General features: G+C 54.7%; 193 protein-coding genes, 27 pseudogenes, 2 riboswitches and 7 other annotated features (2 of these 229 cut by a window edge). Of the genes and pseudogenes, 38 read left to right on the forward strand and 182 right to left on the reverse strand.

Features of this window, described 5'->3' with window-relative positions; genetic code table 11:
- Window positions 1-1,348, reverse strand: the 5' portion of a protein-coding gene (locus A0V43_RS11055; RefSeq protein ID WP_063193090.1) for a valine--tRNA ligase. Its footprint begins 1,295 nt before the window's first position; 1,348 of the gene's 2,643 nt are visible here — the first part of the coding sequence; the start codon lies at window positions 1,346-1,348; the stop codon falls past the left edge of the window.
- A gap of 100 nt (window positions 1,349-1,448) precedes the next feature.
- Window positions 1,449-1,778: a binding site (T-box leader), on the reverse strand.
- Between the two features lie 139 nt (window positions 1,779-1,917).
- Here A0V43_RS11055 and A0V43_RS11060 point away from each other — a divergent pair.
- Window positions 1,918-2,106 carry a hypothetical protein gene (locus A0V43_RS11060; RefSeq protein WP_011232115.1) on the forward strand — a complete coding sequence of 63 codons (189 nt, stop codon included), beginning with the start codon at window positions 1,918-1,920 and terminating at the stop codon, window positions 2,104-2,106.
- Between the two features lie 38 nt (window positions 2,107-2,144).
- Here A0V43_RS11060 and ysxE read toward each other — a convergent pair whose 3' ends face one another.
- The 8 genes and pseudogenes from ysxE to hemA all read right to left on the reverse strand — a co-directional run bounded on the left by ysxE (window position 2,145) and on the right by hemA (window position 10,578).
- On the reverse strand, window positions 2,145-3,176 hold the full coding sequence (gene ysxE / locus A0V43_RS11065) for a spore coat protein YsxE (protein ID WP_063193091.1): 1,032 nt from the start codon (window positions 3,174-3,176) through the stop codon (window positions 2,145-2,147).
- Window positions 3,177-3,219: 43 nt separating this feature from the next.
- A complete protein-coding gene (gene spoVID, locus A0V43_RS11070; RefSeq protein WP_063193092.1) occupies window positions 3,220-4,275 on the reverse strand; it encodes a stage VI sporulation protein D in 1,056 nt (351 codons plus the stop codon).
- Window positions 4,276-4,393: 118 nt separating this feature from the next.
- Window positions 4,394-5,682: pseudogene (gene hemL / locus A0V43_RS11075) on the reverse strand (glutamate-1-semialdehyde 2,1-aminomutase).
- Window positions 5,683-5,698: 16 nt separating this feature from the next.
- Entirely contained in the window at window positions 5,699-6,673 is a 975-nt protein-coding gene (hemB, locus tag A0V43_RS11080; RefSeq protein ID WP_013144588.1) for a porphobilinogen synthase, read from the reverse strand.
- Window positions 6,674-7,441 (reverse strand): uroporphyrinogen-III synthase, encoded by a 768-nt coding sequence (locus A0V43_RS11085; RefSeq protein ID WP_063193093.1) that lies wholly within the window; start codon window positions 7,439-7,441, stop codon window positions 6,674-6,676.
- Window positions 7,438-8,369, reverse strand: a pseudogene (gene hemC, locus A0V43_RS11090) (hydroxymethylbilane synthase). Before hemC ends, A0V43_RS11085 begins: the two are co-directional and overlap by 4 nt.
- Before the next feature lie 15 nt (window positions 8,370-8,384).
- A complete protein-coding gene (ccsA, locus tag A0V43_RS11095) occupies window positions 8,385-9,203 on the reverse strand; it encodes a cytochrome c biogenesis protein (protein WP_013144585.1) in 819 nt (272 codons plus the stop codon).
- A 10-nt stretch (window positions 9,204-9,213) separates the two neighbouring features.
- Entirely contained in the window at window positions 9,214-10,578 is a 1,365-nt protein-coding gene (hemA, locus tag A0V43_RS11100; protein WP_063193094.1) for a glutamyl-tRNA reductase, read from the reverse strand.
- 165 nt (window positions 10,579-10,743) lie between these two features.
- On the opposite strand from hemA, the pseudogene A0V43_RS11105 reads away from it, so the two are divergent.
- A pseudogene (locus A0V43_RS11105) lies at window positions 10,744-11,228 on the forward strand (LiaI-LiaF-like domain-containing protein).
- A 41-nt stretch (window positions 11,229-11,269) separates the two neighbouring features.
- Here the strand turns inward: A0V43_RS11105 and yihA are convergent.
- The 25 genes and pseudogenes from yihA to A0V43_RS11235 form a co-directional block, all read right to left on the reverse strand.
- Window positions 11,270-11,856, reverse strand: a pseudogene (gene yihA, locus A0V43_RS11110) (ribosome biogenesis GTP-binding protein YihA/YsxC).
- Entirely contained in the window at window positions 11,853-14,195 is a 2,343-nt protein-coding gene (gene lon / locus A0V43_RS11115) for an endopeptidase La (protein WP_063193095.1), read from the reverse strand. Before lon ends, yihA begins: the two are co-directional and overlap by 4 nt.
- Before the next feature lie 230 nt (window positions 14,196-14,425).
- Window positions 14,426-16,099, reverse strand: coding sequence for an ATP-dependent protease LonB (gene lonB / locus A0V43_RS11120; RefSeq protein ID WP_014196454.1), 1,674 nt, complete (start codon window positions 16,097-16,099; stop codon window positions 14,426-14,428).
- A 143-nt stretch (window positions 16,100-16,242) separates the two neighbouring features.
- Window positions 16,243-17,508, reverse strand: coding sequence for an ATP-dependent protease ATP-binding subunit ClpX (gene clpX / locus A0V43_RS11125; RefSeq protein WP_011232128.1), 1,266 nt, complete (start codon window positions 17,506-17,508; stop codon window positions 16,243-16,245).
- Window positions 17,509-17,738: 230 nt separating this feature from the next.
- Complete coding sequence (gene tig / locus A0V43_RS11130; RefSeq protein WP_063193096.1) at window positions 17,739-19,025, reverse strand: trigger factor; 1,287 nt, start codon at window positions 19,023-19,025, stop codon at window positions 17,739-17,741.
- Between the two features lie 164 nt (window positions 19,026-19,189).
- Entirely contained in the window at window positions 19,190-20,170 is a 981-nt protein-coding gene (locus A0V43_RS11135; RefSeq protein ID WP_033004982.1) for a tetratricopeptide repeat protein, read from the reverse strand.
- 204 nt (window positions 20,171-20,374) lie between these two features.
- Window positions 20,375-20,968: a 3-isopropylmalate dehydratase small subunit gene (gene leuD / locus A0V43_RS11140; protein ID WP_011232131.1), complete on the reverse strand. Its 594-nt coding sequence runs from the start codon at window positions 20,966-20,968 to the stop codon at window positions 20,375-20,377.
- A gap of 96 nt (window positions 20,969-21,064) precedes the next feature.
- On the reverse strand, window positions 21,065-22,480 hold the full coding sequence (gene leuC, locus A0V43_RS11145; protein ID WP_020754257.1) for a 3-isopropylmalate dehydratase large subunit: 1,416 nt from the start codon (window positions 22,478-22,480) through the stop codon (window positions 21,065-21,067).
- Window positions 22,481-22,500: 20 nt separating this feature from the next.
- Window positions 22,501-23,616, reverse strand: a complete 1,116-nt coding sequence (gene leuB, locus A0V43_RS11150; RefSeq protein WP_020278134.1) for a 3-isopropylmalate dehydrogenase — start codon at window positions 23,614-23,616, stop codon at window positions 22,501-22,503.
- A gap of 16 nt (window positions 23,617-23,632) precedes the next feature.
- On the reverse strand, window positions 23,633-25,180 hold the full coding sequence (locus A0V43_RS11155) for a 2-isopropylmalate synthase (protein WP_011232134.1): 1,548 nt from the start codon (window positions 25,178-25,180) through the stop codon (window positions 23,633-23,635).
- Window positions 25,167-26,192, reverse strand: a complete 1,026-nt coding sequence (ilvC, locus tag A0V43_RS11160; protein ID WP_011232135.1) for a ketol-acid reductoisomerase — start codon at window positions 26,190-26,192, stop codon at window positions 25,167-25,169. The genes A0V43_RS11155 and ilvC overlap by 14 nt, the downstream gene beginning before the upstream one ends.
- Window positions 26,193-26,297: 105 nt before the next feature.
- Window positions 26,298-26,816 carry an acetolactate synthase small subunit gene (gene ilvN, locus A0V43_RS11165; RefSeq protein WP_013144574.1) on the reverse strand — a complete coding sequence of 173 codons (519 nt, stop codon included), beginning with the start codon at window positions 26,814-26,816 and terminating at the stop codon, window positions 26,298-26,300.
- A complete protein-coding gene (gene ilvB / locus A0V43_RS11170) occupies window positions 26,795-28,534 on the reverse strand; it encodes an acetolactate synthase large subunit (RefSeq protein WP_063193858.1) in 1,740 nt (579 codons plus the stop codon). The genes ilvN and ilvB overlap by 22 nt, the downstream gene beginning before the upstream one ends.
- Window positions 28,535-28,604: 70 nt before the next feature.
- Window positions 28,605-28,871: a binding site (T-box leader), on the reverse strand.
- Between the two features lie 22 nt (window positions 28,872-28,893).
- Window positions 28,894-29,793 carry a branched-chain-amino-acid transaminase gene (ilvE, locus tag A0V43_RS11180; RefSeq protein WP_063193097.1) on the reverse strand — a complete coding sequence of 300 codons (900 nt, stop codon included), beginning with the start codon at window positions 29,791-29,793 and terminating at the stop codon, window positions 28,894-28,896.
- 284 nt (window positions 29,794-30,077) lie between these two features.
- Window positions 30,078-30,584 (reverse strand): metallophosphoesterase family protein, encoded by a 507-nt coding sequence (locus A0V43_RS11185; protein ID WP_033004987.1) that lies wholly within the window; start codon window positions 30,582-30,584, stop codon window positions 30,078-30,080.
- Window positions 30,581-31,195, reverse strand: coding sequence for an XTP/dITP diphosphatase (locus A0V43_RS11190; protein ID WP_015375534.1), 615 nt, complete (start codon window positions 31,193-31,195; stop codon window positions 30,581-30,583). Before A0V43_RS11190 ends, A0V43_RS11185 begins: the two co-directional genes overlap by 4 nt.
- Complete coding sequence (gene rph, locus A0V43_RS11195) at window positions 31,192-31,962, reverse strand: ribonuclease PH (protein ID WP_015375535.1); 771 nt, start codon at window positions 31,960-31,962, stop codon at window positions 31,192-31,194. The genes A0V43_RS11190 and rph overlap by 4 nt, the downstream gene beginning before the upstream one ends.
- A gap of 151 nt (window positions 31,963-32,113) precedes the next feature.
- Window positions 32,114-33,187, reverse strand: coding sequence for a GerMN domain-containing protein (locus A0V43_RS11200; RefSeq protein ID WP_063193098.1), 1,074 nt, complete (start codon window positions 33,185-33,187; stop codon window positions 32,114-32,116).
- Between the two features lie 106 nt (window positions 33,188-33,293).
- The gene (racE, locus tag A0V43_RS11205) at window positions 33,294-34,088 is read right to left on the reverse strand and encodes a glutamate racemase (protein ID WP_011232143.1); all 795 of its coding nucleotides are present in this window, start codon (window positions 34,086-34,088) and stop codon (window positions 33,294-33,296) included.
- Between the two features lie 9 nt (window positions 34,089-34,097).
- Window positions 34,098-34,541, reverse strand: a complete 444-nt coding sequence (locus tag A0V43_RS11210; RefSeq protein ID WP_015375537.1) for a MarR family winged helix-turn-helix transcriptional regulator — start codon at window positions 34,539-34,541, stop codon at window positions 34,098-34,100.
- A 208-nt stretch (window positions 34,542-34,749) separates the two neighbouring features.
- Entirely contained in the window at window positions 34,750-34,974 is a 225-nt protein-coding gene (locus A0V43_RS11215) for a helix-turn-helix domain-containing protein (protein ID WP_020754265.1), read from the reverse strand.
- A 105-nt stretch (window positions 34,975-35,079) separates the two neighbouring features.
- Window positions 35,080-35,319, reverse strand: a complete 240-nt coding sequence (locus A0V43_RS11220) for a hypothetical protein (protein WP_049626559.1) — start codon at window positions 35,317-35,319, stop codon at window positions 35,080-35,082.
- A gap of 53 nt (window positions 35,320-35,372) precedes the next feature.
- Entirely contained in the window at window positions 35,373-36,134 is a 762-nt protein-coding gene (gene sdhB / locus A0V43_RS11225) for a succinate dehydrogenase iron-sulfur subunit (protein WP_015375538.1), read from the reverse strand.
- A gap of 1 nt (window position 36,135) precedes the next feature.
- Window positions 36,136-37,893, reverse strand: a complete 1,758-nt coding sequence (gene sdhA / locus A0V43_RS11230; protein WP_015375539.1) for a succinate dehydrogenase flavoprotein subunit — start codon at window positions 37,891-37,893, stop codon at window positions 36,136-36,138.
- A gap of 168 nt (window positions 37,894-38,061) precedes the next feature.
- Window positions 38,062-38,670 carry a succinate dehydrogenase cytochrome b558 subunit gene (locus A0V43_RS11235; RefSeq protein ID WP_011232147.1) on the reverse strand — a complete coding sequence of 203 codons (609 nt, stop codon included), beginning with the start codon at window positions 38,668-38,670 and terminating at the stop codon, window positions 38,062-38,064.
- Window positions 38,671-38,913: 243 nt separating this feature from the next.
- Between A0V43_RS11235 and A0V43_RS11240 the strand changes: the two are divergent.
- A pseudogene (locus A0V43_RS11240) lies at window positions 38,914-39,365 on the forward strand (YslB family protein).
- 48 nt (window positions 39,366-39,413) lie between these two features.
- Here A0V43_RS11240 and uvrC read toward each other — a convergent pair.
- From uvrC to zapA, 24 genes and pseudogenes are all read right to left on the reverse strand, one after another.
- On the reverse strand, window positions 39,414-41,186 hold the full coding sequence (gene uvrC / locus A0V43_RS11245) for an excinuclease ABC subunit UvrC (RefSeq protein WP_020755563.1): 1,773 nt from the start codon (window positions 41,184-41,186) through the stop codon (window positions 39,414-39,416).
- Between the two features lie 11 nt (window positions 41,187-41,197).
- Window positions 41,198-42,636: pseudogene (locus A0V43_RS11250) on the reverse strand (nucleoporin-interacting protein).
- 47 nt (window positions 42,637-42,683) lie between these two features.
- The gene (locus A0V43_RS11255; RefSeq protein WP_063193099.1) at window positions 42,684-43,610 is read right to left on the reverse strand and encodes an FTR1 family iron permease; all 927 of its coding nucleotides are present in this window, start codon (window positions 43,608-43,610) and stop codon (window positions 42,684-42,686) included.
- A gap of 25 nt (window positions 43,611-43,635) precedes the next feature.
- Window positions 43,636-44,397, reverse strand: a complete 762-nt coding sequence (locus A0V43_RS11260) for a hypothetical protein (protein WP_063193100.1) — start codon at window positions 44,395-44,397, stop codon at window positions 43,636-43,638.
- A gap of 92 nt (window positions 44,398-44,489) precedes the next feature.
- On the reverse strand, window positions 44,490-45,251 hold the full coding sequence (locus tag A0V43_RS11265; protein ID WP_033025950.1) for a glycosyltransferase family 2 protein: 762 nt from the start codon (window positions 45,249-45,251) through the stop codon (window positions 44,490-44,492).
- On the reverse strand, window positions 45,208-46,704 hold the full coding sequence (locus A0V43_RS11270) for an alkaline phosphatase family protein (RefSeq protein ID WP_033025951.1): 1,497 nt from the start codon (window positions 46,702-46,704) through the stop codon (window positions 45,208-45,210). The genes A0V43_RS11265 and A0V43_RS11270 overlap by 44 nt, the downstream gene beginning before the upstream one ends.
- Window positions 46,701-47,630, reverse strand: coding sequence for a lysylphosphatidylglycerol synthase transmembrane domain-containing protein (locus A0V43_RS11275; RefSeq protein ID WP_063193101.1), 930 nt, complete (start codon window positions 47,628-47,630; stop codon window positions 46,701-46,703). The genes A0V43_RS11270 and A0V43_RS11275 overlap by 4 nt, the downstream gene beginning before the upstream one ends.
- A complete protein-coding gene (locus A0V43_RS11280) occupies window positions 47,620-48,564 on the reverse strand; it encodes an NAD-dependent epimerase/dehydratase family protein (protein ID WP_033025954.1) in 945 nt (314 codons plus the stop codon). Before A0V43_RS11280 ends, A0V43_RS11275 begins: the two co-directional genes overlap by 11 nt.
- Before the next feature lie 177 nt (window positions 48,565-48,741).
- A complete protein-coding gene (locus tag A0V43_RS11285) occupies window positions 48,742-49,947 on the reverse strand; it encodes a hypothetical protein (RefSeq protein ID WP_063193102.1) in 1,206 nt (401 codons plus the stop codon).
- Window positions 49,948-50,088: 141 nt separating this feature from the next.
- A complete protein-coding gene (gene ssuD / locus A0V43_RS11290) occupies window positions 50,089-51,207 on the reverse strand; it encodes an FMNH2-dependent alkanesulfonate monooxygenase (protein WP_063193103.1) in 1,119 nt (372 codons plus the stop codon).
- Window positions 51,208-51,220: 13 nt separating this feature from the next.
- Window positions 51,221-51,762: pseudogene (ssuE, locus tag A0V43_RS11295) on the reverse strand (NADPH-dependent FMN reductase).
- Window positions 51,763-51,910: 148 nt separating this feature from the next.
- Window positions 51,911-52,918: a sulfonate ABC transporter substrate-binding protein gene (locus tag A0V43_RS11300; RefSeq protein ID WP_081823191.1), complete on the reverse strand. Its 1,008-nt coding sequence runs from the start codon at window positions 52,916-52,918 to the stop codon at window positions 51,911-51,913.
- A gap of 235 nt (window positions 52,919-53,153) precedes the next feature.
- Entirely contained in the window at window positions 53,154-53,468 is a 315-nt protein-coding gene (gene trxA, locus A0V43_RS11305; protein ID WP_015375556.1) for a thioredoxin, read from the reverse strand.
- A 151-nt stretch (window positions 53,469-53,619) separates the two neighbouring features.
- Window positions 53,620-54,597: an electron transfer flavoprotein subunit alpha/FixB family protein gene (locus A0V43_RS11310; RefSeq protein ID WP_013144556.1), complete on the reverse strand. Its 978-nt coding sequence runs from the start codon at window positions 54,595-54,597 to the stop codon at window positions 53,620-53,622.
- 65 nt (window positions 54,598-54,662) lie between these two features.
- Window positions 54,663-55,439 carry an electron transfer flavoprotein subunit beta/FixA family protein gene (locus tag A0V43_RS11315; RefSeq protein WP_013144555.1) on the reverse strand — a complete coding sequence of 259 codons (777 nt, stop codon included), beginning with the start codon at window positions 55,437-55,439 and terminating at the stop codon, window positions 54,663-54,665.
- A 64-nt stretch (window positions 55,440-55,503) separates the two neighbouring features.
- The gene (locus tag A0V43_RS11320; RefSeq protein ID WP_063193104.1) at window positions 55,504-56,277 is read right to left on the reverse strand and encodes an enoyl-CoA hydratase; all 774 of its coding nucleotides are present in this window, start codon (window positions 56,275-56,277) and stop codon (window positions 55,504-55,506) included.
- A gap of 25 nt (window positions 56,278-56,302) precedes the next feature.
- Entirely contained in the window at window positions 56,303-56,890 is a 588-nt protein-coding gene (locus A0V43_RS11325) for a fatty acid metabolism transcriptional regulator FadR (RefSeq protein ID WP_011232163.1), read from the reverse strand.
- A 59-nt stretch (window positions 56,891-56,949) separates the two neighbouring features.
- Window positions 56,950-58,650, reverse strand: coding sequence for a long-chain-fatty-acid--CoA ligase (locus tag A0V43_RS11330; protein ID WP_063193105.1), 1,701 nt, complete (start codon window positions 58,648-58,650; stop codon window positions 56,950-56,952).
- An 82-nt stretch (window positions 58,651-58,732) separates the two neighbouring features.
- Window positions 58,733-58,897: a hypothetical protein gene (locus tag A0V43_RS19810; protein WP_162833771.1), complete on the reverse strand. Its 165-nt coding sequence runs from the start codon at window positions 58,895-58,897 to the stop codon at window positions 58,733-58,735.
- Window positions 58,898-58,910: 13 nt separating this feature from the next.
- Window positions 58,911-59,318: a DUF350 domain-containing protein gene (locus tag A0V43_RS11335; protein ID WP_015375560.1), complete on the reverse strand. Its 408-nt coding sequence runs from the start codon at window positions 59,316-59,318 to the stop codon at window positions 58,911-58,913.
- Between the two features lie 14 nt (window positions 59,319-59,332).
- The gene (locus tag A0V43_RS11340) at window positions 59,333-61,687 is read right to left on the reverse strand and encodes an endonuclease MutS2 (RefSeq protein ID WP_335339919.1); all 2,355 of its coding nucleotides are present in this window, start codon (window positions 61,685-61,687) and stop codon (window positions 59,333-59,335) included.
- Between the two features lie 20 nt (window positions 61,688-61,707).
- Window positions 61,708-63,432 (reverse strand): DNA polymerase/3'-5' exonuclease PolX, encoded by a 1,725-nt coding sequence (polX, locus tag A0V43_RS11345; RefSeq protein WP_063193107.1) that lies wholly within the window; start codon window positions 63,430-63,432, stop codon window positions 61,708-61,710.
- A gap of 42 nt (window positions 63,433-63,474) precedes the next feature.
- Complete coding sequence (locus tag A0V43_RS11350; RefSeq protein WP_020755584.1) at window positions 63,475-64,014, reverse strand: CvpA family protein; 540 nt, start codon at window positions 64,012-64,014, stop codon at window positions 63,475-63,477.
- Window positions 64,007-64,282 carry a cell division protein ZapA gene (gene zapA / locus A0V43_RS11355; RefSeq protein ID WP_015375564.1) on the reverse strand — a complete coding sequence of 92 codons (276 nt, stop codon included), beginning with the start codon at window positions 64,280-64,282 and terminating at the stop codon, window positions 64,007-64,009. The genes A0V43_RS11350 and zapA overlap by 8 nt, the downstream gene beginning before the upstream one ends.
- Window positions 64,283-64,393: 111 nt before the next feature.
- Here zapA and rnhC point away from each other — a divergent pair.
- Together rnhC and A0V43_RS11365 are read left to right on the forward strand one after the other, a co-directional pair.
- A pseudogene (gene rnhC / locus A0V43_RS11360) lies at window positions 64,394-65,322 on the forward strand (ribonuclease HIII).
- A 33-nt stretch (window positions 65,323-65,355) separates the two neighbouring features.
- Complete coding sequence (locus A0V43_RS11365) at window positions 65,356-65,709, forward strand: Rpn family recombination-promoting nuclease/putative transposase (RefSeq protein WP_020755588.1); 354 nt, start codon at window positions 65,356-65,358, stop codon at window positions 65,707-65,709.
- 103 nt (window positions 65,710-65,812) lie between these two features.
- Here the strand turns inward: A0V43_RS11365 and A0V43_RS11370 are convergent, their stop codons facing one another.
- The 6 genes and pseudogenes from A0V43_RS11370 to A0V43_RS11395 all read right to left on the reverse strand — a co-directional run bounded on the left by A0V43_RS11370 (window position 65,813) and on the right by A0V43_RS11395 (window position 73,590).
- Complete coding sequence (locus A0V43_RS11370; protein WP_033005940.1) at window positions 65,813-67,261, reverse strand: glycoside hydrolase family 1 protein; 1,449 nt, start codon at window positions 67,259-67,261, stop codon at window positions 65,813-65,815.
- A gap of 47 nt (window positions 67,262-67,308) precedes the next feature.
- A pseudogene (locus A0V43_RS11375) lies at window positions 67,309-69,224 on the reverse strand (beta-glucoside-specific PTS transporter subunit IIABC).
- Between the two features lie 180 nt (window positions 69,225-69,404).
- Window positions 69,405-70,246, reverse strand: a pseudogene (gene licT / locus A0V43_RS11380) (BglG family transcription antiterminator LicT).
- Between the two features lie 321 nt (window positions 70,247-70,567).
- Window positions 70,568-71,548, reverse strand: coding sequence for an aldo/keto reductase (locus A0V43_RS11385; protein WP_063193108.1), 981 nt, complete (start codon window positions 71,546-71,548; stop codon window positions 70,568-70,570).
- A 178-nt stretch (window positions 71,549-71,726) separates the two neighbouring features.
- A complete protein-coding gene (locus tag A0V43_RS11390) occupies window positions 71,727-72,716 on the reverse strand; it encodes an aldo/keto reductase (RefSeq protein ID WP_063193109.1) in 990 nt (329 codons plus the stop codon).
- Between the two features lie 22 nt (window positions 72,717-72,738).
- The gene (locus tag A0V43_RS11395; protein WP_063193110.1) at window positions 72,739-73,590 is read right to left on the reverse strand and encodes an aldo/keto reductase; all 852 of its coding nucleotides are present in this window, start codon (window positions 73,588-73,590) and stop codon (window positions 72,739-72,741) included.
- Between the two features lie 218 nt (window positions 73,591-73,808).
- On the opposite strand from A0V43_RS11395, the gene A0V43_RS11400 reads away from it, so the two are divergent.
- Both A0V43_RS11400 and A0V43_RS11405 read left to right on the forward strand, forming a co-directional pair.
- Window positions 73,809-74,723, forward strand: coding sequence for an AraC family transcriptional regulator (locus tag A0V43_RS11400; protein WP_063193111.1), 915 nt, complete (start codon window positions 73,809-73,811; stop codon window positions 74,721-74,723).
- A 266-nt stretch (window positions 74,724-74,989) separates the two neighbouring features.
- Window positions 74,990-75,538, forward strand: a complete 549-nt coding sequence (locus tag A0V43_RS11405) for a TetR/AcrR family transcriptional regulator (protein ID WP_063193112.1) — start codon at window positions 74,990-74,992, stop codon at window positions 75,536-75,538.
- A 188-nt stretch (window positions 75,539-75,726) separates the two neighbouring features.
- Here the strand turns inward: A0V43_RS11405 and A0V43_RS11410 are convergent, their stop codons facing one another.
- From A0V43_RS11410 to A0V43_RS11430, 5 genes are all read right to left on the reverse strand, one after another.
- The gene (locus tag A0V43_RS11410) at window positions 75,727-76,098 is read right to left on the reverse strand and encodes a DUF2255 family protein (RefSeq protein ID WP_063193113.1); all 372 of its coding nucleotides are present in this window, start codon (window positions 76,096-76,098) and stop codon (window positions 75,727-75,729) included.
- Window positions 76,099-76,108: 10 nt separating this feature from the next.
- Window positions 76,109-76,522, reverse strand: coding sequence for a (R)-mandelonitrile lyase (locus A0V43_RS11415; RefSeq protein WP_063193114.1), 414 nt, complete (start codon window positions 76,520-76,522; stop codon window positions 76,109-76,111).
- A gap of 606 nt (window positions 76,523-77,128) precedes the next feature.
- Window positions 77,129-77,794: a type 1 glutamine amidotransferase domain-containing protein gene (locus A0V43_RS11420; RefSeq protein WP_063193115.1), complete on the reverse strand. Its 666-nt coding sequence runs from the start codon at window positions 77,792-77,794 to the stop codon at window positions 77,129-77,131.
- Between the two features lie 228 nt (window positions 77,795-78,022).
- A complete protein-coding gene (locus A0V43_RS11425; protein ID WP_063193116.1) occupies window positions 78,023-81,187 on the reverse strand; it encodes an MMPL family transporter in 3,165 nt (1,054 codons plus the stop codon).
- The gene (locus tag A0V43_RS11430; protein WP_063193117.1) at window positions 81,184-81,636 is read right to left on the reverse strand and encodes a MarR family winged helix-turn-helix transcriptional regulator; all 453 of its coding nucleotides are present in this window, start codon (window positions 81,634-81,636) and stop codon (window positions 81,184-81,186) included. Before A0V43_RS11430 ends, A0V43_RS11425 begins: the two co-directional genes overlap by 4 nt.
- Window positions 81,637-81,914: 278 nt before the next feature.
- On the opposite strand from A0V43_RS11430, the gene A0V43_RS11435 reads away from it, so the two are divergent.
- The gene (locus A0V43_RS11435) at window positions 81,915-83,195 is read left to right on the forward strand and encodes an alkaline phosphatase (RefSeq protein ID WP_063193118.1); all 1,281 of its coding nucleotides are present in this window, start codon (window positions 81,915-81,917) and stop codon (window positions 83,193-83,195) included.
- A 445-nt stretch (window positions 83,196-83,640) separates the two neighbouring features.
- Here the strand turns inward: A0V43_RS11435 and crcB are convergent, their stop codons facing one another.
- The 3 genes from crcB to modA all read right to left on the reverse strand — a co-directional run bounded on the left by crcB (window position 83,641) and on the right by modA (window position 85,327).
- The gene (crcB, locus tag A0V43_RS11440; protein ID WP_063193859.1) at window positions 83,641-83,991 is read right to left on the reverse strand and encodes a fluoride efflux transporter CrcB; all 351 of its coding nucleotides are present in this window, start codon (window positions 83,989-83,991) and stop codon (window positions 83,641-83,643) included.
- Entirely contained in the window at window positions 83,991-84,380 is a 390-nt protein-coding gene (locus tag A0V43_RS11445) for a fluoride efflux transporter FluC (RefSeq protein WP_063193119.1), read from the reverse strand. Before A0V43_RS11445 ends, crcB begins: the two co-directional genes overlap by 1 nt.
- Before the next feature lie 44 nt (window positions 84,381-84,424).
- A riboswitch (Fluoride riboswitch) is annotated at window positions 84,425-84,487 on the reverse strand.
- 48 nt (window positions 84,488-84,535) lie between these two features.
- On the reverse strand, window positions 84,536-85,327 hold the full coding sequence (gene modA, locus A0V43_RS11450) for a molybdate ABC transporter substrate-binding protein (protein ID WP_063193120.1): 792 nt from the start codon (window positions 85,325-85,327) through the stop codon (window positions 84,536-84,538).
- A 135-nt stretch (window positions 85,328-85,462) separates the two neighbouring features.
- Here modA and A0V43_RS11455 point away from each other — a divergent pair, with 135 nt between their 5' ends.
- On the forward strand, window positions 85,463-86,386 hold the full coding sequence (locus tag A0V43_RS11455) for a helix-turn-helix transcriptional regulator (RefSeq protein WP_063193121.1): 924 nt from the start codon (window positions 85,463-85,465) through the stop codon (window positions 86,384-86,386).
- A gap of 111 nt (window positions 86,387-86,497) precedes the next feature.
- Here the strand turns inward: A0V43_RS11455 and pheT are convergent, their stop codons facing one another.
- From pheT to A0V43_RS11485, 6 genes and pseudogenes are all read right to left on the reverse strand, one after another.
- Window positions 86,498-88,912, reverse strand: a complete 2,415-nt coding sequence (gene pheT / locus A0V43_RS11460) for a phenylalanine--tRNA ligase subunit beta (RefSeq protein WP_063193122.1) — start codon at window positions 88,910-88,912, stop codon at window positions 86,498-86,500.
- Between the two features lie 21 nt (window positions 88,913-88,933).
- A pseudogene (gene pheS, locus A0V43_RS11465) lies at window positions 88,934-89,967 on the reverse strand (phenylalanine--tRNA ligase subunit alpha).
- Between the two features lie 41 nt (window positions 89,968-90,008).
- Window positions 90,009-90,244, reverse strand: a binding site (T-box leader).
- Between the two features lie 55 nt (window positions 90,245-90,299).
- A complete protein-coding gene (locus tag A0V43_RS11470; RefSeq protein WP_063193123.1) occupies window positions 90,300-90,650 on the reverse strand; it encodes a hypothetical protein in 351 nt (116 codons plus the stop codon).
- Between the two features lie 40 nt (window positions 90,651-90,690).
- A complete protein-coding gene (locus A0V43_RS11475) occupies window positions 90,691-91,446 on the reverse strand; it encodes a TrmH family RNA methyltransferase (protein WP_063193124.1) in 756 nt (251 codons plus the stop codon).
- Window positions 91,370-91,966 carry a peptide-methionine (S)-S-oxide reductase MsrA gene (gene msrA / locus A0V43_RS11480; protein ID WP_236930803.1) on the reverse strand — a complete coding sequence of 199 codons (597 nt, stop codon included), beginning with the start codon at window positions 91,964-91,966 and terminating at the stop codon, window positions 91,370-91,372. The genes A0V43_RS11475 and msrA overlap by 77 nt, the downstream gene beginning before the upstream one ends.
- A gap of 128 nt (window positions 91,967-92,094) precedes the next feature.
- Window positions 92,095-92,838: pseudogene (locus tag A0V43_RS11485) on the reverse strand (HI0074 family nucleotidyltransferase substrate-binding subunit).
- Window positions 92,839-92,965: 127 nt separating this feature from the next.
- On the opposite strand from A0V43_RS11485, the gene sspI reads away from it, so the two are divergent.
- Window positions 92,966-93,175, forward strand: coding sequence for a small acid-soluble spore protein SspI (sspI, locus tag A0V43_RS11490; RefSeq protein WP_015375579.1), 210 nt, complete (start codon window positions 92,966-92,968; stop codon window positions 93,173-93,175).
- A 28-nt stretch (window positions 93,176-93,203) separates the two neighbouring features.
- On the opposite strand, the gene A0V43_RS11495 is transcribed toward sspI, so the two are convergent.
- From A0V43_RS11495 to A0V43_RS11620, 24 genes and pseudogenes are all read right to left on the reverse strand, one after another.
- Window positions 93,204-94,292 (reverse strand): M42 family metallopeptidase, encoded by a 1,089-nt coding sequence (locus A0V43_RS11495; protein WP_015375580.1) that lies wholly within the window; start codon window positions 94,290-94,292, stop codon window positions 93,204-93,206.
- Window positions 94,293-94,386: 94 nt separating this feature from the next.
- Window positions 94,387-94,872 (reverse strand): dUTP diphosphatase, encoded by a 486-nt coding sequence (locus tag A0V43_RS11500; RefSeq protein WP_063193126.1) that lies wholly within the window; start codon window positions 94,870-94,872, stop codon window positions 94,387-94,389.
- 15 nt (window positions 94,873-94,887) lie between these two features.
- Entirely contained in the window at window positions 94,888-95,139 is a 252-nt protein-coding gene (locus A0V43_RS11505; protein ID WP_063193127.1) for a DUF1294 domain-containing protein, read from the reverse strand.
- Between the two features lie 57 nt (window positions 95,140-95,196).
- Window positions 95,197-95,556: a 50S ribosomal protein L20 gene (gene rplT, locus A0V43_RS11510; protein ID WP_011232190.1), complete on the reverse strand. Its 360-nt coding sequence runs from the start codon at window positions 95,554-95,556 to the stop codon at window positions 95,197-95,199.
- Window positions 95,557-95,581: 25 nt separating this feature from the next.
- Entirely contained in the window at window positions 95,582-95,782 is a 201-nt protein-coding gene (rpmI, locus tag A0V43_RS11515) for a 50S ribosomal protein L35 (protein ID WP_011232191.1), read from the reverse strand.
- A gap of 13 nt (window positions 95,783-95,795) precedes the next feature.
- Window positions 95,796-96,317 carry a translation initiation factor IF-3 gene (gene infC, locus A0V43_RS11520; protein WP_074044349.1) on the reverse strand — a complete coding sequence of 174 codons (522 nt, stop codon included), beginning with the start codon at window positions 96,315-96,317 and terminating at the stop codon, window positions 95,796-95,798.
- Window positions 96,318-96,373: 56 nt separating this feature from the next.
- Window positions 96,374-96,507 (reverse strand) — a sequence feature (ribosomal protein L20 leader region).
- A gap of 226 nt (window positions 96,508-96,733) precedes the next feature.
- Window positions 96,734-98,692 (reverse strand): threonine--tRNA ligase, encoded by a 1,959-nt coding sequence (gene thrS, locus A0V43_RS11525; protein ID WP_063193128.1) that lies wholly within the window; start codon window positions 98,690-98,692, stop codon window positions 96,734-96,736.
- A 59-nt stretch (window positions 98,693-98,751) separates the two neighbouring features.
- Window positions 98,752-98,982, reverse strand: a binding site (T-box leader).
- Between the two features lie 45 nt (window positions 98,983-99,027).
- Window positions 99,028-99,903 (reverse strand): putative sporulation protein YtxC, encoded by an 876-nt coding sequence (gene ytxC, locus A0V43_RS11535; protein WP_011232194.1) that lies wholly within the window; start codon window positions 99,901-99,903, stop codon window positions 99,028-99,030.
- A 333-nt stretch (window positions 99,904-100,236) separates the two neighbouring features.
- The gene (gene dnaI / locus A0V43_RS11540) at window positions 100,237-101,178 is read right to left on the reverse strand and encodes a primosomal protein DnaI (protein ID WP_063193129.1); all 942 of its coding nucleotides are present in this window, start codon (window positions 101,176-101,178) and stop codon (window positions 100,237-100,239) included.
- Window positions 101,179-101,189: 11 nt separating this feature from the next.
- Window positions 101,190-102,574, reverse strand: a pseudogene (locus tag A0V43_RS11545) (replication initiation and membrane attachment family protein).
- Between the two features lie 105 nt (window positions 102,575-102,679).
- On the reverse strand, window positions 102,680-103,141 hold the full coding sequence (gene nrdR / locus A0V43_RS11550; RefSeq protein ID WP_013144522.1) for a transcriptional regulator NrdR: 462 nt from the start codon (window positions 103,139-103,141) through the stop codon (window positions 102,680-102,682).
- A 67-nt stretch (window positions 103,142-103,208) separates the two neighbouring features.
- Window positions 103,209-103,607: an aminotransferase class IV gene (locus tag A0V43_RS11555; RefSeq protein ID WP_011232198.1), complete on the reverse strand. Its 399-nt coding sequence runs from the start codon at window positions 103,605-103,607 to the stop codon at window positions 103,209-103,211.
- A 123-nt stretch (window positions 103,608-103,730) separates the two neighbouring features.
- On the reverse strand, window positions 103,731-104,105 hold the full coding sequence (gene speD / locus A0V43_RS11560; RefSeq protein WP_011232199.1) for an adenosylmethionine decarboxylase: 375 nt from the start codon (window positions 104,103-104,105) through the stop codon (window positions 103,731-103,733).
- Window positions 104,106-104,419: 314 nt separating this feature from the next.
- On the reverse strand, window positions 104,420-105,448 hold the full coding sequence (locus tag A0V43_RS11565; protein ID WP_063193130.1) for a glyceraldehyde-3-phosphate dehydrogenase: 1,029 nt from the start codon (window positions 105,446-105,448) through the stop codon (window positions 104,420-104,422).
- A 116-nt stretch (window positions 105,449-105,564) separates the two neighbouring features.
- Entirely contained in the window at window positions 105,565-106,170 is a 606-nt protein-coding gene (gene coaE, locus A0V43_RS11570; RefSeq protein ID WP_063193131.1) for a dephospho-CoA kinase, read from the reverse strand.
- Between the two features lie 27 nt (window positions 106,171-106,197).
- Window positions 106,198-107,022, reverse strand: a complete 825-nt coding sequence (gene mutM / locus A0V43_RS11575) for a DNA-formamidopyrimidine glycosylase (RefSeq protein ID WP_011232202.1) — start codon at window positions 107,020-107,022, stop codon at window positions 106,198-106,200.
- 328 nt (window positions 107,023-107,350) lie between these two features.
- On the reverse strand, window positions 107,351-109,987 hold the full coding sequence (gene polA / locus A0V43_RS11580) for a DNA polymerase I (RefSeq protein WP_063193132.1): 2,637 nt from the start codon (window positions 109,985-109,987) through the stop codon (window positions 107,351-107,353).
- 153 nt (window positions 109,988-110,140) lie between these two features.
- A complete protein-coding gene (gene pnpS / locus A0V43_RS11585; RefSeq protein ID WP_063193133.1) occupies window positions 110,141-111,889 on the reverse strand; it encodes a two-component system histidine kinase PnpS in 1,749 nt (582 codons plus the stop codon).
- On the reverse strand, window positions 111,882-112,589 hold the full coding sequence (locus A0V43_RS11590) for a response regulator transcription factor (protein WP_011232206.1): 708 nt from the start codon (window positions 112,587-112,589) through the stop codon (window positions 111,882-111,884). The genes pnpS and A0V43_RS11590 overlap by 8 nt, the downstream gene beginning before the upstream one ends.
- A gap of 208 nt (window positions 112,590-112,797) precedes the next feature.
- Window positions 112,798-113,265, reverse strand: coding sequence for a MaoC/PaaZ C-terminal domain-containing protein (locus A0V43_RS11600; RefSeq protein ID WP_011232207.1), 468 nt, complete (start codon window positions 113,263-113,265; stop codon window positions 112,798-112,800).
- 84 nt (window positions 113,266-113,349) lie between these two features.
- Window positions 113,350-114,288: a malate dehydrogenase gene (mdh, locus tag A0V43_RS11605; protein WP_011232208.1), complete on the reverse strand. Its 939-nt coding sequence runs from the start codon at window positions 114,286-114,288 to the stop codon at window positions 113,350-113,352.
- Between the two features lie 26 nt (window positions 114,289-114,314).
- Window positions 114,315-115,586 (reverse strand): NADP-dependent isocitrate dehydrogenase, encoded by a 1,272-nt coding sequence (gene icd, locus A0V43_RS11610; RefSeq protein ID WP_011232209.1) that lies wholly within the window; start codon window positions 115,584-115,586, stop codon window positions 114,315-114,317.
- A 71-nt stretch (window positions 115,587-115,657) separates the two neighbouring features.
- Window positions 115,658-116,776, reverse strand: a complete 1,119-nt coding sequence (gene citZ, locus A0V43_RS11615; RefSeq protein ID WP_015375586.1) for a citrate synthase — start codon at window positions 116,774-116,776, stop codon at window positions 115,658-115,660.
- Window positions 116,777-117,217: 441 nt separating this feature from the next.
- On the reverse strand, window positions 117,218-117,673 hold the full coding sequence (locus A0V43_RS11620) for a DUF441 domain-containing protein (protein ID WP_015375587.1): 456 nt from the start codon (window positions 117,671-117,673) through the stop codon (window positions 117,218-117,220).
- Between the two features lie 93 nt (window positions 117,674-117,766).
- On the opposite strand from A0V43_RS11620, the gene ytvI reads away from it, so the two are divergent.
- Window positions 117,767-118,885: a sporulation integral membrane protein YtvI gene (gene ytvI, locus A0V43_RS11625; protein ID WP_015375588.1), complete on the forward strand. Its 1,119-nt coding sequence runs from the start codon at window positions 117,767-117,769 to the stop codon at window positions 118,883-118,885.
- A gap of 142 nt (window positions 118,886-119,027) precedes the next feature.
- Here ytvI and pyk read toward each other — a convergent pair whose 3' ends face one another.
- The 6 genes from pyk to dnaE all read right to left on the reverse strand — a co-directional run bounded on the left by pyk (window position 119,028) and on the right by dnaE (window position 127,856).
- Window positions 119,028-120,791, reverse strand: coding sequence for a pyruvate kinase (gene pyk / locus A0V43_RS11630; RefSeq protein WP_015375589.1), 1,764 nt, complete (start codon window positions 120,789-120,791; stop codon window positions 119,028-119,030).
- Window positions 120,792-120,818: 27 nt separating this feature from the next.
- Entirely contained in the window at window positions 120,819-121,778 is a 960-nt protein-coding gene (gene pfkA, locus A0V43_RS11635) for a 6-phosphofructokinase (RefSeq protein WP_015375590.1), read from the reverse strand.
- 179 nt (window positions 121,779-121,957) lie between these two features.
- A complete protein-coding gene (accA, locus tag A0V43_RS11640) occupies window positions 121,958-122,935 on the reverse strand; it encodes an acetyl-CoA carboxylase carboxyl transferase subunit alpha (protein WP_063193134.1) in 978 nt (325 codons plus the stop codon).
- Window positions 122,920-123,792, reverse strand: coding sequence for an acetyl-CoA carboxylase, carboxyltransferase subunit beta (accD, locus tag A0V43_RS11645; protein ID WP_025949478.1), 873 nt, complete (start codon window positions 123,790-123,792; stop codon window positions 122,920-122,922). The genes accA and accD overlap by 16 nt, the downstream gene beginning before the upstream one ends.
- A 39-nt stretch (window positions 123,793-123,831) precedes the next feature.
- The gene (locus A0V43_RS11650) at window positions 123,832-124,515 is read right to left on the reverse strand and encodes a FadR/GntR family transcriptional regulator (protein WP_081132763.1); all 684 of its coding nucleotides are present in this window, start codon (window positions 124,513-124,515) and stop codon (window positions 123,832-123,834) included.
- 59 nt (window positions 124,516-124,574) lie between these two features.
- Entirely contained in the window at window positions 124,575-127,856 is a 3,282-nt protein-coding gene (gene dnaE / locus A0V43_RS11655) for a DNA polymerase III subunit alpha (protein ID WP_063193135.1), read from the reverse strand.
- A 115-nt stretch (window positions 127,857-127,971) separates the two neighbouring features.
- Between dnaE and A0V43_RS11660 the strand changes: the two genes are divergently transcribed.
- Both A0V43_RS11660 and ytrI read left to right on the forward strand, forming a co-directional pair.
- The gene (locus A0V43_RS11660; protein ID WP_011232219.1) at window positions 127,972-128,313 is read left to right on the forward strand and encodes a sporulation membrane protein YtrH; all 342 of its coding nucleotides are present in this window, start codon (window positions 127,972-127,974) and stop codon (window positions 128,311-128,313) included.
- A complete protein-coding gene (gene ytrI / locus A0V43_RS11665) occupies window positions 128,310-128,813 on the forward strand; it encodes a sporulation membrane protein YtrI (protein ID WP_060788529.1) in 504 nt (167 codons plus the stop codon). The genes A0V43_RS11660 and ytrI overlap by 4 nt, the downstream gene beginning before the upstream one ends.
- Window positions 128,814-129,134: 321 nt before the next feature.
- Here the strand turns inward: ytrI and A0V43_RS11670 are convergent, their stop codons facing one another.
- On the reverse strand, window positions 129,135-130,082 hold the full coding sequence (locus A0V43_RS11670) for a DHH family phosphoesterase (RefSeq protein WP_013524308.1): 948 nt from the start codon (window positions 130,080-130,082) through the stop codon (window positions 129,135-129,137).
- 100 nt (window positions 130,083-130,182) lie between these two features.
- Between A0V43_RS11670 and A0V43_RS11675 the strand changes: the two genes are divergently transcribed.
- On the forward strand, window positions 130,183-130,491 hold the full coding sequence (locus A0V43_RS11675) for a YtpI family protein (RefSeq protein ID WP_063193136.1): 309 nt from the start codon (window positions 130,183-130,185) through the stop codon (window positions 130,489-130,491).
- A gap of 84 nt (window positions 130,492-130,575) precedes the next feature.
- On the opposite strand, the gene A0V43_RS11680 is transcribed toward A0V43_RS11675, so the two are convergent.
- Complete coding sequence (locus A0V43_RS11680; RefSeq protein WP_060788528.1) at window positions 130,576-131,883, reverse strand: CBS domain-containing protein; 1,308 nt, start codon at window positions 131,881-131,883, stop codon at window positions 130,576-130,578.
- Between the two features lie 116 nt (window positions 131,884-131,999).
- Window positions 132,000-132,680, reverse strand: coding sequence for a metal-dependent hydrolase (locus A0V43_RS11685; RefSeq protein WP_021322125.1), 681 nt, complete (start codon window positions 132,678-132,680; stop codon window positions 132,000-132,002).
- A gap of 139 nt (window positions 132,681-132,819) precedes the next feature.
- Between A0V43_RS11685 and A0V43_RS11690 the strand changes: the two genes are divergently transcribed.
- Window positions 132,820-133,914, forward strand: coding sequence for a M24 family metallopeptidase (locus A0V43_RS11690; protein WP_063193137.1), 1,095 nt, complete (start codon window positions 132,820-132,822; stop codon window positions 133,912-133,914).
- Between the two features lie 325 nt (window positions 133,915-134,239).
- Here the strand turns inward: A0V43_RS11690 and ald are convergent, their stop codons facing one another.
- The 3 genes from ald to A0V43_RS19815 all read right to left on the reverse strand — a co-directional run bounded on the left by ald (window position 134,240) and on the right by A0V43_RS19815 (window position 136,448).
- Window positions 134,240-135,358: an alanine dehydrogenase gene (gene ald / locus A0V43_RS11700; protein ID WP_063193139.1), complete on the reverse strand. Its 1,119-nt coding sequence runs from the start codon at window positions 135,356-135,358 to the stop codon at window positions 134,240-134,242.
- Window positions 135,359-135,447: 89 nt separating this feature from the next.
- A complete protein-coding gene (locus A0V43_RS11705) occupies window positions 135,448-136,212 on the reverse strand; it encodes an SDR family oxidoreductase (RefSeq protein ID WP_063193140.1) in 765 nt (254 codons plus the stop codon).
- A gap of 95 nt (window positions 136,213-136,307) precedes the next feature.
- The gene (locus A0V43_RS19815; protein WP_164834618.1) at window positions 136,308-136,448 is read right to left on the reverse strand and encodes a hypothetical protein; all 141 of its coding nucleotides are present in this window, start codon (window positions 136,446-136,448) and stop codon (window positions 136,308-136,310) included.
- A gap of 112 nt (window positions 136,449-136,560) precedes the next feature.
- Here A0V43_RS19815 and A0V43_RS11710 point away from each other — a divergent pair, with 112 nt between their 5' ends.
- The gene (locus tag A0V43_RS11710; RefSeq protein WP_063193141.1) at window positions 136,561-137,007 is read left to right on the forward strand and encodes a universal stress protein; all 447 of its coding nucleotides are present in this window, start codon (window positions 136,561-136,563) and stop codon (window positions 137,005-137,007) included.
- Between the two features lie 69 nt (window positions 137,008-137,076).
- On the opposite strand, the gene argH is transcribed toward A0V43_RS11710, so the two are convergent.
- Window positions 137,077-138,456 carry an argininosuccinate lyase gene (gene argH / locus A0V43_RS11715; protein ID WP_063193142.1) on the reverse strand — a complete coding sequence of 460 codons (1,380 nt, stop codon included), beginning with the start codon at window positions 138,454-138,456 and terminating at the stop codon, window positions 137,077-137,079.
- Window positions 138,457-138,498: 42 nt separating this feature from the next.
- Window positions 138,499-139,719, reverse strand: coding sequence for an argininosuccinate synthase (locus A0V43_RS11720; protein ID WP_063193143.1), 1,221 nt, complete (start codon window positions 139,717-139,719; stop codon window positions 138,499-138,501).
- 180 nt (window positions 139,720-139,899) lie between these two features.
- On the opposite strand from A0V43_RS11720, the gene A0V43_RS11725 reads away from it, so the two are divergent.
- Window positions 139,900-140,235 carry a hypothetical protein gene (locus A0V43_RS11725; protein ID WP_063193144.1) on the forward strand — a complete coding sequence of 112 codons (336 nt, stop codon included), beginning with the start codon at window positions 139,900-139,902 and terminating at the stop codon, window positions 140,233-140,235.
- Window positions 140,236-140,307: 72 nt separating this feature from the next.
- A pseudogene (locus A0V43_RS11730) lies at window positions 140,308-141,309 on the forward strand (acyl-CoA synthetase); the annotation flags it as partial.
- A gap of 58 nt (window positions 141,310-141,367) precedes the next feature.
- On the opposite strand, the pseudogene A0V43_RS11735 reads toward A0V43_RS11730, so the two are convergent.
- Window positions 141,368-141,888 (reverse strand): annotated as a pseudogene (locus A0V43_RS11735) (MogA/MoaB family molybdenum cofactor biosynthesis protein).
- Window positions 141,889-142,195: 307 nt separating this feature from the next.
- Between A0V43_RS11735 and A0V43_RS20480 the strand changes: the two are divergent.
- Together A0V43_RS20480 and A0V43_RS20485 are read left to right on the forward strand one after the other, a co-directional pair.
- On the forward strand, window positions 142,196-143,020 hold the full coding sequence (locus tag A0V43_RS20480; RefSeq protein WP_236930805.1) for a hypothetical protein: 825 nt from the start codon (window positions 142,196-142,198) through the stop codon (window positions 143,018-143,020).
- A 410-nt stretch (window positions 143,021-143,430) separates the two neighbouring features.
- Complete coding sequence (locus tag A0V43_RS20485; RefSeq protein ID WP_236687392.1) at window positions 143,431-143,697, forward strand: response regulator transcription factor; 267 nt, start codon at window positions 143,431-143,433, stop codon at window positions 143,695-143,697.
- 427 nt (window positions 143,698-144,124) lie between these two features.
- Here A0V43_RS20485 and A0V43_RS11745 read toward each other — a convergent pair whose 3' ends face one another.
- From A0V43_RS11745 to sppA, 26 genes and pseudogenes are all read right to left on the reverse strand, one after another.
- Window positions 144,125-145,273 (reverse strand): hypothetical protein, encoded by a 1,149-nt coding sequence (locus A0V43_RS11745; RefSeq protein ID WP_063193145.1) that lies wholly within the window; start codon window positions 145,271-145,273, stop codon window positions 144,125-144,127.
- Window positions 145,274-145,285: 12 nt separating this feature from the next.
- A complete protein-coding gene (locus A0V43_RS11750) occupies window positions 145,286-146,428 on the reverse strand; it encodes a DUF6114 domain-containing protein (RefSeq protein WP_015375611.1) in 1,143 nt (380 codons plus the stop codon).
- Between the two features lie 210 nt (window positions 146,429-146,638).
- Entirely contained in the window at window positions 146,639-147,292 is a 654-nt protein-coding gene (locus A0V43_RS11755) for a DUF6230 family protein (protein WP_236930806.1), read from the reverse strand.
- Between the two features lie 304 nt (window positions 147,293-147,596).
- Window positions 147,597-148,505: a R2-like ligand-binding oxidase gene (locus A0V43_RS11765; protein ID WP_063193147.1), complete on the reverse strand. Its 909-nt coding sequence runs from the start codon at window positions 148,503-148,505 to the stop codon at window positions 147,597-147,599.
- A 111-nt stretch (window positions 148,506-148,616) separates the two neighbouring features.
- Window positions 148,617-150,106, reverse strand: a pseudogene (locus A0V43_RS11770) (aldehyde dehydrogenase family protein).
- Window positions 150,107-150,223: 117 nt separating this feature from the next.
- Entirely contained in the window at window positions 150,224-150,652 is a 429-nt protein-coding gene (locus A0V43_RS11775) for a hypothetical protein (RefSeq protein WP_015375615.1), read from the reverse strand.
- Window positions 150,653-150,824: 172 nt separating this feature from the next.
- A complete protein-coding gene (locus A0V43_RS11780; protein ID WP_063193148.1) occupies window positions 150,825-151,931 on the reverse strand; it encodes a Zn-dependent alcohol dehydrogenase in 1,107 nt (368 codons plus the stop codon).
- A 27-nt stretch (window positions 151,932-151,958) separates the two neighbouring features.
- Window positions 151,959-152,285 (reverse strand): hypothetical protein, encoded by a 327-nt coding sequence (locus A0V43_RS11785; protein WP_015375617.1) that lies wholly within the window; start codon window positions 152,283-152,285, stop codon window positions 151,959-151,961.
- Window positions 152,286-152,301: 16 nt separating this feature from the next.
- Window positions 152,302-153,414 (reverse strand): AarF/UbiB family protein, encoded by a 1,113-nt coding sequence (locus A0V43_RS11790; protein WP_250637077.1) that lies wholly within the window; start codon window positions 153,412-153,414, stop codon window positions 152,302-152,304.
- The gene (locus A0V43_RS20720; RefSeq protein ID WP_250637078.1) at window positions 153,372-154,046 is read right to left on the reverse strand and encodes an AarF/UbiB family protein; all 675 of its coding nucleotides are present in this window, start codon (window positions 154,044-154,046) and stop codon (window positions 153,372-153,374) included. Before A0V43_RS20720 ends, A0V43_RS11790 begins: the two co-directional genes overlap by 43 nt.
- 21 nt (window positions 154,047-154,067) lie before the next feature.
- Window positions 154,068-155,209, reverse strand: a pseudogene (locus tag A0V43_RS11795) (thiolase family protein).
- A 69-nt stretch (window positions 155,210-155,278) separates the two neighbouring features.
- A complete protein-coding gene (locus A0V43_RS11800) occupies window positions 155,279-156,121 on the reverse strand; it encodes an SDR family NAD(P)-dependent oxidoreductase (RefSeq protein ID WP_063193149.1) in 843 nt (280 codons plus the stop codon).
- 15 nt (window positions 156,122-156,136) lie between these two features.
- Window positions 156,137-156,927: pseudogene (locus A0V43_RS11805) on the reverse strand (enoyl-CoA hydratase/isomerase family protein).
- A 95-nt stretch (window positions 156,928-157,022) separates the two neighbouring features.
- Window positions 157,023-158,237, reverse strand: coding sequence for an acyl-CoA dehydrogenase family protein (locus A0V43_RS11810; protein ID WP_015375621.1), 1,215 nt, complete (start codon window positions 158,235-158,237; stop codon window positions 157,023-157,025).
- Window positions 158,234-159,375: pseudogene (locus A0V43_RS11815) on the reverse strand (acyl-CoA dehydrogenase family protein). The gene A0V43_RS11810 and the pseudogene A0V43_RS11815 overlap by 4 nt, the downstream one beginning before the upstream one ends.
- A 20-nt stretch (window positions 159,376-159,395) precedes the next feature.
- Window positions 159,396-160,931 (reverse strand): class I adenylate-forming enzyme family protein, encoded by a 1,536-nt coding sequence (locus A0V43_RS11820; RefSeq protein ID WP_015375623.1) that lies wholly within the window; start codon window positions 160,929-160,931, stop codon window positions 159,396-159,398.
- A gap of 66 nt (window positions 160,932-160,997) precedes the next feature.
- On the reverse strand, window positions 160,998-161,345 hold the full coding sequence (locus tag A0V43_RS11825) for an SCP2 sterol-binding domain-containing protein (RefSeq protein ID WP_015375624.1): 348 nt from the start codon (window positions 161,343-161,345) through the stop codon (window positions 160,998-161,000).
- 224 nt (window positions 161,346-161,569) lie between these two features.
- Entirely contained in the window at window positions 161,570-161,704 is a 135-nt protein-coding gene (locus tag A0V43_RS20805) for a hypothetical protein (RefSeq protein WP_257722290.1), read from the reverse strand.
- The gene (locus A0V43_RS11830; protein WP_236930809.1) at window positions 161,701-162,075 is read right to left on the reverse strand and encodes a hypothetical protein; all 375 of its coding nucleotides are present in this window, start codon (window positions 162,073-162,075) and stop codon (window positions 161,701-161,703) included. Before A0V43_RS11830 ends, A0V43_RS20805 begins: the two co-directional genes overlap by 4 nt.
- A gap of 392 nt (window positions 162,076-162,467) precedes the next feature.
- Window positions 162,468-163,658, reverse strand: a complete 1,191-nt coding sequence (locus A0V43_RS11835) for an acetate kinase (RefSeq protein WP_128578022.1) — start codon at window positions 163,656-163,658, stop codon at window positions 162,468-162,470.
- A 377-nt stretch (window positions 163,659-164,035) separates the two neighbouring features.
- Entirely contained in the window at window positions 164,036-165,025 is a 990-nt protein-coding gene (locus A0V43_RS11840) for a class I SAM-dependent methyltransferase (RefSeq protein ID WP_060788015.1), read from the reverse strand.
- 120 nt (window positions 165,026-165,145) lie between these two features.
- Window positions 165,146-165,646, reverse strand: a complete 501-nt coding sequence (gene tpx / locus A0V43_RS11845) for a thiol peroxidase (protein ID WP_015375628.1) — start codon at window positions 165,644-165,646, stop codon at window positions 165,146-165,148.
- Between the two features lie 124 nt (window positions 165,647-165,770).
- Complete coding sequence (ytfJ, locus tag A0V43_RS11850; RefSeq protein ID WP_063193150.1) at window positions 165,771-166,235, reverse strand: GerW family sporulation protein; 465 nt, start codon at window positions 166,233-166,235, stop codon at window positions 165,771-165,773.
- Between the two features lie 11 nt (window positions 166,236-166,246).
- The gene (locus A0V43_RS11855; RefSeq protein ID WP_063193151.1) at window positions 166,247-166,936 is read right to left on the reverse strand and encodes a DUF2953 domain-containing protein; all 690 of its coding nucleotides are present in this window, start codon (window positions 166,934-166,936) and stop codon (window positions 166,247-166,249) included.
- A gap of 109 nt (window positions 166,937-167,045) precedes the next feature.
- Complete coding sequence (locus A0V43_RS11860) at window positions 167,046-167,516, reverse strand: RDD family protein (protein ID WP_013524344.1); 471 nt, start codon at window positions 167,514-167,516, stop codon at window positions 167,046-167,048.
- A gap of 12 nt (window positions 167,517-167,528) precedes the next feature.
- The gene (sppA, locus tag A0V43_RS11865) at window positions 167,529-168,536 is read right to left on the reverse strand and encodes a signal peptide peptidase SppA (RefSeq protein WP_060788017.1); all 1,008 of its coding nucleotides are present in this window, start codon (window positions 168,534-168,536) and stop codon (window positions 167,529-167,531) included.
- Window positions 168,537-168,642: 106 nt separating this feature from the next.
- On the opposite strand from sppA, the gene A0V43_RS11870 reads away from it, so the two are divergent.
- On the forward strand, window positions 168,643-169,446 hold the full coding sequence (locus tag A0V43_RS11870; RefSeq protein WP_063193152.1) for an NAD kinase: 804 nt from the start codon (window positions 168,643-168,645) through the stop codon (window positions 169,444-169,446).
- 163 nt (window positions 169,447-169,609) lie between these two features.
- Here the strand turns inward: A0V43_RS11870 and mbcS are convergent, their stop codons facing one another.
- From mbcS to ezrA, 5 genes and pseudogenes are all read right to left on the reverse strand, one after another.
- On the reverse strand, window positions 169,610-171,202 hold the full coding sequence (mbcS, locus tag A0V43_RS11875; RefSeq protein ID WP_013144468.1) for an acyl-CoA synthetase MbcS: 1,593 nt from the start codon (window positions 171,200-171,202) through the stop codon (window positions 169,610-169,612).
- 136 nt (window positions 171,203-171,338) lie between these two features.
- On the reverse strand, window positions 171,339-171,542 hold the full coding sequence (locus A0V43_RS11880) for an alpha/beta-type small acid-soluble spore protein (protein WP_011232268.1): 204 nt from the start codon (window positions 171,540-171,542) through the stop codon (window positions 171,339-171,341).
- An 81-nt stretch (window positions 171,543-171,623) separates the two neighbouring features.
- A pseudogene (gene thiI, locus A0V43_RS11885) lies at window positions 171,624-172,831 on the reverse strand (tRNA uracil 4-sulfurtransferase ThiI).
- 1 nt (window position 172,832) lies between these two features.
- Window positions 172,833-173,978, reverse strand: coding sequence for a cysteine desulfurase family protein (locus tag A0V43_RS11890; RefSeq protein ID WP_063193860.1), 1,146 nt, complete (start codon window positions 173,976-173,978; stop codon window positions 172,833-172,835).
- Window positions 173,979-174,341: 363 nt separating this feature from the next.
- Window positions 174,342-176,045, reverse strand: a complete 1,704-nt coding sequence (ezrA, locus tag A0V43_RS11895) for a septation ring formation regulator EzrA (RefSeq protein WP_063193153.1) — start codon at window positions 176,043-176,045, stop codon at window positions 174,342-174,344.
- Window positions 176,046-176,240: 195 nt separating this feature from the next.
- Between ezrA and hisJ the strand changes: the two genes are divergently transcribed.
- Window positions 176,241-177,065 carry a histidinol-phosphatase HisJ gene (gene hisJ, locus A0V43_RS11900; protein ID WP_063193154.1) on the forward strand — a complete coding sequence of 275 codons (825 nt, stop codon included), beginning with the start codon at window positions 176,241-176,243 and terminating at the stop codon, window positions 177,063-177,065.
- 92 nt (window positions 177,066-177,157) lie between these two features.
- Complete coding sequence (locus A0V43_RS11905; RefSeq protein ID WP_063193155.1) at window positions 177,158-177,634, forward strand: GAF domain-containing protein; 477 nt, start codon at window positions 177,158-177,160, stop codon at window positions 177,632-177,634.
- A gap of 54 nt (window positions 177,635-177,688) precedes the next feature.
- Here the strand turns inward: A0V43_RS11905 and A0V43_RS11910 are convergent, their stop codons facing one another.
- Window positions 177,689-179,548: a sensor domain-containing diguanylate cyclase gene (locus tag A0V43_RS11910; protein WP_081132779.1), complete on the reverse strand. Its 1,860-nt coding sequence runs from the start codon at window positions 179,546-179,548 to the stop codon at window positions 177,689-177,691.
- A 310-nt stretch (window positions 179,549-179,858) separates the two neighbouring features.
- Between A0V43_RS11910 and rpsD the strand changes: the two genes are divergently transcribed.
- The gene (rpsD, locus tag A0V43_RS11915; protein WP_011232276.1) at window positions 179,859-180,461 is read left to right on the forward strand and encodes a 30S ribosomal protein S4; all 603 of its coding nucleotides are present in this window, start codon (window positions 179,859-179,861) and stop codon (window positions 180,459-180,461) included.
- A 46-nt stretch (window positions 180,462-180,507) separates the two neighbouring features.
- Here the strand turns inward: rpsD and tyrS are convergent, their stop codons facing one another.
- Window positions 180,508-181,767, reverse strand: coding sequence for a tyrosine--tRNA ligase (gene tyrS, locus A0V43_RS11920; RefSeq protein ID WP_063193156.1), 1,260 nt, complete (start codon window positions 181,765-181,767; stop codon window positions 180,508-180,510).
- Between the two features lie 50 nt (window positions 181,768-181,817).
- Window positions 181,818-182,038, reverse strand: a binding site (T-box leader).
- Between the two features lie 154 nt (window positions 182,039-182,192).
- Here tyrS and A0V43_RS11925 point away from each other — a divergent pair.
- A pseudogene (locus A0V43_RS11925) lies at window positions 182,193-184,928 on the forward strand (transglycosylase domain-containing protein).
- Window positions 184,929-184,948: 20 nt separating this feature from the next.
- A complete protein-coding gene (locus A0V43_RS19820; protein ID WP_164834619.1) occupies window positions 184,949-185,341 on the forward strand; it encodes a hypothetical protein in 393 nt (130 codons plus the stop codon).
- Here the strand turns inward: A0V43_RS19820 and acsA are convergent.
- A pseudogene (gene acsA / locus A0V43_RS11930) lies at window positions 185,285-186,999 on the reverse strand (acetate--CoA ligase). The gene A0V43_RS19820 and the pseudogene acsA sit on opposite strands and share 57 nt — an antisense overlap.
- A gap of 174 nt (window positions 187,000-187,173) precedes the next feature.
- Between acsA and A0V43_RS11935 the strand changes: the two are divergent.
- From A0V43_RS11935 to A0V43_RS11945, 3 genes and pseudogenes are all read left to right on the forward strand, one after another.
- Entirely contained in the window at window positions 187,174-187,806 is a 633-nt protein-coding gene (locus tag A0V43_RS11935) for a GNAT family N-acetyltransferase (RefSeq protein ID WP_063193157.1), read from the forward strand.
- Between the two features lie 92 nt (window positions 187,807-187,898).
- A complete protein-coding gene (locus tag A0V43_RS11940) occupies window positions 187,899-188,543 on the forward strand; it encodes an acetoin utilization AcuB family protein (protein ID WP_063193158.1) in 645 nt (214 codons plus the stop codon).
- Window positions 188,540-189,708: pseudogene (locus A0V43_RS11945) on the forward strand (acetoin utilization protein AcuC). Before A0V43_RS11940 ends, A0V43_RS11945 begins: the two are co-directional and overlap by 4 nt.
- A gap of 164 nt (window positions 189,709-189,872) precedes the next feature.
- Here A0V43_RS11945 and ccpA read toward each other — a convergent pair.
- From ccpA to A0V43_RS12010, 11 genes and pseudogenes are all read right to left on the reverse strand, one after another.
- Entirely contained in the window at window positions 189,873-190,865 is a 993-nt protein-coding gene (gene ccpA, locus A0V43_RS11950; protein ID WP_063193159.1) for a catabolite control protein A, read from the reverse strand.
- Between the two features lie 304 nt (window positions 190,866-191,169).
- Window positions 191,170-192,252 carry a bifunctional 3-deoxy-7-phosphoheptulonate synthase/chorismate mutase gene (locus A0V43_RS11955; RefSeq protein ID WP_013144453.1) on the reverse strand — a complete coding sequence of 361 codons (1,083 nt, stop codon included), beginning with the start codon at window positions 192,250-192,252 and terminating at the stop codon, window positions 191,170-191,172.
- Window positions 192,253-192,463: 211 nt separating this feature from the next.
- The gene (ytxJ, locus tag A0V43_RS11960; RefSeq protein WP_063193160.1) at window positions 192,464-192,793 is read right to left on the reverse strand and encodes a bacillithiol system redox-active protein YtxJ; all 330 of its coding nucleotides are present in this window, start codon (window positions 192,791-192,793) and stop codon (window positions 192,464-192,466) included.
- Window positions 192,794-192,798: 5 nt separating this feature from the next.
- On the reverse strand, window positions 192,799-193,194 hold the full coding sequence (locus tag A0V43_RS11965; RefSeq protein ID WP_033006341.1) for a YtxH domain-containing protein: 396 nt from the start codon (window positions 193,192-193,194) through the stop codon (window positions 192,799-192,801).
- Window positions 193,181-193,624 carry a DUF948 domain-containing protein gene (locus A0V43_RS11970; protein WP_063193161.1) on the reverse strand — a complete coding sequence of 148 codons (444 nt, stop codon included), beginning with the start codon at window positions 193,622-193,624 and terminating at the stop codon, window positions 193,181-193,183. The genes A0V43_RS11965 and A0V43_RS11970 overlap by 14 nt, the downstream gene beginning before the upstream one ends.
- A gap of 145 nt (window positions 193,625-193,769) precedes the next feature.
- A complete protein-coding gene (gene murC / locus A0V43_RS11975) occupies window positions 193,770-195,074 on the reverse strand; it encodes a UDP-N-acetylmuramate--L-alanine ligase (protein ID WP_063193162.1) in 1,305 nt (434 codons plus the stop codon).
- A 140-nt stretch (window positions 195,075-195,214) separates the two neighbouring features.
- Complete coding sequence (locus A0V43_RS20500) at window positions 195,215-197,017, reverse strand: DNA translocase FtsK (RefSeq protein WP_269465482.1); 1,803 nt, start codon at window positions 197,015-197,017, stop codon at window positions 195,215-195,217.
- A 657-nt stretch (window positions 197,018-197,674) separates the two neighbouring features.
- Window positions 197,675-198,280, reverse strand: a complete 606-nt coding sequence (ytpR, locus tag A0V43_RS11990) for a YtpR family tRNA-binding protein (RefSeq protein ID WP_063193164.1) — start codon at window positions 198,278-198,280, stop codon at window positions 197,675-197,677.
- A gap of 20 nt (window positions 198,281-198,300) precedes the next feature.
- Complete coding sequence (locus A0V43_RS11995) at window positions 198,301-199,098, reverse strand: DUF1444 domain-containing protein (protein WP_063193165.1); 798 nt, start codon at window positions 199,096-199,098, stop codon at window positions 198,301-198,303.
- 227 nt (window positions 199,099-199,325) lie between these two features.
- Window positions 199,326-199,855: pseudogene (locus tag A0V43_RS12005) on the reverse strand (DUF84 family protein).
- A 45-nt stretch (window positions 199,856-199,900) separates the two neighbouring features.
- Entirely contained in the window at window positions 199,901-200,977 is a 1,077-nt protein-coding gene (locus A0V43_RS12010; protein ID WP_063193166.1) for a M42 family metallopeptidase, read from the reverse strand.
- Between the two features lie 277 nt (window positions 200,978-201,254).
- Between A0V43_RS12010 and A0V43_RS12015 the strand changes: the two genes are divergently transcribed.
- Window positions 201,255-201,554, forward strand: coding sequence for a PepSY domain-containing protein (locus A0V43_RS12015; protein ID WP_063193167.1), 300 nt, complete (start codon window positions 201,255-201,257; stop codon window positions 201,552-201,554).
- Here the strand turns inward: A0V43_RS12015 and A0V43_RS12020 are convergent.
- On the reverse strand, window positions 201,549-202,397 hold the full coding sequence (locus A0V43_RS12020; RefSeq protein WP_063193168.1) for a YtnP family quorum-quenching lactonase: 849 nt from the start codon (window positions 202,395-202,397) through the stop codon (window positions 201,549-201,551). The genes A0V43_RS12015 and A0V43_RS12020 overlap by 6 nt on opposite strands.
- Before the next feature lie 79 nt (window positions 202,398-202,476).
- The gene (gene trmB / locus A0V43_RS12025) at window positions 202,477-203,130 is read right to left on the reverse strand and encodes a tRNA (guanosine(46)-N7)-methyltransferase TrmB (protein ID WP_063193169.1); all 654 of its coding nucleotides are present in this window, start codon (window positions 203,128-203,130) and stop codon (window positions 202,477-202,479) included.
- A 208-nt stretch (window positions 203,131-203,338) separates the two neighbouring features.
- Here trmB and A0V43_RS12030 point away from each other — a divergent pair, with 208 nt between their 5' ends.
- Window positions 203,339-203,608, forward strand: a complete 270-nt coding sequence (locus tag A0V43_RS12030) for a YtzH-like family protein (RefSeq protein ID WP_063193170.1) — start codon at window positions 203,339-203,341, stop codon at window positions 203,606-203,608.
- A 109-nt stretch (window positions 203,609-203,717) separates the two neighbouring features.
- Here A0V43_RS12030 and A0V43_RS12035 read toward each other — a convergent pair whose 3' ends face one another.
- The 6 genes and pseudogenes from A0V43_RS12035 to pepV form a co-directional block, all read right to left on the reverse strand.
- Window positions 203,718-204,500: a phosphotransferase family protein gene (locus A0V43_RS12035; RefSeq protein ID WP_063193171.1), complete on the reverse strand. Its 783-nt coding sequence runs from the start codon at window positions 204,498-204,500 to the stop codon at window positions 203,718-203,720.
- Between the two features lie 307 nt (window positions 204,501-204,807).
- Window positions 204,808-206,962: pseudogene (pulA, locus tag A0V43_RS12045) on the reverse strand (type I pullulanase).
- Between the two features lie 101 nt (window positions 206,963-207,063).
- A complete protein-coding gene (locus A0V43_RS12050) occupies window positions 207,064-208,002 on the reverse strand; it encodes a hypothetical protein (RefSeq protein ID WP_063193173.1) in 939 nt (312 codons plus the stop codon).
- Between the two features lie 11 nt (window positions 208,003-208,013).
- Window positions 208,014-208,592: an RNA 2',3'-cyclic phosphodiesterase gene (gene thpR / locus A0V43_RS12055; RefSeq protein WP_063193174.1), complete on the reverse strand. Its 579-nt coding sequence runs from the start codon at window positions 208,590-208,592 to the stop codon at window positions 208,014-208,016.
- Window positions 208,589-209,772: pseudogene (malA, locus tag A0V43_RS12060) on the reverse strand (maltose permease). Before malA ends, thpR begins: the two are co-directional and overlap by 4 nt.
- A gap of 68 nt (window positions 209,773-209,840) precedes the next feature.
- Window positions 209,841-211,157 (reverse strand): dipeptidase PepV, encoded by a 1,317-nt coding sequence (gene pepV / locus A0V43_RS12065; protein ID WP_236930815.1) that lies wholly within the window; start codon window positions 211,155-211,157, stop codon window positions 209,841-209,843.
- Window positions 211,158-211,504: 347 nt separating this feature from the next.
- Between pepV and A0V43_RS12070 the strand changes: the two genes are divergently transcribed.
- The gene (locus tag A0V43_RS12070) at window positions 211,505-211,726 is read left to right on the forward strand and encodes a DeoR family transcriptional regulator (RefSeq protein ID WP_008880936.1); all 222 of its coding nucleotides are present in this window, start codon (window positions 211,505-211,507) and stop codon (window positions 211,724-211,726) included.
- Between the two features lie 95 nt (window positions 211,727-211,821).
- Here the strand turns inward: A0V43_RS12070 and A0V43_RS12075 are convergent, their stop codons facing one another.
- On the reverse strand, window positions 211,822-212,568 hold the full coding sequence (locus A0V43_RS12075) for a pseudouridine synthase (protein ID WP_063193175.1): 747 nt from the start codon (window positions 212,566-212,568) through the stop codon (window positions 211,822-211,824).
- Window positions 212,569-212,671: 103 nt separating this feature from the next.
- On the opposite strand from A0V43_RS12075, the gene A0V43_RS12080 reads away from it, so the two are divergent.
- The gene (locus A0V43_RS12080) at window positions 212,672-212,884 is read left to right on the forward strand and encodes a hypothetical protein (protein WP_063193176.1); all 213 of its coding nucleotides are present in this window, start codon (window positions 212,672-212,674) and stop codon (window positions 212,882-212,884) included.
- A 200-nt stretch (window positions 212,885-213,084) separates the two neighbouring features.
- Here the strand turns inward: A0V43_RS12080 and A0V43_RS12085 are convergent, their stop codons facing one another.
- Window positions 213,085-214,710, reverse strand: coding sequence for a putative polysaccharide biosynthesis protein (locus A0V43_RS12085; RefSeq protein WP_063193177.1), 1,626 nt, complete (start codon window positions 214,708-214,710; stop codon window positions 213,085-213,087).
- Window positions 214,711-214,823: 113 nt separating this feature from the next.
- Here A0V43_RS12085 and A0V43_RS12090 point away from each other — a divergent pair, with 113 nt between their 5' ends.
- A complete protein-coding gene (locus tag A0V43_RS12090) occupies window positions 214,824-216,134 on the forward strand; it encodes a BaiN/RdsA family NAD(P)/FAD-dependent oxidoreductase (protein WP_063193178.1) in 1,311 nt (436 codons plus the stop codon).
- A gap of 192 nt (window positions 216,135-216,326) precedes the next feature.
- Here A0V43_RS12090 and A0V43_RS12100 read toward each other — a convergent pair whose 3' ends face one another.
- From A0V43_RS12100 to A0V43_RS12125, 7 genes and pseudogenes are all read right to left on the reverse strand, one after another.
- Window positions 216,327-216,506 carry a sporulation protein Cse60 gene (locus A0V43_RS12100; protein ID WP_008880941.1) on the reverse strand — a complete coding sequence of 60 codons (180 nt, stop codon included), beginning with the start codon at window positions 216,504-216,506 and terminating at the stop codon, window positions 216,327-216,329.
- A gap of 115 nt (window positions 216,507-216,621) precedes the next feature.
- A pseudogene (locus tag A0V43_RS19160) lies at window positions 216,622-216,774 on the reverse strand (M4 family metallopeptidase); the annotation flags it as partial.
- Window positions 216,775-217,163: 389 nt separating this feature from the next.
- A complete protein-coding gene (locus A0V43_RS12105) occupies window positions 217,164-217,478 on the reverse strand; it encodes a rhodanese-like domain-containing protein (protein WP_063193179.1) in 315 nt (104 codons plus the stop codon).
- Window positions 217,479-217,535: 57 nt separating this feature from the next.
- Window positions 217,536-219,953 carry a leucine--tRNA ligase gene (leuS, locus tag A0V43_RS12110; protein ID WP_063193180.1) on the reverse strand — a complete coding sequence of 806 codons (2,418 nt, stop codon included), beginning with the start codon at window positions 219,951-219,953 and terminating at the stop codon, window positions 217,536-217,538.
- 74 nt (window positions 219,954-220,027) lie between these two features.
- Window positions 220,028-220,249, reverse strand: a binding site (T-box leader).
- 91 nt (window positions 220,250-220,340) lie between these two features.
- On the reverse strand, window positions 220,341-221,540 hold the full coding sequence (locus A0V43_RS12115) for an MDR family MFS transporter (protein ID WP_063193181.1): 1,200 nt from the start codon (window positions 221,538-221,540) through the stop codon (window positions 220,341-220,343).
- A 210-nt stretch (window positions 221,541-221,750) separates the two neighbouring features.
- On the reverse strand, window positions 221,751-221,915 hold the full coding sequence (locus A0V43_RS12120; protein ID WP_013144424.1) for a hypothetical protein: 165 nt from the start codon (window positions 221,913-221,915) through the stop codon (window positions 221,751-221,753).
- A gap of 18 nt (window positions 221,916-221,933) precedes the next feature.
- Window positions 221,934-222,197, reverse strand: coding sequence for a YtzC family protein (locus A0V43_RS12125; protein WP_011232317.1), 264 nt, complete (start codon window positions 222,195-222,197; stop codon window positions 221,934-221,936).
- Between the two features lie 428 nt (window positions 222,198-222,625).
- On the opposite strand from A0V43_RS12125, the gene A0V43_RS12130 reads away from it, so the two are divergent.
- Complete coding sequence (locus A0V43_RS12130) at window positions 222,626-223,213, forward strand: tRNA 5-(aminomethyl)-2-thiouridylate-methyltransferase MnmM (protein ID WP_063193182.1); 588 nt, start codon at window positions 222,626-222,628, stop codon at window positions 223,211-223,213.
- A gap of 57 nt (window positions 223,214-223,270) precedes the next feature.
- Here the strand turns inward: A0V43_RS12130 and A0V43_RS12135 are convergent, their stop codons facing one another.
- Window positions 223,271-224,380, reverse strand: a complete 1,110-nt coding sequence (locus A0V43_RS12135) for a tetraprenyl-beta-curcumene synthase family protein (RefSeq protein ID WP_015375658.1) — start codon at window positions 224,378-224,380, stop codon at window positions 223,271-223,273.
- Between the two features lie 338 nt (window positions 224,381-224,718).
- On the opposite strand from A0V43_RS12135, the gene A0V43_RS12140 reads away from it, so the two are divergent.
- Complete coding sequence (locus A0V43_RS12140; protein WP_013144421.1) at window positions 224,719-225,267, forward strand: gamma carbonic anhydrase; 549 nt, start codon at window positions 224,719-224,721, stop codon at window positions 225,265-225,267.
- 22 nt (window positions 225,268-225,289) lie between these two features.
- On the opposite strand, the gene metK is transcribed toward A0V43_RS12140, so the two are convergent.
- A complete protein-coding gene (gene metK, locus A0V43_RS12145; RefSeq protein WP_014196594.1) occupies window positions 225,290-226,501 on the reverse strand; it encodes a methionine adenosyltransferase in 1,212 nt (403 codons plus the stop codon).
- Between the two features lie 129 nt (window positions 226,502-226,630).
- A riboswitch (SAM riboswitch) is annotated at window positions 226,631-226,745 on the reverse strand.
- Window positions 226,746-226,963: 218 nt separating this feature from the next.
- On the opposite strand from metK, the gene pckA reads away from it, so the two are divergent.
- Both pckA and A0V43_RS12155 read left to right on the forward strand, forming a co-directional pair.
- A complete protein-coding gene (pckA, locus tag A0V43_RS12150; RefSeq protein ID WP_015375659.1) occupies window positions 226,964-228,550 on the forward strand; it encodes a phosphoenolpyruvate carboxykinase (ATP) in 1,587 nt (528 codons plus the stop codon).
- 377 nt (window positions 228,551-228,927) lie between these two features.
- Window positions 228,928-230,175, forward strand: coding sequence for an MFS transporter (locus tag A0V43_RS12155; RefSeq protein ID WP_063193183.1), 1,248 nt, complete (start codon window positions 228,928-228,930; stop codon window positions 230,173-230,175).
- A gap of 272 nt (window positions 230,176-230,447) precedes the next feature.
- Here A0V43_RS12155 and A0V43_RS12160 read toward each other — a convergent pair whose 3' ends face one another.
- Window positions 230,448-230,686, reverse strand: partial view of an Rpn family recombination-promoting nuclease/putative transposase gene (locus A0V43_RS12160; protein WP_063193184.1) — the final stretch only. It continues 712 nt past the right edge of the window; 239 of the gene's 951 nt are visible here — the last part of the coding sequence; its start codon lies beyond the right edge, outside the window; the stop codon is at window positions 230,448-230,450.

Below are 230,686 nucleotides of genomic sequence, written 5' to 3' on the forward strand. Positions count from 1 at the left end.
CGAGCACATCGGGGTCTTGTTCCCAGTTTTCGATGTCTTTGGGCGGCTCATGGTCGACGTACACTTCACCCGTTTCTTTATGGTACCAAGCTGGAATCCGGTGCCCCCACCAAAGCTGGCGCGAGATGCACCAGTCGCGGATGTTTTCAAGCCAATGCAAATACGTTTTTTCAAACCGTTCCGGCACGAACTGCACTTTGCCGTCCGTTTGCTGCAGCTTGATGGCGGCTTCGGCGAGCGGCTTCATTTTCACGAACCATTGCGTCGACAAATACGGTTCAATAACCGCGCCGCTCCGTTCGCTATGACCGACTGAGTGCACGTGCTCCTCGATTTTAAAGAGGACGCCTTGTTCTTGCAAATCGCGGACGATCTGCTTCCGGCATTCAAACCGGTCAAGCCCTTGGTATTGCAAGGCGTTTTCGTTCATCGTGCCGTCTTCGTTCATGACGAGAATGCGCGGCAAGTTGTGGCGGTTCCCGATTTCAAAGTCGTTCGGGTCGTGCGCCGGCGTAATTTTGACCGCCCCAGAGCCGAACTCCATGTCGACGTACTCATCGGCAATGATCGGAATTTCGCGGCCAACGATCGGCAGTTTCACCATTTTGCCGATCAAGTGCTTGTACCGCTCGTCATCCGGATGCACGGCAACGGCCGTATCGCCGAGCATCGTCTCCGGACGGGTCGTCGCCACTTCGATGAAGCCGGAGCCGTCGGCGAGCGGATAGCGCATATGGTAGAGCGCGCCTTTCACTTCTTTATAAACAACCTCAATGTCCGACAACGCGGTTTTCGTCACCGGATCCCAGTTGATGATGTATTCGCCGCGGTAAATGAGCCCTTTCCGGTAGAGCGAGACGAACACTTCGCGCACCGCTTTGGAAAGCCCTTCGTCAAGCGTAAACCGCTCGCGCGTGTAATCAAGCCCAAGCCCTAACTTCGCCCATTGACTGCGAATATGGCCGGCGTATTCTTCCTTCCACTTCCACGTTTCTTCTAAAAATTTTTCCCGGCCTAAATCGTAGCGCGACAGCCCTTGCTGGCGCAATTTTTCCTCGACTTTCGCCTGGGTGGCGATGCCGGCGTGATCCATTCCCGGAAGCCACAAAACGTCATACCCTTGCATCCGCTTCATGCGCGTAATGATGTCTTGCAGCGTCGTATCCCACGCATGCCCTAAGTGCAATTTGCCGGTGACGTTGGGCGGCGGGATGACGATCGTAAACGGTCGTTTGTTCGGATCACCGGTCGCTTCAAAAAATTTTCCTTTCAGCCACCATTCGTAGCGCCCGGCTTCAACGGCGCGATGGTCGTATTTCGGCGGCATCGACACTTCGTGCTGTGCCATGTTTCATTTCCCTCCTTCAACTTGATGGACAATGCGGCCGACGGCGGCTTCCCACTAAGCAATGCCGCACAGCCGGCAAGCAAAAAAGCCCCTTTCATCCGAAAAGGACGAAAGGAGCTGCTTTCGCGGTACCACCTTTTTTCTTAAGCCTAGAAGGCTGGTGATGAAGAGAACCGCAACACGGCCAACCCACCGGTGAAACATCGGCTGGCGAGCCCACAATCAGTTTGGTTGACCGGCCTTCTAGAAGCTTAAGCGCTTCATTGGCATAACGGCATGATGCCGGCTTCCTCTACTCGGCAGCAGCGCCTTTCAAAGAAGCAGCTCAAGGGCGACCTTCCAGCAGCCGTCATCCTAGGAAATCTCGCAGCTTCTGATTCCCCTCTCTGCAGGCGCGGACCGCTGTACTCCTCCCCGTCTTCGCTTTTGTCGTCATGATTCGATTATTATACTACCATTGTCCATCATCTTTGCCAAGTTTTTATTTATTTATTCCATCCGTGTGCATTTGGTGACAAACCATCGCACGTTTCATATTGTATAGTAAACCGGAGAAGGAGGGAATGTCGATGCGGCGATTCAACCCGTATTCGTGGCCGCCGTGGCTGAGGCAAGTGCGCGCCGTCTGCGCCCAAGTGATCATCCCGCTCACCATTTTTCAAGCCATTCGCACCATTTTTTTGCCGACGACATTTGATGTCATTTTATTGGCCATCTTCGTTTTCATTGCCGTGGCGCTCCATCTGGAATGGATTTAGTGCGACGCCGTTTTGTTTGGGCTGCATTCAAAACCCATTTAATCATTGCTGCTTTCATCCGCCGGCGGTTCGTTGTCTACCGCTTCTTCCTGCTGCCGCACGGCGTCGCGTTGGACAAGGTGCATCACGAGCGCCTCCATATTTTTGAACGCCAAATAACGACACTGCAACGCGGCCACATATTCCCGTTCGTTCCGCTCGTTCCGCGAAGCGGCCTCATACCGCTCCAAACAGCGGACAAACCCACGCGGCTCCGCCAAATGGCTGTATAAAAACGCCCGCTCCCCGTCGGACAGCGGCAGCTCCTTCTCGTACTCCTCCATTCCTTCAAGCCACTCGCGCCCAAGCGGCGGCATTGTCTGTACGTGAAAACGGAGCGCGGCGATCACATCAAAGAGCGGCGAATTCCAATGCGCCCGCTCCCAACTGATCCAATACGGCGGGATATAGTGGGAGAGGCGCGCTTTGCCGTGCACCCAAGCGATGCGCCATTGCTTCGTCTCTTTGAGCGTCTCTTCCCACACATCGAGCCGTTCTTCAGCGAACGAGTACGCGCGCATCACCTCATGGAAATAGGTGCAGCATTGGAGCTGAAACGGAGACATGTACCACGCCGCTTCGTACCGCTCAATTCGTTCTTCCCACACCGTCCGCGCCCGTTGCCATTCGTCCTTTTTTTTCTTTCGGTACGCCGCCGCCTCTTCCTCACTCACCTCGATCGTGCGGACGGTGGCGCGATGGAGGCGGGCGAGCTCGCGAAAAAAGGCGTCCGCCGCATCCTTCTCCACCTTTGATTCGCCGTCATGCCATGCTTGCAAATAATAAAGACGGCCGCCTTCTGTGGCAAACAGCGACCGCCGCCGCGTCAGGTAAAGCGGGAGACAACGGGGGCCGCCATGCTGAAGAGACTGCCAAACGGCGGCGGCTTCTTGCTCGCTTTCAAGCGTCTTTAAAGCGAAAACGCCGCGGTTCGTGTATACCTTGACGGCTTTGCCTCGCTGCTCCATGCGCACTGGACGAAGCCCATACTGGACGAGCACAGCATCATATCGGTCAGACTGTGCGGCCATCGTTACGCCCCCTTATCGGCAAAAGAAACGGAAAGCGTCCCTTTTATGAGAAAGGACGGCTTCCCGCCATGGCCGGAATATACAAAAGCTGCCCCTCGTGCACGTCATCTGGGCTTTCCAAATCATTGGCGCGCAAAAGCTGCGAGACGGTCACATCATACCGTTCGGCAATCTTGTCCAATGAATCTCCTTGCTGGACGATGCAAATTTTCAGTTTCGTAAACTCTTCCGCCTCGCTTTTCGCAAACAGTTTCGTCAAGTAAAGCGCATTTTCGCTTTTTGTTTTCGTTTCTTCTTCCTCTTCTTCCTCAACCGCCTTTTTCGCCGCCCCGATCGATACCTTCGCCTCAGTTGGCGGCAGCAGCGAAGCGATGTCTTCCTCCGTCTGTGCGCTGACCGTCTTCGTTTCCGTCTCAAGCGGCAAAAACGGCTCTTTGGCCTCCTCTTCTTCCTCAGCCTCCGTTTCTTCATGACGCATGGCGGCTGGCTCCATGACGGAAACCGTCGTTTCGCCGGCGGCAAAAGCCGGCTGTTCATCCGCCTCATCGGCGAGATCATCCACGGAAGCAAACGCTTCCTCACCGGCCGCTTCCTTGCGGGCGATTGATTCAAACGGGGCAAACAGCGGCTCATCGTCCTCCTCATCGTCCGGCAAATCATCGCCAAGCGGCGCTTCACTGATGCCGCTGATCGAAATGTCGGCCGTGATCAGCAATCTTCCGTTTTCATCCAAATCATAATCAAACGATTCAACTGTCACGTACACATCCTCAAGGGAACGAATGCGATTTTTTGGAATCGTAATATCGATTGGAAAACGGTGTGACAGTTCGCTGATCCCGTCTTCGCGCACCGAAATGTGCTGAATGAACCGATAACCAGCCAGCTCAAACACGTCGTCATCCGCTTCAGCCTGCCCTTCGCCCGCTTGGCGGAATTCGCCGCTCAACTCAAGCGCGCCGCGGATCGTAATGTATTGGTCGTACTCATCGACGGAAATGACCGGATCAAGAGAAATGGATAAAAACTCGGCGACTTCCTGTCCCCTTTTAAACCAGACCGATTCTTCCAATGAAAAACGCAAATACGATTGCTCCAACCGAGCCTCCTCCTTCCGTCCCTTCGGCAAATGGTTTCTATGACATTATCCATTGTATGAACGAAAACGAGGCGGTATGATAAAAAATTGGGCTGCCGACGGTCGGCAGCCCCTTTCCTTATCCGCGCAGACGGGCAAACACCCGCCTAGCAGCGGCAATCGTATATTCAATATCATCATCACTGTGCGCCGTCGACAAAAACAGCCCTTCAAATTGCGACGGCGGCAGGAAAATGCCTTCATTCGCCATTTCCCGATAATAGGCGGCAAACAACTCCAAGTCGGACGTTTTCGCTGTCTCGTAGTTGACCACCGGCTCGTTCGTGAAGAAAAAGCCGATCATCGACCCAGCGCGGTTGATCGTATGCGGGATGTCGTATTTCTCTGCTGCCTGATGAAGCCCATCCGCAAGGCGCGCCGCTTTGCGGCCAAGCTCTTCGTACGTTTCCGGCGTCAGCTGGCGGAGCGTCTCGTACCCGGCCGTCATGGCGAGCGGATTGCCGGAGAGCGTGCCGGCTTGGTACACCGGCCCGCTCGGCGCGACAAGCTCCATGATCTCGGCTTTGCCCCGTACGCCCCGACCGGCAAGCCGCCGCCGATCACTTTGCCAAGGCACGTCAAATCCGGCTCAATGCCATAATACCCTTGGGCGCAGTGGTAATCGACGCGGAACCCGGTCATGACCTCGTCGAAAATCAATAAGGCTCCGTATTGTTTCGTCACCTCGCGCAGCCCTTCCAAAAAGCCAGGCACTGGCGGAACGACGCCCATGTTGCCGGCGACCGGTTCGACGATCACCGCGGCGATGTCTTCGCCAAACCGCTCAAACGCATAGCGGACGCTGTCCAAATCGTTGTACGGCACCGTGATGGTATGCTGGGCGACCGATTCCGGCACGCCCGGGCTGTCCGGCAGGCCGAGCGTCGCCACGCCAGAGCCGGCTTTAATGAGCAACGAATCGCCATGGCCATGGTAGCTGCCTTCAAATTTGATAATTTTGTTGCGCTTCGTGTAGCCGCGCGCTAAGCGGAGGGCGCTCATCGTCGCCTCGGTGCCGGAGTTGACCATCCGCACGATTTCCACCGACGGCACCCGCTCGATGACGAGCTTAGCGAGCTCATTTTCAAGCAATGTCGGAGCGCCAAAGCTCGTCCCTTGTTCCGCCACGCGCTTCAACGCTTCCACGACCTGCGGGTTGGCATGCCCTAAAATGAGCGGCCCCCATGACAGTACGTAATCAATGTACTCATTGCCGTCAATATCGTAAATTTTCGCTCCTTGGCCGCGCGCCATAAAAATCGGCGTCATCCCGACCGACTTGAAGGCGCGCACCGGGCTGTTCACCCCGCCCGGCATCAATTTCACCGCTTCTTCGTATGCTGCCTTTGACCGTTCATAGCTCCGCATCATTCCGCCCTCCTCTCTATTCAGCCAGCCAGCGGGCGACATCTTTGGCAAAATACGTAATGATCAAATCCGCGCCCGCCCGTTTCATCCCTGTCAACATTTCCATGACGACCGGCTTCTCATCGATCCAGCCGTTTTGCGCCGCCGCTTTGACCATCGCATACTCGCCGCTCACGTTATAGGCGACAAGCGGCAACGGAAAACGGTTTTTGACGTCGCGGATAATATCCATGTAGGCAAGCGCTGGCTTCACCATCAAGAAATCAGCGCCTTCTTTGACATCCGACTCCGCCTCGCGAAACGCCTCAAGGCGGTTGGCCGGATCCATTTGGTACGTCTTCCGGTCGCCAAACTGCGGCGCGCTGTCGGCGGCATCACGGAACGGGCCGTAAAAAGCCGAAGCGTATTTGATGGCATACGACATGATCGGCACATACTCAAACCCTGCTTCATCAAGCCCACGGCGAATGGCGGCGACAAAGCCGTCCATCATGTTCGACGGCGCGATGATGTCGGCGCCGGCTTGCGCTTGGCTCACCGCCGTTTTGGTGAGGAGCTCGAGCGACGGGTCGTTCAGCACGCGCTCGTTTTCGACGACGCCGCAATGGCCGTGGCTCGTATATTCACATAAACACGTATCCGCAATGACGACTAGATCTTTGTGTTCGGCTTTGATTTGGCGGATCGCCCGCTGAACAATCCCTGTTTCGCAATACGCCTGCGAACCGACTTCATCTTTTTCATTCGGCACGCCAAACACCATGACGGCGGGAATGCCAAGCTTGGCGATGTCGTCCACTTCCTCGGATAAGCGGTCAAGCGATAAATGGTAAACCCCTGGCATCGACGGCACTTCCCGCTTAATGCCGCTTCCCTCGACCACAAACAGCGGATAAATGAGATCCTCGACGCGAAGATGCGTCTCACGCACCATCGCCCGAATCGCAGCCGTTTGCCGCAGACGGCGATGGCGGTCAAATGACAGTGCCATTCATCGTCCCTCCATGGAAAAATATTGTTCCATCGCTTTGATTATACCATCCGTGGTGTAATCCGTCGGACAAATATGGACCGGAATGCCCGCCCGCTCAGCCGCTTCTTTCGTCACCGGTCCGATGCAGGCGACCGCAACACCGGAAAGAAGGGCATCCGCTTCTTTGTCGAGAAGGCGGACAAGGCTGTCAACCGCCGACGGGCTCATCAAGGTGACCGCATCAAGCTCCCGCCGGCGCAGCAGCGACAACAACCGCTCCCGGCCGCTTTCATCAGGCTCGGTCTCATACACCGTGAGCTCGTCGACCGCGGCGCCGGCGTTTCGCAACGCCTCAGGCAAGGTCGGGCGCGCCAAATTGCCTTTGACAAACAGCACCCGGTCGCCTTGTTTGACGCGCGGCATGAGCAAGTCAGCCAGCCGCCTAGCGGTGTAATCATCCGGCACGAGCGCCGGGGAAAGACCATGCTCGGCGAGCGCCGCCGCTGTTTTCCGGCCGACGACAGCGATTTCCGGAAGCGGACGCAGCAACGAAACATATGGAAAAAAGAAGCGGACGGCGTTCGCGCTTGTGAAAATGAGCCAATGGTATTCGCCAAGCCGCTCAACCATAGAAGCGATTTCTTCCGGCGCCGCCGGTCGGATGGCAATGAGCGGGATCTCGACCGGCACGGCGCCGACAGCGCGCAGCTTGGCAGAAAATGACGCGGCCTGCTCTTTGCCGCGCGTCACGAGCACCGTTTTGCCGGCGAGCGCGCTGTGTGTCATGATTGGCTCAACTCCTGTTTCACCCGCTCGATGAGCGCTTTCGCCCCTTGTTCGATCAAGACAGCGGCCGCCTGCCGGCCGACGGCCTCCGGATCGGCGCCCGTGACCATTTCTTTATACTTTTCTTTGCCATCCGGGGAGGCCACAAGCGCAGTAAGGCGCACCGCCCCCCTTCGACTTCCGCATAGCCGGCAATCGGCACTTGACAGCCGCCTTCCATTTGCTGCAAAAAGGCGCGCTCCGCCCGAACAGCCCGTTCGGTTCGCTCATCGTTCAGGCGGTGTAACCATTCGCGCAGCTCCTCATCGTCTTCACGGCATTCCACAGCGAGCGCCCCTTGGCCGACCGCCGGGACGCAAATGTCCGGCGACAAGTAGTCGCTGATCACCTCATCGCTCCAGCCCATGCGCGCCAGGCCGGCGGCCGCCAGCACGATCGCATCGTACTCTTCGCTTTCGAGCTTCGCCAGCCTTGTGTCAATATTGCCGCGAATCCATTTGATCGTCAAATCCGGGCGATAGGCAAGCAGCTGCGCCGAACGGCGCAAGCTGCTCGTGCCAATGACCGACCCAGGCGGCAAGTCGGAGAGCATCCGGTTTCCTTTGCTGACAAGCACATCGCGCGCATCTTCGCGGCGCGGAACCGCACCGATCACCAAACCTTCGGGCAGCACAGCCGGCATATCTTTCATGCTATGGACCGCCATATCGATGCCGCCGGTGAGCAGTTCATGCTCGATCTCTTTCACAAACAGCCCTTTTCCGCCCACTTTGGAAAGCGTGATATCAAGGACGCGGTCCCCTTTTGTGACGATTTCTTTCACCTCAAACGTAAACGGCGCCCCGAGACGCTTCAATTCGGCGATGACCCAGTTTGTCTGGGTCAAGGCAAGCTTGCTGCGCCGCGAGCCAACGACAATGTTCCGCATCTCGTTCCACCTCAATTACGAATACCAAAAATGAAATTTTGACAAACTACCAAACAAGAAAAAGTTGACAAGCAAAAATAAAAACGAACCGATATTCCATAGCGCGATCGCCTTCCCTTGCATCTGCCGGACGGCTCGCTTGTAAAAATAGACGCCATAGACGAGAAGAACGACAAACGACCCGAGCACTTTCGCATCATACCAATGGAAATGGTCGATTTGAATATACGCCCAAATCACGCCAAGAATGAGCCCTAATAACAACATAGGCAAGCCGAGCGCATTTAAAACATACGACAAAAAATCAAGCCGCGACAAATCCGCCATGCGCCAAAGGCGCGCTCCCCACTTTTTCTTTTTCAGCAAACTGTACTGCAACATGTAAAGCACCGAAAACAGAAACGACAGCGTAAACGCCGCATACGCTCCGAGCGAAAGGGTGATATGGATGATAAGCAGCTCCGAAACGAGCCGCTCCGCAACAGCCGGCGACTGAGAAGACGGTGCGAACGTATGAATGGCCAAAATAAAAAAAGCAAGCACGTTCGTAAAAAAGACGATGAAATCGACGCGCAGCAGCCGATTGATGACGAGCGACAGCGTAATGAGCAGCCAAGCGTAAAAATAAAGCCCTTCCGACATCGTTAAAATCGGAAAGCGCTTCGTCTCCATGATGCGGGAAACAAACGTCACGGTCTGCAAAAGCCACACAATAGAAAGCAACCAGAAGGCGATGTCGTTCGCCTTCCGGTTTTGTTGCAAAAAATCGATGAAATAGAATAGGATCGAAGCGATGTAAAGCAAAATAGACAACTCATACAACAGCGCCACCATCCATCCCACCTTACAGCTGCCATGATGGGCGGGCGGCACGGACCGCTTCCGCGTCTTGTTCATCGCATTGCACGGATTTCGCCTGCTCTATATGCCGCTCGGCTTTCACCGCATCTTCGATATTGAAAATTTTCATAAACAGCAAAAGCGCCTCCTCGGCATTCGGGCCGGCGGCGAGTTCCTTCGCCTGCAAAATCGGATCGCGGAGCAGCTGGTTAATAATGCTTTTCGTATGCTTATTCAACACTTTCCAGTCGCGCTCCGACAAATGCGGCAGTTTCCGCTCCAAACTTTTCATCGTTTCCGCTTGGATGGCCAGCGCCTTTTCGCGCAATGCGGCAATGACTGGCACGACGCCGAGCGTCTGCAGCCATTGGCTGAACGCCATCAGTTCCGCTTCGATCATCATTTCAATGCGAGCCGCTGCCTTTTGCCGTTCCGCCAAGTTGGCCGCCACCACATCTTGCAAATCGTCAATGTCGTACAAAAACACCGTTTCCAAATCAGCCAACGCCGGATCCAAATCGCGCGGCACCGCGATGTCAACCATAAAGAGCGGGCGGCCTTTGCGCATTTTCTCAAGCGGCGCCACCATTTCCTTCGTCAAAATATAGCCTTTGGCTCCCGTCGAGCTGATGACGATATCCGCTTCCAGAAGCGCACACGACAGCTCACTGAGCGGCTTCGCTTCGCCGGCAAACTGCTTCGCAAGCTGTTTCGCTTTTTCAAGCGTCCGATTGACGACCGTCACCTTCCCGACGCCTCTGCCGTACAAGTTTTGCGCCGCCAGCGTCCCCATTTTGCCGGCCCCGATAATCAAGACGTGCTTGCCGGCAAGGCGGCCGAAAATCTTCTTCGCCAGCTCAACCGCCGCATAGCTGACCGATACAGCGTGCGCACCGATGCCCGTTTCCGAGTGGGCGCGCTTCGCAAACGTCACCGCCTGCTTGAACAGATGATTGAAAATCGTGCCGCTCGTCCCGACCTCTTGAGCGAGCAAATAGCTGTCTTTCACTTGCCCTAAAATTTGCGTTTCCCCAAGCACCATCGAATCAAGGCCGGCCGCCACGCGGAACAAATGCTTGATGGCCGCCTCTCCTTCAAGCACACGCAAATACGGAGCAATCGCTTCCACTTTGACGCCAAACCATTCGGCTAAAAATGCTTTCATATAGTAACGGCCGGTATGCAGTTGATCAACCACTGCATAAACTTCCGTCCGGTTGCACGTCGAGACGATCACATTTTCGAGCACGCTTTTTTGCTTGGCGAGCTGTTTCATCGCCGCACCGAGTTCCGCTTCCGCAAACGCGAGCTTTTCGCGGATTTCTACAGGGGCGGTTTTATAGTCGACGCCAACGACTACGATTTGCACGATGCCAACCCCTTATTGACCGAATCCCTTTTATCATTATATCACAACCGTCCATCGTTCTGGTTTAAAAAAATTGTGAACATGCCTTCAAAGCTATGCTAAACTGTAGACAGTGATCATTCTATCATAAACATGTCCAAAAGGGAAACGGAGGACGCGACGATCATGAAAACCCGAACGGTATTCGCCGGCATCTTACTCATTGGCCTCGGACTGTATTTTCTCGCCGGACAGATGGAATCCCCCTTTTCCATTTCTTCCAAGGGTGGCCGGCCTTGCTTGCCATTTGCGGCGCGGCTTTGCTTGGCCAGGCGCATTCAGCGCGCGAATATGCTTACCTTTTCCCCGGCTTTCTTTTACTCGGATTTGGCGTTGAGTTGCTCCTTGCGAGTGCATTTTCGGCCTGGCCCCGCGGCGTGAACATGTTTTTTTTCCTCATCGCGCTCGCTTTTTTCGCCAGCAGCCGCAAACAAAAAGGCGGGGCCGGCTTTGGCGTGCTTTTTTTGCTTCTCGCTGTCGTGCTGACGTTTTCCGGGCGCGGCCAGCCATTCTTTCACCTCGTCCAAGCCGGACTTTCCTCTGTCTGGAAGTTTTGGCCGCTCGGACTCATCGCCATCGGTGTCTATATATTATGGACTAGGCGAAAATAACCTTGGAAGTGAAAACACCAGCGGAATCGCTGGTGTTTTCGTCATGAGGCCACAAACGGCAAAAGCGCCGCCCATGCTTCGTCTTTCCCTTGTCCGGTCTCGGCGGAAAACAAAATGAGCGGGTCGCCGTCCGCCATCCGCAGCGTCTCGCGCGCGATTTTCACGTGTTTTTGATGCTTGCCGCGCGGCACTTTATCCGCTTTCGTCGCAATGACGATCACCGGGATCTCGTAATGTTTTAAAAACTCGTACATCATCACATCGTCTTTCGTCGGCGGATGGCGCAAATCAACGAGCAGGACCGCCGCCTTCAGCACCTCGCGCGTCGTAAAGTACGTCTCCATCATGTTCCCCATTTTTGCCGCTCCTGCTTCGACACGCGGGCGAACCCATAACCTGGCACGTCCACAAAGTAAAACGAGTCGTTAATCAAATAAAAATTCAACGTTTGCGTTTTCCCTGGCTTTGAGGAGGTGCGCGCCAAGTTTTTCCGGTTGATCATTTTGTTGATGAATGATGATTTGCCGACGTTCGAACGGCCGGCGAGCGCCACCTCCGGCCGTCCGCCGTCCGGATATTGTTCCGGCTTGACGGCACTGGTCACAAGCTCTGCTTTCTTCACATTCATCGCTTCCACCCCACCAGCGCGTGCGGCAGCACCTCATCGAGATGAGAGACAAGCACAAAGCGCAAGTCGCGCTTCACCGTTTCCGGAATGTCAGCCAAATCTTTTTCATTGTCTTTCGGCAAAATGACGGTTTTCAATCCGGCACGATGGGCGCTTAACGTTTTCTCTTTCAGCCCCCCGATCGCAAGAACGCGGCCGCGCAGCGTAATTTCCCCGGTCATGCCGACAAAGCGGCTCACCGGCTTGCCCGTCAAAGCGGAAATGAGTGCGGTCGCAATCGTAATGCCGGCCGATGGCCCGTCTTTCGGCACCGCTCCTTCCGGAACGTGGATGTGAATATCATATTTCTCATGGAACTTCGGATCAATGTCAAGCTCCTCAGCGCGCGACCGCACGTAGCTGAACGCCGCTTGCGCTGATTCTTTCATGACATCGCCGAGCTTGCCGGTCAGCACGAGTTTCCCATTGCCTGGCGCGAGCGACACTTCGATGGCGAGCGTATCGCCGCCAAACGCCGTATACGCCAGCCCGGTCGCCACGCCAACTTGGTCTTCCGCCTCCGCTCGGCCGTAGCGGTATTTTCGCTTCCCTAAAAATTCCTCAAGATTGTTTTCTGTGATCACAACCCGCTTTTTCTCGCCGGAAACGATGAGGCGGGCCGCTTTTCGGCAGATAGCGGCGAGCTGCCGCTCAAGCTCCCGCACCCCGGCTTCGCGCGTATAATGGCGGATGATATCGAGCATCGCGTCATCGCGAATTTGCAACGCCGCCTTTTTCAGCCCGTGCTCGGTGATTTGTTTCGGCAGCAAATGCCGCTTGGCGATATGCAGCTTCTCCACTTCTGTGTAGCCTGGTATGTGGATCACTTCCATCCGGTCCAAGAGCGGCTGCGGAATCGCCGCCAAATGGTTGGCCGTGGCGATAAACATGACTTTCGATAGATCGTACGGCTCTTCAATGTAATGGTCGCTGAACGTATGATTTTGCTCTGGATCCAGCACCTCCAGCATGGCCGCCGATGGATCGCCGCGGAAATCGCTCGACATTTTGTCGATTTCATCAAGCAAGAAGACGGGGTTGATCGTGCCTGCTTTTTTCATCCCCTGGATAATGCGTCCCGGCATGGCGCCGACATACGTGCGGCGATGGCCGCGAATTTCCGATTCGTCGCGGACGCCGCCGAGCGAAACGCGGACGAAGCGGCGGCCGAGCGCTTTGGCGATCGAGCGGGCGAGCGACGTTTTGCCGACCCCCGGCGGTCCGGCGAGGCAAAGAATCGGACCTTTTAACGATTTCGTCAGCTGCTTGACGGATAAAAATTCAAGCACCCGTTCTTTCACTTTATCGAGCCCGTAATGCTCCTCGTTTAAAATCGCTTCCGCCCGCTTAATGTCGTGGATGTCTTCCGTTTCTTTCGACCACGGCAAGGCGATGAGCCAATCGAGGTAGTTGCGAATGACTGCGCTTTCCGCTGAGGTCGCCGGAATTTTTTCATAGCGGTCAAGCTCTTTCAATGCCGTTTGTTTCACATGCTCCGGCATGCCGGCCGCCTCGATTTTTTCTTTCAGCTCCTCGACTTCGCCCGTTTTTCCTTCTTTTTCGCCAAGCTCTTTTTGAATCGCCTTCATTTGCTCGCGCAAATAATACTCTTTTTGCGTCCGCTCCATCGACTGCTTGACGCGGGCGCTGATCTTTTTCTCAAGCTGGAGCACTTCTTTTTCGTTGTGCAAAATTTGGATGATTGTATTGAGGCGCTCTTTCACGTCGATCGTTTCTAAAATGCGCTGCTTTTCCTCAAGCTTAAGCGGCAAGTGCGAGGCGATGATGTCCGCCATTCGCCCCGGCTCATCGATGTCGACGATCGAGGCGTAAATGTCGACCGACAGCCGCTTGGACAAGTTTATGTACTGCTCGAAATATTCAAGCATCGTCCGCTTGAGCGCCTCATCTTCTAAATCTTTCGCCGCCCGATCAGCAAACTTTTCGACTTTGACGAGAAAGTACGGCTCCTCGCTGATCACTTCCGTAATGAGCGCCCGAGCGACGCCTTCGACAAGCACGCGGAACGTGCCGTTCGGGAGTTTTAGAAGTTGCTTGACGCGCGCGATCGTTCCCATTTTATATAAGTCATCCATGTCCGGTTCGTCGATGGCAACGTCTTTTTGCGACGTCAGCAAAATCATATGATCCTCAACCATGGCTTGTTCGAGCGCTTTGACCGATTTCTCGCGCCCGACATCCAAATGGAGCACCATCGTCGGAAACACGAGCAGCCCACGCAGCGGCAAAAGCGGAACGACCGTCTCCTTTTTCTTTCCGTTCACGCCGAACACCTCCATCTCTCGCTTCTATTCGTTTATTGTATAGTACGGCAGCAGGGTTTGTAAAATTTGACGAACGAAAAAGCGCGCGGCGCTCCGTCTGCAGGCAAAGAAAAACCGACTTCAGCGACGATCCGCTTGCGCCGAAGCCGTACATAAAAGAGAGGCCGGGCGAACCGCCCGACTCGGTTGCGAGCGGACCGCCCGCTTTCGTTGCCAACCGTTCGCCTTGCCGCCGTTTCCTTTGGCTAGACGAGCTTTTTCTCCGAGCGGTCCATAGCCGCTGGCAGCAGCGCGGGGCCTCGGCGGAGCGCCTCTTCGCCGAACACATGGACGAGCACTTCCTCGAGGCGGCGGACGGCGATGATTTGAATGCCGCTGACTTCGCCTAGCAACGATTGCATATTCTCAATCGGGATGATGACTTTTTTCGCCCCGGCTTGTTTGGCCGCTTTGATTTTGGCGAACACGCCGCCGACCGGTTTCACGCAGCCACGGATGCTGATTTCTCCGGTCATCGCGACCGTATGATCGACTGGCAGCTGGTAGATGGCGGAATAAATGCCGACGGCAATCGCCACCCCGGCTGACGGGCCGTCAACCGGCACCCCGCCCGGAAAGTTGACATGAATGTCGTAGCGGTCCGCTGGCACGCCCATCGCCCGCAACACCGTAATGACGTTTTCCGCCGAGCCGCGCGCCATGCTTTTGCGCCGCACCGATTTTTCTGCACTGCCGATGCTTTCCTCCTCGACAATGCCGGTGACATTGATCGACCCTTTCCCTTTGGCCGGCAAAGCGGTCACCTCAATTTCCAACAGCGCGCCGGTGTTCGGGCCGTACACGGCAAGGCCATTGACGACGCCGACCGCCGGAGCGGAAGCGATTTTCTTCTCATAGCGCGGAGTCATTTGGCTCGATTGAATGACCCATTCAATATCTTTGTCCAAAATGTGTTCTCGGTTTTCCGTGATGGCTAGGCCAGCGGCAATTTGCATCATGTTGACCGCCTCCCGCCCGTTGCGCGCATAGGCGGCAAGGAGGCGAATGCCGCTTTCTGACACGTTCAAGCGGATTTTTTCCGCCGCCTTTTTCGCGATGAGGGCGATTTCATCTTGGTCCAATTCACGGAAAAATACTTCCAGGCAGCGAGAGCGAATGGCCGGAGGAATTTCGTTCGGCGTGCGCGTCGTCGCCCCGACAAGACGGAAATCAGCCGGCAGTCCATTTTGGAAAATATCGTGAATATGGCTTGGGATTTGCGGATTTTCTTTGCTGTAATAGGCGCTTTCAAAAAATACTTTCCGGTCCTCAAGCACTTTCAACAACTTGTTCATTTGGATCGGATGAAGCTCGCCGATTTCGTCGATGAATAAAACACCCCCGTGGGCGTTTGTCACCGCCCCTTGCTTCGGCTGAGGAATGCCGGCTTGCCCCATCGCCCCGGCCCCTTGGTAAATCGGGTCGTGCACCGAGCCGATGAGGGGGTCGGCGATGCCGCGCTCGTCAAAGCGCGCCGTCGTCGCGTCAAGCTCCACGAATACCGCATTTTTCTTAAACGGGGAGAGCGGATTTTTTTTCGCTTCCTCAAGCACGAGCCGAGCAGCTGCCGTCTTGCCGACGCCGGGCGGCCCGTAAATGATGACATGTTGCGGGTTGGGGCCGCATAAAGCAGCTTTTAACGCCTTGATGCCGTCTTCCTGACCGACGATGTCGTCAAAACTTTTCGGCCGCACTTTTTCCGCCAGCGGCTCGGTGAGCGAAATCGAACGCAGCTTGCGGAGCTGTTCCATCTCTTTGCGCGACTCTTTATCAATCGAAACTTTTTGCACACGCTGCCCTCTTAGCAAATTCCAAAAATAAAGGCCGATGATGACCCCGAAAAACAGCTGGATGACCAGTACGATGTTCGTCCAATCCATGCCCCGATATCCTCCTGCCTTTAGATGGTATGTAGTATGATAGTATCTCCGCGAACTGGCGGGAATAAACCAAAAAAGCGCCAGCGGGCGCGCGGGGCATGGGCGGCAAAAAAAGAAACCGCCGAAAAAAGGCGGTTTTCCCATCAGGCAGATGTTTTCCGTTCCAGTTCGATGACGGTGCCATCATGACGGATCAGCGTCGGCGGCTTTGTGCCGCGCACCGTGTCGAGCGTGATGATGCACTTTTGTACATCTTCGCGCGACGGCAGCTCAAACATCACATCGAGCATAATGCCTTCGATGATCGAGCGAAGGCCGCGCGCGCCCGTTTTCCGCTCAATCGCTTTTTTCGCGATTTCACGGAGCGCCGCTTCTTCAAACTCGAGCTCAACGCCGTCAAGCTCCAGCATTTTTTGGTATTGCTTCACAATGGCATTTTTCGGTTTCGTCAAAATGTCGATCAACGCCTGTTCGTCGAGCGGCTCGAGCGTCGTAATGACCGGCAGACGGCCGATGAACTCCGGAATAAGTCCGAATTTGAGCAAGTCTTCCGGCAGCACTTTCGACAACAAGTTTTTCTCGTCGACATCCGTCTGGTTCATTTCCGCGCCAAAACCGATCACTTTTTTGCCAAGCCGGCGCTTGATGATCGGCTCAATGCCATCAAACGCTCCACCGCAAATGAACAAAATGTTCGTCGTATCGATTTGAATGAATTCTTGATGCGGATGTTTGCGGCCGCCCTGCGGCGGAACGCTGGCAATGGTGCCTTCTAAAATCTTGAGCAGCGCCTGTTGCACCCCTTCGCCGGATACGTCGCGAGTGATGGAAGGGTTTTCCGATTTGCGGGCGATTTTGTCAATTTCATCGATGTAAATAATGCCTTTTTCCGCCCGTTCGACGTCATAATCAGCCGCTTGGATGAGCTTTAACAAAATGTTTTCGACGTCTTCGCCAACATAGCCGGCCTCTGTAAGCGAGGTGGCATCGGCGATGGCAAACGGCACGTTCAAAATGCGCGCCAGTGTTTGCGCCAGCAGCGTTTTCCCGCTCCCGGTCGGCCCGATCATCAAAATGTTGCTTTTCGACAGCTCGACATCATCGATTTTGCTGCCGGAATTGATCCGTTTATAATGATTGTAAACCGCAACGGCGAGCGATTTTTTCGCCTCATCTTGACCGATGACGTACTCATCTAGAATTTCCCGAATTTCCAACGGTTTCGGCACGTCTTTAAATTCAAATTCCTCTTCATTGCCGAGCTCCTCTTCAACAATTTCCGTGCATAGCTCAATGCACTCGTCGCAAATGTAAACCCCCGGACCGGCAACGAGCTTTCGGACTTGGTCTTGTGTTTTGCCGCAGAACGAACATTTCAATTGCCCTTTTTCATCATTAAACTTAAACATGTCATTTCACCCCTTGCCAACGAAATCGCGCCTGCTTATGTATCCATGTCCGCCATCTCTTATGTCGTAAAAATGTATGTATTCGCTATTTTACCATACATGTTCCTGAGAAAGCGAATGAAAAAACCGTCGTCCATTTGGAAAAGTTTGAAAATTGCCGTTCAGGCGCCATGGTTGTGGATAAAGAACAAGGCACGAAGTCTCGCGCCTTGTTCCTTCCTTAAGATATATTATGCCGCAACCTTGCTGTGCTCTACAAGAAAATCGACTGTTTTCCGCCATTTCAAATCTTCTTTGACGCCATCTAAGCTGCCGAGCAGCTCTTTCAGCTTGTCCACGCTCAGCTTGTAGACTTCCGCCATTTTTTCGAGCTCTTTGTTTACTTCCTCGTCGGTTACTTCAATGTTTTCGGCCTTCGCGATCGCTTCAAGCGTCAACGCCGCGCGCACCCGTTTTTCGGCATCTTCTTTCATTTGCTCGCGCAACGACGCTTCATCTTGGCCGGAGAATTGGTAATACAACTGCAAGTTCAGACCTTGCATTTGCAGGCGTTGGTCAAATTCGCGAAGCATCCGGTCGGTTTCATTTTTGATCATGACCTCTGGAATATCCATTTCGGCGTTGGCTGCCGCTTTTTCGACAACCGCATTGCGCAAGGCAGTCTCCGCCTCGTTCTTTTTCTCCTCTTCCAAACGGGCGCGAATTTTCGCCTTCAGTTCGTCAAGCGTTTCGACTTCTTCATCGACGTCTTTGGCAAACTCATCGTCAAGCGCCGGCAACTGTTTCGCTTTCACTTCATGCACTTGCACTTTGAACGTCGCCGGTTTGCCGGCCAATTGCTTCGCGTGGTATTCATCCGGGAATGTGACTTGGATTTCTTTTTCCTCGCCGGCTTTCATGCCGACAAGCTGTTCTTCAAACCCCGGAATGAACGTTCCAGAACCGATTTCAAGCGAATAGTTCTCCGCCTTGCCGCCTTCAAACGGCTCGCCGTCGACAAATCCTTCGAAATCGATGACGACCGTATCACCGTTTTCCACTGTCCCGTCTTCTTTCACGACAAGTTCAGCGTAATCTTCTTGCAGGCGTTTCAGTTCGTTTTCGACATCTTCGTCCGTCACGGTTGTATCCATTTTTTCCACTTCAAGCCCTTTGTATTGACCGAGCTTCACTTCCGGCTTTACGGTCACTTTCGCTTTGAAAATTAAGCTTTTGCCTTTTTCCATTTGCTCAATGTCAATCTCCGGCATTGACACCGGTTCGATGCCTGCCTCTTCGACGGCTTTGGCATACGCCTCTGGCAGCAAAATGTCGAGCGCATCTTGATAGAGCACTTCGACGCCGAAGCGTTTTTCAAACAGAACGCGCGGCACTTTCCCCTTGCGGAAGCCCGGAAGCGTGATGTTTTTCACCACTTTTTTAAACGCGGCGTCCAAGCCTTTGTTCACTTTCTCGGCGTCGACCTCAACGGTCAATACGCCTTCGTTCCCTTCAAGCTTTTCCCATTTGACTGACATCCTTGTTCCCTCCACCTGAAATCATTGCTCGGACCATAGCGCACTCCGCTTGTCCAGATCTTTTTATGATGCCCGATTATGTAGACAAGTATGCGAAAACAGATACATAGCACAGCCATTATATTATACCATACAACAGCCATGTTTCAACAGAGAACGAGCCATTAGAGGGAGGAAAGTTCCTCTATTTCATATAGTTTTTGGCAAAGCCTTGCCATCTCCGCCGCCTCCACACCGTAGCGGTCGGCCAAGGCGGCCGCGTCAGCATCCAAGCCTAAAAACCGGCTCGCCATCCAATGGAGAGCAGCAAGCCAGGCCGCTGCATCCGCCGGCTCCGGCGGAAACGGATACAACACATATGCATAGCGAAGCCAAATTTCCGCCGCCGTTTCGTATAAGCTCGGGCTTTCCGCCGCGAGCTGCTGCTCAAGCCGGCCCAGCAGTTCGGAAGCAAATGCCGTTTCCGTCTGTTCGTCCAACGCTGACGGGACGACCTCCATGCAACGGCCAAATTTTTCAACCGTCACCGTTTCATTGACTCGCTTCCCTGTCAACAGGCGAAGAAGCATCGTTTTCGCCATCGGGCTTTTTTCCGGTGCGCGTAAATATTGCTTGAGCAACGGCAGCACCGGATCGATGTCTTCTTTTTCCAGTTGTTTAATCAGTTGCAGCTGCTCAGCAATGTCCCCGGACTCAAGCAGCCGTCTCACCCGCTTCCACTCCGCGGGCGGAAGCGTGCGGGCATTCATTTTTTCACTGAATCGAAGCAGCTGGTGAAGCTGTTCGCGCAGCGAAACGGATAGCGACGGACGGCGCAAGGCGTGGCGGATCACGGTTTCGGCCTTGCTGTATCGATTCGTTTGCAACAATATGGCAATATACATTTGCAACAGTTCACCGTTGCCCGGTTGCTCGTCAAGCAAACCGGCAAGACGCCGCTCCGCCTCATCATATTCCCCAAGCTCATAGCAACAGACAGCCAGCCCAAGCCGAACCGGAAAGCTGTGGTCGCCAAGCTGTTCGGCGGCGCGCAAAAAGCGGAGCGCTTCTTTATATCGCTTCGCCTCGAGCGCAGCAAACGCCTCTTCCATAAGCCGTTCTTTTGTTTGCGGAAACATGATGATTTTTCCTTTTTTCCCAGCCATCTTCGCCCGCTCCCATTTGCATTTACCATCAGTGTAACAAGTTTTCCCTCGCGAAACAACCCGCGTCTTGCTGGGTAACACAAGCCGCTTGTTTGCCGAAAAGCAGCCGGCCTCTGGACGCAGACGCCGTCAAACGCGAAAAAGGCTGCTCCCGCCGATTGGCAGAGCAACCCATCTCTCCTTGCCGCCCGGAACACATGGCGCTTACGGCCGTGGACAATGCCGTCGTTCGTAGGCGGCGATATGCGCTTCGTACACAAACGTCAAATCAATTTCGTCCCATCCTTTTAGCAACAGCTGTTTTCGATACGGGTCGATGTCAAACGGACGCGAAAATCCTTCATCGTCAAATACCCGCTGTTCTTCAAGCGAAACCGTCAGTTCATAGTCTGCGCGCTCGCTTTGGCGCAGCAAGTAGCGGACATCCTCTTTATCCAGCCGGATCGGCAACAGTCCATTTTTTAAGCAGTTGTTGTAAAAAATGTCGGCAAACGATGGGGCAATGATTACGCGGAATCCGTAATCTTGCAGCGCCCACGGCGCATGTTCGCGCGATGAGCCGCAACCGAAGTTTTCATCGGCGACTAAAATCGTCGCCCCTTCGTTTTCCGGGCGGTTGAGCTCAAACTCCGGATTTGGCGTGCCGTCGCTCAAATACCGCCAATCGTAAAAGAGAAACTGGCCAAAGCCGGTGCGTTCAATCCGTTTCAAAAACTGCTTTGGAATGATTTGATCGGTATCAATATTCGCCCGATCGATGCCAGCGGTTTTTCCGCGATGGATCGTAAACGGCTTCATCGTCCTTTCCCCCTTCCGTTATGGATGTCACTGATGGCAAAGGAGCTCGGTTTCCTAGGATGCCGCGCCGCCTCTTTTGCCATCACGATCGTCAATTTAACAGACCGGCTCGGCTTCAAGCTGGCGCACATCGACAAAATGTCCGTAAATCGCAGCCGCCGCCGCCATCACCGGGCTGACGAGATGCGTGCGCGCCCCTTTTCCTTGCCGCCCTTCAAAGTTGCGGTTCGACGTTGACGCACAGTGCTCGCCTTCTGGGATGATGTCCGGGTTCATGCCCAAACAGGCGCTGCAGCCGGAGTCGCGCCATTCAAAACCGGCGTCGATGAAAATTTGTGCCAACCCTTCCGCTTCGGCTTGTTTTTTCACTTGCTGCGATCCAGGCACGACGAGCGCCCGTACACCAGGAGCCACTTTTTTCCCTTTCACGATGCTCGCCGCCGCGCGCAAATCGCTGAGGCGTGAGTTGGTGCACGAACCGATGAAGACGTGCTGCACCGGAATATCCGTAATCGGCGTGCCCGGTCTAAGCCCCATGTACTCAAGCGCCCGGCGCACCGCGTTTTGCTCTGTTTTGCTTTCAAATTGCTCGGGATGCGGCACGACGCCATCGACGGAAGTGCTCATCGCGGGGTTCGTCCCCCACGTCACCATCGGAGCGATCGTCGACGCATCGATTTCAATCGTTTTATCGTATTTTGCCCCCTCATCGCTGGCTAACGCCCGCCACCGTTCCACCGCCTTGTCAAACTCCTCGCCTTTTGGTGCATATTTGCGGCCGCGCAAATAGGCGAACGTCGTTTCATCCGGGCTGATGAGGCCGGCTCTCGCCCCAGCTTCAATCGACATATTGCAAATCGTCATTCGCTCTTCCATCGACATGCGTCGGATCGCTTCGCCTGTAAATTCGATAATATAACCGGTGCCGACGCCAACGCCATAGCGGCCGATAATGGCCAAGATGACGTCTTTGGCGGTCACTCCTTTGCCGAGGCGGCCGTTGATGCAGATTTGCAGCGTTTTCGGCTTATGCTGCCAAAGCGTTTGTGTAGCCAATACATGCTCGACTTCGCTCGTGCCGATGCCAAACGCCAAGGCGCCAAACGCCCCGTGCGTCGACGTATGGCTGTCGCCGCAAACGATCGTTTTTCCCGGCTGGGTCAACCCGAGCTCTGGGCCGATGACGTGAACGATTCCTTGCTCTTCGCTGTTTAGGTCGGCGAGCGGAATGCCGAACTCGCGGCAGTTGCGCTCAAGCGCAGCGATTTGGTTGCGCGCCACTTCGTCGGTAATCACAAATCGGTTAACGGTTGGCACGTTATGGTCCATCGTCGCAAAGGTCAAATCCGGCCGCCGCACCTTCCGTCCTTTTTGCCGCAACCCTTCAAACGCTTGCGGCGAGGTCACTTCATGCACTAAGTGCAAATCGATGTACAATAAATCCGGTTTGCCCTCCTCACGGTAGACGACGTGGTTTTCCCAAATTTTATCGATGATCGTTTTCGGCTTCATTGGCTTTCACCTCGCACGTCTTAGGCATAAACGGTCATAATTTGAGCAATGGCCGTATAATCCAGCACCGCTGTTTTAATTTCTTCGACCATTTCGTTCGTTGATACGATGCGGCCACCGCTTGGAGCCAAGTCGGCGGTGCGCAAACCTTGATCGAGCGCCTGCCGCACCGCGTGCTCTACCGCCTCCGCTTCCGCGGTGAGCCCGAACGACAGGCGAAGCATCATCGCGGCTGACAAAATCGCCGCAATCGGATTGGCTTTGTTCATGCCGGCGATATCAGGCGCTGAACCGTGCACCGGCTCATACAAGCTCGGACCGGAAGCGGATAAGCTGGCTGACGGCAGCATCCCGAGCGAACCGGACAACATGGAGGCTTCATCGCTTAAAATGTCGCCAAACATGTTTTCTGTCACAATGACATCAAACTGCTTCGGCGCGCGGATGAGCTGCATCGCGGCATTGTCAACAAGCATATGCTCAAGCGTGACGTCCGGAAACTGCTTCGCCACCTCTTCGGCCACTTCCCGCCATAGACGGCTTGACGAAAGGACGTTCGCCTTGTCGACCGAAGTCACTTTTTTCTTCCGCCCGCGTGCGAGTATAAACGCCATGCGGACGATCCGCTCAATTTCTTCTTTTTTATATAACAAGGTGTCCACTGCTTTTTCTTCGCCGTTTTCGACGACGCGGCCGCTCGGCTGGCCGAAGTAAATGCCGCCGGTCAGCTCGCGGACGATGACAAAATCGACGTCTTGCACGAGATCCGGTTTTAACGGCGAAGCGGAAACCAAACTGTCATAGCAAACAACCGGCCGCAAGTTGGCATATAAGTCGAGCTGCTTGCGAATGGCAAGCAATCCTTTTTCCGGGCGCAAATGCGGAGGGTTGTCATCCCACTTCGGACCGCCGACCGCCCCAAGCAGCACCGCATCGCTTTCTCGGCAAAGGCGGAGCGTTTCCTCGGGGAGCGGCGTCCCCGCCTCATCGATCGCCGCTCCACCGATCAATCCATATTCAAACGTAAACTCGTGGCCAAACCGGATGCCGACCGCTTTCAATACCTCGACCGCTCCGGACGTCACTTCTTTGCCGATGCCATCCCCTGGCAAGACGGCAATCCGATAGTTTCCCATTCTGAATCCCCCCGTTTTATGGTGTTGCCACTTTCTCGTTTTCGCCGCGCATCGCTTCGATCATAAACACACGGTTGATGGCGTTGATGTACGCTTTCGCCGATGCTTCCAACACGTCTTGTGCAGTGCCGCGCCCGCTCGTCTCGATGTCATGGGCGCGCACTTTGACGAACACTTGGGCCAACGCATCGCGGCCGCCGCCGACCGATTCGATCCGGTAGTCAAGCAGCGTCACCGGCGTTTGGAAGCAACGTTCCAATGTATTGTACAGCGCCTCGACGCTGCCGGCGCCGGTCGCCGCTTCTTGGATTTCATTCCCCTTCCCGTCTTTCAGTACAACGACCGCTGTCGGAATTTGATTCGTCCCGTATTGCACTTGGATGGAAGACAATTGGTAAAAATCTTTAAAGTGGTCGAACTTCTCTTCGAAAATCAACGCGATTAAATCATCATCGGTAATGTCCTTCTTTTTGTCCGCCAATTCTTTAAAACGGACAAACAGCTGATTGATTTCTTCATCGGACAACGTGTAGCCGAGCTCCTCGACCCGGTTGCGAAGCGCATGGCGGCCGGAATGTTTGCCGAGCACCATCGAATTCGACGGCACGCCGACGAGCTCCGGCGAAATGATTTCGTATGTCGTTTTTTCTTTTAAGACGCCGTCTTGATGGATGCCCGATTCATGCGCAAACGCATTTTTGCCGACGACCGCTTTGTTGGGTGGAACGACGACCCCGGTCAGCTTGCTGACAAGATTGCTTGTGCGCTTAATTTCCTGCAAATTGAGGCGCGTTTCCACTTGATAGTAGTCTTTGCGGATGTGAAGGGCGACAGCGATTTCCTCAAGCGCCGCATTGCCGGCCCGCTCGCCGATGCCGTTGATCGTGCACTCGACCTGCGTCGCTCCATGTTCAATGGCCGATAGCGAGTTCACCACCGCCATGCCCAAGTCATCATGACAATGAGCGGAGAGTGAAACATTTTCAATATTCGGAACATTGTTTTGCAAATAGAGGAAAATTTCCCCGTATTCTTTCGGCGTAATATAGCCGACCGTATCCGGAATGTTGATCACCGAGGCGCCGGCTTTGATCACTTCGGCGACGATTTTCGCCAAAAACGGCAACTCGCTTCGGCACGCATCTTCCGCCGACCATTGGACGATCGGGAAAAAGCGCTTCGCGTATTTCACCGCCTCAACCGCCGCTTCAATCACTTGTTCCGGCGTCATCCGCAATTTATGCACCATATGGATCGGCGAGGTGGCGATGAATAGGTGGAGCCGCGGCTCCGCGCCGCCTTTTAACGCCTCCCACGCCGCATCAATATCGCTTCGGACCGAGCGCGACAGCCCGGTGACCGAGCATGTTCTCACCGTTTCGGCGATTTGTTTGACCGCCTCAAAATCGCCTTTCGATGAGGCGGGGAAACCCGCCTCGATGATGTCAACCCGCAGCCGTTCAAGCTGACGGGCAATTTCCAACTTTTCTTGCAAATTCAAGTTCACACCAGCAGATTGTTCCCCGTCACGCAATGTGGTATCAAAAAACTTAATTTTTCGCACCTGGCACCACCGCCTCGACTTGTTTTGCCTTCACAAACGGCATCATGCTTCGCAGTTCGCGTCCGACAATCTCAATCAAATGCTCATTCTCACGCCGGTTGATGGCGTTGAACTCCGGACGGTTCGCTTGGTTTTCCAAAATCCAGCTCTTCGCGAATTTGCCCGTTTGAATGTCATCGAGCACCTTTTTCATTTCCGCTTTCACAGCGTCGTTAATAATGCGCGGGCCGGTGATAAAGTCGCCCCATTGCGCCGTATCGGAAATCGAATAGCGCATCCACGACAAACCGCCTTCGTAAAGGAGATCGACGATGAGCTTCATCTCATGCAAACACTCAAAATAGGCGACTTCCGGCTGATACCCGGCTTCAACGAGCGTTTCAAACCCGGCTTTGATGAGCGCCGTCAGCCCACCGCACAGCACCGCTTGTTCACCGAACAAGTCGGTTTCCGTTTCTTCTTTGAACGTCGTCTCCAACACCCCAGCTCGAGCAGCGCCGATCGCTTTCGCGTAGGCGAGCGCCGTTTCTCTCGCGTGTCCGGTCACATCTTGGTAGACGGCGATGAGCGCCGGCACGCCCGCTCCTTCCGTATATGTGCGCCGCACGAGATGGCCTGGGCCTTTCGGCGCAACCAAGAAGACGTCAACATGATTCGGCGGGACGATTTGGCTGAAATGGATGTTAAAGCCGTGCGCAAACACAAGCGCATTGCCTGGCTCGAGTTCCGGCTCGATTTCCTCTTTGTACACGGCCGGCTGCTTCTCATCCGGCAACAGCACCATGACGATATCAGCCTGCTTCGCCGCTTCGCGGACGGAATACACCTCAAACCCGTCTTGCTCTGCTTGCTCCCACGATTTTCCTTTTCGCAGCCCGACGATGACGCGGACGCCGCTGTCGCGCAAGTTTTGCGCATGGGCGTGGCCTTGTGAGCCGTAGCCGATGATCGCGACCGTTTTCCCTTGCAAATATTGTTCGTTTGCATCCCCGTTATAGTAGACTTTTGCCATGATTACCCTCTCCTTTGTCCTGTAGATAAATGTTGGTCAAGAAACAGCGCAAATGCTGCGATGGCGCCATGACTGCGCATGGGTGCGGTTTTGTATTGATGGTTGTTAAATGATAAACGCCGTTTTCTGGTTCGTGGTCGCTTTTTGCGCCCCACGGGTGAACGCGGTTGTTCCCGTGCGCGCCACTTCCTTAATGCCGTACGGGCGCAATAGTTCAATCAACGCCTCGACTTTCTCCGGCTCGCCGGTCACTTGAATGACGAGGCTGTCTTTGCTTACGTCGACGATCGAGGCGCGGAACGGCTCGATGAGCGTGTAAATTTCCTGGCGGACCGCCGGAGGAGCGGCAACTTTAATGAGCGCCAGCTCGCGGGCGACGATCGCTTGGTCGGTGATGTCATTCACCTTCAACACATCAATCTGCTTGTTCAGCTGCTTAATGATTTGCTCCGCCGTCCGTTCATCGTCAACGTTGACGACGAACGTCATCCGCGAAACGCCCTCGATTTCCGTATGCCCGACCGTAATGCTTTCGATATTGTAATGCCGCTTCGTAAACAGCCCGGTAATGCGGTTTAACACGCCCGGGCGGTTGTTGACCGTCATCGTGATAATTCTTCGCACGCTTTCACCCCCACCATTTCATGAAGCCCTTTGCCGGGCGCCACCATCGGATAGACGTTCTCGTCGGCGCGGACATGGAAATCAAGCAGCACCGGCCCATCCATCGCAAACGCTTGTTTTAACACTTCAGCTGCTTCCGCCTCCGTCTTCGCCCGCAGACCTGGCATTCCGTATGCTTCGGCAAGCTTGACGAAATCCGGTTGGTTCGGAATGAGCGAATGGGAGTACCGTTTGTCATAGAACAGCTCCTGCCATTGCCGCACCATGCCGAGCGCCTGGTTGTTGACGATGACGATTTTGATCGGCAGCCCTAGCTCCTGGATGACCGACAGTTCTTGGAACGTCATTTGGAAGCCGCCGTCGCCGACGATCGAAACGACCGTAGCGCTCCGGTCGGCGAGCTGGGCGCCGATCGCTGCCGGAAGCCCGAAGCCCATCGTGCCGAGCCCCCCGGACGTCACCCACCGGTGCGGCCGGTTGAACTTGTAGTATTGCGCCGCCCACATTTGGTGCTGGCCGACGTCCGTTGTGACGATCGCCTCGCCATTTGTCAATTCGTAAATCATTTCGACAAGCTTTTGCGGCTTGATCGTCCCGGCTTCCGGCTCGTAATAAAGCGGGAAGCGCCGCTTCCACTCGTTGAGCTGTTCGAGCCACGCCGCGTTGTCGGCCGGTTTGCCCTGCTGGGCGATCAGTTCCTGCAGCGCCGCTTTGGCGTCGCTGACGATCGGGATTTTCGTCGGCACGTTTTTGCCGATTTCCGCCGGGTCGATGTCAATATGGGCGACCGTCGCCTTTGGCGCAAAGTATTTCAAATTGCCGGTAACTCGGTCGTCGAAGCGGGCGCCGATGTTGATAAGCAAATCGCACTCATAGAGCGCCATGTTCGCCGTGTACGTCCCGTGCATGCCCGCCATCCCCAAGAAAAGCGGATGGTCGGCCGGGAAGCCGCCAAGGCCAAGAAGCGTATGAACGACCGGAATGTTTTGCTGTTCGGCGTACTGCCGCAATTCATCCGCCGCATTGGCGTGCAAGACGCCGGCGCCGGCTAAAATGACCGGCCGCTTCGACTGGCTGACCGCCTCGACAAGCCGGCGGATTTGCCAATGGTTCGGCTGCGTCGTCGGCTGATAGCCGGGCAAATGAACGTCTTGATCGTAATCAAACTCCCCTTCGGCCGTCGTAATGTCTTTGGGAATGTCGATCAACACCGGCCCCGGCCGCCCAGTCGTTGCGATGTGGAACGCCTCTTTAATGATTCTCGGCAGCTCGCTGATGTCGCGCACTTGGTAGTTGTGTTTCGTAATCGGCATCGTAATGCCGACAACGTCCGCCTCCTGAAACGCATCCGAACCGATGACGCTTGTCGCCACTTGCCCGGTAAAGACGACGAGCGGCAGCGAATCCATCATGGCGTCGGTCAACCCGGTGACGATGTTGGTCGCTCCCGGGCCGGAGGTGGCGATGACGACCCCCGGTTTTCCCGAAATGCGCGCGTACCCTTCCGCCGCATGGATGGCCCCTTGCTCATGCCGCGTCAAGACGTGAAACACGCCGGCTTTATACAGCTCGTCGTAAAGCGGAAGCACCGCCCCCCCTGGATAGCCGAAGATGACTTCGACTTTTTCTTCCTTGAGCGCTTCAATGAGCATCAGCGACCCGCTCATTCTCGCCTTCGTCCTCGCTTTTTCTTGTTCCTCGACTTTCATTTTTGTCATCGTCGATCCTCCCTGTGATTTGTCATCCATATAAAAAACCTTTCCGCCCACGATGGCTGTCATTTCCAGCCAAAGGGGCGAAAAGGTTTCCTTTCCGCGGTACCACCCTTCTTCACGGCCGTGACGGCCGCCTCAGGAGCGGCCAGCCGAAGCCGGCCGCTCATTTTGGTAACGAGTGAAGCGCGCGTCTCCACTCGTCCAGCCCTACTAGCCGTCCGGCGTTCAGGCTGGCGCTCAGAGGTGAGTTCATCAAGCGGCAACATCACCGGTTCGCAGCTCCCCCGGCTCTCTGTGGATGTTGGCCCCGCTGACTACTTATCCTCGTCAACGCTTTTTCGCTATCCACTTGTCATGGACGATCAACCGACATTGGCGTTCGTCGGATACACCTTTACTCCTTCGACGACCACGCGGCGGCGGAATTCTTCAAGCAGCCGCTTCGTATGCGGTCCCGGCGCCCCGTCGCCGATCGTCCGGCCATCGACTTTAATGACCGAAATGACTTCGGCCGCCGTCCCCGTCAAAAACACTTCATCCGCGACATAGACGTCATGGCGGGTGAACGGCTCCTCTTTCACCGTATAGCCGAGATCCTCCGCGATTTCGATGATCGCTTGGCGCGTAATGCCTTCAAGCGCCCCGACATACCCAGGCGGCGTGTAAATGACGCCGTTTTTGATGATGAAAACATTGTCTCCCGAACCTTCCGCGACATAGCCTTGATCGTTTAAGATCAGCGCTTCGCTTACGTTCGCCAAATGCGCCTCGATTTTGACAAGCACATTGTTTAGGTAGTTGAGCGATTTGACTTTCGGGCTCAATACATCAGAGCGGTTGCGGCGCGTCGCCACTGTCACCACTTCGATGCCGGTTTCATATAAATGCTTCGGGAAGAGCGCGAGCGGCTCGACGATAATCACGATTTGCGGCGTTTTGCATTTGTACGGGTCAAGGCCCAAATCGCCGACCCCGCGCGAAACGACTAAGCGAATGTATGCATCCTGATAGCCGTTGCGGCGGACAGTTTCAAGCACATGGCCGATCATTTCGTCCTTCGTATACGGAATGTCGAGCAAAATCGACTTCGCGGAATTGTATAGCCGATCTATATGTTCTTCGAGGCGGAATACGTTGCCGCTATAGACGCGAATGCCTTCAAATACCCCGTCGCCATACAAAAATCCATGGTCATACACGGAAATTTTGGCGTTTTCTTTTGTCACAAATTCTCCGTTTAAAAAGATCCATTGTTCGCCCACTTCGGTTCCCCTCTTCCTTGATCAGTCAGCAGTTGCTTTAAACGGCTTGATCATTGTATTGAGTCGTTTCTCTTATTTGAAAATTATAATAATCCGAAACCTTTGCGCCGTCAATAACGTTTTTCGAAAATTCCGATTGGTCAAACTATTTGAATGCGCTTACATTATGATAGAATCAGGGTTTTGCCGATTCAAAAATTTTTTCTTTCTTGGCGGCTCATAGAAAGCGGACGCGCTCTAACGGCCAAAGACGAAAAACAAAAAATAGCGGACGTTTTGTCCGCTTAGATCGAAAAGGTTCGTTCCATTCCGGAAACGGGCTGCCCATTCACTTCATAAAATTGGACATGCACGCGCCCGCCGCCGATGGTCAACACCGCGTACGTTTTTTCTTTTCTTCCGCGCGGCAAAGCAATGCTGCCGGGGTTGATGAACAACCGCCCATCCATTTGCTCGGCGCCGGCCAAATGCGAGTGGCCGAAACAAACGACGTGAGCCCCTGTTTCTTGCGCGCGATAGGATAAACGCAAAAGCGACGTTTTCACCCCATATAAATGGCCGTGGGTGACAAACAACCGAACGCCGCCTGCCTCTTCGATGCGCTCAGCAGGAAACGCGGCGAAATCGCAGTTGCCGCGCACGACGGCAAACGGGGCGATCTCGTCCGCCCCCACCTCCAACTCCGAGTCACCGCAATGGATAAACAAATCCGCTTCATGGCGATGACGGTTGACAATTTCAGCAAGTTCGGCAGTCAGCCCATGGCTGTCGCTCACAATCACCGCCTTCATTCCGTCCGCCCCTTTCCACCGACGATCTCCTCCCACTGCTCATCGAGCTTCGTCAGCGCCTTGGCGCGATGACTGATTTGATTTTTTTCCTCCGGCGCAAGCTCCGCCATCGTTTTTCCCCACTCCGGAAGGTAAAAGATTGGATCATAGCCAAAGCCCCCCTCCCCACGCGGCACTTCGGCGATATAACCATCGCATGTCGCTTCGACAACGGCGGTCGGCCGCCCTGGGATCGCGACGGCGAGCGCGCAATGAAAACGAGCCGTGCGCTGCTCCATCGGCACCCCGTCAAGCTCGCGAAGCAGCTTGGCGATGTTGCGTGCATCGTTTTTATCTTCCCCGGCATAACGGGCCGAATGAACGCCCGGCCGGCCGCCGAGCGCATCGACCACGAGCCCGGAATCATCGGCGATCACCGGCCGCTTTAGACGCCGCGACGCCGCTTCTGCTTTGAGCACGGCATTGTCCGCAAACGTGCTTCCCGTTTCTGCGACATCCGGAGCGTCCGGAAAGTCAAGCAACGATTTCACTTCGACGCCCCGCTTGGCAAACAAAGCGGCGAACTCGCGCACTTTGCCAGCGTTTTTGGTCGCGATGACGATCTCCTTCACTCTGTGTCCTCCTCTGCCGCTTCTTTTTTTTCGCCGATGCGCGCCGCCCACTCGCCCAATGCGCGGCGCTGAACGGCGATGAGCTGCTCGATGCCGATTTGCGCCGCTTCAAGCAATTCATCAAGCTCGGCGCGCGAAAAAACCGCTTCCTCTCCGGTTCCTTGAATCTCAACAAATTGACCGGCTCCGGTCATGACGACGTTCATATCCACTTTCGCCCGCGCATCCTCGTTGTAATCTAAATCAAGAATCACCCCATGCTCCGGATCGATGCCGACCGAGGTAGCGGCGAGAAAATCGCGGATCGGAAGCGCCTCGAGCTTCCCTTCTTCCACCAGTCTGGCAAGCGCCAACACAAGCGCCACATACGCACCAGTGATCGACGCCGTCCGCGTTCCGCCATCCGCCTGAATGACGTCGCAATCGATCCAAATGGTCCGCTCGCCAAGCTGTTCAAGATCAACAACCGAGCGAAGCGCGCGGCCGATTAAGCGCTGAATTTCCATCGTCCGCCCCGACACTTTTCCTTTGCTCGCTTCCCTCACATTCCGCTGCTCTGTCGCCCGCGGCAGCATCCCATATTCGGCCGTAATCCATCCTTTGCCGCCGCCGCGCATAAACGACGGCACTTTCTCTTCGACCGTCGCCGTGCAAATGACTTTCGTGTCGCCGATTTCAATGAGCACCGACCCTTCAGCGTGCTTCATGTAATGCGGGTGTATATGTACAGGGCGCAGCTCGCAACTGCTTCGTCCGTCCGCTCTCATCAACTGAGTCCTCCTTTTCTCCATCTTCAACGGAATGCCAGACGCCGCATTTCTTTCCGCCTAGCGAAAAAAAGAAAGAGGCGGAATACGTTTCCACCTCTTTGTTATACCATAACGTCCTATTCGTTTCCAGCCAGTCAGCACCAACCGGTTAAAATGTCCCGGTATTGACGTTTTGCGGCCGAGCGACCGGTTTGGTGAGCGGCTTGCCATCTTCCGTGACAAGATTGGCTTTGCCATTGACGGTGATCGCCACGCTTTCGACTCCTTTTTGCTCCGTGAGCGACAAAACGAGAGAATTCAACACGACGTCGGAAATGACATTTTTCTTGTTGCTTCCATAAATGCCTTCGTTAAAGTTGAGCGTCACTTTGCCATCCTCGTATTTCGGGGCATCGACAAGCTTCGCGTCCGGCTGAAAGACGCCGACAAGCCCGCTCCCTTGCTCTGGTCCTTGAATCAGTTCGTTGACGGCCGCGGCAATATCATCTTTCTCCTTATTGGACACACGCCGTGTCACCGGCACATAGTATGTGCTGTTCCCTTGTTGGGCGACAAAATAAACGGTGACCGGATGCGTATTCGTAATGTCTGGCACGCCGTTCGCTTCCATATTGATGCCATCGGCGCGGCTTACCCCATCTTGGATCGGCGTTTTATTGACCGGCATCACATTTTGATCGTAGCCGTTGATGCGGATTTTGACGCGCTTGATATTGTCAAATTGCGTCAATGTCCACGTAATGGACTGCAAAATTCGTTTTTCGTCCTCCGGCTTATAGTTTTTAAATTCCGGCGAAAAGTCAGCGATCAACGTTCCGTCTTTTTCCAATTTTGTGCCAAGCACCGTCGTTCCGGCCGGAATAACCGCGCGGAAGCCGTTCGGTAACATTTCTGACACGGGTCCGTCTTCAACCAAATATTCGAGTACTTGTTTCGCCACGGCCTGCGTTTTCGGCAATTCCACTGTTTGCGGCACGACAAAGCCGTTTTTGTCAATCAAGTACAGCTCTCTTTTCACCGTCTCGGTGGCCTTCGCTTCCTCTTTCCCTTCCTTTTGGCTTTCCGTCGCTTCCTGAAGCGCTTGGCCGTCTTTGACATAACTCGTCTCTTGCGGCGGATCGATCTCCTTCACCGCCTCATCTCGCCCAAACAAACCGCAGCCGCCAAGCAACAACAGCGAGGCGAGCAGCGGCGCCGCCCATATGTGAGTCGTCCGTTTCATTGACGTTCCCTCCTACTCGTAGTTTGTACTACTATGTATACGAGCCGTTTTCCAAAATAGAATAAAAAAAAATCCTTTAGCGCATGGACGCTAAAGGATTTGTTGGTTACAGCCGAATCGCTTCGACCGTGCCGATCGGCTTGCCAAACCACTTCCCGGAAATCTTTTCAAACAGCTCTTTCGGCCCGGTCGTGAAAAACAAATGCTCCGGTTCGCGCTCGCCGGTGTAAAGGAGCTGGCTGTGGTGCAAAATCGCGCTCACTTCACGAGCCGTCTCACCGCCCGAGCAAATGAGCTTCACGCGTTTGCCCATATACGTGCGAATGAGCGGCGCGAGCAACGGATAATGCGTGCAGCCTAAAATCAGCACATCGATCGGCAGCGGACGGAGCGGAGCGAGCGATTCGGCGACGATCGCCATCGCCTCCTGCCCTTCAAAGTCGCCGCTTTCCACAAGCGGAACGAATTTCGGACAGGCCAAGCTCTCGACTTGGACGCGCGGATTGATGGATTGAAGCGCCTTTTCATACGCCCGGCTTCGGATCGTGCCAATCGTGCCGATGACGCCGATGTGCCCGCGCCTAGTCGCTTTCAGGGCGGCGCGAGCGCCGGGATGAATAACGCCAAGCACAGGAATGTCAAGCTTCGCCCGCACGTCGTCAAGCGCGACCGCCGTCGCGGTGTTGCAGGCGATAACAAGCATTTTCAACGGATATTGCCGCAAGTAATCAATCATTTGCCACGTAAATCGCCGGACTTCTTCCACCGGCCGCGGCCCATACGGGCAACGGGCGGTGTCGCCTAAGTAAATAATTTGTTCTTTCGGCAGCTGCCTCATAATTTCTTTGGCGACGGTCAAACCGCCGACTCCTGAGTCAATGACACCAATTGCTCTTTCCAAGTGATCGCCTCATTCTTTCGTCATTTCTTGATGCAATTTGCGCAAACAACGCTCAAAGAGAACGATTTCCTCTTCAGAAAAATTTTCCAACACTTTAGCTAAATCTCTCTGGCGTTTTTCAATCACTTCCTCAATGATGCGCTCGCCTTTTTCCAACAAGTGAATGCGGACGACGCGGCGGTCGTGTTCATCGCGGACTCTGGCGACAAGTCCGTTCCGCTCCATACGGTCGACCAAGTCGGTCGTCGTGCTGCACGCCAAATACATTTTGTTCGATAACTCGCCGACCGTCAAGTCCCCTTCTTCAAGCAGCCACTGCAGGGCGACAAATTGCGGTGGGGTGATCGGATAGTTGGTTAAAATTTCACGGCCGCGCTGTTTCAAATTGGCGGCGATATAGCGAAGCAATTTTTCCAACTCGGCGACCGTTTGTTCATTCATCGCAGACGGCATACCATCTCTCCTTGATCGTTTCCGCGGCCAGCCTCAAACGGCGGCTTGCGTCGACAGCTATTCTTACTTTTCATTTTACAACACCGGCAAAGATAATCAACAAAAAAATGCGGCGGCCGCCGCGGACGAAGGCCGGACGGGCGCCAAGCCTCGTCCGGCCGCAAGGGAACATAACAGCCGGCTGTCCAACAAGGAAAGCCGGCATCGTTTATAGTTCAAGTTCGCCCATTCGAAGCAATTCAATGACAGCTTGCGAGCGCCCCTTGACCCCAAGCTTTTGCATCGCATTCGAAATATGGTTGCGGACCGTTTTCTCGCTGATAAACAGCTCTTGGGCGATCTCTTTCGTCGTCTTGTCTTGCACGAGCAATTCGAAGACTTCTTTTTCTCTTTTTGTCAAAAGCGGCTTCGATTGAAACGATTTGTCCTTCAACGGTTGTAACCCTCCTTGCTCTCAATGGGCCCGAACTGCCGGATGGGTATTTCCTCGCCATATCGTATGTGAGAGCAAGAACGGCGGTGACGAAAATTTGCTTATCTAATAGAAAAATGGGTCTTTTTTTTTTCGGTTCATCACCAAAAGATGTACTTGACTTTTAAAGACAAACATGATAGCAATGTTGTTCAAAGAGATGTGTGGTATAAAAAGGAAAAAATGCTGTTTTGGTTTTTCTTTATCATGATCGTCTTTCTTTTTCAAGTACACTTTGTGATGAAGAGCCTTTTCTTCTTTATCTTTCGATTCGCCGGAGACGGTTGGCTGCCGCTTGTCCAGCAAAACAAAAAATCCCCCTCATGTCTGTTCGAATGAAGGGGATTTTGATTCTGCCGCTACACTTCGTCGCTGCCAAAGAAATCGCGGAACATTTGAATCGTCGTTTCGCGGTTTAACGCCGCGATCGATGTCGTCAACGGAATGCCCTTCGGGCACGATTGCACGCAGTTTTGCGAGTTGCCGCAGTTGGCCAGTCCGCCGTCGCCCATAATCGCCCGCAACCGTTCGGCTTTATGCATCGCCCCGGTCGGATGGGCGTTAAACAGCCGCACTTGCGACAGCGGCGCCGGGCCGATAAAGTTCGACTTGCTGTTGACGTTCGGGCACGCTTCCAGGCAGACGCCGCACGTCATGCATTTGGACAGCTCGTACGCCCATTGCCGCTTCCGCTCCGGCATGCGCGGCCCCGGGCCCAAGTCGTACGTTCCGTCGATCGGAATCCATGCTTTCACTCGCTTCAACGCATCAAACATCCGGCTCCGGTCGATGACCAAGTCGCGGATGACAGGGAATGTGCGCATCGGCTCAAGGCGGATCGGCTGCTCGAGTTTGTCAATGAGTGCGGCGCACGCCTGGCGCGGTTTGCCGTTAATGACCATCGAACAGGCTCCGCATACTTCTTCCAGACAGTTCATTTCCCAAGCGACCGGCGTCGTTTTTTCCCCTTTGGCGTTGACCGGATTGCGGCGAATTTCCATGAGCGCCGAAATGACGTTCATGTTCGGGCGGTACGGAATGACAAACTCCTCTTCATACGGAGCAGAATCCGGACGATCTTGACGGGTGATGATGAATCGAACCGTTTTGTTCTCGCTCATCTTACTTCACTTCCTCTTTCTTTTTGCTGTAGTCGCGCTTGCGCGGTTTAATCAACGAGACGTCAACGTCTTCATAATGGAACGCCGGACCGTCTGGCGTGTAGCGGGCCATCGTCGTTTTCAGCCATTCTTCGTCGTTGCGCTCCGGAAACTCCGGCTTGTAGTGCGCGCCGCGGCTTTCATTGCGATAGTAAGCGCCAAGCGTAATGACGCGGGCGAGCTGCAGCATGTTGTACAGCTGGCGGATAAACGTCGCTCCTTGGTTGCTCCATCTCGACGTATCGGTGACGCTGATGTTTTTATACCGCTCCATCAGCTCTTGAATTTTCTCATCGGTCTTCAGCAGCCGGTCGTTGTAGCGGACGATCGTCACGTTTGCCGTCATCCATTCACCGAGCTCTTTATGCAGCACGTAGGCGTTTTCCGTGCCGTCCATCGCCAAAATGTTTTCCCACTTTTCTTGCTCCCGTTTCACATAGCTGTCGTATAACGTCGACGGCATCGCATCGGCCGATTTCTCGAGACCGCGGATGTAGCGGACGGCGTTCGGGCCGGCGACCATTCCGCCGTAAATCGCCGACAGAAGCGAGTTTGCCCCGAGGCGGTTCGCGCCGTGAATCGAATAATCGCACTCGCCGGCAGCAAACAACCCTTTGATGTTCGTCATTTGGTCATAGTCGACCCATAAGCCGCCCATCGAGTAGTGAACGGCCGGGAACACCTTCATTGGCACTTTGCGCGGGTCTTCGCCCATGAACTTCTCGTAAATTTCGATAATGCCGCCGAGCTTGACATCCAACTCTTTCGGATCTTTATGTGACAAATCCAAATACACCATGTTTTCGCCGTTGATGCCGAGCTTCAAATCGACGCAGACGTGGAAAATTTCCCGGGCGGCGATGTCGCGCGGCACCAAGTTTCCGTAAGCCGGATATTTTTCCTCAAGGAAGTACCACGGTTTCCCGTCCTTATACGTCCAAATGCGTCCGCCTTCCCCGCGCGCCGATTCGCTCATCAACCGAAGCTTGTCATCGCCTGGGATCGCGGTCGGGTGAATTTGGATGAACTCGCCGTTCGCGTAGTAAACGCCTTGCTGATAGGCGATCGAAGCCGCTGAACCAGTGTTGATGACCGAGTTCGTCGATTTCCCAAAAATGATCCCCGGGCCGCCGGTCGCCAAAATGACGGCATCGGCTGGAAACGCTTTGATTTCCATGGACCGCAAATCTTGTGCGACGATGCCGCGGCAAATTTGCTCGTCATCCAAAACGACGCCTAAAAACTCCCAATGCTCGTACTTCGTGACGAGCCCGGCCACTTCATGGCGGCGCACCTGTTCATCAAGTGCATACAAAATTTGCTGCCCGGTCGTGGCTCCAGCATAGGCGGTCCGGTGATGCTGCGTCCCCCCGAAACGACGGAAATCAAGCAACCCTTCCGGCGTCCGGTTGAACATGACGCCCATCCGATCGAGCATGTAAATGATCCCCGGCGCCGCTTCACACATCGCTTTGACTGGAGGCTGATTCGCCAAGAAGTCCCCGCCATAGACGGTGTCGTCAAAATGCTCCCACGGCGAGTCGCCTTCCCCTTTCGTGTTGACCGCTCCGTTAATGCCGCCTTGGGCACAGACGGAGTGAGAACGCTTTACCGGAACGAGCGAAAACAGTTCGACAGGCACTCCTGCTTCGGCGATTTTAATCGTGGCCATCAAACCGGCCAACCCACCGCCAACAACGATGATTTTCCCTTTTTTCATAGCTACTCACTCCCTAATAGATTGCTGCTTTTGCTTGCATGCCGCACGTTTTGCCTTGCCGGCCCGCCATCGACCAAGCGATCGTTCGGCGAACGGCTAGAGCGCGTTTGTCACGAGCCAACGCAGCAGTTCATCGTCGAATCATTCCTTAGGAATGGAACGCTTGTCTTACGCAAACGCCAAGATGGCGCGAATGCCGACAATGGAAAGCGCGATGAAAATGATCATCGTAATGTACGTAAATACTTGCTGCGAACGAGGGGACACCGTCAACCCCCAGCTGACGCAGAACGACCATAAGCCGTTGGCGAAGTGAAAGACCGTGGACAAGATTCCAACAATATAAAATCCGAGCATAAACGGATTGTCGACAATGTTGGCCATCATGTCGTAGTTCACTTCGGCGCCGAATGCAGCCTGCACCCGCGTTTCATACACATGCCAGACGACAAAAATCAATGTAATGATGCCGGTGATCCGCTGAAGCATGAACATCCAGTTGCGGAAATAGCCGTACTGGCGAGTGTTGAATTTGGCTGTAAACGCGATATAAATGCCGTATACAGCGTGGAACAACAATGGAAGAAAAATAACAAAAATTTCAAGAAAATAGCGGAACGGCAAGTTTTCCATAAACGCCGCCGCCCGGTTAAACGCTTCCGGCCCACGGGTCGCAAAATGGTTGACGACCAAGTGCTGCACTAAAAAGATGCCGACGGGAACAACCCCCAGCAGCGAATGGAGCCGGCGATAGTAAAACTCGCGATTCCCTGCCATTATGTAAACCCCCTTCAATTGAATAAAAAATATGTCCCTCTCGCTCGCCATGCGGAAACGGAAACGTCTTCCATTCCCCTATTCGCTTGTCACATTCATTGTACTCCCACATTGTACAAGCGTCAAGAAAACACTGACACAAAATGTTCAAACATTCTCATAGTTGCGCCACCTTAGGAAAGAGGATGCACTCCGGCAGCAATTCAGCTATAATGGGGAAATGGATAGAAAGAGGGGAAAACGATGAAACAGCCACCATTAGAGGACCAATATCAAATGTTTGGGTCGATTGCGCTTTCCGCCTTCGGGGCTGAGCTGCTTCGCCATTCGCTTCTTCCCGAGCTGCTTGGCAAAGATGCCGCTTCGCTGCTGTACTGGGCCGGCAAACAGCTGGCGCGGCGCTACCCGCTCGGAACGCTCGATGACGTCGCCGTATTTTTTGAACGGGCGGGCTGGGGGAGCTATCAACCGGCGAAGAGCGAAACGACGAACTCTATATCGAGCTGTCGGGCCCCATCATCGCCGCCCGCTTTTCCTTGTACGGCAGCTGCTCGTTCCAGCTTGAGGCGGGATTTCTCGCCCAGCAAATCGAACAACAAAAGCGGTTCGTCACCGAAGCGGTCGAACTGCCGCCAAAGCGGGACGGCAAAGCGCGCATTTTGGTGAAATGGGATCGGAAGCAGGCGATCGAATGACATGCAAAGAACGGGCGTCCGCTCGCAAAACGGGCGTCCGTTCAGCCATTATTCATGCAGTTTTTCATAGATTTTCTCCGCCACCGCCCGTGGAATGTTCGCCCGCTGCAGCTCATCAACGGTCGCCTCTTTCATCTTTTTGACTGATCCGAAATAGTTTAACAGCGCTTTTTTCCGCTTTTCCCCAACGCCGGGAATGTCATCAAGCACGGAATGGAACATCGTTTTCTGCCGCGTCTTTCGGTGAAACATAACGGCAAACCGATGCACTTCATCCTGGATGCGCTGCAATAAATAAAACTCTTGGCTTTGCCGGTCAAGCGGCACGACATCCGGCGGGTCGCCGGCCAAAAGCTCTGATGTGCGATGTTTTTCGTCTTTCGCCAATCCAGCCAGCGGCACATCCAGTCCAAGTTCGTTTTCGAGCACATCCCGCACCGCCGACAAGTGGCCTTTGCCGCCGTCGATGATGATCAAATCGGGAAGCGGCAATCCTTCTTTCAACACGCGCGTATAGCGGCGGCGCACGACTTCGCGCATCGTTTCATAATCGTTCGGCCCCGCGACCGTTTTCACCTTATATTTCCGGTATTCTTTTTTCGCCGGCTTGCCATCGAGGAAAACGACGAGCGCCGAGACCGGATCGGCCCCGTAAATGTTCGAGTTGTCAAACGCCTCGATGCGGCGCGGCGCCGGAATGCCAAGACGCTCTCCGAGACGTTCGACCGCTTTGATCGTCCGTTCTTCGTCCCGCTCGATGAAATAAAATTTTTCTTTCAGAGCAATGGCCGCGTTTTTGCTCGCCAGCTCCACAAGCTCTTTTTTCTTCCCTTTTTTCGGCTGGACGACGGCAACGCCGAGCAATTCGCGGGCGAGCTCGCCGTCAATGTCGGACGGGAGGACGACTTCTTTTGGCTTCAAATGATGCGCTTTCGCATAAAACTGACCCAAAAACGTCAGCATTTCCTCATCCGGGTCTTGGTAAAGCGGGAAGATCGACACGTCGCGCTCAATCAGCTTTCCTTGGCGGAGGAAAAACACTTGCACGCACATCCAGCCTTTGTCGTACGCATAGCCGAATACATCGCGGTCGATGAAGTCGTTGAGCATCATTTTTTGCTTTTCCATCGTCATCTCAATCGCTGCGATTTGATCGCGGTATTCTTTAGCCCGTTCAAACTCGAGCGCTTCCGCCGCCTCGTGCATTTTCTCGGCCAACTCCCGCTTCACGTCTTCATACCCGCCGTTTAAAAAGCGGACGATTTGTTCAACCATCGCCTTATTTTGTTCGTCCGACACCGGGTGGACGCACGGGGCGAGGCATTGGCCCATATGGTAATACAAACAGGCGCGCGAAGGCAGCGTCGAACATTTGCGGAGCGGATATAAGCGGTCGAGCAGCTTTTTCGTTTCGTTCGCCGCCTGCACGTTTGGATACGGGCCGAAATATTTGCCCCCGTCTTTTTTCACTTTGCGGGTGATCAGCAGGCGCGGATGCTTTTCCGCGGTGATTTTAATAAACGGGTAGCTTTTATCATCTTTCAGCATGACGTTGTATTTCGGATCATGCTTTTTGATCAAATTCATCTCCAAAATGAGCGCCTCGGCGTTTGACGAGGTGACGATGTATTCGAAATCGGCGATCTCCTCAACAAGCCGCTGCGTCTTGCCGTCATGCGTCCCGGTGAAATACGAGCGGACGCGCGCTTTCAGCGACTTCGCCTTGCCGACGTAAATGACCGTTCCGTGTTTGTCTTTCATCAAATAGCAACCCGGCTGTTCCGGCAGCACGGCCAGCTTTTCTTTCAGCCGCTCGTTCATTGGCCATCACCTCACTCTCCATCCACCCATTCGTACAGCGTAATCGTCCCATACACCGGATCAGCAAGCAGACTGGAACGATACGTTTTCACTTTGCGCACATGGCGGGAAACATCGATCCCTTGAGCCTCGAACCCTTGGACAACGTGATTGGTCATATATATCGCAGCATGGCGGTAGTTTTCTTTGTCTTGCAAAAAGAAGGAAAAATGGAGCACGTCTTTATGTGGAAAGGGCACGTTCAAATAGTCTAGGACGCGCGTCTCTTCCCACGTATATACCACAAACGGCTGCCATTTGTCACGCAAATCGTCCGCAAGCTGATACACTGCCGGCGGCGTCTTTGCCTGCTCGCGCAGCTGCCCGATGCCGATTGCAGCCTGCAGCAGCACAACCGCCGCCGCCAACACATGCTTCCATGATCGCGGTGCAGCCAATACGCGCCCCCACACGAAAACGAGCGCAATGTGAACGAGCGGAAGGAGATGACGCGGCTTGTCAATGTTTTGTCCGAAAAGCGCCCACAAAGCATATAGCAACGCGGAAACGACAAGCGGGCGCGGCAGCCGAAACGGCCCAGTGCGCCAGGCGATGGCGCCGACCACTGCATAGGCAGCCAGCAGCCAAGCATTTCGGCTGGCCATGCCGGTCCAAAGAAAGTTGTCAAGGACAAAGCGGCGCACCCGCTCCCAAAATGGAAGCGGGCTCGCCGCCGCCGTTCCCCCCAGTCGCTGAAATGACCGACGACAAACGCCCAGCCAAGCTTAAAAAACGGCCAAAGGCCGCCTTCCGTCGCCGCGACCGCCGCCACCCAAACAAATTGAAAGGCGGCCGCCGCCAACAGCGATGCCGCCACGCGGCCGAGGCGGCGGTGCGTTTTCCAGTCTTCATGCCAAAGGATCAACAACGCAGCAGCAAACGGGGCATAAGACAAACGGATGCCCATGAGGATGCTAAACAACGCGGACGGCCAAAGCTGCGCCATCCATGTTGTTCGCCGCCGCGCCCATTCCACCGCCCATATGTACCACCAAAGCACGCCAAGCGCCGCGCCGTCCGACATCGGTCTGGCGGCGGCAAGGAGCACGTAGCTTGAAGAAAGCACCGAAAGCGCCGCCCATAGCGCCGCTGAACGCGGCATATGGCGAGCGAGCAGCCAAACGATGGGAAAGGCGGCGGAAAACAACACGAGCACATTCAAGATCGAAAGCGCTTTGGCCGGATTGGCGACCAGAACGTGCACTGCCATGCCGCCAAGAATCAAATACGGATAGCCCGGGAAATGCGGCTGCATGGCCAATAAATCATAGCGTTCCAGCGCCCGCGCAAAGTCAACTTCGTCCCACGAGGCCGCATACGGGCTCGCCCCATACAAACCGGCGCCGGCCAACAAAGCAGCCATTCCGACACCAAAGCTCATCCAAAAGCGATCGCCCAACCGTTTGTCCACCGTGTTTCCCTCCAAAGAAAACGTACAAGGCGCAGCGTCCTTGTACGTTACATGACGTTTTTGGCTTGTTCCTTCAACGAGGCAACCGCCGGCTTCTCAACCACGGCCTTCTTTTGACCGCGGCGGCTCGCCACCAACAAATACACGACGACGAAGTAGCCGATATAGGCCAACACTTCTTCAAGCGACGGCATTGAAGAATAACCGAACAGCGCTTTTAAAAAGACGCCGACTTCGCCGGAAAAGACAGGGGCGACGCCATGGTCGCGCACGTAATGTTCGTAATCGATCGGATGTTCCGGAAGCAGCCACGTCAAATCGTATACGTGCGGCATGACGCTGCCGATGAGGCCGATGTCCTGCATCATCGAAATGGCTTGCACGAGCAGTCCGGCGGCAATTAGGACGATAAACGCGCCAGTCACTTTAAAGAACGTCTTCAACGGAATGCGCATCGTCCCTTTAAAGAAGAAGTAGCTGACAAAAGCGGCAATGACGACCCCGGTCGCCGCTCCCCAGCCTTGCATCGCCGCGCCGATGTTGCCGTGCGTAATCGCGGCGAAGAAGAAGACCGTTTCCACTCCTTCGCGCAGCACGACCAAAAACGAGTGGATGACCATGCCGGCGACATTGCCGGCGGTGACAAACTGATCCATTTTCCCTTCCACGCTTTTTTTCATGTCCCGACTATGTTCGGCCATCCAGAACACCATTTGCGTCAAGAGCAACGCGGAAATGACCATGATGCCGATTTTCAAATACGTCTCGCTTCCCATTGCCGCAAAACCGGTAAAGACGAGCTGAAACAACATGGCGACGCCGACGCTCGCCGCCACAGCAAGAGCGGCGCCAAGCCATACATATTTCGTGTATTCACGGTGACCGACCCGTTTCAAATACGACGTGATGATGCCGACAATCAGCAGCGCTTCCAGCGCTTCACGAAACGTGATAAGCAGCGCTTGAACTTCCATGCCCCCGCCTCCCATTCAGTTTAGACTAAGCACGCTTCCGGCGACGTGCGTAAATCAAGACAGTCCCGATGATCACCACAGCGATGACGATGAGCGGAATCCAGTTTTTGGCCTCGGACAAATCGGTCCACTCTTTCTTTTGCACTGCATCCGGCTTTTCCGTGGCGCTTTCCGAAAAATGGCCGACTTTTAGGCTTTTGAGGCCAAATTGCTTTTGCAACGCCGATAAAATGGTTTCCTTGCTTTTCTTGAACGTTTCGATGTCTGATTTTTTCTCGCCGACGCCAAACAGCCCCGGGTTGCCAAGCGACTGAAGCGCCTTGTCAAACTCGGTGCGCAGCTGTTTGTCAAGCGCAGGGTCTTTCCCTTGGATGATCGGCGACAGCGCCTCATACGTCGCAAACGCCTTCGCCAACAGCCGCTTGCTCGTGTCGTACTGATCAAAGTTCGCCTCAATATTGTCCAACCGGCGGGCGATATTGAGCACTAAAATGTTTTCCATGTCCTTGATCACCCCCTGGCGGTCCTTCGCTTCGATGGCTGCAAGCACCGCCTTGGACGGCTCAGGCCCCATGTGCATGTCGATTTCTTCTTTTATGGTTCCGAAAATTTCCTTCGCTGCGACAAAGTTCGGCGGCTGCTCGTTCAACTTTTCTTTCATCTCTTTATACGCCTCAGCAACCGCTTCTTTGTTCGGATCTCCATACGAATAGGCGAACGCTTTCAGCGGAATGAGATTGAGAATAATGATCACTGCTATGTAAAAAAAGAAACGGGATGTTTTCACGTTTCTGATCCCCCTCCATCAAGATCAATGATAATCATTATCACCATCATTGTCAATATTGGAAAAATGGCCGGCGGCCCAAGGCGGCCGCCTCACGAACAATGGCGCTCCCGCTCCAAAGAAAGCAGATGCGCTTTTCGGTCAATGACCGCTTTTGTTACCGGGCGGCGCATTTCCTTCCAGATGGCCGGGATGACCGCGGTCATATAGGCGGTGAACTTGATGAACGAACGGCCGGTCGTCCGCACTTGGTAGCGGATCGGCACTTCCTTTAGTCGAAACCCTTTGCGCACTAAGTTGAGCGTCAACACTTGGGCGTAATTGTAATCGTGGATGATTTCCGCCTCTTCCATCGCTTGGCGGGAAAACGCGCGCATGCCGGATTGCCCGTCGTACAGCCGCTGGCCGAGCAGGAGCGACTGCAGCCACGTGAACAAATAATTCCCGAGGCGTCGGTGCCATTTCATGCCGCGAATCGTGCCAAGGAAGCGCGAGCCGATCGTATAGTCGGCCTCACCGGCGAAAATCGGCGCCAAAAGGTCAGGAATTTGTTCCGGCGGATATTCGTTATCGGCATCGATCATCACGCCGATATCCGCGCCAAGACGGACACACTCTTTGAGCCCTCGCCGCACCGCCGCCCCGAGGCCGCGGTTTTCCGGCCAGCGGCAAATGTAATCGGCTCCCGCTTCTTGCGCCGCTTCAGCAGTCCGGTCGGTCGACCCGTCATCAATGACCAAGACGCTGACCTCTACATCGGGATGGAAATGACGCGGAATGCGGCGAATCACGTCCCCAATCGCCCCTTCCTCATTGTGCGCCGGCAAAAAAACGATGACGTGCTGCTTCTTCATCACTCTCCTCCTTCCGCATCGCTTCGATCAAAACAGGGCCGCGGCTATGGCTTGGATACGGCGCGCCAAGCAAATAGGCGATCGTCGGCGCCAGCGAGACGAGGCTTCTTTTCTCATCAACCCGTTTCCCTGCCTCAATCGCCGGACCGTACATGAAAAACGGCACATACCGCTCCCCTTCATCGAGATGGCCGTGGCCGCCGATGCCATCCGCTTGGCCATGGTCGGCGCAGACGATCAGCGTCGCGCGCTCAAGCTCGCCTCGCTCCTCAAGCCAGGCGACAAACTCGGCGATCAGCGCATCGGCTTCTTCAATTTTTTCAATATACTCGTCATACAGCACCCCGCGGCTATGGCCGGTCTGGTCGGTGGCGATCAGCTGCACGATAAGCAAGCCTGGATCTTGTTCTTCAACAATTCGTTTCGCCCGCTCGATAATATAGCGGTCGGCGAGGTCGTTCGGCATGACGGCTGTCACCGTTTCGACATCATCTCCAAACGAATCGACCAAATGGGCGATGCCAAGCAAGCGGCCTGTTTTCCCTACTTTGCGGAGCGAGTCAAAGATCGTTTCCACTTTCGCTCCGAGCTTCCATACCATATTCGAGCGAATCCCGTGCTCAAACGGATACGTGCCCGTCAACATCGATGTAAAGCAAACGACCGTACGCGCCGGGTACACGGTCTCCATTTGCGCAAATTCCGTCCCTTGCGCGCGCAGCCGTTTCAAAAACGGGGCGTTGGCCGCTTCAAACCGGTCTTTGCGCATCCCATCAATCACGATGACATACACTTTGTCACTGATCGGCACGGTTGGACTCGGCACATTGTTCGTATAAGTCGGAATGATCTCGGGCTGCCAGTCGAACAAATTCCGATGCAAAATCCATGAAAACAGCCACACCAAAGCAGCAAACAGCCAAAGCGCCCCACACAGCGGCGCCAAATCCGCCCCTCGTTCCACTTGGATCGACGCATATTCCCAAACAGATAAAAGGAGAAAGACTTTCGGCAGCTGCTCTTGAGCGTTGCCGCTCGTCGAATCGCTGTTTTTCAGCACGAGCTTCCAAAAGCGGGTGAAATTCCACCATGACGTGCCGATGCGCAAATGGTAATAGAGCGTTCCCCAAAAAAAGACGGTAAAGAAAAAGTAAAGCCCCGACGCCAACAGCAGCAGCGCCGCATCAGCAAACGACCAAACGATGAGAAACACAACGTAAGGAATCCATAAATAATTGCGCAAAAACAGCGGATAATCATAGACATAGTAGATGACAAACAGCGGCAGCGCCGCCGCCAGACCAAGCATCCATCCCCATGAGCCGCCCATCCAATCAGCGGCATGGTAGATCGTCATCGTTCCCGCGACAAAAATCGGCGTAAACGGCTTTCCTTCATTCAGCAAATTCCAGCAGCGCGCCGCCATTTTTTCGAATCGTGACGCTTCTTTCATCGCCTCTCCCTTTCCTTTCTCCGTACGCTCCGCACCGCTTGCCAGTCGGACCGCCAAAGCAACAATACCATGGCCCCGGCGGCGTAAGAAAACAAAAACTTAAACGCATGGGTCAACACTGCCGCCGCATACGCTTTCTCCCATGGTGCGCCGAGCCGGGTCAACGCAAACGCCATCACCGCCTCATACGTTCCGATCCCGCCGGGGGCGACTTGGGCGATCTGGCCGGAAACAGCCGCGCTGTTTGCCCACACCGCCTGTCCAAAGGAAAGCGGGATGCCGACTGCTTTCGCGATCACGCCAATGACGACCGCTTCACACAACCAGCTCGCCGCCACGGCCGCAGCGATCCCCAGACCGCGGCGGCCCTGCAACACCGTCCGCCATCGGCGCCATAACCGTTCGAGGCGGAGCGGACGGTGAAACACGATTGCGGTCAGCCCGAACCCAGCCGCAACGGCCGCTGTCAAGAGCGGAAGGCGGGGAATGTAATGCATGTACGCATACATCCCAATGACAGTCAATCCGCCCAGCACCGCCATGTCCAATAACCGCATGACCGCAACCGACTCGATCGCCTCAGCGGCGGAAACACCCGGCTGGCGGGCAAGCACAGCGACGCGGGCGGCATCGCCCATTTTGACGGGGACGAGATGATTGATCAACAAGCTGAGCAACACCCCACGCCAATAGACGGCAAAGGCGATCGGTTTCCCGACATATTGCTTCCATGCCCATGCCCGCAGCCAAAAGGACGCGCCATACACGAAAACGGCGGCAGCCATATCCGCCGGATGGCGGGCCAGCCCGGCGAGATGCCGAAGCAACGCACGGCCGTCAAAATAGCGATACGTCATCCAACCAAACAGAACAACCATGGCCGCTCCGGCAACCTGGAGCCCCGCCTTGGCCGCCCTACCGCTCATGTTCGCGCGCCCACGCCACCGTGCGGGCGAGCCCTTCGGCAAACGGCACGTTCGGCCGGTAACCAAACGCCTTTTCCGCCTTCGTAATGTCCGCCCATGTCGCTTTCACATCGCCTTTCCGCTCCGGCGCGTGCACGATTTTCATATCGGAAAAGTGCTTCCGCAACTCAGCGAGCAGCTGCTCCATGGTGACGGGCGCCCCGGCGCCCAAGTTGAACACTTCGCTTCGCCCGCCGCTGCGGTGAAGCGCCGCGGCCATGCCGGCGACAATATCATCGATGTACGTATAATCGCGCGCCGTCCCCTTGCCATACACGACAATCTCCTCGCCCACCAACAATCGGCGCAAAAACGTGCCGATCGCCATATCCGGACGCCCCCACGGCCCGTAAACGGTGAAATAGCGGAACATCGTCATTTGGTAGCCATACAAATGGGCATAGGCATGACAAAACGATTCCGCTCCGTATTTCGCGGCCGCATACGGCGACACGACGCGGCCATCAGCCATTTCTTCTTTCAGCGGCACGTTGCCGCGGTCGCCATAGACGGATGACGACGAAGCAAACAGCACATGGCTGACTCCCGCTTCCCCCGCCGCCGCCAATACGTTCACCGTCGCTTTAATGTCATAGTCAATATAGGCGAGCGGCTGTTCAAGCGAATGCGGCACGCCCGGCAGCGCCGCCAAATGATAGACGACATCCGGGCGGCATTGGGCAAACCAGCGCATCGTTTGTTCCCGGTCGAGCAAATCGAAGCGGGCAAGCGGCACCCGCCCGCCGGTGAGCGCCTGAAACTGCCGCTCTTTCCGCTCAGCCGAATAGTACGGATGAAAGCAGTCGACGGCTATTACGTCATATCCTTGCTCGCTGAGATGGGCCGCGAGGTGGCTGCCGATAAACCCCGCTCCCCCTGTCACCACTACTTTCACAGTCGTCACCCCATTATCAAATTCACTGTCCATTAAGCATCTTACCATAGCGGCCGGCGAAAGTCGCGGATTGCAGGCAAAAGCGAAAAGCATCCGCCAAAGCGCATTCTCAGCCGCGACAAGCCGAAGGGGCGTTTGTGAAAAAAAGGGCGTCCTTGGGGACACCCTCCTTCATCATTATTTCGCCTTTTCCACTACTTGCTGCAGCGCAGCTTCAATTTGCGGCAGCCATTTGTCAGCTTCGGCTTTGTTTTTCGCCTTTGCTGCTTCCAAGTAGCGCGCCGCCTGATCGTTCAACGTGCTGTACGCCTTGTCGCCGAGCAGCGTTTTGATATCATTTTCGATCATGTTAATAAAGAGCGCGCCTTCTAAGGCGGTGATCACCGACTTGTCTTGCCCCCAATTTTCTTTGCTTTCTTCATATTCGTGAAGCGCCACTTTCGCCCACCCGCGCACGAACGCGTGGTTTACTGCTTTCGGGTCGAGTGTTTTGACGTCCGTCTGCAAATCGAACTGTTTCAAAATATAATCGGCTTCCTCGGCCGCATGCCGTTTCATATACGGATAGACGGACTGATAAAACGCCCAGCCTTCCGCCTGTTCCACTTTCGCTTCTTCGGCATTTTCTTTCGCCGCGGCCGCCGCCTTCGCCGCATAGCCGTGCGGCAGCGCTCCGCTCGCCAGGTAGAACGTTTTCATCAGCGTTTTATCGATGACTTGTTTTCCGAGGGCGAATGAGAGCGCATCATCGCTTTGCACCGCTTGCTCCATTTGCGCGAACGCGCCGCTAATGGCATCTACGAGTTTTGTGCCATACGCTGCATCGCGCTTTTCCACGGTCGACTGCAAAATCGCATAAAATGCTTTCGCTTCCTCAAGCTCTTCCTTCACTTCTTCCTTATTGGCCCAATGTTCTTCCGCTTCGGTAAACTCATGTTTGATCGTCGTGTAAAACACTTTTTGCATCAGCTTATCGAAAATTTGCTTGACGACCAGCGGCTCAAGCGACCCGTCTTTGCCGGCCGTCAACGCGGTGGTAATATGCTGGTCAAGCGTATCTTCGAATTCCGCGTCGCGTTTTTGCACAAGCGGCTGCAGCTTTTCTTTGTAGATGCTCTCCACTTTGCCGAAGTCGACCGTCCCGCCTTGCTTCGCTTTCTCAAGCTCGGCAAGCGCTTCGCTGAAGGCGGCGGCATAATCGACTTCCGTTTCTTCTTTCTCATTCTCCGCCTTCTCTTCCTCTTTCGGCTTTTCTTGTTTTTCCACAGCCGTTTGGTTGTTGCTTTCTTTTTCTGTTCCCGCTGTCTGCTTGCTCTGGCCGCACGCACCAAGCGCCAGCGCCGCGGCGGCGAACACGGCGAGCCACTTCCATTTCCATGACATGATCGATCCCCCATATGACCATTAAAAATGATAATCAATATCACACAAGCACGATTATAAAAGAACATGAATTTCAAAGTCAATCAAAAATAAAAAAGGATGGATGCTCTTTTGCAGCGCATCCCCCTTTTTTAGAACCGATCACACCTTAATCACATTTGGAAAAAACTCGTGACCCACTACCTCGCCGCGAATGGAAGAAGAAGGAACACCCAATGACAACAACGGGAATAACAATTCCGCCACGCGATACGCCTCTTCCAAATGCGGATAACCTGATAAAATGAAGTAACGGATGCCGATTTGCTCGTATTCACGGAGACGTTCAGCCACTGTTTCCGGATCACCGACAAGCGCGGTGCCCGCGCCGCCGCGAACGAGCCCAATCCCCGCCCAAAGGTTTGGGCTGATCTCCAACGACTCTTTCCTCCCCCTGTGCAGCTCGCGCATCCGTTGCTGCCCGACAGAGTCATAACGGGAAAACACCCGCTGCGCCTCTTCAATCGTCCGGTCATCTACATACTGAATCAATCGCTCTGCCGCTTCCCACGCTTCTTTTTCTGTTTCGCGAACAATGATGTGGAGACGAATGCCAAATTCGATTTCTCTCCCTTCTTGGCGAGCGAGTTCCCTTACCCGTTCTATTTTTTCTTTCACCTGTCTAGGCGGCTCCCCCCAAGTCAAGTAGACGTCCGCATGGCGGGCGGCAACCTGTTGGCCGGCATCCGACGATCCGCCGAAAAAGAGGCGCGGATACGGTTTTTGCACAGCCGGGAACAACAATTTCGCCCCTTTGACTGACACGTGCTTTCCTGCAAACGTCACTTCTTCTCCTTCCAGCAATCGGCGCCAAATCGTCAAAAACTCGTCCGTCGCTTCATACCGTTCGTCATGCGACAAAAACAGCCCATCCCCCGCCAACTCAACGGGGTCGCCGCCGGTGACGACATTCACAAGCAGCCGGCCATCGGAAATGCGATCGAACGTGGAGGCCATGCGCGCCGCCAATGTTGGCGTCATCAATCCTGGGCGAACAGCGACAAGAAAACGCAATCGCCTCGTTTCCGCTGCCAGCGCTGCCGCCAACAGCCATGGATCTTCGCACGATTTCCCCGTTGGAATGAGCACCCCTTCGTATCCCAATCGATCAGCCGCTTGGGCCACTTGTTTGAAATAGCTGTATTCCGGCGAGCGGCCGCCTTTTGCCGTCCCTAAATACCGTCCGTCGCCATGAGAAGGAATAAACCAAAGGACTTTCATATTGTTTTCCTCCTTATCTCATGATCGTTTTTTCAGAGCCATGGGAAATGGAATGAATCACCTCTTCCATCCTCGACAACAAGTCGTCCGAAAACACGAGGCGGCCTTCGTCATCATGCCCCAATGTCCAATCCAAAATAAAGACGCCATGCAAGATTTCCCGCGCTCCCAAAATGGAGAAAATGGGTTTGAGCGCGTATTCGAGAGCCAACAGATGAGCAATGGTCCCCCCGTAACAATCGGCACAACTAGCTTCCCAGCAAACGCCTTTTCCGGCAGCAAATCCAAATACGCTTTTAAAATGCCGGTGTAACTTCCCTTATACACTGGACTTAGTACAACCACCACTCGTGACTGGCGGATCCAATCATGTGTTTTCACAATCGAATCGCTTGATGAATGCGCATAAAGCAAATCTTCCGCCGGCAAATCGCGCAATCGGATGAAATATACCGTATGGCCGATCCGTTGCAATTGCTCGCTCACCCATTCGGCCACTCGATTCGTTTTCGAGGCGCGCGACGGACTTCCAGAAATAATGGCCACCGTTGTCATTTGTTTTCCCCCACATTCTTTTATGCCCCGCTGTCCTTAACATCCCCTTGAAAGAGCGTTGTTCAAGGGGAATTCGGCTTTTCACAATGCCCTATCATTTTTAGTGGAACAGCTTGTATTGATGAAGTGTGAATGTTACAGGATTTCCTTATTGTCCCTTTATGACGACCACAGCGTCTTCCACTTTGACCCGTTTTGGAATCACCCCGGCCTCATAAAAACGATCCGCAATGCGTTGCTGGGCGTCGACCACCTCCTTCGTCAGCGGAAACACCCCATATCCTCTTCGGCTCAACGTCCGTTTCCAAATCTCTTCGCCAATTTTCGTTTCTTTAGCCAATAGTTTGGCGGCTTCATCGGGAGAGGAGTGGATTTCTTGATGAACTTTATTCAGTTGTGCAATGACCGTCTTCGCTACATCTGCATACTGCTTCACATACCCATTCCGTCCTACAATAAATCCATATTGTTTGGGAAGTCCTTTCGCATCCATCAAAATGCGCGCACCGCCGTTCACTTCGGCATCAGCCAAGAACGGATCCCAAATGACCCACGCATCGACGCTTCCTTGCTCAAAAGCAGCGCGCGCGTCTGCGGGAGGCAAATAAACGGGCTGGATGTCAGAAAGTTTCAATCCTGCTTTTTCCAACGCCTGGACAAGCAAATAGTGAACGTTCGATCCTTTGTTCAACGCCACTTTTTTCCCTTTCAAGTCCGCGATCGTGCGAATTGGCGAATTTTTGGGGACTAAAATCGCTTCAGCAGCCGGATTCGGCGGCGTGGTCGCCACGTATAAAAGCGGTGTTCCAGCTGCTTGGGCAAATACAGGCGGCGCTTCACCTGTATGGCCAAAATCCAAGCTGCCCGCGTTCATCGCCTCAAGCAGTTGGGGCCCACCGGGAAACAGCGACCATTGCACCGTATACCCCAACTTTTTCAATCGTTTTTCCAAATTCCCGCGCGCTTTTAGCATATTGAGCGTGCCATATTTTTGATAGCCGATGCGAATGACCTCGCTTGCTTCCCCTTTTTGCGACGAAGCAGATCCTTTGTCTTCCTTCCCGCTATGTGCGTCGCATCCGGAGCCCATCCATAACAAAAAGACGATGGCCAGCATCCATAGTGCTTTCTTCTGTTTTAACCATTGATCCATCATTGTCCCTCCTCGTTTTCCTCATCTAATTCGCAACGGAATAAAGCGAAGCGGCATCACCCCCCAAAAATAAACTATAACTATAGAAAAACTATGAATAAAAAATGTATAATTCCTATATAACCGATATGAATTATTGGTTATTAATATAAAGAAAATGCTTCCTGTTGTCAATCATTTTTTGAGGCCATCAAAAAAAATCCAGAGGTCCCTCCCTCTGGATTTTTGGTCATCGACATTACGCATGCTTGCTCACAAACTCCACAAGCGCCTCTTTCGGCTGATAGCCGATCGCTTTGTCGACAAGTTGGCCATCTTTGAACAGAAGCAGCGTCGGGATGCTCATGACGCCGAACTTCGACGCTGTTTCTTGGTTTTCATCGACATTCACTTTGACGATTTTCACTTTGTCGCCCATTTCGCGGTCAAGCTCTTCCAGCACCGGAGCGATCATGCGGCACGGTCCGCACCATGGCGCCCAAAAGTCAACGAGCGTGAGGCCGTCTTTCGTCTCTGCGGCGAACGTTTGGTCAGTGGCGTTGACAATCGCCATATGGATTCCCTCCCATCTTCTTGAATGCTGCAAGCAAAGTATACCATGGAATGCAAGTCTGCGCGAATGTTTTGCTTCGTTTCTACTATTCGCTTTTGCCGCGGAATTTATCCGTCAAAAAACGGGCGGATCAAGCCGCCCGTGTTGTTCATTACGAATGCACTTTCAGTTTTTTGAACTCTTCGGTGAGGAGCGGAACGACTTCGAACAAATCGCCGACAATGCCGTAGTCCGCGACTTTAAAGATGTTGGCTTCCGGGTCTTTGTTAATGGCGACGATGACTTTCGAGTTGGACATCCCCGCTAAATGCTGGATGGCGCCTGAGATGCCGCAGGCGATGTACAGATCCGGCGTGACGACTTTCCCCGTTTGCCCGATTTGCAGCGAATAGTCGCAGTATCCGGCATCGCACGCTCCGCGCGAGGCGCCGACCGCGCCGCCCAACACTTCGGCGAGCTCTTGGAGCGGCTTGAAGCCTTCGGCGCTTTTGACGCCGCGGCCGCCGGCGACGATCACTTTCGCCTCCGTCAAGTCGACGCCTTCCGCCGTTTTGCGGACGACTTCTTTGACAATCGCGCGCAAGTCTTTAATCTCGACGGCGAGCGCTTCCACGCTGCCTGTGCGCGACTCGTCGCGCTCAAGCGGCGCGATGTTGTTCGGACGCACGGTCGCGAAGATGATGCCATCGGTGACAATTTTCTTTTCAAACGCCTTGCCGGAGTAGATCGGACGGGTAAAGACGATGTTGCCGCCTGCCTCTTCAACGGCGATGACGTCGGAAACGAGGCCGGCGTCGAGCTTGATGGCCAATTTCGGCGACAAGTCTTTGCCGAGCGCCGTATGGCCGAAGACGATGCCTTCCGGCTGCTCTTTGTCAATCACGGCTTTTAACGCTTGCGAATAGCCATCTGATGTATAAAATTTCAAATTCGGATGTTCGATGACGACGACGCGGTCGGCACCGCGGTAAATGAGTTCGTTCGCATGCGCCTGCACTTGGTCGCCGACGAGCACCGAGACGACTTCCCCGCCTTCGGCGATCGTTTTGGCCGCTGCAATGGCTTCAAACGAAACGTTCCGCAGCGATCCATCCCGCACTTCTGCTAAGGTCAATACTTTACGTGCCATGTTTCAGTCCCCCTATCCTTTGATTCCCCGTTGTGCTTCATCCGAACGCCGACAGCGGTTTCCGCTTATACCACTTTCGCTTCGGAGCGGAGCAGCTGAACGAGTTCCTTCACTTGATCAGCGATCTCGCCTTGCAAAATTTTGCCCGCTTCGCGCTTCGGCGGCAAGAACACTTCGATCGTTTTCGTTTTTGCTTCGACATCCTCTTCATCAAGATCCAGGTCGTCAAGCTCCAACTCGTCAAGCGGCTTTTTCTTCGCCTTCATAATGCCCGGCAGCGACGGATAGCGCGGTTCATTCAGCCCTTGTTGAGCGGTGACAAGGAGCGGCAGCGACGTTTCGATGATTTCCTCATCCCCCTCGACGTCGCGCACAACGGTCACTTTGCCGCCGTCGGCAATGTCCAGCTTCGTGATCGTCGTCACATACGGAATGCCGAGCAATTCCGCAACGCGTGGGCCGACTTGCCCGGAACCACCGTCAATAGCGACGTTGCCGGCTAAAATCAAGTCCGGGTTTTTGTCTTTTAAGTATTCAGCGAGCACTTTCGCCGTCGTATATTGGTCTTGTTCTTCGACATCATCGTCAATGTTGATGAGCACCGCTTTATCGCAGCCCATGGCGAGCGCCGTGCGCAGCTCTTTTTCCGCTTCCTCGCTGCCGACGGTGACGACCGTCACTTCACCGCCGTGTTTGTCGCGGACTTGAATGGCTTCTTCAATGGCGTATTCGTCGTACGGGTTGATGATGAATTCAGCGCCTTCCTCGTTGATCTTGCCATTGACGATGGAGATTTTTTCTTCCGTGTCAAACGTGCGTTTCATCAACACAAAAATGTTCATGTCGTTCCCTCCTCGGTTTGATTGAACATTGTTTCATGTTCCAACATTCAGATATTGACAAAGATTATTTCCCTTTAAAGACAGGCGGCCGTTTTTCCAAAAACGCCTGCACGCCTTCTTTTGCATCCTCGGATCCAAACACGCGGCCAAACCATTCCGCTTCCTCGCGCACGGCCTCGGCAAACGATTTTTCTTTCGCGGCGTTGAGCAGCTCGATCGTTGCCCGAACGGAAAGCGGGCTTTTGGCGGCGATCTTTTTCGCCAGCGCCTTCGCCTCGTCAAGAAGCCGCTCTTCCGGCACCGCCTTGTTGGCAAGCCCCCATTCAACCGCTTCGAGTCCGGTGATCGGCTCGCTCGTCCACATCATTTCCGCCGCTTTGCCAAAGCCGACGTAGCGCACAAGCCGCTGCGTGCCAGCAAATCCAGGGATGATGCCAAGCTGCAACTCCGGAAGGCCGAGTTTGGCGTTTTCCGCCACCACGCGAATGTGGCAGCTCATAGCCAGCTCCAACCCACCGCCTAATGCGGCGCCGTAAATCGCCGCAATGACTGGTTTGGAAAAGCGTTCGATCCGCTCCATCACGAGTTGGCCGTTGCGCGACAAGCCGGATGCCTCCTCAGCGGAAGCGATGGACGTGAATTCTTTAATATCGGCGCCGGCTGAGAAAAATCTTCCTTCGCCATGAAGCAGCACGACGCGTACGTCCGGATCGGTCTCGAGCTCGTCCAACACGGTTGAAAGCTCTTTCAAAACCGCTGATGAAAGGGCGTTCGCCGGCGGCCGCGAAAACGTCACGACAGCGACGAACTCCTCTTTCGCCAAACGAAAAAAGTCCATGAAGCCTCTCCCCTTTCTTCCTTTCCTAACGCCCGGCGGCGCACCCTTTGACGAGCAGTTCGTACACCGGATCGGCGAGGGCGGCCAAGTCATACTTTTGCTCGTTCATCACCCACGTCGTCACCGTTTCATCAAGGGTGCCAAAGATCATTTGCCGAGTGAGCCGGACGTCTAAATCTTGGCGAAACTCCCCTTTTTCCATCCCCTCCATGATGATGCGGTCGATGAGCCGCAAATATCCTTTCAGCACCTCATTGATGCGATGGCGCAGCTCTTTGTTCGACTGGCGCAGCTCAAGCTGCGTCACGACCGCCATATGCGGATCAGCGGCGAGGGCGGAAAAATGAGTTTTCACCAATACATACAATTTCTCTAGGGGGCTTGAAATTCCTTCTGTCTCTTGTTCAATTTTCTCGATGAACGCCCCCATCTTTTCCTGAAAAAGCGAAATTAAAATATCCTCTTTGTTTTTAAAATAAAGGTAGATCGTGCCGTCGGCGACACCGGCCTGCTTGGCGATTTTCGACACCTGTGCTTGATGGTAGCCGTGCTCGGCGATGACGACGACGGCAGCGTCAATGATTTGCTTAAATTTCGGCTTTTCCCTCCGCAATATGGATTCTCCTTTTCTCACGTTCCATCCGCCAAATGAATGAACCATCATTCATATTTTCATTTTACGGGCAATTCTGCCGATTTGTCAAGCTTCTTTTTCTCCTCTTCCACCAACACGCGGCGCAAAATTTTGCCGACCGCCGTCTTCGGCAGTTCATCGCGGAACTCGTACAGGCGCGGCACCTTGTAAGCGGCGAGCCGCTCGCGCATAAAGGCATCCAGCTCCTGTTCGCTGCACGTTTCCCCTGGTTTTATCACGACGAACGCTTTCACCGTCTCGCCGCGGTACGGATCCGGAACGCCGATCACGGCCGCTTCCTGCACTTTCGGGTGCTCGTACAGCGCTTCTTCGACTTCGCGCGGGTAAATGTTGTAACCGCCGGCGATAATGACATCTTTCTTGCGGTCGACGATGTAAAAATAGCCGCGCTCATCCATATATCCGATGTCGCCGGTGTACAGCCATCCGTCGCGCAGCACTTGCTCGGTCTCCTCCGGACGGTTCCAATAGCCTTTCATCACTTGCGGCCCGCGCACGACGAGTTCTCCACGCTCGCCCGGCTTCGCTTCCTCACCCGTTTCCAAGGAAATGATTTTCGCGTCCGTATCCGGCCACGGAACGCCGATGCTTCCTTTCACCCGCTCCCCATCCCAAAGGAAGTTGCTGTGGGTGACAGGGGACGCCTCGGTCAACCCATAGCCTTCAATCAATTTTCCGCCCGTCACCCGTTCAAACTGCTCCTGCACCTCAACCGGCAACGGAGCGGAGCCGCTGATGCAGACGTTGATCGAGGATAAATCATATTTGGCCAAGTCGGGCTCATTCAACAAAGCGATATACATCGTCGGCGCGCCTGGGAACATCGTCGGCCGGGTGCGCTCGATTGCTTTTAATGTTTGCTTGACATCAAAGCGCGGGAGCAGCACCATTTTGCTCGCCATCATCACGGACAAATTCATCACCGTCGTCATGCCGTACACGTGGAAAAACGGAAGCACACCGAGCACCGTTTCTTTTCCTTTTTCGCATTTATACACCCAATGAGCGCACATGAGCGTATTGGCGATCAAATTGCGATGCGTCAACATGGCCGCTTTCGGATGCCCCGTCGTGCCGCCTGTATATTGCAGCAGCGCCACATCTTCCACCGGATCAATGTCCTCCCCGATCGGCGCCGTCTCTTTGCAGCTCATGATCGTGCGGAACAGATGAACAGTTTCGCTTTCCGCGATGCGGACAATCGGCATGTTTTGCTTCCGCTGCACAAGCGGATACAGCCATTTCTTCACCGTGGGCAAATAATCTTGCATTCTCGTGACAATCCAATGTTTGACTGGCGTCCTCCCTTTCACCTTTTCCGCCTTTGGATACAGAAGATCCATCGTCACGAGCACCGAGGCGCCGCTGTCGTTCAGCTGGTATTCAAGCTCATACTCGGTGTAAAGCGGGTTCGTCTGCACGACGATGCCGCCGGCTAGGAGCGTCCCATAGTAGCTGATGACGGCCTGCGGGCAGTTCGGCAGCATCACCGCCACCCGATCCCCTTTTTTCAATCCGATCGTCCGCAAATAATGCGCGAACGTCAAAGCCTGCTCGTACAGCTCGCGAAACGTCATCGTTTTGCCCAAAAAGTCAATCGCCTCATGGTCTCCGAATTGTTCCGCCGTCTCCCGCAAATAGTCGGAAAGCGTTTTCTTTGGATAGTCGAGCGTAGCAGGAATGGACGGCGGATAATGAGCGAGCCACGGTTTTTCCATATGCAATCCCCCTTGCTTCTATTTTATTTTACTTTTTCTAATTTTTCATCAAAAAAAAAGAACGCCAGGCTTGAACCGAGCGTTACCAAAACCAGTACACCAAACCAATGAAGAAAAAGCACGCGCAAATGACAAACAAGATTTTCGCCAACACATCAACCGATCGGTTGCGCACCGCCATATAGACGATGCCGGCGATCAAAAGCAGTCCGACTGCGATCAACAACCATTTGACTACTGCGTTCATTCGTTGTTCCCCTTTACTGAATCCCTTCGCCGATGACAAACGACAAGCCGACGGAAATCACCATGGAAATCAAGCCGACGGCCCGGTTGTCATTGGCAATTTCGTCATCAATATTGAATTTCGGCGTCAAAAATTCGTAAATAAAGTACGCGGCGAGCAGAAGCAAAAACCCGTACAGCCCCCAGCCAATCATCGACGGCAGCGACTCATGGCGGGCGAGCGCATAGCGGAAAATGTTGGCGATGCCAAAAATCTTTCCGCCGGTTGCCATCGCCACCGCCACATTTCCTTTGCGAATCTCTTCCCAGTTTTTGTACTTCGTCACCAATTCAAATACGGCTAAAAAGACGACGATGCACAGCACGGCGACGCTGAAATTGGCCGCCGTTTTCACCATGTCGTGCTCCCAAAACGACGCCATTGCCATCGCCCCCATCATTTCAGTTCCACGATCGTCACCCCGGTGCCGCCTTCATTCGCCTCTCCGAACCGGAAGCTTTTCACCGCCCGATGCTGCTTCAAAAACTGCTGCACTCCTTGGCGGAGCGCGCCCGTTCCTTTGCCGTGAATGATCGAAACACGCGCATAGCCAGCGAGCACAGCATCATCCAAGTACTTCTCAAGCCGAAGGAGAGCGTCTTCGTACCGTTCGCCGCGCAAGTCAAGCTCGAGGCTCACATGGGCGTCCTTGCCTTTCACCGTCGCAATCGGCGTCACTTCTTTCGCCGGCGCACTGCCGATATACTCCAAATCGCGTTCACGGATTTTCATTTTTAAAATGCCGAGCTGCACTTGCCATTCGTCGTCCGACACTTTTTCGATCAAATAGCCTTTTTGGTTGAGGCTCGTCACCTTCACTTCATCACCCGGCTGGAACACATGGCGTGAAGCAGCCTTTTTCGCCTTTTTCCGCTTCTCCACTTTCGGCATAGCGGCAGCGAGCCGCTTTTTCGCCTCGACGAGCTCATGCTCTTTCACTTCCGCCTGCTTTTCTTTTTGCAAGCGGCGCAGCTCTTGAATGATCCGCTCGGCTTCGCGTTCCGCGGCGCGGATGATGTCGGCTGCTTTTTGCGTTGCTTCCGCCAGCCGCTCCGCTTTTTCTTCTTCGAGCTCTTCCCATTTTTGTTCCCATTCGGCGCGCAGACGCTCAGCCTCCTCCAGCGCCGCCCGCGCCCGCGCTTCCTCTTCCTCCGCTTGCTTTTTGCTCCGTTCAAGCGACGCGATCATGTTTTCGACGTTATGGCTTTCCGCGCTCACTTGCGCTTTCGCCCGCTCGATGATGCGTTCATCAAGCCCAAGGCGGCGCGAAATATCAAAGGCGTTGCTGCGGCCGGGGATGCCGATCAACAGTTTATACGTCGGGCGGAGCGTTTCGGTGTCAAACTCGACGCTCGCATTCACGACACCGGGGCGGTTGTAGCCGTACGCTTTCAATTCGGGATAATGCGTCGTCGCCACCGTTCGCGCCCCGCGCCCGTGCACTTCATCCAAGATGGCGATGGCGAGCGCCGCCCCTTCCTGCGGGTCGGTGCCAGCCCCAAGCTCGTCAAACAGCACAAGGCTTTCACCATCGACATGGCGCAAAATGTCAACGATATTGACCATATGGGACGAGAACGTGCTCAAGCTTTGTTCGATCGACTGCTCGTCGCCAATATCGGCGAAAACGGAACGGAACACCGCTGCTTCCGATCCGTCGGCCGCCGGGATGAACAGCCCCGCTTGCGCCATGAGCGTCAACAAGCCGACCGTTTTTAACGTCACCGTTTTTCCGCCGGTGTTCGGCCCGGTGATGACGATCGTCGTATAGTCGCCGCCCAATTCAATATCATTCGGCACCGCCTTTTCTTGATCCAGCAGCGGATGGCGTGCCTGCAAAAAGCGAAGATAGCCTCGGCCATTGACCGCTGGCTTCGCGGCTTGCAGCCGGCGGGCGTATTTCGCCTTAGCGAACGCAAAATCAAGCGCCGCAAGCGACTCAACCGCCCGCGCAAGCGGCTCGGCCTGCTCAGCGACTTTTGCCGAAAGTTCGCGCAAAATGCGTTCGATTTCTTGCTTTTCTTTCGCCCGCGCTTCGCGGAGCGCATTGTTCAACTCGACGACCGCCTGCGGTTCAATAAACAGCGTCGCCCCGGACGCCGACTGGTCATGGACGATGCCGCCGTAGGCGCCGCGATACTCTTGTTTCACCGGGATGACATATCGGTCATTGCGGATCGTAATGATGGCGTCCGACAGCCGCTTTTGCGCCGACGGCGAGCGGATGATGCTTTCGAGTTTCTCGCGGATGCGCGCTTCCACTGACCGAATTTGCCCGCGCAGCGAGCGGAGGCGGTCGCTTGCGGCATCCAGCACTTCGCCATGGTCGTCGATCGAGCGGCGAATGTCATGTTCAAGCGCCGGCACCTCCACGAGCTCATCGGCATAAGTGGACAGACGGTCCAATCCCCCGTGCTCTTCATGCAGATCCATAATCAGCCGCTTCATTTGCCGGCTTGCGGCCGAGGTGGCCGCCACTTCAAGCAGCTCTTGCGGGCTGAGCGTGCCGCCGATCGCCGCCCGCTTGAGATGCGGACGGATGTCGACTACTCCGTCAAGCGGCGCATAGCCAGCAAGCCGCAAAACAGCGGCGGCTTCATCCGTTTCGTCAAGCCAGGCGGCCACCTCCTCCAAGTCAGAAGACGGTATGAGAGCGTCGATTTTTTCCAAACCGAGCGGCGAGGACGCATGCTCTGCCAACTGCTCTTTCACTTTATCGAACTCCAAGGTGTGAAGCACTTTTCGTTGCACGTATCTGACCCCCAGCTGATTCATTTCTTTCGTTTGTCGCGCAAAAACTGTTGCAGCTTTTCAAGCGGCCATGTGTTGATGACCGTTTCCTTATGGATCCAACCTTTTCTTGCCGTCGCTACGCCGATCGCCATATCCTCGAGCATGTCCAAATGGTGGGCGTCCGTGTTAATGGCAATATACGCCCCCGCTTCCTCGGCTTTTTTCACGTAGGCCGCCGACAAGTCGAGCCGGTTTGGGTTGGCGTTTAACTCAAGCACCGTGTTCGTCTCCGCCGCGAGCTCCACGAGCCGCTCAAGATCGACGTCATAGCCGTCGCGCTGGCCGATCAGCCGCCCGGTCGGGTGGGCAATGACATCGACGTACGGGTGGCGAAGCGCCGCCTCCAACCGTTTCATGATCGTCTCGCGCGGCTGTTTGAACGCAGAGTGAATGGCGGCGATGACAAAATCAAGCTCCTTGAGCACGTCATCGTCGTAATCGAGCGTCCCGTCCGGCAAAATATCCATCTCAATGCCGGCCAAAATCGTAAAATCCGAATAGCGCGCGTTCAGCCGCTCAATTTCCTCGCGCTGGCGCCGCAACCGATCCGGGGTCAAGCCGTTGGCGACTTTCAAATAGTGCGAATGGTCGGTGATGGCGATATACCGGTAGCCGCGGCGGCGGCACGCCTCAGCGAGCTCCGCAAGCGAACACGACCCGTCGCTCCACGCCGAATGCATATGCAAATCGCCTTGAATGTCTTCAAGGCGCACAAGCGGCCGATCAGCGGAAAACCGCTCGATTTCCGTGCCATCTTCACGCAGCTCCGGCGGAATGTGCGGCAGCCCGAAATGGGCGTAAAACGCCGCTTCATCGCGGAACGTTTTCACTTCGCCTGTCGCTTCGTCTTCCACGCCGTATTCGCTGATTTTCTCGCCGCGCTCTTTGGCGAGCTGGCGCATGCGCACGTTATGCTCCTTCGATCCGGTGAAATGATGAAGCGCGGTCGCGAATTGCGCCTCGCTGACCAGCCGAAAGTCAACGGCCACTTCATCCTCATACTGGAAAAGAAGCGACACTTTCGTCTCCCCAGCGGCGAGCACCCCGCGGACGCGCTCAAAGCCGAGCAGCCCGTCGCGCACCTCGGCCGGACGGTCGGTAGCGATGACATAATCCAAATCTTTCACCGTTTCATTCAAGCGCCGCAAACTGCCGGCCCGCGAGAAGCGAATCACGCCGTCAAGACAAGCAAGCTGGCGTTCCACATCCGCCGCGATCGCGAGCACCCGAGCGAGCGGCAGCCGCTCGGGGCGTTTGCCTGCCTTTTCAATGGCCGCAAGCAGCTTTTCTTCCGTTTTCGCGCCAAAACCGGGAAGCTCCCGCACTTTTCCAGCCAAGCACGCTTCTTTCAATCCGTCCATATCGACAATGCCAAGCTCCTGATGCAGCTTGGCGATTTTTTTGCCGCCAAGCCCCGGGATCTTAAGCAAGGAAAGAAGCGTTTCCGGAATATCGCGCTTTAATTCCTCGAGCACCGATGATGAACCGGTTTCGACAAACTCGGTGATGATCGCCGCCGTGCTTTTGCCGATGCCGGGAATGGCGGTGAAATCGCCAATTTCCGCGAGGCTCCGCTCATCCGTTTCCAAGGCGTTCGCCGCTTTGCGGAAGGCGTTGACCTTAAATGGATTTTCTCCTTTGATCTCCATATACAGTGCGATCGTTTCAAGCAGGCGGATGACCTCTTTTTTATGGACGCTCATCCCCGTTCCCTCCCTTTCCCGCAAAACCACGGCCGCGCTCGGTCAGACGCGGCCATGAATCCACCAGTTGCCAAGCATCTCCGACAACACCGGCGTATGTTTCACAATCACGGTCGCCATAAGCGAACGTTGCAGCTGTTCTTGCACGCTGTCAATCGGCACGAGCGCCCCGATATACAACAGCAAAAAGACGAGCAAATACACTTCCGCAAACCCGAGCGCCGCCCCGGCCAAGCGGTTGACGCTGCGCAACAGCGGCAGCTGGGCGACGAAATCGAGCATCGAGCCGACGATTTGAAGCACGATTTTCACCACAAAAAATAAAAGTGCAAAGGAAATCGCCCGATAATAGGCATCGTCTAAATGGGTGCTCTGAAACAGCAGCTTCATCGTCTCCGGATCGCCGAACGTCGGATATGGAATCCAAAGGCGCAATGTCGGCACCAACCGTTCATAATACCGGTAAGCGACGTAAAAGGCAATGAAAAACCCGGCCATATGAATGAATTGGAGAATAAAGCCGCGCTTCAGCCCGATCATCGCCCCCAGCAGCAGGACAAACAACAGCACGACATCAATCATCCTGTTTCCCGTCCTTTTCCTGTTTCAGCTGTTCCGCCAGCCGTTGATATTCTTCTTTTAGTTTGAGATATTCACTGGCGATGTTGACGGCCGTCAACACGGCCAGCTTCGGCACATCAAGGAGCGGATTTTTCTCACTGAATTCATGCATTTTATCGTCAACGAACGCCGCCACGAGCCGGATGTGGGCCGGGCTTTCCGCGCCGACGATCGTGTAGTCTTGTCCATAGATGCGGACGCTCACCCGCGTTTTTGGCTGTTCTGTCAAGCTTTCTCCCCCATTTCGCCAAATCCTACTGTTTATCATATCATGAACGCTGGTATAATGGAAAGAAGCGACACACAGCAACGATAGAGAAGATAAAGGAGCGATCGAACGTTGTCAAACTATGTGATTCAAGCCGACCAACAGCTGCTTGACGCCTTGCGCGCCCACTACCAAGACGCCTTATCCGACCGGCTTCCGGCTGGAGCGTTGTTTGCCGTCAAGCGCCCGGATGTCGTCATCACCGCCTACCGCTCAGGCAAAGTGCTGTTTCAAGGGGAAGCGGCGGAGCAAGAAGCAGCGAAATGGATATCAGGGGCGAGCGCCTCAAACGAAACAGCTGACCACCAGCCGTCCGCTTTGGCAGCTCATCAACTCGGGTCTCTTTCCGCCATCGGTTCCGATGAAGTCGGCACCGGCGATTATTTCGGCCCGATCGTCGTCGCCGCCGCCTACGTGGATCGGCCGCATATCGCCAAAATCGCGGCGCTTGGCGTGAAAGATTCGAAACAATTGAACGATGAGGCAATCAAACGGATCGCCCCCGCCATCATGGAAACCGTGCCGCATGCGGTCACCGTGTTGGACAATGCCGAATACAACCGCTGGCAGCGAAGCGGCATGCCGCAGACGAAAATGAAAGCGCTCCTTCACAACCGGACGCTCGTGAAACTCGTTGACGCCATCGCGCCCGCCGAACCAGAAGCAATCATCATCGACGAATTTTTAAAACGGGATTCGTATTTCCGTTACCTTTCCGATGAAGATCGCATTATCCGCGAGCGGGTGCACTGCCTTCCCAAGGCGGAAAGTGTCCACGTATCAGTCGCCGCCGCCTCGATCATCGCCCGCTACGTGTTTTTAGACGAAATGGAGCGATTATCCCACGCCGTCGGCCTCCTGCTTCCAAAAGGTGCCGGCGCCATCGTTGACGAAGCCGCCGCCCGGATCATCCGCGCGCGGGGGAAGAAGCGCTCGCGGCGTGCGCCAAGCTTCATTTCGCCAATACGAAAAAGGCGCTTGCCATCGCCAAGCGCCGGTAGTGATGTCCATCACACCTGTGGGAAACGGCAGCGTTGGCTCCGTCGCGAACAAAACGAACGGACGAAGAGATGCTGCGCGAACTGAAGGAAATCGCGATGACGGAACAAGAGATTTTAGAAGCATTAGAAGAATGGCAAAGCTTAAGCGTGGATCCCGAAAACTGCTACGCCTATGAAATGCGGCTCAAATGGCTGCTCGATCAATTATCGAACATTCGCGGCAGCCGGGAGGAAGGACGTCAAGAAGGGTTGAAAAAGGGAAGAGAAGAAGGAATCCAAGAGGCGATCCAAAAAATGAGCGAAAAAGGCATGAGCATCGCGGACATTGCGCATATACTCGATCTGACGGAAGAAGACGTAAACGAAAGGCTGAAAGGATTAACATGAAAAAGCCAGCGCTGAACACGCTGGCTTTTGTGTTTGGTTCCATATAGGCATACCATTTGGAAACGAGAGTTCGACAAACGGATGGAAGAACACAATCTCCTTTTTATTCATGATAAAGTTCTCTTCCATTGGTCGAAATAACATGTTTATACCAAAAGAACGATTTCTTCTTTTTCCGCTCTAACGTTCCAGAGCCATCATCATTCTTATCCACGTAAATGTAACCATAGCGTTTGCTCATCTCACCGGTGGATGCACTAACTAAATCGATGCAGCCCCATGACGTATAGCCCATGAGCTCCACTCCATCTTCAATGGCTTCTCCCATTGCCTTAATATGTTCACGCAAATAGTCAATGCGGTAATCGTCGTTGATTGAACCATCTTCCTCGACTTTGTCATATGCCCCAAGCCCATTTTCAACGACGAATAAAGGTTTTTGATAACGATCATAAAGCTCATTCAATGCAATACGAAGACCGATTGGATCAATTTCCCAACCCCAGTCACTAGCTTGTAAAAACGGGTTTTTGACTCCGCCAATAATATTTCCGGATGTCATTTCCTCAGATGATGGGATCTTTTTGACTGTGCGAGACATATAGTAACTAAAACTAATAAAATCAACAGGATATCGTTTCAATAGCTCAAGATCCCCATCATGAATTTCCAGTTCAACCCCATTCTCTTGGAAGAAACGTTTGGCGAACGCCGGATACTCTCCCCGTACTTGCACATCGCCGCATAAATAGTTGAATATACGATTCTCATGCAAAGCATGCCACACATTTTCCGGGTGACAATCAAAAGAATACGTCGGCGCATAAATCAGCATGCATCCAACTTTTGCATCTGGAATAATTTCGTGAGCCGCTTTTACAGCTAAACTGCTGGCAACAAATTGATGATGCAACCCTTGAAAAATATGCTGTAAACGAGTGTCTTCACTCTTCGGCACAAAACCGAGGCTTAAAATCGGAAAATGAATGGCCCCATTAATTTCGTTGAATGTTAACCAATATTTCACTTTGTTTTTATAACGCTCAAATAACGTCTTTGCATACCGTTCAAAAAATGAAACGAGTTGGCGATTTTTCCAGCCTCCATAAGCTTTCACTAAATGCAACGGCATTTCATAATGAGAGATCGTTACAATGGGTTCAATACCATATTTATCTAACTCGTCAAATACATGATCATAAAATTGCAATCCTTCTTCATTGGGGGTTAATTCATCTCCATTTGGAAAAATTCTTGACCACGCAATGCTCATCCGATACGCTTTAAATCCCATTTCCGCAAATAAGGCAATATCTTCTTTATACCGATGATAGAAGTCAATGCCGTCATGGTTCGGATATACATAGTTTGACTTGTCAATCTCAAAATCAAATTCATTTCCTGCCAGCACATTCAGCCTCACTTTCCCCCCAGGCAGTACATCTGCAATGCTGAGCCCTTTCCCTCCTTCTTGATAAGCCCCTTCCAATTGATTGGCTGCGGTAGCTCCTCCCCATAAAAATCCTTCTGGAAAGCGGTATGTTTTATTCATTGCCACAACCTCCATGGTCAAATATAGTGTTTCATTCCTACACCCTTCTAAGCATAAATTTCTAACAATGCTTCAAGTTGTCTAACTGTACGGTTTGAAGTCGCTTTGATTTCAGAAAATGTATCGCTGTTTGTGATGACAACGGGAGTCACGATTTCATACCCTGCTTCTTTAATCTGATCGATGTCAAATTCAACAAGTACATCTCCAACCTTGACTGCATCCCCTTGCTTCACATGCGCGGTGAAGTATTTCCCCTCCAGTTTTACGGTATCCATGCCGATATGAATTAAAATGTCCAGCCCATCCTCTGATGTAATGCAAATGGCATGCTTTGTTTGAAACAGGGCCGTCACAACACCGTTAACAGGTGAAACGACTTTCCCCTCTGTCGGTTCAATCGCCACCCCTTTTCCCATCGCTTCACTTGAAAACGCGCCATCTTCTATATGAGATAATGGAATGACATTCCCTGTTAACGGACTCATGAAAACAAGCCTTTTTGTTTCCTCTGTATTTACTGGCAACGTGGTTTCTACTTTATTTTCTGTCTCTTTACCTTGAAAGCCGAAAAAGTAGGTCAACAGAAATCCGACAATAAAAGAAGCGACTAATGCCATGATGGCTCCCCAGAAAGACAAATCCAGCTTACCGCCTGGCTGAATATATGTGGGTATGGCAAAAATTCCTAATCCTCCAATCATCCATAGCTTGCTTGAAAACGCCCCAATCATTCCGCCGCCGACTGCCCCGCCGATGCAGCTCATAATAAATGGTTTTTTAAGCGGGAGCGTCACTCCGTAGATCGCAGGCTCTGTTACACCGAAAACCCCTGAGATAAAGGCTGGCACACTAAGCGATTTTACATTTTTGTCTTTCGTTTTCAACATGACAGCCAGCACAGCTCCAATTTGTGCAAAGCATACAAACGTGACAGTCGCTAAAATCGGGTCATACTTTAACGTAGCTAAATTGTTGATAGCAATCGGGACAAGACCCCAGTGAAGCCCGAACATGACAAATACTTGCCATAATCCGCCTAATAATATCCCCGTCAAGACCGGGCTTAATTTATAAACCCACACAGTCGCTGCACCTAACAAGCTGCCCGCCCAAGTGGCAATGGGACCAATCACAATAAAAGTGAGCGGGACCATGATCATAATCGTAAAAAATGGAACAACAAATGCTTTGACAACATCCGGAATGATTCGCTTTAATCGTTTTTCCAACTTCGCAGCAAAATAGGCTGATACAATAATCGGAATGACTGACGATGCATATGACATTAAAATGACCGGGATTCCTAAAAACGTAATATGGATATTGGACTGAAATATCGTTCCATTAAACAGCGTATACAACGGTTCACCTGCAGACAGTGCGCTTACATTCGGATGAACGAGCGCGGCCGCAATGGCAATGCCGACAAACGGGGTTCCGCCAAATTTTTTCATGGCCGTGTAACCTAAAAACATCGGCAAAAATGTAAACAATCCATCGCCAGCAATATTCAACAATTGATATGTTCCGGATTCTGCAGTCACCCAATGAAGCGCTAACAATAAAGCTGCCAATCCTTTGATCATCCCTGTGGCCGCTAAAACCCCTAAAATTGGGGAAAACACACCGGAAATGATGTCGATGAACTTTGCCCCTAAACTCATTTTGTTTTCTTTTGATTCGTCCTTTTCTGATGTGTCCATATGAATCCCAGAAACCTCTAAAAAGTTGGCATAAACATCGGGACATGGTTTCCAATAACTACTTGATATTGTCCCCCGCTTTTCATCACGGTTACAACGCCGTCTAAATTCTTGATCGCTTCTGTATCTGCCAAAGCCTCGTCTTTTAATTTGAAGCGAAGCCTTGTTACACAATGATAAACGCTTTCAATATTCTCTCTCCCTCCCACCAATCTTAAAATGTTTTTGGATAATGGTGTGTAATCTTTTTTTGCCATTATGGCACCTCCTCTTTCTCACATCTGCTTTCAGGCAGTAGAAAAATAAAAAAACCTAAACTGCCCCGCCAATATATAAAAAGGCGAGACAATTTAGGTTTTGCCTGCATGACCAGTAACAACCCTAATTGTCTGAATATTCATCTCCTACCCTCACTTTAGCATACGCTTTCATTTTTGTCAATCAGAAATGGATCGGCGACTGGTCACTCGTTCAATGTGAATCGTCAAATAAATTTCTTCTTCGGATGTTAGCGTGCATCCGATCGTTTTCATAATATACTCGGCAATTTTTTTCGTACATTCGTATGCCTCACAATATTTTTGTTTTACGAGTTCATACAAATCATGTTCCTCGTGGTTCAATAAATGTTGATTCAGCAAACGGTGGACAAAAAATTTAAGGTGTGTAAGGAAACGGAAATAGTTCAACGATTCCTCATCTAATTGAATTTTAAAATGATACTTTACAATCGTTAAAATGTCTTGAATCATTTTTGTCATCGATGCTACATCGCCCATTTGTTCATTGAGTTCAGCATTCACAATATGCATGGCAATAAATCCTGCTTCATCTTCAGGAAGGTCAATCCGAAGACGCTGTTGGATGATTTGCAGCGCTTTCTTGCCGATTTGAAATTCATCTTGATAAATTCGTTTAATTTCCCAAAGTAATGGATTTACGATTTGTATCCCTTGTCGATGTCGCTCAATCGCAAAGTGAATATGATCGGTAAGAGAGATGTAAATAATATCATTCAGCTTTTTATTCCGCTCTTCTTTTGCGTGCTGGATAATCTCTTCTGCAATGCGGATATATTCAGTTGGCACTTCATACAGCAATTCTTTGAATTTGCTAATTAAATCTTTGTTGTCAAGCTTAAATACTTTTTCAATCTTCGTTTCATCCACTTCATCCCCGGCCTTTTCTGAAACGCAATCCCCCTTCCCATAATAACAAGTTCTTTTCCATTTTCAATGACGCTTATCACGTTGTTGTTAATGACTTTCGCAATTTTCACTCCAATCCCTCCTTCACTACAAAACACAGATAAAACAATGAAGTCCTTATTTAGAAGGATTGATGATTTTGAAACGTTTGTCAATGAGAATTTTTTCAATTTGCCTAGAAGGCTGGTGAAAAACGGCCGATTCCGCTGAAACCCTTGTTTTCAGCTGACAGAGAAGCATTGATTTGACAAGGCTTCTCCATTTGAGAAGAGAGTCCGTTTTCTGTGATGTTTCACTACATCACCGGCCTTCTAGGCAGAAGCCGCAAAAAAAGCTGCCTATAAAAACCGATGAAATCGGTTCTTTTGGCAGCTTGTCCGTGGTATCTCACCTTATCGATGTCCAACGATCGGATGCGGCACGTACGGTTCTTCTAGGTAGGCGATTTCTTCTGCTGTTAACGAGATGGATAGCGCGCCGACCGCATCTTCGAGATGGGACAGTTTCGTCGCCCCGACAATCGGTGCGGTGACCGGTTCTTTCTGCAGCAGCCAGGCAAGGGCGATTTGCGCGCGCTTCACGCCGTGTTTTTTGGCGAGCTCAGAGACCCGTTCGATGATCACTCGATCCGCCTCGGCCGTGGTGTCGTATTTTGATCGTTGAATTTGATCGGTTTCGGAACGATGCGTTGTTTCTGACGCGCCGCGCGCCAGCCTTCCTGACGCCAGCGGGCTGTACGGGATCACAGCGATGTTCTCCTCTTGGCAAAGCGGCAGCATTTCCCGCTCTTCCTCACGGTAAATGAGATTGTAATGATTTTGCATCGACACAAATTTCGTCCACCCGTGTTTTTCCGCTGTATAGTTGGCCTTCAAAAACTGCCAAGCATACATCGAAGACGCGCCGATGTATCGCGCCTTTCCCGCTTTCACCACATCGTGCAGCGCTTCCATCGTTTCCTCGATCGGCGTATCATAGTCCCAGCGGTGGATTTGATACAAATCGACATAATCGGTGCCCAGCCGTTTCAAACTTTTGTCAATCTCGCTCATGATGACCTTTCGGGACAGCCCTTTCCGGTTTGGCCCTTCGTGCGCCGTGAAATACACTTTCGTGGCGATGACAATTTCATCTCGATCGGCGTAGTCCTTTAACACCCGCCCCAATATTTCCTCGCTCGTTCCGTCGGAATACACATTGGCGGTATCAAAAAAGTTGATGCCTAATTCCAGCGCCCGCTTGATGATCGGACGGCTTTTCTCTTCATCAAGCACCCATGGATGAATCCAGCGGCCGGGGACGCCAAAACTCATGCCGCCAAGGCAAAGGCGCGAAACGTCCAAACCGGTGTTGCCAAGTTTCACATATTTCATATCGGTTCACCCTCTCTTTCCCCTTTGCTTGCTTTAGTGTTTGCGAAATGAACGAAACGAGCAACAATGTCTACCATCATTGGACCGAACGTCAGCTTTTGCCCTGGCAAAAAAAAACGGATCGCCAAATAGACAACTACAATCGAGCGATCCAAAAAGCAGCCTTTATCCCCCAGCGCTATTTGCTTACCCGCTTGGCAAAGTCCGAACCAGCCGGATAACGGTCGCCGGCAATGTCGATGTTGGCGAGGGCATCGTTCAACCGCTGCAATTCCTCTGCCGTCAACACGACCTCCAACGCTCCAAGATTTTCTTCGAGGCGCTCGAATTTGCGCGTTCCGGGGATCGGCACGATCCATGGCTTTTGCGCCAACAGCCACGCCAAGGCGATTTGCGCCGGCGTCGCTTGTTTCTCGGCCGCAAACCGTTTGATGAGCTCGACCAGCACTTGATTGGCCTCCAGGTTTTCCGGCTGGAACCGCGGCACAATGCGGCGGAAATCGGATTCGGCGAACGTTGCGTTCCGATCAATCGCTCCAGTCAGAAATCCCTTGCCAAGCGGGCTGAACGGCACAAAGCCAATGCCGAGCTCCTCAAGCGCAGGCAATAGTTCTTCTTCCGGACTTCTCCACCATAACGAGTATTCGCTTTGGACAGCCGTAAGCGGCTCTACCGCATGGGCGCGGCGGATCGTTTGCACCCCAGCTTCCGAAAGCCCCCAATGCCGAATTTTGCCTTCCTTCATCAAGTCTTGGATCACTCCGGCTACTTCCTCGATCGGCACGTCCGGGTCGACGCGGTGTTGATAGTACAGGTCAATGGCTTCCACTCTCAGACGCTTGAGCGAACCTTCCACCGAGCGGCGAATCGTCTCCGGCTTGCTGTCGAGCACTTGCTTGCCGTCTTTCAGTTGAATGCCGAATTTCGTGGCGATGACCACCTCTCCTTTGAACGGAGCGAGCGCCTCGCCGACCAATTCCTCATTCACGTATGGCCCGTACACTTCTGCCGTATCGAAAAATGTGACCCCGCGCTCCACGGCCGCATGAATGAGAGCGATCATTTCGTTTTTGTCGGCAGCCGGCCCATAGCCGTAGCTCATCCCCATGCAGCCGAGCCCGATCGCGGATACTTCTAAGCCGCTTTTGCCTAGCTGGCGTTTTTGCATCCTCTTCCTCCTTTATTTTCCGTTAAATCTCCAATCGGCGCTGGCAAAGCCACTTCACGATTTCGGGATCGCGATGGGAAAAGAACAAGCTTTGCTTCGTATCGAGGGCGGCGATGTTGTTCATATCCTCTTGATCGAGCTCAAAATCAAAGATTTGGAAGTTTTCCACGATGCGCTCTTTATGCACCGATTTCGGAATCGCCACAATCCCCCTTTGCGTCAGCCAGCGCAAAATGACTTGGGCGACCGATTTGTTGTGCTTGTTCGCGATCGAGACCAACACTTCATTTTGAAACATATTGTTTCGTCCTTCCGCAAAAGGCGCCCACGACTCGATTTGGACGCCATGTTGTTTCATGAACTCCGTGCTTTCCACTTGTTGGCAGAACGGATGCGTTTCAATTTGATTGACCGCCGGGGTCACGTCATGATGAAGAATCAAATCGATGAGACGGTCCATGTGGAAATTGCTCACCCCAATCGCGCGAACTTTCCCTTCGCGGTAAAACTCCTCCATGGCGCGCCAAGAGCCGTATACATCCCCAAATGGCTGGTGAATGAGATACAAATCGATGTAATCAAGCTGCAGCCGCTCCAACGATCTCGCAAAGGCTTTTTTCGTGCTCTCATAGCCGGCATCTTGAATCCACAGTTTTGTCGTCACAAATATGTCTTCTCTCGGAATGCCGCTCCGTTTGATCGCCCGCCCAACAGCCTCTTCATTTTGATACGACGCAGCCGTATCAATGAGCCGATAGCCGGTCATGAGCGCATCGTACACGCATTGTTCGCACAATTCCAGATCGTTGATTTGATAGACGCCGAAGCCTAAGATCGGCATTTTGACGCCGTTGTTTAACACCACCATTTGCATCGTTCTCTACCTCCTTGCTCGATTCGGTTATCATGTCGACAATGACAAACCGGCAGCGCACATCGCCACGAAGAACGCTACCCACAATGTCATTATGCTCTCTTTTGCACCGCAACCGGTATCACAATTCTCGCAAATCATTGCCTAATTCTCTCAACCCTCTTCCAGTTACGGAAAAGGGTTAGGTAAAATAACTGTAGTGGAAGGGGGAAAAACGGTTGAAATCGATCATTGAGCAACAACAGAAATTGGCGTCGCTCATCGAACGCCATACCGGAAAAGACGGGGTTTACGAAACAGAGATTCCATCGCTTTTTCTGTTTCGCGAATCACATCCAACAACACCGAAGCACGGCGTCCAACGCCCATCGTTTTGCTTGATCGTGCAAGGCCGAAAAGACGTATGGCTGGCAGGGGAACGGTTTACGTACAGCCCAACCCATTATCTTGTCTCTTCCGTCGACTTGCCGGTCATCTCCCAAGTGGTCGAAGCAAGCGAACAGACTCCGTATTTGGCCTTGCGCATGGAAATAGCGCTCCAGCAAGTCATCGAGCTGCTGCAGCGCACCGAAAACCATATTCGTCCGCCGAAAAAACCGAAGCGGGCGATGTTTGTCAGCGCGGTGGAACCGGATTTGCTTGATGCCGTCACGAGGCTCATTCGCTTGCTCGACACGCCCAACGATATCCGTATTTTAGCGCCGATGTACCAAAAAGAAATTTTATACCGCGTGCTGCAAGGGCCGTATGGCGACGTCCTCAAACAAATGGCCGTCCAAAACAGCCGTACCCATCACATTCATCATGTCATCGAATATATGAAGAAACACTATCGTCAACCGATTCGCATCGAAGAGCTGGCGGAGTTGTCTCATATGAGTCCGGCATCGCTCCATCGCCATTTCAAAGAAGTCACCGGAATGAGCCCGATCCAGTTTCAAAAGCAGCTGCGCCTGCAAGAAGCGCGGCGGCTTTTGCTGACGGAGGCGATCGATGCCGCTGACGCCGCCTTTCAAGTCGGCTATGAAAGCCCGTCGCAATTCAGCCGTGAATATTCCCGACTATTCGGGCGGCCGCCGAAGGAAGATGCGAAACATTTGCGGTCTGGGTCTACGGAACGAGCGAACGCCTAAAAGCGAAGGTCGGTTCATATGCTGGTCTTTTTTTTGCGCATCGCTCTCCCGTTGCATTCGAACCGTCCGTTCTTCTCTTCCCATCGTCTTTGGCGAATGCGTCCCGCCTAACGGGATGGTCCGTGTGGAATGTTTCTCAACCGGTTGGCGTCGCCCAGCGCCTGCATGGTTCCATATGATTTCTCTCAAAAATCATCATTGATTGATTAAAATACATATGTTTATAATTTAACCAAATAATATTGCCTTCAAGGGGAGAGTTCACCATGGCGAAAATCGACCGGCGCATTGTGAAAAGCCAAGAAGCGATCAAAAAAGCGGTCGTCGAGCTGATGGCGGAAAAACCGTTTGACGACATCACGATTCAAGAAATCGCCGACCGGGCGAATGTGAACCGGGGAACGGTTTATCTTCACTACACCGATAAATACGATTTATTGGATAAGCTGATTGAAGAACATATGGACAACTTGCGGCAGCTTTGCCGCGAGGCGGCTGACTTGACGTTTGAGGAAGGAAACTACATTTGGTACGAATATTTTGAGCGCCATCAGTTGTTTTTTTCGACGATGCTGTCAAGCAAAGGGGCGCCGTTTTTCCGCAATCGGTTTTTGCGGCTGGTGATCGAGGAATTCAAGCCGGATGTCGACACGTCAAGCGGAAAAAACAAAGGGCTGAATGAGGACGTCGTCTTGCAATTTTTCGCCTCCGCCGTCGTCGGGATTGTCGAATGGTGGTTCAAGCAAGGCAGGCCGCTGCCGGCGCGCGTCATCGCCGAGCAGACCGGGCGCTTGCTGGACCGCAATTTTGATTAAAGCGTCATTCCGCCCCTAGACAGCCGTATGAAATCCCCTTTCGATGCTTAACCAAAACCGCCATCGACTGGAAGAAGGGCAACGGACGCGGCCAAGAGCTGATCGATTTGCCGCTCAACAAAAACCGCCACCGACGCCGGGCTGCAAGCTGGCAATCGGTGACGGTTTTTATATTGGGAAGGCGCTGTTCATCGCGGCATGATTTTCACCGTCGCTGCACGGGCGCGGGGGCTGATCATCGAAGACAAATACGGACTTCCTTTGTACTTTTCCCGGTAGGCGTCATCGATCCAATCATTGATCGATCCATCGACCGGTTCGAACACAACTTCCTTCGTCATGCCGGCTGCTGTGATCCGCCCCGCTCTCTGTTTGACGGCCGCCTGATACCAGCTCGATCGCTGTCCGTTGTAGGCGCGCACATAAAGGGAGTCGCCAACGACCACCGACCAAATCCACGTCGGTGTTCCATACGTTTTGCCGTCTTCGCGGAACGGCGAAATGTGCAAATCATCCGTTTCCGCGATTCGACGCAGCTCTTCGTTCGACCATCCAGCCATCGTGTTCCTCCTATTCATCCCGGTGATACTGTTCATCGCTCACTTTTTCCAGCCATTCGACCACTTTGCCGTTTGCGACTCCTGTTAAAGCGATATGGGTCATCGCTGTCGTCGGCGTCGCGCCGTGCCAATGTTTGACGCCCGGCGGGAACCAAACGACGTCCCCGGCCCGAATTTCCCGAATCGGGCCGCCCCATTCCTGCACCCATCCAACACCATATGTCACGATCAACCTTTGTCCAACCGGATGGGTGTGCCATGCCGTGCGCGCCCCCGGTTCAAACGTGACGTATGCCGCCGAGTACGGAGCGAATTCGTTTTCTTGGAAGAGTGAATCAACGCGGACGCTTCCGGTGAAATACGCTTCCTGCCCTTTCGCCGACGGCTGAGCGCCGTTGCGGACGATTTCGATTGTTTCCTCCATTGGCGTTTTCTCCTTTCCATGGCCACTCGGACGCCAAGGCAGAGATGGCCTCTCCGTCTTCATGTTGACGCCCGATAGTCCAATATATTCAACATTTGTCTATGATGATATCAAAGCTCGCTTTCTCTTCAATAGCTAAATCAACGCAATTTGTTGAATAATGAACAACGAGCATCCATTTGATCATCGAAAACCGCCTTGCCCATCTCCCCGTCTTCTGGACGTGCCAAAAAACAAGAGGCTGTCCCCAAAATCGTCTCTCTTTAACATCTTTCCGAAAGAAGTCTCCCACTTTGAAACGAAGTGAAAGTGGGAGATGAATGTCGGTTGGCGTCAGCCAACGAATAGGATAGAATATGGCTAGAACGGACACCTTCGGAACGAAGGGAAGCGTAAAGGGTTCTTGTGTGTGGCTTACCGTTCGGCGAACACACACAAGTCGCTTGAAGCCCCATCTCTAAGCGAAGCGTAGGTGGTGGGTAGTTCACAAAAGATACAATATATCTATCGTGTCACCGAAGTCATTTGTCCCTGCATCTCGTAATGAAGAAAGGGTGTCCCATTGCGTTTGGGACACCCCCTTGCCGCACATTCAGCCTTTATCGCTCACGCCCGCTCTTCCAGCGCGGCGACGACTTTTTCCGCCGTGCTTCGGCTTGATTGCGGATTTTGCCCGGTGATCAAGTTGCCGTCGCGCACCGAGAAATCGGTCCACTTCTCGCCGCGGACGAAATTCGCACCGCGCAGGCGCAACGTCGACTCGAGCAAAAACGGCATATGCACATCAAGCCCGACTTCGCGCTCCTCTTCATCCGTAAATGACGTGACCGTTTTTCCTTTCACAATCGGCGTGCCGTCTTTGTACGTTGCGTTCACCAGCCCTGACGGACCGTGGCAGACAGCGGCGATGATCCGGCCGTCTTCGGCAAACTGCTGCAAGACGTATTGCAGCGTTTCGTTGTCTGGAAAATCGAACATCGTCCCATGCCCTCCGGGAAGGAAAATGGCGTCAAACCCGTGTGCATCGTCCTTGCTCAAACGTGCTGTGTTCTTCAGCGCCGCTTCCGCTTCCGCCCAAGACGGATCTTTTTCATTGATGCTGCGCGGGTCAAGCGGCACCTCGCCGCCTTGAATGCTCGCCACTTTCACGTCATACCCTTTTTCTTTAAATACCAAATACGGTACGGCAAACTCCTCAAGCCAAAGCCCGGTTTTATGGTCGTCGGTGATCGTCGTATGGTTTGTCACCACCATGAGCACTCGTTTCGTCATGCCCGCATTCCTCCTTTAGGTTCTGGTATGTTCTCTACCACTCATCATACTTTACGTTGGGCAAAAGCGGAAAAAATATGCTTGTGAAATGGAAAAGGAATGAATCGCTGGCAGACGATCAAGCAACGAGCACCTATATTCCGTTGATGAGGAGAGGCGGCATCGTGCCAGCTCTCCTGAAAAAGAACGCCGCCCCCAGCATGCGGGGAGCGGCGTTGACTCGCCTTCTTAACTGATTTTTTGTTGTTCTAGTCCAGCTGTCTCGCTTGCCGGCTGCCGAAACGGCCACCAGTTCGCGCGGCCGAACGTGCGGACCATGACCGGCACGAAAAGCGGCAGAACGACGAGGGCGTAAAGGAGAAGCCCTGTCAGCACAATCGTCGCGATTTGCAAGAGCGACAAGACGCCGGACGGATACATCGCGGCGAACGTCCCACCTAAAATGACGGCGGCCGAGATGATGACCGTCCCCATATGGCCCATCGCCGACAGCATCGCTTCTTTCACCGGCCGGCTGCGGTATTCGTTGAACCGGTCCATGAGGAAAATGCTGTAGTCGATGCCGAGCGCCAACAGCAGCACAAAGGCGAAGAACGACACCGCCCAGTTCAAGCCGGCATAGCCGAGGCCGTTGACGAAAATGAGTTCGGTGACGGCCATCGATGTGTAATATGTCAACACGAGCGACAAGATCAAATAGAGCGGCATGATAAGCGAACGAAGGAGCACTGCGAGCACGATGGCGATGCCGATCAACATCAGCACGGCCGTCCGTTTATAGTCGGCGTTTGAGATCGCCTGCAAATCGGCGTACGTGCTCGTCACGCCGCCGACAGCGATCGTCGCGTCTTCCCATTTCGTTCCTTTCACTGCCCGTTCGGCGGCGGCGCGAATGTCATCCATGCGGCCGAGCGCCGATGTCGAATACGGATTTTCTTTTAAAATGACATCGAACGTCACGATGCGCCGGTCTTTCGACATATACGCGTCTTTCGCCTGCGCAAAGTCTTGGCTTTCGCGCGCCTCTTTCGGCATGTGCCAGCCGGCCATGTCTTTCTCCGGGGCCGATGATAAATCGGCTAAATACGTTTCCGCCGTTCCGAGGCCGTCCGCCACTTTATGCAGCCCAGACGCGCTTTGGTCCAAGCCATTTACAAGCTGGCCGAGCTGGCCGCCAAGCGCGGAGAAGTGCTCAAGCAATTGGCGCTGGCCGCCGTTCACTTGCTCAAGCCCTCGGGAGAATTGCGGCAATTGGTCGACCGCCTGTTTCTGGCCGTCGGCCGCTTTCGTCAACCCGGCTTCGAGCTCCGAAAGCCCGGCGATGATCCGGTCCAAGCCGCCGTTGACCGCCGCTTGACCAGCCGCGAGTTGGGCGAACGATTCGTTGGCTTTCGCCAAACCGGCGCGCGCCTGCTCAAGCGCCCCGTTCAATTGCGTGAGGCCGTCCGCCATTTGGTTCGTCTTTTCGGACAAGGCGGCGACCGTCATTTTCGCTTGTTGGTATTGCGCGTCTTGCGTGAGTTCCGGATGCGACTGCTCGACTTGCGCAAGCATCGTTTGCACGGCGGCGAGCTGAGCGGCGACAGCTTTTAATCCCGCTTCGATTTGCCGGTACTGGCCGCTTAGCGCCGACAGCCCTTGTTCTGTCTGCTTGTAGCCGTCAAGCAGCTGCGTGGCGCCTTCCTGCAGCTTTTTCGCGTTGTCGCGAAGCGTCACTAAGCCGTTTTTCAGCTCACCGGCGCCCATCGCTCCCCGGCGCACGCCTTGTTCAATTTGACTGAGACCGGTTTGCAGCTGGCGCAGGCCGTTTTCAAGCCGCTCTGTTCCGGAGACGAGCTGGCCGATGCCGGATGACGCCTGCTTGAGCTGCGGAGCGGATGAGGACAATTTTTCGCTTGCCGTCTCAAGTCCGGCGCCGATTTTCTCAATGCCCTCTTTGCCGGCGCCAAGGCCGCTTTTCAGCTGTTTCGCCTGTTCCGTGACAAACAGCTCCTGAATCGGCTCACCCGTCGGGCGCGTCGCCGAGCGGACGCTCGCCACGCCGTCAACTTTTTCGATCTCACGGCTCATTTTCTCAATTAACGCCAGTCCTTCTTCCGAATCGAGCGGCTCTTTGCTTTTCAATACCACCTGCGTCGGCATGGCATCTCCCGGATTGAAATGATCGGCAATGATGTCAAACGCTTTGACCGAACGATAATGATCGCCGATCTCCTCCATGGAATCAAACGACAGGTTGCCATCATACGTCGCCAACACCGGCACGGTCACGACGGCGACAATCGCCAGCGCCAAAAGCGGACGGGCGAACGCAAATCGGCCAGCCGCAAGCCAAAGCCGGCTTTGCCCGTGCTCGAGCTTCCCGCGCACCGGCCAAAACAGCTTCTCGCCAAGCACGGCCATGAAAAACGGCACAAGCGTCACGAGCGCCAAAAGCAACACCGCGACCCCAACGGCGACGGCCGCCGCCGATTGGTACAGCTTAAACGTCGACAACCCGATCGCCGCAAAGCCGATCATGACGGCAATGCCGCTTGCCGCCACCGTTTTCCCAGCCGTCCGGTACGTGGCGACGATCGCTTCCACCCGATCGCCGCGCTTCGCCAGTTCTTCTTTAAACCGGCTCAGCAGCAAAATGCAATAGTCGGTCCCAATGCCAAACAACACCGCCACTAAAAACGTCTGCGTAAACGTCGACAACGGAAAGTTGACCTGATCGACCAAAAACGCCACGACCGACTGCGAAACGACGTACGTCGCCCCGACCGCGAGCAGCGGAATGAGCGGCGCCACCGGCGAGCGGAACACGGCGAGCAACACAATTAAAATAAAGACGACCGTGATCCCCTCCGTTTTCTTCACGCCTTCCTGCGAGCTCGTTACGACATCTTCATCGATCATCCAGCCGCCGGTGAAATAATGCTCGACCTTGACGCCATCGACTGCTTTATACAGGGCGTCGGTCAATTGCTTCGCCGTCCGCCCAGCCGGGTCGATGCTGACGGAAATGAGCATCGTCGTTCCATCTTTGGAGATGAGTTCTTTTTCCAGCTCCCGGTTGGCAAACGGCGAGACGATGTTCGTGACATGAAGTTCCTCTTTTTTCTTTTCGAGCGCGTTTACCGCCCGTTCAATCTCTTTTTTGTCATCCGCCGTCAATCCGCCTTTTTGGTAAAAGACAAGCACCGCAGACCGTTCGTTTTGCTTGTTTTCCTGGCTGTTCGCCTCTTTGATCAATTTTGCCGCCAATGACGACGAGTAGCCGTCCGGCACGCTCAGCTGCCCTTTTTCCCTGACAAGCTCGCCCATGTTCGGCGCCGTCGCCATGAGCACGGCCGCGATGGCGATCCATGCCGCAAGTACGAGCCATTTTCCTTTGATGATCGCTCTCATGTCGCTTCTTCCACCTCCTGCAGCACGCGGGCCAACCGTTCATACGTGCGGATGAATGTTTCGATCTCCTCCTCTGGAAAGCGGGCGATCACTTCTTCGACGAGCCGATAGACGCTGCGGTCCATTTCCTCTACCCATGCTTCCCCGTGCTCCGTCAGCGATAAGACGATGACGCGCCGGTCGTTCTTGTCACGGTCGCGGCGCAGCCAGCCTTTGTCGACGAGGCGATTCGTCATCGCCGTCACCGCGCTTTTGTTCACGCCAAACATCGCCGCGAGCTCCGTTGACGTGCACGCCCCCCGCCGGCGGATGTAGCGAAGCAAATAATATTGATCGTGCGTCATCTCTTCGCAAAGACTGCCTTTGACAAGCGCCGCTCCGCGTTTCATCACGAGAAACGACACGGACAAATAGCGGTCGATCCATTCATCGATGTTTCGTCCCGGCATTGATTCACCTCCGATGGTTCAATCATTGAACAATCAACCAAATTCAACAGTAGATGGAGAGCTGTCATCCATTTTGTTCAACTGTTGAACTATTAGTAACGATACCAAGGAAAAAAGAGAAAGTCAACAAGGAATGTTGCCAAAGGAGAAACCATTCTATCGTCCAATCTGAATAGAGAGGAAATTTTTTCAAATCCATTACATTGCATTCACGAACGCTTAACATCTGGCTTGTACAATAAAAATGACAAAATCATCTGAAAAGGGAGAGGAGAACGATGTTCCAATCGAAACGCCGCACGGCTTTGCTCATTGCCGGGCTGAGCGCCGGACTGGCGCTTTATCATGCCGGTCAAACTGCATGGGCCGCCCCAGCGAAACAATCGAAGCCGCTTGAAGTGAAAAATGTCATTCTTTTTGTCGGCGACGGCATGGGCACAGCGCATCGCAACGCCATTCGCCTTGCCACAAAAGGGATCGCTGGAGAATTGGAGATGGACGATATGCCATACAGCGGGCTTGTCCATACGAACTCCGCCGACTCGAAGTCATTCATCACCGACTCCGCTGCGGCGGCGACCGCGATCGCCTCAGGCGTGAAAACGTACAACGGCGCCATCTCTGTTGATCTGCAAGGAAAACCGGTGGAAACGATTTTGGAACAAGCAAAAAAAGCCGGCAAGGCAACAGGGCTTGTCACGACCGCCCAAGTGACGGACGCCACGCCGGCTGCGTTTGCCGCCCACACCGCCAATCGCTCTGCCCAAAGCGACATCGCCAAGCAATACATCGAACAAACGAAAGTGGACGTCATTTTAGGCGGCGGGGAAGATTACTGGTATCCTAATGGAAATCCTGGCTATTACCCCGACCATCCAGCCGAAGATCCGGAAGAAGCAAGCAAAGGCACGCAAGGAAACTTGGTTGAACGCGCCAAGCAGCTCGGCTACACGTACGTCCGCACCGCCGATGAGCTGAAACAAGCGTCCGGCCGCAAGCTGCTTGGACTGTTTGCCAACGAAGAAATGTTCCAGCAGCGACCCGAAGGAGAAGGAGATGTGTACAATCCTGTCGTGTCGCTGCCCGATATGACAAAAAAAGCGCTTGACGTGCTGTCGCAAAACAAAAAAGGCTTTTTCCTCGTTGTCGAAGAAGAAGCCATTGATGAAATGAGCCATGAAAACAACGGATCGCTCATGATCAAAGCGGGCCAGCAGCTTGACGAAGCGGTCGCCGCAGCGAAACAGTACGCCAAGCGCCATCGGGATACGCTCGTCCTCGTGCTCGCCGACCATGAATGCGGCGGCTTGACGATCGAAACGCCGGGCGGCACGGATGAGTCGGGAGACGGCAAAACGATCTCCGGCGAAGACGGCCCGTTTCCAATCGCCCGCTCTACGCAAACGTTCGCCCTCGACTGGACGACAACGGGCCACACCGCCGCCGATGTGCCGCTGACGGCCATGGGCCCGGGAGCGGAGCGATTCACCGGCATTTATGAAAATACGCGCATTCATGATATTCTTGAAGAATTATTGTTTGGAAAAAGCAAAAGATAACGCATCCGTGCTTCGGTCGTTGTCCTTCATCGATCTCCGTTTCCCCGCGAACGAATCGTTTGCGGGGAAGATTTTTCTATCCATTCATCCATACTGATTGCCTAGAAGGCCGGTGAAAAACGGCTGCCACGAGCAAATCAGCGGCATTTCACCAAAAAAAGAAGGCTGATTTCGCAAGGCTTCTCTAATTGAGAAAAAGATGGAATAGCGGTATTTTGTACTAAATCATCGGCCCTCTAGAAGGGCGGTGAAAAAACAATCATTCCTGCAAATCGGTCATTTTTGATCAAAGAGAAAAACAGATTTTACAAGGCTTATCAAATTGAAAAACACTGTTGTTGATTCACATTTTTCATTCAATCACCAGCCCTCTAAAAGCAAGCCTAGAACGTTCTTTTTCACAATCAACTAATTAAGAAACAATGCTTGTTTTTTGGCGCTGCGGTCACCGCCCCACGTGATAGCCAAGCCACGCGAGCCACACTCCACACAAATACGTAGCCGCCAAATAAACGACAACCTTCGCCCATTGGCGTTGCTGCATCATTTGCACGCTTTCCCATTTTAAGGTCGAAAACGTGGTGAACGCGCCCATAAAGCCCGTGCCGACAAGCAGTTTTTCAGTATCGGCGGCGCCGCTTCCGGCGAGCCAGCCAAGCAAAAAGGACCCAAGCAAGTTGACAATGAGCGTCCCTATGGGAAAACGCGGCGAACGCGGAGCCGCCCAGCGGCTGACGGCATAACGGCATATGGCGCCGAAAAAACCGCCCATCATCACCAATAGTGGTGCGGTCATCATGCTATTTCCTCCTTTCGCTTTGGATGGGCGGCAGCATATCCCGCCCATGCGGCGGCTAGGCCGCCGAACAGGCTGGCAGCGATATACACGGCCGCCATGCCAAAGCGCCCTTGTTCCATCCATTCCACACATTCGACACTGAGCGTCGAAAACGTCGTATACGAACCGATGAACCCGGTCGTCGCCGCCGTTTTCAGCCACGGCGGCCAGGACGGGCGGCGGGTGAACACCACCGTAATCCAGCTGAGCAAAAACGAGCCGGTCCAGTTCGCCAAAAGCGTTCCGAGTGGAACCCCTCCCAACCAGGCAGCGGGCACGACAAGACCAACGACATAGCGGACAAGCGCACCGATCATGCCGGCTGCGCCGACAGCGAGATAGACCAATGACCATCCTCCTTCGTAAAATAAACAGACTCCTGCCGCTTTCATTTGCAGCAGGAGTCATCAGCCGGAAGCCGGCGGTTATGGCGAACTCCATCGCCTATTCGATTGGCATCGTCTTTATGTTACCATATATCCCCTCCCAATGGGAAGCAGATTCAACGGCTTGGTCGGAACCCGTGTTGTTCGAATAGTTGGAGCGCCTGTTCGCTCGTCAAATAATCATACAACTCCCGCGCCTCCTTGAGATGTTTGCTCGTCTTGACGACACCAAGCGGATAGACGATCGGGTCGTGCATGCCGCTTGGCACGGCGGCGGCGATCTTGACTTTGTCCGACACGAGCGCGTCCGTCCGGTACACAAACCCGGCGTCGACGTTGCCGGTTTCCACATACGCCAGCACTTGGCGAACGTCTTTCGCGTAAACGAGCTTCGCTTTCACCTGCTCCCACAGCCCCGCCTTTTCGAGCGTTTGTTTGGCGTACATGCCGGCCGGCACCGACTCGGGGATGCCGATCGCCACTCGTTTGGCGAGGGTGATGTCATCGAGCGACTGAATCGCCCCTTCTCCTTGTTTCGGAACGATGAGCACCAGCTCGTTGGCGAGCACGGTTTTTTCGTGTTTGGAATCGATCAGCCCTTCCTTTTTCAGCTCCTCAAATGGCTCGGCAGCCGCGGAGAAAAAGAGATCGACCGGCGCCCCTTCGGAAATTTGCTTTTGCAACGCGCCCGACGCACCGAAATTATATTGGATGCGGATGTTCGGATGCTTTCGTTCAAACGCCGTTTTCGCTTCTTCCAGCGCTTCTTGCAGGCTGGCGGCGGCGGAGATGGTGAGCTCCACTTTGTCCGCCGATTTCGTTTGCCCAGCCCCCTCTTTCGAACCGCTGTCGCAGCCATACAAGCCGAACAACAAGACCACCGCGACAAGCCATGCCATTTTTCGCATCTACATCCCCCTTATCTCCATTCAGATTTTTATATGTAATGATATCTAATTATAAATAATGATAACTAGTTAGAAAAGAAAAATTTTTTCACATCGCTCTCTTTGCGCTACAATGAAAGAAAGGAGGATGGCATGATGACGGAGCCGCGGTCATACACGATTGAAGAAATCGCTTCCTTATTAAAAGTGTCCAAACTAACGGTGTACGATTTAGTGAAAAAAGGGAAGCTGCCCGCCTTTCGCGTTGGGCGGCAAATGCGGATCACCGCGGATGATCTCAAGCGGTACATCGCCGGGCAAAAAGGGGAGGCAAGCACCGTTTTTTCCGCCGTTTCACGGCCGACCGAAACCGCTTTTCGCCCCATCATCATCAGCGGTCAAGATATGGCGCTCGATTTGCTTGGCGCCCATCTCGAGAAAGGCGGCCCTTATCAATCGCTTCGCACCTATACGAGCAGCCTCAACGGGTTGATTGCGCTGTACAAAGGGCAATGTGACATCGTCAGCGTGCATTTGTTTGACGGGCAAACGGGTGAGTACAACCGTCCGTATGTGGAAAAGCTGTTGACAGGCCATGCGTACATCATGGTGAACTTGATGCGCAGGCCAATCGGGTTTTACGTGCAAAAAGGCAATCCGCGCGGCATTCAAACGTTTAGCGACTTAGGAAGGAGCGACGTCGTGATCGTCAACCGGGAAAAAGGAGCGGGGGCGCGTGTGCTCTTGGATGAACAGCTGCGCCTGCATGGACTGTCACCGTCCGCTATTCGCGGCTATGAGCGCGAGGAGACAAACCATTTGAGCGTCGCCTCCGCGGTGGCGTCAGGTCTCGCCGATGTCGGCATCGGCACGGAAAAGGTGGCGCGAATGGCCGGCGTCGAGTTCATTCCGCTAATGAACGAACAGTATGATGTCGTCATGCTGCGGACGCCGGAGAATGAATCGCTCATCGCTTCCGTGCTCGACGTGCTCCGCTCCGATTCGTTCCGCGCCGAACTCGAAGCGCTCGGCGGGTACGATGTGTCGCAAACCGGGCGCATTATAGCTGAACGCGGCTGACAGGGCATCCACCTTTGTTAGCATCCTTCGTTTTCTGAATTTGTTTGAAAACGAGCTCTCATCAAAAAAAGCTGTTCCAAAAGCCCATCGCTTTCGGAACAGCTTTTCGTTTTACCCGCGCAGCACGGCGCCAAATTGCTGCTCGACCGCCGCCAATACCCGCTCATAGACGGCCGTGACTTCTTCATCCGTGAGCGTCCGCTCCGGATCATAGAAACGAAGCGAGAAAGCGAGCGATTTTTTCCCGGCCGGCAGGCGCTCGCCTTGGTAGACGTCAAAGAGGGAGACGTCTTTGACAAGCGGTTTCCCGGCTTCGGCGATCGCCTGCTTCAAGGCGCCAGCTTCGACGTTTTCGTCAACGACCAAGGCAATGTCGCGCACGACCGACGGGAAGCGCGGAATCGGCTCGTAGCGGATCGCTTCGCTTTCGGCGTTCAACAGATCGGTCAAGGCGAGCTCGAACACGTACGTTTCTTTTAAATCGTACTCTTTTTGCACGGCCGGATGGAGCTGGCCGACAAAGCCGATCACCTTGCCGTCAAGCGCAATGTCCGCCGTCCGTCCCGGATGCAAATCGGCGCGCTTGGACGGTTTGTATTCGATGCGGGCGGCAAGTCCAAGCAAGTCAAACAGGCCATCCAAAATCCCTTTGGCAACGTAAAAATCAACGGCCTTTTTCTCGCCTTGCCACAAATGGGCGTGCCATAAGCCGGTGAGAACGCCGGCAAGCCGCTCTTTTTCCGCCGGTTGGACGTGTTCTCCTTTGGACAAGTAGACAGAGCCGATTTCGTACAAGGCGACGTCCTCGACTTGGCGGGCGCGGTTGTAGCTCGCCGCTTCGAGCAGATGCGGAATCAAGCTTTGCCGAAGAACGCTCCGCTCTTCGCTCATCGGCAGCGCCAAGCGGATCGGTTCGGCCGTCTCAAGCGCAAAGCGCGTCGCTTTGTCCAGGCTCGTCAACGAATACGTGATGGCTTGGAACAAGCCGGCTCCTTCCAAATAGCGGCGGACGCGGCGGCGCTTCGCCTGGTACGGCATGAGCCCGCCCGGTTTCGCCTCCGCCACCGGCAGCGTCGCCGGCAGACGGTCGTAGCCGTACAAACGGGCGACTTCTTCAATGATATCTTCTGCAATCGCAATGTCGCGCCGACGCGACGGGACATCGATCGTAAACGTTCCGTTGTCTTCTGTGAACGGAAATTGCAAATTCGAAAGAATCACGGCCACTTCCTCTTTCGACATCGCCGTGCCGAGGACACCGTTGATGCGTTCGAGCGTGACCGTCACCGCCACCGGCTCCTCACGCCACACGCTCGCTTCGACGATGCCGCCGACGACCTCGCCGCCGGCGTATTCGGCCATCAGGGCGGCGGCGCGCTCGAGCGCTTCTTTCGTCCGCGCCGGATCGATGCCTTTTTCAAACCGAGTGCTCGCTTCGCTGCGCAGCCCGTGGTCTTTTACCGCCTGGCGGATGACCGGGCTTGTAAAGTACGCCGCTTCAATAAACACGGTTTTCGTGTCATCGTGCACTTCCGAATTCGCCCCGCCCATCACCCCGGCTAAGGCGACCGGCTCGCGGCCGTTCGTGATGACAAGGTGGTCTTCGGTCAGCTTCCGTTCGACATCATCGAGCGTGACAATCGTTTCGCCTGCCTTTGCGCGGCGGACGACAATTTCCTGCGAACCGAGGCGGTCGTAGTCAAACGCATGAAGCGGTTGGCCGTACTCAAGCAAAATGTAGTTCGTAATGTCGACGACGTTGTTGTGCGGGCGAATACCAGCCGCCATCAAACGCGCTTGCATCCAAAGCGGCGACGGGCCGATCCGGACGTTTTTCACGATCCGCCCGGCGTACAGCGGGTTGTCTTCCGGCGCCTCGACGCGGACGGAAATGTATTCATGGACATGTTCGCTGTTTTCCTTGACCGCCGCTTTCGGCAGCTTTACTTCACGTCCGAGAATGGCCGCGACTTCATAGGCGACGCCGATCATGCTTAAACAGTCGGCGCGGTTGGGCGTCAAAGACAGTTCGAGCACTTCATCGTGCAAGCCGAGCCATTCCAGTGCATCGGCGCCGACCGGCGCATCGCTTGGAAAGACGAAAATGCCGTCTGCATACTCTTTCGGCACGACTTTCGTTTCGACGCCGAGCTCTTGGAGCGAACAAATCATTCCGTTCGATTCTTCCCCGCGCAGCTTCGCCCGTTTGATTTTGAAATTGCCCGGCAGCACCGCCCCGACTTTGGCGACGGCGACTTTTTGCCCTTTGGCGACGTTCGGGGCGCCGCAAATGATTTGCACCGGCTCGCCTTCGCCAAGGTCAACGAGGCATTTCCGCAGTTTATCCGCGTTCGGGTGCGGCTCGCACTCGAGCACATGGCCGATGACGACGCCGTTCATCCCGCGGTCGAGCGCCTCAACCCGCTCGACTTCAATGCCGCTTTTCGTGATGCGATCAGCGAGCTCCGCGGCGGTGACCCCCGTCAAATCGACGTACTCGCTCAGCCAACGGTAAGACACGAGCATGGAAAACCCCTCCTTTTTCTGTTACACACGCAAAAATTGCCGCAAGAAACGTAGATCGTTTTGATAGAAATGGCGGATGTCGTCAATGCCGTACTTCAGCATCGCGATCCGCTCCGGCCCCATGCCGAACGCGAAGCCGGTGTACGTTTTCGAATCAAAGCCGGCCATCTCAAGCACGTTCGGATGCACCATGCCGGCGCCTAAAATTTCGATCCAACCGGTGCCTTTGCAGACGCCGCAGCCCCGCCCTTCGCAGCGGAAGCAGGACACATCGACTTCGACCGATGGTTCCGTGAACGGGAAAAAGCTCGGCCGGAAGCGGATGTCGCGCCCTTCCCCGAACAGCTTGCGGGCGAATTCGCGCAGCGTCCCTTTCAAGTCGCTCATCCGGATGTTCCGGTCAACAACCAATCCTTCAATTTGCGTAAACTGGTGCGAATGGGTCGCATCGTCGGTGTCGCGGCGGTACACTTTGCCCGGGCAAATGATTTTCACCGGGCCGCGCCCGCGGTGCTTTTCCATCGTCCGCGCCTGCATCGGCGAAGTATGGGTGCGAAGCAAAATCTCTTCCGTGATGTAAAACGAATCTTGCATATCGCGGGCCGGATGACCTTTCGGCAAATTGAGCGCCTCAAAGTTGTAATAGTCGGTCTCCACTTCCGGCCCTTCGGCGACCGTATAGCCCATGCCGATAAACAAGTCTTCAATTTCTTCAATGACACGCGTCAGCGGATGGGGATTGCCAAGACTCACAGGACGTCCCGGCAGCGTCACATCGATCGCTTCGGCAGCCAGCTTCCGCTCGACTTCCTCCTGTTCCAGTTTCGCTTGTTTCGCCTCGAGCGCCTGCTGGATCGCCGTTCTCACTTCATTGGCAAGCGCGCCGATTTTCGGGCGCTCTTCCGGCGGCAATGCCCCATGCCGCGCAGCACTTCGGTGATCGGCCCTTTTTTGCCTAAATAGGCGACGCGCACGTCATTCAGTGCTTTGACGTCTTTCGCCTCATCGATTCGACGAAGCGCTTCTTGCTTCAGCTCGTACAGCCGTTCTTTCACTTGAGTCCCTCCTCTATCAAAAATAAAAAAACCCGCCCCCGGTAAGGGACGAGTTGTTGCTCGCGGTACCACCCTTGTTAACAGCCGAAATGCGCTGTTCACTTCATTGCGATAACGGCCGAAAGCCGGAACACCTTTACATCCCCTTTTGGGATGGTCCCGGTGCCAACTCGGGAGGTGAACTTCACTTGCGTCGGCCATAAAAACGCTCCCAGTCTCCGGCGTTTTCTCCCTGGATGGCGAGCAGCAAGCTACTTTTCTCCGTCATCGTTGTTGTCCGTATGGGAAATTGTCGCTATTCATTATACGCAAATGAGTGGGCAAAGGCAAGGTCAGGCCGAAATTTCTTTGCGCAGCTCATCGATTTCCGCTTCCTGTTCAATCGAGCGGATCGCGAGGCGCTCCATAATTTTTTCCTGCCGCACTTGCCCTTCCTTGAGCGCGGCGACATCTTTTTTGACCCCTAGCATGTCTTTTTTCATCGCATCCATGTCTTTTTTCATCGCGTCCATGTCTTTTTTCATCGCCTCAACATCGCTTTGGATGCGATCGACCTTGTCTTCGAGCTGTTTCACGCTTCCTTGCAGCTTGACGATATCCATGCGCATTTGTTCGATGTAGGCTCCTTGAACATCAAGACGCTCAAGCACCGCGTTCAACAATGCCCGCAGTTCGCCATCCATCCGTCTCCGCTCCCTTGTCCGATTGATTTTCGATTCTATTTTACCGCACCGCCCGCAAAGAATAAAGCAAAATTCCGGCCGCAACGGCGACATTCAGCGACTCGGCTTGGCCGTAAATCGGGATGTACACGTTCTCTGTCGTTAGGCGCAGCAGGTCGGGGCGGACGCCGCTTCCTTCATTGCCGACGAGCAAGGCAAACGAAGATGATGGCGGAACGGTGCGGTAATCGACGGCGTTCTCCAAGGCCGTTCCGTACACCGGAATGCCCTGCTCCTTGAAACGCGCGATCCATTGCGCCAAATCGCCTTTGACAACCGGAAGATGAAACAGCGACCCTTGCGTCGCCCGCACGACCTTCGGATTGTACACATCGGCGCACCCTTCGCCAAGGATGACAGCATCGATCCCGGCGGCATCGGCGGTGCGGATCATGGCGCCGAGATTACCCGGATCTTGCACGGCGTCAATAAGCAAGGCGGTCTTCACGCCTTCAAGCTCGGCTGGCAACTTTCGGCACACCGCGGCGATGCCTTGCGGCGTCTCCGTGTTGCTGATCGCCTTCATCACCGCTTCGGTCACGATCACAACCGGAACACCTGTGACGTTCCAGCCGGGCGGGACAGCCGTCCGCTCATCAACGATCAGCTCGACAAGGGGCGCGTTGCTTTTTATGGCCTCTTCGACAAGATGAAACCCTTCAAGCAAAAACAATCCGGTCTCATCGCGCTCTTTTTTGGTCAGCAGCTTTTTCCATTGTTTGACGCGCGCATTTTTCGGCGATTCGATCCGCTTCACCGTTTCGTCCCCAATGTTTGGCGATAAACTCATCGCGCCCGGATGCGGCGCGGTCTTGTTTGTAATGCTCCGGATTTTTCTTATGGTAGTTTTGATGATACTCTTCCGCCGGGTAAAACGTCGTCGCCGGCAAAATTTTCGTCACAATCGGCTTCGAGAAGCGCCCGCTTTCCTCGAGCGCCCGCTTTGACTGCTCGGCGAGCTGGCGCTGTTTTTCGTTATGGTAAAAAATCGCCGTCCGGTATTGCGGCCCGCGGTCGTGAAACTGGCCGCCGTCATCGGTCGGGTCGATTTGACACCAATACAGCTCCAAGAGCCGCTCATACGGAAAGACGTCCGGGTCGAAGGTGATTTGCACCGCTTCGTAGTGGCCGGTCGTGCCGGTTTTCACTTGCTCGTATGTCGGGTTTTCGACATGCCCGCCCGTATAGCCGGAGACGATGCCGTAAATGCCGTCAAGCTCCTCAAACGGCGTCACCATGCACCAAAAGCAGCCGCCGGCGAATGTCGCTTTTTCCATTGCGTCGTCACCTCATTCGTCAAGTTTCTTCATTTGATTATAACAAAATGTGTGCCGTTGTCATCTTTCACGACCAAAGCCAAGTTCCTTCACAAAGCCAGGCTCGTTCCGTTCCGCACGCCGGCCGCTCATGTCGCTGAGTCAAGCCGTTGTTTCATTTCGTCAAGCAAGCGGTCAAACAGCGGGATATAGTGGATGCGAATGCGTTCGTAAATGTCCATTGCGGTTTCTTCGTCATACGTATAGGACGTCCGATTGCGGTCTTCGAGCATGCGAAGCCATATCTCTCCGTCTTGAATCAACCCTTCCCGAAACGCCTCGCGAATCGTTTTCCTCGGACTCGTCACTTCAGCGTATCCCTGATGCTCCAAATAAAGTTTCATCCATTTCCATGCTAGTTCGTACGTGAATTCAAAGCGTTGAATGGTCGCATCAACAACAAGGTCATCCGTTTGGGCGTCTCTTGCGGCACTTTGCCGGAGTTTGGAGAGCGCCCGTTCGAAATCGTAAAATCGATCCATCAGCCGGCTCATGGTGACCATCACCTTCCCGTGCTCGTTCGTTTGAAAAATCGTCTTTCCTTCTTGGTCAATATTCATTTTTAGCTGTTCGTTGTGAATTTGATTGTAATCAACAACATCGATCGGATAAATGATCGGAAGTTCATCCAAGTCCGATCGCAGGAGGTGCAGCGGGCCTCCCGGTTTTCAAAATTCGATCGCCAAATCGATATCCGATCCTTCCTTGTAATCGCCTCGTGCTCTTGAGCCGAACAAAATGACGTTTTCAATGACATCAGCATAACGGGAAAATAGATGGAGCAGTTGGCGAAATACCGTTCGTTCCAATCCATAGAGCGGTTTCTCGTCCATCGTCGCCATCACTCATTTCGGTCTAGTTTTTCCTCTATTATACCATATACGAGAGCCGCTCCATGTATAAATCCGCCGCCATTGGCAAACGATAACGGTGTACAATACGGCCAACGAGGTGAGACAAATGGATTTGAACTTGCGGAAAGCCATTATGCACAACGTCGCCAACAACTCGAAAGAGCAGCTCGAGAATACAATCGAGGACGCGATCCAGCGTGGCGAGGAAAAATATTTGCCCGGCCTCGGCGTCCTCTTTGAAGCCATTTGGACGCACGCCAATGAACAGCAAAAAGACATGATGCTCACCACGCTCGAGCAGGCGGTTAAACAATGACGAACACCGGCCGAATCGGCCGGTGTTTTTATTCGTCAAACGTCAGTTGTTTCACTTTGTCGGCGTCAAGCCGTTTGATCACCTCAACAAGCAGCTTGACCGTGTTTTCGTAGTCGTCGCGGTGCAAAATGGCGGCGTGCGAGTGGATGTAGCGCGTCGGGATGGCAATCGTGAGCGACGGAACGCCGCTGCCCGTTAAATGAATCGCTCCCGCATCCGTACCGCCGCCCGGCATGGCATCAAAATGGTACGGAATGTTCAGCTCTTCCGCCACTTCGATGACGAATTCGCGCAAGCCGCGGTGCGACACCATCGTCGCGTCGTACAGGACGATGTGCGGGCCGGCGCCGAGTTTGCCCATCGCTTCTTTTTCCGACACGCCCGGCGTATCGCCGGCAATGCCGACATCCACCGCAAAGGCGATATCTGGCTGAATGAATTGGGCGGCCGTGCGCGCGCCGCGCAAGCCGACTTCTTCCTGCACCGTGCCGACGCCGTATACCGTGTTTGGATGGTCGACGCCTTTCAGCTGCTTGAGCACATCGATGGCGACCGCACAGCCGATCCGGTTGTCCCATGCTTTCGCGAGCAGCATTTTTTCATTGTTCAATACCGTAAATTCAAAATACGGCACGATCATATCGCCCGGGCGGACGCCCCACTCCATCGCTTCCTCGCGGCTTGTCGCGCCGATGTCGATGAACATATCTTTGATCTCCACCGGTTTTTTGCGCGCCTCCGGCGGCAGAATGTGCGGCGGCTTCGAACCGATGACGCCGGTGATGTCGCCTTTTTTCGTCACGATCGTCACGCGCTGGGCGAGCATTACTTGGCTCCACCATCCGCCAAGCGTTTGGAAGCGGATGAATCCTTTGTCGTCGATTTGCGTCACCATAAAGCCGACTTCATCCAAATGGCCGGCGATCATCACTTTCGGCCCGCCCGATTTCCCTTCTTTTTTGGCGATCAAGCTGCCGAGGCCATCCGTTGTCACTTCATCCGCATACGGAGCTATGTATGTCTTCATCACATCGCGCGCTTCCCGCTCATTGCCCGGGACGCCTTTCGCATCGGTCAGCGCTTTCAGCATCGTCAACGTTTCGTCCAACTTCGCCATCTTGGCACCCCTTTCCGGTTTTGTCCACTTTTTTATTATACTTGAAAAGGCTGGCGGTTGGCAAAATGAATCATTCGCCACCCGAAAAAAAAGATCAGTAGCGCTCGTTTTGCCGCTTGTGGTTCACTTCATTTTTCCGCCGATACGCCGCCTCGATGTCGTCGGAAGAAAAACCGAGCGCCACGCCAAGCCGCCAATACTCCGCAAACAGCGCATCATATTCCCCTCGCGCTCTCGTCTCCCCGAACCGCTCGGCGGCGCGAAACACGGCAAGAAACTGCTCGACAAGCGGCCGTCCCGCCGACGGAGCTTCGTTTTCTTCATAAAACAAGCCGCACTCCAGCCCGAGCGACAATAAAAAATGCAAGCCGTCCACATATTCCTCCAGCACTCGCTCGGCTGGCGCGGGCGGTTTGATGCTCCAAAATTTAAAGCAACGCGTCTCATTCGCGAGTTCACCCAGCTCCACAAGAAAGGCGAGCTGCTTGCGGGCAAACAAATCTTCCTCCATCAAGCCATGCTCCGTTTCAATGCGCCGATCCAACATGCGCTGCATATCGTAAAGCAAAGACCAATTCATTCTCTCCTCCCCTTTCTACCTCATCCATCGCCAATAGAGAAACAGCTCCACCGCTGCCAACAGCGGCAAGCCATAGCGAAAAGCCCGATGGCGCGTTTTATGGCGAAACGTGTACATGCCCGCCATTGCCCCCAGAGCTCCGCCCAGCCACGCCAACAGCCAAAGCGTCCGCTCGGCGGTGCGAAAGCGGCGGCGCTTCGCCTTGTATTTGTCGACCCCCATCACGAAAAAAGCGAGAAGATTGATCGCTATCCCGTATTGTACCATATCGATCCCTTTCCTTGATAAGAAAATGGCCACCCTGATCAAGGATGGCCATCGTTGTTATTTATTCAAATTCGCTTTCGCCAAGTCGGCGAGTTGGGCGAACGCGGCTTGGTCGTTCACCGCCAAGTCGGCGAGCATTTTCCGGTTCACTTCCACGCCGGCCAGCTTCAAGCCGTGCATCAAACGGCTGTAGGACAAGCCATTTTGGCGAGCCGCTGCGTTGATGCGGACAATCCACAGTTTGCGGAAGTCGCGCTTCCGTTGTCGGCGGTCGCGATACGCATACATGAGCGATTTCATCACTTGTTGGTTCGCGACTCTATATAATGCGTGTTTCGCGCCGAAATAGCCTTTTGCGAGTTTTAACACTTTTTTGCGACGTCTGCGCGTCACTGGTCCACCTTTTACGCGTGGCATAATCGTTCCCTCCTATAGTCGGTCGTTATTTCAAGTTGTCAAGCATTTGGCGGATGCGTTTGAAATCGCCAGGCGAGACAAGCGTCGCTTTGCGGAGATGACGCTTTTGTTTTTTCGTTTTATTGGCAAACAAGTGGCTCGTGTACGCGTGGCCGCGTTTTAATTTGCCGCTGGCCGTTTTTTTGAACCGTTTCGCCGAGCCGCGGTGAGTTTTCATTTTTGGCATCGCAGGTTCCTCCTTACTTGTTGTCGTTTTTCGGTGCGAGCACTAAAAACATGTTGCGCCCGTCCATTTTCGGCGCCGTTTCGACAACGGCAATGTCGGCGCACGCTTCCGAGAAGCGGTCAAGGACGCGCTGCCCAATTTCTTTATGGGTGATCGCCCGACCTTTAAAGCGGATCGTCGCCTTCACTTTATCGCCTTTTTCCAAAAACTTGCGCGCATTGCGCAGCTTCGTGTTGAAGTCATGCTCCTCGATCGTCGGGCTGAGGCGCACCTCTTTGACGTTGATCACTTTTTGTTTTTTGCGCGCTTCTTTCTCTTTCTTCTGCTGCTCGAAGCGGAATTTGCCGTAGTCCATGATGCGGCAAACGGGCGGTTTGGCGTTCGGCGCGACAAGCACAAGATCCAAGTTGCGTCTTGCCGCAATCTCAAGCGCCTCCTGCTTCGACTTGATGCCAAGCTGTTCGCCGTTTTGGTCGATCAAGCGCACTTCACGGGCACGAATTTGTTCGTTGATAATAAAATCTTTGCTAATAATGAGCCACCTCCAAGGTTTTTTCCGACTGGCTTGTTTGCCAGCAGAGCCCCACTTCCAGCCAAAAAAAAGCGCAGATGCACAAAGCACCCGCGCAGTACGTCCTTACACTCGCATTGACGAACCGTAACAACCTGCCAACAGCCGTCTTGGCGTCGGTCAGGTGAGAAGCGGGGTGCTTCTGCTTTTGTTACAAACAAGCCATCATTCCACTTTATACACTATACCACCTTGGCGATGGCATGTCAAGGAGCGGATCTTGATAAACACAACGCCCTTTATTATAGCGGATCAACATTCAATTGGCAAGAGAAAATCTTGTTCACGCCGCCATTTCTTTGAAAAACCGCCCATGACATGGGCCATCGCCACCGTTGCTTCCTTGTGGCGCTTGAACGTTTATGTCGCCTGTCAACGGTTTATTGCGCTTTCCCTAATCTTGTCCGTTTTTCCCGCACATCGTCAGCGAGCAAGGCCATAAACTCGTCAAGCCCCATCGTCCGGCTTTCTTTTTCGCCATAGCGGCGGACGTTGACCGCTCGCTCAGACACTTCTTTATCGCCGACAACGAGCATGTACGGGATTTTTTGCATTTGCGCTTCGCGGATTTTATAGCCGATTTTTTCGTCGCGCTCGTCGACTTCGACGCGGAAGCCGCGTTCTTTCAACGTCCGCTGCACGTCATACGCGTAATCGAGGTGCGCCTCCGGCGACACGGGGATCACTTTGACTTGAACCGGGGCGAGCCATGTCGGAAACGCACCTTTATACTCCTCGATGAGGAACGCGACAAACCGCTCCATCGTCGAGACGACGCCGCGATGGATGACGACCGGACGATGCGGCTTCCCATCCTCGCCAATGTACGTCAAATCAAAGCGCTCGGGCAACAGGAAGTCAAGCTGCACCGTCGAGAGCGTCTCGTCTTTGCCAAGCGCCGTGCGCACTTGCACATCGAGCTTCGGCCCGTAAAACGCCGCTTCCCCTTCCGCTTCGTAGTAGTCGAGGCCGAGCTCGTCCATGGCTTCCCGCAGCATGCGTTGGGCTTTTTCCCACATTTCATCGTCATCGTAATATTTTTCTTTGTCATGCGGATCGCGGTAAGACAAGCGGAACGAGTATTCCTCAATGCCGAAATCCTTATAGACTTCCAAAATCAAGTTGACGACGCGCTTGAACTCGTCTTTGATTTGGTCCGGGCGCACGAAAATGTGGGCGTCGTTGAGCGTCATGCCGCGGACGCGCTGCAGGCCGGTAAGCGCTCCAGACATTTCATAGCGGTGCATCGTGCCGAGCTCGGCGATGCGGATCGGCAGCTCGCGGTAGCTGTGCAGCTTGCTTTTGTAAATCATCATATGGTGCGGGCAGTTCATCGGACGAAGCACAAGTTCTTCGTTGTCCATCTCCATCGGCGGGAACATGTTTTCTTTGTAATGGTCCCAATGGCCCGATGTCTTGTACAGCTCGACGCTGCCGAGCACCGGTGTGTAGACATGATCGTATCCGAGCGCCACTTCTTTGTCGACGATGTACCGTTCGATAATGCGGCGGATCGTCGCTCCTTTCGGCAGCCATAGCGGCAAGCCTTGTCCGACTTGTTGCGATGTCGTAAACAGCTCAAGCTCTTTGCCGAGCTTCCGGTGGTCGCGCTCTTTCGCTTCTTCAAGCAGGCGCAAATAACGATCCAAGTCTTCCTTTTTGAAAAAGGCCGTGCCGTAGATGCGCTGCAGCATTTTGTTGTTGCTGTCGCCGCGCCAGTAGGCCCCCGAGATGCTGAGCAGCTTGAACTCTTTGATTTTTCCAGTCGACGGCACGTGCACGCCGCGGCAAAGGTCGAAAAACTCGCCTTGCTCATAAATCGAAATCGGCTCGCCTTCCGGAATATCGGCGATCAACTCGAGCTTCAACTCATCGCCGATTTCTTCATACAGCCGGATGGCTTCTTCGCGGCTCACTTCTTTGCGGACGATGTCCAAATTTTCTTTGACAATCTTGCGCATTTCCGCTTCGATTTTCGGGAGGTCGTCTGGCGTCAGCTTATGCTCCATGTCGATATCATAGTAGAAGCCGTTTTCAATGACCGGACCGACGCCGAGCTTGACGTTGCCATACAGCCGCTTGATCGCCTGCGCCATTAAGTGGGCGGTGCTATGGCGCAAAATGTCAAGCGCCTCCGGCATGTCTTGGGTAATGATGACAAGCTCGCCATCTTCGTGAAGCGGCGTGCGCAAATCAACGGACCGGCCGTTCAGTTTGCCGGCGATCGCTTTTTTCTTCAGCCCCGGGCTGATCGAGGCAGCGATGTCTTCCGTCGTCGTCCCCTTCGGAAACTCCTTTTCCGCCCCATCTGGGAACGTGATGCGAATGACGTCTGGCATTGGCAATCACTCCTTTGTCATGATGATGAAAATGGAAAAATAAAAAAACTCCTCCCTCCTAAAGGGACGAGTTTTCATCGTGGTTCCACCCTTCTTCCCATGGCAACGCCTCGCCATGCCATGGCTCAACAAGAATAACGGTCGTCCACCGGCGGCAACTACTGGGCGTTGCGTTCGCTGCCGCAGCTCTGAGGGGGTAAGCGCATTTTTCGTGTTAGGAAGGTTCCAGCCGCTGCCTTCCCTCTCTGGAAACCGTAAAAATGCGCCCATGTCCTCGTCATCGCTTGTATTCATCCATATTCATGACGTCATTATAGCGAAAACAGCAGGAAAAATCAAGCTTCTCCCCCATTTCCAGCGTTGGCGGCAAACAAGCGGGAAAAATCGGCGCGGCGGCAGACGATCAGCCGTTCTTGAAACACGTTTTGCAGTGTCTGCACCATGCCGTCATCCGGATGATCGGTGTACAGCTCAATTTCCGCCGGAGCGAGCGAGACAAGCGGAGCGAGCACCGATGCATCAATATACATCGGCTGGCTGAAGACGAGATGGCGGTCGATCAACTGTCTCACTTCCGCCGCCGACAGCTCCCGCCGCTCGCTGTCGTAAAATACGAAGTGCGGCGGATCGTGCACCAAATACAGGCGCGGCCATTGCGGCGTCCGGCCAGCCAGGCAGTCGCGCAGCATTTGCACAAAATTTTGATACTCCTGCTCCAGCTTGTATTCATCAATCGCCAGCTCGACATAATGTTGGAGGCGCTCCATATACGGCTTTAACCGGAACGTAACGAACGAAGAAAACGAAAATGACAAGCCGTCGCGCAAAAAGGAGGCAAAAGCGTCGCGCAACATCACGGTGCGCGAGGCGGCAAACGCCGCGCTTTTCCGGTAATCGCGCCGCTCGCCGTCCAAAAACGAATGAGCGAGGGCCAAAATTTGCTGCTGTTCTTCGACGTCGCGGAAATAAAAAACATTGGCAATGATGGATAGCAGCAGCCGGTCTTCCATCACCTCCTGCATAAACGCCGTCATCGCTGGGATGATATGCTCCTCAAGCACACGCTTCTCCTCGCCCTGTATGTAAACCGCCACGGTTTTGTTCCCGTCATAAGCGGCATGAAACAGCGGACCGTCATCCGGTTGCCGGTGATCTAGCAGCCCAACCAATTTTTCCGCCTCGCTTGCCTCGTCAAAATGGATTTCGATCACCCGCTGTCCCCCCTTTAGCCCGAAAGGCATGCTTGGTTTATATATATGGGGACAACGGGCTGTTTAGACTAAAAAACCACAAAGCTTAGCGGCGTTCATTGTTCGAGGAGAGGGTGCTCCAAAAGGATCGGGACACCCTTTCTTATTACCGTATACAGGCATAAAACAAATATGTTGTGTTTTGTTTAAGGGAAATTACCCTTTTGGGTCAGCCCCAGTCGGCAAACGAACCGCTTGCCGACTACGGCAGAAAAGCTAGAAACAGAACCTGCTCAACTAGTTTTTATGGGTTAATCAACATGCCTGTGCAAACGGCAACGTTTCAAATCGCCTTTATATATTTTGCTCGCGGCGGTTCGGTCCAGTGATTTCAATCGGATAGGCCAAATAGCGGATTCGCTCCATAATGCGCGCCGCCTTCACCTTCTCTTCTTCGCCGCGCTGCGAATACGTCAAATGATGGGCGAGCTGCTGCATATCAAAGTTCGACGTGAAAAACGTCGGCAAGTTTTCAAACATCCGGTATTGCAAGATCGGGCCAAACACATCATCGCGCACCCAGCTTGACATCGCCTCCGCCCCAAGATCATCGAGCATCAGCACTGGCACTTTTTTGATATAATCAAGCTTTTCGTTCATCGTCTGGTCTTGAAGCGAATGTTTCATCTCACGAAACAGCTCGGGCACGTAGACGATCAGCGACGAAACGTTTCGCTTCGCCAGCTCGTTGGCGATCGCGGCGAGCAAATACGTTTTGCCCACCCCAAACGATCCGTGCAAATACAAGCCTTTCATTTTTTTCCCTGGCTCGTATTCCGCCACAAACCGCTCGGCAAATCGGATCGCTTTGATCCGCCCATCGTCATTGAGATCGACGTCAGAGAGCGAAGCACGCAAGATTTCGCGCGGCATGAACATGCTTTGAATGAGCGACTCTTGCTGTTTTCGCTCGTCATGCTGCACTTTTTTTGGGCAGCGGTCGTACTCAACGTCGATCCTTCCACCGTTGACCACCAAATTTGGATGGTACCCCGGCAGCATGTTGTTGCATCGCTCAAGGCCCGGACATTGGCGGCAATTCCCGTGCTGCTCGATGAACTCATACAGCTTCATCAAGCTGCGGTCAACCGCATCGGCCGACAATTGCCGTTCGTGCGCCCGCAAAAACGGCTGCACGTCCGGATGCTCCAAAATGTAGCGTTTCATTTGTTCGTAGCGTTGTTTAAACCGTTGATTGCCAAGCAACCGCTGCAACAGGTGGTTTACTCGTTCCATGGCTTTTCCCTCTATGATTCATCACGGTATTTTTTCAGCCGTTCCTCAAGCTCTTTGCGCGCCTGTTCGACGTCAAAATCATCATCATCCGGCTGGCTGTAATCCATGTTCAGCCAGTCCGGGACGATTTCCGTGCGCACGACTTTGCGCACCGTCCGCGTCCCTTTTTCCTTTTCGTTCGCCCAGTTTTGGTATGTTTTCGCCTCTTCTTTCGCCAGCTCCATGGCTTCCTTCACGGTTTTCACCTTTTTGCGCGCCCAATGGCTGGCGATTTTTTCTACATATTTTTTCGACAGCTTCATATTCGTCCGGAGCATGACATAATAAATGAGCACGTTGACAACTCCGGGGAGCAGCTGCTGCTGGAACATAATGTCTTCGATCAACTGCAAATCAGCCAGCGACGGCTCAGCGCCGCCTGAAATCTCTTTCAGCAGCTGGCGCGGGGAAATTGTTTCCAGCTGTTTCATTAGTTGCTCCTCTTTTGTGCGCGGTTCGATGTTTTCCATCGTCCGGTAGGCGAGCGGCTGCACTCGTTCGACGAGGCGCGGCTCGACACCGCCATGTTCGAGCTCATACCATTCGCGCGCCGCCCGGCGCAACGCGTCAATATCGATATGATAGGCCGGATCGATGACGCCAAGGACCAGTTTTTGCATCTCAAGCGGCGGAATGCCGTATAAAAACGCCAGCTTTTTAATCGCTTCCTTCACTTTCGCTGTCACCGCTCGGCGCGGCACAAGCTGCTTGGACAGGCCGGCAAAAAACAGCTCAAAGTCGAATACATCATCATCAAGCACATACGACGCCTCATCCCGCCTGATGTGATCCTTCCCTTCAAGCAGCTCGGGCCCAGCTTCTTCGCTGAGGCCGGCGACGATTTGTTCAGCGGGCACGGCCGAAAACACGTCGGAAAACGACCGCGTCACCTGGGTGAATTTCGTTTCATCAATGGACGGACGGGCAAAAAAGTTGCTCAGCTGGATAAACAAGTGGCGGCCGACTTGCCGGTGCAAAAAAACGCTCAACATCTCGTCGCGGAAAAACTGGTCTGGCGCCAGCGGCGGACGCAGCTCATAAAGAAACAGCTTCGGTTCATCCGCCTCTTTAGCGTGGACGTATGTGTTGAGCAGCCCGATTCCTTCGAGTTTCAACCGTTCGCTGTAAATGTCCGGCAGTCCGCACTGCATGAGCGCCATAAGCCGATGATGGGTTGCTTCCTGGCCGTCAAGCAGCTCAAGCTCCCCCAAAGCGTCATATAAAGCGCCAACGCCCGGCAGCCAATGAGCGGCTGGTAAAGCAGCGTCAGCACTTTACGGTCCACCTCTTGCAACACTCCACGGCTTTGCACGGTATAACGGTCGACAGCAATCAGCTCTTTCCAATGGTGTTGCATCGCTCCGACCTTCCATTTCGCCGTATTCGTTTCAAACCGGCTCTCCCCTTTCCTGCCGAAAAGACGTTGAAAAAAAGGGCTTGCCGCCTAACGCCAAAGCCCTTTTTACCGTTGCCCTTTTTTGATCAGCTCTTTCAGTTCTTCAATGAACACATTAATATCTTTAAACTGCCGATAGACGGAAGCGAAGCGGACATAGGCGACCTCATCGATGTGTGACAGGCGCTCCATCACCATTTCGCCGATCGTTTCGCTTTTCACTTCCGAGACGCCTTGATTGCGCAGTTCGCGCTCAATTTCCTGCGTCACTTTTTCAAGCTCCTCGAGCGCCACCGGCCGCTTCTCGCACGCTTTGATCAAGCCGCGCAAAATTTTCTCCCGGCTGAATTCTTCGCGCGTCCCCTCTTTTTTCACAACAATCAGCGGCGGCTCCTCGATCCGCTCAAACGTCGTAAACCGATAATGGCACTGTTCGCACTCCCGCCGGCGGCGGATCGAACGACCCTCTTCAACCGGGCGCGAGTCAAGCACGCGCGTGCCTTGATGATGGCATGAAGGACATCGCATAACATCCACTCCGTTGATCTTCTTATTTTCTATCATACCGGAATGGACGAAAGCAGACAAGATATAGTTAGCTGTTCAGTCCGGAACCGATATAGGGCAGGCGGGCGTCGAGCTTCCGATACAAATCGAGAATGACCGCCCGGCTATGCCCAAAATCAAACGGCAATAGCTTCGTCTCCGTCGTCGCGGAAAAGTCGACCGCCGTTTCAAACGGCCGCACGGAAATGACGGTAGCGACGATGAACAACTTTTTGCCGCGCCTTGTTTGCGCACAAATTTCGCCGCGCTCTTCGGAAACAGAAACGAGCTCGGCGCCAGGCAGCGACGAGAGCAGCTCCTTGACCGCATCGATGACGGCGCGGTTCGTCGCTTTGTAATAATGGCTTCTTAGCTCTTCATCTTCATGATTTTCCCGCGTTTCACAATGGTTTGTGAAGGCGTATTTGAGTGTTTTCCACATGCTCATTGCCACGTCTCCCTAGTCATTCTTTTTCTTCCATCATACCATGATGTTCGCCGCTGTTGTACCGCCGAGGGCGCAAAAAAAGGAGCGTTTCGCTTACGCTCCTTTCGGTTTATCATGATCCAATTACAGCGCCTGCGCCTTTTTCACTTCGATTGGGCGCATGCCGCGCGGAAGTTCAATCGTTTCCCGCGTTTGCGCGCCCAGCATTTCGGCAATGTAATCGGCGGCAATCGTCGGGTCTAAATGGCCGCATGTATACACATCAATGCTCGCATAGCCGTGTTCGGGAAACGTGTGAATCGTCAAATGCGATTCCGAAATAATGACGACCCCGCTTACGCCTTGCGGAGCGAATTTATGGAACGCCACTTCGCGAATCTCCGCTCCCGACTTTAACGCGGCGTCAACGAACGTTTTTTCAATAAAATCAATATCATTCAGTTTGTCAAAGTCGCATCCCCAAAGTTCCGAGATAACGTGACGACCCATCGTGTCCATGAAAAGAATCCCCCTTTAACCAATTTTCTCAAACAAATAAAAAAACAGAAGGTGAGTTGCAAAATGGCATGTATAACTACCACGGGGGAAAGTTAGTCCTAAGAGGTCCTAACCCTTTAAGTAGTCACATTACCCTTGCCGTTAAGAAGTTCACGAGACATAGTATACTTTGTTTAGGGGGTTTTTTCAACAGGCTTTTTTAATTTTTTTGCATAAAAAAGAGAAAAAGCGCCCACGCCCGCACCGTGGCCCGATCCGTTTGTGCGGATCGCAAAAGCCATAGCGCAGGCGGCGCGCTTCACATCGAACCGCTGTTACGCATTGACGCTGAGACGCTCATTCATTTTGGCCGCGACAAGATGGGCTAAATCAACGACGCGGCACGAATAGCCCCATTCATTGTCATACCAAGCGAGCACTTTCACTTTTCGCCCTTCCATCACCATCGTCGACAGGCCGTCGATAATCGCAGAATGCGGATTCGTATTGAAATCGATCGAGACAAGCGGCTCCATCGTGAAATCCAAGATGCCTTTCAATGGGCCGTTGGCAGCGCGGATCAGCGCCTCGTTCACCTCATCAACCGTCACATCGCGCTTCAAGTCGACGACCAAGTCGACGAGCGAGACGTTCGGCGTCGGGACGCGGAGCGCCATGCCATGAAGCTTCCCTTTTAAATGCGGCAGCACTAGGCCAAGCGCTTTCGCCGCTCCCGTTGTCGTCGGGATGATCGACTGCGCGCATGAGCGGGCGCGGCGCAAATCTTTATGCGGGTTGTCGATGTTTTTTTGGTCGTTCGTATACGCGTGAACCGTCGTCATCAGGCCGTTTTCAATCCCAAACGCTTCATCGAGCACTTTGACGACCGGAGCCAAACAGTTTGTCGTACACGAGGCGTTCGAAATGACGAAATGGCGGTCGATGTCAAGCATATGCTCGTTGACGCCAACAACGATCGTCACATCTTCATTTTTGCCCGGGGCGGTTAAAATGACGCGCTTCGCCCCTGCCTCAAGGTGAAGGCTCGCCTTTTCACGATCGTTGAATTTTCCGGTCGCTTCAATCACAATATCGATATCAAGCTCTTTCCACGGCAGCTGTTTCGGGTCGCGCGAGTTTAACAGCCTCACTTTTTTGCCGTTGACGAGCAGGCCGTCTTCCAAGGCGATGACCTCACCGTCAAATTTGCCGTGGTTTGAGTCATATTTCACTAAATGGGCTAACGTTTCCGGCGGATAGCTGGCGTTCACCGCCACAATGTCGAGATCAGGGGAATTGATGGCGCGCCGGAACACCATCCGTCCGATTCGTCCGAAACCGTTAATCGCCACTTTCGCCTTCATTCACTTTGTTCTCCTCTCATATATGTTATACTATTTTCTTATATTTGTATAAATAGTATATCATATTTTTAGGGAATGTGGAGAACAAAATGACTGAAAGCGAACAAAAAAGACGCCTATTTTTCCAAGGCGTCCCATTGTTTCAAAATAGCCAACAGCTGACGGCGTGTCTCTTCCCTCGTTCCGTTATTGTTGATGACCGCGTCGGCCCGCTTCATTTTTTCCGCCAGCGGCCATTGAGCGCAAATGCGGGCGCGCGCTTCTTCCTCAGTGAACCCGTTCCGCTCCATCAGCCGGCGAAGCTGGATGTCATCGTCAACATACACGACAAGTACTTTATCGACCCAGGATGTCAATCCGCTTTCAAATAAAAGCGGAATGTCTAATACGACCGTTTTCGCCCCGGAACGGACGAGCGCTTCTTTCTCCGCGAGCATTTTCTGACGCACCGCCGGGTGAACGATGGCGTTTAGCTTTTTCCGTTCTTCTTCGTTGTTGAACACGATCGCCCCGAGTTTCGCCCGATCGATCTCTCCATTTGTCTGCAAAATGCCCGGACCGAAGGCGGCGACAATCTGACGGTAGGCGTCTTCCCCCGGTCGGACGACGGCGCGCGCCGCTTCGTCAGCATCAATGACCGGAAGGCCGAGCTCGCGCATCATCGCGCTCACCGTGCTTTTGCCGCTGGCGATCCCGCCGGTCAATCCGATCGTCAACGTCATGGAACTCCTCTCCTTTTTACGCGCCGCCTAGCGCTGGCAGCGCGGGCAATAATGCGTGCCGCGGCCGGCGACGACCGTTTTTTCAATCGGCGTGCCGCATCGTTTGCATGGCTCTCCTTTGCGTCCGTAGACGAACAAGCTATGCTGAAACGCACCCGCTTCCCCTTGCGTGTTCACGTACGTGCGCACCGTGCTTCCCCCTTTCATGACCGCCTCGCCGATCGTCGCCACCATTTCCTCATGCAGGCGCTCGATCTCTTTGCTGGAGAGCGAGGCAGCCGGCCGGCCGGGAAGAATGCCGGCGCGAAACAGCGATTCGTCGACATAAATATTGCCAAACCCAGCCACGACCGTCTGATCAAGGAGCAACGCTTTGACCGACCGTTTCGTTTTCACCGCCCGCTCCGCCAATACAGCTGGGGAAAACGCCGGGGAAAGCGGCTCCGGCCCAAGCTCAGCAAGCGGCGGCCGGCGGTCAGCTTCTTCTTTGGCATAAACGTGCATCGTTCCGAACTTGCGCACGTCGCGGTAACGGAGTTCGCTGCCGTCCGTGAAGCAAAACACGACGTGCGTATGCGGTTCGAGCGGCTCGAGGGCAGAAGCAACGGCGTAGCGCCCTTCCATGCGCAAATGGGAAATGAGCGCATCGCGGTCGAGCAGGAATTTCAAAAATTTCCCTCTCCGTTCCAAACCACGCACCGTCTGTCCGATCATTCTTGCCGCAAACGCCTCGGGGTCTCGCGGATGGCGGATGATGTTCGGCCAAAAGATGCGCACATCCTCAATCGTTTTTCCGACAATAAGCGGCAAAAGCGTACGACGGATCGTTTCCACCTCCGGCAATTCCGGCATGGCGATCCCCCTTTCCTCCGTTTTCCTGCATCGTTCCTGCCGACGCTTTCACATTGACGCCGGTTCATCCGCCGAGAGAAAGATTCTCCATGGGGCGGCAGCTGTTTCGCTCCCATTCATCGACCCGCATCCGAGAATCGTCGCACCGAAAGATTCTGCCTAAAAGGCCGGTGAGAAACGCTGATTTTCACAAAATCGGTCATGTTGGTTGAGAAGGACGGCTCGATGTTCAAGGCTTCCCAACTGGAGAAGAGTCGTTATGAAACTGCTTTTTCATTCCATCACAGGCCTTCTTAGGGATGCCGGCGCTCCACACCAAGACTTCTCTTTATTTCGCGTCATACCACGTCGAGCCATAATGGTAATCGACTTTGAGCGGCACGCGAAGTGTGACCGCTTGCTCCATCACTTCCGGAACGAGCCGGCACAGCCGCTCCATCTCTTCTTTCGGCGCCTCCAAAATGAGCTCGTCATGCACCTGCAGCAAAAGGCGCGCTTGCAGCCGCTCTTCCTTCAGTCTGGCGTTCAGATCGATCATCGCCTTTTTAATAATGTCAGCGGCGCTCCCTTGAATCGGCGTGTTCATCGCCATCCGTTCAGCAAAACTGCGGACGTTGAAGTTGCGGCTCGTGATATCCGGCAAATAGCGGCGCCGATGCAGCAGCGTCGTCACATACCCTTTCTGTTTTGCTTCTTGCACAATGTTTTCCATATACCGCTTCACGCCAGGGAAGCTTTCGAAGTAGCGCTCGATGAATTCAGCCGCCTCTTTGCGCGAAATATTTAAGTTTTGCGCCAAGCCGTAATCACTGATCCCGTAAACGATCCCAAAGTTGACCGCCTTCGCCTGACGGCGCATGTTGGGCGTCACTTCGTCCTCGCTCACTTGGAAAATGTCCATCGCTGTTTTCGTATGGATATCCAAATCGCGGCGGAACGCTTCCATTAAATTGTCATCTTCCGCAATATGGGCGAGGACGCGCAACTCAATTTGTGAGTAGTCGGCGGCGAAAATGAGCCAATCAGACTCCGACGGCACGAACGCTTGGCGGATTTTCCGTCCTTCCTCAAGCCGAATCGGAATGTTTTGCAAGTTCGGCTCCGTCGAGCTGAGCCGTCCGGTTTGCGTCAACGCCTGATTGAAAATCGTATGCACCTTCTTTGTATCGGGTCGCACGACTTTCAGCAATCCTTCAATATACGTCGACTGCAACTTGCCAAGCTGGCGGTAATGCAAAATGTTTTCCACGATCTCGTGATAAGGCGCAAGTTTTTCAAGCACATCCGCCGAAGTGGAGTAGCCGGTTTTCGTTTTTTTCAAGACGGGCAGCTGCAGTTTTTCAAATAAAATGACGCCGAGCTGTTTCGGTGAATTGATGTTGAATTCTTGGCCGGCGAGCTCATAAATGCGCTGCTCGACCGTGCCGAGCTGCTCGGCGAGCTCTTCGCCCATCTGTTCGAGTCGCTTCGTATCCACTTTCACTCCGGCAAATTCCATTTCCGCCAAAATCGAAGACAACGGCTGCTCGAGCTCGACGAGCAACCGATCTTGTTCGTTGCGGCGCAGCTCATCCAAAAACGGCCGTTCGAGCGCCCAAATCGCCGCCGCCTTGCGGACGAGATGCTCGGCGAGCACTGGCTCATCCGGCACGGCCCGCTTCGCCCCTTTGCCATACACCGCTTCATCCGGGCGCACCGCTTCGTATTGCTTCATTTTTGCTGCGGCAGCTACATCATCAACACCTTGCGCCGGGTCAAGCAAATAGGCGGCCAGCAATAAATCAAAGGAAACGCCGCATAGCTCAATTCCTTTCCATTTCAAGGCGACTGCCGCGCGCTTTGAGTCAAACATGCTTTTTTTCTTCGTTTCATCACCAAGCCAGGCGACAAACTGCGGATCGGCAAGCGCCGTCTCCGGGCGCAGGAAAAACCGTCCATGTTCGTTGACCACAGCGATGCCGACGATCGGCGCATCATGATAATTTTCCTCGACCACTTCAACGACAAGCGCCGCCTTGTCGGCAAGCATCTCCTCCGTCACGCGGTCAGCAAGCGTAAATGCCATCTTGGCAAGCGGTTTTTCCTCTTCTGATGACGGCGATTCCATTTTCTCTAAAAACGATTGAAACCCAAGCTCTTTAAATAAAGCGACCACTTTCTCCCGGTCTTCCCCTTGATAGACAATGTCATCAAGCGAGAGCTCGACCGGGGCGTCGCGGCGAATGGCGGCGAGCTTTTTGCTTAACAGCGCCATCTCCCGGTGTTGGCGCAGCGTTTCTTTCAACTTTTCGCCTTTGATCTCGTCAATGGAGGCAAGCACATTTTCGACCGTGCCGAATTGCCTGAGCAGCTTGACCGCCGTCTTTTCCCCGATGCCCGGCACTCCGGGGATGTTGTCCGATTTGTCGCCCATCAATCCTTTCAAATCAACGATTTGTTCCGGAGTTAAGCCGTATTTTTCGTGGACCGTCTCCGGCGTGTATGGTTCGATATCGGTAATCCCTTTTTTCGTAATGTCCACCGTCACATGGGGGGAGGCGAGCTGGGTCAGATCGCGGTCGCCGGAAATGACTTTCACCTCAAACCCTTCCTGCTCAGCGCGGGCGGCAAGCGTTCCGATAATATCGTCCGCTTCGTAGTTCTCGAGTTCATAGGCGGGGATGCGATATGCCCTCAGCAGCTCGCGCAACAGCGGAAACTGCTCCGACAGCTCCGGTGGCGTCTGCTGGCGCCCACCTTTATACTCTTGAAACGCTTCATGCCGGAACGTCGTTTTCCCGGCGTCAAACGCGACAAGCATATGAGTTGGCTCTTCTTCCGCCAAAATTTTATTCAACATCATCGTAAACCCGTAGACGGCGTTCGTATGGATGCCTTTGTCGTTATGCAAAAGCGGCAAGGCAAAAAAGGCGCGGTACGCCACGCTGCTGCCGTCGATTAAAACAAGCTTTTTTTTCAATCTCATCCCTCCTCGGATGCTTCCTTGTCCTATTGTACCATGCCTGCGGCTTGCCTTGAACGCTCTCCCACCATGATGGGAGGCGCCGATTCATCCCCTGCTTACGCTCACGCTGAAAAATGGGAGGCTTCTCAGTTGGAGATGATCAAAAGAAGCCGGCTACCGCCCCGGCTTTGGAAAATGGATCGTGAACACGGTGCCGCGCCCCACTTTGCTCGCTACGGTAATATATCCATGGTGAGCCTCAACCAAATGTTTCACAATCGAAAGGCCCAACCCCGTTCCGCCGGAATCGCGGCTGCGCGCCTTGTCGACGCGGTAAAAACGCTCAAAAATGCGCGGGATTTCCTTTTCCTCAATGCCGATTCCGGTGTCTTTCACATGGATCAGCACTTCTTTCTCCGTCTCTTCCGCCTCGACAGCGACCCGTCCGTGCTCCGGCGTATACGTGATGGCGTTGGCGAGCAAGTTCAGCAAAATTTGCTTCATCCGATTTCTGTCACCGCGGATGACAAGCCCGGATGGCGATTCGATATGCAAATCAATTTGTTTTTCCGCCGCTTTTTGGCGAAACACAGCAGCCGCTTCGGCGATGACTTGAGCGATATCCACGTCTTCGAGTTGCAGCTGAAATTCGTGCTGCTCGATTTTCGACAAGTCCAACAGTTCCTCAACGAGCGTTTGCAGCCGTTCGCTTTCTTTTAAGATGATGGTCAAAAAATGTTCGAGCGCCGCTTCATCCTTCATGGCGCCATCCAATAGCGTTTCGGCGAATCCTTTGATGGACGTCACCGGCGTTTTCAATTCGTGCGAAACGTTGGCGACAAAGTCTTTGCGGATTTGCTCAAGACGCTTCAGCTCCGTAATGTCGTGAAACACGACGACAATCCCTTTCCATTCGGCGTTCGTGCCAATGATGGGAGCCCCGTATACATCGAAATGTTTCCGCTCGATGCCAATCGTCAGCCGCATATGCCGGCGCATCGTCGTTTCGGTGATGAAAATATCATCGATAAACCGGACGATGTCGCCATGCGGCAGCACATCGGCGTACGGACGGTGCAAACAATCCGACGGATCGAGATGAAACTGAGTCTGGAACGCCCGATTGATGAGAGAAATATGTCCGCGGTGGTCAATAAACAACAGGCCGCTGCCGACGTTTTCAATGAGCGTGTGAAGCCGATCGGTCTGAATTTCCCGCGCCCTGCTCATCTCCTGCAAATGGCGGGCCAGCCGGTTGATCGAGCGCACAAGCATCCCGGCCTCGTTATATTCACCATCGGGCACACGGGCGGCGTAATTGCCTTTTTCCAGCTCAAACGCCACTTTCGTCGCTTCTTCAATCGGCTTCATATATTGATTGGCGATTTTCCAGACGAGGGCGATGATGACAACGAGCGCCATCCCGAGGCTGCTCGTGAGCACGCCCCAAATTTGCTCGTTTACTTTTTGGAGTGAGCTCGTCGGTGTGCTTAAAACGACGTACCCGCTCCGCTCACCGCGCTCGTACGGGACGATGTAGTAATAGACGTCGTTTGTTTTTTCAATCACGGAAAAACGGGGAAACTGCTTTTTGCGCAAAATCGCGCGGACGATGCGCTCATGGTCTTTGTCGCTGATCGCTGCGACGCGACCGCTGTCAAACCGCACCCGTTCTTCTTTATCGAGCACGGTGATGCGGGACGACAGCTCATTCCCCATTTCCTGCAAATCGGCGCGGATTTGCTCGAGCGGTTCATTTTCAAGCAAAATCGCAAGCGCTTGGGCCTCTTTTTCCATCCGTTTGTTCATCGTCTCGGCGTAAAAATCTTTCAGCAATTGCCCGAGCAAAAGCCCGAGGGCGATCAACACCGTGGCGATGAGCGTCACGAGCCAAAACAAAAGGCGGGTGCGGAAGCTATTCATGCCGCTTCGGTTCCTCCAATTTGTAGCCAAGGCCGCGCACCGTTTTAATGTACATCGGTTTTTTCGTATCGGTTTCGATCTTCTCTCGCAAGTGGCTGATATGGACGTCGACAATGCGTGTATCGCCGGCAAACTCGTAGTTCCACACGGCGCTGAGCAGCTGGTCGCGCGTCAACACCCGCCCTTTATGGCGAGCCAAATAAAGGAGCAACTCAAACTCTTTCGGCGTCAGCTCAAGCGGCTTGCCGCCGATCGTTGCTTCATAGCGTTCCGGAAAAATTTCCAGCTCGCCAACAACAAGCCGCTCGCTCGATTCAGCCGCCGGCTGAACGATCTCCGTGCGGCGCAAAATCGCCTTGACGCGGGCAATGACTTCGCGCGGGCTGAACGGCTTTGTCATATAGTCGTCGGCGCCAAGCTCAAGACCAAGCACTTTGTCAAATTCATCATCGCGAGCCGTCAACATTAAAATCGGCGTCATGATTTGCTGCTGGCGAAGCCGCTTGCACACATCAACGCCGTCAAGCTTCGGCAGCATCAAGTCCAAAATAATGAGCGCCGGCTGCTCGGACGCTACTTTCACGAGCGCCTCTTCGCCATCGTGAGCGGTCACGACGTGAAATCCGGCTTTCTCCAAATTGTACGACAACAGAGTCACAATCGGCTGTTCGTCATCGACAACTAAAATTTTTCGTCCCATGCCGCTCCTCCATCCCGTCCAATGGTTTCTGCCTTTATGATACCACAATTGACGCCATGATTCGGACAAAAAAAGAAAAAAGGGCGGTTTTCCTGTGGACAGGTTGCCCGCGGAAAACTGCCTCTCGCGTTTGGTTGGCTTCCTTTGGCGGAAAGCGGCATAAAACTCCCCCTTTGTTTCGAAGTGGGGGACTGCTTTCAACATGAGGTCAAAAGTTCTCGAGCACCCGCCCGTCTAGGCGCGGCAACGTATGCGGCGGGCAGACAGACAGCGTTCCGTCAAGCACCGTTTCCGCACCGCGCGTCGCCATGACGGACAACGTCACGCAATGGCCCGCCTCATCGACATCGGCGACTTCGAGCAAAAATTCGAGCGTTTCATAATGATAAACGGGGCGGAGAAAGCGAAGATCCTGCCGCGTAATGTAGCTGCCCGGGCCTGGCAAATATTTGGAGACCGCGGACGTGATCATCCCCGTCAACATGACCGGCGGCACGACCGGTTTTCCAAACGGCGTCTGTGAAGCATAATCATGCTGGATATAGAGCGGATTGGCATCATCCGTCAGCCCAAGATAAAGAAGCAAGTCTTTGTCTTCGATGGCGGCTTGGAACACGAGCTTTTCCCCCGCTTGAATTTCCCCGATCCGTCTCCCGAGCTTTCGTTTTTTCAACATGTTCCCACCCCTTCGTTGTCTAGAAAGCGCTTTCATTGACTGTGGGCAAAAATCCGGGGCAATGCCCGAATTTTTGCCTCGCCGCTATTCCAGCATGCGCATGACATTTTTAACGGATTCGACGGATTTGGCGAGCGCCGCTTTTTCCTCTTCGGTCAGCTCGAGCTCGATCACTTTCTCGATGCCGTTGCCGCCGAGGATCGTCGGCACGCCCAAATAAATGCCTTCATAGCCGTATTCGCCTTCAAGGTAGGCGATCGCCGGCAAAATGCGGCGCTGGTCTTTCAAAATCGCTTCGACCATTTCGACAAGCGAGGCGGCCGGTGCGTAGTAGGCGCTGCCGTTGCCGAGCAGGTTGACGATTTCACCGCCGCCTTTGCGCGTCCGCTCAACGATGGCGTCCAAACGATCTTTCGGAATGAGTTTTTCGAGCGGAATGCCGCCGGCGTACGAGTAGCGGACGAGCGGCACCATGTCATCGCCATGGCCGCCTAAAACAAACCCAGTGACATCTTTTACCGAAATGTTCAGCTCCTCGGCGACGAACGTGCGGAAGCGCGCCGTATCCAAGACGCCCGACTGGCCGATGACGCGGTTTTTCGGAAACCCGGACTCTTGAAACACCGTGTATGTCATGGCATCGACCGGGTTCGTCAAGACGATGATGTAGCAGTTCGGCGAGTATTTGACGACTTCCTTCGTCACTTGCTTCATAATTTTTTGGTTCGTCGTCACCAAATCGTCGCGGCTCATGCCCGGCTTGCGGGCGATGCCTGCTGTGATGACGACGATGTCGGAATCGGCTGTGTCAGCGTAATCCGATGTGCCGATGATATTCGCGTCAAAGCCGAGCACCGGGCTTGCCTCGAGCATATCGAGCGCCTTCCCTTTCGTTGGGTTCTCAAGCTGCGGAATATCGACCAACACGACGTCGCCGAGCTCTTTTTGCGCCAAAAGGAACGCCGTCGTCGCCCCCGTGAATCCGGCGCCGATCACCGAGATTTTTTTCCGTTTCATCGCCATCGTTTGCCATCCCTTTCCTTCAAAGGTTAGTCCATATTGCGGATGAGCGCATCAGCAAATTCGGAGCATTTCACTTCCGTCGCCCCTTCCATCAGGCGGGCGAAGTCATACGTGACGATTTTCGCAGCGATCGTTTTCTCCATCGCTTTGATGATCAATTTCGCTGCTTCGTTCCAACCAAGATGCTCAAACATCATGACGCCCGAGAGAATGACGGACGATGGGTTGACTTTGTCAAGCCCTGCGTATTTCGGCGCCGTGCCGTGCGTCGCTTCGAAAATCGCGTGGCCGGTTTCGTAGTTGATGTTTGCCCCCGGCGCGATGCCGATGCCGCCGACTTGAGCGGCCAGCGCGTCGGAAATGTAGTCGCCGTTTAAGTTCATCGTCGCGATGACGTCAAATTCGCGCGGACGCGTCAAAATTTGTTGCAGGAAGATGTCGGCGATGACATCTTTGATAATGATTTTGCCGGACGCTTCCGCATCAGCAAGCGCTTTGTTCGCCGCTTCCTTGCCTTCCGTTTCAACGATTCGGTCGTATTGCGCCCACGTGAACACTTTGTCGGCGAATTCTTCCTCCGCCAGTTCATAACCCCAGTTTTTAAACGCGCCTTCGGTGAATTTCATAATGTTTCCTTTATGAACGAGCGTCACCGACTTGCGGCCGTGTTCGATCGCGTAGTTGATCGCCGCGCGCACAAGCCGTTTCGTCCCTTGTTCGGAAATCGGTTTAATGCCGATGCCGGACGTTTCCGGGAAGCGGATTTTGCGCACGCCCATTTCGTTTTGCAAAAAGTCGATGACTTTTTTCACTTCCGGCGTGCCTTTGGCATATTCAATGCCAGCGTAGATGTCTTCCGTGTTTTCCCGGAAAATGACCATATCGGTGTCTTCCGGGCGTTTCACCGGCGACGGAACGCCTGGGAAGTAGCGAACCGGGCGCAAGCAGACAAACAGGTCGAGCTCTTGGCGGAGCGCGACGTTCAGCGAGCGGATGCCGCCGCCGACCGGCGTCGTCAACGGCCCTTTAATGGCGATTATGTATTCGCGGATCGTCTCAAGCGTTTCATCCGGAAGCCAGCTGCCCGTCAGCTTGTACGCTTTTTCACCAGCGAGCACTTCCTTCCAAACGATTTTTTTCTCACCTTTGTACGCTTTTTCCACCGCTGCTTCGAGCACGCGCGAAGCGGCCGCCCAAATGTCCGGGCCGGTTCCATCCCCCTCGATGAACGGAATGATCGGGTTGTTCGGAACGTTGAGCACACCATTTTGGACTGTAATTTTTTCTCCTTGCGTCACGAGCAAAACCCCAATGCAGTTTTTTTATAAAAAGGCGTGAAGGCGCGCCTTCACCGCCTTGTCCACTTGTTTTAGCCGCGCTCGTCGATCGGCACGTACGCCCGCTTGCCTGGGCCGGTGTACTCAGCGCGCGGACGGATGAGACGGTTGTTGTCGTATTGTTCCAAGATGTGAGCCAACCATCCCGAGGTGCGGCTGACGGCAAAAATCGGCGTAAACAAATCATGATCGATTCCTAAACAATGGTAAACCGAGGCGGAATAAAAGTCAACGTTTGGCGGCAGCGCTTTTTCCGATGTGACGATTTCTTCAATCTTCGTCGACATTTCATACCAATGCGGCTCGCCGACGAGCTTCGTCAGTTTTTCCGACATTTTTTTCAAATGTTTGGCGCGCGGGTCGCCTTTTCGGTAAACGCGATGGCCAAAGCCCATAATTTTTTCTTTGTTGGCGAGCTTTCTGCGGATGTATGGCTCGACGTTGTCGACCGTGCCGATTTCCGTCAACATTTTCATCACCGCTTCGTTCGCCCCGCCGTGAAGCGGCCCTTTCAAGGCTCCGATCGCCGCCGTGATGCCGGAATACATATCGGACAGCGTGGCTACGCAGACGCGCGCCGTGAACGTCGACGCGTTCAACTCGTGGTCGGCATGCAGCACGAGCGCCTTGTTGAACGCTTCCGTGGCGATGTCGTCTGGTTCTTTGCCGGTCAGCATGTACAAGAAATTGGCGGCAAAGCTCAAATCTTTGCGCGGCGCAACCGGTTCCAACCCTTTGCGCACGCGGGCGAAGGCGGTGACAATCGTCGGGATTTTCGCCTGCAGGCGAATGGCTTTCCGATAATTCGCCTCTTTCGTCATCACATCCGCCTCTTCATCATACAAGCCGAGAAGCGATACCGCGGTGCGCAAAGCCGCCATCGGATGCACCTTGTCAATCGGATACAGCTTGAAGTGTTCAATGATTTCATTTGGAATTTCAGCGTTTTCCGCCAACTGTTTCTTTAATTCCTCAAGCTGCTCTTTCGTCGGCAGTTCGCGATGCCAAAGCAAATAAACGACTTCTTCGAAGGAAGCGTTTTCGGCTAAATCGTCAATGTCATAACCGACATACGTCAACGTGTCATCGATGATCGAACTGATGCTTGAAGTTGTGGCCACAACTCCCTCTAACCCACGGGTTACTGTCATGTTCAATCTCCCCTTCTCTTCATAAGTTCCGGCCATAACGACCGATGGCCGATGAGCGCTTGCTCGAAATGGAGGCAAAAACAAACGCGCGCGCGAAAGTGCTTACATGACGCCGGCGGCAACCGCCCCGTCGCAACAGCTGTACAATGCTTGGCCGAAAACTCACTCACGTTTATTATTATAAACAATTATCAGACTTTTGTCAGCTGTCACACGTCAAAAGAAATGGCTCTTCACCACAACATGTACTTGACAAGCAATACAGCTTCCTGCACAAAGATTTGAAAAAATCACTGATTTGTTGATTTTCCCTTACAAGCGTAAATAGAGTTCAGAAAAAATCAAGTACAACTTTTGGTGAAGAGCCAAAGAAATGATGATCAGGAATAAAATAGAAATCCATTCATCTCAAAACGGAGGATCCCACACGCCGCCTGGTGATCAAAAATATTCTACCATTTTGATGACCGTATAGGCAATGCCAGCGCCGATCAATGGACCAACCGCCACCCCATGAAACAGCGAAACCGCGAGGATGGTTCCGAGCACAAGCGCCGCTGTCATATGCGGGTCATGGGCAAGGAGCGTTACTCCATTTTTGGCGATCAAGGCGACAAAAATGCCAGATGCGAGCGCCACCCAGGCCGACAACGACTGCAAAGAGCCGACAAGCTGCCGAAAGCCGATCTCCCCAGAGGCGATGGGAGCGAGCACGGCGATCGTAATGACCGTCACTCCCCAGTTGATCCCTTTGGACTGAATGATCGGCAGCACTTTTTGATCCAAGCTGACAAGTTTGATGGCCAACAGCACAACGACGGCGACAATAAGCGACTTGTTTTTCGCAAGAAAGCCGAGCGCAAGCAACAACAATAAAAACAACACCGGTTCGTTCACGGTCGTCCGTCCTTTCCTATGAAACTTGTCTTTTTGCTTCCCCGTAAGAAAACGTGTAATATATCAATATGGAACGTCGTTGGAGGTGAAACATTGTCCCGAGTTTATGTTGATCGCTTTTTGCGCTTTTTTCTTGTCATCGCCGCTGTCGCGCTCGGCGCCATCGCTGCGTACTACATCGCGACGGTGACGTATCCGTTCATCATCGCCTTTTTCATCGCGATGATCATCAACCCGCTCGTCGATGCTTTGGAGCGGAAAGCGAAAATGCCGCGCTGGCTAGCGGTCAGCGTCACGCTCATCATGTTGTTTGCCGCGGTCGCCGGCTTGGTCACGCTTCTTGTTGCCGAAATCGTTTCGGGAACGCAATATTTAGCCCGCGTCGTGCCGGAAAAATTTCAAGCATTGATCACGTATATGGAGACGTTCGTCGCCGACCAAATCATCCCGATTTACAAAGATTTGGCCGGGATGTTTAAAAGTTTAAGCGCCACCCAACAGGATACGATTATGCAAAACATTCAAGCCGTCGGAAAAAAAATGGGGACGACGGTTGGTGAATTTGTCCAAAGCATCCTGCAAAACATTCCGCAGCTTCTCGCCTGGCTGCCGAATGCCGCGACCGTGTTTATTTTTTCGCTGTTGGCGACGTTTTTTATCAGCAAAGACTGGCGGCGTCTCGTGCGCATGGCGCAGCAATGGCTGCCGACGAAAGCCCGCACAAGCGGAAAAACGGTGTTTCTTGATTTAAAGCGGGCGCTGTTTGGCTTTATCAAAGCGCAGGCGACGCTCATTTCGATTACGACGGTCATCGTGTTGATCGGCTTGCTTATTTTGCGCGTCGATTACGCCATTACGATCGCATTGATCATCGGGTTCGTCGATCTTTTGCCATATTTGGGAACGGGGATTGTATTTGTTCCTTGGATCATTTACACCATGGCTAGCGGCGACATTCCGTTTGCCATCGGATTGGGCGTGCTGTATGTCGTCGTCCTCGTCCAACGGCAAATCATGGAGCCGAAAGTGCTTTCTTCAACGATCGGCCTCGATCCGCTCGCCACGCTCATCGCCTTGTTCGTCGGCTTCAAGCTGCTCGGCTTTCTCGGCTTGATTGCCGGCCCCGTCGCGCTTGTCATCATCCGCACGCTCCATAGCGCCAATGTTTTTCGTGATCTTTGGCGCTTTATTATCGGCAAGCCGACCACGTAATCGAAGGGAGCTGTCTCAAAAGCTCGGCTTTCTATAATAGGAATACAATCTTTCGTTTCACAAAGATGTTTAATGGGTATACAGGACGATGCGAAAGGGTGTCCCGCTGCTTTTGGGACACCCTGTTTTGCTGCAACGTCCGTTACAACACGCTCGCATGGCCGCGGTAGACGGCGCCAAAGCCGCCATCGACCGTGATCTCTTGCCCATCTTTAAACAAGCTTGTGGCATTTTCCACCCCGACGACGACCGGAATGCCAAGGCTTAAGCCGACGACCGCCGCATGGCTCGTCAACCCGCCTTCCTCAGTAATGATCGCCGCTGCTTTTTCGAGAGCCGGCATCATATCGGCATCGGTGCTGATGGTGACTAAAATGCCGCCCTCTACCATTTTTTGGCACGCCTCTTCCGCCGTTTTGGCGACGACCGCCTTGCCGAATGCCGACTTGCGGCCGATGCCTTGCCCTTTGGCAAGCAAGTCGCTGATGACGTGCACTTTCATTAAGTTCGTCGATCCCGTTTCGCCGACCGGCACGCCGGCCGTGATGACGACCAAGTCGCCGTGCTTCACCAAGCCGGAGCGCACTGCCGCGTCGACCGCCACATCGAGCATTTCATCGGTTGTATTGACATGCGGTGCTTCTTTCGTATACACGCCCCAAATGAGCGCCAGCCGCCGCGAGACCGCTTCGTTTGATGTCACCGCGATGATCGGGGCTTTCGGGCGGTATTTCGCCACCATCTGCGGCGTTTTTCCGCTCACCGTCGGCGTCACGATCGCCGCGACATCCAAATTGAGCGCCGTGTGGGCGACCGATTGGCCGATGGCATCGGTGATCGTCGTTCGGCTCTCTTTCGTGCGCTGGGACAAAATGTCGCGATGCTCCAGCGCCTGCTCGGTGCGGAGCGCGATTTGGTGCATCGTCCTTACCGCTTCGACCGGATACTGGCCGGCTGCGGTTTCTCCGGAAAGCATGACGGCGTCGGTGCCGTCAAAAATGGCGTTGGCGACATCGCTCGCCTCAGCCCGCGTCGGCCGCGGATTGCGCTGCATCGAGTCGAGCATTTGCGTCGCCGTGATGACCGGCTTGCCAAGCATGTTGCACTTTTTAATGAGCATTTTTTGAATGAGAGGCACTTCCTCAGCCGGAATCTCAACGCCAAGGTCGCCGCGCGCCACCATGAGGCCATCGGCGGCTTCCAAAATTTCATCGATGTTGGCGACGCCTTCTTCATTTTCAATTTTCGCGATAATTTGGATATGTAAGGCGTCATTCGCCTCGAGCAGCTCGCGGATTTCGAGCACATCAGACGCCCGGCGCACAAACGAGGCGGCGATGAAGTCGATGCCTTGGCGGATGCCAAATAAAATATCGGCTCGGTCCTTCTCGGTGATGCCCGGCAAATTGACACGCACGCCGGGGACATTGACCCCTTTTTTGTTTTTGAGCACACCGCTGTTTAAGACGGTCGTGACAATTTCTCCAGCTTGCTTGTCGACTGCGTTGACTTCAAGGCCGATCAACCCGTCGTCCAGCAAAATTTTCGAACCAACGGACACATCATCGATCAGCCCCGGATAGGTGACAGAAATTTTTTCCGGCGTGCCGAGCACTTCGCTCATCGAAATGATGAGCTTTGCCCCTTCCTTCAGTTCGATGGCGCCGTTCTCCATATTGTGCGTGCGGATTTCCGGACCTTTCGTATCGAGCAAAATGGCGACCGTTTGGCCCGTCTGCCTCGCCGCCTCGCGAATGTTGGCGATGCGCCGCCCGTGTTCCTCATGATCTCCGTGCGAAAAGTTGAGGCGCGCCACGTTCATCCCCGCTTCGATCAATTGCACGAGCTTGTCTACGCTCTCGCTGGCCGGCCCGATCGTACAGACGATTTTCGTTTTCCGCTTCATCACTTCTTCTTCCTTTCCCCTCGGGAATTAAATCGACAGCTCTTTCGACAAGGTATACATCCGCTGATCGACCGTATGTGTTTTCGCCAACGCTTCGGCAATGTCATGGTCCACGATTTGGTTGTTTTGAATGCCAACGCAGCGGCCGCCTTTGCCTTCAAGGAGCAGCTCGACCGCATGGGCGCCGAGGCGGCTCGCTAACACGCGGTCAAACGCCGTCGGCGATCCGCCGCGCTGCACGTGGCCAAGCACCGTCACGCGCGTCTCAAAGCCGGTCGCCTCTTGAATTTGCCGTCCGAAGTCGACGCCGCTGCCGACTCCCTCGGCGACGATGATGATGCTGTGTTTTTTGCCGCGTTCATGGCCGCGCTTCAAGCGAGCGATGATGTCGTCCATGTCGTAGTCCGCTTCCGGAATCAAAATCGTCTCCGCCCCTCCGGCAAGCCCCGACCATAGCGCAATATCGCCGGCATGGCGGCCCATCACTTCGACGACGTACGTCCGCTCATGCGACGTCGCCGTGTCGCGGATTTTGTCAATGGCGTCAATGACCGTATTGAGCGCGGTGTCAAAACCGATCGTGAAATCGGTGCCTGGAATGTCGTTGTCGATCGTCCCGGGCACGCCGACGCACGGGAAGCCGTGCTCCGTCAATTTTTTCGCCCCTTGATACGACCCGTCGCCGCCGATGACGACCAGCCCTTCAATGCCGTGCTTTTTCAGCTGCTCGATCCCCTTTTTCTGTCCTTCTTCCGTCTTAAACTCCGGGCAGCGCGCGGTATAAAGGATGGTGCCGCCGCGATGGATGATGTCCCCGACGTCCCCGACTTCCAGCTTTTTGATATTGCCGGCGATCAACCCGGCATACCCGTGGTAGATTCCGTACACTTCCACCCCATGGTAAATCGCTTTGCGGACGACAGCGCGAATGGCCGCATTCATGCCCGGCGAGTCGCCGCCGCTTGTCAACACACCAATCCGTTTCATCATTTCCACCTCGTTTGCATTGAATTGCACACGTCCGACCTCATACGTCTTCTTGAACATCCCTAATGTACCATGAACAACAGCGGAACACAATACAGAAGCGATCGATGAAACGGCTTACAAAAGTGGATTTTTTCACGATAGAACAAAGCTGTCCCGCGACGGAGACAGCTTTTTCCTTATCTTGCCCGAATCGTTTCCGGCAAAAACGACACTTGGCCCATTTGTTTAAATTTTTCATAGCGCTGCCGGACGAGCTCTTCGCCGTCAAGCGCCAACAGCTGTTTGAGCGAACGGCGCAGCACGCGGTCAATTTCTTTTGCCTGCTCGTCGGCGTTGCGATGAGCGCCGCCTTTGACTTCTGGAATGATTTCATCGATGACGCCGAGCGCCTTTAAGTCATGAGCGGTGATTTTCATCGTTTCCGCCGCCCGCTGCGCCAATGAGGCGTCTTTCCACAAAATCGCCGCCGCCCCTTCCGGCGAGATGACCGAGTACGTCGAATTTTCCAGCATATGGATATGATTGCCGACGCCAAGGGCAAGCGCCCCGCCGCTTCCGCCCTCTCCGATGACGATGCAGACGACCGGCACCGTGAGCCCAGCCATTTCAAACAAGTTGCAGGCGATCGCCTCGCTTTGCCCGCGCTCTTCAGCCGCTTTGCCCGGGTAGGCGCCTTTCGTGTCGATAAAGCAGATGATCGGCCGCGAAAACTTTTCTGCCTGCTTCATGAGCCGCAGCGCCTTCCGGTATCCTTCCGGATGCGGCATGCCAAAGTTGCGGCGCAAGTTTTCTTTCGTATCTTTGCCGCGCTGGTGGCCGATGACCGTCACGGGGAGTCCGTCGTATTTGGCGATGCCGCCGACGATCGCCTCGTCATCGCCAAAGCAGCGGTCGCCGTGGCACTCAAGAAAGTTCGTAAACAACCGCTCGATGTAATCGAGCGTCGTCGGCCGCTGCGGGTGGCGGGCGATTTGCACGCGGTCCCACGGCGTCAAATTCGCATAAATCTCGTTTTCCAGCTTGGCGAGGCGCGCCTCAAGCTTTTCGATTTCCGCCGATAAATCGACGTCCGCCGTTTTCATGAACTCTTTCAACTCTTGAATTTTGCGGCGCAGCTCGACAAGCGGCTTTTCGAATTCTAATTCCGCCACCATCCCTCTTCCCCTCCTTTTTGATGAAGATCCAAGACGACCGCAAGCGTTTCTTTCAGCTCGTGGCGGTGAATGACGGCATCAAGCTGCCCGTGCTTCAGCAAAAACTCCGCCGTCTGGAAATCGTCCGGCAGCTCTTCGCGCACCGTCTGCTCGATGACGCGGCGGCCGGCAAAACCAATGAGCGCCCCCGGCTCGGCAAAGTTATAATCCCCAAGCGAGGCGAAACTCGCCGATACACCGCCGGTCGTCGGGTGGGTCATGACGGAGATGAACAAGCCGCCGTCGTTGCTGAACCGTTTGAGCGCCGCGCTTGTTTTCGCCATTTGCATGAGGCTCAACACCCCTTCCTGCATGCGGGCGCCGCCGGAAGCGGTGAAAATGAGAAACGGCATCTGCTGTTCGCGCGCTCGTTCGACGGCGCGGGTGATTTTTTCGCCGACGACCGAGCCCATGCTGCCCATGCGAAACGATGAATCCATGACAGCAATGACGAGCGGATGGCCATAAAGCGCTCCTTCGCCGGTGACGACCGCCTCGTTCAGCCCTGACTTGCGCCGGTCTTCTTCCAGTTTTTCGATGTAGCCCGGAAAGCCGAGCGGATTGACCGAGATCATATCGGCGTCATACTCGCGGAAGCTGCCGTCATCAAGAAGGCTTGCAATCCGTTCACGCGCCGGCATCGGATGATGGTAGCCGCAGCTTAGGCAAACGCGCAAGTTTTTGATCAACTCTTTTGTATACATAATTTTCTTGCATTGCGGACATTTCGTCATCACGCCTTCCGGCACTTCATGCCTCGCTTGTTCTGAAGGCAGCGGTGCATACTTTTTCTTTTTCACAAACAAGTCTTTCCACACGAGGGAGCCCCTCCTTTGCGTTTTCGCCTCTCTACTACTTTATCGAAAATGGACATCATTGTTTGTCAAACGATGTCCGGCCCGTTTCGACAACGGCGAAGGCCGTTGCGCCTCCCAAACGGCGACAGTCTCCGCCGGATCTTGCCTTTCCAAAGCGGCGAGCAGCTGTTCATAACCGGCGTCGGCAAGGGGCGGCTCGGGCGCAAATGAAGCGGCAAACCCCGACAGCACCCGCCAAATGCGGGCGAGCAAAACATTGCCAGCCGCTTCCACCACCGTCTCGAAAAACCGCGCGAAATCAATCGGTTTTTGACGAACAATTTTTTTCAACTCGTCTACGTCCTCCGCGCTCCGGCGCCGACACGCAAGGGCAAGCAACAGGCGCTCGATGAGCCATTTTGTTTCCGCCAAATCGGCCTTTGCCCGTTCGTTTTCCAACAAAAACATCGCCAACAGGTCGATCAGCTGGTGGCTGCCAACCTCACGCCTATACCTCCCCTCACCGCGCCGCGTTTCAATCAAGCCGAGAAATTCAAGCGCCCGCAACGCCTCGCGCACCGATGAACGCCCGACGCCGAGCCGTTCGGCCAGCTCGCGCTCCGACGGCAGCTTGTCGCCAGGGGCTAAGTTGTCTTCCGCCATCATGCGGTGGATATGTTTCAACGTCTCGGCATACACGTTCTCCTCTTTGATACAATGACCCCTCTCCTTCGCTTCATCCACTGGTCTGACCACCTAATGGTTATACGATATAACAAAATAGCGAAATAGTAAAGGGTGACTTATTTGACAGCGACGCGCCCAGCACCGAATAGAGAGAGCAATTCGTCGACAAGCGGCGCGGTGAAGTCAACCGCATACCGTTCCGGCAGGCGGAGAAGCTTCCGCTTCGCTTCGTCGTATAAATAAACCGGAATGCTTCCGTGGTGTTGTTCGAGCAGCTGCTTCAACGCCGCAAGCCGCGGTCCGTCCGATAGCGCATGGCCTGCGTTAATATACAGCGCTGACACGAGCAGGCGCTCGGCGCGGCGAATGATGAGCTGACGCCGTCCGCCGCGCACCTCAATCATTCCGGCAAGCAATACAAACTGTCCTTCTTTCAATACGTCCGCCGCGCGGCGGTAAACGTTCGGAAACGCCACCGCCTCCAATTCCCCGCTCTCATCGCCGACGGTGAAAAACGCCATTTCTTCACCCTGCTTTGTCCTCGTTTTCCGTATGCGGACGACCGCTCCCCCAACCACAGTTGACGGACCTTGCACATCGGCAACACACACCGCCCCCGCCGCTTGCAGCAACGGGCGGCACACCGCCGCCGGATGGGGGGTGACGGCGAAGCCAAGAAACTCCGCTTCCCGCCGCCGCCGTTCGGACAAAGGCCACGAATGTGCGGCAGCATATTTCGGTTTTAACGACAGCCCTCCGGCTTGCAGCGCCTGAACCCATTGCGCATGTTCGATCGCAATGTCAATGCTGGCAAGAAGCGAAGCCCGATCTGCACCGAACTCGTCAAACGCCCCAACGGAAATGAGCGCCTCGAGCGCCGGGCGCCCGAGCCCTTTTGGCAGCAAGCGAGCAGCGAAATCAAAGAAGTCGGCAAACGGTCCGTTCGCTTTCCGCTCCTCGACAATCAGCTTCGCCGCCGAGCCGACTTGCTTCACCATCGCGAGCCCAAGGCGAATGGCGCTCCCCTCCACAAAAGAGCGAAAAACGCTTTTGTTGACCGACGGCAAAAGGACGTTGATCCCTTTTCGCGCCGCCTCCCAATAGTACACCGCCGCTTTTTCTCGGTCGCCGGAGGCATTGGTGAGCATGACCGCATAAAAACAAAGCGGGTAATGAGCTTTCATATACGCCATCGCATACGACAACAGCGCATAGCTGACCGCGTGGCTTCGGTTGAAGCCGTAATCGGCAAAGCGGACGATGTGTCGGTACAGTTCCTCGGCGACTGCTTTCGGATAGCCGTTCGCCACGCAGCCGGCGACAAACGCCTGACGCTGCTTGGCAAGCAGCGCTTTCTCTTTTTTCGCCACCGCCCGGCGAAGCACGTCCGCTTGTCCGAGCGAAAATCCGGCAAGCCGGGCGGCGATTTGCATAATTTGCTCTTGATAGATCAATACCCCGTATGTCGGCGCTAAAATCGGCGCAAGGTCAGGATGGATGTATTCAATCGGCTCCTCGCCGCGCTTGCGCCGGATGTAAACGGGGATCATTTGCATCGGCCCCGGCCGATACAAGGCATTGACGGCGACGACATCTTCAAACTCAGACGGCCGCAGCTCGGCGAGCACGCGCTTCATCCCGCTTGATTCGAGCTGAAAAATGCCATTTGTATCTCCAGCGCCAAGCAGCGCGTACGTTTTTTCATCATCAAGCGGCAACGTGCGGATGTCAAACGACTTTCCGGTCTGCCGCTCGATCAAACGCACGATCTGCTCGATCAACGTGAGCGTGCGCAAACCGAGAAAATCAATTTTCAGCAATCCAAGCGCTTCAAGCGCCCCCATCGCGTATTGCGTCAGCGGCCATTCGCCATGGCTTGGCTGCAGCGGCACGAAGCGAACGAGCGGCTCCGGGCTGATGATGACACCAGCAGCGTGGATCGACGTATGGCGCGGCAGCCCTTCCAGTTTTTGCGCAACAGCCAGCCACTCTCTCCCTTGCGGAACCGCTGCCACCGCGCGCCGAAAAGCGGCGGACTCGGCATGCCATTGGCGGAGCGTCACACTTTGTTTGCTCGGCAAGAGCGCCGCAACCTGTTCCGCCTCCCGCCCAGGGACGCCAAGCGCTTTGGCCGTCTCGCGCAGCGCCGCTTTGGCGCCGAACGTGCCGAACGTAATGATTTGCGCAACGCGGTCGCGCCCGTATTTATCCGCCACATAGCGAATCACTTCTTCGCGCCGGTCATCAGGAAAATCCAAGTCAATATCCGGCACCGACGCCCGCTCCGGATTTAAAAACCGTTCAAACAAAAGCCCATACTTGATCGGATCGACATCGGTGATCGACAATGCGTAGGCGACAAGCGACCCGGCCGCCGAACCGCGGCCCGGGCCGGTTAAGATGCCGCGTCGGCGGGCGTAGGCGAGCACATCGGCGACGATCAAAAAATAGTCGCTGAAATGAAGCGACTGAATCACATCCAGCTCATGCGAAAGCCGACGCCAGTAGCGCTCATCGGCCGACGGCACGCGTCGGGCGAGCCCTTGTTCCGATAAGCGGCGCAAATAACTGTCGGCCGTCTCTCCGTCCGGAACGGGATACGCCGGCAGCCGCCAGCCGCCAAACTCGATCTGCAACTCGCATTGATCGGCGATCGCCAGGCTGTTCTCGAGCGCCTCCGGCAAGTCCGCAAACCGGCGCGCCATCTCCTCTGGCCCCGCCAAATAGCGGCCGTTATCGTCCTCAATGTCAGCGAGCAGCGCGCCGCGGCCGATGGCCTGCAAGCAACGCCACGCCACGGCATCGCTGCGCTCCACGTAACGGACGTCGTTCGTCGCCACGATCGGGACGCCGGTTTCCTCCGCCAGCTGCAACAACCCGGCTTCATATGGGGCTCGCGTTTGCTCGCCGCGCTGAACGGCGACATACAGCCGTCCTGGAAACAGCTGATGATAGCGGCCAAGCGCCTCTTTCGCCCGCTCCCATTCGCCGGCGGCTACAAGCGACTCGACGCGTCCCTCGCTTCCGGGAGTGATGGCGATGATGCCGCCGCTTAAGCGCACAAGAGCGGCTTCCTCCATATGCTTTGTTTCCCCCATTTGCATCATGGTGCTGATTTCAAGCAAATGGCGATACCCCTCTTCATTGGCGGCCAACAGCACGAGCGGGAACGCTTCCTCCCCAGAAAGAGCGACATCAGCCGTCACGCCGATAATCGGGCGAATGCCGTTCTGCTTGCATTCCCGGTAAAACGGAATAGCGCCATACAACACATTCCGGTCCGTGAGCGCGAGCGCTTGATAGCCGAGCTGTTTCGCCCTCGCTGCAAGCGCCTCCACCGCCGCCGCACTTTGAAACAAACTGTATCCGCTCAACACATGCAAGTGAACGAACATCATGACCATCCCTCCCTCATCCGTGCGCTTGACGGGCGAAAACTTTTCTTTCGGCTACATACTCCGTCCACCCTATTGATATACATAGATAAGAGAGAAAGAAAGGGCGGGGAAACGCATGAACGAAAAAGCAGCCTTCTTGCCGGCGTTTATTCAAAGCTATTTTATCGCCGTCGGCGTGCTGCTTGGCGGCGCCATCATCGGCGCGCTCGGCGCGTTTTTGAGCGGCGGCCAGCCGCTGACGGCCATGTACCGATTTGCCGGCGATTTGCGCATTTGGGCGGTCGTCGCCGCCATCGGCGGGACGTTTGACACGTTTTACGTCGTTGAGCGAGGGCTGTTTTTAGGGGAAACGAAAGACATCGTGCGGCAATTTTTGCTCATTTTGTCCGCCATGGGCGGAGCACAGACCGGAGTGGCGATCATCACGTGGCTGACACAGGAGCACATTTCGCCATGAGAATTCCTCCGTATTACCAATACCCGTCATGGCAGCGCTTTTTTGCCGGCGCGGCGATCGGAGCGCTCATCAGTTGGTTTGTCTTTTTGTATATGTTCGGCGTGTTGCAGGAAAAACAAGTGCGGCACGTCAATGAGCTCAACGAACAGATCGCCGATTTGCAAAACGAAATTCGCATTTGGCAGGAAGACTATATTCATTACAATAAGGAAATGAAAAAAAAGCTGACCGTTCAGGACGTTTCCGTCCATCTCGCCAACGCCGAGCAATATAAACTTGATTCCTACACGACGTTTCGCATTGAAGACAGCGTCAAAGAAGATTTGTCCCATTTGATTACGAAAGATATCGAAACGGTGTACAACAGCCGCGAACTGATTGAGCGGGCAATTGAAAACAAAACGTATACGGTCCACGAGAAGACATACCGGCTTGAACTTCACACACTCACGATCTTTACCTTGTTGGCCGTCGAAGTGAAACTGACGCCGCTTCCGTAGAGCGCGCCTTGCCGCCCCATTCCGCCGCGGTGGAGTGCCAAACAAGCGCGTCTTGCGGGAAAAGAGGGTGTCCCGAAAGCCTTCGGGACGCCTTCTCCTATCAACATGACGCTTCATTTGAAACAACAACTTTGTGACATACTCCCACCACCTACGCTTCGCTTAGAGGTGGGGGCTTCTCGGGTAATCCCATCTCATGATGGGAAGTTGACCGAGCGATCCCCGTGTGCCCCACGGTTTTACTGAAATTCACCTCCCACTTTCACTTCGTTTCGAAGTGGGAGACTTCTTTCGGAAAGATGTTAAAACCACCCGTTTCCGTCACCGCTCAGCCCGACAGACCGCTTTTACGTCTTCAATCACGCGATCCGCTTCCTCCCAAGAAGCAATGGACGCACCGGCTGCGAGCGGATGGCCGCCGCCGCCGTAGCGTTTGGCGACCACATTGATGACCGGCCCTTTGGAACGGAAGCGAACGCGGATTTCCCGTTCTTCCTCAATGAAAAACACCCAGGCGACAATGCCGTCAATATTGCCGAGCAAACTGACGAGCTGCGACGCCTCAAGCGGAGTGACGCCGTATTCCTCAAGCAGCGCCCGCGGCATTTTCACAGCCGCCACCCCTTCCTCGATCATAAAGTTCGACAACACATAACCGCTTAAGCGGGCGAGCGGCAAGCTCGTCCGATACAATCCGTCGTACAATTCCGTCAGCGAAAAGCCGTACGAAATGAGCTCCCCAGCGTAGCGGAACGTTTTTTCACTTGTGCGCGGAAACAAAAAGCGGCCCGTATCGCCGACAATGCCGGCGTAAATGAGACGCGCCGCCTCAACGGTCATCGTCAACCCTTCCTCTTTCCCCGCCAAATAAAACTCATAAATCATCTCGCTTGTCGAACTGGCGGCGGTATCGACCCACATAATGTCGCCATACGGCGTGTCGTTCGGGTGATGGTCAATTTTAATGAGCTTTCGCCCGAGCCGATAGCGGCTGTCGCAAATCCGCTCCTCATTAGCTGTATCGCAGACGATCACGAGCGCCTGCGCGTACACAGAATCATCAATGACATCCATGTTCCGCAAAAACGACAGCGACGGATCGTCCGTTCCGACCGCGTACACCCTTTTTTTCGGAAACGACGCCCGAAGCAATGCCGCCAACCCGCCTTGCGACCCGTACGCGTCCGGGTCCGGGCGAACATGGCGGTGGATGATGATCGTGTCAAATTCACGAATCGCATCAAGAATTTGTTGATGAACCGGTTTCATTCGTTCTTCCCCTTTAGTCACCTGTCATATTCAACCGCTGGCATTTTTCCCTGCTTCTATGTACAATGAAAAAAGAAATGAACAACGGAGGGACCCAACCATGCCAGCCCTGGTTATTTTCATTATATTTTCCTTTTCGTTTTACGTCTATTATAAAATCCGCTACGTCCGCTCCCGTCGTCCGATGGAACGCCGCTTTCTCTCAGCGAAATCGAGCATGGCGCTTGGACTGTTCGTTGCCTTGTTCGGGATCAACCAATTGTTTTTGTATCAGACAATCGTCACCTATATCATCTCCGCCATCTTTATCGCACTAGGCTTTGGCAGCGTTTGGGCCGGCTACCGCGCCTACCGCTGCTATCTGCCGCAGGCGGTCGAAGAGGCAAAGGAAGCGGCAAAACAAGGGTAATGCCGTTTGGTGTATGCGCCGGCCAACGATAAAGGAAAAGGATGTTCCAATGAGGAAGTGGACATCCTTTTTTTCCTTTACCGTTTATCGGTCGATCAGCTGGCACATCATCATGGCTTTGCCGACAAGATCGCCTTCGTTATACACTTCGACATCCACTTTCCCGAACTTGCGCCCGAGCTCTAAAAGCTTTGCCCGCACGTCGACCGTGCTGTCGATTTGCACCGGCTTGATGAAGTAAATCGTGATATTTTCCATCACCAAATCGCCGCGTTTGTACGCGCGAAGCATGCGCGCCGCTGCTTCGGTGACGATTGTCGTAAACACGCCGTACGAGAGCGTCCCTAAATAGTTCGTCATCTGCGGCGTAATCGTGCAGCGAAACAGCGTTTCTTTGTCGCCTGACTCACGAAACTGGGCGGTGATGAGATCATCGATCGTCTCCCCGACTTGCGGCTGACGCTGCGCCATTTGCAGCGCTTTTAACACGTCTTGGCGGCTGATGATCCCTTGCAGCCGGTTATAGTCATCCACCACCGGGAGAAGCTCAATTCCTTCCCATACCATAATATGAGAAGCAAACGCCACTGACGTTTTTCCGTTCACCGTAATCGGCTGCTTCGTCATCACCTTTTCGATCGGCAGCTGCCGGTCAACATCCAGCACGTCTTTTGCCGTCACAACCCCTTGCACTTTCAGCTCATCATCGACGACCGGGAACCGGCTATGGCGCGTCTCTTTGTTCAACGCATACCACCGCTCAATCGGATCATGGACGCGCAAGTACGCTGTTTTGTCAAGCGGAATGAGAATATCCTCGACCAACACAATTTCTTTTTTGATGAGCTGGTCGTAAATCGCCCGGTTGATCATCGTCGCGACCGTAAACGTGTCATAGCTCGTCGAAATGATCGGCAGCCGCCGCTCATCGGCGAGCTTTTTCACGTGGTCGGCCGTGTCAAACCCGCCGGTGATGAGCACGGCCGCCCCCGCCTGAAGCGCCAGCTCGTGCGCCTTCGTCCGGTTGCCGACGATAAGCAAATCCCCTGCGCCCGTATAGCGCATCATCGCCTCCAGCTGCATGGCGCCGATGACAAAACGGTTGAGCGTCTTATGCAGCCCTTCACGTCCGCCAAGCACTTGGCCGTCCACAATGTTGACAACCTCGGCGTACGTAAGCTTCTCAATGTTTTCCTTCCGCTTTTTCTCGATCCGAATCGTGCCGACGCGCTCGATCGTGCTTACGTATCCTTTGTTCTCCGCATCTTTGATCGCTCGGTACGCCGTCCCTTCGCTCACGCCCATTTCCTTGGCGATCTGCCGGACGGAAATTTTCTCGCCGATCGGCAGCCGGTGAATGTATTCCAAAATTTGCTCGTGTTTTGTCGCCAACGGTTCTTCACCCTTTACGCATTGTTACCTCCATTATACAGGGCGCAGCGGCGGGGATTCAACGGTCGCGCCGGCCATCAGAAAGCGCCCTTCCCAAAGCGGGAAGGGCGCCTCTGTTACAGCTCGATGCTTTCCCCCGGTTTCAACGCGCGGCCGACGCCCGGCGGGAGGAGCGAGACGAACCGCTCGGGGTCTTGGGCGATCGGCGGGAACGTGTTGTAATGGATCGGCACGACGAGTTTCGCCCCGAGCCACTCGGCGGCGACCGCCGCATCTTCCGGCCCCATCGTGAAGCTGTCCCCAATCGGCAAAAAGGCGACATCGATGTTATGGCGCTCGCCGATCAGCTTCATGTCAGAAAACAGCCCCGTGTCGCCGGCATGGTAGATCGTTTTGCCTTCGGCCGTGAACAAAATGCCGGTCGGCATGCCTAAATAAATGATTTGCTTGTCGTCCGTCACAAACCCGGAGCTGTGGAACGCCTGCGTGAACTTGACCGTGCCAAAGTCAAATTCGCGCGCCCCGCCGATGTTCATGCCAAACGTCTCGACGCCTTGCCAGCTTAAATACGTCGCCAGCTCAAATGTGGCCACGACAAGGGCGTTGTTCCGCTTGGCGATTTCAACCGTATCGCCGACATGATCCCCGTGCCCATGCGTCAACAAAATGACATCCGCTTTCACATCCGCCGCGTTCAAATCGGTCGTCGTATTGCCGGTGATGAACGGGTCGATCAAAATCGTTTTTCCGTTCGTCTCAATGCGGACGACCGAATGGCCATGGTAGCTGATTTTCATCGTCACATCTCTCCTTTCCACTACACATGATTCGCCGCCGCCCATCCATTTCCTTCTTTTCCCGCCTGTCCATTTACAAACGGCCCGTTTCTTGATACGCTCAAAATGGACGATCACGAAAAAAGGAAGGAAGGGAACGATGAACCAACGGCTGCAAGCATTTTCCACTTGGCTTCAACAACAACATAGTTCATTCGCCTTCATCACGTCAAGCGCCAACGTTTTTTATTTGAGCGGCTTTTTTTGCGACCCGCACGAGCGGCTGCTGGCGCTTTTGGTTTTCCCTGACAGCGAGCCCGCGCTCGTCTGTCCGCAAATGGAAGCGCCGCGCGCCCGCCGGAGCGGCTTTGGGCATACGGTGATCGGCTACGACGACAGCACTGACCCGTGGAACGAGATCCGCCGCCATCTCGAAGCGCGCGGCATCAAGGCCGTCTCGATTGCCGTTGAGAAAAACGATTTGTCGTTCGACCGTTTCGAGCGTCTCTCGGCATTGTTTCCAAACGCCAAGTGGCACGACGCCGAAGAAAAGCTGCGCCAGCTTCGCCTGATCAAGGATGAGCAGGAAATGAAGGTGTTGCGCCAGGCGGCAGAACTTGCCGACAAAGCGATCGAAATCGGCGTCTCGGCCATCCGCCCGGGCGTGACGGAGCTCGAACTTGTCGCCGTTATTGAATATGAGCTGAAAAAACTCGGCGTTGAAGGGATGTCGTTTCCCACGACCGTGCTCACGGGCGCAAAATCAGCCGATCCGCACGGCGTGCCGGGAACGGCGGCGGTCGCACCGGGGGATTTCGTGCTGTTCGATTTAGGCGTCATCGTCGATGGGTATTGCTCCGACATTACCCGCACCGTCGTCTGTCAGACGGCAAGCGACGAACAGCGGCTCATTTACGATACCGTTCGGCGCGCCCAGCAGGCGGCGATCGACGCCTGCCGCCCGCAAACCGCGATGAAGAAGATCGACCGCGCCGCCCGAAACGTCATCGAACAAGCCGGCTACGGAGACTATTTCACCCACCGCGTCGGGCACGGCTTAGGGATCGAGATCCACGAATACCCATCGCTTCATGGCGCCAACAACGAACCGCTCGCCCCCGGCATGGTGTTTACAATCGAACCGGGCATTTACGTCCCATCCATCGGCGGCGTGCGCATTGAAGACGACGTCGCGGTCACGGATCATGGGGTTGAGGTATTGACGTCGTTTTCGAAGGAGTTGATCATTGTTTAACATCTTTCCGAAAGAAGTCTCCCACTTTGAAACGAAGTGAAAGTGGGAGATGAATCTCGGTTGGCGTCAGCCAACGAATAGGATAGAATATGGCTAGAACGGACACCTTCGGAACGAAGGGAAGCGTAAAGGGTTCTTGTATGTGGCTTACCGTTCGGCGAACACACACAAGTCGCTTGAAGCCCCCATCTCTAAGCGAAGCGTAGGTGGTGGGTAGTTCACCGAGAGAGGCCATTGGCAAAAGCTGTCCACCGGCTCGATCCCCAAGCCGATTCGGACAGCTTTGTTTTCTCATCGCCATCAAGGCGGCTCCATCTTCATGGTTTCATCCCTGCAGCAACGAATGAACATCCGTATACGGCATGTTGTGCGCGGCCGCGACCGCTTCGTACACGATGTGCCCGTCGAGCGTGTTGATCCCTTTTAACAGCGCCGGGTTATCCAAGCACGCGGCACGGTAGCCTTTGTTGGCGATTTGCAAGGCGTATGGGATCGTGACGTTCGTAAGCGCGAATGTCGACGTGCGCGGCACCGCGCCCGGCATGTTCGCGACGGCGTAATGGACGACGCCGTGCTTGATGTATGTCGGATCGTCGTGCGTCGTGACGCGGTCGGTCGTTTCGAAAATGCCGCCTTGGTCAATGGCGACGTCGACCAACACCGAGCCTGGCGTCATCGAGCGCACCATCTCTTCCGTCACCAGCTTCGGCGCTTTCGCCCCCGGGATCAAGACGGCGCCGACGACCAAATCCGATTCCCGCACGCATTCGGCGATATGATACGAGTTGGACATCAACGTCGTCACTTGGTCGCCGAACAAATCATCGAGCTCGCGCAGCCGCTCGGCGTTAATGTCCAAAATCGTCACGTCCGCCCCGAGGCCGACCGCGATTTTCGCCGCGTTCGTCCCCGCTGTGCCGCCGCCGATGATCGTCACTTTGCCGCGCCGCACCCCGGGCACGCCGCCAAGCAAAATGCCTTTCCCGCCGTGCGGCTTCTCGAGAAACTGGGCGCCGACTTGCACCGACATGCGGCCGGCGACTTCACTCATCGGCGTCAACAGCGGCAGCGAGCCGTTCGCAAGCTGCACCGTCTCGTAAGCGATGCCGACCACTTGTTGCTCGACGAGCGCTTTCGTGAGCGCTTCGGCCGCGGCTAAATGCAAATACGTAAATAAAATGAGCCCAGGACAGAAATAGCGGAACTCCTCAGGCAGCGGTTCTTTCACTTTCAACACCATCTCCGCCGCCCAGGCATCTTCCGCGTTCGTCACGATCACTGCCCCGGCTTTTTCATATTCAGCGTCAGAAAACCCCGACCCAGCGCCGGCTTCCGTCTCCACATACACGTCATGCCCCGCTTTGACGAGCGTCATCACGCCTGCCGGAGTGATGGCGACGCGGTTTTCATTGTTTTTGATTTCTTTTGGAATGCCGATCTTCATCACTTTTTCCTCCTTTTTCCTTCCCGCTTCTTCTTTTATTGTGCCCCGTTTCGCGCAAAAGCAAACGAAAAAAGGAGGAGGCGCTGTTCTCAACGGAAAAGGTGGCGGTAAATGACGTTCGCTCCGCCGGTGACGTCAATGACGGCGCCGGTGATGAAATCCGAGTCGTCCTCGCATAAAAACGCGATGACGCGGGCGATATCTTCGCCAGTCCCCGGGCGCCCGACCGGCGTTTCCGCATCCCTTCTCACGCGGGCGTCGGCGATCCCCGCCTCTTTCATGGCGCCGACAATGTTGCCTGGGCACACCATATTGGCGGTAATTCCATATTCCGCCTCTTCCAGGGCGATCGTTTTCGTCAGCGACACCAACCCGACTTTCGCCGCGCCGAACGCCGAACGGTGCACCCAGCCGGGGGCATCCGCCGCTCCTTGAAATCCGTACGTAATGATGCGGCCAAACCGCTGTTTTCGCATAATCGGGATCGTCCGCCTCACTAAATGGAAGACCGAGCTCAAATTGCCTTCAATCATTTCGTACCATTCGTCTTCCGTATAATCGGCCAGCTTTTTCCGCTCAAAAATGTACGGCCCTGCATTGTTGATAAGGCAGTCAATGCGGCCGAACCGCTCCATGGCGGCGTCCACAAGCGCCGCTAAATCGTTTTTGTCCGTCACATCTCCCTGCACAAACTGGAGGCGGTCAGCGGCGCCGCGGTACTTCTCGGCAAGCGAGCGCACCGCCTGTTCATCGCTCCGGTAGTTCACCGTCACCGAGTAGCCTTTATCAAGCAGCAGCTCGGTCACTTTTCTCCCCAATCCTTTCGCTCCGGCCGTAATCAAGGCGTGCCGCACCCTTCTCCCTCCTCGTCGCGATTTGCTGTCCCATTTTTACTTTACTACAAACAAGGGGAATACAAAAAAATAACCATAGCGCATGGGCGCCATGGTTATTCGCCGACTTCGCGGCGCGGGTCGTAATACGATTCGTCATCGTCAACAATGCCGCTTTCATACGACTCGGTAATTTGCTCGGTGATCGTCCGTACTTCCTCTTCATCGTACTGCCAGTCGTTATGCCGCTTTTCCATCGCCCTTCCTCCTTCTTTCACAAAATCTCAATATATGGCCTAGTTTCTCGTCAAAGGGCGATGGGTATACCATATATAGAGATAGCATTTTTCACCAAAGGGAGGGGAGAACATGACCATGACCTACCAAACGATCGTCGTCGCTGTCGATGGCTCGAAGGAGGCGGAATGGGCGTTCAAAAAAGCGGTTCAAATCGCCAAGCGCAACGGAGCGAAACTCATTTTGACCCACATCATTGACTTGCGCGGCTTTACGACCGTTGAAGCGCACGATTACGCCCTCGCCGAACGATGTGAGCAATATGCGAACGAACTTCTGGAACGGTATAAAAACGAAGCCGTCGCCGCGGGACTCGACGATGTGGACATCGCGGTCGAATTCGGCTCGCCGAAAGTGAAAATCGCCAAAGACGTCGCTCCAAAATACAAAGCCGACCTCATCATTTGCGGGGCGACCGGGTTGAACGCGGTCGAGCGGTTCCTGATCGGCAGCGTCTCGGAAAACATCGTCCGCCATGCGAAATGCGATGTGCTTGTTGTGCGGACGCCGAAAGAATAGCCTTCCGCGCTCAACGAATGCATCCATTCTCTGTGCCGCCGGTGAATGCCAAAAAAGAACACCCCGCCGTTACGGGGTGTTTAGCTTTTCTTTCGCTTTTTCAAGCGCCGCCCGCACTTCGGCAAAACCGGTGCCGCCGGCGCTGTTGCGGCGGTTGACGGCCGTGCGCGGGTGCAAGGCGTCATAAATGTCTTCCTCAAAAAGCGGCGACGCTTCTTTGTACACGTCAAGCGGCAAATCGGCCAAAAAGACGCCTTGTTCGATGCAATGCAAGACGAGCTTGCCGACGACCTCATGCGCCTCGCGGAACGGGACGCCTTTCGCCGCCAAGTAATCGGCAAGCTCGGTCGCGTTGGAAAAGTCCTGCTTCGTCGCCCGCTCCATGACGTCTGTGCGCACGTTCATCGTTTCAATCATTCCGGTGAAAATTTTCAGCGACCCGACGACCGTCTTTACTGTATCAAACATGCCTTCTTTATCTTCTTGCATGTCCTTGTTGTAGGCGAGCGGCAGCCCTTTCATCACCGTGAGAAGCGCCATCAAATGGCCGTACACGCGGCCGGTTTTGCCGCGGATGAGCTCGGCCATGTCCGGGTTTTTCTTTTGCGGCATGATGCTGCTGCCGGTCGCAAACGCATCATCGAGCTCAATGAACTGAAACTCTTGGCTCGACCAAAGGATGAGCTCTTCAGCGAGCCGCGACAGGTGCATCATGAGCATCGAACTGTTGCTTAAAAACTCGATGATGAAATCGCGGTCGCTCACCGCATCGAGGCTGTTTTCGTAAATATCGGCAAAGCCCAAAAGCTCCGCCGTCCGATGCCGGTCGATCGGAAACGTCGTCCCGGCGAGCGCCCCGGCGCCGAGCGGCGAGCGGTTGATGCGCTTTTGCGACTCGGAAAACCGCTCATAATCGCGCTCGAGCATCCAAAAATAAGCCAGCAGATGGTGGGCGAACGAAATCGGCTGCGCCCGCTGCAAATGCGTATATCCGGGCATGATCGTTTCGACATGCTTTTCGGCTTGAGCGACAAGCGCCCGCTGCAGCCCGCGGATGAGGCCAAGAATCTCTTCAACGCGCTTGCGCAAGTATAAATGCATATCGGTCGCCACTTGGTCGTTCCGGCTCCGTCCGGTGTGCAGCTTGCCGCCGACCGGGCCGATGTCGTCGATCAACATTTTTTCAATGTTTAAATGAATGTCTTCATACGCGACGGAAAACTCGAGTTCCCCCCGCTTCGCTTTTTCGAGCAGCCGCAGGAGTCCGCTCTTGATCTTCTCGACATCTTCCGCCGGCAAAATGCCGCATTCGCCAAGCATCGTCACATGGGCAAGGCTGCCTTCAATGTCTTCTTCAACGAGCTCTTGGTCGAATGGGATCGACGCGCCAAACTCGTCGACCCATTCTTCCGCTGTTTTCGTAAACCGTCCGCCCCAAAGCTTTTTCACGAATCTCGCCGCAGAGGAATGCGACTTCCTCCTTCCTTTTCCTTATTGGCCGGCCGATACCGACGCTTTGTGTTGCTTGTTGACGATGCTGTTGACTTTCGTCGGCAGGCCGTACAGCGTGATGAACCCGACCGCCGCTTGATGGTCAAACTCGTCTTCTGACGTATATGTCGCCAGTTTTTCATCATAAAGCGAGAACGGCGATTTGCGCCCTTCGATGATCGCATGACCTTTAAACAGCTTTACGCGCACGACGCCGGTGACGTTTTTCTGCGTTTCTTTCAAAAACGCGACGAGCGCGTCTTTCAGCGGTGAGAACCAAAGACCGTTGTAAATGACTTCGGCGATTTTTTGCTCGATGATCGGTTTGAAATGCGCAACTTCCCGCACCAATGTCAAGTCTTCCAGCTCTTTATGCGCTTTGATGAGCGTGATCGCCCCTGGGCATTCGTACACTTCGCGCGACTTGATGCCGACAAGGCGGTTTTCGACGTGGTCGATGCGACCGACGCCATGCTTGCCGGCCAACGCGTTCAGCTCCAAAATGAGCTGCGCAAGCGGATACGCCTTGCCGTTTAACGTCACCGGCACGCCTTGTTCAAAGCCGATCTCGATGACATCCGGCACATCCGGCGCGTTCTCAAGCGAAGCCGTCAGCTCATACGCCTCTTCCGGCGGAGCCGCCCACGGGTCTTCCAAAATGCCGCACTCGTTGCTGCGGCCCCACAAGTTTTGGTCGATCGAAAACGGGCTGTCCAGGTCGACCGGAATCGGAATGCCGTGCTGTTTCGCGTATTCGATTTCTTCCTCGCGCGACCAGCTCCACTCGCGCACCGGGGCGATGACGTCCAAGTCCGGATTGAGCGCTTTGATCGACACTTCAAAGCGCACTTGGTCGTTCCCTTTCCCCGTGCAGCCGTGGGCGACCGCCACCGCGCCTTCGAGCTCGGCGATTTCAACGAGTTTTTTCGCGATGAGCGGACGCGACAGCGCCGAGACGAGCGGATATTTCCCTTCATACAGGGCGTTCGCCTGCAGAGCGATGAGCGCATACTCGTTCGCAAACTCGTCTTTGACGTCGATGACGTACGATTTGATCGCGCCGACTTTGAGCGCTTTTTCTTTCACGAAATCAAGGTCTTTTCCTTCCCCAAGGTCCAAGCAGCACGCGATCACATCATACCCGCGCTCCTGAAGCCATTTGATCGCCACCGATGTATCTAAACCGCCCGAGTAGGCCAACACCAATTTTGGATTTGCCATGGTCGTTCTCCTCTCCTGTCACATAAATATACTTAAATATAAATAAATATTCAAATTGAACACATTATCACTTTATCAGCTTTCCCGTGATTTTTCAATACTTATTCAATAAAAAGAATAAAAATTCCTCACCGATATGCGGAAATGTTTCGTATAATAGAAAAAAAGGAGGCGGCAAGAATGAACGGCATCTTCATCGACGACAAGCGGCTCGGCATCCGCGTGCCGCATCTGGACAAGCCTTGGGAGGACTACAGCCCAAACGAACAAGAGGCGATTTTACTGGAATGGGAAACAATCCGCGGCATGATCCCCGACCGCATCGCCGCCCTGGAGCGGGAAATCAACAAAAAGCAAGACGCGCTTGGCGAAGAACATGATTTTGAGCGCTCCTGCCGGCTCAATGCTGACATCGCCGAACTCGCTTCGATCGTGAATGATTTATGGATTTGGTATCGGGTCAGTCCCCATGTTTCCTTTGAAAAGGAAGCGGCGGTAAAACGCAAAATACGCTGACGAAACCGGCCGTCTCTTTTTTCTACGGCCATGTCGCCCCGCCGCCCTTGCCGCGGCTTTCGCGACCACCTCCTTTATCCGTATATGCGCTATGCGATCGGCCTGCGCGATGACGATGTCTTTTTCGGCGGGGCGGATCCGGGCTGGGCGTACGGGCTCGTCTTTTGCACCTTTGCGCCGATGGCCTTTGGCGTGCCGATCGTCTTTTACGAAGGGCCGTTTAAGCCGGAAACGTGCTATTCCTTGATGGAAAAATACCGGGTGACCAATTTCGCGTACGCCCCGACCGCGTATCGGGCGATGGCGGCGGCCGGCGCGGACGTCATTCGCCGCTATCAACTGAACGTGCGCGCCATGAGCTCGGCGGGCGAGCCGCTCAATCCGGAAGTCATCCGCTTTTTCCAAGAGCACGTGGGCGTCACGATCCACGACCATTATGGCTTGTCGGAAACGTTGATGCTGATCGGAAACTTCAACGCCGCCAAGATGGACATCCGGCCCGGATCGATGGGATGGCCGCTGCCGGGCTTTGACGTGGCCCTGCTCGATGAGAATGGAACCCCAGTCGCCGACGGCGAAGTCGGACAAATTGCCTTTAACACCGACTCGATCCCGAACGTCTTTAAGGGGTATTGGAAAGACCCTGAAAAAACCGCCGAGCGGCTTGTTGGCCCTTGGTTTTTGACCGGCGATTTGGCGACAAAAGACGAAGACGGGTATTTCTGGTTCCAAGGACGGGCGGACGACATCATCTCGAGCGCCGGCTACCGCATCGGGCCGTTTGAAATCGAAAGCTGCCTCCTTGAGCATCCGGCTGTCGTCGAAGCAGCCGCCGTCGGGAAGCCGGATCCCGTCAAAGGGGAAATCGTCAAAGCGTTTGTCGTGCTCAGAGAAGGCTTTGCGCCGTCGGACGAGCTGGCCGACGAGCTGTCCTTGTTCGTCAAAACGCGCTTATCCAAACATGAATACCCGCGCGAAGTCGAATTTGTCGCCGAACTGCCGAAAACGCCGAGCGGCAAAATCCAGCGGTTCATCCTGCGCAATCAAGAGCGGGAAAAATGCATCAAGGCTTGATGAATGAAAGAGGATGCCCGCAGCGGGCATCCTCTTTTTCGCTTATGTTCTCTTTTCGTCAACGCGGCGCCCTATCCTTCCGAATCTCCCTCACGACATGCCCAAGCTCCGGCAAAATGAGCTTCGTCATCGCGAGGCGCACAGCGCCGGTGGAGCCGGGAGTGCAAAAGACGGCGGTGTCCATCGCCACGCCGGCGACGGCGCGCGACAGCATGGCGGCCGGGCCGATGTCTTCGGTGTAGCTCAAGAAGCGGAACAGCTCGCCAAAGCCGACGAGTTCTTTCTCAAGCAGCGCACCGACCGTTTCGATCGTCACGTCGCGCTTGGCGATGCCGGTGCCGCCGTTCGTGAGCACGGCATCGACATCGGCGCGGCGGCAGCCGTCAAGCACTGCCTCGCGAATGGCGTCCGCTTCGTCTTTGACGATCTCATAGCCGACAACCTCATGCCCGGTTTCCGTGAGCAGCTCGATCATCAGCCGGCCGCTTCGGTCGGTTTCCTCCGTTCTCGTGTCGCTGACGGTGATGACTTTGCAACGGACGGTTTGGGGGCTTCTTGTTTATGTTCGGTCGTGCTCATCCGTTTATGATCCCCTTTCGTTTCTTTATCTCTATCGTACACAATGGAAATACGGTTCGCAAACCATTTGTATCATAATAGACAGAATTGTTATAATATTATTAATATATATCACCACGATGATCATAGGACTTTCCGCAACCGGTTTCTCTTGTTCCCAACATCTTTGCACTCGTTTTTCTCTCCCGGCATCAACCAACATCCGACGCCCATGACGCCCAATTGTATGGAACGATCGATACACGAAACGGAAGCAATGATATCGTTTGGACAAAAAACAAGAAAAAAACTTAAGGAGGGAAAACGAATGGACTTGCGCTTGTCAATCCGATTGGACGCCATTTTGAAAGAAGGATGGGAGATGATTCGGAAACACCGCGACGACATTTTATCCGCTTGGCTGGGCAAATGCCGCGAACTGGAGGACAAGCAGCATGCCGCGGCCCAGCCTTTGCGGCTTGCCGTTGACGTGTTCTCTTCGCAATGGCTTGATCCCATGAATGATATCGATGAATGGCTGGCGTCATTTCGCCGCGAGTGGGAAAAGCGAAACGGCGGGCTGTCACCCAACCAGTCCACCGCCATTTTATCGATGATGGAAAACGCGGTTCACGAAGCCATTCAATCGGACGGTGTTGTGGAATTTCGCGTTCATCAAGCCATTCAGTACGTTTTTTCGAAGCTTCATGAGTCCGTCAATGCTTCTGGCTGCCCCGAATTCGATTTGGAGCAGTTTCTTTCGCAAATCGTTTCATCCAAGCAGCTGCCGATCGCCTGGATCGCCCAGCTGGCAAGAACAGCGGACGGTGGATTCATCGTCGCCAAATGGCATGGAAGCGCGGCCGATGCGCTCACAGAAGGCGCGATGTATGGAGAGACGATTTTCGCTTTATGTGAACGCATTCTTTCCCGCATGGACGCGGGCGGAATGCGATTGATTCCGCTCCCATGGGGAGCGATCTTTTGCTCGTTTGCGCAGAAGGGGAAGAACAACTCGTCATCCCGTTTCTTCTTCACGCTCTCGAACAGTCTCATGCCGCCCAGAAGGCCGTCATTCGCACAAAAGAGCAACATCTTTGGAAAGACGCCGTCTTGTTGTTTGACCAATGGATTATGCGGGCCAAATCGCTGAACGAAGCGATCGAGTACATTTCAACCGGATTTGTCGCTTACTTGCCGTTTGAACGATGTGCCCTGTTCGCCTATTCAAGCACTCATGAAAGCGGATTCGGATTGTACGGTTATCAACTGAACAATCATGACATCAAAAGCATTCACGAACACATCGACAGCCTTCCGTTCATTAAGCAATACATCCAGCGGCTGCAGCTGCTCGGCCGCCAGATGACGAACGTGCCGCCCATTTATGTCCGCCATGCCGCGCAAGGATTGCCGATGAAATACGTCAAGCAGTTTCAACTGGAATCGATCGTCATCGCTCCCATTTACGCGCCGTCGGAAAATCGGCTTATCGGCGCCGCCATTTTGGATTGCGGTCCGAAGACGTCCTTTCAATTGTCCAATGATCTTTACACGGCGGTGATGAAATTCGGACAAAGCGCGGGGGAGATTTTGGCCAAATGCAGCGGAGGGCGTTCCGATCTTGTTCAGCCGACGCCGCATTTATCGCCGCGGGAAATCGAAGTGCTGAAGCTCGTCGCCGAAGGGGCGTCTACGTACGAGGCGGCAAAGCGTCTCCATTTGAGCGAATACACGGTGCGCGATTATGTGTCTGCCATTTTGCAAAAAATGAACGCCAAAAACAGGACTGAAGCCATTGTCAAAGCGATTCGCGACGGAATCATTTAACATCTTTCCGAAAGAAGTCTCCCGCTTTGAAACGAAGTGAAAGTGGGAGATGAATGTCGGTTGGCGTTAGCCAACGAATAGGATAGAATATGGCTAGAACGGACACCTTCGGAACGAAGGGAAGCGTAAAGGGTTCTTGTGTGTGGCTTACCGTTCGGCGAACACACACAAGTCGCTTGAAGCCCCCATCTCTAAGCGAAGCGTAGGTGGTGGGTAGTTCACCGTAGCGTCGGCATGCGCGCTTCTTGCTGAAATCGGTCCATACCAACAGGGCAAGGAGCCAAACGCCTTGCCCTCTTGTTTTCTATAAGGTTGGTGAAAAAACCACCATTGCGCGAACTTGTCGCTTTCAAGTGAAAAAAGCGTTGTAGAGTTTCGCAGTTCAAGAAGAGCATTTCTTTTCTATCATTACCAACCTTCTATGTCTTTACCGTTTTCCTTCCTCATCTGCTCCCGGCGAAGGAAGCGGGGGCTGAGAACGTCCGTCCGCGCTGTTCGCTTCGGCAGCCGGTTTGGACTTCCACCATTCAACTACTGCATTCAGCCGCTGTTCAAGCTCGTTCGCCGTTTTGCGCCAAACTGCTCCGTCCGTTTCCAGCTTGTCAAGCTGTTGTTTGACGCGATCAAGCGACGAGCGCAAAGCCGAAAGAAGATTCATCGCTTTTGATTGTTCTCCAAGCTTCAACGTTTCTGTTGCATACGAAACTGCGTTCTTCCATAGAGCGTCTTGTTCCTTCCATTTCTCGATATCTTGGCGGATGGCGGCCGTTTGTTGATCGATCATTTCGTTCCACTCCTGCAGTCGAACCTTGATTTCTTCATATTGCGCTCTTTCTTCGCTTCCAGCTGTTTGTCCGCCCGCCATGGCCCGTTCAAGCTGTTGGAGAGAAGCCGAAACAGCGTTCAGCTTTTCTGCGAGCGTCCCCCATTTATCCGTTCTCGCCTTGACACGCTTCTCCAACGCTGGGACGTTTGCTTGCAGCGTCTCAACCATACGGGCGGCGCTGTTATCGCCTTGCTTTTGTTCATCCAGCTGCCAGATGAGCCGTTCCGCTTCTTGCGCGAGATCGGTTTGTTCGAGTGCGCTTTGCTCCGCTTGCGCTAGAGTTGCACCAGAAAATGAGGCCGACAGCGACATGCCGGGGATGGAGAGACGGGAGGCCGTCATCTTCGTCGCCACCAACGTGACGTCTCTCAAGCACTGCTTAATGGGAAACCCATCCAAGCAAAGGCCCCCGAACTTCAATTTCGTCACATCGAGCTTCATCCAAGTGGCGCTCGCTGTTCCTTCCGAGCGAATCGACAGCACGATGGTTCCTTGCGGCGTGTCGATGGCCCGTTCCATTGACAATCCGCTGATGTCTGCTTGGATGAACGCAATCGGAAGCTTGCCGACGATCACTTTCGGCGAACCAAGGATAATGCCCCCTAAATCGAGGATGCCGACGACTTTATCAGCATGAATGACAAATCCTTGTTCCTCCCCTGCAGCGAGTGAACGCGAACCGCCAAGCGGCAAGCAGAGGAGAAGCAGCAACGCAAGAAACGACATTTTGAGCCATTTGATGGATTTCATTGGGTTCCTCCTTTATCCTGTCATCGTTGGCGAATGCGGCGGGATCGGAGAGGCGGGGGGAGAAGAATCACTGCTTGTTTTTTCTTCCTGTTTCCCGCTCCATCCGACCACAAGCGCACCTCCTAAAAGCCCGATCACCCCTCCGATGATCAGACCTCCTGCTGCACCGACGAAAGACAGAATGGAAGCAAGAATAAGAAAGCTGCCGATGGTGACATGGCTTTGCGGTTTGATCATGCTTAAAATGGACAAAACGATCATCACCAGCCCCGTGACCAGCCCAGCCCACATCAGCCCGCTTCCAGGAAGCAGCAACATCGGAAACACGCTAATGCCAACGATCAAGACGAATATCGCGCCAATCATCCCGAGCACCGATCCTAACACAGGACGATAGCGGTTTTTAGCAAGCAAAAGCCCGACGGCGCACGGCAGCATCCAACCTAAGGCATACGACAACAGCGGCCCGACAAAGCGGGCTGCATCGTGAACAGACCAAAGGCCATAATGGAACATCGAAGCGGCGGCGATAAGCAGCAACCCTCCAACCAGCAGCGCTCCCCCCGCCCGGCGGGCAGCCGACCGCGCTTGCCGCCATGTCTCGGTCTTTCTCTTTTGCCAGCCGATGCAAATCATATATCCAAGCAACACGAAGGCAAGAACGATGGAGGACTGAACGGCCATCGGAATCGATCGCGCCCATGTTTGCCACGGCGCCGCCCTCTCAGCGACAAACAGGGCGTTTAAAGCGAAAAACGTCACGAGGGATCCACCAAAAAACAGCCACACGTAATGAAAACGCGTGCGGATATAACGGCCTTGTTCTTCCTGGCGCACGATGAGGCGAGAGGCAACAAAAGCAGCCAGCGCGCTGCTCGCCGCCCCTCCCACCGCTGCCCCAACAACCCCGATCGACAGCCATTGACTCCCGCCAACAAGCATGCCGGGCAAAAAAGCCGCCGCTCCATATTTCGCTCGCATCAAAGCAGTTGGGCGTTCGAGAAGCGGCCAAACGGCCGCCGCGAGAACAGCGGCCAGCGCCAGTCCACCCCACAGCGCTCCTTCAATCCCTCCTTGGAGCACGATTCCGCCGATAAACGCGCCCGTCAGCGCCCCTATGACCGCAATTTGCCCAATCTCGAACATCTTTCCCATGGTCTTGCCTCCCTTTACCCGTTTTCATCTTCTCTCTCGGCAAGTGACAGCAGCGGACAAGCTGAACACTCCGCCGTCCCTCTTTCCGTCACCCCTTTGATCCACAGTTGATGCAACTTTCGACACAAGGAACAAGATCACAGATCATCCAATTCATTTTGGGAGGAATAGGAGATGAACCGCTCTCATTCAAATGATGATCAGACCGGATTAAAAGTCGCCGACACGGCTTCCGTCCTTCATGTTGGCGATCACTTTCAACTTCATGTTCGGAATCGTGATCGACCCAGCCGACATGTAATGCGTGTTCAAGCTCGGTTTGTCAAGAGTCAAGCTCGGCGCGCTCAAATCGATAACATTGAGCGGGTTGTCGGTTTTATGCTCTTGCGTCTCCAAGCCGGCAAATGACGTGCTGTCCGCTTGAATGCCGGTGACGCGCAATTTTAAATTTTGCCCGCTCACATTGCCGCCGGTAACGACAACATCGATGCTTTTAATGCCGTAAGCGCCGAGAGCCGATTCGGTGTTGATGTTTTTCGTCAGCACCAAATTGGTGATGTTCGCCGACGCCAAGTCGACGGCGGCCTGTCCCCAAGCCCCTCTTTGTTCGGTTTCACCGATGGCGGGATACAGTTTAAACCCGGTTCCCGTAATTTTATCAGCGCTGATCGTAAATCCCCCAACCCCTGACAGCGGAAACGCCGCAAACGCCGTCCCTGACAGAAGCAACATGGCAACCAAGGCGATGACGGCGAGGAACCCAGCTCCCCCCGCAATCGCAAATCGTTTTGGATTGACCGCAAACAAGCTCCCCATTTTTTCATGCCCCCTTTGTGTTCCTTCATCCGACAAGCTTTGATTCATCCCTATTCCCCCAAAATAAATACCTTGCTCCCCTTGAAGGCAGCAGCGGTCTTGCCCACATGCCGCACAAACCGGCTGCGCCCTCCCTCGCACCTATTTCGCGCCAAGCCGGAAAATACTGGATGAGACGCTTTCTCCCCTGTTTTTTTAGAAGATTGGTGAAAAGCCGCGTTTTCTTCAAAAAGATGGGTCCTCGAATGCACGAAAGAGCTGTTGACCAAGCTGCTCCTTGCTGGTGCATTTTCTCCAAATCACCGACCTTTTCTAGATGCGGGCGGGGGGAGGGGGCCACCCGCCCGTCCGCTCATGACTCAGCAGCCGTTTTTTCGAGCTCCTCAACGACGTCGACGCGCTTCGTGCGGCTGATTTGCTTTTTGCGGAGGTTGAACTGTTTCACCACATATCGATTCAACAAATCATAGTCGATCTCGAGCGCATATGTGCGGGCGAGCTGCTGCTGGCGCTTTCCGAGCTCGGTCAAATAGGCGACATAGCCGATGACATGCGGCCATAATTCATCCATATACTGGATAAATAACTCGTAATACCGCTCATTTTCATTGACGAGCCGCTGGATCGTATAAAGGCCGAATTGGATATGGCGGCCTTCATCCATGTTCAAGTAATCGATCCCTTGCAAAAGGCCAGGGAACAGCCCGGCTTTTTTATAAATTTGTCGGAACGTGTAATAGCCTGATTCGGCAAGCGTCCCTTCGACGATCATGTTGTAGACGGTGGCGGCGCGGATGACCGCTTCCGGCGAGTCGTCGGTGTACAGACGGTTCATCGCTTCCGGCAGCGCTTCATAAAAGATGCGTTTGTAATCATCGTTATGGAAGACGGACAAATCCATTTGCCCGATGCCGACCGCCTGCTGCCAGCGGGAAAACATCTCGACATGTTTCGCTTCATCATGCATAAACGTCGTCAAAAACAAGACATCCTCCAGCCGCCCTTGGCGCGCGAGGGCGTGGGCCATCGGCAAAATGTCGAGCGTCACCGCCTCTTCGCCGGCCGAGAAACCGGCAACAAGCGGCAGCGCGGAAATTTTTTCTTCGCTCGTCAAGTTGGCAAAATCTTTCTGATCTTGGCTGAAGTCGATGTCAGCCGGATTCCATTTCCCGTTTCGTTTCGCTTTTTCATACAACTTAAACATCGGATGTTCCCAATCGATCGTCGCTTTCACCGTTTGAAAACCGTCATGATGGACCATCCTATTCCCTCCTTCTATCGTTCCGCTGCGCTGGAATCGGTTCATCTTTCACCGAATGTCCTCTGAAAGCAGGCACGTGCTCCCTCCACAAAAGAGCGCCTTCCCCGCCTGTTAAAACAACGTCATCGGCCGGTCATTCAAGTCGCAAATAACCGTTTTCGTCTCGAGATAGGCGTCGAGCGCCTGCATGCCAAGCTCTCTCCCGAGGCCGCTTTGCTTGTACCCGCCAAACGGCGCGGTCGGTGACAGCACTTGGTACGTGTTGAGCCACACCGTTCCGCTTTTCACCCGCCGGGCAAGACGGAGCGCCCGCTTGATGTCATTCGTCCAAACCGCCGCCGCCAAGCCGTAAATCGTATCGTTGGCAATGGAGGCGGCTTCCTCTTCATCTTGAAACGGAATGACAGCGGCGACCGGCCCGAAAATTTCTTCACGGGCAATGCACATCGATGGCGATACATCGGCAAAGACGGTCGGTTCAATGAAATAGCCGCCGCCAAGCCCATCTAAAGCGCTCCCTCCCGCAACGAGCTTCGCTCCTTCCTGCTTGCCGATGTCAATGTAGCGCAACACTTTCTCGTATTGCTCCCGGCTGATGACGGGGCCAAGGTCGCTGCGCGGGTTCGTCCCGGGCCCGACTTTCAGCTTTTTCGCTTTGCTGGCCAACAGCTCGACAAACGTTTCGTAAACCGGCCGTTCGACTAAAATGCGGCTTCCCGCTTGGCACACTTGCCCGGAGTTGTAGAACACGCCAAACAGCGCGCTTTTCGCCGCCTGTTCCAAGTCGGCGTCGGCAAAGATGATGTTCGGCGACTTGCCGCCGAGCTCGAGCGTCACCCGTTTGATGTGCGACGCGGCCGCTTGCAAAATATGGCGGCCGGTCGCCGTCTCGCCGGTAAACGCGATTTTCGGCACGCCCGGATGACGGACGAGCGCTTTTCCCGCTTCGTCGAGCCCGGGCAGGACGTTGATGACGCCTTCCGGCACGCCGGCCTCATGGCAAAGCTCGGCGAGCTTCAGCGCCGTCAGCGGCGTTTCCGGCGCCGGTTTTAACACCATCGTGCAGCCGGCGGCGAGTGCCGGGGCGATTTTCCATGATGGCATGAGGAGCGGAAAATTCCACGGGGTGATGAGCCCCGCCACCCCGATCGGCTCCTTCACCGTCCACGCCATATAATCCGGCGCCGAGCCGGCGACGGAAAACGGCAGCACCTCCCCTTGCGGCTTGACGACGAGCGAGGCGAAAAAGTCGAAGCAGTCGGCGGCAAGCGGAATTTCAACAAACAACGCTAGATTGATCGGCATGCCGTTTTCCCGCGTCATGAGTTGCGCCAGTTCGTAGTGGTGCTGGCGGATCAGTTCGGCGATGCGCCGCAAGATGCGCCCGCGTTCAAGGGGGGAATCGACAGCCAACGCCGGTCCGAAAACGCCTCTTCGGCGATGGCGACCGCTGCGTCGACATCTTTTTCCCCGGCGTTGGCCACACGGGCCGTCACTTGGCCTGTCGCCGGGTCGATGACGTCAAACATCGCGCCATCCGCCGCCGGCCGCCATTCTCCTCCAATCCATAAACCAGCTTCTGTTGTTTTCATAGAAATCATCGTCGTTTCTCCTTTCCCAACCGCTATATCGGGCGCAAAGCCGATGGAGACAGCGCGTTTTCAAGTGCTTACAGCGCCCCCTGGCGACATCCCGCCATGCATTCCCAAGCTCGCCTGCTATAGCAACAAGTCGCTCCGTCCGATTTCCTGCAAATATTCGCGGTACGCCGGGTAAATGGCGTCAAGCTGCGGCAATACTTTCAAGGCGTTCACAAGCGGCCCTTGCACTTTGATTTGCTGGCGGGCGAGCGCCTGCTGCAAATCGAGCTTCCCGAGCCAAAATTTATGCCCGACATCCGCCGTCTGCTCAAAAATGAGCTCCGGGCGCAGCGCTGTTTCGCCGCAGACAATTTTCAATTTCCCGTTTTCCTGCGCCCATGTAATTTTCGCTTCCGGCTTATGGAAAATGTATTGGACAAACGCGTCATATCCGGGCCCGAGCTCCGTCGCCGCAATCAATTCTTTTGACTCTTCCGTTTCGGCCACGCGTTCAAAAAAGCGGCCGAGAACGTCGTATACTTCCTGCTCGCTTTGAAACACCGGCATGTCAATCCCCCTCTCGTCTCGATCGTTCCACGTTTTTTTCGATCCCCTTGTTTGCCCGTCCAAACACCGGCCTTCCCGTTTTCGTCCAAGGGCGGATGGAACGCCCTCTTTCCGACCGCCCAACAGCTTCTCTTGTTTGTTCACCCAAACGCACGCGGGGCGGCTTGTCGTCTCATTCTTCAAAGCGAATGATGCCGCGAATGTTTTGCCCGCTCTTTAAGGCGGCGAATCCGTCGTTGATTTGGTCGAGCGAATAGACGGCGCTGATGAGCGGTTCGAGCTTCAGCTTGCCCGCCGCGTACAAATCAAGCAGCTTCGGGTAGTCAACCGGCGGATTGCCTTGGCCAAGCCACGAACCGGTCAACGTTTTGGATTGGGACGGCAGCGAAAAGGCGTTGATCTCCACCGTTTCATGCGGCGCGGCGATGCCGACGATGACCGTCGTTCCCGCTTTTCGCGTCATGTTGTATGCGTCGGCCATCGTCTCCGGGCGGCCGATCGCTTCAAACGCATAGTCGACGCCGATGCCGTCGGTCAAGTCGAGCACGGCGCTGACGGCATCGTCCTCGCGGGCGTTGACGGTGTGCGTCGCCCCGAACGTTTTCGTCATCGCCAATTTTTCATCGACGACATCAATGGCTATAATTTGTTTCGCCCCCGCTAACGCGGCTCCTTGAATGATATTGAATCCGACGCCGCCGGCGCCGATCACCGCGACCGTGCTGCCCGGGCTCACCTTGGCCGTGTGAATGGCGGCGCCGACGCCGGTGATGACGCTGCAGCCGATCAAGGCGGCCACTTCAAACGGCACGTCGCGGCGAATCGGAATGACGGCCTGCTCAGGCACAACGGTATATTCACTGAACGCGCCGGTTGTTAAAAACTGATACACTGGCTTCCCTTGCCAAGAAAAGCGCGTCGTCCCGTCGGGCATGGTCCCGGTCGCCGTCAGCCTTGCCGCCTCCTCGCACAAATCTCGCCGCCCCATTTGGCAGTAGCGGCAGCGGCCGCAAGCCGGCACCCAATTTAAGACGACGTGGTCGCCGCGTTTCACGCTCGTCACGCCCTCCCCGACCTCTTCGACGATGCCCGCCCCTTCATGACCAAGCACGATCGGCAGCGGCAGCGGGAGCGTTCCGTCGATGACGTGCCAATCGCTATGGCATAGGCCGGCTGCTTTCAGTTTCACTTTCACTTCCCCGCGCTTCGGGGCTGCCACTTCCACTTCCTCGATGAAAAGCGGCTCCCCGTAGCGGTGCAATACTGCGGCTTTTGCCATGTCGTTCCCTCCTTTTCCATCCGCCCATTACACTCGCTTGCCGGCCATATCCGCCTCCTCTTCACGGATGCCGCGGCCCCGCAATGCATCCAAATAGGCGTCCCATTCCTGCTTGAGCGTTTCTTTCAGCTTGAAAAGGCCGATGACGAGCGGCCGGGTCGAATGGTCTTGCAAAAACACATCGCGGATGACATCCTCAAACTCTTCCTTTTTCCCCGGCAGGCCGTGGTCTTTCCCATACAGCAAATGCTTATCGAGCAACCGGCGAATGGTCGGGCTTCCCGGCCCGCCGCTTTGCCGGTAAAACGCCTCGATGCGCTTTGACATCGTCAGCTCTTCTTGTTCCTCGCGCATGTTCCTTCCTCCCTCTTTAAAATCGCGGCCGCTGTTTGCGCGTCCGGAACAGCCGCCAGCCAAGGAAAACGACCAAGATGACAGAAGCGGCCAACCCGATGTTGGCGATCGTCGTTTTCTCCATGCCGAGAAACGTTCCGCCCGGGATGCTGGCGACAATAAACCCGGTGGCCATAATGATGGCAAACGCGATGATGGAAAGCGCCAGCCGGTTGGCGATTTGGTTGAGCGTATTGCGCGTCACCGGATCGGTTTGGACTTGCACGGTCATGCGCCATTTGTTTTCGGCCATCGTCTCCAACACTTTGTTGAACCGGCGCGGGAAGGTGGCGATCATTTCCGCCGTTTCCGCGACAAGACTCGCGTTGGCGCGAAAATTAAAGCGCTTTCCAAGGATGCTTTTTAAAATCGGAATTTCATACGCCTCAACGACTTCGCCGTACGAAATTTCCGGGCAAATCCAGCGCGCCGTCCCTTCGGTGGCGGAAAATCCTTTCGCCCAAAGCGCCAAGCCGTTCGGGACTTTGCAGTAGTTGCGGAGCCCGATCGCCGTCGCTTCAAGGACGAGGCGGCCGTAGTTGTAGCGGCTGCTGCCTTGGTGAGCGTTGACGTAATTGAGCGTCAACGTCCGCAGCTCGTCTTTCAACTTGACGACATCGGTGTACACAGTCGGCGACATGAGCTCCATAAACACCTCGGCGGCGTCTTCCGCCTGGTTGAGCTGGATGTGCAAAATGACGCGCATTAAAATTTGCGCCATCACGCTGTCCATCCGCCCGGTCATCCCCCAGTCGATGATGACCGCTTTTTTCGTCCGTTTGTCAATCATAATGTTGGAACCGTGGGCATCGGCATGGTAATGGCCGTCAAGCATCGTCTGCACGTAATGGTGGACGAGGTCAATCATAATGTTGACCCGCTCTTCGAAAGTGAGAAAGTCGACAGGGAAATCTTTGATGAGCCAGCCGTCGATATATTCCATAATTAAGACGCTTTTCGTCGCGTCGTACACGTGCGGAACCGTGACATGTTCAGCCCTCCTTTCGTACTTTTGCTTCATTTCTTGCATTTTTCTTGCTTCTTCCGTCATGTCGAGCTCATCCATGGCGCTGCTGTAATAATCTTGCACGAGCCCCCAAGATCGAGGGCGGCCTGCAGCTCGGGCGGCAGCCGCTTTTGCAGGCGGGCGGCCATTTTTTTGATAATGGCGATATCGGTTTGAAACAGCTTTTCGACCGTCGGGCGCACCACTTTCACAGCGACGACCGGACCGTCTTTCAGCTTCGCTTTGTATACTTGAGCGAGCGACGCTGAACCGAGGGGCGTTTCGTCGATCCACTCAAACGTCTCGAGGCCGTCGGACAGCTCGCGTTCGAGAATGTATTGAATTTTGGCAAACTCGATCGGCGGCACCCGGTCGAGCAGCTTCTCAAGCTCGAGTGTCACCGGCTCCGGCAGTAAATCTTGCCTGGTGACGAGCACTTGCCCGAGCTTGATGAACGTCGGGCCGAGCTCCTCAAACGCCAGGCGCAGCCTTCGGCCGACATGGCGCCAATAGTCGTTGTCCCCTCCCTTTCCCCGCAGCCTATGGGCGATGGCGTCGCCCAGCACCATGCCGAGCCCGTTTTTGACAAGCACAGCGATGATTTTCCGCCGTCGTTTTCCCGCCGTAATGGCGGCTAGCTCCTCTTCAATGGCCGCGCCAATCGCCGCCCAGTCGCGGGCCGGTTTTGGTTTGGCCGTTTCGATCGACGCGTGCAAACGGCTTCCCTCCTCTCCGCTTTACAGCCGTTCAATAATGGTGGCGGTCGCCATGCCAAAGCCGATGCACATCACTTGCAATCCGTATTTCCCGTCCATGTCCTCAAGCTCATGGAGCAGCGTCGTCATCAACCGGGCGCCGCTCGCGCCGAGCGGATGGCCGAGGGCAATCGCCCCGCCGCGCGGATTGACTTTTGCCATATCCGGCCCGAGCTCCCGCTCCCACGCCTTGACGACGGAAGCGAACGCTTCATTGATTTCGATCACATCGATGTCATCCAAACGCAGCCCGGCTTTGTCGAGCACGCGGCGCGTCGCGGGAATGACGCCGGTCAACATCAAAATCGGATCTTCGCCGACGACCGTGCGGGCGACGATGCGGGCTCTAGGCCGCAAGCCAAGCGCTGCCGCCTTTTCTGCCGACATGAGCAGCACGCCGGCCGCGCCGTCGCTCACTTGACTCGAGTTGCCGGCCGTAATGACGCCATCTTTCGGCTGGAACGACGGCTTGAGCGCCGCCAGCTTTTCAAGCGACGTGTCGCGCCGAATCCCTTCGTCGCGGGTGAAGGACACCGTCCCCTCCTCGCCCGGCACGTCAAGCGGAATGATTTCCCGCTCAAACATCCCACGGTCGGTTGCCGCCGCCGCCTTTTCATGGCTTTGCAAGGAAAACGCATCAAGCTCTTCCCGAGACACCCCCATTTTTTCGCGATCATCTCCGCAGAAATCCCTTGCGGCACGATGTTGTACCGACTTGTCAGCTGGCGGCTGAACCGCCCCATGTCGCTTCCCATCGGAACGCGCGTCATGCTTTCGACCCCGGCGGCGATGGCGATGTCGATGTCGCCGGCCAAAATCGCCTGCGCCGCGCTATGAATCGCCTGTTGGCTCGAGCCGCACATCCGGTTTAAGGAAAACGCCGGCACTCCGACCGGAAATCCGGCGGCGAGCACCGCTTGGCGGGCGATGTTGCCCCCTTGCTCTCCGGTCATTGTCACACAGCCGACGATGACATCTTCCACCAGGCCGGCATCCAGCCCGTTCCGGTCAACAAGCGCCCGCAGCACCGGAACAAGCAAATCGACCGGATGGACGCTTGAGAGCGCCCCTTTTTTCTTGCCGATCGCCGTGCGCACGGCGTCAACAATCACCACTTCCCTCATGCCGCTCCTCCTTTTCTGTCTGAACATCGAACTTCCTTCAGCACGCCCCGAAGCGCGGCGTCCGTTTCGTCAAAACGTAAACAATTCGATGCCGCCTGAAACATTCAACCCAATCCCCGTAATGTACTTCGCTTTATCGGAACAAAGGAACACGATGGCATTGGCGACGTCTTCCGGCTCGCCCGGACGGCGGAACGCGGTGCGCTGGATCATGCGCTCATTCATTTTCGGGTTGCCCATGCGAAACGCTTCCGTGTTGATGATGCCCGGCACGATGGCGTTGACCGTAATGCCGTAGCGCGCCCCTTCAAGCGCCATGCTTTTCGTAAAACTCAGCACCGCCCCTTTCGTCGCCGAATAGCTCGCCTGGCCAAAGCCGCCAAGCGTTCCGGCGACGGACGACATGTTGATGATCCGCCCCCATCCTTGCTCTTTCATATACGGCCATACCGCTTTCGTGCAGTTGTACGTGCCGGTCAAGTTCACCCGCAAATCGCGCTCCCAAAACTCGTCGTTTTGCTTTTCGATTTGCGAAACGTGGTCGAGCGTGCCGGCGTTGTTGACCAAAATATCAATGGAACCAAACTCTTCTTTGACGCGGGCGAACACCTCCTTCACCTGCTCGCGGTCAGTGACGTCCATTTTGATCGCCAGCGCCCGTCGCCCCATGGCGCGGATTTCGTCCGCCGTCTTTTCGGCATACACGACTTTCGTGCTTTGCATGACTTGTGAGAGCGGCCCGTACTTTTGCGCCGTCTGTTTGCTTTCTTCATCCGATTCAAGCAAAATGTCGGTGATGACGACGTCGGCCCCCGCCTCGGCAAGCGCCAAGGCGTCGGCGCGCCCAAGCCCACGTGAAGCGCCGGTGACGACCGCCACTTTTCCTTTCAGCAGTTCCGCCCATGACGACATCGGTGATCCCTCCGTTTAACGTAAAAATTGCGGTTGTTTCTTTTGGAAAAACGCCGCCAGCCCAATCGCCGGCTCTCCTGTCTTAAACGTGGCCGCAAATGATGCCGCTTCGATGCCAAATCCATCCTCTGGAAGCCCCTCGGCCGCATAGATGGCCCGCTTGGCAAGCCCCATCGCCCTCACGGCCCTTCTGACAGCTGCTCGGCAAACGCCGCCGCCTCTTCTTCCAACCGCTCCGGGGGCGTGATGCGATGAATGAGGCCGAGTTCGAGCGCTTCTTGCGGGTTAAGCCGTCTGGCAAGAAAAATGAGTTCCGTCGCTTTCGCCCGCCCGACGAGGCGCGTCAGCCGCTGCGTGCCGCCCGCGCCAGGGATCAGGCCGAGCGAGACTTCCGTCAAGCCGATTTTGCCGCCGCCCATGATGCGGAAATCGCAAGCCAACGCCAATTCGCAGCCGCCACCGAGCGCGTAGCCGTTGATGGCCGCGATGACCGGCTTCGGCATCGTCGCGAATCGGTCGAAGCAGCGCTGCATGCGGGCGCTTTGTTCGGCGATGCCCGCTTCATTGCCGGCAAACTGGGTTCCTCGCTGAATCATATCCTTTAAATCAGCGCCGGCGAGAAACGTTTTCGGATGGGCCGACGCGATGACGACAACGCGCACCCCGCGGTCGGCTTCCAATTCATCGGCTGCTTTCTCCAATTCTTCCATTAACCGCTCGCTAATGGCGTTCGCCGGCGGGTTGTCGATCATCACCCAAGCGACTCCTTTGTTTCGCCGCTCGATGCGCAGCGTTTCATAAGGCATCGGAATTCCCCTTTCGTTCGATCGAACCGGCAACTTCATAAATGATCATCGCTCTCCACCGCGAGCGGAGATGTTTGGGTCGCCGCCTCGCTCTTCTATACGTGCACCCCGTATGGCGCATACAACCGCCTTGCGGTGACAAGGCGTTGGATTTGTTGCGTGCCTTCGAAAATATCGAACACTTTCACATCGCGGTACAATTTCTCGACCAAATGTCCGTCAAGGCCGACGGGCCCGAGCAGTTCAAGGCACATAGCGCATACATGAAGCGCCATTTTCCCGGCCACTGCCTTGCAGATAGCCGCTTCCATCGCATTCGGCTCGCCAATGTCGGCTTTCCACGCCGCTTCCCACGTCAACAGGCGAGCAACATCAATCTCTTGCTCCGCCTCGGCAAGCAGGGCGGCTGCTTCATAGTACAACCGTCCTTGTTTCGGGTACTCGCTGCGAACGATGTCAAGCGTATATTCATAGGCGGCGCGGGCGATGCCGACGGCCATGGCCGCGACGATCGGCCTCGTGCTGTCAAACGTTTTCATCGCCACTTGGAAGCCGGACGGGCGATTTTCGTTTGCGCTGTACAGCTCTTCACCGCCAAGCAAATTTTCATCAGGAACAAAGCAGTCTTCAAACAAGAGCTCCGCCGTTTCATTGGCGCGCAAACCCATCTTATGGACGGTGCGGGTCGCGACAAATCCCGGCGTCCCTTTTTCGACGACAAACGCCCGGTGCCCGGCGCGGCCCAACTTCGGATCAACCGTGGCGAATACGACAACCCACGAAGCGCGGGCGCCGTTGGTGATGAAAATTTTTTGCCCGTTTAACAGATAGCCGCCGTCCACTTTTTTCGCCGTCGTGCGGATGCCGGACGCGTCCGAGCCGGCTTCCGGTTCCGTCAAGGCGTAAGCTCCCCAGCGCGGCTCCTCCTTCGTGAAAATGGACAAAAACCGCTGCTTTTGCTCGGGCGTGCCGCTCGATTGAATCGGCGGACCGCCTAAGCCAGGGCCGGGAAGGGAAAGGGCGATGCCTGGGCATCCCCACGCGAGCTCCTCAGCGGCGATGACGGCCACGCGGTTGCCTTCGCGCTCTTTTTTCTCCTTTTTCTTTTCCGAATCAGCCGAAGCACGCCCTCCGCCAAACGAAGACGCATTCAGCTGGATGCCCATTTTGTTGACTTTTTGCAGCCATTCGTCCGGCACCCGCCCGAGCCGGTCGGCCTCCAGCGCGATCGGGCGCACTTCATGTTTAGCAAACCAATGGACGAGTTCTTTGATTTGTTTTTGCTGCGGTGAGAATTCAAAGGAAATCATGGCGCCACCCTCTCTTTCCGTTTGCCCAGCAGCTGTTCGCCGCGGCGGATGAGCCAATCCGTTTCCCGGCCGTACAGCATCACTTGCGCCTGGGCGTCGCGCATCCATTTTTCAGCCGGGTATTCTTGCACGTACCCGTGCCCGCCGAGCATTTGCACGGCCTGATCGGTGACATAGCGCAGGGAACGATGAGCTCGCGACAACGCGCTCCAGGCGTAGCCGCCCGCCTGTTCATCCCTCGGTCAACTGCAGCGGCCGCTTGCCATACAAGCAGTTTCGCCCCGCGGCATTCGAACGCCATTTCGGCGATCGTAAATGACACCCCTTGGAACTTGGCGATCTCTTGTCCGAACGCCTTTCTTCCCGCAGTGTATTCAATGGTGTAATCAAGCGCCGCCTCCATCAAGCCGACTTCCTTCGCCGCTTCGATGACTTGGTTTCGGGCGCGCATGCGGTTGAGCAATGCATCCGCTTCCGGGCCGCGGGCCACGAGTTGTTCCGGACCGGCGTACACTTCTGCGAATCGAAGGCGAGCGATGCCGGCAGCCAGCAGCCCAAGCCTGATGTCTCCTTCTTCGATCTCCCATACTCGCTCATCAAAGGCGAGCAATACCGTTTCCTCTTCTTCGTCCCTAGCGGCGATGACCGCCCAGTCGGCTTTCGACGCCAAGCGGACTGGAGACGACACCCCGTCCACAATATATCCGCTGCCGCGCCGGCGCACGCGAATCGCTTCCTTCAGCGGTTCTTTTTGTTCCGCTTCGTCGATCCAGGCGACAGTCGGCCATCCGCCTTTCGCCATCTCCCGGTACCGGTGCCACACGCGGTGCTCGGGAGACAGACGAAAGAGGGAAGACGCCTCCCCGGCCCCCGGAAGCCCTTGAATGACGCCTAAATCGCCATAGCTGAGCGCTTGCCAGATGATCGATTGCGACAGAAGCGGCAGTTCCAAGCCTCCCCACGATTCCGGAAGCTCGAGCGTTGACAAGCCGAGCTCATCCACCCGTTCGCTCACATCAACTGAAACCGTTCGATGTTTTTCACACTCTCTTGCGACCGGCCGAATTTTCTCAACGGCTAGGCTGCGGGCAACTTGAAAAAACGCCTGTTCTTCTTTCGACGGTTGAAAGGATATCACCTTGCCCCTCTCCTTTTCCATTACGATTGAACAGCGGGAATGAACTCGCTCGCCCATTCGCGCAGCTTCTTTTTGTCGATTTTGCCGATCATCGTTTTCGGCAAATAGCCGACCTTTTTCAAAAAGCGCGGGGTTTTGTATTTCGCCAACCGCTTTTGGCAAAACTCGATCAGCTCCGCTTCCGTCACTTGGGCCCCGCGCCGAACGACGACATACGCGGCGACTTCTTCGCCCATTTTCGGTGAAGGGACGCCGACGACGCCGGCTTCCAGCACGTCCGGATGGGACATCAGCAGCTCCTCGATATCGCGCGGGTAAATATTGAATCCACCGCGAATGATGACATCTTTTTTCCGATCGACGATAAACACATACCCGTCCTCATCGATGCGCGCCATATCGCCGGTATACAACCAGCCGTCGCGCAGCGCCTGGCGGGTCTCCTCGTCTTTTCCATAGTAGCCTTGAAAAACGTTTGGACCCGACACAATCAGTTCTCCGACTTCGTTTGGCGGCAGGGGATTTCCGTATTCATCGACGACCGCCACCCGAACCCCGGGAAGCGGCAAGCCGACTGATCCAAGCTTGATCGGTTTCGTCGGATCCGTCGCCGTCACAATCGGCGCCGCCTCGGACAGACCGTATCCCTCCAAAATAAGACAGTTGAACTTGCGCTGAAACTGCTCAGCAAGTTCGGGCGGCAGCGCCGCAGAACCGGATATGCAAGCCACCAAGCTGGAAGTGTCGTACCGGTCGGCCTCGGCATAATGGCATAAAGCATGAAACATCGCCGGCACCATCGCCGTATGCGTCACCCGATGCCGCTCGATCGCTTCGAGCGCTTTTTTCGGCTCAAAATACGGCAGAAGGACGACTTGATCCCCCAAAAGGAGCGCGACGTTCATCATCGTAAATCCGAACGCATGGGAGATGGGCAATACCCCAAGGCCGACGCGTGCAAATTCGGTCGGCAGCCGCTTCGCCATCTCAGCGGCCGCTTCCGCATTCGTGGACAAATTGCGGTGCGTCAACACAACCCCTTTCGGCTGGCCGGTCGTTCCCGACGTGTAAAGCAAAGCCGCAGGATCGTTTTCATTGACTTCCGACGTCGTCAGGCTGGCAGGAGCTTGTTCCATTCTCGTTCGCAAAGAGTGAGGAGAATCCGGAGCGTCCAGCGTGACGATCATCGGAGGCGCCGGCAAGCCATTGGCGGCCTCTTTCGCTTTCGCCCACAGCATTTCCGCCGTCAGCACCACTTTCGGTTGGCAGTCTTTAAAAATGTAATGGAGCTCCTGCGTCTGCAACAGCGGCAACACCGGCACGACAACCGCTCCTGCTTTCAAGACGCCGCTGAAGGCGATGATGACTTCCGGGCTGTTCGGCATCGTTACAACAACGCGGTCGCCCGGCTTGACCCCAAGTTCAATCAATGCATGAGCCAGCTGAGACGAACGGGTATCGCATTCAATGTTCGTATATTCTTTTCCTTCGAATACCAGCAACGGATACGGTCCATATTCCTCTATGTTTCGTTTCCAAATATCCGTCAAACGCATCGTCCGCTTCTCCCCTATCGGTTTGTCAGAGGACAGCCGATTTGTCGACCGCCCTCTTTTCCTCCGTTAAGCCTGCTTTGCACTGTTGTATGCGGCGAGCACTTCTTGAAGGCGAAGCGCCAGCCCCATATCTCCGTCAATGCGAAGCCGCCCGCTCATAAACGCCTCCGTTCCGTTCAATTCCCCTTCCGCCATTTTTTTAAAATCTTCACTGTCCATGCTTAACGTGCAATCAGAAGGCTCTTGCTCCCCTTCAATGACAAATCCTGCATCCGGCCGGAGCACGACTTGGTAGACGCCGGCTTCATCGCCGCTCAAATTGAATTGATACACGGCGACAATTCCTTCCGCTCGTGAAATGTCTTCTTTCAATTGTTGATCGATCATCTGAAACACTTCTTTCACACTGGGCATATCAGTACCTCCTTAATATTTTGAACTATCAGAATTTTTTTGGCCCACTTTTACTATAAACCGCTTTCAATCATTCATCCATCCCGATGATGCTCGGATTTTTCCTTTTGCTTTTGCGTTTTCACCCGACATTTGTCCGGCCATGAAAGCGGTCTACAAAAAATTCCCATCAAACCAAACATCTAAATAACGTTTGGGGCATCACCTTCCTGTCAGCGCCGAGCTCACAAGGCATGAAGAAGTCCATCCTCACCGATCAGCTCCAAATAGCGCCGATAAAGCGGAAACGCCGGCACGATGCGCGGCAGAAGCTGCAGCGCCTTCGCTTTCGATCCTTTTGCCTTCATTTTTCCGGTCATGAGCGCCAATGGAACGTTGATGTTGCCGCCCAAAATTGGTGGGCGATATCGCCGGTCGTCTTGATGGCAACATCAGGCGCATCGATTGCCTGCCCGAAATAAATGGCGTAGTTTTCACCGGTTTCCGGCCGCCTCGCATCGATGCTGATGACCGCCTCCGGATCGGTCAAATAAAAGACGAACGCGACGCGGGAACGGCGGATTTGTTCTCCAATCCGATTGATTTGCTCCACCTCGTTGCCGTATTCCTGATACGCTGGATGCTGTCCCCACCAGCTGCGCAGCTCCATTTCCGTCCTTGGGCGCGACGGAATTTGCATAAACTCGCCGATCACCCGATACACATGAGCATCATCACGAAACAATGCCATATCCGTTCACTCCCTTCAATCGAGTGTGCACTCTCATTTTGGCGCGGAACGACTCCCTCCAGCAATTCCGACAATTGCCGGGAGGAAACAGGCAAAACGAAGGGAACCCATGAACACTCAACAAAGCGTATAAGCGATGAAACAAAAAAATAGCCGCCCCGTTTGTTTGAGGCAGCTGTTTTGGCCAACATGGCTGCAACGATTCTTTTTAGGACAATCTTCAGCGCATCATTAATGGTGTAAACTCTCTTTTTGTTAACGCATGCTCGTTTTTTTATCGACAAAGAAAAAAGCAACCTCCTCCCACATTCGTAATCGAATATGAAAAAGGTTGCTTTAGCATGTTTTTGCTAGTTACAAATTACGTTTTTGTTTGTAAATCTCGTCAACCCCTACAAATTCGCCAGCCGCATGACGTCGCGGGCGATCATGACCTCTTCATTCGTCGGGATGACGAGCACTTTGACCGGCGAGTGCGGATAGCTGATGAACGCTTCTTTGCCGCGCACTTTGTTTAGGATGGGATCCCAGTACACCCCATGAACTCGAGGCCGCGCAACACTTTCGCCCGCACGACTTCGCTGTTTTTCGCCGATGCCGGCGGTGAAGATGATGGCATCGACCCCGCACATGCGCGCCGCATATGAGCCGATGTACTTATGAATGCGGTTCGCAAACACTTCAAGTGCCAGTTCTGCGCGCTCATTTCCTTCGGCGGCCGCTTTTTCCAAGTCGCGCAGATCGCTCGAAATGCCGGATATGCCGAGCATGCCGCTCTTTTTGTTCAGCACGTCAATCACTTCATCGGCCGTCATTCCCGTTTTTTCCATAATGTACGGGATGAGCGCCGGGTCGATGTTGCCGGAGCGCGTTCCCATCGCCACGCCGGCTAATGGCGTAAAGCCCATGGACGTGTCGATCGACTTGCCGCCTTCAACCGCCGCGATGCTCGCCCCGTTGCCTAAATGGCACGAGATGAGGCGCAGCTGTTCGATCGGCCGGCCGAGAAGCTCCGCCGCCCGCTGGGTGACGTATTTGTGCGACGTGCCGTGGAATCCGTACTTGCGGATGCCGAATTTCGTGTAATACTCATATGGCAAGCTGTATAAAAACGACTGTTCCGGCATCGTCTGGTGGAACGCCGTGTCAAACACCGCCACGGCCGGCACGTCCGGCAGCACTTCCTGAAACGCCCGAATGCCGACGAGGTTGGCCGGGTTATGGAGCGGAGCGAGCTCGGACACTTCTTCAATTTGCTTGATGACGTCCTCGGTGATGAGCACCGAATCACTGAACTTCTCCCCGCCGTGGACGACGCGGTGCCCGATGCCGTCAATTTCGTCAAACGAACGGATAATGCCGTAGCGAATGAGCTTATCAAGCAGCATTTTAACGGCCGCGGCATGATCCGGAATCGCCGTCACTTCTTGATGTTTTTCACCGTTTACGACAATGGTGAAAATCGCGTCGTCAAAGCCAATCCGTTCGACGACCCCTTTGGTCAACACCGTTTCTGCCGGCATCTCAAACAGCTGGAATTTCAACGAGGAACTTCCCGCATTAATGGCTAGCACTTTCGCCATCGAAAACACAGCTCCTTTTTTGCCAAAATCCGCTCGCGCTTACCGTTAGTGTGCGCGATTGGGCACCGTTTCACTATGCCTTTTTCATTGTATGCCTCCCGTTTTCGCGTTTCAAGCGCGGCTTTGTTTCGCAACCGGTTGCAAGAAAAAGTTTTTATGTTGTGAAAAATGAAAACGGAGCTGACCGAAAAGGTCGGTGAAAAACAGCGATTCTTCGATGAAGAAAAGAGCAGCATTTATCATCTTGAGCCGAGAAGACCCCACTTCCACGCGTGAGCGCAAGGGGAGGAAGATGCAACCTCTCGTTTTGTGAAGGGGCTTGACGGCCTATACGGTGATCAAAAAGGGCGTCCCGCTGCGTTTGGGACACCCTTTCTTCAACGTTCTTTTTCCTCGGTGATCCAGGCGTCGATTTTCGCCATCATCGCCTGCATCGCCGATTTGTTGGAAAACCGCGGCAGCTCGACAAGCAGCACGTGTTTTGGCTTTTTGACGTTCGGCCCTTTCTTTTGCAAAATCAACACGCTTTTTGCCGCCTGATCGTTTTGAAACATCGATAGCGGCAGCTGCAAGACTCCTTGGACAATGGCCGCCTCTTTTAAAAATTCGTTCAGCTGCCCCGCCTGCGGGCTTGAGAACAACGTATTCGGGATGAGGAAAAACAAGTAGCCGCCCTCTTTCGTATAACGCAAGCTTTGCTCGATGAACAAATGATGGGCATACGACCGGCCTTCCTTCGCTTTTAAGGCGAAGCGGGCGGCATTGTCGTCATCCGGGTAATAGCCGACCGGCAGATCGCAGACAACGACGTCAACCGGCTCAACAAACAGCGGCCTTAGGCTGTCTTGGTTAAACAGCTGCACCGGATGCTTTTGCAAGTTCGCGTTGACGTACGCCAATTTGACAAGCAGATCATCGACATCGCTGCCGTAGCTCGCCGCCTGTTTTCCCCGAAGGCCGTTTAACACCGCCGTCAATAAATTCGCCGTGCCGACGGCCGGGTCGAGGATCTTAAGCGCCAAATGCGAGCGCGTAAACTCGCGGACCAAATACGCCAAAAACAAACTGACCGCATCCGGAGTCATTTGATGGTGCGGCTGAACATGCTTGCGCATCCCTTTTAACACCGCAAGCTGAAACGCCTTGCGGATTTCTTCGTTTTGAAACCGTTCCAGCATCAGTTCGCGATACTGCTTTTTCAGCCGTTTCGCGTTCAGCTCGCTCACCTCATCTTGCAGCACGTCGCCGTGGAACAAATTCTCCCCCGTCTCCGCGACGGCTTCTAAATACGTGCATTGCAATTCTTCTTGCAAAAGTTGGGCCGTTTCATCGAATACCGTGAACAACCGTTCGACTGGCGTCATCATCTGTACGTCCCCACCTTTCTGCCAACGTCCCTTCTGTATATTGTACGGCCGTCCGCCTCGCGCCGCAAGAAAAGCGCCGATAGGAACGGAAAAGGCCCCGAACGGGTCGGGGCCTTTTCATTATTTCGCCGCTTTCGCCGCTTCAATCGCCGCTTCGTAGTTCGGATGGTTCGTCACTTCCGGCACGTATTCGACATACGTCACTGTGTCATGGCTGTCGATGACAAACACGGCGCGGGCAAGCAGGCGCAGTTCTTTGATCAAGACGCCGTATGCTTGTCCGAACGAAACATCGCGATGGTCGGACAACACTTGAACGTTCTCAATGCCGGCCGCGCCGCACCACCGCTTTTGCGCAAACGGCAAATCGACGCTGATCGTCAACACTTTCACATTGTCGAGCTTTGCCGCTTCCTCGTTAAACCGGCGCGTTTGCGCGTCGCAAACCCCGGTGTCGAGCGACGGAACAACGCTGATCAGGCGGACGTGTCCTTTCGTATCCGCGAGCGTCACTTCCTGCAAGTTTTGATCAAGCACGGTGAAATCCGGCGCTTTGTCGCCGACTTTCACTTCGTTGCCGACAAGCGTCACCGGCTGCCCTTTAAACGTCACATAGGCCATGGGTTCTCTCCCCCTTTAGAAAAAATATGTACTACTTCCATACTAAAACGCGGAACGGAATTTTTCAACGATTTTGTCCGTTCATGACAGCGGACAAACAAAAGGCCGGACGCCAACGGTCCGGCTAAATGTCAAAGTCGTCTGCTTTTTGGCCTGCGGCGCCGTCTTTCTTGTTTTTCTTCAGCATCGCCTGAATCTTCTCAAACGCCTGCGGCGCGACATCGAGAATTTTTTCGTATAAGTGCGTGCTTTCATCCAAATGGAGCAGCTTCACCCCGGACGAGTTGACGACGAGAAACGCAATCGGCGTAATCGAGACGCCGCCGCCGCTGCCGCCGCCAAACGGATGTCTGTTCCCTTGGGCCTGCCCGTTCCCGTCGGCTTGCGCCCCTTGGTGGCCATTTTGTTGGCCGTCAAGCATAAACTCGCTGCCGCCGGCGGCAAAGCCAAACCCGACTTTCGAGACGGTCAAAATGACACTCCCGTCAGGCGTCTCCACCGGGTCGCCGATAATGGTATTGACGTCGATCATTTGTTTTAAGTTTTCCATCGCTGTTGTCATCAGCCCTTGAATCGGATGGTTCGTCATCGTCATTCCTCCTAGTAGCCTTCATTTGCCTGCTTGGCCGCCAATGGGTCCCGCTTTGGCGGCCGCTGTCCGCGCCAATGTTTGACCACTCGCAATCCTGCTACCATAGCATGCCCGATTCGAAACTGAATCATACATAAAAACACCGTTTCTGAAGCGGCCCGATCGTAGGCCGGAACGATGGCGACAGCCGGAGTTGTTTTCATGTTCATATAGCGGCTCGCAGCGCCGATGATCATGTATTTCAGCGACCAGCCAAGCCCCACGAGCAAGCCCGTTGACGCGGCGTCGCCGGTGCCGATTCTCGTTTTCCACTCCCATTTCGTAATCGTCACGTGGCGGTAAAATTGTTTCATAATTTCATGCAAGTCGACGACTTGCTCGAGAAACCGTTTCAGCTGCCGAAACAGGTCGGCGATTTTTTTTAGGGTCAATTTCCCTTTCTTTTCCTCCTTCCCGCGCGTTCCCTCCACTCCTTTTTTATGGAGAAACGCCACCCCCGGCGCATCCGAATCCATTTCTACTTTGATGAGCGGAATGCGGACGGTGTAGCGGAGGAGGCCAAACAGCGTGCGCACCACGATTTTGCATTCATCGTCGTCTTTCATATGGCGAAACACGACCGTCACCGACACTTTCATCCAGGCGACAAGAAGAAGCAAAAGAACAACTGTTGCGATGACCGCGATGATTGCTTTCAATGTCCGCCCTCCCTTTCATCATCCATTGTCGCCATCTAGAAAAAAAATAAACCTGCCGTTTCGGCAGGCGGACATTGGTTGACGGTCCGTTCTTGATGCAGACGGATTGTTACTCGCGGACAACGATCGTATCGGCGAACTGGTCATGCATCCCTTTTTTCTTTTCGGAAAACGCAACAAACAAAAAACCGATGAACAGCAATTTTTTCGCGATGAATTTGCCGACGACTTCGCGAAACAACACGGTCAGCCAGGTGAGCGGCTCGCCGCGCTCATCGACCACTTTTAAGCCGAACACCATTTTGCCAAGCGTCTGCCCAAACGCTTTCGTCATCAACACGAAATAGGCGTAAAAGACGACGGCGGCCGCGACCGCCGCTGGCGCGAACAAACCGTCCTGCGCAAGCGGCCAATCGAACAGGCGAAAAAGCGGCCAAACGATGAGCCGGTTGAGGCTCGAGACAACAATGACATCAAGGCAATACGCCCAAAAACGAAGCCAAAAGCCGCCGTAGCAGAGGGGGCGCTCTGCCGGCGGGAGATGATCCGCCAGCGTCGCCGTTATTTGCATGTCCGTCATGTTTCCACTCCTTTATTCGGCGTATAAATACATAAGCCGCGGCGAGGATGGGCGCGACAACAGGCGGATGAGCCCGGCCGCCTCGCTGTCCGGCTTCATCCGGTTCGACACCATCTCAAAGAGAGAGCTCCACGGCGCATCGTTCACGTATTTTACGACTTGAGCGCCGGTTAAATGATGCTCTTTTTTGAGCGCAGCGATCGCGTCATCCAAGTAGCCGAACTCGTCGACAAGGCGGAGCGCCTTCGCCTGTCGCCCGTCATAAATGCGGCCGTCCGCCAGCTTGCGCACCGTGTCTTCCGGCAGCTTTCTCCCTTTGGCTACCACATCAACAAACGCATCATACGAATCATTGATCAGCTGCTGCAAAATCTCCCGTTCCGCTTCGGTCATTTTGCGCGCCGGATTCATGATGTCTTTGTACGGCCCGCTTTTGATCGTGACAAGCTCCACGCCGTACTTCTTTGCCAGCCCTTCATAGTTGACGCTTTGCATGATGACGCCGATGGAGCCGGTGATCGTCTCCGGGCTGGCGAAAATTTTATCGCCGGCCGCCGCGATATAGTAACCGCCCGAGGCGGCCATGGCCCCCATCGATACGTAAATCGGCTTGTTCGTCTTCTTTTTCAGCTTCATCAGCTGATCGTAAATTTCCGCGCTTTCCGCGACACCGCCGCCCGGCGAATTGATGTGCAAGATGATCGCTTTGACGTTTTGATCCTCTTTCGCCTGTTTGATCATTTGCAAAAACGTTTGGTGGTTGTACTGTGATGAGGAAAGAAACGACTCCGCTTCCCCCGCATCTTGAATAACTCCGTTCACTTCCAACACAGCGATTTTTTTCAACGGGTCGCCCTCGGCGATGACTTCTTCGCTAAATGGCGACTCCATGAGCGCCAGCCAGCTTTCCGACCAGCCGCCGGCCTTGTCGGACAAAAGAACGCCAACCGCTTGAACAAGCACCGAGATCACAAACAAGGCGGCGGCGATGGCCAACGCGGTCCATCGTTTTCGATTCATCGTCTTCCCCCTGCATCGGCTGCCCATATTTTTAGAATCCTGGCAAACGTGGTACAATATTCATTGTACATCGATTGATTAGATGATGCCAGCAGGAGGGCAAAACATGGATATGGAACGCAACCGTCTTTATTTTTTTTATAAGCGCGACGACAAGCTCATCGAACGGGTGAAGCCGCTCATGGAGCTGGCAGAGCGCGGTCCGTTTGTTGTCGTCGACGACTATCGGGAAGCGAACATCATCGTCAGCATCGGGGATGACGGCGCGTTTTTGCAGGCGGTGCGGCAGACGGGATTTCTTCCTGACCGTTTGTACGTCGGCGTGTCCGTCTTGCCGGCGCGCGGGTTTTACTGCGATTTCCATATTGACGACATCGATCATATGGTGGAAGCGGCGAAAAATTGGAAACTCGAAGTGCGGCGCTACCCAATCATCGAAGTGACGATCGACGGCGCGGCTTCGTTTTTCTGCTTAAACGAATGTTCGATCCGCTCGCAAATCATTAAAACGATGGCGATCGACGTTTTCATCGACGACTTGCATTTCGAGACGTTCCGCGGCGACGGCATCATCGTTTCGACGCCGACCGGCAGCACCGGCTACAATAAATCGGTGCACGGAGCGGTCGTCGATCCGCTCTTGCCGTGCTTTCAAGTGAGCGAACTCGCCTCGCTCAACAGCAACCGCTATCGGACGCTCGGCTCGCCGTTCATTTTGAGCGGCTCGCGGACGTTGACGCTGAAAATGTCGGAAGAAACAAGCCATTTTCCGATCATCGGCCTCGACAATGAAGCGCTCAGCATCCAGCATATTGAGCGGATTGACATTCGTTTAAGCGACCGGGTGGTCAAAACGGTGCGCTTGAAAGACAATTCGTTCTGGGATAAAGTGAAACGCGTCTTTTTGTGAAGCGTGTGTCTGTTCTCCCGGCAAAACACCGGATCTAAAATGGCGAATCCGTTCGACGCGCATGCGGCAAGAGGGTGTCTCGCAACGAGACACCCTCTTGTTTGGTCGCCGCGCGGACATCGCTCCGCTTCTGGCAACGGCCAGCTCAACCGGCTCTTTCTGCTTACGACGACCGGCCGGCAAGGCGGGCTTCCCGCTCGCGCAGCTCGACGCGGCGGATTTTTCCGGACGCCGTTTTCGGCAAATCGTCGACAAACTCGATTTTACGCGGGTATTTGTACGGCGCCGTCAACTGTTTCACATGTTCTTGCAAGGCCGGAATCAGAGACGGATCGTCTTTGTCGACCCCGTCGCGCAGCACGACAAACGCTTTGACAACATGGCCGCGCACTTCATCCGGACTGGCGACGACGGCGCACTCTTTTACGGCTGGGTGCTTGACAAGCGCGTCTTCGACTTCAAACGGGCCGATCGTATAGCCGGCGCTGATGATGATGTCATCCCCGCGGCCTTCAAACCAGAAATAGCCGTCTTCGTCTTTGCGCGCTTTGTCTCCCGTAATGTAGTAGTCGCCGCGGAACTGCATCGCTGTCCGCTCCGGATCTTTGTAATAATACTTAAACAGCGCCGGCGTCTCGATATGGACGGCGATGTCGCCGACTTGTCCGGGCGGGCACGGCTCGCCGTTTTCATCGATAATTTCGACGCGGTTGCCTGGCGTCGGTTTCCCCATCGAACCCGGCTTGATGGGCATTCCTTTCATGACGCCGACAAGCAGCGTGTTTTCTGTCTGGCCGTAGCCGTCGCGCACTTCGACGCCGAAATGCTTGGCAAACGTGTCGATCACTTCGCGGTTGAGCGGCTCTCCGGCGGACACGGCGCTGTGCAAATGAGATAGATGATAGCGGCCGATGTCCGGCACTTTCGCCATCAAACGATACTCGGTCGGCGTGCAGCACAGCACATTGATGTTGTATTTTTCCAATAGCTGCAAATATTTTTCCGGCTCAAAGCGGCCGTAGTAGACGAAACCGGTCGCCCCCGAGCCGAGCACCGATAAAAACGGGCTCCAAATCCATTTTTGCCATCCCGGTCCGGCCGTCGCCCAAACGAGGTCGCCTTCTTCAATGCACAGCCAGTTTTTCGCAGCCGTGCGCAAGTGGGCGTACGCCCAACCATGGCAATGGACGACCCCTTTCGGATTGCCGGTCGTGCCGGATGTGTACGACAAAAACGCCATATCATCGCGCGAGGTATCCGCCGCCTCAAGCGTTTCGCTCTCTTTGGCCATGGCGTCTTCAAGCGGAATCCATCCGTCCCGGGGTTCCCCGATGACGAACTTCGTCAAACGTTCGATGCCGTCAATCGGCGCAAATTCGTCCGTATACGGCGCATAAGCGACAACCGCCTTCGCTTCGCTATGGACGAGCCGATATTGCAAATCCTTTGTCCGCAGCATCTCCGAGCTTGGGATGACGACAAGCCCGGCTTTGAGCGCCCCTATATACACTTCGTATGTTTCAATGAGGCGCGGCATCATGACGAGCACTTTATCGCCTTTTTCGAGCCCATGCGATAAGAAAGCGTTTCCAATTTGGTTGGCGCGCGCCATCAAGCGGCCGTATGTAATCTCTTTCGTTTCGCCTTGCTCGCTCTCCCATTTCAACGCGATCCGATCCGGGCCGGCGGCCGCATGCCGTTCCATTTCCGATGTTAAATTGTAGCGCTCGGGAGCAATCAAGTCTTCCCGCCTCATCGTTCCTCTCCCCTCTGTCTTGTTTCACCTTGGTCGGCATCTTTATTATACAAAATAGTCGTTCTATTTTGAATACCGTTTTTCTCATATGAAAGCGGCGGGGAATGCCCCCGCCGCGTAAGCCATCATGATGAAATTAGAATTGGCGTGCGCCGCCCAATTGTTGCTGCGCCATGGCTACGAGACGTTTCGTGATCTCACCGCCGACCGAACCGTTGGCGCGCGAAGTCGTGTCAGCGCCTAAGTTCACGCCAAATTCTTGAGCGATCTCATATTTCATTTGCTCCAGCGCTTGTTGCGCACCCGGAACGAGCAGTTGATTGCTGTTGTTGCGTGCCACCTGTTTTCACCTCCTTGTACCTATAGAATGTGTGAAAACAGATGGCGATATGCAGCGATGCTTTTTGGTAAATTTTGAGATTCAAAACAGCTCGGCAAACTCATCGCCCTGCCCTGTTTCTTCATCAATGACGAGCGTTTCTGTGTCATTGACTGCCTTTTCCAGAAGCGGAGCGAGGTCGAGCTGGCTCTCATAATGGAACACTTTTTCTTTTTTCGGCTTCGTTTTCGGCGCTCTTGGCGTAAAAATGGTGCAACAGTCTTCATACGGAAGAATGGAAATATCATGTGTGCCGATTTGCTTCGCCAGCTCGATAATTTCAAGTTTATCCATCGAAACAAGCGGGCGCAAAATCGGGGTATTTGTCACCTCATTGATCACGTACATGCTTTCTAGCGTCTGGCTCGCGACTTGGCCGAGGCTTTCGCCCGTGACGATCGCCAACGCCCGCTGGCGGCGGCGCAACGCATCGGTGATCCGAAGCATCGCCCGCCGAGTGGAAATGAGCGAGTACTCGTTCGGAACTCCTTGATAAATGGCTTGTTGCACTTCCGTAAACGGCACGATGTGAAGCTTGATTCTCCCGCCGTATGTCGTCAACTTGCGCACAAGGTCAATCACTTTTTGCTTCGCCCGTTCGCTTGTAAACGGCGGGCTGAAAAAGTGGACGGCTTCAATTTCCAAACCGCGCTTCATCGCCAAATAACCAGCAACCGGGCTGTCAATGCCGCCGGAGAGCATAAGCATCGCCTTGCCGCTCGTTCCGACCGGCAGGCCGCCGGCGCCGAAAATGTCGCGGCACGTGACATATGTCCCGTCTTGGCGCACTTCAATGCGCACGTCAATATCCGGCTCGCGCACGTTGACCGTAAGTCCATCCGTCTGCCGCAAAATATGCGCCCCACCTCGTAGTTCAGCTCGTCGCTTCGATACGGAAACTGCTTGTCGACGCGGCGGGCGCTCACTTTAAACGTTTTTCCTTTGTATGGGAGCTGGCGGACGGCGGCGAGCGCCGTTTCCTTAATGGCGTCCAGATCGTTTTCGCACTTCATCGCCAGGCTGAACGAATGAATGCCAAAAACGGTTTTCAGCTTTTCGATGATCGGTTCATGCGGCTCGCCGTTTAATAAAATGTACATTCGGTCGCGCATATATTCAATCTGAATCCGCTCGAACGCCTGCAGTTTGCGGGCAATGTTGTTTTTAAGACGCCGGACGAAGATGTTCCGATTTTTTCCTTTCGTCGTCATTTCTCCGTAGCGGATCAAAATGCGGTCATAGTTCCTCATCTTATTCCGTTACCTCGCTTAATGTTTTGATCGCCTGCTTGATCGCTGCCACCGCCGGCGCGATTTCTTCCCGGCTGTTGTCAAACGACAAGCTGATGCGAATGCCGCGCTCGGCTCGGTCTTCACCAAGCCCCATGGCCAAAAGCGTCTTGCTCGGCGCCTTTTTTTTCGATGAACAGGCCGACGTCGTCGAAACGTATATTCCATTTTTTTCTAGTTCATGAACAAACACTTCCGGCTTCACGCCGCGCTTTAACGAAAAGTTGATGATATGAGGAGCGACGCCATCGCGCGGCGTGTTGATCTCGATGTCTGGAATCGCCGAGAGCGCTTCAAGCCACTCGTCTTTCAATGCTTGAAGCCGGCCGATGTCCCGCTCATACCGCTCCATGGCCAAGCGAAGCGCCTTTGCCATCGCCACGATGGCGGCGACGTTCTCCGTTCCGGACCGAAGCTGCCGCTCCTGCCCGCCGCCGGCAATCAACGGCGCCAAGCGGACGCCTTCACGGACGTAAAGCAAGCCGGCGCCGCGCAATCCGTGAAATTTATGCGCCGATATCGTGCATAAATCAACACCGGCTTGCTTCAAGTCGAGCGGCACTTTGCTGATCCCTTGCACCCGATCGACGTGAAACAATGTTTTCGGATAGCGGGACAAGAGGGCGCCGATTTCTTCGATTGGCTGCACCGTGCCAACTTCGTTATTGACGTGCATGACCGACACGAGAATCGTATCGTCGCGCAGCGCTCGTTCCACTTGCTCAACCGATACCCTTCCTTCGCGGTCGACCGGCAAGTACGTCACCTCAAAACCAAGCTCCTCAAGCTGGCGGCACGGTTCAGCGACAGACGGATGCTCGATTTTCGTCGTAATGATATGCCGGCCGCGCCGCTCGTATTGCCAGGCGACCCCTTTGATGGCGAAATTGTTCGCCTCCGTTCCGCCGGAGGTAAAAACGATTTCATTCGGCTTAACGCGCAGCATGGCGGCGATTTGTTCACGCGCCTGCGCCAAAAGCCGCTCCGCCTTCATGCCCAGCCCATGGAGCGACGACGGATTGGCAAAATAGTTCGTTGCGACGGCGACGAACGAATCGACCACCTCGGGAAATGGTTTGGTCGTCGCACTGTTGTCAAGATAAATCATCGCTTCCATCCTCCGCTCATTGTCGGCAAAATATCGCTGTACATCGTCCATCTTAACCAAAACAGGCGCCAATCGGCAACGAAAACACACCGTCATTTACATTATTCACCAAAAACCCATTGAACAATCTCCCACCTGCGCTTAGAGGTGGGAGATTCTTGGGAACACCCGCCCCACGGCAGGCTGTCAGCCAAGCCATCCCCGTGCGTCCCACGGTTTGGCTGCCTTACGAAGACAGCAAACGAAGCCCCCTCATTCAAAATATTCCGGGCTTCGTTCCTGTTCGAGAGAAGAGGCAGAAAAGCTTGTGCTGTGTTTTTTAGTAAAATAATGGATAATCAATACTCGTGATCAGGTGGTTGATCACTGTTCCCGGCTGTTATCCTCCTGCCATAATTTCTGCACACGGTCAAACGCGCCCGGCTCGACTTCTTCAACGGCCGCCACCGCTTGCCGGAGCGCCTCCTCATAATCATAATGGCGAAATAAAAATTCGGCTTCTTCCAGCCCTTTGCGGACCGCTGGATAGCGGCGTCGGTAGCGGTTGCCGTATTGAATCGTCCGCTCCGCCAGCGTCGCCTGTTCGATCATTTCCACCGTCCGCTCATACAACCGTTCCACAGCCGCTTTCGCCTCCTCCAACGCTTGGTCGACCGCCGGCATGTCAAGCGGCTTTTCTTCAAGACGCGCGGCAACGGCTTGCAAGCTGCGTCTCGCTTCCGCCAATTCAAGCGCATACGGTTCAGGCAACCCCGGCAGCCGGCTTTTTTGCACAAGGCGGAGCGCCTCAGCCAATGTTTTTCTCATGCCGTCAAGCTTTTCGCGGGCGATCAATTCGTCTTTGCGCAACGTCTGCAGCATCGTTCGAAACTGTTCATGCTCTTCCTTCATGAGGTCGATTTGGGACACAAGCTGCTCAAGCTCCTCTTTCAGGAGCGAATACGCTGTTTTCGCCTCGGCAACGCGGTCTTGAATGAGAAAAAACCGCTTTTGCAACTGGTGCAGCTGCTTTTCGATGCTCCGGTACTTTTCGAGGTCGCTTGGCGCCAAATGGTAGCTTTGCTGGACGAACAGCGCCTCGGCCTCGGTTTCCTTCGCCTCGGCGGCAAGCTCCTGAAGCATGCCGCTGAGGCGCGGCATTTCCGTTTGCACATATTGATGCGCGAGCACTTCGTTTTCGAGCAAATCGTAGAGCGCGTCGATCTCTTCTTTCAGCTCAGCGACAATCTGCTTCGCTTCTTCGATGCGCAGCTCATGGATCATGGCCAGACATTGCTCGATTTTTTCCCGTTTTTCCTGAAGCGTGCGCTCCATGTGCAAATGGTCAAGGATGTATCCGCGCTCTTCCATCTCTCGATAGCCATCAGCCAACTCAGCGAGCTGAGCTGGCAACGACGTTTGGCATTCGCCAAGAAGTTTAGGAATTTCTTCCATCATGGATGTGAGCCGGCCGAGCTCTTCCTTCAACGTCAGAACCACATCGCGCGCCGCCAAATAGTTGCCGGCTTCCGTCAATTCGGCAAACCGCTGAAACTGCTTTTCCGCTTCCGTTAAACGGACGTCAAGCAAGTCGGCAGCCGAACCGAACGTATAACGGTAAGCAAGCAGCGCCTTTTTCGCTTCCCGGTGAGCCGCACGCAGCTCCTCGATCTCCGCCCGGCTTTGTTCCTCGCTGCCGATCAACTCATTCACTTCATGAATGATTTCATGCACTTCTTCCTCAAGACGACGCAATCCGTCGGCGATCTGCCCAAGCAGCCGGCGCGCCTGCCGGTAGCGGTATTTGTCGAGCAGCCGCTCCGCGTCAAACAGCTGTTCTTCCACATTCGGCAGCTTCACTGCCACAATGTCGTCCCATTGCTGGCGCCATCGTTCAAACAGCTGCTCCGTCTCCCCTGTCATATTCAGCTGTTTCACTTTCGCCAGCTCATCCGGCACCGGCCGGTTCATCAAGTTGATTTTCCATTCCTCGAGCCGATCGATTTCCCGGTACATCCGCTTCCGGTACACATGATTATATATGATTGCCCCCGCTCCGAGGAGCAGAACGATCCATGCCATTCCCATCCGCTGATGCCCTCCTTGCATTCAAGCTACTTCTATCGAACAAACGAAAATAGCGGAGAAGGCAAAAATATATGTTTTTCAATGTTTTTATGATACCATGTTAACGACATTTTTTGACCAAAATTTTTATTTTTTTTACAAGAATCTTCACTATTTTTGCTATGATACATAAGGGAGAAAGGAGGAAAATCGATCATGCGCGACGGGCATATTCATACGCCGTTTTGTCCGCACGGAAGCCAAGATCCGCTTGAGGCCTATGTAGAGCGCGCGATCGAACTGGGCTATACCGACATTTCCTTTACGGAGCACGCCCCGCTTCCTGAGCGGTTTATCGATCCAACGCCCAACCAGGACTGTTCGATGAAGCTTAGCCAGCTTGAGCGCTATTTGCACGCCGTCGCTGAGGTGAAAGCCCGCTACCGAAACGACATTGCCATCCGTGTCGGGCTCGAAGTCGATTTTATTCCTGGCTTTGAGGAAGAAACAACCCGCCTGCTCGACGAGGTCGGCCCGCTGCTTGACGACAGCATTTTATCGGTTCACTTTTTGGCCCACGAAGGGCAATATGTATGCCTTGATTACAGCGAAGATATGTTCGCCGACATCATCCGCTTGTTCGGATCGGTCGAACGCGTCCACCGCACCTACTACGAAACGGTGCGGCAATCGATCCGCACGGAGCTTGGCCGCTACAAACCGAGACGCATCGGCCATATGACGCTTGTGCGCAAGTTCCAACGCCGTTTCCCATGCTTGGAACCAATGGATGAGTGGATGGTTGCCATTCTCGATGACATCAAGCAGTTCGGCTATGAATTGGACTACAACGGCGCCGGCGCCGCCAAACCGCTCTGCCTTGAGCCGTATCCGCCGGGCGGCGTGATCGCCGAGGCGCGGCGGCGGGGCATCCCGATCGTCTACGGATCCGACGCCCATCGCGCCGCCGACTTGCACCAAGGACGGGAGAGGATGGACCGCGAGGCGCTTTCGGTTGACAACCGCCCGCAGCCGTCATAAAATAGGCGAATCAGCCATTTCCCTGCTTGCATCCTGCTGGATGTTGAGGCCAGAGTCCTGCTCCAACCATGATGAAAAAGGAGGCTAGTTCTATGTTTCATCCCATGGCTTACAACGGAACACGCGAAGAAAATTACGCGCTCGTCATCGAACAGCTGAAATTGCTCATTTCCGGGGAACCCAACTTCATCGCCAACTTGGCGAACGCAGCCGCCTTGCTCAACCAGTTTTTCACCGACATCAATTGGGTCGGGTTTTATCTCGCAGACGGCGAGGAGCTTGTGCTTGGCCCGTTCCAAGGCTTGCCGGCATGCGTGCGCATTCCGTTCGGCAAGGGGGTGTGCGGCACGGCGGCCGCCGAGCGGCGGACAGTGGTCGTTCCGGACGTTCACCAATTCCCGGGCCATATCGCCTGCGATGCAGCGTCTCAATCGGAAATCGTCGTGCCGCTCATCAAAGACGGACGCGTCATCGGCGTTCTTGACATCGACAGCCCGGTGAAAAACCGCTTCGATGACATCGACCGCCGCTACTTGGAGCAGTTTGCCAGCGTGCTCATGTCCGCCTGACAAAAAAAGCGCACCAAGCGCGAAGAAGGAATCCGCTTGCCCGGATTCCTTTTTTTACACCTTATACACATGACCGTCATCGTGCACAAAAATGCAGTTTTTTCCCATCTCCTTCGCCATATAAAGCGCGGCGTCAGCTCGTTTGAACAGCTGCTCTGCATCTTGAAAGCCGCCATGCCCCCACCATGATATGCCGCACGACACGGTCACCGCCGGGATCGTTTGCTCCCGCACTTTTTCCATGATGCGCCGGGCGACGGCAACGGCGTCGGACAGCGGCACGTTCGGCAAATACACCGCCAGCTCTTCCCCGCCCCAACGCGCCGCCACATCGCTGTCGCGAATGTTGGCGCGCATCGTCTCTGCCACTTGAACAAGCACTTCATCGCCTGTTTGATGGCCGTACACATCGTTGATTTGCTTAAAGTTGTCAATGTCAAGCAACATGAACGCTCCCGACGCATCGGTTCCCATCGACTGTTGGATCCGCTCGTCCAAGTAGCGGCGCGTATGCAGCTTTGTCAAATAATCGGTGACCACCATCTTCTCGAGCTCTTCGCGCAGCATCGCGTTCATAAACGCCAGCGTTGAATGTTGAACGAGGGATTCCAAGAGCTTGAACATCTCAAACGTAAAGCGGTACGGCTCGCTGGCGAGCGCAATGCACAGTCCCTTCGTTTCTTTGTTTTGCTGCATCGGCGCCGCCATGATGGAGCGAAATGGACCGAAAGCGGACACGCATACATCGCCGGCAAATAAAATGTCATTTCCGCTTTGGCGCCGCTTTTCCACCCATTCGATATAGGGCTCGGACCGATGGTCGAAAAAAAACGGCGTGCTGCCTGGAAAAAGCTCCCACTTACCGTCGGCAAACCGGAAAAAACCGACTTCATCCGCGCCGAACGATTGTTGGATTTGCGATACCATGTACTCAATGGCTTCATGAAGCCGCGGCCGGGCGTTCAATTGGCGCATCGTGTCATTGATCAGCTGCAAATCGGAGACAAGCCGGCGCGACTGTTCATACAACTTGGCGTTCTCCAGCGCGCTTCCAGCCGTGCTCGCCAACAGCGAAATAAAATGAATCTCTCGTTTTGGAAATGGCGCAGCGTATGGGGCGATAATTTCAATCACCCCATACACCGCCTGCACCCCTTTAATCGGGGCGTACAGCACCGAGCGCGGCGGCGCCTCCATCTCCTCGCATTGCACTTGTCCAGTCAAAAACGCCCGCAACGCCGCCGTCTGTTTTTCCCTTTCATCCAATACAAGCGTTTTGATCGGCAAATTTCCGCGCAGATGGTTGTCATGCGACAACAGAAGGTGGTAGGTGAACGATGGATAGACGTTTTGCAGCGTGCGGATAATTTCTTCAAGCACAACATCGATATGCATCGAGGAATGAATTTTGGCGGCGAAGCGATGCAACTGTCCATACCGTTTCTCTTCGCCCTCTCCTTGCAGCACCGCGCTAAGCTTCCGGAACAATCGCGCCAAATCCGTCCGGATCTCCCACAACAACCGCTCGTCAAAACCGCCATCTTTTCGATACACGAGCTCGACCATCGCCGGCGTCTCATCAGAAAGCATGAAAAAGAGCCGGGCCGCCATATGCGGCCCACCGGCATCGACAACAGCGACTTTCCGCTCTCCATCAGCCGCGATCGGCAAAGCACTCGACTCCCCAACCGCTGCCGCTTCCGGATAAAAGACAGCCCGCACCGGGTCGTACAAATAAAAAACGGACTGCTCGAGCGCCAGCTCTTCTTTCAGCAGCGCGAGCAACTCGCCCGCCGCCGCCGAAAACGGCCCATCGTCCTGAAACGCTAAAAACCAGTGGAAAAATTTTTGCTTAAATGATTCATACCGCTTCATTTCTTCCTTGTTCATCGCCTTTTCCACCCAAACCGGCATCATCATTCCAAGCGAGAGAATGGGATGACAATTTTTTTCTAAAAATTGCATCTTTTATTATATCATACAAATCGAGAAGAGGGAAAACAAAATGTTGACTTTATCCTCTAAAAATCATATAATAGCCTTTGTGTAAAATATAGCAGCCTTTGTGCCCACCTTTATGGTTCATTTTGTTCCTCGGCCCGCCGAGGTGCATCGCGTAACTCTTAGCTGCGAGAGCGAGGATGCATGAAAACAAAATGGCCATAATTGTTGGCGCACATCTGCTTTTATTTTACGGGAATAAAAGCGTAAGGAGGAGCAACGAATGGCTCGTTATACTGGCCCAATGTGGAAAATTTCCCGCCGCCTTGGCATCTCGTTGAGCGGCACGGGGAAAGAATTGCAAAAACGTCCGTATCCGCCTGGCCAACACGGTCCAGGGCAACGGCGGAAATTGTCGGAATATGGCTTGCAGCTGCAAGAAAAACAAAAGCTGCGCCATATGTACGGCGTGAACGAACGCCAATTCCGCAAAACGTTTGAAGAAGCAGGCAAAATGCCGGGCAAACACGGCGAAAACTTCATGATTTTGTTAGAATCGCGCCTAGACAACCTCGTCTATCGCTTAGGGTTGGCCCGCACGCGCCGTCAAGCCCGCCAGCTCGTGACGCATGGCCACATTTTGGTCGACGGCAGCCGCGTCAACATCCCGTCGTACCGCGTCAAACCGGGACAAACGATCGCCGTTCGCGAAAAATCGCGCAACTTGCAAGTGATTAAAGAAGCGCTCGAAGCGAACAACTACATTCCAGATTACTTGACGTTCAATCCGGAAAAAATGGAAGGGACGTACACCCGCTTGCCGGAGCGTTCCGAACTGCCAGCGGAAATCAACGAAGCGCTCATCGTCGAGTTCTACTCGCGTTAAGGCGCAAAAAAGATCCGAAATGCCGATGCATTTCGGATCTTTTTTCTTAGGCGTAGCGAATCAAATAATACTTTTTCTTCCCGCGGCGGATGACCGTAAACCGCCCCTCAAGGCGGTGTTCAGCCGTTAATATGGCTCCGACGTCTTGAAGGCGCTCGCCGTTGACGTAAATGGCGCCGTTTTGGATGTCTTCGCGCGCTTGCCGCTTCGACGGCGAAATGTCCGCGGCAACGAGCAGCTCGACAAGCGGAACGTCGCCGCCTTCATGGACGAACGACGGCACGTCTTTAAACCCTTGCTCGATTTCCGCGGCCGTCAAGCTGGCGATGTCGCCGCTAAAGAGCGCCTCGGAAATGCGGATCGCTTGCCTGAGCGCCTCTTCGCCGTGCACGAGCTTTGTCACTTCCTCAGCAAGCGCCTTTTGCGCCGCCCGCTTCTCTGGGGCCTCACGAAGCTCTTGTTCAAGCGCTTCGATTTCCTCTTTCGACAGGAACGTAAAGTACTTCAAGTAACGGATCACATCGCGGTCATCGGTGTTGATCCAAAACTGGTAAAACTCGTACGGCGACGTTTTCTCTTTATCGAGCCAAATTGTGCCGCTTTCCGTTTTCCCGAATTTCGTGCCGTCCGCTTTCGTCACAAGCGGGATCGTCAAGCCAAACGCCCGCGCCTCGCCTTTCGTTTTGCGAATAAGCTCAAGCCCTGCCGTGATGTTGCCCCATTGGTCGCTCCCGCCGATTTGCAGGCGGCATCCTTCCGTCTCGTACAGACGGAGAAAATCGTATGCCTGCAGCATCATATAGCTGAACTCGGTAAATGAAATGCCCGTCTCGATGCGCGATTGCACCGACTCTTTCGCCATCATGTAGTTGACGCTGAAATGCTTGCCGACGTCGCGCAAAAACGTAATGACATCCAGCGGCCCGATCCAGTCGTAGTTGTTTTTGATTTTCGCCGGATTGCCGTCCGCTTCAAAATCTAAAAAGCGGCCGAGCTGTTCTTTAATACGCGCGCTCCATGCCTCGACGGTTTCTTTGGCATTGAGCGTGCGCTCGCTTTTTTTCCCGCTCGGGTCGCCGATCAACCCCGTCGCTCCGCCGACTAGGGCGATCGGCCGGTGCCCCGCCTGCTGGAAGCGGCGCAGCGTCAAAATGGCGGCCAAGTTGCCGATATGCAAACTGTCCGCCGTCGGGTCAAACCCGCAGTAGAGCGTCACCCGCTCCTCATTCAACAGCTTGCGCAACCCGTCTTCATCCGTCGTTTGGTTAACGAGCCCGCGCCATTGCAATTCCGCAAGCAAATCCATGTCCTTCACCTCTCTATGAATGTCATGAAAAAGAAAACACCCGCCCGTCATGAAGGGGCGAGTGTTCGTCGCGGTACCACCCTACTTAGAAAGCATGGTGCTTTCTCACTCATTTGGGTAACGGCGCCGGCCGGCGGATGGCTACTAGGAAAACCGTTCGCCATCGCTGCTCAGGGAGGTAATTCACGCCTGCCTGTGGACTGGCTCGCACCGTCCGCCAGCTCTCTGCACCAGGGAGACAGCCGCTACTTGTTCCCATCATCGCTTTCTCATATGAAATATATACATTCTTATTACCATAGCGATGCACTCGCTGTCAACCCTAACGCTTTTCGCACAAACGGCGAAAAATCGGCAAAATTCCACAATGCCTCCCCTTCCTATGGTATACTGATATATAATGACTTGCCGCATAGGGGGCTGGCATGAAGCGAAACCAACTTTCCATTTCTCTTGAAAAAGCGTGGCATTATTTTTCCCTTACATACGATGTGGTTTGGAACGTCATCTTCATTTTGCTCGTCGCCGCACTCTGCCTTGTCTGCTTTGCCATCGGCGCCGGCGCCGGCTATTTTGCCTTTTTGGTCAAAGATATGCCCGTTCCCTCTCCCGACGAGATGAAAAAGGAGATTTACCATTACGGCGAAACGAGCCACATGTACTTTGACGGCGGCGTATATTTAGGGCGGTTCCGGTCCGACCTTGACCGCGAGGCGGTGCGCCTGTCCGACGTGTCTCCGTACGTCGTGCAAGCCATCATCGCGACCGAAGACGAACATTTTTATGAACATCACGGCGTCGTTCCGAAGGCCGTCATCCGCGCCGTGTTTCAAGAGCTGACCAACTCGCCGGTCAAAAGCGGCGGGAGCACGCTTACGCAGCAGCTCGTCAAAAACCAGATGTTGACGAACGAGGTGTCGTTTGAGCGGAAGGCGAAAGAAATGCTGCTTTCGCTTCGTCTGGAGAAATTTTTTTCCAAAGAAGACATTTTAGAGGCGTATTTAAACGTCGTTCCGTTCGGCCGCAATTCTTCAGGGCGCAACATCGCCGGCATCCAAGCCGCGGCCCAAGGCGTCTTTGGCGTCAACGCCAAAGAGTTGAATCTCGCTCAAGCGTCGTTTTTGGCTGGGCTCCCGCAAAACCCGTTCGTCTACACCCCGTTTGCCGCTGACGGCAGCGTCAAACCGGACCTCTCGGCGGGCTTGAAACGGATGAAAACGGTGCTTTACCGGATGAAACGGGCCGGCTACATCTCGGAAAAACAGTATAAGGAAGCGCTTTCCTATGATGTGGCGAAGCATTTGGCCGCCCCGAAGCCGTCGCCGTTTGAACAATATCCGTTTTTGACGATGGAGATTGAGCGGCGGGCGAAAGAGGTGCTCGCCGAGACATTCGCCAAGCGCGACGGTTATAAGCCGGAAGAAGTGCAGCGCGAACCCGCTCGTTTCCGCCGCTATCTCGGCGAAGCGGAAAAAGCGCTGCGCCAAGGCGGATATCGGATTTATACGACGATCGACAAAAAGATTTATGAACAAATGCAGCGCATCGCTGCCCGCTACCCGTATTACGGAAGCGACAATGTGTATTACACCAAAGACAAGAAAACAGGGAAAACGATCCCCCATCGCCAACCGGTCGAAGTCGGGGCGATGCTCATCGAAAACAAAACGGGAAAAATCATCAGCTTCGTCGGCGGACGCGATTATGGGCGCGAGCAGTTGAATCACGCCACCCAGGCGCACCGGTCCAACGGGTCAACGATGAAACCGCTCTTAGTATACGCGCCGGCGATGGAGATGGGCGTCATCCAGCCGGCGACGATCATTCCCGACTTGCCGCTTTCGATCGGTTCATATGCGCCGAAAAACGCGGACGGAAAAACGCACGGGCTCGTCACGGCGCGCTATGCCTTGCAGCAATCGTTCAACATTCCGGCCGTTCGGACGTATATGAGAATCCGATCCCGCCATCCGATCGACTATTTGCATAAAATGGGGATCACGAGCGTTTCGAAGCAAGAAGAAGCCAATCCGGCTTTGGCGATCGGCGGGACGCACATTGGCGTCACGGTCGAGGAAAACGTCAACGCCTATGCGACGTTCGCCAATTACGGATCGTTTGTGGACGCCTACATGATCGAGAAGATTGTGGACAAAAACGGAAAGATCGTTTACAAACATCAAAGCAAACCCGTCCCGGTGTTTTCGCCGCAAACGTCGTACTTGATGATCGATATGATGCGCGGCGTGCTTCACGGCGGAACGGCCTCGTCGGTGCCGCGCTACTTGACCTTTTCCGCCGATTGGGCGGGAAAAACCGGGACATCGCAAGACAAGCGCGATTCGTGGTTTATCGCCGTCAATCCGAACGTCACGTTCGGCGTTTGGATCGGCTATGACCGGCCGGCGCCGCTTGAATCCCGCTACAAAGGGCTTTCCTACAGCCAGCGCACCCAGCTGTTATGGGCGCGGTTGATCAATGCTGCCTATCAAGAAAACCCGAAGCTCATCGCTCCGCCGAAGCGATTTCTCATGCCAGGCGGCATCGTCCGCCGCGCTTACTGCGCCGCGAGCGGCTTCAGCCCGTCGGCCGCGTGCGAAAAAGCCGGGCTCGTCCGTTACGATCTGTACAATACGAAGTTTGCGCCGCGGGAAGGAAGCGGCGAGGAAGTGATGGAAAGCCGGGTCGTCGTCATCGGCGGACGCCGCTATGTGGCGCTTGAGACGACGCCGGAAGAGTTTGTCACTCGCGAAGTGATCGTGAATCCGAAGCTTCTCGCCGATTGGGGATCAACGGCGAGGGGCAGGCGGGCGATGCATCGCTCGTCTCCACATTAAAGGAAAACGGCCGTCCTCCGGCTCCACCCGCCGCTCGGCTTGCAGGGGCAAGCTCGTCTGGAATCGCCATAACGAGCCGGATGTCATCGGCTACCGCGTCTATCTAGTGAACGAAACGGGGGAACGACGCCTCGCCGCCGCTGTTAAAGCGGACGAGGCAGCCTCGTTTTCGCCGCTGCAGCCGGGCGCCGCGTACTGCGTCACTGCTGTGGACATCGCCGGACAGGAATCGGCGCCGTCGCCCCTCGTTTCGCTGCCGTCCCATTCCGATCAGCAAAAGAGCGGGGGCCGTCTTCTCCCCCGCCGTCGGGTGACGTGGAGTGACAAGGAGCTGACCCAAAAGATTGTCTTTCTTTGATTGGCTTTCTTTAGAAGATGCCATTCGTTTTGAACAAAGAGTTGGCGCGTATATATGGCGATCGAAAAGAGGGTATCCCGATCCTTGTTGGGACACCCTTTCTTGTTTTGTGAAGATGGGGAAAGCGCAACGATTTTCGGCAAATGGATGGTTCTTAAGCGAAAAGAAAGCGGGCATGTATCAGGTTTTTCAATATGGAGACATCACGCTGTTGGCCGCGTTTTCCGTTCCATCACCGTCTTTGCAGCCGCCCCGCTTCGGCCTCAGCCTGAAAAGAACAACAGCGCCTGGAACAGCGGATGTTCCAGACGCTTTTCGCTCATCAGTCTTCCATCGTCGACAAATCGCCGGTCGGCAAGTTGAGCTCCCACGCTTTTAAGACGCGGCGCATGATTTTCCCGCTCCGCGTTTTCGGCAGTTTGTCGCGGAACTCGATCTCACGCGGCGCGGCATGAGCGGCGAGCCCTTTTTGACGAACTGGCGGATGTCTTCTTTCAGTTCCTCGGACGGCTCGTACCCTTCGCGAAGCGCTATGAACGCTTTGATGATTTCCCCGCGCACCGGATCCGGCTTGCCGATGACGCCGGCTTCGGCAACGGCCGGATGCTCGACGAGCTTGCTCTCCACTTCAAACGGCCCAACGCGCTCGCCGGATGTGTTGATGACATCGTCCACACGGCCTTGGAACCAGAAGTAGCCGTCTTCGTCCATGTACGCCGAATCGCCCGAGACGTACCAGTCGCCGATAAAGTACGATTCATATTTTTGCGGGTTGTTCCAAATCGTTTTCATCATCGACGGCCAGCCTTTTTTGATGGCCAAGTTGCCCATCCGGTACGGCGGCAGGACGTTTCCTTGGTCGTCGATGATCGCCGCCTCGACGCCTGGGATCGGTTTCCCCATCGATCCCGGCTTGATTTCCATGCACGGGTAGTTGCAAATGAGATGCGCGCCCGTTTCCGTCATCCACCACGTATCATGGATGCGGCGGCCGAACACTTTCATCCCCCAGCGGATGACTTCCGGGTTGAGCGGCTCGCCGACGCTCAAAATGTGGCGGAGCGAGCTTAAATCATATTTTTTCACGACTTCATCGCCGGCGCCCATCAGCATGCGGAACGCCGTCGGCGCGCTGTACCAGACGGTGACGCCGAAATCTTGGATCGTTTGATACCAAGCATCCGGGCTGAAGCGGCCGCCGACGATGACGCTTGACGCTCCGCACAGCCACGGGCCGAAGATGCCGTACGACGTCCCGGTCACCCACCCCGGGTCAGCCGTGCACCAGTAAATGTCATCTTCTTTTAAGTCGAGCACCCATTTCGCCGTTTGATAGTGCTGAATCATCGCGTTATGGACGTGCAAAACGCCTTTCGGCTTGCCGGTCGAACCGGATGTGTAATGCAAAATCAAGCCGTCTTGGCGGTCGACCCATTCGATGTCGAAGTGCTTGCTTGCCTCATTCATCCGCTTTTTCAAATCGATGTACGGCCCTTCCTCGACAATGCCGTCGCCAACCAAAAAGACGTACTTCAACTCCGGCAAGTCATTAACCGGCACGCGCGGCAGAAGCTCCGGCGTCGTCACGATCGCCTTCGCTCCGCTGTCTTCGAGGCGGTCGCGCACCGCGCCTTCCATGAATGCCTCAAACAACGGCCCGACGATGGCGCCGGTTTTGATGATGCCCAAAACCGCAAAGTACAGTTCCGGAGAACGCGGCATGAACACAAACACACGGTCGCCTTTCTGAATGTCCGCCGCCTGTTTTAAGACGTTCGCCACTTTATTGGACATCTCTTTCATTTCTTTGAACGTATATTTCTCGTTCCGCACCGCGTCGCGGTAATAGAGCGCCACTTTATTTTTACGGAACGACTCAGCATGGCGGTCGATCGCCTCATACGCCATGTTGACTCGGCCCGTTTCATGCCAAGAAAACTCTTTCTCCACTTCCGACCATTGAAACTGTTTATATGTTTCTTCGTAGTTTTTCAAATTGTAGTCCCCTTGTATGACGGGAAGCCGTTCTGTGTTCATTCTCCGATCCCCCTTATGTAAGTGATTACATTTCTATTATAGTACATTGAAAACCATTTCTCAATTTTTAAAATATTCCTTGTCCCCGCTTTTTTGAAATTTTTTTGAACCGCGCCAGCCGGCGCCATTTTTATGTATAATGGAAGCAGAACGACCAATTCAGGTGGTGGACGAATGGAACATAAAAAAACGTATAACGCCAAAGAGCTGAAAACCCCGAAAGGAACGCTCCTCATCGAAGGGCCGGTGACGCCGGAAGCGTTGGCCAGCTACGAATTCCACCATGACCTCACTTCCTTCCGCCCGCCTGCCAAACAGCACAAAGCGTTGATCGAAATCGCCAAGCTGCCGGAAGGGCGGATCATCATCGCCCGCCGCGGCGAGGTGATTGTCGGATATGTGACGTTTTTGTATCCCGATCCGCTTGAGCGTTGGTCGGAAGGGAACATGGAAAATTTGCTCGAGCTTGGCGCCATTGAAGTCATTCCGGAGTTCCGCGGATTTGGCGTCGGAAAAAATTTGCTCGTCGTCTCGATGATGGACGATGCCATGGAAGACTACATCATCATTACAACTGAATATTACTGGCATTGGGATTTAAAAGGCACGGGGCTGAACGTATGGGAGTACCGAAAAGTGATGGAGAAAATGATGAACGCCGGCGGGCTCGTCTGGTATGCGACCGACGACCCGGAAATTTGCTCGCATCCGGCGAACTGCCTCATGGTCCGCATTGGCAAACGGGTCGACGCCGAATCGATTCAACGGTTCGACCGGCTTCGGTTTATGAACCGCTATATGTACTAGCTGACATTCTCGGCTGTCCAGACGTTTGCGCCCGCCTTGCCGGTTGCGGGCGGCGCGCATGAAATGCCACGCACAAAGGGGAGAGGAGAACGATGCTTGTCGAACAAATCATGAAAGCGCCGGTGGTGACGCTTTGTCCCACGAATACGATCGCCGAAGCGCTGCAGCTGCTAAGACATCACCGCATCCGCCATCTGCCGGTCGTCGACGGGGAAGGACGTCTTCTGGGGCTTGTGACGAGCCAAGATTTGCGCGACGCGAGCCCGTCCATTTTCCATCTTCATGAACATCTTGAAGACTTGCAAAAACCGGTCAGCACGATGATGAAAACCGACCTCATCGTCGGCCATCCGCTCGATTTCGTCGAGGAGGTGGCGGCGCTCTTTTACGAACACCGAATCGGCTGCCTGCCGATCGTCAATCACGGGAAACTCGTCGGCATCATCACGCAAACGGATTTGCTCCGCACGTTCATTGAATTGACCGGCGTTCACCAGCCGGGGTCGCAAATCGAGATCAAAGTGCCGAACGAGGCCGGCATGTTAAGCAAAGCGGCGGCCATCATCAGCGAGCGCCATGTGAACATCGCCAGCGTCTTGGTGTATCCAGCTCCAGATCCGAATGAGAAAATTTTGGTTTTCCGCGTGCAGACGATGAACCCGCTTCCATTGATCCGCGATTTGCAAAACGCCGGCTATCGGGTGCTATGGCCGAACTTGCCGGGGGTTACGTCATGAGCCGAAACTGCGCATTCGTCTATAGCGAGCAATTTCTTCAGTACAAATTTCATGACGACCATCCGTTCAACCAGCTGCGGGTCAAAATGACATACGACTTGCTTTGCACGCTCGGCGCGCTCGACGACCGCCAGATCGTCGCCCCGCGCATGGCGACCGATGACGAGCTCGCGCTCATTCACGACCGCTCCTACATCGAGGCGGTGAAAGCGGCCGGGCGCGGCGAGCTGTCGGAAGCGGCGGCGCAAAACTACGGCCTTGGCACCGAGGATACGCCGATTTTCCCAAACATGCACGAAGCGAGCGCTCTTTTGGTCGGCAGCACCCTCACCGCCGTCGACGCAGTTCTTTCTGGAGCGGCCGAGCATGCGCTCAACCTTGGCGGCGGTCTGCACCACGGCTTCCGCGGCAAAGCGTCCGGCTTTTGCGTCTACAACGACAGCGCGGTCGCCATTCAATACATCCGGGAGAAATACGGACTGCGCGTGTTGTACGTCGACACGGATGCCCACCACGGCGACGGGGTGCAATGGGCGTTTTACGACGATCCGAACGTCTGCACGTTTTCCATTCATGAAACAGGGCGCTATTTGTTCCCAGGGACCGGAAATGTCAACGAGCGCGGCTTAGGCGCGGGCTACGGCTATTCGTTCAACATTCCCGTTGATGCGTTCACCGAAGACGAATCATGGATCGCCGCCTATACGACCGCGCTGCGGGAGATCGCCGACTTTTTCCGCCCGGATGTCATCGTGACGCAAAACGGCGTCGACGCCCACTATTACGATCCGCTCACCCATTTGTCGGTGACGATGAAAACGTACCGCGCCATTCCGAAGCTCGCGCACGAAATCGCGCATGAATATTGCGGCGGACGCTGGATCGCCGTCGGCGGCGGGGGTATGACATCTGGCGCGTCGTGCCGCGGGCATGGGCGCTCCTTTGGCTCGAGATGACCGACCAGGCCGATGTGTCCGGCCCGCTGCCGGATGAGTGGCGCGAACGTTGGCAACCGCTTTCACCCGTCGCGCTTCCGCTTGAGTGGGACGACCCAAACGACTTGTATCCCCCGATCCCGCGCAAGGCGGAGATCAGCGAAAAAAATGCCCAGACGGTGGAAAAGGCGTTGTATTTCATTCGCAGTCAACGCCGGGCGGGGACTTGATTTTTTCTCCATTTACAGAAAACAATGGATTTCTACGTCCTGTTTTCCTAGTCAACTTCCGTTTTCACCGAAAAACGGGCCGACTGCAAGGCGATTGCAGCCGTCAAAAAAGAAATGGAGCAAAGCAAGCAAGAAGCTGGCCCCCATGTTGAGGCCAGCTTTTTTCATTTCGTCGACTCCCGCACTTCAAGCCGGTGCGGTAAGACAACGATATGGTGGTCCACTGGCTCTTTGTTCATATACTTCGTCAAGAGCCGCATCGCCACCGCTCCGATGTCGTACATCGGCTGCACGACGGTCGTCAGCCGCGGCCGCACCATCGTCGCCAATCGCGTGTTGTCAAAACCGACGACTTCCAGTTCATCCGGCACGCGCACCCCGTGGTCTTGGGCGCTGTGGATGATGCCGAGCGCCATTTCGTCCGTGCCGGCAAACACCGCCGTCGGCCGTTCGGCAAGCTCTGTGATTTTCTCATACGCCTCCAAGCCGGAGTCGTACGAGTTGTCGCCCTCAATGACGAGCTCTTCCTCATACGGCGCGCCGTGTTCCTCAAGCGCGCGCCGATAGCCAGCCAACTTCCGCTGGTTGATCGGGTCGTCAGTCGGACCGGTCACATAGACAATGCGGCGGTTTCCTTTTTCCAGCAAATACGTCACCGCTTCAAACGCCGCCTGCTCATAGTCGATGTTGACCGATGGAATCTCCTCCGGCCCGATGGTGGCCGCCAGCACGATCGGCACCGACGATTTTTGAAACTCAGCGACGTGCTCATCGGTGATTGTCCCGCCCATAAACAAAAGGCCGTCCACTTGCTTGGCGAGCATCGTGTTGAGCAAATGCAGCTCTTTTTCTTTGTTTTGGTCGGAGTTGCTTAAAATAATGTTGTATTTGTACATTGTCGCAATGTCTTCAATGCCGCGCGCCAATTCGGCGAAGAAAATGCTTGAGATGTCCGGGATGATCACTCCGACCGTCGTCGTTTTTTTGCTAGCGAGCCCCCGCGCCACGGCGTTCGGGCGGTAGCCGAGCCGTTCGATGGCCTCCAGCACTTTTTTCCTCGTCGACGGTTTGACGTTCGGGTTGCCATTGACGACGCGCGAGACGGTCGCCATCGAGACGTTCGCCTCCCGCGCCACATCATAAATCGTTACCGTCATGTTGTTTCACTCCTTTTCGCTCGATCCGATAACCGGTCAAAATCCGAATGTATGTACAACTATCATACGATACATTATCGCCAACTCGCAACGAAATCGCAACCATTTTGCCGGTTTGTTCACAAACCGTTCACGAGTAGTTTATCCGAAATCGGCCATCGGCATGAAAGAGAAGCCGTCATTTCACTGTCTTCTTTCGGCAATCGACTTCCATCTGCACCCAAAACAGAAGACGTCCCCAACACGATGGGACGTCTTTTCATGTGGAAATGTCGCACCTTGCTTTTTTGCCGGCCTCGCTCTCTTACGCCCGAACGAACTGACGTTGGAACGCGCGCACTTCTTCCATAAACTCGTTGAATTGGGCGATGTCCATTTGCTGGGCGGAATCGGACAAGGCGACAGCCGGGTCCGGATGCACTTCGGCCATGACGCCGTCGGCGCCGATCGCCAAGGCCGCTTTGGCGCACGGGATGAGCAGATCGCGCCGCCCCGTTGAGTGGGTGACATCGACGAACACTGGCAAGTGCGTTTCTTTCTTCAAAATCGGCACAGCCGAAATGTCGAGCGTGTTGCGCGTCGCCCGCTCGTACGTACGGATGCCGCGCTCGCACAAAATGATCTGCCCGTTTCCTTGCGACATGATGTACTCAGCGGCGTTGATGAATTCTTCGATCGTCGCCGCCAAGCCGCGCTTCAGCAAAATCGGCTTATTCACTTGGCCGGCTGCCTTAAGCAGCTCAAAGTTTTGCATGTTGCGCGCGCCGATTTGGATGACGTCAATATAGTCCAAGGCGATTTCAATGTCCGCCGGGGTGACGATTTCGCTGATGACCGCCAAATCAAACTCATCGGCGATCCGTTTCAAAATTTTCAGTCCTTCCACGCCGAGCCCTTGGAAATCGTACGGCGACGTGCGCGGTTTGTAGGCGCCGCCGCGCAGCAGCTTGATCCCTTGTTTTTTCACGGCCTCCGCCACCGCAGCGACTTGTTCATAGCTTTCCACAGCGCACGGGCCCATGACGAAATATTGATTGCCGTCGCCGATTCGCTCGCCTTTCACTTCGACAATCGTGTTTTCCGGATGCTTTTTCCGCGAGACAAGGAGCGCCTTGCGGTGATCGTCTTCCTGCAGCTCAAGCGCCGCTTTAAAAATTTCCTTGAAAATGTGCTGCAGCGTCGACGTTTCAAACGGCCCATCGTTATGCTCGGAAATGAGGTCGAGCATCTTCCGCTCGCGCACCGGGTCGTAGCGGTGCGTCCCTTGCGCTTCTTTAATTTTTCCGATCTCCTGAACGAGCCGTCCCCGTTCATTGATCAGTTTCAACAGCTGCAAGTTGATCTCATCGACTCGCGCCCGCAGTTCGTCTAATCTCTCATTGCTCATGCTTTTCTCATCCTTTCGCCAAGTGTCGTGCATTGTTTTCGCCGCTTGCCGGCAAGCGGTGCCCCCGTCTTGGAGAGCGAAGTCGTTTAATTAGTGTTTATTATAATCGATGGAGCTATCGTTGTCACGAAAAAAATGCTTTTTTGATTAAACGCTTTTAAGCAATAAAGCAAAAAGTGTGCAAAAAACCGCCCGCAATAAAGGCGGACGGTCAAGCGCCGACATGCTCCGAGAGCGCGCCATACGTAATGGCCCAATGGGACGCATGCCAGACGACGCGGCCGTTTTCAAACAGCAGCACTTGCGGCGACTCGTGTTTCACCTCGGTCGTTTCGGCGATATAGTTGGACAGCGGCCGCGCCTCTTGGACGTACAGACAATATATGGGAAGCTCTGGATGGTCTGCGGCGAACTTCTCGCATTCGCCAAACGCCGCCTGGCTGATCGGGCAGGTGAGGCTATGCTTGACGAACAAAAAACGCTCCGTTTCCTTCATGACGCGGTCAAACTGTTCGATCGTCTCCAGCTTCTCCATTCCCATCTCTCTCACTCCGCTTCTTTTCGCGATGTGATGCTTTGCTCGGCGTCATCAAGCGCCGCCTCGGCTTCCTCAAGCAGCTTTTGCAGCGTTTCCCGGTCGGCTGGCCCGGCGGATGGCGGAATCGGAATCGTCGCCTTCTTGGCTTCCTCTCCATCGTTTTCCCCGCCAGCTGGCGCCGTCGAGGATTTCAACGGAATGAAGCTGGCGATTTCCTTCGTTTTCTCTTTCGCCGTTTCGATCCATTCCGCAGCCGTATCTTTTACGGGCTCCCATCTGCCTGCATGATTCCACTCCTCGAGCCATTTCCGCCCTTTTTCGCTCGTCAAAAACAACGCAGCAGCCGCGCCGGCGATGCCGCCGACCAGCGCGCCAAGCAAAAATCCACCGTTATTTTTCGCCATTCGATACACCCTCCTTTAACGATTGTTTTTTTCTCCATTTTTCCCGTAAATCGAGCAAAACATTTGTCCAGCGCAATGCCTTCACCCATTTTCCTTGCTCCAGGCCCGCCCGCGCCGACAAACCGGCAGCCGCCTGCCGAAGCGCGCGGTTGAGCGAACGGATCGCGCCGCCGATCTCTCCGACCGCTTCGATTGCGCCATTTAGCGTTTCTGCTTTTTTTTGCACATCGCTGGCGATGCCGTTAGCCGTATGGAGAAGTTCACGAACTTCTTTCGCCACCGTTTGCACTTGCTCATCGGCATGGTCGATCGCCGCTGTCAGCCGGCGCAGCGTTTCCTGCAAAACGATGAGCGTCTTGGCTATGTAAACGACAAGCAGCAAAAAAGCAAGCGCGATGAGCGCCACGCTTCCATACAAAAGCCATTCCACCCGATTCCCTCCTTGCCCATTCGAACGTTTCATTCCCTTTGTACCCATCTTTTCCCGCTTTCAAACTTCGACATAGAAAAGACGGCTTCCTTTTTGAAACAGGAAAAACGGGCCATCTTCATCACAGCCCGTTCCCTGTCGGCCGTCAGGCGGAAAGAACGGCCCGTTCGTACGCTTGTTGAAACTTTTGAATGTCGCCGGCGCCCATGAACACCAACACCGCGTCTTGATGCTGCTTCAACACGGCTACGTTTTGTTCCTCAAGCAACTGGGAACGCGGAATTTGCGCCTGCAAATCACGGATCGTCAGCTTGCCCTCATGTTCGCGCGCCGAGCCGAAAATGTCGCACAAATACACGTGGTCCGCTTGCAGCAAACTTTCGGCAAACTCGCGCAAAAACGTCTGCGTCCGTGTATACGTATGCGGCTGAAAAATCGCCACCACTTCGCGCCCCGGATATTTTTGCCTTGCCGCCTCCAATGTCGCCGTAATTTCGCGTGGATGATGCGCATAATCATCGATCAGCACTTGGCGCCCGACCGTTTTTTCACTGAAGCGGCGCTTCACGCCTTCAAACGTTTGCAGCCGCTTGGCGATTGTGCCCGCATCCACCCCTTCGTAGTGGCAGAGGGCGATCACGGCGAGAGCATTCAATACGTTATGATCGCCGAAGCGCGGAATGGCAAACGAAGCGAAAAATGTGTTGCGCACGAACACATCAAACGCCATCCCTTCCGTCGTCTTGACGATATTGCGCGCCTGAAAATCGTTTTCTTCGCCGAATCCATAAAACAAAATCGGCACTTTCGCCTGAATGTTCGGCAAATACGGATCATCCCCGCAGGCGACGATCGCTTTTTTCACTTGATTCGCCATTTGCTGGAAAGCGGAAAACACATCGTCGACATTGGCAAAATAATCCGGGTGATCAAAGTCAATATTTGTCATGATCGCATAATCTGGAAAGTAGGAAAGGAAGTGCCGGCGGTATTCGCACGCTTCAAACACAAAGTATTTGCTCCCTGGCTCTCCTTTTCCCGTGCCGTCTCCGATCAAATAGGACGTTGGATGGGCTCCTTGCATCACATGGGCAAGCAACCCCGTCGTCGTCGTCTTTCCATGCGAACCGGTCACCGCGATGCTCGTAAACTTGCCTGCCAGCTGGCCTAAAAAGCGATGGTAACGAATGACAGGCACACCAAGCTGACGGGCTGCCTCGATTTCCTCATGCGTATCCGGAAATGCGTTGCCGGCAATGACCGTATAACCTGGGCGAATATTGTCTTTCGAAAAAGGCAGCACCGGGATTCCCCGCTCTTCAAGCGCCTTTTGCGTGAAAAACCATTTCTCTACATCCGACCCTTGCACCGTATAGCCAAGGTCATGAAGCACTTGCGCGAGCGCGCTCATCCCCGTGCCTTTAATGCCTACAAAATGGTAAGCTGTCATCGTTAAGCCCTCCAACCATCGTCTCTCTGTAAGACAGTATATGATATCCATCTCGTTTTGCCATTTCTCTCATTGCGGTGCACCATCCATTTCATTTCCTCATTATAGCACGCAAGGAGGCAAAACACTACCGCCCGCCCTCAGCTGTTCTGCTCGCGCCAGCGCTCCCACTCGTCCTTGCTCATCAACACATCGCGCGGTTTGCTGCCGCGCGCCTCCGAAATCAACCCTCGTTCCTCCATCATCTCGATCAACCGGGCGGCGCGGTTGTAGCCGATGCGGAAATGACGCTGCAGGCTCGATGTCGACGCCCCTCCTTGGGCGATGACAAACCGGCACGCTTCCTCGAACAGTTCGTCATCCTCGCCGCCCATCGACGCCGTTTGCCGAAAATCGTCCGGATCAAACAGATAGGATGGGCCTTGCTTCTCTTTCACGTGCGCTGCCACCCGCTCGATTTCCTCATCAGAAATAAAGCAGCCTTGCAGCCGCACCGGCTTAGCCGAACCATTTTCCAAAAACAGCATATCGCCGCGCCCAAGCAGCCGCTCAGCCCCATTCACATCTAAAATGGTGCGCGAATCGACTTGGGAGGAGACGGAAAACGCGATGCGCGTCGGAATGTTCGCCTTGATCAACCCGGTTAGAACATCGACCGACGGCCGCTGCGTCGCGATCAACAAATGGATGCCGCACGCCCGCGCCTTTTGCGCCAGCCGGCAAATCGATTCTTCGACATCGGCTGGGGCGGCCATCATCAGGTCGGCGAGCTCATCAATGACGATGACGATGTACGGCAGCGGCGGCTCGTTGCTTCCGCGTTCGCGAAGATGGGCGTTATACTTTTCAATATCGCGCACGCCGGCGTGGACAAACTGTTCATACCGCCGTTCCATTTCGCCGACCGCCCACTTGAGCGCCCCCGCCGCCGCCTTCGCCTCGGTGATCACCGGGCTGAGCAAATGCGGCAGCCCGTTGTACGGCGCCAGTTCGACCATTTTTGGATCAATGAGCAGCCATTTCACTTCGTGCGGCGCTGCTTTATACAACATGCTGATAAGCATCGCGTTCATGCATACGCTTTTTCCCGACCCGGTCGCCCCGGCGATCAGCCCATGCGGCATTTTTCGGATGTCAGTCACGACCGGCGCACCGCTAATGTCAAGTCCAAGCGCCACGGTAAGCGGCGATGGGCTTTTACGGAACGCTTCGCTTTCTAAAATTTCCCGCAGGCGCACCGGACGGCTCGTTCGGTTCGGCACTTCAATGCCAATCGTCCGTTTTCCCGGGATCGGCGCCTCGATGCGAATATCTTTCGCCGCCAGACTGAGTTTGATATCATCGATTAAACTCGTAATCTTGCTCACTTTCACTCCTAAATCCGGCTGCACTTCAAACCGCGTCACCGTCGGTCCTTGCGTCGCCCCAACGACTTTGGCGCCGATATGGAAGCTCGCAAACGTCCGGTCCAAACGCTGGCATTGGTCGCGAAGCCACTGCTCGTCGCGTTCGGCCGCTTTCTCGGGCGGTTCAAGAAGCGCCAATGGCGGCAGTACGCAGCCGTTCGATCGATTCGCCGCTTTTTCTTCGAGTTTGCGCCAATCTTGCTTTAACATGATCACATTATACGGGATGCGCGTTCGTTCGGGACGGGAAGCCTCTTCTCGGCGAACAGGCGCCGCCGAGTGACGGATTTCGCGATCTGGGGTCTTCTCCCGCTGTTCTGTCGAAGAAGCGCTCCCTCCGTCGCCATTCCTCATCTGTGACGGCACCCCTCGTCCTTCGCTCTCCAAGCCGCCGTCTGTTGCGTGCGGCGCGCGTTCGTTGCCTCGTTCGTCCAGCTCCTGCCCTTTCTTTTCATCCGCCTCGGCATCACGTTCTTCCTGCCCTGCCGCCGGCGCCAGCTCATGTTTTCCTTCCGTTTCCATAACAGCCGCGGGCATCGCTCCGCTCGCGTCTTCGTTCCATTCCTCTGCCCCTTGGCCAAAGGCGCCTCTTCTTTTGGCGGTTCAGCCGCCCGGCTTTCCGTTCCCTCTCGCGCGTCTCGCCGTGTCGCTTCTCCGCGGAGGGCCTCTTCCCGAACCGCCTCATCGCTCCGATTCTCCATGCCCCCCGCACCGGTCAGCTCGGGTTCATCCGCTCGTTGCCGCTGTTTCCCCCGATTCCGATCATATCCAAAAACCGGGGATGGCACATCAGACGGGCGGAACGGCCGTTTTTCCGCTATTTCCCTTGAAACGCCAGCTGACGGGCGCCGACTCGGCAGCGGCCGGGATGCCTCGCTTTTCGCCCGCCCCGGCCTTTCCCGATTTTCACCCGGCTGGTCATCCGGAATCAACGGAAAGCGGAAGCGGCCTTGCGGATATTGGTAAATGACATTCACCGCGCCGCGTTCGGGCATGCCGGCCGACAGCCGGGAATTCGTTCGCTGTTCGTTCCCTTCCTCTTCCTCGTCGCTCGTGAGAAAACGAAGCCATCGTTTCCAAAATTTCATCCATCACGTCACTCTTTCTTTGCCTTCATTGTCGGAAAAAATGCCACTGGCGTCGTTCCAGTGGCGAAACAACAGTCGGAATCCGTCTGCACCGCCCGTCGGAACGTCAAAAAACGAACGGCTGGCCGACCTCATACTCATCGGACAGCACCAAAATGCCCTTCTCCTGCGGGGCGTTTGGCAGCCCAAGCTCGCGGGCTGAACAAATCATGCCGGATGACCGGACGCCGCGCAGCTCGCTTTCTTGAATGACGAGGCCGTTTGGCATCACGGCGCCGATTTTGGCGACGACGACTTTTTGCCCTTCGGCGACGTTCGGCGCTCCGCAGACGATTTGCAGCACCTCACCGCCGACATCGACTTGGCAGACGCTCAATTTATCGGCGTTCGGATGCTTCGTTTTCTCTTTCACATATCCGACGACAAACTTCGGCGACAAGTCAGCTTCGATCGGTTCGTCAAAACCGTTTTTCGCCAAGATGTCGTTGATGACGCCGACGAGCTCCTCATTCACTTCCAGCGGACCGTTGCCGGAAAACGGATAGTACGAAGACGCGGAAAAAATGTTATAGCCGACCGTCTCGCCCGTCCGTTCGGACATGATGCGGACGACATCGCTTTGTCTGACAAACGTCCGTTCCTCATCCGCCGCCGGTTTCAGCGACACAAGCAACACGTCGCCGACCCCTTCTCGGTTGTAAAACACGTTCATCGCTCTCTTCCTCCTTGTCGCTACGTTCTCCGTTTTTTTCCTAAAATGAAAATCGGTTCAAGCTTCCCATTTTCGTATAAAAACGACAGCGCCGTGATCGGCACGCGGCCGCCGGCAAAAAAGCTCATCGTCATTTGCGCGAGCACGTCATAACCGATGTCGTTGCGCACATCAGCGATAACAAGCACATCTTGATGCGGAACAGCGACGGCCATCGTTCCTTCCACGCGCGCCCGCATATCGGCCAAAAACGATTCGTTTAAAATGCGGCTCGCATCATACCCGTCATTGGTGTTCACAAAATAAAACACGTTGTCCGCCACCCGGTCCTCTTTCACCGGCGTCGGCAACGACCTGACGTTGAAACGGGCGATTTCCTTCACCCGCTCGCGGCTCCAGTTGTCTTTCTCCAGCATGCGCTCATCAATCAAGCGATACGTTTTGCCGAGATCAAGCGCATAGTAAATGCGCGTTTCGGCTGTATGATCATCAAACAGCAACGGAATGCCTTCTTTCGTCTCCGTCGGAAACGACGCCGAGCGAATGACGGGATAAATGTTCCGCTCGTTGCCGGAAAGCGCCGCGTCTTCCTCCATCGTTTTCAACGTTTGCTCCACATAATAAACGACTTCGCGCACCGCCTCGTCTTTTTGTTCGTGCCATTTGGCAATCACGCCGGGAAGCGAGATCGTGACGCCTTTTTTCGTGCGGCGGTCTTCGACGCGCATCGCGTCTTGCTTGGCGTCAAAGCGAAACGTCCAGTGCCGGTGGGCGACGAGACGTTCTTTAATCTTCTCATACATTTGCCGGCTGTTCATTCGTGTTCCTCCTTGTTTTGCCGGCGCCCGTGCCTTCCGTTTCCCCCTTTCGGCCGGGGCTTGGCCAAGGGCGCATCCGGCGTTGACAATGCCTGGCCATGCCCGCGCGGCGTTTTCACCGTTTGGCGCCGCCCCTCGCTTTGCCGGCCGCTCGATCCAGCTCCTTAGTGGAACGCGGCCCGCTCATTCAGCCGGCCGCCATCATCGGCATGACCGTTCGTTATTTATCATACATGGAACGCCCCGTTTTGACAAAGCCATTCATATTGACCGGCCAAAAGCTCGACGATGTGGGAAAACATCGCCGATCGGTCAACGCGCCCGTTCGTCAGTACGCCGACCGCACCTTCTTTCCGCCGAACGTTCCTCCTCCCGGTGTACGCTTCCATCACGTCGCCGAGCTCGCGCCCCGCCTCGATGCCGGCCCCGACGTCCGGCGGGAGGGCGAGGCGGGCGCCGGCGGCGGCCACCACCACTCCGTTTCGGTCAGCGAGCGCCCCCAGTTGCACAGCCACCATTGCCCATCGATCTTCGTCACGCCGCCTTCCAATCCGATGCCGATGTCCGCCTCCGCCGCTTCGAGCGCCCGTTTGGCGCGCCCGATGGCGCCAAGCCGCGTCTCCTCATCGGACAGCGGCTGTGCGGAAACGCCTGATGGCACCTCAAGCGATACAATGCGGTATTCCTTTTCCGAAAGCACCGCCCGAACGGCGGCGATTTTCGCTTCGTTGTTCGTTCCGACCGCAACAGTTTTCATCCAGTGCCCTCCTTGTCATGGAAAAGGAGAAGCGTTCGCTTCTCCTCAGCTGTTTTGGCGAATCGTCTCGAACGTCGTCCGGTCGCACCGTTTGACGAGCTCAACGATGAGCTGTTTGGCCGCCGCGTAATCATCGATATGAATGATCGACGCATGCGTATGAATGTAGCGGGCGCAAATGCCGATCACGGCCGACGGCACGCCGCGGTTGGCGATATGGACCCGCCCAGCGTCGGTTCCGCCGCCTGGGGAAATGAAAAACTGATACGGGACGCCAATCGTTTCCGCGGTGTCAAGCACAAACTCGCGCATGCCGCGGTGCGTAATCATCGTCCGGTCGTACAAGCGGATGAGCGCCCCTTTGCCGATATGGCCGAACGCCTGCTTGTCGCCGGACATGTCGTTGGCCGGGCTGGCTTCCAAGGCGAAAAAGATATCCGGGTTGATCATCGCTGCCGCCGTCTGGGCCCCACGCAGCCCGACCTCTTCCTGCACGGTCGCTCCAGCGTACAAGACGTTCGGCACTGTTTCGCCGTTCAGCTCTTTTAACAGCTCGATCGCCAACCCGCAGCCAAACCGATTGTCCCACGCTTTTGCCATCACGGTTTTTCCGTTGGCCAACACCGTAAACGGGCTGACCGGCACGATCGGCTGACCGGGGCGGACGCCGACTCGTTCGGCATCTTCACGGCTTTCCGCTCCGATGTCAATCAACATGTTTTTCATCTCCATTGGTTTCTTGCGTTGCTCCTCATCAAGCAAATGCGGAGGAATCGACCCGATCACGCCGATGACCGGCCCTCCGTCCGTGATAATCTGCACGCGCTGGGAGAGCAGCACTTGATCCCACCAGCCGCCGAGCGGCTGAAACCGAATCATGCCATTGTCGGTGATCGCCGTCACCATAAATGCGACTTCATCCATATGGCCGGCAACCATCACCGTCGGGCCCGCCTCATCGCCGCGTTTGACGCCGAAAAGGCTCCCGAGGCGGTCTTGCACAATGTCATCGGCGTATTTCGCGAGCTCTTTGCGCATAAACTGCCGCACCGGATGTTCATAACCCGGTGCGCCTGGAAGCTCGGTCAACGTTTGGAATAATTGCAGCGTGTCCTCATTCATCACGCGTCTCCCTTTCTATGTTCGATTTCACCGTTCCGTTTCTTTCCGGCTCTTCACCACAAAGTGTACTTGACAAAGAAAGACGATTATGATAAAGACAATCAAAATAGCATTTTTCCTTTTTATACCACACATCTCTTTGAGCAACATTGCTATCATGTTTGTCTTTAAAAGTCAAGTGCATCTTTTGGTGATGAACCTTCTTTCCGTCCTTCTTACATGTTCCGCCAAAATCGGCTATACTAAACCGTATCAAAGCGAGAAGGAGGAAAGAAACATGGCTTGGAAACAGTGGCTCGTCGGCGCCGCCGTCGGTGCGGCCGTCGTCTATGCCATCCGCTCCGCTTCCAAACCGGCGCTCCTTGCCCCGGAACAAGCGCTGGCCATGGCCAAACGCGCGCTTGGCGGTCCGCGCGCCATCCGCGGTTCCTGGATTCAATCCGCCCCGGAGCGGTATGAGAAAAACGGCCTGGCGTACACCGTATACCGCGGCGGCGTCTGCCGCGACGACGGGGATGACGAGTTTTTCATCAACGCCTACACGGGAACCATCGTGGACGCCAAGCCGCTGTCATAGCGGCCGCACCCGCTTCACGGCGGCGGCCATCGTCCCGTCTTCCTGCCATTTCACAGCCCGATAGTAGGCATCATGGTAGAAGGTAAACCACGCATTTTGCTTTACGCCGTACGGGAGCCATCGCTGTTTGGCAAAAATCGAATCCATGGGGTAATCGTCGTACGCCATCACCCAAAGGACGTTTTGATGGGCGTGCGTGCCAAGCAAATCGCCAAGATGAATGGCCATCTCCCCGTCTGATTCGATGAGCACGATCGCATGCCCGGCGCTATGCCCGCCGGTATGGATGAGGCGGATGCCAGGAACGACTTCCGTTTCCTTTGTAAACGGAACGACTTGATCCGCGATCGGCTCCCAATTTTCTTTCCAATACGTATTGCGCGATCGGATGTTCGGGTTTCGCATTTCCTCCCACTCGACATCCGAGGTGATGATCGCCGCGCGCGGAAACGCCGGCACGAGCCGTCCGTCTTCCCAAACGGTCAATCCGCACGCATGGTCAAAATGCAAATGGGTCATGATGACGATGTCGATGTCGCGCCGCGTCAGCCCGAGCTTGGCAAGCGATTCATCAATCGCTGATTCTTCCGTGACGCCGAAGTTGCGCTTTTGCTTGTCGGTCAGCTTGCCGTTGCCGATGCCGGATTCAATGAGCAGCCGTTTTCCATAGGCTTCCACCAAAATCGGATCGGTGCGCAGCTCGATTTGATTGTTGTCGTTCGGCGGATATTTTTTCGACCAAAGCGGTTTCGGCACGACGCCAAACATCGCCCCGCCGTCAAGATGGGTGACGCCGCCTTGCAACCATGTCAAGGTGACTTGTCCAATTCGCAACTGTTCCATTTCCTCTCTCCCCCTCCACTAGTGTACCATTTTCTCCATCAATCGGAAATAGAAAAAGACCCGACCAATCGGTTCGGGCCTATGACGACCGCCGCGGCGGGCGCACCGCCTCGCATCGGTAAATGCGGTTTCCTTTTAAGGAAAATTTTTCCTCATACTCTGTCATGACATTGTCCGTCATGCCGCTTTGATGCAAGTCGAGCTGGACCGATGCGAGCACAAACCCATATTGCGACAAACTGACAAGCGAGTATTCGAAAAACGATTGATTGTCCGTTTTCAAATGGATGTCTCCGTCTTCCGCCAAAATGCGGTCATAGAGCGCCAAAAAGCCCCGATACGTCAGCCGCCGCTTTTCGTGCCGCTTTTTCGGCCATGGGTCGGAAAAGTTCAAATAAAGGCGCGACACTTCCCCGTCGGCAAAAAACGCAGTCAGATCTTTCGCATTGGCGTTCAGCAGCTTGACGTTCGCGAGCCCGCTTTCGATCAGTTTGTCAAGCGCGGACACGAGCACGCTCGGGTACAGCTCGATGCCGATGAAATTGACATCCGGATGAAGTTTGGCCATTTCCGTGATAAATTTGCCTTTCCCCGTCCCGATCTCGACATGGATCGACCGATCACGGCCGAACAGCTCGCGCCATCGCCCGCGCTTTGCTTCGGGATCGGGAATGACGTATTGCGGATACGCGGCGATTTTGTCTTTCGCCCACGGTTTGTTGCGCAAACGCATATTGACACCTCAGCCTTGTTTCCGTTTGTTGGTTTGACGATACCACACTCGCGCCAAAGAAGCAAACGCGAAAAAACGCCCGGGCCTGAACGCTCTCCCATCTACGCTCACGCGTGGAAACAGGGGGTCTTTTCGGTTTCGAATCATAAACTCGGCTCGATCCGGGCATGATAAAACCGTACAGCCTGGCGAAAGGATGGTGACCAGCATGCCGCTCGACTATAACCATCAATTGACCTTACTTCGCGACATTTTATCCGAACATCAGCTCGATTGCTGCGGAACGGTTTCCGAATGCGAACAAATTGAACGGCTCGCCAAATCGCTGCTCGCCAACGATGAGGTGAACAGCCAAGTCAAGCAAATTCTCCCCCATATTTACGCTTATGGCCAAGGCGGGAAATACAGCGCTGACTTAAACGCCCACATTTCCGCCCACCAAGGCCAGCTCGCCGATTGGGTGAATGGGCTGTCCTGACCGCGGCGTCTCCGTCATCGACAGCGGGAACAAACGGCGCGGCGACAACCGAACGCAGCGATCGCGCCGCCCCCAGCGCCGGCCGTTCGGACGCTGAGGCCTCGCTTGGTCAACTCTCTACCATGACGCGCTTCAATAACCGAAGCGACTGCTCCTTTTCTTTTTGGCCGTCCTTCCCTTTCGGCCAAAACAGCGAGTGCAACGTATGAGCGATCGTATACCACTTTAGGCGGAGGCCAAGCTCCTCGCTCCATGCCCATCCATATCGGTCGAGCCATGCTTCCCATTCGACGCGCGGAATGTACAGATGAAGCAACATGCCGATGTCGATCGCCGGATCAGCGATCATCGCTCCGTCCCAATCGATCAAGTACAACGTGCCATCGTCGGCCAGCAGCCAATTGTTATGATTGATGTCACAGTGGCAGACAACATATTCGCCATCCGGCAATGACGAAACATGCTGTTCAAGCCAGTCAAGCGCCTGACAGACGACAGAACCACCGGCCGGATGGCGCCGCTGTTGCTCAGCGAGCGCAGCGAGCATCTTCTTCGCGCGCAGCGGAGATTTGCCGAGCCGCTTCAGCATCGTCACCAGCTCTTTTGAACGATGGATTTTCCTTAGCAGCGCCGCCACTTGCTCGCTTCCCATCTCCCACGGCTTCAGCTCCCGGCCGTTCAGCCATTGCTGGGCCGTAAACACATCGCCGTTTTCGAGCCGCTTCGTCCATACAAGCTTCGGGACGATGCCCTCGGCCGACAATACAGCAAGAAACGGAGAAGAATTCCGCTTTAAAAACAATTTCTTTCCTTCATATTCCGCAAAATACGCATCCCCTGTAGCGCCGCCAGCGGGAGTGATCTCCCACTCCTTACCTAGTAACTGTTCCAAGCGTGTTCACCTGCGACTTAAAAATAGAAACGTCTCCGTTTGCTTCTCGCGCCCAAATAAAAAGGACGGCCAGGCCGCGTCCTTCTTCCGTCCATTTTACTTGTATTATACTGAAATACCGCTCCGGCATGCAAACATTTTTCTCGGCAAACGCCTTGCTTAAAACTGCCAAAGCGGAAGCGCCCGCGGCTCCCACTCCGGTCGGCCGCCCTTTCCCGTTTCGTCTCAACGGCGGCATGTTTCATCAAATCGATCACCACCGCTCCTCTGCAAACCTTGAGACAATTCCCACGCGCCGTCTGAGCGATTACCCCGCAGGCTGGACGAGCACCCATGTGCCGACGCCGTCGAGCCGAAGCATGCCGCGCGCTTGGCCAAAGGGCGTTGTCCCGCATCGCTGTCCGTCGCATACAACCGCCCACTCGCGCTCGTCGGGGAGCGCAATGGCGGTCTCTTTCTCCTCGTTATGATGCACGACGATGATGTCCTCCCAAGGCCCATAGACGGCGACATCATGCAGCCGATAGGCGATGACCGACGGCGGCAGCGGCTCAAGAAACGTGAAATGACGCAGCACTTCCGCTTCCGTCGCGAGGCGGAACGCGCCATGCGCGCGGCGAAGAGCGATCAATCCTTGAACGTAGCGGACGTCGTCTTCATAGCGGCTTTTCCGCCCCAATCCAGCTGATTGACCGCATCCGGCGATCGGTAGCTGTTCCCATCGCCGCCTTTCGTCCGATAAAACTCTTGGCCGCTGTGCAAAAACGGAATGCCTTGCGCCAACAGAACGATCGCCGTCGCCAGCTTTTGCCGCTTCCGCCGGAGCCATTCCGGCTCATCATGGTTGGCCGCCTCCATCTTATCCCAAAACGTATGGTTGTCATGGCATTCGACGTAATTGATCGACTGACGCGGGTGGCAAAACAGCCCGCCTAGCGCTCGCAAGCTCCCGGCAATGGCGAGCTTCACCTGTTCTCGGCCGCCTGGGTTGCCGAGGGCGAACCCACGGTCCGGCAAATGAAAGGTGCTCCCTTTCACCGCATCGCGAAACCGGTCATTGAAATAAGCGAAGCGCGGCAGCTGCTTGGCGTTGGCCATCGTCGCCTTTTGTTCCGGTGGAAGGGGCGTCGGCAAGTCCCAACCTTCCCATACACAAGGATCGACGGATCGATGGCGTCGAGGGCATCACGCACCGCTTTCATCGTCTCGATATCGTGCACGCCCATCAAATCAAAGCGAAACCCGTCAATGCCATATTCTTTCGCCCAAAATACAACCGAATCGACGATCCAGCGGCGCGCCATCCGCCGCTCCGAAGCGATGTCGTTGCCGACGCCGGTGCCGTTGGCCGGTTGGCCATAGGCGTCGTAGCGGAAGTAATAGCCGGGAACGAGCCTCTCAAGCGGCGATTGCTCCCGATCGTAGACATGGTTGTAGACCGCATCCATCACGACGCGCAATCCGTTTTCATGCAACGTGCGGATCGTCTGTTTCAACTCGATGATGCGCGCGTATGGATCCGCTGGATCGGTCGCATAACTCCCTTCCGGCGCATATAGATGAAGGGGATTGTATCCCCAGTTGTAAGCCGCTTGTGGGTCGCGCTCATCAACCCCGGCAAAATCGGTAAACGGCATGAGCTGCACATGGGTGACGCCCAGCTCTTTGACATACGAAAGCCCGGTGGCCGTCCCGTTCGGCCCGCTTGTGTTCGTTTCAGCCAGCCCGAGATACTTCCCTTTATGGACGGCGCCGCTGTCCGGGTGGCTCGTAAAGTCACGGATGCTCAGTTCATAAATGATGGCATCCGTCGGCGAACAGAGCGGCGGAAGCGGCGAAGAGGGCGGCGCCAGCTTCGTTTTCTCCCAGTCGATCACGACGCCGAATTCGCCATTGATCGAAACAGCAGTCGCATACGGGTCCACCGCCTCGCGCCATACGCGGTTGATGCAGGTGATATACGTGTAACACGCTCTCTCCCAATCGCCGGGGACGGCGGCTGACCATACGCCGCGCTCGCCGCGCTCAAGCGGCACGCAATGAACCTCGCCGAGATGCGGATGAACAAGCTTGACGTTGACCGCGGTGGCGGTCGGCGCCCATACGCGAAATACCGCCTGTTCTTTGGAATACTCCACTCCTAACGGCCCATCATAGAAAAACCGATCATCAAATGCAGGAGTGCGCACAACGGCGCCGATTTGAACATCGGTCTCCTCCCCGCGGCAAGAACGCACCCAGTATGTCGCTCCAAACTCGAATGCGGACGCAAACCGGCACACATATTTCACCGTCTCCCCAACATCCTCGACGTGCTGCACGGACAGCGGAATCTCCTCGCCGCTCGGCGCCACGAGCGTAAATGGCGCCATTCCATCAAAACCGAGCGATTTCGGCGCAAGCACAACGATTTGATCCATCTCGTCCAAATAGGCGGCAAACGTTCGGCTGATGTGAAGCATGTGCGTTCACCCCTTTTTTCTCCCGTTAATACCATCATACGTAAAAGAAAAAGGGCGGTGCCAAATCATCGGCCGGTCGCCCTATCGATGCACAGATGTTTCTATTGTTGCCCTTCCTCGCCGCTCATATTCTCGTCTTGCCGGCGGTCGTAAAAGCTGGCGCAATGGCGAAGCAGCGCCTCAGCCGCTTTCAGCTGCCCGTGCCGAAGCGGGAGAGCGGAGCGGCGCAGGCGGGAAAACCACTCGTCATAATTTCGCTTATCAATATAGCGGATAAACGGAAAAAGACCGCCGCTGTCAATGTAGCCGGAGCGGTTTAACAGCACGAGATGGATCGGCCAATCGACCCCATGTTTGCGAAAAATCTCCGAAACGATCTGCTCCGTCCGCCGCAGCGACACGACCGGGTTGACCAGCCTCGTTTCGTTCGTTCCGGCCTGTTCCACCCAAAACCGGCCGGTTGACGCCTTGACGATGTTGTCCGGCCTTCCTTCGACAAAGGCAATGCACCAGAGCGCGGATGGCGTCAACATCATCGTCTCCAGCTCCACCGGCGCCTTGCCGACCATCGCCACCGGCCGGTAAAAGCATAAATGCGTATCCGGAAACCGTTGCAAAAAATATTTCAACGTCTCATCGCCATACACGGCTTCATCGAGGGAGGAAACGTACATCATCGTGGAACTCGCCCATTTCAGCTGCAACTCGAACAACTCATCCAAAAACTGCTGTTTCAATTCCTCCAGAGTAGCCGCCGGACGAGCCATCGGCGCAAGAGAAAACGTCTCTTCTTCCGTAAGCGCGGCACGGCGGCGCCATCGTTTCGTCAGCCGTTCCCACCATGACGGTTTGTCAAGCCAAACATCCCACGTCTCGCCCGTTTCAAGCCATCCGCTCTCCTCAGCCGTTCGTTCGGCTTGCCACCGCGCTTTTGCCTGCTCCCATTGCCGCTGCTTGAGCCGGATGAATTCCGGTACATAATAGTACACATCCGTTTCGTAACGGGAAATGCAATCCATGAGTTTCACGAGCTGTCCCATTGTTTCACCTGCTATTCCCGGTCATTCATCGGCGCGCCAAGCAACGGGAACACGGCGATCGCTTCGTACTTCGGCGTCCGTTCCATATTCGTCCGATACAGCACGATCTCAGGCACCGAAAACACCACCTTGGCCGCGGCAAGCGAACGGAGGCGATCCGGGCGAAACGGTTCGGCTCCCTGCCATTTGCGGGCGATCGTAATATGCGGGGCAAACGGACGCCGGTCCAAGGAAAACCCAAGCTTCATGCACGCTTCATACACGTCGCGCCGCAATCCATTCAACGCTTCTTCCGTTTCGACTCCTTGCCAAAAAACGCGAGGCGCCGTCCGCTCTCCGAACGTCCCAAGCCCGGCAAGCGCGAGGGAAAACGGGGCGCTTTTGGCGGCGACGGCGGCCATCGCTTCGCACAGCGGCGCCATTTTTTTCGGCGGCACATCGCCTAAAAACGCGAGGGTGATATGATAGTCCTCTTCATGCACCCATGTGCGAAACGGCAGCGACAACGCCGCATCCCCCGAAAATCGGGCAATGGCTTGTTTCGCTTCAGACGTCAGCGGAACAGCGATAAAATAATGGCTTCGTTTCACTTCTCTTCACCTGCCGTTCGTTCTCGTTTTGCGAGCAAAAGGAGCACGAGCACACCCACGATCGTGCAGATGCTAAAAAACAAGTAGACAGCGCCGATTTGCCAACGCTCAAACAAATATCCGCCCGCCAGCGTGCAAAACCACGCGCCAAGGCCATTGCCGACCGCTGAGTATAACGCCACGGCCGTCGCCTGCACCCGCTCCGGCGCCAAGCGGCGCGCATATTGAAGCGCCGTCGGGATCGCCAGCCCGACCGAGCAGCCTTGGACGACCGTCGTTACATACACAAACCAAAGAGGCGGGTCGACCGCGTACGACAGCCAGCGAACCGCGGAGATGAGCGCAGCCAATAGAAGAAGCCGCACCATGCCGAAACGGCCGATGAGCCGATCCGCCGCTTTCATAAACGGCGCCTCGCTGCCGGCGGCAAACAAAAAGGCGAGGCCGATGCCAGTTAACGTCCCGCCCAACTCATGAATGAGCAGCCCGAAATACGAGTTATTGGCCAAAATCGGACCAAACAGCAAAAATGTTGCGACAAGCAGGAGCTGAAACGAGCGGACGGACAGCAGCCGGCGCACATCCCGAAGCGTCAACGCCCCCGGCGCCGCCATCGGGTAGCGCGGCAGGCGGGCGGCCAAAACCAACGCGGCCAGCAGCGCCAGCGAAAAGGCGTAAAAAATGACCGCAAACGCGACATGATCGGACAGCCATCCGACAACCAACACGGCCGCGGCAAACCCGATCGATCCCCAAAGCCGAATCGCTCCGTAGTTTCCGCCCGAGCGGCGCACATGATGAAGAGCGATGCTGTCGGAGAGTGGAACGATCGCGCTTTGCGCCGCCGACAGCAGCACGGTCAAGGCGACGAACACCCGGTAGCTTCCGGCCAGCGAATAAAGAAGCCCAAACAGCGCTGTCACCCCGAGCGCCAGCGTCAACAGTTCGACCGGTTTGCGCGTATAATCGGCCGCCGTGCCCCAAAGCGGCTGGGCCGCCATCGTCACGATCGGGGGAAGCGACATGATCCAGCCGATCGCCGCCCCGAAAGGCGCGCCTCTTCTTGCAAATAGACGGACAAAAGCGGAAACAAAGCGCCAAAAGCAAAAAAGATCAAAAAATAAAAGAGCGGAAACACCTGTTTTCGCACCGCCGCCTCCCGTTTGAACGCCGCTTCCATCCCGTCCCCCCTTTCGTTCAAACAACGCCCGCCCCGCTCTCTTTTTCGCCGGGGCGGCGGACCGCCGTTTATTTCGCCAGCTCGTAAATCGCCTGCGCGTAAATGGCCGTCGCTTTCACCAAATCGTCGATTTCGATATACTCATCTTTCTGGTGGGCGACATCCGGACGGCCCGGAAACAACGCGCCAAACGCCACCCCGGCGGTCAAGGCGCGGGCGTATGTGCCGCCGCCGATGGCCAAAAGCCGGGCCGGCTCGCCCGTCTGCTCTTCGTAGACGCGCTGAAGCGTGCGGACAAGCTTGTGGCTCGGGTCGATATAATGCGGCTTCGTATCGCTGAACCGGCTGAGCGCGAATCCATGTTCAGCCGCGGCGCCAGCGAGCGTCCGGCGGATCGCCTCGCCGTCGGCCGTCACCGGATAGCGGATGTTCAGCCCAATCGTTCCGCCATGCCGCCGGTCATACGACAGCACCCCGACGTTGACGGTCAAGTCGCCGCTTTGTTCGTCGCGATACGCAAGGCCAAGCCGCCGGCCGCGGGCATCGCCGAAAAAGGCGGAGGCCACAAACTGAACGAACGGCCGGCTTCGGCCATCGAGCGGAAGCGACGCCAAAAACTGCGCCAAATAGACGCCGGCGTTTTTGCCGCGCTCCGGCTCGGCGCCATGAGCGGACACCCCTTCCAATTGAAAGACGACGTCCCCTTCGCTTTGCCTGATGCTCCCCTTTACGCCGCGCTCCCGGCAAAACTGTTCATAGAGGCCAAGCAGCTCCTCCGTCCGTCCCGCTCCTTCCACCACCGCTTCGGCCGCATCCGGCACCATATTGTAGCGGCGCCCGGCTTGGAATGAGGCAAGCGCGAGCCCTTCCGCCTCCGCCGATTCAAGCGGGCGGTACGACAAATCGGCGTCAATGATTCCTTTTTCGGCATGAATGATCGGAAAATCAGCATCCGGCGCAAATCCGACCTCCGGTATTTCTTCATGACGGAAATAATGCTCCACACACCGCCAGTCGCTTTCCTCATCGCCCCCGATGATAAGCCGCACCCGCTTGCGGAGCGGCAAGCCGAGTTCTTTGACGATTTTCAAGGCGTAAAACGCCGCGACGGTCGGCCCTTTGTCATCGATCGCCCCGCGCCCGTAAAGGCGGCCATCGCGCACCTCAGCGGCAAACGGATCCATCGTCCAGCCGTCCCAGGCGGCACGACGTCGATATGGCCGAGCACGCCGACAAGTTTCTCCCCATCCCCATTTCGATATGCCCGGCAAACCCGTCCACATTTTTGACGCGAAACCCTTCCTCCCGGCCGCGGCGAAGCATATGCTCAAGCGCCTCGGCCACCTTGGGCCCAAACGGCGCGCCCGGCTGCGCCTGCTGATCATCGCGGACGCTCGGAATGCAGACAAGCGCTTGCACGTCGCGGACAAGATCGTCTTTTCGTTTCTTCGCTTCGTTCATCCAGTCGATGTTCAACGCCATTCTTCCTTTCCTTATTCAACACCCTTTGTTGCCAACGTATCATATCAAAAACAGGAAGTCAAAATGTTTCATTCGTTGCAAATCGATTTCCGTTTCATGACAAAATGTTGAAATTTTTCGTGAATAGAGGCAACCGGGTAGCATTTTCCCTCTCATTTCGTGTACAATGGTAGTAAACAGACAAAGACATCTCTCATCTGCTAGCGGTCGGTTGTGCCATGCGAATGATGCTAAGATAGGGAGTGGTCTTTTGAAACCTTCAACACATCGGATGCTTACCCGCATCAAGTCCGTGTATATGTACATTAGCGAAAAAGGAACGGTTACGACCCAAGAGCTTGTTGATGAGTTCGGCACCACCCCACGAACGATCCAGCGCGACTTAAACGTGCTTATGTACAACGATCTCGTTCGCAGCCCAAGCAAGGGCAAATGGACGACCACAAACAAAAAAGTGCGCATCTCTTCGTAAACCCGGTGCCAATAGGGTAGGCAAGATGGGAGATGAACGCAAACCATTTTTCCACAGATGAATATCCACTATTTTTCCATAAAAAAGGAACCGCGTCAGGTTCCTTTTTTTTCGTCCGTCTCTGGCCGGTATTGCTTCAACATGTTCACCTCTTCGTCCGTCAATTCCCGATACTCGCCGACGGCCAAATCCGTGTCAAGGGCGAGCGGCCCCATTTGAATTCGTTTTAAATAGACGACCCGCTTGCCGACCGCTTGGAACATCCGCTTCACTTGATGGAACTTCCCTTCGGTGATCGTTACCTCGACATCGGAACGAAGGCCGGATTTCAACACAACGAGCTTGGCCGGCTTTGTTTCATAGCCGTCATCAAGGACGACGCCGCGCTGAAACGCCGCGACATCCGCTTCCGTCACTTCCCCGTCCACGACGGCAAAATACGTTTTCGGCACGTGTTTTTTCGGCGACAACAGTTGATGGGCGAGCTGGCCGTCATTCGTCAAGAGCAGCAGCCCTTCCGTATCTTTGTCAAGCCGCCCGACCGGAAACGGGGAAAATGCCCGGTCTTCTTCTTCAAGCAAATCGACGACCGTCTCTTCCACGGCATCTTCCGTCGCGGAAACGACCCCCGAAGGCTTATTCATCATCAAGTAAATGAATGGCTTGTACTCGACCGTTTCTCCCCAAACGGTCACGATTTGCTCATCCGGCCGCACTTTCGTTTTCGCATCACGAACCGGCGCGCCGTCCACTTTCACCGCTCCGGACTTGAGCAGCTTTTTCACTTCCTTCCTCGTCCCATACCCCATATGGGCGAGCAGCTTGTCAATGCGCAGCTCCACAAATCTCCCTCCTAAAAATATGGCCTTCATTAGGCGTTCATCTAGTCCGCTTCCGCCTTCCCCCATACACTGTGAAGGAAACATCAAGAAGGGGGATTTGCCGATGAATGAATATTACTATTATGTCCCAACGTTGGATGATTACCGTCAACAGCCGCCAGCCAGCCAATTTTGGCCCGGATACCCAGGCGGGCCATTCACCAACTGGGCGCGGCGCATCGAACGGCTTGAGCGGGCCGTCGAACGGCTCGACCGCCGGCTCGACCGGGTGGAAAGCCGCCTCGATCGCATCGAACGCCGGCTCGGCCTGTCGTAAGCGAAATGGAGAAAGAAGGCGGGGACGACCGCCTTCTTCTTTTTTTGCCGCAAGCCGAACGGCATGGGGGAGGGCGAAAAACAGCCGTCGTCGAACCCTTTCGCTCGGGCGCCGCGATGTTCGCAAGAAGCGCCGTCCGCCGGGCTCCCGGCCTAAATGAGCCGCTTCTAGGAAACGGCCGATCCCCCATACACCCTTGTCTACGATACCGCCTTTTTCTCTTTCCGGCGCCAAAACGCAAACCGGTCGCCAAACAGCGCCGAAAACAACCCGGAGCGGATGCTGAGAAACAAGTAGACGGACGCCCCGACCGCTGCGCCGATGGAAACAGCGCCCACCGATTCAGCGGTGCCGGCGCGGTAATCGATCCATCGGGACGCCAGCGCCTCGACCCCCATAACCGCCGCTGACATCACCGCCGTCAAGATGGCCATAAACGCCGTCCGGCGGGCGACAAACCGATAGCGGTAGCGCGTGCGGCGCTGAATGACCCATAAGTTGAACGCCACCGAGACGAAATAGCCCGCCATCGTGGCCACAATGGCCCCGACGGCCGACCATTTCATAATGAGCGGCGTGTTGAGCAAAAGCTTCACAAGCAAGCCGGCTGTCAAACTGACGACCGTAAACCGCTGCTCGTTGATGCCTTGCATGATCGCCGCCGTCACAGAAAACAAAGCGTACAAAATCGCCGCCGGCGCGTACCAGCGCAACACTTGTTCACCAAGCGGATCATAGCTGTAAAACGAGCTGTACACCGGCCCTGCAAGCACCGCCATGCCAATCACCGCCGGGAGCGTTAAAAACATGAGCACTTGAAACGTCTGGTTCAAATATTGCCGCAGTGCTTTCCGATCTTGCGCGACATACGCTTTCGTAATCGTCGGGATGAGCGCCAAGCTGAACGAGGTCGCGAGCGTCACGGGGATGATGACGAGCTTTTGCGCCCACATGTTGAACACGGAATACGCGTGCTCCGAGATGTTCCCGCGGCCCGCCGCCGCCATCGCGTGATTGAACGTAAACTGATCGACGAGCTGGTACAGCGACATCGACAAGCCGACAAAAACAAACGGAATCGAAGAAAGAAGCAGCTCTTTATACATCGCCAAAAGCGGCACGTCCGCTTCGCCGCGGTCACGCGCAAGCAGCGACTGCAAATACGGACGCCGCTTCCACCAATAGACAAGCAACACCAAAAGCCCCGCCGCCGCCCCGACAAACGCGGCAAACGTCGCCGCGCTCACAGCGGAGACGATCGAGCCGTCCATCAGGCGCAAAATGACGTAGCACGCCCCAAGCAAAAACGCGATGCGCGCGATTTGTTCGACGACTTGCGACAGCGCCGTCGGGCCCATCGACTCATGTCCTTGGAAAAATCCGCGGATCAAGCTCATCACCGGCACGATGAGGAGCGCAAAGCTGACCGCGCGGATGACGGCCGTGACGTCGTCGACCGAGTTGACGTTCGTTTTCGCATCGATGACGTGCGGCGCCAAGATGGGCGCCAGGGCGTACAAAATGAGCCATGAGGCGATGCCGCTTGCGATCATCAAGACAAGGCCGGAGCGAAAGAGCCGATAGCCGACGCCGTATTCCCCAAGCGCGTTGTATTTCGACACAAACTTTGACACCGCCACCGGCAGCCCACCGGTCGCCAAGCTCAAAAAAATTTGGTACGGCACATAGCCGTATCCGTACAGCGCCCCGCCGCGCTCGCCGACAAGATGGTAAAACGGGATGACGTAAAATAAACCAAGAAGGCGAGAAATCATCACGCCAGCCGTTAAAATAAACGTGCCGCGCAGCAGTTTCGATGTTGACATATGACCCCTTCCCTAGCCATGGACGTTGAAAATGACAACGTATCTATTTTACCATAGTTGTCAATGGAACGAAAAATATCGGCCACGCGCAAAAAAGAAAGGGTGGAATGAACATGGGATACGACGTCATCATCATCGGCGGCGGACCGTCCGGATTGATGGCGGCGATCGCCGCCGGTGAGCAAGAAGCGAAGGTGCTGCTGTTGGAAAAGGGGACGAAGCTCGGCCGCAAGCTCGCCATCTCGGGCGGCGGGCGCTGCAACGTCACGAACCGGCTGCCGATTGACGAGATCGTCCGCCACATCCCCGGCAACGGCCGCTTTCTGTACAGCGCCTTTTCCGTATTTAACAATGAAGACATCATCCGCTTTTTTGAGCGGCTCGGCGTGCCGCTCAAGGAGGAAGACCACGGCCGCATGTTCCCGAAAAGCGACAGCGCCCAGTCGGTCGTCGACGCGCTTGTTCGCGAATTGTCGCGCCTTGGCGTCGATGTTCGGCTTGAATCGCCAGTGGCGGACGTGTTGTATGAACAAGGAAAAACAGTCGGTGTCACGCTGAAAAGCGGGGAGACGATCCACGCCCGTGCGGTTGTCGTCGCCGTCGGCGGCAAATCGGTGCCGCAAACCGGCTCAACGGGCGACGGCTATCCGTGGGCGGAAAAAGCGGGCCACACGGTGACCGAATTGTTTCCAACCGAAGTTCCGATCGTCTCGCATGAGCCGTTCATCAAAGAGCGGACGCTGCAAGGCTTGTCGCTGCGCGACGTCGCGTTAAGCGTCTTAAAGCCGAACGGCAAGCCGATCATCACCCACCGGATGGATATGCTGTTTACGCACTTCGGCATTTCCGGCCCAGCCGCCCTCCGCTGCAGCCAGTTTGTCGTTAAGGCGTTGAAAAAAGTGGCGGACGGCGCGGTCGAAATGAGCATCGACGCGCTTCCGGACGTGACGCAGGAAGAACTGTTTCAACAGTTCGCCAAGCTGTGCAAAGAGGAGCCGAAAAAGGCGATGAAAACGATCGCCAAAACGGTGCTTCCCGAGCGGTACGCCGTCTTTTTGCTCGAGCGGGCCGGCATCGACCCGCACGCCTCTGCCGGCACGGTCGGCCATGAGGCGCTGCGGGCGTTTGTCCGACAGTGCAAACAGTTTACCTTTTACGTCCACGGCACGCTGCCGCTTGAGAAAGCATTCGTCACCGGCGGCGGCGTGTCGGTCAAAGAAATTGAGCCGAAAACAATGGCCTCCAAATGCATGGCCGGCCTTTACTTTTGCGGGGAAATTTTGGACATTCACGGCTACACGGGCGGCTACAACATCACCGCCGCCCTTGTCACCGGGCGGCTCGCCGGCGTGAACGCCGCCCGCTATGCATTGGCGGAAAAAAACGGGGCGAGCGGCTCCGCGGGGCAGACAGCAACGAATTGACCGCCGTCCTCATGCCCCTCGGGTGCTCCGGGGCGTTCGCTGACATTCCGACAACGCCCGTCTTCAAGGCGGGCGATCGCAAAATTTCGCCGCCTGAAATGGAAATGCCGCAACGAAAAAAGCGTCGCCCGCTTTGGGGGGATCAGCACGAAAACGGCCAAAGAATCCCACAGTCTGGAGCCGTGTGAAGTGTCAAGTCCGGTAAATGACCATGGCGGAAAAACAGTAGATTTGCTCGCCTTCCGATTCCATCGCCGCCACGCTGTACTTGACATCGATCAACTGTCCGTCTTTCAATCGGGCTAAAAAATCATTGACCGCCGCTTCCAAATCTTTTTCATGCTCTTTATCAAACACTTTCACTTTGTACATCGCCATTCCCCCGTTTTCTTTTTCCTTTTCCACGCATTTAGGGAAAATCCTGCCCACAAAAGGCGTCACGCGCCCCCGAACAGCGGGACGCGTGACGTCAGAAACTTCATTCGTCTTAATACACGCCAACCGCATTGAACGCCTGTTTCACCGAGTTGACTTCTTGGCTTGTCGACCCGTACAAATCAGCGGCCGCTTGCACGCAGGCGGCGCGCAGCTGGCTGAAGTTCGACGTCGGCGTCAAATAGTAGACAAGCGCCCAGTAGAAACTTTCATCAAGCGGGCGAATTTCAAGCGGTCGCCGAGTTTCAACAGAGAGCTCCTCCTTCGAACAAGTGTCTGATTTTACCGAAAATTATATCCTTTCCTTTTTTTTCTTGCATCACACTTTGGTACTAAAACAAAATGGAAAAAGCGCCCCAAAAAGTTGGGACGCTTTTTCGCTCCTACCCCGCAAGCGGACCGGGGAAGCGCAAACCGCCGACGCATGAAAAGGCCCGCGGCAGCCAGCCATTCCTCTGCCTCTTGACTGAACGGGGCCGTTCGGATGGATCCATTTCCCATCCGCTGACACGTTCCGTCGTTTTGGTCTCGACAAAAACGGGATCACTTGGATGACGGCCCGCCGCCATGTCCTGTTCTTTGAGCCGGAAGCGCTTATCGCTTCGGCACCGTTTCGCCTTCCCACTCGAGCATGCCGCCCGTCATGTTGCGGACGCGATAGCCGAGCTCTTGCAAGTAGCGGCAAACGTTTTCGCTCCGCCGCCCGGAGCGGCAGACGAAAATATATTCTTCGTTGCGGTCGAATTCCTCAAGCCGATCGGGGATGTCACCCATTTTGATATGCTTCGCGCCGGGGATCATGCCGAGGGCGACTTCCTCGTCTTCGCGCACATCGACAATGTTCAGCTTTTCGCCGCGTTCGAGTTTTTCTTTCACTTCAGCCGGCGTGATTTCCTCGATCTCTTCCATGGCAGATCGACCCCTTTCGTTGGTGGATCAGGAGCGGGCCGAAGCCCGCCCTCATCATTAGTTGGCGACGATATTGACGAGCTTGCCGGGGACGGCGATCACTTTGCGCACCGTTTTGCCCTCAAGCTGCTCTTTGATTTTTTCATCGGCGAGCGCCCGCTCCTCGAGCGCTTCTTTTGGCAAGTCAACGGGCACGTGCAAACGCGACCGCACTTTGCCGTTGATTTGCACGACGATTTCCACGACGTCCTCGACAAGCTTCGTTTCATCATACGTCGGCCACGGTTCATAGGCGATCGTGTCCGTGTGGCCAAGCTTTTGCCACAGCTCCTCGCCGATGTGCGGGCAGACCGGCGACAAGAGCTTGACGAAGCCTTCCATGTATTCTTTTTTCATTTGCTCCGCTTTGTACGCTTCGTTGATGAACACCATCAGCTGCGAAATGGCGGTGTTAAAGCGGAGCGCTTCATAGTCTTCCGTCACTTTTTTCACCGTTTGGTGATAGACGCGCTCGAGCGTATCGTTCGCCGGTTCGTCGACAATGTTCGGGTTCAGTTCGCCATTCTCGGTGACAAAGAGTCTCCAGACGCGGTCGAGGAAGCGCCGCGCCCCGTCAAGCCCTTTCGTCGACCAAGCGATCGACGCCTCAAGCGGCCCCATGAACATTTCATACAGCCGCAAGGTGTCGGCCCCATGGCTTTCGATGATGTCGTCCGGGTTGACGACGTTGCCTTTTGATTTGCTCATTTTTTCGTTGTTTTCGCCTAAAATCATCCCTTGGTTGAACAGCTTTTGGAACGGTTCTTTCGTCGGCACGATGCCAAGGTCATAAAGAAACTTATGCCAGAAGCGGGCATAAAGCAAATGCAGGACCGCGTGCTCCGCCCCGCCGATGTAGACATCGACCGGCAGCCACTTTTTCAGCTTTTCCGGATCGGCGAGCTGCTTGTCGTTGTGCGGGTCGATGTAGCGCAAATAATACCAGCAGCTTCCGGCCCATTGCGGCATCGTGTTCGTTTCGCGCCGCCCTTTTTTTCCGGTTTTCGGGTCGACAACATTGACCCATTCTTCGATGTTGGCCAGCGGCGACTCGCCCGTTCCCGACGGACGGATTTCATCCGTTTTCGGCAACACAAGCGGCAATTCCTCTTCCGGCACCGGCGTCATCGTGCCGTCTTCCCAATGGATGATCGGAATCGGCTCTCCCCAGTAGCGCTGGCGGCTGAACAGCCAGTCGCGCAGCCGGTACGACACTTTTTTCCGCCCTTTGCCGTGCTCCTCAAGCCAGGCGATCATTTTGTCGATCGCTTCCTGCTTGTTCAAGCCGTTCAAAAACTCGGAGTTGATGTGCTCCCCGTCGCCAGTGTACGGTTCTTTTTCGATATTCCCGCCGGCGACGACTTCTTTCATCGGCAAGTGGAATGTTTTCGCAAACTCGTAGTCGCGCTCATCGTGCGCCGGCACGGCCATGATCGCTCCGGTGCCGTAGCTCATCAAGACGTAGTCGGCGATCCAAATCGGAAGCCGATCCCCGGTGACCGGGTGAATGGCGTACGCGCCGGTGAACACGCCCGTTTTTTCTTTCGCCAAATCGGTGCGCTCAAGGTCGCTTTTGCTTTGAATTTCCTTTAAGTAGGCGTCAACGGCTGTCTTTTGCTCCGGCGTCGTGATTTTCTCAACGAGCGGATGCTCCGGCGCCAAGACGGTGTACGTCGCGCCAAACAGCGTATCCGGACGCGTCGTGAACACGGTGAATGTTTCGTCATGGCCGTCGACGGCAAACTCGATTTCCGCTCCTTCCGAACGGCCAATCCAGTTGCGCTGCATCTCTTTAATGCTTTCCGGCCAGTCGAGCTCTTCCAAATCTTCAAGCAGGCGGTCGGCGTAGGCGGTGATTTTCAGCATCCATTGCCGCATCGGCTTGCGGATGACCGGATGCCCGCCGCGCTCGCTCCGGCCGTTGATCACCTCTTCGTTCGCCAGCACCGTGCCGAGCGCCGGGCACCAGTTGACCGGCACTTCATCCATGTAGGCGAGCCCTTTTTCGTACAGCTTCAAGAAAATCCATTGCGTCCATTTGTAATAGTTCGGGTCGGTCGTATTGATCTCCCGGTCCCAGTCGTACGAAAAGCCAAGCGACTTGATTTGCCGGCGGAAATTGTCGATGTTTTTTTGCGTAAACTCCGCCGGGTCGTTGCCGGTATCGAGCGCATATTGCTCAGCCGGCAGCCCGAACGCGTCCCAGCCCATCGGGTGAAGGACGTTGTACCCTTGCATCCGCTTCATGCGCGCCAAAATATCGGTCGCCGTATATCCTTCCGGATGGCCGACGTGCAAGCCGGCGCCGGATGGATACGGGAACATGTCGAGAACGTAAAACTTCGGCTTGTCATCATCATCGGGCGTGCGGAACGTTTTGTTTTTCTCCCAATAGTCCTGCCATTTTTGTTCAATTTCGCGGTGGTTGAAGCTCATCGCAGCACTCCTCCTATCAAGTTCTACTTGCATCATTGACGAAAATATGTACAAAAAAACCCCCCATCCCCACGCAAAGGGACGAGAGGCGCGCTTCCCGCGGTACCACCCTTTTTGGCGCGCCAAACGGCGCACCCGCTTTCTTCCTTAACGCGGATGGACGGCCGGCGCTGTCGATGACCGTTCGCGCCGGCAACTCCGAGGCGAGTTCACGGGCCGACTTCGGTTGACTCGCACCATCCGTCAACTCTCTGCCGTCCGTCGGGCCCGCTACTATTCCTCTTCACCGTTATTCGCCTTATTCGCACATGAATCGACCGATGAGTGGACAGAATGACAAATTTATTATTATTTTAAAAAATTTGTCGATCAATTGCAAGCCGAAATCTATACGGAAGCCGCGGTTTTTTCATCCGCGTTCTCCGTCCGCTTCGACAGCCGACGATCATGCAAAAGCGCGGCCAGCACCGCCAATAAGGCAAACAATGCTAACATCATGATGAGCAGCTTCATTCCAAACAGATCGGCGACCGAGCCGCCGATGACCGGTCCGATCATCCGTCCGGCCGTGGCCGTTCCGTTGACGATTCCTTGGTACAACCCGGCCTTCCCCGGCGGCGCCCATTCGTTCACCGCGGCCGGAATCGCCGGCCAGACGATCATCTCGGCGATCGTGAGCACCATCATGGACGCGGCAAACTCTGCAAACGAATGCGCCCCCAATAGCATGGCAAACGAAACGGCGAAAATCAGAAAACCGATCACGATTTGCCGCTTCAACGTCGGCATGAAGCGGCGGATGACCGCTGACAACAGCGGCTGGGCCAAGACGATCAACGCGCCGTTGATCGTCCAAAGCAAACTGTACTGCCCGACCGGTATCCCGAGCTCGCGCGTATAGGCGGCGATCGTCGTCGACCATTGGACATAGCTCAACCAGCACAGTCCATAGCCGGCGCAAAGAAGGACGAGGGCGCGGATGTGTGCCCGGGACGCCTCGTCCCCCGTCCGGCCCTCCCGCTCTTTTTTCCGCCGCGGCGGCAGCGGAACGCGGCGCAGCCCAGCCGCAACCGTAAACAAAAACGCGGCATACAACAAAAGGTTGGCGAAAAAAACGAGCGAGAACGAATATGAAGCAACAAGCCCGCCAAGCGCCGAACCGACGGCGACGCCGATGTTTTGCGCGACATACAAGGCGTTGAACGCCCGCCGCCCCCCTTCCGGCCAAATCGCCCCAGCGTACGCCGACGCCGCCGGAAAGACGACGCCGCTGCCAACGCCGACAAACGCCAAAAACACCGCATAATGCGGCCAACCGTGCCAAACGCTTAAGCCGGCAAGCGCGGCCATCGTCAACACCGCCCCGGCCAACAAAACGCGAAAACCGCCGATCCGGTCAAACAAAAAGCCGCCGGCCAAGCTGCCGATGACGCTTCCCCCAGAGTTGAGCATGAGCACGACACCAGCGACAGCGAGCGGCTGGCCGAGCTGTTCGTGCAAATAGATCGTGTTTAGCGGCCATAGAAACGACGCCCCTGTCACATTGAGCGCCATGCCGACAAGCAGCCACCAAAGAGCGCGGGGCATCGGTCATCATCCTTTTCTGGCTTTTATTTTGAGTTCCGAAATAATTGTAGGGGAAAACAGGAAAAAATGCAATCAAAAAGGCGGAGCGTTCCAATGCGTCCGCCACTTTTTTGCCAAACTAACTCCCCACGGAAACAATGGCTTTTGAAGCGGGGCTCCTGCGCGAAAAGAAGAACAAGACGGAGCGGCTTCCGGCCCTTTGGCTTGTCGTCACCCGTTCCGCTGCTTGGAGCGGATCGGTTGGCCGCCCGTTTCCTCGTATTGCTTTTTCGCCAGCTTCACCGGGTCAAAGTCTTGACCAAGCTCAAGATCGTTATTGTTTTGGCCGCTAGGTGTTTTTTGTTCCGGATTCGTTTGTTTCAAGCGTCGCTTCATGTCGTGTTCCTCCTCGTTTCAGCGGTCAAGCAAAATCATGTCGTTTTGCAATTGCTCCAGTTGGAGCCGCATCCGATGCAGCTGCTCGCGCTGCTGGGCGTTGCAGCTTCGGGCCAAGTGCGCCAAATCGATGACCGTCTGCTCGAGCATCTGCTGGGCGTTGGTGTATTCGGTGATGTTGTAATGCTCCTGCTTTTGCGCTTCTGTGTATTGCTCTTTCGCGTAGCGGATCACATCTTCACACCGCTGCAAAAATTCCTCAACGGATTGTCTTGTCGCCATGCGCTCACCTCGTTTCGTGATATTCCCTCATGTTTACTATGCGCCGCATAGGCCGGCCGTATCACGCCAATGATTGGCAGCGATCGATTTTCCATGAAGTTTTTGTTACAATGCCGACGTGGGGATCTTCGTTCAGCTCAATCAGGCCGATGTCGGTCAGCTCAAGGTTTTCTGTCACGTCGGCGCAGAGGATGGCGAGGCTTTAGAGGACTGGTGAAAAACGACCGATTTCGCCGAACCCGCTGTTTTCGGCTGAAAGAGAAGCGTTGATGTTACAGGACTTCCCCATTTGAGAAGAAAGTCCGTTTTCCGCGACTTTTCACTAAATCACCAGTCTTTTAGGGAAAAACGATGGCATCCGGCATCTTTGGCGCAGCGACACGCCTGCCAACGTAAACGATGAAACGATCACAAGGAGGGGCCAACCAATGGCTTTGATGAACATTTTGCCGTTTGCCCGCTTTTTGCTTGATCAAGCGGTCAACGAAGGCGACATCGCCGTCGACGCGACCGTCGGCAACGGGCACGACACCGTGTATTTGGCCGAACGCGTCGGGGAGACAGGCCATGTGTTCGGCTTTGACATTCAGCCTGAGGCCATCACCGCCGCTTCCGCCCGCCTCGCGGAACATGGGCTATGCGAGCGGGCGACGTTGTTCGAGCGAAGCCATAGTGAACTGCTTGAGGCGCTTCCCGCCGATGTACACGGGCGCATCGCCGGCGCGGTGTTCAACCTCGGCTATTTGCCGGGCGGCAATAAGCAAATCGTCACCCAGCCGGAATCGACGATCGAAGCGGTCCGCCAGTTGCTTTCCGTCATGAAGCCGGGCGGCGTCATCGTTCTTGTCGTCTACCACGGCCATCCGGAAGGAAAGCGCGAACGCGACGCGCTCCTTGATTACGTCCGTTCTCTTGATCAACGGCGCGTCCATGCCTTGAAATACGAATTCATCAATCGGCAAAACAACCCGCCGTTTTTGCTCGCGCTCGAGAATCGGGCGGATGGGGGCGCCTGATTCCGTCCGATCCGCCGACGAACCACTGCTCTTGCCAATACAAGCAAACGGCCGCCCTTATGAAAAGGACAGCCGTTTTTGCCGCTCCTGCCAAAAGCGGTATGCTTTTCCGTTCCAATAGAAAAACTGCGACGCCGCCCCGCCGGCGCGGACGAGCCGGCGCGCCAGCCGGCGCAGCCCGCGCTGCTTTTTCACCTTGGCATCCGACAAATACAACCCAAGAAGCCCTCGGTGAATAAGGCGGTGAAACTCGCCGTGCGGAAGGGCGCCGACATGGCGGTCGGCCTCTTCGATGAAATGGCAAAGCCGCTCAAGCATCACCGTTTCATTCGGATAGTAAAAGCAAAAGTTTAAATCGCCGCCGTCCCGGTCTTCCTCCTGGTCGATCAAATAGTCGAGCAAAATGTGCAGTCCTTGAATGTACGGAAAATAACCGTCGCGCACTTGTCTCGCCATCTCCGGCGGCAACGATTCGCCAAACGCATAGGCGACGAGGCAGAAAATGCCGAGCGTCGAACCGGAGCAGGCGGAAAACTCATACCATTCCATCGGCGGCAAGGCGTCTTTGTATTGCGCGAACCATTTCTCCAGCCGCGGCACCCGATCGCTCGCTTCGACATGTTTATGCACTTGCAAGTCGCAATAATATCCGGCCAATTCATGCAAAAATGGGGCGATCGTCTCATAATGGCGCACCGTCTCGAGCACCTCTTGGCACGTGCGGACGAGCGCCGGCAAATAGCCGCCGTCTTCCTGTTCGCGGCGATGGCGGTAATAGTTCGACGGCTCCGCGCCGATCGTCAAAGCGTCCGGCATCGAATCGTGCAAGGCGCGAAAGTCGAGCGGATCGAGCGAGGTGCTGCGGTCGCACAAATTATCCAAATAATCGCTGATCGTCTGGTAAGCCACGATAAAGCGGATGCAATCCTCCATGTTTTCTCCGGCCAAGAGCGCCAAAATGGAGCCGCCTTCGCAATGGAACGTTTTCGAAGCGATGCTCGCCAGGGCCTGGCGCCGCAATTCCGGGTCGGGAATGCGCTCGGCCTGGCGCCGCCAATAGGCAAGCTCGCGGTGGACAAGCGGAAGCACGTCACGATACACCATTTTCATCAAGGCGATGGGGTTTTTCGGAATGTTCAATCGGCTCACCTCAGGTGCAAACACCATGGTCTCGTCTCCTAGCATTTCCATCTTATCGGCAACCAAAATCGTTTCGCGTCTGAACAGCCTGCGATCTCGTCTTCCAGTATTGCCATCAATGCGGCCGGGGCAAACCATAAAAGGGTTGGCGATGGAATGAAAAAACCGCTCAACAACGGTTCTTCTCACGTTGAGAAGCTTTGTGAAATCGGATCTTCTTTCCCGATCCCAACCACTCATCGGGCGAAACGAAACGTTTTTCACCAATCCCGACCAGGCGCGCTCACTTTCGTTGGCGATTTGGACGCAGCGTTGTACAATACATGGTGAACGATCGATTTTGCAGCAGAAAGGAACGAACGCCCATGATTTACCCATACAAAGGCAAAACGCCGCAAATTGCCGCCTCCGCCTTTATCGCCGACTATGTGACGATCACCGGCGATGTCGTGATCGGCGAAGAGACGAGCATTTGGTTCAATACCGTCATTCGCGGCGATGTGGCGCCAACGGTGATTGGCAACCGGGTCAATATTCAAGATAACTCAATTTTGCATCAAAGTCCAAACAATCCGCTTATCATTGAAGACGGTGTAACAGTCGGCCATCAAGTCATTTTGCACAGCGCCATCGTTCGCAAAAACGCGCTCATCGGCATGGGCTCGATCATTTTGGACCGCGCGGAAATCGGGGAAGGCGCGTTTATCGGCGCCGGCAGTTTAGTGCCGCCGGGCAAAAAAATTCCGCCCAACACGCTCGCCCTCGGCCGGCCGGCGAAAGTCGTCCGCGAACTGACGGAAGACGACATCCGTGAAATGGAGCGCATACGCCGCGAATATGTCGAGAAAGGGCAGTATTACAAAGCGCTGCAGCAACAGCGGACATCGTGCGCCAACAAAAAAGAGCTGCCGTGATCAGGCAGCTCTTTTTCTTTCATCACTTGTCCGCCAACGCCAGCGCTTGTTCTTTCAACAAGGCGGCTTTGTCGGTGCGCTCCCACGGCAGGTCGATGTCCGTACGCCCAAAATGGCCGTAAGCAGCCGTCTGTTTGTAAATCGGGCGGCGAAGGTCGAGCATTTTGATGATGCCCGCCGGGCGGAGATCGAAGTTGTTGCGCACGACCTCAATCAAAATGTCTTCCGACACTTTGCCGGTGCCGAACGTATCGATCGAAATCGAAACTGGGCGGGCGACGCCGATCGCGTAGGCAAGCTGCACTTCGCATTTGTCGGCCAGTCCTGCCGCGACGATGTTTTTCGCGACATAGCGGGCCGCATACGCCGCCGAGCGGTCGACTTTCGTCGGATCTTTGCCCGAGAACGCGCCGCCGCCGTGGCGGGCGTAGCCGCCGTACGTATCGACGATGATTTTGCGCCCCGTCAACCCAGCATCCCCTTGCGGACCGCCGATGACAAACCGTCCTGTCGGGTTGATGAAATATTTCGTGTTCTCATCAAGCAGCTCTGCGGGCACGACCGGCTTGATGACCTGTTCTTTAATGTCGCGCTCGATTTGCTCTTGCGTAATTTCCGGATGGTGCTGCGCGGAAACGACGATCGTATCGACGCGCACCGGTTTGCCGTTTTCATCGTATTCGATCGTCACTTGCGTTTTCCCGTCCGGCCGCAAGTACGGCAAGACGTCCGTTTTGCGCACTTCCGCCAATCGGCGCGCCAAGCGGTGCGCAAGCGAAATCGGCAACGGCATCAATTCTTCCGTCTCATTGCAGGCGAACCCAAACATCAATCCTTGGTCGCCGGCGCCAATCGCTTCAATTTCCTCGTCAGTCATCTGACCTTCGCGCGCCTCAAGCGCCCGGTTCACCCCCATCGCAATGTCCGGCGATTGTTCGTCAATCGACGTCAGCACCGCGCACGTATCGGCGTCAAATCCGTATTTGGCGCGCGTGTAGCCGATCTCCCGGACCGTATCGCGGACGATGCGCGGAATGTCCACGTATGTTGATGTCGTGATTTCCCCGCTCACGAGCACCAGCCCGGTCGTGACGCTCGTTTCGCAGGCGACGCGGGCGTTCGGATCTTTTTCCAAAATGGCATCCAAAATGGCGTCAGAAATTTGGTCGCAAATTTTATCCGGATGTCCTTCCGTCACAGACTCTGAAGTAAACAAGCGGCGTTTGGCTGACATTCGGTTTGTTTCCTCCTCTTGGCATAATGTGGCGACACGGAACTCATTTCCCTTTTTCCCTTCGCAATATAAAAAACCTTTCCTGTAACGGCTGAGGAAAGGTCATGGCAATCGTATTGCTTCCTTTCACTCTTATCGTTCAAGGACTGCGCCTTGCCACAGGTTAGCACCATTTCACACATGTACAGTTGTGACGGTTGCTGGGCTTCATCGGGCCTGTCCCTCCACCGGCTCGGGATAAGAGTATCCGTTCAATGACTTATCTTATCGCAATGGAATCGGCAAAGTCAACTATCAAAATTCATTTTTTATCATTTCCAGCCGAGAAAATTCTTTCCTCAAGGAAATCGACACATTGGGCAAAATAAAGTTTGAAAAACCCACACAATTAGTATGGACTATTAATAAAAATGTGTTATACTATTTTCAAGAGTGATTTCAAAAAGAAGGCAGGTTTTGAATATGGGGATCGCAAACATGACGAATAAGCTTGATGTATTGCTGCAAAAACCGTACGTGCATCATCAACTGTCCGTCGCCGAGCTCGTCGAGAAAGTCCTGCAGCGGAACGAAGGACGGCTGACGCACACCGGAGCCGTCGCGGTCACGACCGGCAAGTACACAGGGCGGTCGCCGAAAGACAAATACATCGTCGAAGAACCGTCAACGAAGCAAACGATCGACTGGGGAGCGGTCAACCAGCCGATGTCTCCGGAGACGTTTGATAAACTGTACGACAAAGTGCTCGACTATTTAATGAAGAAAGATGAACTGTTCGTGTTTAAAGGCTTTGCCGGCGCCGATCCGAAATACCGGCTGCCGATTCAAGTCGTCAACGAATTCGCTTGGCACAACTTGTTCGTCCATCAGCTGTTCATTCGGCCGAACGCCGAAGAGCTCGCCGTGCATGAGCCGCAATTCACCGTCATTTGCGCGCCGAACTTTAAAGCCGACCCGAAAGTCGACGGCACGCGCTCGGAAGCGTTCATCATCATCTCGTTTGAACGGCGCACCGTGTTGATCGGCGGCACCGAGTATGCCGGCGAAATGAAAAAATCGATTTTCTCGGTGATGAACTATTTGCTGCCGGAACAAGGCATCCTGCCGATGCACTGCTCGGCCAACGTCGGCCAGGAAGGCGACGTCGCCCTCTTTTTCGGCTTGTCGGGAACGGGAAAAACGACGCTCTCGACCGACCCGAACCGCCGCTTGATCGGCGATGATGAACACGGCTGGTCAAGCCGCGGTATTTTCAACATCGAAGGCGGCTGCTATGCGAAATGCATCAACCTATCGCGCGAGAAAGAGCCGCAAATTTTTGACGCCATCGGCTTCGGCGCAGTGCTCGAAAACGTCGTCCTCGATGACGCGACGCGGGTGCCGAATTACGACGACGGCACGCTGACGGAAAACACGCGCGCCGCCTACCCGCTTCAGGCGATCCAAAACATCATCGACCCGAGCGTCGCCGGCCATCCGTCCACGATCGTGTTTTTGACGGCTGATGCGTTCGGCGTCCTGCCGCCGATCAGCAAGCTGACGCGCGAACAAGCGATGTACCATTTCTTAAGCGGCTACACAAGCAAGCTCGCCGGCACCGAACGCGGCGTCACCGAACCGGAAGCAACGTTCTCAACGTGCTTTGGCGCACCGTTTTTGCCGCGCCCGGCCGTCGAATACGCGGAAATGCTCGGGCAAAAAATCGCCGAACACAACGTCCGCGTCTTTTTGGTCAACACCGGTTGGACAGGGGGGGCGTACGGCGTCGGCAGCCGCATGAAGCTCGCCTACACCCGGGCGATGGTGCAAGCCGCCGTCGAAGGGGAGCTCGACAACGTCGAAACAGTCAAAGATCCGATTTTCGGCCTCGCCATCCCAACCCGCGTCCCCGGCGTGCCGGATGACGTCCTGCAGCCGCAAAACACATGGGCCGACAAACAAGCATACGAACAAAAAGCAAAAGAGCTGGCGCAAAAATTCCGCGCCAACTTCCAAAAATTCGCCCACATCGATCCGTCCATCGAAAAACTCGGCGGACCGCTCGTGTAACAAGAATCCGGCCGGACAGGGTATTCCCTGTCCGGCTGTTTTTTATTTCTTTCCGTTGCTTTGGGCCTCCCATTTCGCCTCCTTCCCACGAAAATCGGGAGGATTTTTTCATTCCGATGCCGAACAAATCCTTGACAAACAAGGGGAGTTGTGGTAATAAAAATAGACTCTGCACAAGAATAAGGGGGAGGCTTCCATTGCTTCAGTATATCCATTCGCCTTTAGGAAATTGTTGAAAATCCATCCGCTTTCCTTTGCCCCCTCGCTTGGGGGCGCGACAAAAAGCTCGTTTTATCAAAAACTGAAGAGCTGGCTTTTGGTTCGTTTTTACGATTCCATTACCAATCGTTTCGATGGTCAAAGAGAGGATTGAGGTCATGAAAAAGAAACCATTTCATTTCCTTTGGATCGGACAATCTTTCGCGAATTTCGGAGATGTGTTCTACATTGTCTCCGTTGTCTCTTACCTATATCATTTGACATCGAAAGCCATGGCTGCCGCCTTAGTCCCTTTTTTCGTTACATTGTCGTTATTTATTAGCGGAATCGTCGCACCGATTTTTTTTGAAAACTATAAACAAAAAACGTTACTGTCCTACGGACAACTGTGTAAAACATTTCTACTGCTTTTTCTCTCGCTGTTTTTGCACTGGGGTGCGGAACATTACACTGCGATCGTTTATGTTTTTGTATCATTGATCGCTTTTTTAGACGGGATCACGAATCCGATTAAAAACTCCCTCGTTCCGTTTATCGTTTCCGAGGAGGAAATCTTGAAAGCCAACAGTTTTTTAAACACGTTAGACCAATTTATCAAACTTAGCGCATGGCCGATCGGGAGTTTGATTGTCAGTGTAGGGTCGCCGTTCCTTTTAATCAATATCACTTTATTGTTCTATATCGTTTCAAGCATTCTCATGTTTCTGTTGCCTATACAAGAACATACAAAGAAGAATACGGTCCAAGACAAAGGCCTAAAGAACTTTCTCCTTTCGATCCGTCTGGGATGGGAATACACGTGGAGAAATGTGCACGCGAAATCGATTAGCTTCATGTCATTTTTTGAAGGAATCGGAAATGGCGTCTGGATTTCGGCCATCCTTTATATGTATGTGAAAGAACAATTACATGTAGGAGAGGAATGGTGGGGATATATTAACTCTGTTTTCTTTGGCGGCATGGTGATAGGGGGATTGTTAAGCGTTACGTTTAGTCAATCGGTTGAAAAAAATCAGCAATTTTTTGTATTGTTTGGCCCGTTTTGTATCGCGGTTGTAACGCTTTTGTTTGGGACAACGACGCACGGTGCCCTGGCGCTTCTGTATTCCGTCCTGTATGGGATCATCGAACAATGGAAGGTGATTTGCCTTCAGACGATTTTGCAAAAAAATGCCCAGATGGACGCGCTGCCTCATGTTTTTGCCGTGCAGGGAGTCATTAGTTCCGTAACATTCGGAATTTCCACATTGTTAATGAGCTTTATCGCCGATGTTTACAGTATTCGTTTTTCGTTTTATTTGTCTGTTTGCTGCTTTTTGATCAGCGGCTGGATCAGCTACCGTCAGCGGAAAATCTGGAGTTATAAGGAGAACCAAAAAGGAGAAATCACGGGAACTATTTTGTGAGCCCCCTCTGTAAATGATCACTTTATTTCAGAACAAAGCAAAGGAATCAGTCTTGCTTCATCATATGGCAGAGTGCAAACCGAAGGATTGTTTGCGCTCCTGCCTTTTCAACATTAGAATCAAAACGCCAATCGGGACGATGAACGTCGCCGACAAATTCTGTCAATAGACTTTACCCTCGATGGCCGTAAGGTTCGAACACATAAAATGATTGTCGTCGATCCCCCGGGGTTTTGGCACGATTGGGGGTCGACGACAATGCGAAGGCGGGTTTACTTCTTCAGCTGTTCAATCTTTTCCGCCGGCAACCCGGTCAGCTCGTGGATCGTGTCGACATCGTACCCTTTCGCCAACATTTTCTTCGCGATGTCGATTTTCCCTTCCTCGATCCCTTTTTGGCGTCCCTGTTCAATCCCTTGCTTCATCCCTTGCTTTATTCCTTGTTTCAACCCTTGTTCGATTCCTTGTTTGACTCCTTGTTGAATGCCTTTCTCGATTCCTCGCTGTTCGT

Source organism: Geobacillus sp. JS12 (assembly GCF_001592395.1).
GTDB classification, from domain to species: domain Bacteria; phylum Bacillota; class Bacilli; order Bacillales; family Anoxybacillaceae; genus Geobacillus; species Geobacillus zalihae.

What these genes read in the sequence shown, in the direction of transcription:
- A0V43_RS11060 (WP_011232115.1), top strand. Translation starts at nt 1,918, where the DNA reads ATGCGGCGATTCAACCCGTATTCGTGGCCGCCGTGGCTGAGGCAAGTG.
- ysxE (WP_063193091.1), bottom strand. Translation starts at nt 3,176, where the DNA reads ATGGCCGCACAGTCTGACCGATATGATGCTGTGCTCGTCCAGTATGGG.
- hemB (WP_013144588.1), bottom strand. Translation starts at nt 6,673, where the DNA reads ATGGCACTGTCATTTGACCGCCATCGCCGTCTGCGGCAAACGGCTGCG.
- A0V43_RS11085 (WP_063193093.1), bottom strand. Translation starts at nt 7,441, where the DNA reads ATGACACACAGCGCGCTCGCCGGCAAAACGGTGCTCGTGACGCGCGGC.
- ccsA (WP_013144585.1), bottom strand. Translation starts at nt 9,203, where the DNA reads ATGGTGGCGCTGTTGTATGAGTTGTCTATTTTGCTTTACATCGCTTCG.
- lon (WP_063193095.1), bottom strand. Translation starts at nt 14,195, where the DNA reads ATGGAGGTGTTCGGCGTGAACGGAAAGAAAAAGGAGACGGTCGTTCCG.
- lonB (WP_014196454.1), bottom strand. Translation starts at nt 16,099, where the DNA reads ATGGATTGGACGAACATCGTACTGGTCATCCAGCTGTTTTTCGGGGTC.
- clpX (WP_011232128.1), bottom strand. Translation starts at nt 17,508, where the DNA reads ATGTTTAAGTTTAATGATGAAAAAGGGCAATTGAAATGTTCGTTCTGC.
- tig (WP_063193096.1), bottom strand. Translation starts at nt 19,025, where the DNA reads ATGTCAGTCAAATGGGAAAAGCTTGAAGGGAACGAAGGCGTATTGACC.
- A0V43_RS11135 (WP_033004982.1), bottom strand. Translation starts at nt 20,170, where the DNA reads ATGGCTGGGAAAAAAGGAAAAATCATCATGTTTCCGCAAACAAAAGAA.
- leuD (WP_011232131.1), bottom strand. Translation starts at nt 20,968, where the DNA reads ATGAAGCCGTTTACGATCCATCGCGGAAAAACCGCTGGCATCGATCGG.
- leuC (WP_020754257.1), bottom strand. Translation starts at nt 22,480, where the DNA reads ATGAAGCCGAAAACGATCATCGATAAAATTTGGGAAAACCACGTCGTC.
- leuB (WP_020278134.1), bottom strand. Translation starts at nt 23,616, where the DNA reads ATGGGAAACTATCGGATTGCCGTCTTGCCAGGGGATGGCATCGGCAAA.
- ilvC (WP_011232135.1), bottom strand. Translation starts at nt 26,192, where the DNA reads ATGGCAAAAGTCTACTATAACGGGGATGCAAACGAACAATATTTGCAA.
- ilvB (WP_063193858.1), bottom strand. Translation starts at nt 28,534, where the DNA reads ATGACAAAAATGAAAGTCGAGGAACAAGAAAAAGCGAGGACGAAGGCG.
- A0V43_RS11185 (WP_033004987.1), bottom strand. Translation starts at nt 30,584, where the DNA reads ATGAAGGCGGTGATTGTGAGCGACAGCCATGGGCTGACTGCCGAACTT.
- rph (WP_015375535.1), bottom strand. Translation starts at nt 31,962, where the DNA reads ATGAGAGCGGACGGACGAAGCAGTTGCGAGCTGCGCCCTGTACATATA.
- A0V43_RS11200 (WP_063193098.1), bottom strand. Translation starts at nt 33,187, where the DNA reads ATGAAACGGACGACTCACATATGGGCGGCGCCGCTGCTCGCCTCGCTG.
- A0V43_RS11210 (WP_015375537.1), bottom strand. Translation starts at nt 34,541, where the DNA reads ATGCCGTCTGCGATGAATGAACAAACGGTCGCCGAGTTGGAAAAATTG.
- sdhB (WP_015375538.1), bottom strand. Translation starts at nt 36,134, where the DNA reads ATGAGCGAGAACAAAACGGTTCGATTCATCATCACCCGTCAAGATCGT.
- sdhA (WP_015375539.1), bottom strand. Translation starts at nt 37,893, where the DNA reads ATGAAAAAAGGGAAAATCATCGTTGTTGGCGGTGGGTTGGCCGGTTTG.
- A0V43_RS11235 (WP_011232147.1), bottom strand. Translation starts at nt 38,670, where the DNA reads ATGGCAGGGAATCGCGAGTTTTACTATCGCCGGCTCCATTCGCTGCTG.
- uvrC (WP_020755563.1), bottom strand. Translation starts at nt 41,186, where the DNA reads ATGAACGAGCGGCTGAAAGAAAAGCTGGCCGTGCTGCCGGAACAGCCG.
- A0V43_RS11255 (WP_063193099.1), bottom strand. Translation starts at nt 43,610, where the DNA reads ATGGAAGTTCAAGCGCTGCTTATCACGTTTCGTGAAGCGCTGGAAGCG.
- A0V43_RS11265 (WP_033025950.1), bottom strand. Translation starts at nt 45,251, where the DNA reads ATGAAGAAGCAGCACGTCATCGTTTTTTTGCCGGCGCACAATGAGGAA.
- A0V43_RS11270 (WP_033025951.1), bottom strand. Translation starts at nt 46,704, where the DNA reads ATGAAAGAAGCGTCACGATTCGAAAAAATGGCGGCGCGCTGCTGGAAT.
- A0V43_RS11275 (WP_063193101.1), bottom strand. Translation starts at nt 47,630, where the DNA reads ATGAGCGGTAGGGCGGCCAAGGCGGGGCTCCAGGTTGCCGGAGCGGCC.
- A0V43_RS11285 (WP_063193102.1), bottom strand. Translation starts at nt 49,947, where the DNA reads ATGTCATGGAAATGGAAGTGGCTCGCCGTGTTCGCCGCCGCGGCGCTG.
- ssuD (WP_063193103.1), bottom strand. Translation starts at nt 51,207, where the DNA reads ATGAAAGTCCTTTGGTTTATTCCTTCTCATGGCGACGGACGGTATTTA.
- A0V43_RS11300 (WP_081823191.1), bottom strand. Translation starts at nt 52,918, where the DNA reads ATGATGGATCAATGGTTAAAACAGAAGAAAGCACTATGGATGCTGGCC.
- trxA (WP_015375556.1), bottom strand. Translation starts at nt 53,468, where the DNA reads ATGGCGATTGTCAACGCCACTGACCAAACGTTCGCCGCAGAGACGAAA.
- A0V43_RS11310 (WP_013144556.1), bottom strand. Translation starts at nt 54,597, where the DNA reads ATGGCACGTAAAGTATTGACCTTAGCAGAAGTGCGGGATGGATCGCTG.
- A0V43_RS11315 (WP_013144555.1), bottom strand. Translation starts at nt 55,439, where the DNA reads ATGAACATTTTTGTGTTGATGAAACGCACGTTTGACACGGAAGAAAAA.
- A0V43_RS11320 (WP_063193104.1), bottom strand. Translation starts at nt 56,277, where the DNA reads ATGGACTTTTTTCGTTTGGCGAAAGAGGAGTTCGTCGCTGTCGTGACG.
- A0V43_RS11330 (WP_063193105.1), bottom strand. Translation starts at nt 58,650, where the DNA reads ATGGAAAAACCGTGGCTCGCTCATTATCCGCCGTCCATTCCTGCTACG.
- A0V43_RS19810 (WP_162833771.1), bottom strand. Translation starts at nt 58,897, where the DNA reads ATGAACGCAGTAGTCAAATGGTTGTTGATCGCAGTCGGACTGCTTTTG.
- A0V43_RS11335 (WP_015375560.1), bottom strand. Translation starts at nt 59,318, where the DNA reads ATGGCGTCGTTTTGGGAGCACGACATGGTGAAAACGGCGGCCAATTTC.
- polX (WP_063193107.1), bottom strand. Translation starts at nt 63,432, where the DNA reads ATGAGCGTCCATAAAAAAGAGGTCATCCGCCTGCTTGAAACGATCGCA.
- A0V43_RS11350 (WP_020755584.1), bottom strand. Translation starts at nt 64,014, where the DNA reads ATGATTGATGTCGTGCTGTTGTTTGTCCTGCTGCTGGGGGCGATGATC.
- A0V43_RS11370 (WP_033005940.1), bottom strand. Translation starts at nt 67,261, where the DNA reads ATGAATAAAACATACCGCTTTCCAGAAGGATTTTTATGGGGAGGAGCT.
- A0V43_RS11385 (WP_063193108.1), bottom strand. Translation starts at nt 71,548, where the DNA reads ATGAAATATGTGAAACTTGGCAACACCGGTTTGGACGTTTCGCGCCTT.
- A0V43_RS11390 (WP_063193109.1), bottom strand. Translation starts at nt 72,716, where the DNA reads ATGCAAAAACGCCAGCTAGGCAAAAGCGGCTTAGAAGTATCCGCGATC.
- A0V43_RS11395 (WP_063193110.1), bottom strand. Translation starts at nt 73,590, where the DNA reads ATGCAAATGGTGGTGTTAAACAACGGCGTCAAAATGCCGATCTTAGGC.
- A0V43_RS11405 (WP_063193112.1), top strand. Translation starts at nt 74,990, where the DNA reads ATGGCGAAAATCGACCGGCGCATTGTGAAAAGCCAAGAAGCGATCAAA.
- A0V43_RS11410 (WP_063193113.1), bottom strand. Translation starts at nt 76,098, where the DNA reads ATGGCTGGATGGTCGAACGAAGAGCTGCGTCGAATCGCGGAAACGGAT.
- A0V43_RS11415 (WP_063193114.1), bottom strand. Translation starts at nt 76,522, where the DNA reads ATGGAGGAAACAATCGAAATCGTCCGCAACGGCGCTCAGCCGTCGGCG.
- A0V43_RS11420 (WP_063193115.1), bottom strand. Translation starts at nt 77,794, where the DNA reads ATGACGAAACGAGTGCTCATGGTGGTGACAAACCATACGACGATCACC.
- A0V43_RS11425 (WP_063193116.1), bottom strand. Translation starts at nt 81,187, where the DNA reads ATGAGAGCGATCATCAAAGGAAAATGGCTCGTACTTGCGGCATGGATC.
- A0V43_RS11430 (WP_063193117.1), bottom strand. Translation starts at nt 81,636, where the DNA reads ATGCCGGGACGAAACATCGATGAATGGATCGACCGCTATTTGTCCGTG.
- A0V43_RS11435 (WP_063193118.1), top strand. Translation starts at nt 81,915, where the DNA reads ATGTTCCAATCGAAACGCCGCACGGCTTTGCTCATTGCCGGGCTGAGC.
- crcB (WP_063193859.1), bottom strand. Translation starts at nt 83,991, where the DNA reads ATGACCGCACCACTATTGGTGATGATGGGCGGTTTTTTCGGCGCCATA.
- modA (WP_063193120.1), bottom strand. Translation starts at nt 85,327, where the DNA reads ATGCGAAAAATGGCATGGCTTGTCGCGGTGGTCTTGTTGTTCGGCTTG.
- A0V43_RS11455 (WP_063193121.1), top strand. Translation starts at nt 85,463, where the DNA reads ATGACGGAGCCGCGGTCATACACGATTGAAGAAATCGCTTCCTTATTA.
- pheT (WP_063193122.1), bottom strand. Translation starts at nt 88,912, where the DNA reads ATGCTCGTGTCTTACCGTTGGCTGAGCGAGTACGTCGATTTGACGGGG.
- A0V43_RS11470 (WP_063193123.1), bottom strand. Translation starts at nt 90,650, where the DNA reads ATGGATGGCGAACTGCGGGCATTGTTGAACGCGGTGCTTGAGCGTCTT.
- msrA (WP_236930803.1), bottom strand. Translation starts at nt 91,966, where the DNA reads ATGGAAAAAGCGACATTCGCCGGCGGCTGCTTTTGGTGCATGGTGACG.
- sspI (WP_015375579.1), top strand. Translation starts at nt 92,966, where the DNA reads ATGGATTTGAACTTGCGGAAAGCCATTATGCACAACGTCGCCAACAAC.
- A0V43_RS11495 (WP_015375580.1), bottom strand. Translation starts at nt 94,292, where the DNA reads ATGGCGAAGTTGGACGAAACGTTGACGATGCTGAAAGCGCTGACCGAT.
- A0V43_RS11500 (WP_063193126.1), bottom strand. Translation starts at nt 94,872, where the DNA reads ATGAATTGGTCTTTGCTTTACGATATGCAGCGCATGTTGGATCGGCGC.
- A0V43_RS11505 (WP_063193127.1), bottom strand. Translation starts at nt 95,139, where the DNA reads ATGGTACAATACGGGATAGCGATCAATCTTCTCGCTTTTTTCGTGATG.
- rplT (WP_011232190.1), bottom strand. Translation starts at nt 95,556, where the DNA reads ATGCCACGCGTAAAAGGTGGACCAGTGACGCGCAGACGTCGCAAAAAA.
- rpmI (WP_011232191.1), bottom strand. Translation starts at nt 95,782, where the DNA reads ATGCCAAAAATGAAAACTCACCGCGGCTCGGCGAAACGGTTCAAAAAA.
- thrS (WP_063193128.1), bottom strand. Translation starts at nt 98,692, where the DNA reads ATGCCAGACGTCATTCGCATCACGTTCCCAGATGGGGCGGAAAAGGAG.
- dnaI (WP_063193129.1), bottom strand. Translation starts at nt 101,178, where the DNA reads ATGGAACGAGTAAACCACCTGTTGCAGCGGTTGCTTGGCAATCAACGG.
- nrdR (WP_013144522.1), bottom strand. Translation starts at nt 103,141, where the DNA reads ATGCGATGTCCTTCATGCCATCATCAAGGCACGCGCGTGCTTGACTCG.
- A0V43_RS11555 (WP_011232198.1), bottom strand. Translation starts at nt 103,607, where the DNA reads ATGAGCATGTGGAAAACACTCAAATACGCCTTCACAAACCATTGTGAA.
- speD (WP_011232199.1), bottom strand. Translation starts at nt 104,105, where the DNA reads ATGGACACGATGGGTCGTCACGTTATCTCGGAACTTTGGGGATGCGAC.
- A0V43_RS11565 (WP_063193130.1), bottom strand. Translation starts at nt 105,448, where the DNA reads ATGAAGGCGAAAGTGGCGATTAACGGTTTCGGACGAATCGGACGGATG.
- coaE (WP_063193131.1), bottom strand. Translation starts at nt 106,170, where the DNA reads ATGACGTTGACGATCGGATTGACCGGCGGGATCGCCAGCGGCAAAAGC.
- mutM (WP_011232202.1), bottom strand. Translation starts at nt 107,022, where the DNA reads ATGCCGGAATTGCCGGAGGTGGAAACGATCCGTCGTACGCTTTTGCCG.
- polA (WP_063193132.1), bottom strand. Translation starts at nt 109,987, where the DNA reads ATGAGATTGAAAAAAAAGCTTGTTTTAATCGACGGCAGCAGCGTGGCG.
- pnpS (WP_063193133.1), bottom strand. Translation starts at nt 111,889, where the DNA reads ATGAATAGCTTCCGCACCCGCCTTTTGTTTTGGCTCGTGACGCTCATC.
- A0V43_RS11590 (WP_011232206.1), bottom strand. Translation starts at nt 112,589, where the DNA reads ATGGGACGAAAAATTTTAGTTGTCGATGACGAACAGCCGATTGTGACT.
- A0V43_RS11600 (WP_011232207.1), bottom strand. Translation starts at nt 113,265, where the DNA reads ATGTTGAAAAAACGAAAGCTCGGGAGACGGATCGGGGAAATTCAAGCG.
- mdh (WP_011232208.1), bottom strand. Translation starts at nt 114,288, where the DNA reads ATGGCGATGAAACGGAAAAAAATCTCGGTGATCGGCGCCGGATTCACG.
- citZ (WP_015375586.1), bottom strand. Translation starts at nt 116,776, where the DNA reads ATGACAGTAACCCGTGGGTTAGAGGGAGTTGTGGCCACAACTTCAAGC.
- pyk (WP_015375589.1), bottom strand. Translation starts at nt 120,791, where the DNA reads ATGAAGCGGAAAACGAAAATCGTCTGTACGATCGGGCCGGCCAGCGAG.
- pfkA (WP_015375590.1), bottom strand. Translation starts at nt 121,778, where the DNA reads ATGAAACGGATTGGTGTGTTGACAAGCGGCGGCGACTCGCCGGGCATG.
- accA (WP_063193134.1), bottom strand. Translation starts at nt 122,935, where the DNA reads ATGGTGGCGGAATTAGAATTCGAAAAGCCGCTTGTCGAGCTGCGCCGC.
- dnaE (WP_063193135.1), bottom strand. Translation starts at nt 127,856, where the DNA reads ATGATGTTCGTTCACTTGCATGTGTTGAGCGGATACAGTTTGTTTCAA.
- A0V43_RS11660 (WP_011232219.1), top strand. Translation starts at nt 127,972, where the DNA reads ATGAACGAAAAAGCAGCCTTCTTGCCGGCGTTTATTCAAAGCTATTTT.
- ytrI (WP_060788529.1), top strand. Translation starts at nt 128,310, where the DNA reads ATGAGAATTCCTCCGTATTACCAATACCCGTCATGGCAGCGCTTTTTT.
- A0V43_RS11670 (WP_013524308.1), bottom strand. Translation starts at nt 130,082, where the DNA reads ATGAAACCGGTTCATCAACAAATTCTTGATGCGATTCGTGAATTTGAC.
- A0V43_RS11675 (WP_063193136.1), top strand. Translation starts at nt 130,183, where the DNA reads ATGCCAGCCCTGGTTATTTTCATTATATTTTCCTTTTCGTTTTACGTC.
- A0V43_RS11685 (WP_021322125.1), bottom strand. Translation starts at nt 132,680, where the DNA reads ATGAAAATCAGCTACCATGGCCATTCGGTCGTCCGCATTGAGACGAAC.
- A0V43_RS11690 (WP_063193137.1), top strand. Translation starts at nt 132,820, where the DNA reads ATGAACCAACGGCTGCAAGCATTTTCCACTTGGCTTCAACAACAACAT.
- ald (WP_063193139.1), bottom strand. Translation starts at nt 135,358, where the DNA reads ATGAAGATCGGCATTCCAAAAGAAATCAAAAACAATGAAAACCGCGTC.
- A0V43_RS19815 (WP_164834618.1), bottom strand. Translation starts at nt 136,448, where the DNA reads ATGGAAAAGCGGCATAACGACTGGCAGTACGATGAAGAGGAAGTACGG.
- A0V43_RS11710 (WP_063193141.1), top strand. Translation starts at nt 136,561, where the DNA reads ATGACCATGACCTACCAAACGATCGTCGTCGCTGTCGATGGCTCGAAG.
- A0V43_RS11720 (WP_063193143.1), bottom strand. Translation starts at nt 139,719, where the DNA reads ATGGCAAATCCAAAATTGGTGTTGGCCTACTCGGGCGGTTTAGATACA.
- A0V43_RS11725 (WP_063193144.1), top strand. Translation starts at nt 139,900, where the DNA reads ATGAACGGCATCTTCATCGACGACAAGCGGCTCGGCATCCGCGTGCCG.
- A0V43_RS20480 (WP_236930805.1), top strand. Translation starts at nt 142,196, where the DNA reads ATGGACTTGCGCTTGTCAATCCGATTGGACGCCATTTTGAAAGAAGGA.
- A0V43_RS20485 (WP_236687392.1), top strand. Translation starts at nt 143,431, where the DNA reads ATGAAATTCGGACAAAGCGCGGGGGAGATTTTGGCCAAATGCAGCGGA.
- A0V43_RS11745 (WP_063193145.1), bottom strand. Translation starts at nt 145,273, where the DNA reads ATGAAATCCATCAAATGGCTCAAAATGTCGTTTCTTGCGTTGCTGCTT.
- A0V43_RS11750 (WP_015375611.1), bottom strand. Translation starts at nt 146,428, where the DNA reads ATGGGAAAGATGTTCGAGATTGGGCAAATTGCGGTCATAGGGGCGCTG.
- A0V43_RS11755 (WP_236930806.1), bottom strand. Translation starts at nt 147,292, where the DNA reads ATGAATCAAAGCTTGTCGGATGAAGGAACACAAAGGGGGCATGAAAAA.
- A0V43_RS11765 (WP_063193147.1), bottom strand. Translation starts at nt 148,505, where the DNA reads ATGGTCCATCATGACGGTTTTCAAACGGTGAAAGCGACGATCGATTGG.
- A0V43_RS11775 (WP_015375615.1), bottom strand. Translation starts at nt 150,652, where the DNA reads ATGCCGGTGTTTCAAAGCGAGCAGGAAGTATACGACGTTCTCGGCCGC.
- A0V43_RS11780 (WP_063193148.1), bottom strand. Translation starts at nt 151,931, where the DNA reads ATGGCAAAAGCCGCAGTATTGCACCGCTACGGGGAGCCGCTTTTCATC.
- A0V43_RS11785 (WP_015375617.1), bottom strand. Translation starts at nt 152,285, where the DNA reads ATGCGCGAGGAACAAGAAGAGCTGACGATGTCAAAGCGCATCGAGGCG.
- A0V43_RS11800 (WP_063193149.1), bottom strand. Translation starts at nt 156,121, where the DNA reads ATGTCGTCATGGGCGGAACTGCTGAAAGGAAAAGTGGCGGTCGTCACC.
- A0V43_RS11810 (WP_015375621.1), bottom strand. Translation starts at nt 158,237, where the DNA reads ATGATTTCCTTTGAATTCTCACCGCAGCAAAAACAAATCAAAGAACTC.
- A0V43_RS11820 (WP_015375623.1), bottom strand. Translation starts at nt 160,931, where the DNA reads ATGCGTTTGACGGATATTTGGAAACGAAACATAGAGGAATATGGACCG.
- A0V43_RS11825 (WP_015375624.1), bottom strand. Translation starts at nt 161,345, where the DNA reads ATGCCCAGTGTGAAAGAAGTGTTTCAGATGATCGATCAACAATTGAAA.
- A0V43_RS20805 (WP_257722290.1), bottom strand. Translation starts at nt 161,704, where the DNA reads ATGACCGGAAAAATGAAGGCAAAAGGATCGAAAGCGAAGGCGCTGCAG.
- A0V43_RS11830 (WP_236930809.1), bottom strand. Translation starts at nt 162,075, where the DNA reads ATGGCATTGTTTCGTGATGATGCTCATGTGTATCGGGTGATCGGCGAG.
- A0V43_RS11835 (WP_128578022.1), bottom strand. Translation starts at nt 163,658, where the DNA reads ATGGCGAAAGTGCTAGCCATTAATGCGGGAAGTTCCTCGTTGAAATTC.
- A0V43_RS11840 (WP_060788015.1), bottom strand. Translation starts at nt 165,025, where the DNA reads ATGATGACGCCAGTCGAACGGTTGTTCACGGTATTCGATGAAACGGCC.
- tpx (WP_015375628.1), bottom strand. Translation starts at nt 165,646, where the DNA reads ATGGCCTATGTGACGTTTAAAGGGCAGCCGGTGACGCTTGTCGGCAAC.
- ytfJ (WP_063193150.1), bottom strand. Translation starts at nt 166,235, where the DNA reads ATGACGAACCATCCGATTCAAGGGCTGATGACAACAGCGATGGAAAAC.
- A0V43_RS11860 (WP_013524344.1), bottom strand. Translation starts at nt 167,516, where the DNA reads ATGACGGACATGCAAATAACGGCGACGCTGGCGGATCATCTCCCGCCG.
- sppA (WP_060788017.1), bottom strand. Translation starts at nt 168,536, where the DNA reads ATGAATCGAAAACGATGGACCGCGTTGGCCATCGCCGCCGCCTTGTTT.
- A0V43_RS11870 (WP_063193152.1), top strand. Translation starts at nt 168,643, where the DNA reads ATGGATATGGAACGCAACCGTCTTTATTTTTTTTATAAGCGCGACGAC.
- mbcS (WP_013144468.1), bottom strand. Translation starts at nt 171,202, where the DNA reads ATGAGGCGGGAAGACTTGATTGCTCCCGAGCGCTACAATTTAACATCG.
- A0V43_RS11890 (WP_063193860.1), bottom strand. Translation starts at nt 173,978, where the DNA reads ATGATTTATCTTGACAACAGTGCGACGACCAAACCATTTCCCGAGGTG.
- ezrA (WP_063193153.1), bottom strand. Translation starts at nt 176,045, where the DNA reads ATGGGAATGGCATGGATCGTTCTGCTCCTCGGAGCGGGGGCAATCATA.
- hisJ (WP_063193154.1), top strand. Translation starts at nt 176,241, where the DNA reads ATGCGCGACGGGCATATTCATACGCCGTTTTGTCCGCACGGAAGCCAA.
- A0V43_RS11905 (WP_063193155.1), top strand. Translation starts at nt 177,158, where the DNA reads ATGTTTCATCCCATGGCTTACAACGGAACACGCGAAGAAAATTACGCG.
- A0V43_RS11910 (WP_081132779.1), bottom strand. Translation starts at nt 179,548, where the DNA reads ATGCCGGTTTGGGTGGAAAAGGCGATGAACAAGGAAGAAATGAAGCGG.
- rpsD (WP_011232276.1), top strand. Translation starts at nt 179,859, where the DNA reads ATGGCTCGTTATACTGGCCCAATGTGGAAAATTTCCCGCCGCCTTGGC.
- tyrS (WP_063193156.1), bottom strand. Translation starts at nt 181,767, where the DNA reads ATGGATTTGCTTGCGGAATTGCAATGGCGCGGGCTCGTTAACCAAACG.
- A0V43_RS11935 (WP_063193157.1), top strand. Translation starts at nt 187,174, where the DNA reads ATGGAACATAAAAAAACGTATAACGCCAAAGAGCTGAAAACCCCGAAA.
- A0V43_RS11940 (WP_063193158.1), top strand. Translation starts at nt 187,899, where the DNA reads ATGCTTGTCGAACAAATCATGAAAGCGCCGGTGGTGACGCTTTGTCCC.
- ccpA (WP_063193159.1), bottom strand. Translation starts at nt 190,865, where the DNA reads ATGACGGTAACGATTTATGATGTGGCGCGGGAGGCGAACGTCTCGATG.
- A0V43_RS11955 (WP_013144453.1), bottom strand. Translation starts at nt 192,252, where the DNA reads ATGAGCAATGAGAGATTAGACGAACTGCGGGCGCGAGTCGATGAGATC.
- ytxJ (WP_063193160.1), bottom strand. Translation starts at nt 192,793, where the DNA reads ATGGGAATGGAGAAGCTGGAGACGATCGAACAGTTTGACCGCGTCATG.
- A0V43_RS11965 (WP_033006341.1), bottom strand. Translation starts at nt 193,194, where the DNA reads ATGGCGAAAAATAACGGTGGATTTTTGCTTGGCGCGCTGGTCGGCGGC.
- murC (WP_063193162.1), bottom strand. Translation starts at nt 195,074, where the DNA reads ATGACAGCTTACCATTTTGTAGGCATTAAAGGCACGGGGATGAGCGCG.
- A0V43_RS20500 (WP_269465482.1), bottom strand. Translation starts at nt 197,017, where the DNA reads ATGCCCGCGGCTGTTATGGAAACGGAAGGAAAACATGAGCTGGCGCCG.
- ytpR (WP_063193164.1), bottom strand. Translation starts at nt 198,280, where the DNA reads ATGAACGTGTTTTACAACCGAGAAGGGGTCGGCGACGTGTTGCTTGTG.
- A0V43_RS11995 (WP_063193165.1), bottom strand. Translation starts at nt 199,098, where the DNA reads ATGAACAGCCGGCAAATGTATGAGAAGATTAAAGAACGTCTCGTCGCC.
- A0V43_RS12010 (WP_063193166.1), bottom strand. Translation starts at nt 200,977, where the DNA reads ATGAATGAGGACACGCTGCAATTATTCCAAACGTTGACCGAGCTTCCA.
- A0V43_RS12015 (WP_063193167.1), top strand. Translation starts at nt 201,255, where the DNA reads ATGGCTTGGAAACAGTGGCTCGTCGGCGCCGCCGTCGGTGCGGCCGTC.
- A0V43_RS12020 (WP_063193168.1), bottom strand. Translation starts at nt 202,397, where the DNA reads ATGGAACAGTTGCGAATTGGACAAGTCACCTTGACATGGTTGCAAGGC.
- trmB (WP_063193169.1), bottom strand. Translation starts at nt 203,130, where the DNA reads ATGCGTTTGCGCAACAAACCGTGGGCGAAAGACAAAATCGCCGCGTAT.
- A0V43_RS12030 (WP_063193170.1), top strand. Translation starts at nt 203,339, where the DNA reads ATGCCGCTCGACTATAACCATCAATTGACCTTACTTCGCGACATTTTA.
- A0V43_RS12050 (WP_063193173.1), bottom strand. Translation starts at nt 208,002, where the DNA reads ATGGGACAGCTCGTGAAACTCATGGATTGCATTTCCCGTTACGAAACG.
- pepV (WP_236930815.1), bottom strand. Translation starts at nt 211,157, where the DNA reads ATGATCAGCAGGCGCAGCCGGGCGCGCCGTTTGGGCCCAAGGTGGCCG.
- A0V43_RS12080 (WP_063193176.1), top strand. Translation starts at nt 212,672, where the DNA reads ATGAATGAATATTACTATTATGTCCCAACGTTGGATGATTACCGTCAA.
- A0V43_RS12085 (WP_063193177.1), bottom strand. Translation starts at nt 214,710, where the DNA reads ATGTCAACATCGAAACTGCTGCGCGGCACGTTTATTTTAACGGCTGGC.
- A0V43_RS12090 (WP_063193178.1), top strand. Translation starts at nt 214,824, where the DNA reads ATGGGATACGACGTCATCATCATCGGCGGCGGACCGTCCGGATTGATG.
- A0V43_RS12100 (WP_008880941.1), bottom strand. Translation starts at nt 216,506, where the DNA reads ATGTACAAAGTGAAAGTGTTTGATAAAGAGCATGAAAAAGATTTGGAA.
- A0V43_RS12105 (WP_063193179.1), bottom strand. Translation starts at nt 217,478, where the DNA reads ATGGAAGAGATCGAGGAAATCACGCCGGCTGAAGTGAAAGAAAAACTC.
- leuS (WP_063193180.1), bottom strand. Translation starts at nt 219,953, where the DNA reads ATGAGCTTCAACCACCGCGAAATTGAACAAAAATGGCAGGACTATTGG.
- A0V43_RS12115 (WP_063193181.1), bottom strand. Translation starts at nt 221,540, where the DNA reads ATGCCCCGCGCTCTTTGGTGGCTGCTTGTCGGCATGGCGCTCAATGTG.
- A0V43_RS12120 (WP_013144424.1), bottom strand. Translation starts at nt 221,915, where the DNA reads ATGAAGCGACGCTTGAAACAAACGAATCCGGAACAAAAAACACCTAGC.
- A0V43_RS12125 (WP_011232317.1), bottom strand. Translation starts at nt 222,197, where the DNA reads ATGGCGACAAGACAATCCGTTGAGGAATTTTTGCAGCGGTGTGAAGAT.
- A0V43_RS12130 (WP_063193182.1), top strand. Translation starts at nt 222,626, where the DNA reads ATGGCTTTGATGAACATTTTGCCGTTTGCCCGCTTTTTGCTTGATCAA.
- A0V43_RS12135 (WP_015375658.1), bottom strand. Translation starts at nt 224,380, where the DNA reads ATGGTGTTTGCACCTGAGGTGAGCCGATTGAACATTCCGAAAAACCCC.
- A0V43_RS12140 (WP_013144421.1), top strand. Translation starts at nt 224,719, where the DNA reads ATGATTTACCCATACAAAGGCAAAACGCCGCAAATTGCCGCCTCCGCC.
- metK (WP_014196594.1), bottom strand. Translation starts at nt 226,501, where the DNA reads ATGTCAGCCAAACGCCGCTTGTTTACTTCAGAGTCTGTGACGGAAGGA.
- pckA (WP_015375659.1), top strand. Translation starts at nt 226,964, where the DNA reads ATGGGGATCGCAAACATGACGAATAAGCTTGATGTATTGCTGCAAAAA.
- A0V43_RS12155 (WP_063193183.1), top strand. Translation starts at nt 228,928, where the DNA reads ATGAAAAAGAAACCATTTCATTTCCTTTGGATCGGACAATCTTTCGCG.